This is a genomic window from Bradyrhizobium sp. SZCCHNR1015 (assembly GCF_032489875.1).
Taxonomy (GTDB): Bacteria; Pseudomonadota; Alphaproteobacteria; order Rhizobiales; family Xanthobacteraceae; genus Bradyrhizobium.
The window spans coordinates 1-230,686 of sequence record NZ_JAUEYW010000004.1 but is presented as its reverse complement, the minus strand read 5'-3'; the positions used below and the strand labels follow the sequence as shown (position 1 = coordinate 230,686).

The window sequence follows — 230,686 nt, the reverse complement described above, 5'->3', positions numbered from 1 at the left end:
TCAGATCATCGATTGCGGCCGCTCGCCGGCGGAGGAGATGCTGGAGAAGTTCGACGGCCCGTGGGGCGGCTCGGTCGAGCCGGCCTACGACGAATATGCGTTCTGATCGGAACGGCCGTCCCTGCAGCCGTCGCAGGTTCGCTGCGTCGCCTGTTCCACGTTGAGGCGGTCGGCGGCTCGGGTCCCCTGTTCTCTGTTGCGATTTGTGTCTCAGGTTCGATTCAGCGCCTGGGCACCGCTGCTTTGCCTTCCGCAGCTCCCCCGGTCCGGGCCGTTCATCCGCCATACAGGTTCGTGGCGATCAAATGACTGCCTAAAAACTCGCAAGAAAACTCGAACATTAACAATGGGTCGGATGGTTCAGCGGCGGCGCGTGGGGCGCTTCATCGGGGCATGGCTGAGGGCACTGGCGTGCCTGTTCGTGGCTGCCTGCCTGACGCCGGCTTCAGCCCAGACCTATTCCGATCGCCCCGGCGGCGACTACATGAGCGCGCCGATCGCCTCCGGCGACCCGGCCGATTGCGCGCTGCTGTGCGAGCACGACCGGCGCTGCCGCGCCTGGAGCTTCAGCTATCCGACCGTGATGGAAGCGGGTGCGGTGTGCTGGCTGAAGAACAGCGTGCCGTCGCGGGTGCCGGATAATTGCTGCGTTTCCGGCGTGCGCGGCGCGGGTGTCGTCGAGATCCGCAATGATGCGGTCGAGACGTCGATCGACCGTCCCGGCGGCGACTACCGCAGCTTCGACATCAAGACCACTGATCTGAAGGGCGGCGACAAGGCCGAGAAGGCCGCCGACAAGGGCGACAAGAGCAGCGGCGACAAGGCGGTGGACAAGAAGGAAGAAAAGGCCGCCGACGCCGAGGAGATCTGCAAGGCCGCCTGCACCGGCGACAACAAGTGCCGCGCCTGGACCTTCGCCCGACCAGGCTATGCCGGCAAGGAGGCGCATTGCTTCCTGAAGAAGGAAATCAAGCCGCCGCGGCGCAAGGCGGGCTTCACGTCGGGCGTCGTTCGCTGACCTGGCAAACGTCCGGCCCGCAGATTTTCTGCATCGTCGGGTAACATTGCATCCGTCTCCTGCGTATTGAACGACGGCACCGGACGGCTTTCGCCGCCGGCTGCCTGTCGCAACGCAGAGATCGGGTGTGTCATGACGTTTTCGCGCAGGTTCTTCGTCACCGCAGCAGTCGCTGCCACGTTTGCTTTCGCTGGGCTGAAGGCGGCCTCCGCCATCGAGACCGCCTATTCGGACGCCGCCTTCAAGGCTGCTCAAGCGGCTGGGCAGCCGATCCTGATCGAGATCCATGCCGGATGGTGCCCGACCTGCAAGGCGCAGAAGCCGATCATCGACAAGCTCGCGGCAGAACCCAAATTCAAGGACCTCAAGATTTTCCGCGTCGACTTCGACGACATGAAGCCGGTGGTGAAAGCGTTCGGCGCGCAGATGCAGTCGACCCTGATCACCTTCAAGGGAACCACCGAGACCGGACGTTCGGTCGGCGACACCAAGGAAGCCTCGATCGCGGCGCTGCTCGACAAGAGCCTGTAGCGCATCATGCTCGCGCTGCTGCTGGCCTTCGTGGCCGGCCTGCTCTCGATCCTGTCGCCCTGCGTGCTGCCGCTGGTGCCGATCGTGCTCGGCGCGGCGGCCTCCGCGCATCCGCGCGGTGCGCTGGCGCTCGCGGCCGGCCTCGCGCTGTCCTTCACCGGCATCGGCCTGTTCATCGCCCTCGCGGGCAACTCCATCGGCCTCGACACCGGCGCGTTCCGCCTTGTCGCAGCGATCATCATGCTGGCGATCGGCGTCGTGCTGCTGGTGCCGCCCTGGCAGGCGCAACTCGCCGTCGCCGGCGGCCCGGTGCAGCGCTGGGCCGACCGGCATTCCCAGGGCTTCGCAACGTCGGGCGCCGGCGGCCAGTTCATGATCGGGCTGCTGCTCGGCGCGGTGTGGTCGCCCTGTGTCGGTCCGACCTTGGGCGCGGCGTCGCTGCTGGCCTCGCAGGGACGCGACCTCGTGATGGTGAGCCTGACCATGCTGGCCTTCGGCCTCGGCGCCGGCCTGCCGCTGGTCGTGCTCGGGGTGCTGTCGCGAACGACCATGGTACGCCTGCGCGCGCGGCTGCTGTCGGCCGGCAAGCTCGGCAAGATGCTGATGGGGGCGGCCTTCGTCGTCGTCGCGGTCGCGATCCTCAGCGGCGTCGACAAGCAGCTCGAGGCGTGGCTGGTCGCCGTCTCGCCGGCGTGGCTGACGGAGCTGACGACGTCGATCTAACGTCCGAGCTGCATAGGCGGACCCACAACTCAGTGTCATTCCGGGGCGTGGCTCCGCGCGCCCCGGAATGAGCTGTTGCTATCCGCGTGGATCATTCCTCAGGAGCGATCACCGTGATCTCCGGCCACAGTGCCTTCCAGCGCGCCGCCTTGGCCGTGTAGTTCGTCACCGAGAAATTGGCCGTATAGTTCGGACGCACGATCATCTGGCCGATGTCGTCGAGGCCCTTGGGGGCATAGACCTCGTAGCCGCCAGAAGCCGGTCGGATGCCGACCTGCGTGTTCACGGTGAGGAAGCGATCGATGCCGTCGGTGGACCGTGTCACGGCAGGGTAGGGCCGGCCGTGCTTGGTCGGATACCAGAGATGCACGCGCGCCTGATTGCGGACTTCGACTTTGGCATCGACCCGATCGAGACAGGATGCCATGCGCCGGATCACCGCATCCTCGGCATCCCACGACGTGTCGGGATCGAAGTAGAAGATATCGTAGTCGTTGATGCCGTGATCGACCGGGCGGCCGGTGCGCACGTTCCAGACCGTCTGGGTCAGGCAGCCGGCGACGATCCACGCATCAGGCAGCGTCGTCACGCGCAGCATATCCAGGATCGCCGTGTTGACGGGATTGCGGAGCGCTGACGCGACGAAGTCCTCTTCGGTCATGCCCGTGGATAGCATGCAAATGGCATCCGATCATGCGGACATTGCTGCACCCACCGCACCGGATGCGGGAAAAAGCCGAGCGCTCAACCGCAATCGAACGCGGCGACGGCTTTCCGGGACGCCAGTGCCCGCCACTGCCGCCGCAGCAGCGGCGCGACGTCAGCGGCTCTCGCCTCGGACAGCCGCAGCAGCACGATTGGATATTCGCGGTAGTGATCAGTGAAATAGAACAGCTTCGGCCGGCTTTCCACCAGCATCGCGCGTTCGTCCGGCGGCACGCCCGGAAGGACGAGACTGTCCCCGTCCTCCTTCAGGCGCGCCAGCATCTTGTTGCGCACCTTCAGCGCTGACGTCCCATAGGACGTGCCGTCCTCGACCTCCGGCCATGCCAGCGCGAGCGCCCTGACATCGTCGAAGGTCATCGGCGTTCGTTCAACGCACCGCGGTGAAGAAGCGATCCAGCCGGAAGCCGGACAGCCAGGCCCAGACCGGCTGGTTCTTGTAGCCAAGGTCCCAGGAGCCGACCACGGCATCGGCGCGGCCGACGAGATTGTCGATCGGCAGCAGGCCGACGCCGCCATCGCGCAAGGCCACGCGGCTGTCGGCGGAGTTGTCGCGGTTATCGCCGAGCACGAACAGCTTGCCGGGCGGCACCGTCACCTCCGGCGTGTTGTCGAGACGCCCGTTGTCGCGCATCTTGAAGATCAGGTGCGAGACGCCATTCGGCAGCGTCTCGACGTAGCGATAGGCCGGATCGTTGCGGCCGGTGTCGTCCTCGGCATCGCCGATGCCGTCCGGCTTCAGCGCGGCCGCCTGGCCGTTGATGTAGAGCTGGCCCTGGCGCATCTGGATGCGGTCGCCGGGCAGGCCGACGACGCGCTTGACCCAGGCCTGCGAGGTGTCGCCCGGCCAGCGGAACACGACGACGTCGCCGCGCTTCGGCGTCTCGCCGAACAGGCGGCCGGTCTCGGGCAGCGTGATCTGCATCGGCAGCGACGAGGTGCCGTAGCCATAGGGGAATTTCGACGCCAGCAGGGCGTCGCCGATCATCAGGGTCGGCTCCATCGAGCCCGACGGCACGTAGAACGGCTCGGCGATGGCGCCCTTGGCGACGAACACCACCATGACGACCGCGACGAGCTGCGCGAGCTGGCCGCCCCAGGTGCTTTCCTTGCGGACGCTGCCCGTGCGCGGCGCCTTGGTGCTGGACTTGTCCGTGGACATCTTCTCTAGGCTCATCGGCCCGTGCCTCCGACCGTAATGCGATCCATGCGAAGCGTCGGCTGACCGACGCCGACCGGCACGCCCTGGCCGTTCTTGCCGCAGGTGCCGATGCCAGTATCGAGCGACAGGTCGTTGCCGATCATGCTGATGCGGTTCAAATCCGTCGGGCCGTTGCCGATCAGCATCGCGCCCTTCACCGGCGCGCCGACCTTGCCGTTCTCGATCCTGTAGGCCTCGGTGCACTGAAAGACGTATTTGCCCGAGGTGATGTCGACCTGGCCGCCGCCGAAATTGACGGCATAGATGCCGTTCTTGACGGAGGCGATGATCTCGGCCGGATCGCGCTCGCCGGCCATCATGTAGGTGTTGGTCATGCGCGGCATCGGCACGTGTGCGTAGCCCTGGCGGCGGCCGTTGCCGGTCGGCGCCATGTTCATCAGCCGGGCGTTCTGGCGGTCCTGCATGTAGCCGACCAGGATGCCGTCCTCGATCAGCACGGTGCGGCTGGTCGGCGTGCCCTCGTCGTCGATCGACAGCGAGCCGCGGCGCGAGGCCATGGTGCCGTCATCGACCACGGTGACGCCCTTGGCGGCGACCGGCTTGCCCAGCAGCCCGGCGAAGGCGGAGGTCTTCTTGCGGTTGAAGTCGCCCTCGAGGCCGTGGCCGACCGCCTCGTGCAGCATCACGCCGGGCCAGCCGGCGCCGAGCACGACGTCCATCTCGCCGGCGGGGGCGGGCACGGATTCGAGGTTGACCAGCGCCTCGCGCAGCGCGCCGTCGGCGGCCTCGCGCCACGCCTTGGTCTCGATGAAGCGGGCATAGGCCTCGCGGCCGCCATAGCCCTTGCTGCCGCTCTCCTGGCGGTCACCCTGGCCGGCGACGACGGAAACATTGACGCGCACCAGCGGGCGGATGTCGCGATAGCTCTCGCCGTCGGGACGCAGGATCTCCACGACCTGCCAGGTCGCGCCGAGGCTCACGGTCACCTGGCGCACGCGCGGATCCTTGTCGCGCAAATACGCGTCGATCTCGCCGAGCAGCTTGACCTTGCTTTCGAACCCCGGGGCGTCCAGCGGATTGTCGTCGCCATAGAGCCGGACGTTGGTGTGCGGCGGCGCGCTCGCGAACGTGCCGGAATAGCCGCCGCGCACGGCGCTGACGGCGTCGGCCGCGCGCATCAGGGCCGGCAGCGAGACGTCGGAGGAATGGGCATAGCCGACTGCATCGTCCTTCACCGCGCGCAGGCCAAAACCCTGGCTGGTGTCGTAGGTCGCCTGCTTCAGCCGGCCATTGTCGAAGGTCAGCGCCTCGGTCTGGCTGTATTCGAAGAACAATTCGCCGTCATCGGCGCCGGCCAGGCCACGCCCGACCTCGCTCCGGACCGCATCACGGTCCAGGTTGGCGCGCTCGAGCAGGGAGGTGGTGGGAGCAGTCATGTGTCAATCCGTTGTCGGAGCGTTCATTCCAAGATAGTTGTTTTGACGCCGGGGCGCGAGGGGCTGGATGATTACCGAACTGACATGGTTGAGATCGTTCCCATCACGTCCGCTCACATCGAGAGCTTCCACCGCACGCTCGATTACGTCGCGCGCGAACGGCGCTATCTGTCGTTCGTGCAGGCGCCGCCGCTCGAGTCCACGCGCGCCTTCATTCTGAACAACATCCACGAGGGATATCCGCAATTCGTCGCTCTCTCGGCCGGGGAGGTGGTGGGCTGGTGCGATGTGACGCCCAAATCAGGGCCAATCGATGCCCGGATCGGGGTGCTCGGCATGGGCCTAATGCCGCAGTTCCGGCACCAGGGCCTGGGCCGACGACTGATGGCGGCGGCGCTCGAGGCGGCGCGGGTGGCTGGCTTCTCGCGCGTCGAGCTCACCGTTTACCGCAGCAACACCAACGCCATCAGGCTGTACCAGCAGGCCGGATTCCTGCTCAAGGCGGTGCAGCCGCGGGAGCCCGGCGATGACGGGTTCGACAAGACCCTGCTGGTGATGGCGCTGGCGCTCGACGGGCGACGCTGAGATCGCGTCACACCGTCTCACGGCCCAATCACGGCATCGTGCGAATCCCGTCAATCGCAGCCGACGTCAGGGCAGCTTGTCGAAGCCCTCGGCGAGGCCGTTGAGGCTCAGCGGGAAGCCGATGCCTTCCTCCGGCGTCTCGAAGATGATGAAGGTCGCGGTCTTCGCCGTCTTGAGCTGGCCCAGCAGCTTGTCCTCCAGCACCACCTCGGCGACGCAGCCATTGGGCAGACAGCGCACGAAACCGGCGCGGCCGACGTCCTGGTTGTCGAGCTTCAGGCCGAGGCCGGACGGCAGCAGCACGCCGAGCGGCGCCACCACACGCATCAGCCGGCTCTTCTGGTCGGCGGTCTTCAGCATGATCACGGTGAGGCCGGCATTGGAGCGGTCCTCGGCCACGACGCTCTGGATCAGCGCGCACTGCTCGGCCTGCGCGCCGGGCGGCGTGTCGCAGCGGATCTGCCAGTCGCCATGCACCGAGCGCACCGCGCCCTGCGCCCACGCGGCATGCGGCACGCCGACGACCGTCGCAGCGATCATCGCGACCGCGGTCGCTGCGGCGGAGGTCATCGCGGCAACACGCGTGAGTCGCGCACGCACCGCGCTGAATCGGTACAAACGGCGCGAGTCATTCGCAGCTGGGGTCGACATGTCAGCTGTCCTGTCCGTTGAAACCCTGATCCGGGTCGGTGCCATGACAATTTCCTGTGGGTGATCTGCGCGTCCGACGCCATGATACGGCAATGATGGCGTCTTGAGGACAGCGTCATCGGCGTACGGCACGAAACGATACCCAAAATGGCCGCACCCTGGTGGGCGCTGCCGCTGCGCCTCGCCGAATCAGCCTCGCAAACGGCCGTGTCCCGTTTGCCTACATCGCGCCGCACGCCTGTCAAGCGCCCGTTGCCCGCGAAATCACGGCATGCGGCAATCTCCCGGAAAATACGCTCGTCGCGACGAACAGCGCGGCGCGCGATATCAGGCGCAAGACTGCATTGCGATAGATCAAGAATTATGGTTTGAGAAGAAAGATTTCGTCATTCCAGTGAACTGGCCCAGGTGCTTTTCTATGCATCCGCCCGAAGGCCATTTGTCAGGAGAGCGGATCGAACGGCGCGCCGCTGCGTGAAGCGGGCGGTGCGCCGAGGGGGAAAGTTCTGAAGGGAGCGCGACGGCATGAAGATGTCGAAAGGCCAATTGAGCGCCTTGCTGGGGTTGGCCGTAACGGGCGTGACGCTCGTGTCGGGTGGAGCGGCGTTTGCTGAAACGGGCCAGCCGGCGCCATGGGAAGTCAAGCTGCAGGAGGCCGCGACGCCGGTGATGGAGAACATCACCTGGTTCCACGGCCTGCTGCTGACGATCATCACCATCATCACGCTGTTCGTGCTGGCGCTGCTGATCGCCGTGGTGGTCAAGTTCAACGCGCGCGCCAACCCGGTGCCGTCGCGGACGACCCACAACACGCTGATCGAGGTGGCCTGGACGCTGATCCCGGTGCTGATCCTGGTCATGATCGCGGTGCCGTCGTTCCGGCTGCTGTTCCTCGAGCTGGACGTGCCGAAGGCCGATATGACCATCAAGGCCACCGGCAAGCAGTGGTACTGGAGCTACGCCTATCCCGACAACGGCAAGTTCGAGTTCGACTCGCTGCTGGCGCAGGACAAGCAGCCGCGCCTGCTCGCCGTCGACAACGAGATGGTGGTGCCGGTCAACAAGGTGATTCGCGTCCAGACCACCGGCGCCGACGTGATCCACTCCTGGGCGATCCCGTCGTTCGGCGTCAAGATCGACGCCATTCCAGGCCGCCTCAACGAGACCTGGTTCAAGGCGACCAAGGTCGGCATGTATTACGGCCAGTGCTCCGAGTTGTGCGGCAAGGATCACGCCTACATGCCGATCGCGGTGCGCGTCGTGAGCGATCAGGAATTCACCGCCTGGGTCGAGGACGCCAAGAAGAAGTACGCCAGCGCGCCCACGAGCACCTATGCGTCGGCTGCGGGCGTGTCGCAGTAGCCGAGCGCGGATGAACGCTAAGATTGAGGGCCGCCTTGGCGGTCCACGGGGACACTGAGGATTGGACAATGGCGACGAACGTAGCGACCCATGCAGGCCATGACGATCACGCGCACGACCACCCGACCGGATGGCGGCGCTGGATCTATTCGACCAACCACAAAGACATCGGCACGATGTATCTGATCTTCGCGGTGTGCGCCGGCATCATCGGCCTCGCCATGTCGGTCGCGATCCGCATCGAGCTGATGTATCCGGGCGTGCAGCTCTTCCACGAGAACCACACCTACAACGTGTTCGTGACCTCGCATGGCCTGATCATGATCTTCTTCATGGTCATGCCGGCGATGATCGGCGGTTTCGGCAACTGGATGGTGCCGCTCATGATCGGCGCGCCGGACATGGCGTTCCCGCGCATGAACAACATCTCATTCTGGCTGCTGCCCGCCTCGTTCGCGCTGCTCCTGACTTCGACCTTCGTCGAGGGCGAGCCCGGCGCCAACGGCGTCGGCGCCGGCTGGACGATGTATGTGCCGCTGTCGACCTCGGGCCATCCCGGACCGGCGGTGGATTTCGCGATCCTGTCGCTGCACCTTGCCGGTGCGTCGTCGATCCTCGGCTCGATCAACTTCATCACCACCATCTTCAACATGCGCGCGCCGGGCATGACCCTGCACAAGATGCCGCTGTTCGTGTGGTCGATCCTGGTGACGGTGTTCCTGCTGCTGCTGTCGCTGCCGGTGCTCGCCGGCGCCATCACCATGATGCTGACCGACCGCAATTTCGGCACCACCTTCTTCGATCCGGCCGGTGGCGGTGATCCGGTGCTGTTCCAGCACCTGTTCTGGTTCTTCGGCCATCCGGAAGTGTACATCCTGATCCTGCCCGGCTTCGGCATGATCAGCCAGATCGTGTCGACCTTCTCGCGCAAGCCCGTGTTCGGCTATCTCGGCATGGCCTACGCCATGGTCGCGATCGGCGGCATCGGCTTCGTGGTGTGGGCGCACCACATGTACACGGTCGGCATGTCCTCGGCGACGCAGGCCTATTTCGTCGCCGCCACCATGGTGATCGCGGTGCCCACCGGCGTGAAGATCTTCTCCTGGATCGCCACGATGTGGGGCGGCTCGATCGAGTTCCGCGCGCCGATGCTGTGGGCGGTGGGCTTCATCTTCCTGTTCACGGTCGGTGGCGTCACCGGCGTCGTGCTGGCGAACGCCGGCGTCGACCGCGTGCTGCAGGACACCTATTACGTCGTCGCGCACTTCCACTACGTGCTGTCGCTCGGCGCGGTGTTCGCCATCTTCGCGGGCTGGTACTACTGGTTCCCGAAGATGTTCGGCTACATGTACAACGAGACCATCGCCAAGGCGCACTTCTGGGTGACCTTCATCGGCGTGAACCTCGTGTTCTTCCCGCAGCACTTCCTCGGCCTGTCGGGCATGCCGCGCCGCTACATCGACTATCCCGATGCCTATGCCGGCTGGAACCTGGTCTCGTCGATCGGCTCCTACATCTCGGCCTTCGGTGTCCTGATCTTCATCTATGGGGTGGTCGACGCCTTCATGCGCAAGCAGCAGGCGGCGAACAATCCGTGGGGACCGGGCGCGACGACCTTGGAATGGACCCTGTCCTCGCCGCCGCCGTTCCACCAGTTCGAGGTGCTGCCGAAGGTGCAGTAACCCTGCTCTCGCGATGCGGCGCCGATCCGGCGCCGCATCGATGTCCGCCGGCAGCGCGCTCGACGGCGCGCCGTCGGGATCCTTGAAGCGAGGTGCTGACGCGACATGCGTCGGGGCCGTTTGAATTGAAGTCTGGATTCGTCGTGTCGGTCATTGATCAGAACGCCATTGCCGTCGGCCCGCGGATTTCCGAGGCCGATGTCGGCGATTATCTCGCGCTCCTCAAGCCGCGGGTGATGTCGCTCGTGATCTTCACGGCGCTGATCGGTCTGCTCATCGCTCCGGGCCATTTCCACCCGGTGCTCGCCATCACCTCGCTGCTGTGTATTGCGGTCGGGGCCGGCGCCTCCGGCGCGCTCAACATGGCGCTGGAAGGCGACATCGACTCGCTGATGTCGCGCACCGCCAACCGTCCGATCCCGCGCGGCCGCGTCACCCGCCAGGAAGCGCTGGCCTTCGGCATCACGCTGTCGTTCTTCTCGGTGCTGACGCTCGGCATCCTCGTCAACTGGTTCGCCGGCGCCCTGCTCGCCTTCACCATCTTCTTCTACGTCGTCGTCTACACGCTTTGGCTGAAGCGCTGGACCGCGCAGAACATCGTCATCGGCGGCGCCGCCGGCGCCCTGCCGCCGGTGGTCGCCTGGGTGTCGTCCACCGGATCGATCGCGCCGGAGCCGCTCTGGCTGTTCCTGATCATCTTCTTCTGGACCCCGCCGCATTTCTGGGCGCTGGCGCTGTTCCGCAGCGATGACTACGCCCGCGCCGGCGTGCCGATGCTGCCGGTGGTCGCCGGCCCGGACGCGACCCGGCTGCAGATCCTGCTCTACACCATCGTCCTGGTGGCGATCGCGGCTGCGCCGTGGCCGCTCGGCTATTTCGATGCCGTCTACGGCGTCGTCTCGCTGGCGCTCGGGGCTGGCATGCTGTGGCTCGCGGTCGAGGTGTTCCGCAAGCGCGAGCGCAGCGCCTCGCTGCGCGCCAACCGCAAGCTGTTCGCCTTCTCGATCCTTTATCTGTTCGTGCTGTTCGCGACGCTCGGACTCGAAGCGGTCGCGCGCATGATCGCGCCGCTGATCTGGTAAGGGGCGCGAGACTGGAAAACATGGCGACCACGATGGCGGATCGAAACGAGTCAGAGGGCATCGTCCTCACCGAGGCGCAGCTGCGCAGCCGGCGCCGCCGCTCGATCGCGATCGCGCTCGCGCTCGGCGTGCTGGTGGTGCTGTTCTTCGCGGTGACCATGGTGAAGGGTCCCGCGGTGCTGAATCGGCCGATGTAGAGACGCGATGCAGGACGGGACGAAGCAGACCGCGATGGAGACAACCGACCAGAACGTTCCGGCGACCGCGCCGGCCGCGCCGCGCCGCGGCCTCAGCCGCGATGCGCTGGTCGGCGGCATCTGCGGCGCCGTCGCGGTGCTGATGGTGGGCGCGGCCTATGCCGCCGTGCCGTTCTACAACTGGTTCTGCCGCGCCACCGGCTTCAACGGCACCACGCAGGTGGCGACATCAGCGCCATCCGCGGCGCCGCTGGCGCGCCGGATCTCCGTGCGCTTCGACTCCAATGTCGCCGGCGGTCTGCCCTGGAAGTTCGAGCCGGAGAAGACCGAGATCGATGTCGCGATCGGCGAGGTGGTCACGGTCTACTACAAGGTCACCAACGAGGCGGCGCGCACCACCATGGCGCAGGCGGCCTACAACGTGTCGCCGCTGACATCAGGCGCCTACTTCCAGAAGATCAACTGCTTCTGCTTTACCGAGCAGACCATGGCGCCGGGCGAGACCCGCGAGATGGCGGTGGTGTTCTACGTCGATCCGGCGATAGCAGCCGATCACGAGAACGACAGCTTGAAGACGATCACGCTGTCATACACCTTCTATCCCGTCCGCGACACGCCGAAGCCGGTCGCTGCGGGCGAGCCGGACAAGCCGCGGGGCAGCCTATGACTGTGACTGTGCGGAAATCCGATATCCGGGGACCATCGCTGTTGAACGACACCGTGCCGGCGCAACCGGCATCGATCTGGGGAGAGACTTGCCATGGCTGAGGCGCACGCCAAGCATCACGACTACCATCTCGTCGATCCGAGCCCTTGGCCGTTCGTCGGCTCGGTCTCGGCCTTCATCATGGCGTTCGGCGCGATCGGCTGGATGCACAAGATGTACGGCGCCGCGCCGATCGTGTTCGGCATCGGCACCATCGGCGTGCTCTACACCATGGCGAGCTGGTGGGGCGACGTCATCAAGGAAGCGCAGTACAAGGGCGACCACACCCGCGTGGTGCAGCTGCATCACCGCTACGGCATGATCCTGTTCATCGCCTCCGAGGTGATGTTCTTCGTCGCCTGGTTCTGGGCCTATTTCAATGCCGCGCTGTATCCGAACTACGAGGTGCAGGCGACCCGCGACGCCCTGTTCGGCGGCGTCTGGCCGCCGAAGGGCATCGAGACCTTCGATCCCTGGCATCTGCCGCTGCTCAACACGCTGATCCTGCTGACCTCGGGCACCACGGTGACCTGGGCGCACCACGCGCTGCTCGAGGGCGACCGCAAGGGCCTGAAATACGGCCTGATCCTCACCATCCTCCTGGGTGCGACCTTCACCTGCGTGCAGGCCTACGAGTACAGCCACGCGACGTTCTCGTTCGCCGGCCACGTCTACGGCTCGACCTTCTTCATGGCGACGGGCTTCCACGGCTTCCACGTCCTGGTCGGCACGATCTTCCTGATCGTCTGCCTGGCGCGTGCCTATGCCGGCCACTTCACGCCCAAGCAGCATCTCGGCTTCGAGTTCGCCGCCTGGTACTGGCACTTCGTCGACGTGGTCTGGCTGTTCCTGTTCATCTGCATCTACGTCTGGGGCCACGGCGCCGAGGCGATGGCCCACGGCGCGCACTGAAGCCGGCGCGCACCGGTTCCGTCGAACGTGCTAAGAAGGGGCGGCCGTCGGGCCGCCCTTTCTCGTTTGCGGCGGCGCCCGGCGGTTGATCGAAATGTGATCCGCCGTCGCCGCCTCCGGTTGTATCACCAGGGGGCGCCGCCCGGCCGCCCAGGGGCAAGACACCATGACCACGCATCCGCCCGTCACTTTGGCCCAGACCGTCCTGCGCGGGCTCGCCTGCCGCTGCCCGCGCTGCGGCCAGGGCAAGCTGTTCGACGGCTTCCTCAACCTGCGCAAGCGTTGCGAAGCCTGCGATCTGGACTATGCCTTCATCGACACCGGCGACGGTCCGGCGATCTTCATCATGATGCTCGCCGGCGCCATCGTGGTCGGCGCCGCCCTGATCGTCGAGGTGAAGTATCAGCCGCCGTTCTGGGTCCATGCCGCGCTCTGGGGGCCGCTGATCCTGGTGACGACGCTGCTGCCGCTGCGCGCGATGAAATCGCTGCTGATCGCCCTGCAATTCCACCACAAGGCCGCCCCCGGCCGTTTGGTGGACAAGACGCCGCGATGAGTTGTTGGAAGTCCGCTGAATTGCGCTCCGGTTCCGAAGCGCTACCTGGGGCCTGCTGTGGCGGCCTGTCTCTTGGGACGCGAGCCAAGTCGCTTACCGCGCTTGAATGGGACGAAGGTCGTCGCTGCGACGACGCTGCGCTCCCTCCCCCCTTGTGGGGGAGGGCTGGGGAAGGGGGTAGCCCCAACGGCAGTCTTTGTGGGGCCACCCCCACCCCCGACCCCTCCCCGCAGGGGGGAGGGGAGCGCACCGTCCGTGTCGGGAAAGCAGAGCGCTCCCGTGAGACCGTCAAACCCGCGGCGTTGAAGCAGGCGGGCAGCGATGGAGTCGCCGCATGACCTCCGGCGGCCCCACCACCTCATCCCGCGCCTTCGCCGCCTTCACCTTCGTCATGGTCGCACTGTTCATCGGCCTCGGCGTCTGGCAATTGCAGCGCCGCGCCGAGAAGCATGCGCTGATCGCCGCGTTGACCGATCGCGTCGCTGCCGCACCCGCACCGCTGCCCCCGCCGGGCGACTGGCGCACGCTGACGCCGGAGCGCGACGAGTTCCGCCGCGTCAGCTTCACCGCGACCTATGCAAAGCTGCCGGATGCGATGGTCTACAGCGCCGGCTCGGCCGTGCGCGAGGACGTCTCCGGGCCGGGCACCTGGGCGTTCCTCCCGGCGCGCCTGCCGCCTGGCGAGACCGTCGTGATCGACGCCGGCTTCGTCGCCAACACGATGCAGGAACGCAGCATCCAGGACCGCCAGGTCGGCAAGCTCGTCACCGGCGAGCCCGTGATTCTCACCGGCTATCTGCGCTTCCCCGAGGCCGCCGGCCTGCTCACCGCGGCCGAGAGCCGCGACAAGCGGCTGTGGTTCACGCGCGACCATCGCGCGATGGCCAGGACGCTCGGCTGGGGCGAGGTCGCGCCGTTCTACATCGACCTTGAAACGCCGGTGCCGGACAACGGCATCCCAAAACCCGGTCCGCTGTCGCCGCATCTGCGCGACGAGCACATGCAATACGCGATCACCTGGTTCTCACTCGCCGCGGCGCTGATCGTGGCCTTCGCGGTGTGGGCGAGGGGACGGCGCGCGGCGAACCGATGACCCGTCCCCCGCATGAGCGCAAGCGACATGCGGGACCGGCGCCGCCCCCGCACGTCGCTGCCGCGGCGACGACGCCGGCAAAACGGCGCTTGACTTAGAGCGCGCTCGAACCCGTAGCCTGCCTGGCGTCGTGAATGGAGATAAAGCGCGCATGAAGATCGGCGAGCTGGCCAGGCAGTCGGGGCTGACGCCCCATACGATCCGCTACTACGAGCGGATCGGGCTGCTGCCCAGGGCCGATCGCGATCATGCCCGCCAGCGGGACTACGACGCATCGATCCTGACCTGGATCGAATTCCTCGGCCGCCTCAAGGCCACGGGAATGCCGATCCGGGACATGCTGCGCTACGCCGAGCTGCGCGCGGGCGGCGCTGCCACCGAGCCGGAACGATGCCGGCTGCTGGAGCGTCATCGCGAGGCGGTCCGGGCGCGCGTCGCCAGCCTGCAGGATTGCCTTCTCGTTCTCGACGGCAAGATCGCCGGTTATGCCGGCAGCAGCGAGAGGACGAACGATGATGACGCGATCAACGCCCAGCCAAGCCACGACGACGAGCCCGATGCCGGGCGCCACGCCATCCGGCGCCAACACCGATCAGGATCGGCTGGCGCGCGGCCGGCGCGCGCTCGATAGCATCGACGGCGAGGCCGGCCACAATGTGATCGCGGCGCTCGCCGACATCGCGCCGGACTTCGCCACCTACGTGATCGAGTTTCCGTTCGGCGACATCTATTCACGCCCCGGCCTCGATCTGCGCAGCCGCGAGATCGCGACCATCGCGGCGCTGACCGCGCTCGGCAATGCCAGCCCGCAGCTCAAGGTTCATATCCATGCTGGCCTCAATGTCGGCCTCAGCCGCGACGAGATCACCGAAGTGATCATGCAGATGGCGGTCTATGCCGGCTTCCCCGCCGCGCTCAACGGATTGTTCGCAGCCAAGGCGGTGTTTGCCGAGGCCGACGCGAAGGCCGGTGAGGCCGCCTCGGTTTGATTAGCGGGCTACGCACCGCGCCTCGCCACCGCGATCGTCGCGATTCTGCCCCGAGTCGCCCGACGGGCTATTCGCAACGGCATGAGCTGGCGTCCGATATCAAGAATTCGGCCGCGCCGGAAAACTGATTATGTAAGCATCCTCAACGCGCTGATGAGTTCAGCATCGACCGGCGGCAATTTTTTACTTTCATTTTTTCCGAAATCATGGTTGTCTCTTCCCATTCCGCCTCGCCAGCGAGGGACGTACGCGTCGTCACGGACGTTGAGGTGGGATGCGATGGACGGGTCGGCTGCAACTGACGAGTGCGGCCGGCACGGACGGCGAAGTCGCGTGGTCCTGATACCCCGACGCTGGTATCAAGTTGGCGCTGGTGCCGATGCATCGCGTCGATGACGGTGGCCAAAAAGCCCGGTGCACCGAGGAGAGCGCGTATAAGTCGTAAGCCATCGCGCAGGGAAGGCCGGGTCGCTCTGGCTGAACCTGTGGTTCCTGCCCCGTGCATTCTTGTTCGCACGGGGGCCGCGGGTGCCAGCCGGCATCCGGTCTTCCCTGCGCCCTCCGTTCGAAGGAGGGAGACATTCCGCAAAGCTCGGGCGCCGATCGCGCCGCGAGACCGCTGCTCCGCGCGCCCCGGAATGACGAGGTGGAGAGGTCGTGCCGATATCCCATCGTTCGTTCGCGTGTTCGAAGTGTCCGGCTGAAAGCCGCAAGCACCGCCATCGTCCCCGCGACGGCGGGGATCCAGTACGCCGCAGCGGCGCGGGTGAGCATAGCCGCCGCGGCGTACCGGATCGCCCGGGTGAATCGGGCGATGACGGCGGAGCTGGTAGGATGGAGAGGTGGACCGACCAGGGCTGCCCATCTCGCGCGGGTCACCGTAACGCCGCCGTAACCCGTCCCCATGACGATCCCACCGGCAACAACCGGTTTCGCAGCCCGTCCAAAACCATTATGGTGCCGGACCATGTTGCCGCCGGGCGGTTCCGATTTCGAATTCAATCAACGGGTTATGGCCTGGTGACGCAGGTCAGGAGAGCGGTTTGACGCGCTATGTTTCGACCCGCGGGGAAGCCCCCGCGCTCACTTTCTGCGATGTGATGCTGACCGGGCTCGCCCGTGACGGCGGCCTGTACGTGCCCGAGACCTGGCCGCAGCTGACGCCGGCGACGATCGCGTCGTTCTTCGGCCGGCCCTATTGGGAGGTCGCCGTCGAGGTCATCAAGCCGTTCGTCGCCGGCGAGATTTCCGACGAGGAGCTCGGCCGCATGGCCAACGAGGCCTATGCGACCTTCCGTCACCCCGCCGTGGTGCCGCTCGACCAGACCGCACCGCATCAGTTCGTGCTGGAGCTGTTCCACGGCCCGACCCTGGCGTTCAAGGACGTGGCGATGCAGCTGATCTCGCGGCTGATGGACCATGTGCTCGCCAAGCGCGGCGAGCGCACCACCATCGTCGTGGCGACATCAGGCGATACCGGCGGCGCCGCGGTCGATGCGTTCGCCGGCCGCGACAATGCCGACCTCATCGTGCTGTTTCCGCATGGCCGCATCTCCGAGGTGCAGCGGCGGATGATGACCACGTCGGGCGCGGCGAACGTGCATGCGCTGGCCATCGAAGGTCATTTCGATGACTGCCAGGCGATCGTGAAGGGCCTGTTCAATCATCACGGTTTCCGCGACTCGGTCAGGCTGTCGGGCGTCAACTCGATCAACTGGGCGCGCGTCGTCGCCCAGGTGGTCTACTACTTCACCTCGGCGGTCGCGATCGGCGCGCCCCACCGCGCCGTCGACTTCACCGTGCCCACCGGCAATTTCGGCGACATCTTCGCCGGCTACGTCGCCAAGCGCATGGGCCTGCCGGTGCGGACCTTGCGCGTCGCGACCAACGTCAACGACATCCTCGCCCGGACGCTGGCGACCGGCATCTACGAGGTGCGCGAGGTGCATGCGACGGCCTCGCCCTCGATGGACATCCAGGTGTCGTCGAATTTCGAGCGGCTGCTGTTCGAAGCCGGCGGCCGCGACGCCGGCACCGTGCGGCGGCTGATGGACGGCCTCAAGCAGTCCGGCCGCTTCGTGCTGCCGGATGCGATGCTGGCCGCGATCCGCGCGGATTTCGACGCCGGACGCGCCGACGAGACCGAGACCGCCGCTGCGATCCGCGCCGCCTTCCGCGAGGCCGGCGATCTCGTCGATCCGCACACGGCGGTGGCGCTGGCGGTGGCCGATCGCGACGGAACGGATCTGTCGGTGCCGAACATCGTGCTGTCGACCGCGCATCCCGCCAAATTCCCCGACGCGGTCGAGGCCGCCTGCGGGATGCGGCCGCATCTGCCGGTGTGGCTCGAAGGGCTGATGAGCAGGCGCGAGGACATCAGGATCATGCGGAACGACCAGGCCGAGGTGGAGAAGTTCATCCGCTCGGTCAGCCGGGCCGCCAAGCAGGGAATTGCATGATGGGTGTGGAAGTCACCAAGCTGCCGACGGGGCTGACGGTCGTCACCGACACGATGCCGCATCTGGAGACGGCGGCGCTCGGGGTCTGGGCCGGCGTCGGCGGCCGCGACGAGAAGCCGGATGAGCACGGCATCTCGCATCTGCTCGAGCACATGGCGTTCAAGGGCACGACGACGCGCAGCGCCCGCGAGATCGTCGAGACGGTCGAGGCCGTCGGCGGCGATCTCAATGCCGGCACCTCGACCGAGACCACGGCCTATTACGCCCGTGTGCTGAAGGCCGACGTGCCGATGGCGCTCGATGTGCTCTCCGACATTCTCGCCAATCCGTCGTTCGTGCCGGAGGAGCTGGAGCGCGAGAAGAACGTGATCGTGCAGGAGATCGGCGCGGCACAGGATACGCCTGACGACGTCGTGTTCGAGCATCTCAACGAGCTGTGCTTTCCGGACCAGCCGATGGGCCGCTCGCTGCTCGGCACCGCCAAGACGCTGGAGGCGTTCGATCGCGACAAGCTGCACGGCTATCTGTCGACGCATTACCGCGGCCCCGACATGGTGGTCGCCGCCGCCGGTGCCGTCGACCATCAGCGGGTGGTCGAGGACGTGACGAAGCGTTTCGCCAGCTTCAATGGCGGCGAGGGGCCGAAGCCGTTGCCGGCGGCGTTCGGCAAGGGCGGCTCGCGCGTCGTGCACCGCGATCTCGAGCAGGCGCATCTGACGCTTGCGCTCGAGGGCGTGCCGCAGGCCGATCCGTCGCTGTTCTCGCTGCAGGTGTTCACCAACATCCTCGGCGGCGGCATGTCGTCCCGGCTGTTCCAGGAGGTGCGCGAGAACCGGGGGCTCTGCTACTCCGTCTACACGTTCCACGCGCCCTACAGCGACACGGGGTTCTTCGGCCTCTACACCGGGACCGATCCGGCCGACGCCCCCGAGATGATGGAGGTCGTGGTCGACATCATCGGCAATGCGGTGGAGACCCTGAGCGAGGCCGAGGTCGCCCGCGCCAAGGCGCAGATGAAGGCCGGGCTCTTGATGGCGCTGGAGAGCTGCAGTGCCCGTGCCGAGCAATTGGCGCGGCATATCCTGGCCTATGGCCGGCCGCAGACCTTGCAGGAGATGGTCGCCAAGATCGAGGCGGTCAGCGTCGAGAGCACGCGCGATGCGGCGCGGGCGCTGCTCGCACGCAGCAAGCCGGCGGTGGTCGCGCTCGGCACCGGCAGGGGTCTGGACACGGCGGTCACTTTCGCCGAAGGTCTGACCGGTTCGCGATCGAAGGCCCAACTGCACTGAGCGTGGTTCGGCTCGGTGCGGTCCGCGCGCATTTGAATCTCGCCAGATCTTGGCCTTGGAGATCTCGGCATTGGAGATCTGGGGTGGGTCGGAGCAGGCTTCGACCCGGAAAGAGCAGGGGGAGCATCACAGATGGCCCTGTTTCGCTTGCCATCCAACGGACCGGCTGCGTTGGCTCCGCGCGGCCAGGGCCTGCTGCTGCGTGCGCCGCAGATGGCCGATTACGCGCAATGGGCGCGGCTGCGCGAGATCAGCCGCGACTATCTCACGCCGTGGGAGCCGATCTGGCCGTCCGACGACCTGACGCGCTCCGGCTTCCGCCGCCGGCTGCGCCGCTATGCCGAGGACATCTCGGCCGACCGGTCCTATCCGTTCATCGTCTTCCGCGAGCAGGATGGCGCCATGCTCGGCGGCATCACGCTCGCCAATGTCCGCCGCGGCATCGTTCAGGCCGGCACCATCGGCTACTGGATGGGGCAGCCGTTCGCGCATCATGGCTACATGACGGCGGCGCTGCGGCTGCTGCTGCCGACCCTGTTCGGCGAGCTCAATCTGCACCGGGTCGAGGCGGCCTGCATCCCGACCAATATGCCGTCGATCCGCGTGCTGGAGAAATGCGGCTTCACCCGCGAGGGCCTGGCGCGTCGCTACCTCTGCATCAACGGGGTCTGGCAGGACCATTATCTCTACGGCCTGCTGCACGAGGATTTCCGGGGGTAGCAATCGTGATCGTGATCGCCGCGGGAGAGGCCGATCGGGGCTGGTTCCGGGCTCTGAAATGGGTATAGACGCCTTGGCTGGGCGACCGAGTTGCCGGGGATATCAGACGATGCGAGAGACGAGCGTGATCAGGGCTGGGACGTTGGCAGCCGTGCTGCTGGCCTTGGGAGCCGCGAGCGCGGCGCCGCCGGCCGCCGCCCAATCGCTGACCGACCGCTTCAAGAGCCTGTTCGGCGGCGGCTCGGACGACAAGGGGCAACAGAATCTGCCCGCCAGCGGCGGACCGCCGGTCGATCCGACCGATGGCCTGACCTGTCCGCCGGTCAATATTCGCGCCGGCGCCTCGACCTACGCCGTGGCCGCGCCCGGCAAGCAGGCGGTCGGCAACGACGTCCGGTTCCAGGCGTCGATCACCAAGACCGCGCGTGAATGTAATCTCAACGGGGCCGAGATCACCGCCAAGATCGGCATTCAGGGGCGCATCGTCGCCGGCCCCGCGGGCGCGCCGGCGAGCGTCGACATTCCGATGCGCATTGCCGTGGTCCAGGGCGGCATCGGCGAGAAGGTGATCGCGACCAAGTCGTATCGCACCACGGTGCAGATGACCGAGGACGGCAGCGTGCCGTTCACGATCGTCGCCGAGGACATGGTCTATCCGGTGCCGCCGCCCGGCGCCAATGCCGACAATTACGTCTTCTACATCGGCTTCGACCCGCAGGCCCTGACCCCGGAGCGGCCGCACGGCAAGAAGCGGAGGTGACGATTGCCCTTGCGCGAAGCGGTCGCCGGAGAGTGTGAATAGCAAAAGGCCGGTGCGATGGAATCGCACCTGCCTTTTGAAGATGATGGATGAGATGGGCTGCCGCTCAGTTCAGCTTGCGGCCGACTTCGGCGATGCCCTTGGCGACGAGGTCTTCGCCAAGAGCGCCCTTGACCGACTGCGACAGCACGGTCGCTGCCGCCTGGACGGCGGCCTCCGCCGCAGCGGACCTGACGTCGGCGAGAGCCTGGGCTTCGGCGAGGGCGATCTTGCCCTCGGCGGCCTTGGTGCGACGGGCGACGAAGTCTTCCATCTTGGCCTTGGCCTCCGCCGCGATGCGCTCGGCTTCCGCCTTTGCGCTGGTGACGATCTCCTCGGCCTCACGCTCGGCGCTGGCGCGGCGGGTCTTGTAATCGGCGAGCACCTTGGCCGCCTCTTCCTTGAGCCGCTTGGCCTCCGCGAGCTCGTTCCTGATGCGCTCGGCGCGGTGGTCGAGCGCCGTCAGGACCATGCGGTGGACACCGAGATAGGCGAACAGGCCCATCAGGATCACGAAGGCGATCGCGACCCAGGTTTCCGGATCAGCAAGCAAATGCATCAGGCTGTTCCCTTCAACGATGCATCCACCGCAGCCTCGACCGTCTTGGCTGCGGGGGCCTTGCCGGTGAGCTGCTTCACGATCGCGCTGGCTGCGTCTGCGGCGATGCCGCGGACATTGCTCATTGCGGTCGTGCGCGTGGTGGCGATGGATGCCTCAGCCGCCGCGAGCTTGGCTGCGAGGCTGTCTTCCAGCGCCTTGCGCTCGGCGTCCGAAGAGGCCGCGAGCTTCTCGCGGGTCTCGGCTCCGATCGCCTGGGCACGGGCACGAGCCGTCGCCAGCTCGCTCTCATATGCCTTCATCGCGGCTTCGGATTCATCCTTCAGCCGCTGCGCTTCAGCCAGATCGCCGTCGATTGACTTCTGGCGGGCGTCGATGACGGCCCCGACCTTCGGCAGCGCCACACGCGAGACGATCACGTACAGCGCCACGAAGGCGATCACCAAGGAGACGATCTGGGAGGGAAAGGTTTCCTTCGAGAACGGAGGGAAACCATGCCCGCCATCGGCCTCCGTATGGGCGCTTGCGGTGCCCTTGGCCTCGCCACCCTTGGCCTCGCCATGACTTTCAGCCACGGGCTTCTCCTGTCCGGCTCAGGCCGTCTTAGACGGCGTACAGCAGGAGCAGCGCGATCAGCAGCGAGAAGATGCCGAGCGCTTCGGTCACCGCGAAGCCGAAAATCAGGTTGCCGAACTGGCCCTGGGCGGCCGACGGATTGCGCAGAGCGGCCGACAGGTAGTTGCCGAAGATGATGCCGATGCCGGCACCCGCGCCACCCATGCCGATGCAGGCAATGCCCGCGCCAATGTACTTCGCTGCAACCGGATCCATGAAACGAACTCCTTTGAGGGGTTTGGTAGAGAGGGCCGGATCAGTGGCCCGGATGGATAGCATCGTTGAGATAGATGCAGGTGAGGATCGTGAAGACGTAGGCCTGGAGGAACGCGACCATCAGCTCGAGGCCGGTCAGCGCGACCGTGAGGCCGAGCGGCAACAGCGCGCCGACCTTGCCGACGAAGCCGAGCGCACCGAGCATGGTCACGAAGCTCGCGAACACCTTCAGGGTGACGTGGCCGGCCAGCATGTTGGCGAACAGACGGACGCTGTGCGAGATCGGACGGGAGAAGAAGGAGATGATTTCGATCACGACCACCAGCGGCAGGATCACCGCGGGGATGCCGGAGGGGACGAACAGCTTAAAGAACTTCAGGCCGTTCTTGTAGAAGCCGTAGATGATGACCGTCAGGAACACCAGCAGCGCCAGCGCGAAGGTGACGATGATGTGGCTGGAGACGGTGAAGGTGTAGGGGATGATGCCGACGATGTTCGAGACGAAGATGAACATGAACAGCGAGAACACCAGCGGGAAGAACGTCATGCCGTGCGAGCCGGCGCTGGTTCTGATGGTGTTGGCGACGAATTCGTAGGACAGCTCGACCACCGACTGGAACCGGCCCGGCACGAGCGCGCGCCCTGCGGCCATCATCATGACGGCGATCAGCACGACCGCGAGCAGCATGTACGCGGACGAATTGGTGAAGGCGATCTCCTGATTGCCGATGTGGCCGATCGTGAAGATCTTGTTGAGGTGGAATTGATGGATCGGATCGATCATCCGCGTGGCGTCTCAGTTGTTCACCGGCCACGCCGGCGCTTTGCAATTCACTCGTTGGTCTTCCGCGCGAGGTCTTCCGCGCATGTCTCACTGGCGGGGCCTGTCGGGAGCTATGCCTGCGGATCTCACCACGTTCAACACGCCGGCCGCGAAGCCGAGCAGGAAAAACACGATGAATCCAAAGGGCGATGTCGACAGCAAGCGGTCGAAGCCCCAGCCAAGCACCGCACCGACGAGGACACCGGCGATCAACTCGGAGGACAGTCGCAGGCCACGCGCCATGGCCGAAGCCCGGGCTGCAGTGTCACCGCCGCCGTTTCCAGGTTGATCAGCCCCGATCTTTCGGCCGTCACGAAATTCGGACAACCGTTGGTCGAGACTTCCGAGCCTTGCGGAAAGCGCAACCTCATCGGGCGACTTGTCGCGATCCCCGTGTCCATCGCTCTCGTTCGTGCCATCCGCCATGTGCTTATCCGCCATGTGTGGAGACCCGATCCGTTGCCGCGAGTGTCAGGAAATAGCGCCCCATCGCCCTTTAAAGCCGCGCGGACCATACTGACCGCATCCCCCCAAGTCAAGATTGCGTGTTGAACTGTTAGATGCCTGATTTTGCTCGTCTTCCTGGCTTTTTCGTCAGATCGGTCGCGCGTGTCACCGCGCCGCATCAACAGCGTTCTGTGCAACTGCGATCTTGCCCCTGTCGGGGCCCTCTGATCCGATGTCGCTGAACCCCAACCAGCACGGGAACCCGCATGTCGCGCCAGATCGATTACTATTTCTCGCTGCAGTCGCCATGGGCCTATATCGGCCACCGGCTGTTCCGCGACATCGCCGCGAGCCACGGCGCGACCGTCAACCTCAAGCCGGTCATGCTGGTGGATCTGTTCGCCGAGACCGGCGGGCTTCCGTTGGCCAAGCGCCATCCGGCGCGGCAGCGCTATCGCATCGTCGAGTTGAAGCGGTGGCGCGACAAGCGCGGTCTCGATTTCCACATCCAGCCGCGCAACTGGCCCTTCAACGCCCGGCTCGCCGACGGCGTCGTCATCGCAGCGCAGCAGGCCGGCCTCGATCCGGAGCCCTATCTGCAGCGCGCTTTCCCGGCCATCTGGGAGCAGCAGCTCAATCTTGCGGATGTCGAGGTCATCGCCGGCCTGGCCGATGCAGCCGGACTGCCGGGCCGCGATCTCGTGACGCAGGCGGCGAGGGACGTGGTCGGGGCGGCCTACGAGCAGAACCGGCAGGACGCGATCGCGGCCGACGTATTCGGCTCGCCGGCCTACGTGCTGGACGGCGAGATTTTCTGGGGGCAGGACCGGCTCGAGCTGCTGGCGGACGCGTTGAAATCCGGTCGCTCCGCCTATACGTCCGGCACATAGGTGCAGCCTGTGGCAGCGGATTGCACCTGAGGCAACGTCATGGCCGCGACACAATGTCGGCGTGCATGGCGGCGGTTGCGAATGCGCCTGGGAGAGCCAGCCATGAGTCTCACGAAGCCCTACCGGCCGTCCCTCCTCGCGCTGCTGGCGTTGAGCTGCCTGGGCGGAGAGGCGTTTGCGGTCGAGGACACCGCGCCTGACGGCGACAAGGGACGCTACACGATGTCGACGACGTCGGACGGCGTGATCCGGCTCGATACCAAGACAGGTGCGGTCTCGATGTGCAACAACAGCAATGGATCGGGCTTTGCCTGTTACGCGGTGCCTGATGAGCGCGCCGCGCTGGACGCCGAGATCGGCCGTCTGCAGGCGGAGAATGAAAAGCTCAAGGGCCAGCTCGCGTCGCGCGACCAGAGCATCTCCGGCAAGATCGACGAGCCGCTGCCGAAGGACCAGGCGCTGCCCAAGTCCGATCAATTGAAGAAGGCGGAGCCTCGAGCCGGAGAGTCGAAGTCTGCTGACGGAACGCGAAAGCTCGAGATCCCGCTGCCCAGCGACCAGGACATGGACCGCATGATGGGGTTCCTCGAGCAGGCGTGGCGGCGGCTGCTCGACATGGCGACGCGGGTGCAGAAGGACGTCTCGGGCAGGATCTGAGACCGCTTCGAGGAGGCTGCATCCATGTCGGCACGATCGGCCTCGCGCACGGCACCTTCGGTTGTTGCGATCGATACGGTGGTGACGTCGATTCTGACGGTGCAGACTTCGGGCCGCGGCTTCACCGATCTCACGCGCGAGGTCGAGGCATTCCTGCGTGAAGTCTCCGCCAGGGAAGGCGCGGTGACCCTGTTCGTTCGCCACACCTCGGCGTCGCTGACGATCCAGGAGAATGCCGATCCCACCGTGCTGCACGATCTCACCACGGCGCTGGCGCGGCTGGCGCCGGAGGATGCCGGCTGGGTGCACGACACCGAGGGGCCCGACGACATGCCGGCGCACATCAAGACCATGCTGAGCTCGGTCTCGCTGCAGGTGCCGGTGCAGGACGGCCGCATGATGCTCGGCACCTGGCAGGCGCTCTATCTGATCGAGCATCGCGCGCGTCCGCATCGGCGCGAGCTGGTGTTGCAGTTCATCGGCGCGGCCTGAGGCCATAAAGAGAAAATCCGTGGGTCTGAAATGCGGAACGGCCGCGGAGTGATCCGCGGCCGTTCGCTCGGAGGAGATGCGGGCGGAGGTGCTGCCCGCGTCCTGATCAGTGCTGCTGGATGTCGACGTCCTTGGTCTCCGGCAGGAACAGGAAGCCGACGATCGCCGTGATCACCGCGAAGAAGATCGGGTACCATAGGCCGGCATAGATGTCGCCGGTCGAGGCCACGATCGCGAAGGCGGTTGCCGGCAGCAGGCCGCCGAACCAGCCGTTGCCGATGTGGTAGGGCAGCGACATCGAGGTGTAGCGGATCTTGGTCGGGAACAGCTCGACCAGCATCGCGGCGATCGGGCCGTACACCATGGTGACGAAGATCACCAGGATGAACAGCAGGCCGATGATCGCGGCGACCTGCGGACGGAAGACGTCGAACGGATGCGCCATCTTGACGATGCCGGCGTCACCCGCCTTCGGATAGCCGGCCTGGCCGATCGCGGCCGTCAGCGCCGGGTTGCTGGTCTTCGCATCGGTGTAGGGCACTTCCTTTCCGTTGAAGGTGACCTTCACGCCGGAGCCGGCCGGACCATAAACGGTCGAGTACTTGACCGAGGACTGGGCCAGGAAGGCGCGGGCGGTGTCGCAAGGCGCGGTGAAGACGCGGGTGCCGACCGGGTTGAACAGATCGCCGCAGCCGGCGGGATCTGCCACCACTTCCACCTTCGTCGCCTCGATCGCCTTCTCCAGCGCCGGGTTGGCGTTGGTGGTGATCATCTTGAAGATCGGGAAGAAGGTCAGCGCCGCGATCAGACAGCCGCCCATGATGATCGGCTTGCGGCCGATCTTGTCGGACAGCATGCCGAACACGATGAAGAAGCCGGTGCCGAGCAGCAGCGACCAGGCGATCAGCAGGTTGGCGGTGTAGCCGTCGACCTTCAGGATCGATTGCAGGAAGAACAGCGCGTAGAACTGGCCGGTGTACCAGACCACGCCCTGGCCCATCGTGGCGCCGATCAGCGCCAGCAACACGATCTTGGCGTTGCCCCAGTTCGCGAACGCTTCCGTCAGCGGCGCCTTCGAGCTCTTGCCCTCGTCCTTCATCTTCTGGAACACGGGCGATTCGTTCAGGCGCAGACGGATCCAGACGGAGACGCCAAGCAGCAGCACCGAGACCAGGAACGGAATGCGCCAGCCCCATTTGGCGAAGTCGGCCTCGCCGATGATGGTGCGGGTGAACAGGATGACCAGCAGCGACAGGAACAGGCCCATCGTCGCCGTCGTCTGGATGAAGGAGGTGTAGTAGCCGCGCTTGCCCATCGGGGCGTGCTCGGCGACATAGGTCGCGGCACCGCCATACTCGCCGCCGAGCGCGAGGCCCTGCAGCAGGCGCAGGCCGATCAGGATCACCGGCGCCGCGAAGCCGATGGTCGCGGCGTTCGGCAGCAGGCCGACGATGAAGGTCGACAGGCCCATGATCAGGATCGTGACCAGGAAGGTGTATTTGCGGCCGACGATGTCGCCGATGCGGCCGAACACGATGGCGCCGAACGGACGCACCAGGAAGCCGGCGGCGAAGGCGAGCAGTGCGAAAATGTCGCGGGTGGCCGGCGGATAGTCGCTGAAGAACTGCGCGCCGATGATCGAGGCCAGCGACCCGTAGAGATAGAAGTCGTACCACTCGAAGACGGTGCCGAGAGAGGAGGCCAGAATGACGAAGCGTTCGTCCTTCGTCATGCCTCCAGCTCTCGCTTGTGTGGCTACCATTGTTGACATCGGCATTCGCTCCCCATGATTGTTGTGATGATGGCTTTCGCCTCCGCATGCCGGACTTGGACGGCGCAGGTCGCGGAGACCTTGCTCTTCAGTAACATTGCAGTGAAACCCGCCCCAATACGACTTTCGGCTCTGCCCTCTGCGGCGCGCGGGAAAGATGGGGACATTGCGGCGGATCAAGTTCGCTGAGCGGCCGTCGCGCTATCGATGTTGCGTTGCACAAGGTTCGGATTAACCGCCTTCCCTGCAAGTGGAATTGCACGCTTGCATGCAACCGGTGGCCGGGCGAGTATTTTACGGAAAACCGGGCGCGTGCAGTTGCAGCATGTCGTCGGTCTCGCAAGGTCAAGTCTGGATTCATGGCGGCTGCCAGCACTCATCTCGTCATTGCCGATGATCACCCGTTGTTCCGCAACGCCTTGCGGCAGGCGGTCGCGAGCGTGCTCGCGGAGGCCGTGGTCGACGAGGCCGGCTCGTTCGAGGACCTCACCGCTTTGCTGGAAAAGGATTCCGAGGTCGATCTGGTGCTGCTCGACCTCACCATGCCCGGCATCTCCGGCTTCTCGGGCCTGATCTATCTGCGCGCGCAATATCCGGCGATCCCGGTCGTCATCGTGTCGGCGAGCGACGACGGCGCGACGATCCGCCGCTCGCTCGATTTCGGCGCCTCCGGCTTCATCCCGAAGCGGTTCGGCGTCGACACCTTGCGCGATGCCATCAAGAAGGTGATGGACGGCGAGGTCTGGGTGCCGCCCGACACCGACCTGGCCGCCGGCGCCGATCCTGAAATGACCAGGCTGCGCGACCGCCTGGTCACCTTGACCCCGCAGCAGGTGCGCGTGCTGATGATGCTGTCGCAGGGCCTGCTCAACAAGCAGATCGCCTACGAGCTCGGCGTCTCCGAGGCGACCATCAAGGCGCACGTCTCGGCCATTCTGCAGAAGCTCGGCGTCGAGAGCCGGACCCAGGCGGTGATCGCGGCCGCGAAGATCGCGGGCAGCGCCTGGCGGCAGGATACGCCGACGGGGAAGTGACGGGCTCTGCGTACGCGCTGCGCCAGCCTTGGCGCAGAGCCTCACCGAACCAGCCTGCAACCTCCGCACCGCTGCGCGATGCAGTGCCCTCGCCCCTTGTGGGAGAGGGCAGCGCCGGCCGGTCCGCAGGCTCGGTCGGGTGAGGGGTTCTATCCGCGAGCGCAACCCTTTGAGGCAGACCCCTCACCCGACCGAGGTCGTTGCGCTGTCGTTCATGCCCTCTCCCACAAGGGGCGAGGGCGCAGTCATGACCATCGTGCCCGCAGCGAGATTGATTCGTTTTCTGCTTCTCCATGGGGACGCGGCTCATGGTCGATGTGCAGCTCCGGCTTCGGAGTCGCCTCCTCACAGTGAGGAGCGCCTTCTTCGGCGCGTCTCGAAACACGAGGCCACCAGACACCTTTGATCCATCGCGACACACTTTCGCAGTCTCGCGGCGCCATCAGCGTCCGAGCTTTGAGCTTTACTCGCCCTCCTCAAGAATGAGGGCGCAGGGAAGGCCGGGCGCTGGCCGCGCCCGTGGCCCGCCTGCAGAAAAAAAGCAGGCGGCAGTCACCACAGGTCTGGCCGAACACGCCCGGCCCTCCCTGCGCGATGGTTTTGACGGCTGCTCCGAGCTCTCCCCGGGGACCGGCGTTCTTGCCCCCGTCATCCGCAACATCGTCGTCACGGACTTGGCATCAGCACCGGGATGCCAGGACCACACGGCTTGACCGTGCGCACCGGATCGTTCGTCCGCGAGACCTAAGCCCGCTGCGACCCGACGCGCCCACCGCATCCCGCGCCCCACGTTCGTGACGATCGCGAAGCGCCCCTCATGGCGGGCACGGGATGGCGCGACGTGTATCATGATTTCGGGGAAAAAGAAATAAGATTCGACGGGCTGTGAATTTGTCGATCTGAATCGATAGCTGAACAGGACTGGAGTTCCGAGGACTCTTGGAGCCAGCGAACGCGCGCGGTCCTTGATCGCGCTCAAGCTGCGAGCAGCCGGTGGCTCTGCCGAGACGCGCTGGTGGGTTTGATCCGAGCATTGGCTGACGGCAAACGGCCGTCGCTGGGGACAACGGAGGCAGACGTAGAGGAGGAATAACTGACCGAGGTCCACAGGACTGGGTGCAAAAGGGGACATGAAAATGTCAGCGGGGTTTGAGCTTACGTCACCATTTCGGGTTTGATCGCCAAAAAATTGCAGATTAATGAGTTTGCTCGCGCCGGAAGTATTTGGGCGCGTGCGGAAGAGAGCGGGTCGTTATGCATTCACCAGCCGAGGTGCGCCACGCCAGGGACGCCGTCCATGGGCCTCTCTACCGGCCAGACATAGACGGATTGAGAGCTGTCGCCGTTCTCTCCGTGGTCGCCTTTCACGCCTTCCCTGGCACGCTCCGAAGCGGCTTTGTCGGTGTCGACATCTTCTTCGTGATATCGGGCTTCCTTATCACATCAATTATTCTCGGCGGGCTGGAAAGTGGCACATTCAGCTTTCAGGTCTTCTACGCCCGGCGGATCAAACGGATATTTCCCGCGCTCGCGCTCGTGCTAACCGCATCGTTAGCAGCGGGCGCGCTTCTGCTACTGCCAGACGATTTCCGTCTGCTCGGTAAGCATGTGGCCGCTGGCGCGGGCTTTGTTTCCAACTTTGCTCTGTGGCAGGAAGCCAACTATTTCGACGTCGCGGCAGACACCAAAATCCTTCTGCATCTCTGGTCGCTTGGCATCGAGGAGCAGTTCTATCTCCTGTGGCCGGCGCTGATCTGGATTGCCTGGCGGCTGCGCCTGAACCTGTTCACGGTTTTTGTCGCAATGTTTGCAGCTTCATTTATCTACAACATCAAGGCTACGCCATCGAACCCCGTCGCCGCATTCTATTCTCCGGGAGCCCGCTTCTGGGAGCTTTCAACGGGCAGCATTCTGGCCTATCTGGCATTTTCAACGCCACGGGCGGCGGTCTGGGTCGAAAATGGCCTCGCGACGGTCATAGCGTCCGTTCTCTTCGAGCGCGGGGGCGTGAACGAGAAGAAGATTTATCGCGACTTTGTTTCGGTGGCGGCTATCGCGCTGATTGCTGCGTCCGTCCTCGTGATCACGCGCCGGCAGGAGTTCCCAGGCTGGTGGGCGCTAATGCCGGTCCTCGGAAGTTACCTGGTCATCCTCGCCGGGCCGGGAGCTTGGCTCAACCGGGTGCTCCTCTCAAATCCGGTCATGGTCTGGATCGGTCTGATCAGCTATCCATTGTATCTGTGGCACTGGCCGCTGCTGACTTTTGTGCGCATCCACTATGGAGCCTCGCCGCCCCCGCAAGCCGTCATCACGTTGTTGGTCGGTGCGTCAGTCGGGCTTGCGTGGGGCACCTATCAGTTTCTCGAGAAGCCCATCCGGTCTGGCGAGCTGCGAGTCTGGATGGTGCCAGGGCTAGCAATGGCGATGATCGCCATCGGCGCATTTGGGCTCCTCGATTTCGCGATGCAGGGTTTCCCGGGCCGGATCAACGACGAGGACAAGCGTGAATATGCGGCGTATTTTTATGGCGGGTCGCCGCTGATCCAGGCCGAGGCTCAGGATATCATGCAGAACCGCTGTAACTTTTACGCCTGGGATAGTCCGGTCCCTACGCTCGCGCCAAGAAAGGCCATCGATCCCAGTTGCTATATGCGGCACTCCGACAAGAGTGTGCTCATTATCGGAGATTCCAATGCTGCGGACCTATATTACGGGCTCAATGAAGTTCTTCCGAAAGATGTGTCGGTGTTGCTGATCCACAGTTCGGGCTGCCAAGTCAGTCCAATTATCGAGCACATCATAGAGACTCACCACTGTAACATGGCTAACTACTTTGCGCTGCGTCGGATTGCGATCGATCCGCCCGATGTTCTGTTGCTTTCATCGAACAACTCGTTCGACATCGAGTACATCCGCAAGTTTTCGATGATGGTGAAGGGGTATGGCGTCAAGAAGGTGCTCGTGCTTGGTCAGCGACCGCATTGGAAGCGCTTTCTGCACAAGATCATTCTGGATGAGTATTGGAAGTCGACCCCGCGGTATATACCGGGTCACCTCGATGACGAGTTGATGTCGTTCACCAAAAAGTTTCAATCGCAGCTGAAGCGCGACGAGCCCTTCGACTTCGTGGACGAAATGCAAGCGTTCTGTAGCGCAGAGGGGTGCCTTGCTTTCCTCGGAGATAACCGTCGCGAAGGGCTGATCACGGCTGATACGGTTCACCTCCGCCCATTCGCCTCGGTCTGGTTGGCGCGCCAACAGCTAGCCCCCCTGATTTTGAGGTCTTTGGGTAGTCAGTAAGCTGAGTCGTACACTTTTCCGTTCTGCGTCATCAGTGGCACGCCGTCGGGCGTACCCGGGATAAAGCAGCCGAACTTCACGAGCAGGCCGTTGCCTCCGACAATGGATGGGCCCACCTTGCGATAGCCATCCCTCCTGGGGCAATTACCGATACGTAGCTGTTCGCTCCCGATGACCATAAACAATCGGTTGATGCTCGGCATGTCGCCCGACTCGTCCGCTATCGGCTCTATGCTGGCGCATCCTTGAGAGCTGCAGCCTAGCGTAAACCGCCCTCCGCCTTGCTCCATGCGCCAGACGATATCGAAATGACCGGCGACTTGGATTCCGCCATTGAAGGACGAGCCTGCCGTTGGACCGTCAAACGAAATAGCGATATCCTTGTCGCCAGATCCGTGAAAGACGAGCTTTCCTGAGCCGTCGAAAACTCCGTTGTTGTGTGCGAGCATTTGCGGTGTATTCGGGTTGTTGTCCCTATTGCAGTGCATCTCGATCTGCCCCTGCGGCCCAAATTGATCCGCCCATAGAAACAGCTCACCATTGTCGCCTGCCGTAATGCACGTCGCTGCATGCACCAGCTTTATCGTTCCGTTTCCGTTCGGAGATAGCGCGATCAAATTGCTGCCCAGGGGCTGCCCACTAATGGCAACCGCGTCATCTTTGAAGGTTTGGCCGATGGTCGGCGCGATCGTTACGAGCGATTGGCGGGTGTCGAGGTCCTGCTGGATCAGCTGAACGGCGGTGGCGAGATACTTCACTGGCCTGCTGATGCCGTCGTTGCCATCATCGCCGTCATTATCGACGAGGATCTTCAAACTTCCATTCGGAACTTTGTATCGACCGGGCTTGTGCGTCGAAATCCAACGACCTTTGTAGCTTGTTATTCCGACCGACTGGTTTGGATAAAGCCGTGGGTTGATGTCTTGTGGGAAGTCGATCAAGAGCTTGCCGGCCTCGGACTCTTCGTTGACGAGAACGATATCGCATCCATCTTCGATGCCAGTCGCCGCGGGAAGAGTAATTCGTATGTTTCCTCCGAACGCAATAATGTTCTGGTCGCACGCAAGCGGAAGGGGGCCGCTCCGACCGATAGTCCCTATAGGGCGTGACTGCGCGTCGAGGAGCGTGCCCGTAAGCACAATCAAGACGAAAAGAAATCGCCCCACCAAACCAAATCCAATCGGGAAATTTCAAATCTAGGATCAACTAACTTTCTAGGCTTTGTCTGGTAAGGTTCAACCATGGGCTGTGTCAACTGCCGCGATCTGCGTTTGGGTCGCCGACTTCGCTTCAACTCGGTCAAACCCGCCGTTTTTCGAGCCAGTTCCTCCTCCGGCCCTCTCAAGATCGTAGTCGTCGAGTGGGACCCCCGCTAAAGTACGGAGTGGCCGAACGCTAAAGAAACCGCCCCACAAACCCCAGCGCCGTTTCCGCCACCTCGCGCCAGCCGCTGTCGATTGTCAGCGAGTGGCCGCGTTGCGGGAATTGGGCGAATTCGGTGACGGCGTGCTGGTTGCGCTTCTGCCAATCGTAGGCGGCGCGGGCGACCGAGGGCGGCACGGTGTGGTCGTGCTCGCCGGAGATGATCAGCAGCGGGCCGCGTTCGACGGCCTCGCTGTCGACGTGGGCCTCGGTCCAGGGATTGAGGTTGGCGGCCGCGGCCTGGAAGATCGGTCGGCCCGGGGCAGGCGCCTGGTAGGTTTCGTATAATGCGTCGCTCTCGGCTTCCGGCACGGAGTTCGCAAACGCGTAGCGGAATTGTTCGGGGGTAAGACTGACGTTGCGGTTGGCATTGAGCGGGTTCTGCAGGACCGGCCAGGCGGAGCGCAGCGCCGAGACGGGCAGCGGCAGCACGCCGCGGAATGGCGCCGGATCGATCGCGACCGTCGCCGCCGACAGCCCGCGGCCGGCGAGGATCTGCGCGATCAGGCCGCCGAAGGAATGGCCGAGCACGGCGGGGCGCCGGTCGAGCGCGCCCGCGATCGCGGCGAAGTGCGCCGCCACCTCGCCGATCGTTTCGGGCGCTGCGGCGCCGCCCATCTCCGCCGGCCAGCCGGGCGCCAGCGTGGCGTAGCCTGCCGCGTTGAACAACTCGGCCCAGCGGTCCCACGAGCTGGGCTTCAGCCACAGGCCGTGGATGAAGATGACCGCAGGCTTTTGCGCGGCGTTGGCCGCGCCGATCGCATCATCGAGAGCGTGGGTCGACATGATCGGCGCCTTCTGCTGCGTTGGATCAGTTGCGCGAGGATCAGCGCGACGACGGCGTGGCGGCCGGCTGCCCGTTGAGGAAGGCGTCGATCGCAGCGACCGTCGCGGTGGGCTGCTCTTCCATCAGCCAATGGCCGGAGCCTTCGATGACCTGCTCCTGCACGTTGTTCGCGCCGGCCCGTGCCACCACCGCCATGGTCGGGCCGAAGGACGCCGCGCCGCCGATCGCCAGCACCGGCATCGTCAGCTTGCCATGGGCCGCGAGCCAGGCGCGGTTGTCGATGGCGTCCTGATCGAAGGCGGCGAACTGGCTGAAGCCGGCATGCATCCGCCCGGGGCCGGCATAGAGCTCCGCGTAGTGGACGCGCGCGGCCTCCGGGAAATGCGCAGGGTTGGCGGAGAACTCGTTCCAGAAGCGGTCGAGATAGATGCGCTCGCGGCCCTCGACCAGGCGCTCCATGTCGGGGCCGCCGAAGCGGAAGTGCCACAGCAGCGGGTTCTTGAGGATCTCCTCCCACGGGCCGATGCCCGGCACCGGCGCATCCATCAGCACCAGCTTGGTCACGCGGTCGGAATGCCGCGCTGCCAGCGCATAGGCGACCATGTTGCCGATGTCGTGGGCCACGACCTCGGCGGTGCGCGCGCCCAGCGCGTCCATGACGCCGGTGATGTCCTCGGCCTGGTTGGCCTTCTCGAAACCCTTGTCGGCGCGGGCGGAGAGGCCGAGGCCGCGCAAATCGGGCACGATCACGGTGTGGTTCTCGGCGAGCTTGGCGGCGAGCGGCACCCACATGTCGCCGGTGTCGCCATAGCCGTGCAGCAGCACCACCGCGGGTCCTGTGCCGCCGACGCGGACGTGGAGCGTGGTGCCGTTGGTCGGGATCTCCTGGGTGCGGAAGCTCTTCGGGAACTTGCCGGGCGCCTCGGTCGCGTCGGCGAGGGCGGCGCTGGTCAGCATCGTGAGCGCGCTGGCGGCGAGGGCGGTTCGTTGCAGCAGGCGGGGCAGGGTCATGACGGTCTCCGTAGGTTGCTTCGTGTTGATGCACGCAAAGCTAGACGAACCCCAATCGCGGTATTAGAGGGTAGTGACGCCAAAGATTTTTGATCTGGACGCAAAGATGGTACTGGCCAGCGCGGACCGCGCCCGGGATCTCGAGGTGTTCTGCGCGGTCGCCGACAGCGGCAGCTTCTCGGCCGCGGGCCGGGGCCTCGGGCTGACGCCGTCGGCCGTCAGCCGCACGCTCGACCGCATCGAGGCGCGGCTCGGCGCGCGGCTGCTGCTGCGGTCCACGCGCGTGCTCACGCTGACCGCCGAGGGCCTGGCCTATCTCGCGGCCGCCCGCCGCATTCTCGCCGATCTCGACGAGGCCGAGCAAGCGATCGCGGATCAGGGCGCGCCGCGCGGGCGCATCCGGGTCAGCGCCGCGCTGTCGCACGGCCGCATCTGCATCGTGCCGTTGCTCGGCGAGTTCGTGCGGCGCTATCCGAACATCCTCGTCGACATCAATCTCAGCGACGGCCTCGTCGATGTGGCGGCGGGCCAGGCCGACGTCGCCATTCGCGGCGGTCCGCTGGCCGACAGCGCGCTCACCGCGCGGCGCCTCGGCGACAATGGCCGCACCATCGTCGCCTCGCCGGACTATCTGGCGCGCTGGGGCGTGCCGCAGACTCCGGAAGACCTCACCAACCACAACTGCCTGAACTTCAGCTTCCGCCGCGCCGAGCCGGTGTGGCCGTTCCGTCGCGACGGCGTCAACTATGCGCTGAAGCTGCGCGGCGCCGTCGAAGCCAACAGCGGCGACACGCTCAGCCAGCTCGCGCTCGATGGCGTCGGCATCGCCCGCGTCGGCGATTTCAGCCTCGGCAACGCGATCGCAGAGGGACGGCTGGTGCCGCTGCTCGAGGCGTTCAATCCCGGCGACAGGGAAGTCTTCCACGCCGTGTTCGTCGGCGGTCCCAACATGCCCGCGCGCGTCCGCGTGTTCGTGGACTATCTCGTGGAGCGGATGGGCGCGAGGGGAGAACCTTAGTTCTTGCCTCAAAGGATGTTCTGCGACCCTCGCAAGCGACAGCGGCCGGGGTTTGCGCCCGGCCGCCGCGCCATGTTCGAGGATGCTCCGTCAACAGACGCTGTCAGATGCAGTGCGCGACGGCATGGATCGTCTGGGAGGCTTCCTTACCCGGCCGTCTGCAGGGTGAGCGCGACCTTCGGGAAGTCGATGTCGGTGTGCGCGGCGTTGTTGACGTAGTTCGTCAGCACGTTGATCGCGACGTTCGCGATGATCTCGATCAGCCGGCCATCGTCGAGACCCGCCGCGCGCGCCGTGGCGAGGTCGGCGTCGGCGACCTGTCCCTTGGTGTCGACGACGCGGCGCGCGAGGCGGGCGACGGCTGCGTCGATGGCGTCATCAGCGGTGCCTTCGCGAGCCTTGCGGAGGCCGTCCGGGCTGAGGCCTGCGCCCTTGCCCATCAGCGAATGGGCCGAGAGACAATATTCGCAGCCATTGGCCTGGGCGACCGCGAGCGCGACGATCTCGCGTTGCCTCGCGGTGAGCGCGCCCTTGGCGAGTGCATCGGAGAAGGCGATGTAGCCGTTCAGCGCGGCGCCCGACTGCGCGAGCGTCGAGAACAGGTTCGGCGTCATGCCGATCTTGGCCTTCACGGCGGACAGTGTGGCGACGACGCCGGCATCGGCGCTGACGGTGTCGACGGGAGCAATGCGGGGCATGGGAACATCCTTGGTGTGAGGTGCGGGCTTGCACGCCCCCTCCATGCCGGACTATGTGTGGCTTTAGGTGCCAGAAACATTGCAGATCGTCCCATGGACCCTTTTGCCGCGCTGTTTGCCCATGTCACGCCGCGGGCTCGGACCTTCTTCTCCGGCAACCTTTGCAACACCGTGGAATTCGGACCGGAGGGCCATCTGCACCTGTTCAAGGCCGGCGTGCTGACCCTGACCCAGCCGGGCGCAGACGACTTGAAACTGCACGAGCCGACCCTGATGTTCTTTCCGCGCGGACGGACGCATCGCTTCGTCGTCGATCCCGAGCGTGGTGCGGATCTCGTTTGCGCGACCGTCGAGCTCGGCGGCGCCGAGGGCAATCCGATCGGTGAGGGACTGCCCGAGCTCGTGGTGCTGCCGCTCGCCGGGCATCCGACGCTCACGCCGGTCTGCGACCTGCTGGTCGCCGAGGGGTTTGCCGATGGCGGCGGTCGGCAGGCGGCGCTGGACCGGCTGTTCGACTATCTGCTGATCCTGATCGTCCGCGACGTCGTCGCCAGCGGCGCGGTCGAGAGCGGCGTGCTCGCCGGGCTCGCTGACCCGCGCCTGGCGAAGGCGCTGACCGCGATCCATGACGCGCCGGGCCGGGCGTGGAGCCTCGAGGATCTCGCCGATATCGCCGGCATGTCGCGCACGCGCTTCGCCGATCTGTTCCGGGCGCGCGTCGGCCGAACGCCGATCGACTATCTGACGGCTTGGCGCATGACGCTGGCGCGGCAGCTGCTTGCCAAGGGCAAGTCCGTCAAGAGCGTCGCTTCGCAGGTCGGCTACGACAGCGCCGCGGCGTTCTCGCGTGTGTTCAGCCGGGTGTCGGGGCGCCCACCGCGGGAGGTGCGGTAGCCCGAGCGGCCGTTTCGCCGACCGGCGTTCCTACTCCGCCGCCACCATCTGCTGGATCCGCCACTGTCCCAACAACGCCCGCAGCGACGCCGGCTTCAGCGGCTTGTTGAGCACGGCGACGTTGTCGTCGCGGGCAGCGGCGCGGACGTGGGGGCTGCGGTCGGCGGTGATCAGGATCGCGGGCAGTGCCTCGTTGAAGCGGCGGCGGATGTCGCGGATGGCGGCGATGCCGTTGCCGCGGTCGAGATGGTAGTCGACGAGCAGGCCGGTGACGGCGCCATCGCGCGCCGCGATCGCCTCCATCGCGGACTCCGGATCAGGCACGGCGATCACCTCGGCGTCCCACGCCGTCAGCAGGGTCTTCATGCCGTCGAGGATCGCCGGATCGTTCTCGATGCAGACGATCAGCGCGCCGGCAATCGGCGTCGTCGCCAGCGGCGTCGCGCTGGTGACGGCGGCGGTGTGGTTGATCGCTTTCGCAATCGGCACCGTGACCGAGAACACCGAGCCGCGGCCGGGCCGCGAGTCCAGCGCGATGCCGTGATTGAGCACGCGGGCGATGCGCTCGACGATCGACAGCCCCAGGCCGAGGCCGCGGGCGATCCGCGCGCCCTGCTCGAGACGGTGGAATTCCTTGAAGATCTCGCCGCGCTTGACCGGGGGAATGCCGACGCCGGTGTCGTAGACGCCGATCTGCAGCGACTGGCCGTGGCGGCGGCAGCCGACCAGCACGCGGCCCTTGGGCGTGTACTTGATGGCGTTGGAGATGAAGTTCTGCAGCAGCCGGCGCAGCAGCAGGCGGTCGGACTCGACCGGCAGCGACGACGGCACGAACACCAGCTCCAGACCCTTGGCGCGCGCGGCGGGCGCGAACTCGATCTCCAGCGAGCGCATCAAATCGGCCATCTTGAAGCTCGACACCGAGGGCGTCATCGCGCCGGCATCGAGCCGGGAGATGTCGAGCAGCGCGCCGAGGATCTCCTCGATCGCTTCCAGCGAGTCGTCGATGTTCTCGACCAGGCGCGAATCCTCGCCGGCCGTCTGCCGCTCGACGAGGCTCGTCACATAGAGCCGCGCCGCGTTCAGCGGCTGCAGGATGTCGTGGCTGGCCGCCGCAAGGAAGCGCGTCTTGGAGATGTTGGCGTCCTCGGCGGCGCTCTTGGCCAGCGCCAGCTCCGAGTTCAGCCGCGTCAGCTCCTCGGTGCGGTCGCGGACGCGTTTTTCCAGCGTCGCATTGGCGCGCTCCAGTGCCTCGGCGGCCTCGAACGAGGGCGTGACGTCGGTAAACGTGATGACGAGGCCGCCACCCGGCATGCGGTTGGTGCGGACCTCGATCACCATGTGGCGGTCGGCGAGGCGTTCCAGATAAGGCTCGCCCTCGGTGGTGTAGGCGGCGAGCCGGCGCGCCAGCAGCGCCTCGCCGTCCTCATAGGTGGGCGCGCCGATCGTGCCCATGAATTCGAGGATTTCCTTCAGCGGGCTGCCGATCTGCACCAGATCCGGCGGCAGCCCGAGCAGGTCGACGAACTGGCCGTTGGAGCAGATCAGTTGCAGATCGGCGTCGAACACCGCGATGCCCTGGCGCACATGGTTCAGCGCGGTCTGCAGGATCTCGCGGTTGAAATGCAGCGCGGCATGGGAATCGTCGAGCAGCTTGAGCGCGGCCTTGGCCGACACCGTGCGCTTGCGCAGGAGCAGCGACATCACCAGGCGCGACGACGCGGCGCCGATCGAGGAGGCGATCAGATGCTCGGCATGGCGCAGCAGCTCGAAATCGGCCGGCGCGGCCGGATCGAGCGGCAGGTTGCGCTGGGCGGCGAAGGCCTCGAACGAGGCGCGGGCGCGGTCGGGGCCGAGATATTGGCCGACCGTGCTCTGGATGTCCTGCACCGTGACGGTCGAGCGCCAGCGCCGGAAGCTCGGCGCGCTCGGCGTCAGCTCGGCCGGCACGAAGATGTCGGCCTGCAACAGCTCGATCGACGACGGCTGCCGCGCCAGCGACAGCACGATGTAGGTCAGCAGATTGAGCGACAGGCTCCACAGCACGCCATGCAGCAGCGGCGGCAGGTCGGTGCCGAGCAGCGCCTGCGGCCTGAGCGCCTCGAGCCCGAACGGGCCGTGCTGAAGAAACAGGATGCCCGCGGTCGAGGTGTCGAGGAAGCTCGGGATGAACAGCGTGTAGAGCCAGACGGCGAAGCCGACCAGCATGCCGCCCATCGCGCCGCGCGCGGTCGCGCGCCGCCAGAACAGGCCGCCGAAGAAGCTCGGCGCGAGCTGCGCGATGGCGGCGAACGACAGCAGGCCGATCGCGGCGAGCTGGGTGTTACCGAGCGCGCGATAGTAGAAATAGGCCATCACCATGATGGCGAAGATCGCGATGCGGCGGGTGCCGAGCAGGAAGCCGGCGAAGTCGCGGCCGATCTCGCGCTGCTCCTGCTGGCGCTGCAGCACCAGCGGCACGACGATGTCGTTGCAGACCATGATCGACAGCGCGACGCATTCGACGATCACCATCGCGGTCGCCGCCGACAGGCCGCCGACGAAGACCAGCACCGACAGCCATTGCGAATTGGCCTCGATCGGCAGCGCCAGCACATACATGTCGCTGTCGACGGCGCCGAACGGGAAGGTGATGAGGCCGGCGAGGGCGATCGGGATCACGAACAGATTGATCGCGACGAGATAGAGCGGAAACAGCCAGCGCGCGCGCGACACCTCGGCATCGTCGGCGTTCTCGACCACGCTGACATGGAACTGGCGCGGCAGCAGCATCGCGGCGCAGAACGACAGCAGCGTCATGGTGAGGAAGCTGCCGATGCCCGGCACGTATTCCAGCGCGCGCTCGGCCTCCGGCGATTTCATCGCACGCTCGATCAGCTCGACCGGCGAGAACATAACGAAGGTGACGAAGGCGCCGGCGGCGATGAAGGCGACCAGCTTGATGATCGATTCGGTCGCGACCGCCAGCATCAGGCCGTGCTGGTGCTCGGTGGCGTCGGTCTGGCGGGTGCCGAACAGCACCGCGAAGATCGCCATCGCCAAGGTCACCATCAGCGCCATGTCGCCGACGATCGGGATATGGGCGAAGGCGCGGTCGTCGACCATGATGGTCTCGAGCGACGATGCCACCGCCTTGAGCTGCAGCGCGATGTAGGGCACCGAGCCGATGATCGCGATCAGCGCCACGGTCGCCGCCACCGCCTGGCTCTTGCCGTAGCGGGCGCCGATCAGGTCGGCGACCGAGGTGATGTTCTGCGACTTGGCAAGGCGGATGACTCGGCGCAGCAGCGGCGTGCAGGCGCCGACCATCAGGATCGGCCCGAGATAGATCGCGAGGAAGTCGACGCTGTTGCGCGAGGCGAAGCCGACCGAGCCGAAGAAGGTCCAGGACGTGCAGTAGATGGCGAGCGACAGCGGGTAGATCAGCCCGGCCAGCGGTGACGGCCGCCGTTCACCGGCCCGGTTGCCGCGGCTGGCGACCAGGAACAGGAACCCGATGTAGCCGAACGCGGCCAGGATCACGCCCCAGTCGTGCAGCATGCGTTGACGCCAACTCCTCGATCGATCCCTCTGGACGAGCAGCAAACTTAGCGCTTTGCGGGGGGCGGGGCGATAGGGATGTGGCAGGGGACGCGGGAATGAAGCGGCGTCGTTAAGGACGGCGGCGCGTTGGCTATTGCGGCGCGTCCTGCCCATGAGAGCCGATGTCGTCGCAGCGGGGCCGGTCTGCTCCCCTCCCCCTTGCGGGGAGGGGTTGGGGGTGGGGGTCTCCGGGCGCTTAACTCAGTGGGACGCGCGCGTCGCGCTACTCGAAGGCTACAGTTGTGAGCTCGCGAGCCCAGCTCCTCACCGGCAGCGGGACTCGTGGACCCCCACCCCCGACCCCTCCCCGCAAGGGGGAGGGGAGCGCAGCGGAGTGCTGGGCGGTAGCTTTGCCAGACCAGCGGAAGTGCCGTAGCCCGGATGAGCGCAGCGATATCCGAGGTCTCATGTGCGGTCGAGTTGAACCCGGGTGTCGCTGCGCTCACCCGGGCTACGAACTCACTCCGCCGCCAGCGGCTTCTCGTGCAGCGCCAGGCCCAGGCGTTCCCAGACCTGGAGCAGGGCCTCGGCCAGGCGGTCGATCAGGCCGTCGTCGTGGTAGGGCGAGGGCGTGATGCGCAGGCGCTCGGTGCCCTTGGCGACCGTGGGGTAGTTGATCGGCTGGATGTAGATGCCGTGCTCTTCCAGCAGCAGATCGGAGGCCTGCTTGCACTTCTCGGGATCGCCGACGAACAGCGGCACGATGTGGGTGTCGTTGGTCATCACCGGCAGGCCGGCGGCGTGGAGGACCGCCTTCACCCGCGCGGCGCGGTCCTGGTGGCGTTCACGCTCCCAGCTCGACGATTTCAGGTGCTTGATCGCAGCCGTCGCGGCCGAGCAGATCGGCGGCGGCAGCGCGGTCGTGAAGATGAAGCCCGGCGCGTAGGAGCGCACGGCATCGATGATCTCGCCCTTGGCGGCGATGTAGCCGCCGAGGCAGCCGAACGCCTTGGCCAGCGTGCCTTCGAGGATGTCGATGCGGTGCATGACGCCGTCGCGCTCGGCGATGCCGCCGCCGCGCGGGCCGTACATGCCGACCGCATGCACCTCGTCGACATAGGTCATCGCGTTGTAGCGCTCGGCGAGATCGCAGATCTCAGCCAGCGGTGCGACGTCGCCGTCCATCGAATACAGGCTCTCGCAGGCGATCAGCTTCGGCCGGTTCGGGCCCGCGGCGATCAGCAGCTGCTCGAGATGGGCGAGATCGTTGTGGCGCCAGATCTGGCGCTCGCAGCCGGACTGGCGCACGCCCTCGATCATCGAATTGTGGTTCAGCGCGTCCGACAGGATCAGGCAATCCGGGATCAGCTTGGCGAGCGTGGCGATGCCGGTCTGGTTGGAGACATAGCCTGACGTGAACAGCAGCGCCGCTTCCTTGCCATGGAGGTCGGCGAGCTCGGCTTCCAGCTGCACCAGGGGATGATGAGTTCCGGCGATGTTGCGGGTGCCGCCGGCGCCGGTGCCGACGCGGGTCGCGGTCTCGACCATCGCGCCGACCACCCTGGGGTGCTGGCCCATGCCGAGATAGTCGTTGGAGCACCAGATCACGACATTGCGCGGTCCGCTCGGCGAGTGCCAGGTCGCATGCGGGAACCGGCCGGCGATGCGTTCGAGATCGGCGAAGACACGGTAGCGACGCTCATCATGCAGGCGACCGAGGGCGGCACTGAAGTACTGGCTGTAGTCCATCACGAAACCCGAACTGGCGCGCTGCAGTGCAGCACCTGAAGCGAAAACCTCGCGGCATGCGTGGCGTGAGGTCTTCTTAGAGCGTTTCCAGAGCGGCTGTCGAGCCGGAATCCCACGGCGGGAATTGGGCGATTTGTCCAAGGGGCAGCTGATCCCGGCTGAACGGCGCCAGGATTGCGGCGACGCGGCGACGTTGCGGCCCCGCAGCCTCAGGTGGTGCGATAATGCAGCACGCTGTCGACGTCCTGGCTGGTCAGGCGGCCCTCGACCAGCATGTAGTTGACATGGGCGATCAGCTCGCCGGCGGCGAAGCCCATCTGGTGCGCATCGAGCACGTGCTTGTGGAACACGACCGGCACGAGCTGCGCCGAGGTTTTCGGCTCGTCGCGGCAGGCGTCCGCGATCATCCGGCAGCGCTCCTCATGGTGGTCGGCGAGCTGCTTGATGCGCGTCTTCAGCCCGTAGAACGGCACGCCGTGGCCGGGCAGCACCAGCACGTCATAGGGCAGGGTGGTGGTGAGGCTCGCCAGCGACGCCAGATACTCGCCGAGCGAGTTCTGGTCCGGCTCGACCGCCCAGACGCTGACATTCGGCGAGATCTTGCTCAGCACCTGGTCGGCGGACAGGAACAGCTTGTCGGCGGCGCAATACAGCATGACCTGGTCGAGCGCGTGACCGCCGCCGGTGATGACCTTGAAGCGCCGGCTGCCGATCTGGATCTCGTCGCCATGGGAGATGCGGCGGTAGGAGGCCGGCAGCACCGAGACGCGCTGCAGATATTCCTGGCCGCGGCCGAGCAGCTTGTCGGTCAACGTTTCGTCCATGCCGTGGCGGCGGAAGAACAGCCGCTGCGCATTGCGGCGCTCCTCGGTGCCGCGGTTCTGGTGATAGACCGACTGCAGGTACTCGACCTGCGACATCACCAGCGGGCAGGCGAAGCGCTCGACGATCCAGCCGGCGAGCCCGACATGGTCGGGATGAGAATGCGTCACGATCAGCCGGGTGATCTTCACGTGCTTCAGCGGGCCATCGAGCAGCCGCGTCCAGGCGCCGATCGATTCCTCGTTGCCGAAGCCGGAGTCCACCGCGACCCAGCCATCGCCGTCGGCGAGCAGATAGATGTTCACATGGTTGAGGCGGAACGGCAGCTTCAGGCGCAGCCACAGCACGCCGGGCGCGACCTCGACGACCTGGTCCTCACCGGGATGCTGCTCCCAGGGATAGCGCAGGGCTTCGGCGGAGGAGGGAACGGTGTCTGTCTTGGTCATGCCTCATCGATTAACGGCCGCCGCGGGCGAGCGCCAGCCGAAAAACGCGATGGAAGCGGCATGGCTGGACGGCATTCCGGGACGCGGCAGGCCGGGCCTCATGGTTCGAGACGGCGCTGCGCGCCTCCTCACCATGAGGGTTGAGGGTCGGCGCTTCGATCCCACGCCCGGTTGGCCGCAAAGCGACCTGCGCCTCCTCACCCTGAGGAGCCGGCCGCAGGCCGGCGTCTCGAAGGGCGAGGCCCGATATAGACTACGCCGCCCTGATGTTGGTCAGGAACGCGTCGACCTCCGCGCGCAGCGTCTCCGCCTCGCGGCGCAGCGCCTCCGAGGCGCTGAGCACCTCGTTGGCGGAGGTGCCGGCCTGGGCCGAGGCGCTGGAGACGCCGGTGATGTTGTTGGAGACCTCGGTGGTGCCGGAGGCCGCCTGCTGGATGTTGCGGGCGATCTCGTGCGTCGCGGTGCCCTGCTGCTCCACGGCGGCGGCGATCGCGGTGGTGACGTTGTCGATCTCGGCGATCGTCCCGCCGATGTTGCGGATTGCCGACACGGCCGAGGACGCAACCTGCTGCATGCTCGCGATCTGCGAACGGATCTCGTCGGTGGCCTTGGCGGTCTGGCTCGCCAGGCTCTTCACCTCCTGCGCGACCACCGCGAAGCCGCGGCCGGCCTCGCCGGCGCGCGCCGCCTCGATGGTGGCGTTGAGCGCGAGCAGGTTGGTCTGCGAGGCGATCGCCTGGATCAGGTCGACGACGACGCTGACGCGGCTCGCATTGTCGGCGAGTCCCTGCATCGTCGAGTCGGTGGCGCCGGCTTCCTCGACCGCCTTCTTGGCAATCTGGGCCGAGGTCACGACCTGGCGGCTGATCTCCGCGATCGACGACGACAACTGCTCGGTGCCGGCCGACACGGTCTGGACGTTGACCGAGGTCTCCTCGGCAGCCGCCGCGACCGCATTGACCAGCGAGTTGGACTGGTCGGCGGTCTGCGACATGCTCTGTGCGGTCGCCTGCATGGCCGTGGCGGAGTTCTGCAGCGTGCCGAGGGCGCTGCGCACCGTCGCCTCGAACGTGGCGATCTGGGCCTCCATGCGCGCGGCGCGCTCGGCCTTGGCGGCATTCTCGCGGTCCTGCTCGGCGGCCAGGGTGCGGGCACGGACCATGTTTTCGCGGAACACCTGCAGGGTGTCGACCATCGCGCCGATCTCGTCGCGCTGCTTCGAGGCCGCGATCTCGGTGTCGAGATCGCCGCTCGACAGCGTCTGCATCGCCTGCTGCAGCCGCTTGATGCGGCGCAGGATGTTGCCGCCGACATAGAGCCAGACGAACAGCACCGAGCCGAGCAGCGTGGCTGCGCCGGCGCCGACCATGCCGAGCGTCGCCAGCTCGATGTCGCGGCCCGCCGTGGAGGTGGCACCTTCGGTCGACTTGCGAACGCCTTCGACGAGCTGCTGCACGCTGATGTCGAGGCCGACATTCAGCTTGCGCGTCTCCTCCAGCACGGTCTGGCCGTAGTCGTTGGCGTCGAGCTCCTTCTCGCGGGTCTTGAACACGCGGGTCTTGCCCTCGCCGAGCGCGGCGAGCTTCAGCGCGGCGTCGTGGATCGCCTTGGTGCTGCGGCCGGTCGGCAGCAGTTCGAGATTGGATTTGAGCTGCGCCAGCGCCTCCTTGAACTGCCGCTCGATCGTCTCCAGCGTGTCGCTGTCGTTGGCCGAGAGCGCGGCGGCCATCTGCGCCACCAGCAGGTTGCCGGATGCGATCACGTTGCCGAGCTGCTCGACGAAGCGGGCGGCGGCCGTCGCGTCGTCCGCCGACACCTCGGCCGCGCCGAGCACGGCGTTGAGCTGCGTCTGCGCGTCCAGCATCGGCTCGTTGGCGGCGGCGGTGAAGTCCGCCTGCGCCTTGCGCAGGGCGTCATACTGCTTGTTGTGAAGGGCTGCGACGTCGAGCCGCTCGCGCGCCGCCGACACCAGGCTCTGATTGGCCTCGTTGATGTTCTTGATGGTCTCGGCGAGCGGCGCCACCACGCTTTTCGCGGCGCCGAGCGCGCTGATCTCGCTCAGCCGCTCCTGCGTGGTCTTCTGGATCTCCTGCATCCTCTTCAGGCGATCGTTGAGCGCGTCCTCGCTCTGGGACTGCAGCAGCGCCGGGCCGAGGCTCGCCAAGCTGGAGCTCTGCGCCAGCAGTTGCAGGCTCGAGGTCAGGCGCGGAATGTCGCGGCCCGAGAGCTCGACCATGGCGCCGCCGACGTGGCGCAGCATCAGTCCCGCAGCGACGCTGATCGCGATCGCCATGCCGGCGATCACCGCGAAGGCTGCGAACAGGCTGCCGCGGACGCCCCATTTGGGTCGCAGCGCCCCGAGCATCCTGCTGAAGCTGAACCGAATCGCCATCTCTGGTGTCCCCCAATATGCACTATTTGTAGCTGTTGCTTGCAGGCAGTATCGGGGCCGGCGGTTAACAAATCAGGGAAACTACTCAGGGCGTGCCGAATTTTCGCGGATTTTCGCATTTCACCGCGCGGCATTTAACGGGATGGAAGGGGTTGTTCGGCCGCGCTTTCGATAACCTATGACAGAAAAGGCCGGCATCGCTGCCGGCCTTCCCGTCGTTTGTTGTTATTTGACGCCTGCGGATCAGTAGCGGGCCGCGAGCGGAGCGCCCCAGTTGAAGCGGTAGTTCACGCCAGCCTTGAAGGTGTGGTCGTCGGTGGTGAAGCTGCCGGTCGGGACCAGCGCGGCGGGCGCCGTGAAGGTGGCGCTGCCGAAATTGTAGTACTGATACTCGGCCTTGGCCGACCAGTTGGGCGCGAACATGTATTCGAGGCCGGCGCCGACGGTCCAGCCGTTGCGGTGGTCGCCGCTGGTCGCGAAGCCGACCGGCGTTCCGGCGAACGTCACCTTCTCGTTGTTGTCGGAATAGGCATAGCCGCCCTTCACGTAGAGCAGGCCCGGACCCCAGGTGTAGCCGAAGCGGCCGGTGATCGAGCCGAGGCCGCGCTGGCTGTTAGTGTAGGCGTAGCCGCCCGGGAATGCTGCTCCGACGCTTCCGCTCAGCCAGCTGTACTGGCCTTCCGCGCCGATCACCCAGGTGGGGGCGAACTGCCAGTCGGCACCGACCTGCACGCCGCCCAGGAAGCGGCCGTTGGAGTTGTTGCCGGTGGCGAGGCCGGAGAAATTGTTGTCGCTGGAGAACGCGCCGCCGAGATGGGCGCCGAGATAGAAGCCGGTCCAGTTGTAGATCGGAGCGGCGTAGGCCGGCGGCGCCTTGGTGGCGTAGGGGTAGGTCCGGGCGCCGAGATCGGCGGCGAAAGCGGACTGGGCCGAAGCCAGCGCGGCGACTGCAACGGTTGCGAACAGGATCTTCTTCATGGCGGGTCTCCGATACTCAACTAACAAGGCTCGCGCGTCGCGCGCCGTCGATGGATCGGAGATAGATCGCTTTTGAGTAAAATGCTGTCACTCGCGCAGCACACCGGCTTCCAACCCGACTTTCTCCGGGCAAAGGTTCTGGCGTAGTTAGCAATGCACTAACGAAGGCTGAACCGGGAGTTAACGCCGCGCCTTGCTGTGCCGTCGCGGCACAACCGGTTAAGGCGCGTTAAGGGCTCGATGCAGATCCGCGACTGCGTCGCGCAGCTGCTCGCGATGAACGATGTCGTCCTTGGGCATCGAAGCGATGCCGGCGGCGAGCTCGCGAAGAATCCCGGCGAGCAGTCCAAAGTGCAGATGCATGCGGATCGATTTTCGGACGTCCTCGGGGCCGGGCCGCTCCAGGGTCAATGCCAGGCCGGATGATTCGAGATGGGCTTCGAACCGCGAGGAATGCTCGAACGTGCCGGCATAGAACTTGTCGGGATATTCGAGCGCGATCTCGGCCTTGTCCGGGATGGGTTTCGACATGGTGGCTCCTGCAGCAACGACGCTTGAATGTTCGCAGATCCACCTCCCGCCGCCTTGCGCCAGGTCAGAGTGGGAGGAGCGCCTGCATCCCCGGCCGAACGGGCTGCACCGCATTTCTACGGGGGCGGAAATTTACCTTCCCTGAGAAAAGGTTGTGCACGCTGATCAAATTAACGACTCGATGCCGGTCGTTCCGGACCGACCATCTCCATGCAAGCGAACGGAGAGGGCTCCGGCGGGACGACGGCGGGTGCAGTCCACGCTCCAGCGAAATGTGCCGCCGCCATGAAGATGCGTCTCTCCATTTCCACGTTCATTGCGGCTTTCGGCCTCGTGCTCGCACTAGGCTTCGGTGCGGTCGTGCTGACCAGCGCCTTTGCGCTGCGCGAGCTCAAGGTCGGCGGGCCGCTCTACGACAAGATCAAGCTCGGCAATGATCTGGTGGCCGACATCCTGCCGCCGCCTGAATATGTGCTCGAGGCCTATCTCGAGGCGACCCTCGCACTCCGGACGCCGAAGGATCTCGACACGCATGTCACGAAGCTGGCGCAACTGAAGAAGGACTATGAGGATCGCAAGACGTTCTGGACCGGCTCGGCGCTGCAGCCTGATCTGAAATCGCTGCTGGTCGAACGATCGGACGGCGAGGTCCGGAAATTCTGGCAGGCCCTGGAAGCCGAGTTGATCCCGGCGCTGCGCTCCGGCGACATGGCGAAGGCCGATGCCGCCTATGCCCGGCTGGCCGACGCCTACGCCGCCCACCGCGCGGTGATCGACACGCTGGTCGACAAGGCGAACAAGTTCAATTCGGACATGGAGGCGACGGCGGCGACCCAGGACCGCAGCATCTCCATCATCGTGTGGAGCGTATCAGGCATCGTTCTGGCCCTGGTCGTCGCCGGCATGTCGGGTCTGGTGCTCGGCGTCGTCCGTCCTCTGTCGCGCATGACCGGCCTGATGCGGCGGATCGCCGAGGGCGATCTGTCGGCCGATATCTCCTATTCCGAACGCGGCGACGAGATCGGCGCGATGGCGGGCGCGCTGAGCATCTTCAAGACCAACGCGCTCGAGAACGCGAGCCTGCGCGACAGGCAGGAGCGCGATCGCTCGGCCGCCGAGGAGCACAAGAAGCGTGCCATGCTCGACATGGCCGACGTGATCGAGCGCGAGACCGAGACGTCCGTCGAAGCCGCGGCCGGCGCATCGCGCCAGGTCGAGGCCGTGGCCGCAGGCCTCTCGAAACTGGCCGAGGAGCTGTCGACCGATGCGCAATCGGTGGCCGCCGCCTCGGAGCAGTCGCTCTCCAATGCCCAGACGGTCTCGTCGGCAGCCGAGCAACTGAGCTCGGCGATCCGCGAGATCTCGAGCCAGGTGGCGCGCGCCAGCACGATCACCAAATCGGCGGTGACCGGGCGTGAGAAGGCCAAGAACACGATGCTCTCCTTGTCGACGGCCGTGGACAAGATCGCCGAGGTCTCCAACCTGATCGGCGGCATTGCCGAGCAGACCAACCTCTTGGCGCTCAATGCCACCATCGAGGCCGCGCGCGCCGGCGATGCCGGCCGCGGCTTTGCCGTGGTTGCGGCCGAGGTCAAGTCGCTGTCGGATCAGACCGCCAAATCGACCGAGGAGATCTCGCGCCTGATCGGCGAGGTACAAACCACCACGCAGGCCACCGTCGACGTCGTCGAAGGCATCGGCAGCCAGATTTCCGAGATCGACGAGGTCGCGGCCTCGATCGCTGCGGCGATGGAGGAGCAACACGCGGCGACCCAGGAGATCAGCCGCTCGGTCCAGTCATCGGCCAGCGCGGCGCGCGACGTGTCGTCCAAGATCGGCAATGTCGGCAGGGATGCCGGCATGGTCAACGATCGGGCCGCCGAGGTGCGCAGCGCCATCGGCTCGGTGGCGACGGGCCTGACCTCGCTCCGCGCCACGCTGGTGAAGGCTGTGAGGACCGCGACCGCCGAAGCCGACCGCCGGCAGTCGCCGCGGATGAAGTCGACCCTGCCGATCAAGGTCGTCGACGATCGCAAGGGCGTGGTGAAAGCCGATCTGGTGGATATTTCCGAGGGCGGCGCCTGGTTCCGGTTCGACCCCGAGCCGGGCATCGGCGATCGCGGCGTCATGGAGTTCAGCGGCTTCGATGGCCGCGTGCCCTATCGGGTCCGCGCCCGCGACAAGGACGCGCTGCATGTCGAGTTCGACGCCAGCCAGAACCGCGAGGCGTTCCTGGCCTGGTTCAGGCGGACCTTTGCGCGGCAGGCGGCGTAAACGAAGCGAGGTCGCTGGCCTCCGCTCTCGGTCAGGAGAACGGAGGCATTGCTTCGAACGGGTTTCGTTGCCGCGCTCACGTCATTGACGCGAGACCAGATCGCTGATCCGCACCGGAAACCGCCTGATGCGGATGCCGGTCGCATGCGCCACCGCATTGGCGACTGCGCCGGCCGAGCCGGTGATGCCGATCTCGCCGACGCCCTTGATGCCGAGCGGATTGACGAACGGATCGTGCTCCTCGACCGTGAACGCCTCGATCGCCGGCACGTCGGCGCTCACCGGCACGTGATACTCGCCGAGATTGGCGTTCATGATGCGGCCGGTGCGGCGGTCGGTGACCGCCTCCTCGTGCAGCGCCAGCGAGATGCCCCAGATCATGCCGCCGACGAGCTGGCTCTTCACCAGCTTCGGGTTGATGATCCGCCCTGCCGCGAATGCGCCGACCATGCGAGTCACCCGGACCTGGCCGAGATCGGGATCGACCTTCACCTCCGCGAAGACCGCGCCATGTGAATGCATCGCGTATTGCTCGTTGGCGGCAGGGTCGGGCATGCCGCTGCCGGAGCCCTCGACCTCGTCGAGGCCGGCGCGTGCGAGGATGTCGGCATAGCTCTCGCCGCGGCCCTCGTCGTCGCGCCGGAGCAGCCGGCCGTTGCGCGCGATCACGCCGGCATTGCCGGCGCCGAACAGCGGCGAATGCTGATCGGAGGTCGCGAGCTCCGCGAGCCTGGCGATGACGGCGGCGCCGGCATTGTGGATCGCCGTGCCGACGGTCGCGGTATGTGCCGAGCCGCCGGCGATGCCGGCATCCGGCAGGTCGGAGGTGCCGGCCTTGAACGTCACCTGATCGAGCTCGAGCGCGAGAGAATCCGCCGCGACCTGCGCGAACGCGGTCCAGGCGCCCTGGCCCATGTCGTGCGCGCCGCTCTCGACCACGCCGGTGCCGTCGCGCCGGATCACCGCGCGGGCCTGGGCTGCAAACATCAGCGCATGGAACGTCGCGGTGCCCATGCCCCAGCCGACCAGGAAGCCGTCTCTGTCGCGCATCATCCGCGGCTTCAGCGGCCGATCCCACCAGCCGAACCGCTCCGCGCCTTGCGTGTAGCACTCGCGCAGCGCCTTCGACGAGAACGGCTTGCCGGTGGCCGGCTCGACCTCGGCGTAGTTCTTGACGCGAAATGCCAGCGGATCGAGGCCACAGGCTTCGGCCATCTCGTCGACCGCGCTTTCCAGCGCGATCGATCCCGGCGCGATGCCGGGCGCTCGCACGAACAGCGGCGTGCCGGTGTCCATGCGTACCGCGTCGTAGGTGGTCGCGATCGCCGGCGCGGCGTAGAGCGTGTGCGTCACATGCGCCGCGGCTTCATAGAAGTCCTCGAAGCTCGAGGTTGCGATCCTCGCGTGGTGACGGATCGCCGACAATTGTCCGGTGTTGCTGGCGCCGAGCTGCAGCGTCTGCCGGGTCGGCGAGCGATGGCCGAACGGGCCGTAGAGCTGCTCGCGGCGCGCCACCAGCTTCACCGGCCGGCCGACCATCTTCGCGGCGAGGATGCCGAGCACCTGCGGGCCGGCCATCAGGCCCTTGCCGCCGAAGCCGCCGCCGAGATAGGGGCTGCGGATCAGGATGTTGTCCGGCGCGATGCCGAACAGCTCGGCCAGGCGGCCGCGCATCATCACCAGGCCCTGGGTCGGTGTGTCGATGATGAGCCTGTCGCCCTGCCACTCGGCGACGATCGCGTGCGGCTCCATCGCGTTGTGATAATGCGGCGGAGTCTCGTAGATCGCGGTGATCTGCTTGTCGCTGCCCGCCAGCGCGGCCTCGATATCGCCGTGATGGCTCTCGGCGGGAAACCCCATGCCGACGACAGGCGGCACATAGGCGTCAGCGGCATCGAGACCGATGCGGGCCGGCTCGGCCTCGTAGCGCGGCGACAGCAGCGCGGCGCCCTCGGTCGCGGCTTCCAGGCTTTCGGCAATGACCAGCGCGATCGGCTGGTTGGCGTAGCGCACACGGTCGTTCTGCAGCGCCTCGAAGCGGAATGCGAACGGGTTCGGCTTGCCGTCGGGATCGGCGTGCAGCGGCGGCCGGTTGGCGGAGGTCATCACCTCGACGACGCCGGGATGAGCCTTGGCGGCGTCGACGTCGAGCGTGATGACGCGGCCGCGCGCGATGCTGGAGACGGCGAGCACGGCATAGAGCAGGCCGGGCGGATTGTTGTCGGCGGCATAGCGCGCCGTGCCGGTGACCTTGGCACGGCCATCGACGCGCGACAGCGGCTGGCCGACGTTGGAGCCGTGTCTGACATGGGCGGGATCGCGGGAGGGATTGAGCTCAGGCGTCATGAAGTGCTCCTGGAACGGCGGAGAAGGGAGAGGCCGGCAGCGCCGGCACGCGCGACGGCGTGCCTTGGCTCGCGGCTTGCAGCGCGCGCACGATCAGGCTGCGCGCGAGAGTGATCTTGTGGGCGTTGTCGCCGGATGGCTTTGCATCGCGCAGCGCGATGTCGGCAGCGTGCTGGAATGTATGAGGCGTAGCCGGCTGGCCCGCGAGCAGCGCTTCGGCCTGGTGGGCGCGCCACGGCTTGGCAGCGACGCCGCCGAGCGCCAGACGTGCGTGCTTGATCGCGCCGTTCTCGATCACGAGACCGGCCGCGGCGGAGACCACGGCGAACGCATAGGAATTGCGCTCGCGCACCTTCAGATAGCGCGCGTGCCTCGCGAACGCCCGCGCCGCCGCGGGCAGCCGGACCGCGACGATCATCTCGCCCGGCGCGAGCACGGTCTCGCGCTCCGGCGTGGTGCCGGGGAGCAGATGCAGCGCCTCCAGCGCGACCTCGCGCCGGCCGGAGCCGCCTTCGATCTCGACGATCGCATCGAGCGCGGCGAGCGGCACGCAGAAGTCCGAGGGGTTGGTGGCGATGCAGGCCTCGCTCCAGCCGAGCACGGCGTGCTGATGGGTGTCGCCGCCGCGCGCGTCGCAGCCTTCGCCCGGCGTGCGTTTGTTGCAGGCCGAGGCCGGATCATAGAAATACGCGCAGCGTGTCCGCTGCAGCAGATTGCCGCCGACGGTGGCCGCGTTGCGCAACTGCGCCGAGGCCCCCGACAGCAGCGCTTCGGCGACCGCCGGGAAGTCGCGCGCGAACGCCGCGTCATGCGCGAGGTCCGCATTGCGCACCAGCGCGCCGATCCGGACGTCGCCATTGCCTGACGTCTCGATCCGCGTCAGCTCCTTGATCTGCGAGATGTCGACCAGCCGCGCCGGCCTGATGACATTGCCCTTCATCAGGTCGAGCAGGTTGGTGCCCGAGGCGAGATAGGCGGCGCCGGGCGCGCTGGCCGCTACGATCGCCTCCGCGACCGTCGACGGCTTCACATAGTCGAACCGGTTCATGCCGCGCGCTCCTTGTCCTCGGTGAGCGTCGCCTGGGCGTCGAGCACGGCCTCGACGATGCCGACATAGGCGCTGCAGCGGCACAGATTGCCGCTCATGCCTTCGCGCACGCGCTCCGGATCGCTCCCGGCCTGGCCTTCGTTGATGAGGCCGACCGCGCTCATGATCTGGCCGGGCGTGCAGAAGCCGCATTGCAGGGCGTCGTGGGCGATGAAGGCCTCCTGCACCGGGTGCAGCTGGTCTCCGTTGGCAAGCCCCTCGATGGTGGTGACGGCGGCGCCGTCGAGGCTCAAGGCCAGCGTCAGGCAGGAGTTGATGCGGCGGCCGTCGACGAGGACGGTGCAGGCGCCGCACTGGCCGCGGTCGCAGCCTTTCTTGGTGCCGGTGAGATGGAGGCGCTCGCGCAGCAGGTCGAGCAGGGTGACGCGGGGGTCGTCGAGCGCAAGGGTTCGCGGCTCACCGTTGACGGTGAGTCTGACAGTCCGATTCATGCGTTGTTCCGATCGAAGCGATGGCCTAATCGGATCGCAGCGGGCACCGCCTTACGGGCGGTGGTCCGTCCAGATCCAGCGACCGCGGGACGACGAGCTGAGGAAGGTTGGCTGTCCCGGGTGGCAGGTCTATTTATACGGAGGGTTCCTCCGTTTAGCAAGAGGACATGAACGGTCCGTCATCAAGAGCTGGTGAGATGGAGACGAAACCACAAGAGCGCCATCGCAAGCCGCGCGCCGATGCCCAGCGCAATCGCGAACGGGTGCTGGAGGCGGCCAAGGCGGTGTTCAGCGTCGGCGGCGCCGAGGCGAGCCTGGAGGCGGTGGCGCGCCAGGCCGGCGTCGGCATCGGCACGCTGTATCGTCATTTCCCCACCCGCGAGGATCTGTTCGAGGCGGTGTACCGGCGCGAGGTCGAGCAGCTTGCCGAGCTGGCGGAAGAGCTCAAGACCGAGCCGTCCGCGGTCGAGGCGCTCCGGCGCTGGCTGCGCTCGACGGTGCAGTTCGTCGCCACCAAGAAGGGCATGATGGCGGCGCTCGCGATTGTCATGAACGCGAACTCCGAGCTCGCCGCCTATTCGCACGGCCACCTCACCCGCTCGATCGGCGCGCTGCTGGCGCGTGCCGTCGCGGCCGGCGAGATCCGCAGCGACATCAGCGCCGACGACGTGCTGCGCGCGCTGATCGGCATGTGCTACATGCACGACCAGACCGGCTGGCAGCAGAGCGTGCTGCGGCTGCTGGATGTGTTCGTGGATGGGTTGCGGGTGCAACGTTGATGGCTCGAGGCGCGAATGATGCGAATCGTCGTCATCCTTATCGCCCTCATCGCACTGGTCTGTTCGGGCGAGTGGGTCTATCGCAGCTTCATCCGGCCCATCGATCCAATGCCTCCCGAGATCGTCGCGCTTGCCGACCATTTCGATCGGAATGGCATCCAGGTCTCTCCCTACGCCATCCGGCACGGCTTCAGACATTCAGAGGTCGAGGCCGTCGCCGCCTTCAAGGTTGCGGAGCTTCCGATCCCATTTGTCGTGTTTGTTTGTCCGGACAAGCGATCGGCGGCGGCCCAACTTGATGCCCTTAGACGCGATGGCGAGACGCGTGCCGGACAGAATGGCCGCATGGTGCTGGAACTCGGCCTGTGGGCTGAGGACGCTCAGGATCGCGCCCTGAAAATCATCGAACTATTCAATGCGTTCGACGGCTCGCAGGGGTCCTAACCGATCCAATCAGCCCCTGAGCCATTCCATCAGCGCCTGCGCCGTCTCCTCCGGCTGCTCGGGCTGCGGCAGGTGGCCGCAATTCTCCAGCACCACCAGCCAGCTGCCGTCGATGCCGTCGGCCATCTCCTTCGACAGGCTGTTCGGGATGGTGTTGTCGGTGTCGCCCGTCAGCACCAGGGTCGGGCAGCGGATCGCGGTCAAGGTCGGCCGCGAATCCGGGCGCGACATGATCGCCGTCAGCTGCCGGATGAAACCGATGACGCCGACCTCCTCGGCCATGTCGTGCACGAGCTGGCGCAGCCGCGGATCGTCCTGGCGCGACGGATGGACGAAGCCTGCGAACAGCTCGTCGACCACGCCGTGGTAGTCGCCCTCCTTGGCGCGGGTGATCATGGTGCGGCGGCGGGCACTCGCCTCCGGCGTATCCGGCCGCGCCTGGGTGTTGATCAGCGCCAGCCGACCCACGCGCTCCGGCGCCTGGCGCATGATCTCGAGCGCGATGTAGCCGCCCATCGAATGTCCCGCGAGCGCGAAGCGCGGCGGCGCCTCGGAGAGGATGCGGCGCGCGATCGCGGCCATGCTGTCGTCGCGGACGTGGTTCGCCACCATCACCGGCCCGAGCCGCCACAGCGCCGGGATCACCGGCGCATAGATGCGGGGCGACGAGATCAGGCCAGGCACCAGCACGAGCGGCAGCGCATCAGTCATGGGTCTTCCCCCCGGAAACGGCGTTCACCTGCATGTCCGGGTGTCGTCCGCCCGGCATGCCATTTACGCGCGAGAGGCGGCCGATGTCCAACGATGTGCTGCGGCTCGCGCCCGGCGTCCCAGGGCGACGACCTCGTCCTCAGCCTTGTCCTGGCTCATCCTGCGCCTCTTCGCGACAGTGGATGGCCAGCCGGATGATCGCTGTGATCGGGGCGCACGCGATGCTGCTTGGGCCGCGGCGCCTCTGGCTTTCGTGATTACGGCGTCATTCGCGGCAATCTGGTGGCGTCGTCCGCAATTCGCGCGCGAGGAAGGGGGCTAACTACTTCCGCTCCGGATCATGCCACCATCGCATGCAGCGCGATGATACCTGGATGGATCGTCAATCGTGGCAAACGAGGTCGGGCGTCACGATAATATCACGTAATGGGCGTGGGGCCCGGCGTCGCAAGGCCTGCGACCACAACGATTAGTTCGAGCGGCTGGTAACTTCACGTGGCTGTTGACGCCCGGCGCTCTCGTTCCGTCGCGGCGATGAATTGATAGCACCGGGCTGTCGGCGATGACATCGGAGCGATCGTCGCACCCGGAGGAAACATATCCGCGCGAAGTCTAGCTCTTGCCGGAGCAGCGCGGGCCGACGCTGTTGATGCAACGAGAGACGACTGCTCGCTCGGCAGCAGCGGGGACGCGTCCGGCGACGTCGCTGCCGGATGAAACAGTGGCACTCGCGGCAGCGAGGTCGATGCGAAGCTTAAGGTGCTGTGGCCCAATGCGCGAGCACGAGCCGGCACGGCTGCAGCCGAGCCCGGTGCCTCTTGTCGAAGGATCAGACGAGCAGTGGCTGCGCCGTGGCGGCGAGCTTCTTCAGCAGCGGCAGGAAGCGCTCCTTCATCTCGTCGAAGCCGATGCGATCGACGTGGCCGCCGATGTTGGCGGCGGCGATGATGCCGCCGTCATAGCGGCGGATCGGCACGGAAATCGAGCGGAAACCCTCCTCCGCCTCGCCGTCGACGAGCGAATAGCCGTCGTCCCGAACGGCCGTGACCGACGCGATCAACGCGTCCTTGTCGGTGATCGTCTGCGGCGTCATCTCGGTCAGCGTCATGCGCTCGACGGCCTGGCGCAACTGATCGTCCGGCATCCGGCTCAGCAACACGCGGCCGACCGACGTGCAGAACGCCGGCAGCCGATAGCCGATCTCCAGGCCGGTGGAGAACATGCGCGCCGGCGTCGCGCGCGCGATGAACACGACCTGGTCGCCGTCGAGGACGGCGAGAGAGCAGACCTCGCGGGCCTCGCCGGCCGTGCTGTCCATCAACGGCTGCATCACGCTGTTGACCTGGTTGGAGGCGAGATAGCTGGAGGCCAGCAGCAGCACGCGCGGCGTCAGCGAGAACAGCCGGTCGTCGCCATGGACGAAGCCGGAGGCTTTCAGGGTCAGCAGAATCCGTCGCACCGTGGCGCGGGCGAGGCCGGTGAGTTCCGCCGCCTTGCTCAGCGTCATCGGCCGGCCCTCGCGGCTGAAGGCTTGTATCACCCGCAGGCCGCGATCGAGCGCTTCCACGAACTCGGGACCGTCGCCCCGAGCCTGCTTCTTCTCCTCATCAGTGCGCTTCAGTTTCGGCATCGGCCTGACATGATCCGCTGTTGTTGTTTTCGGCCGCAGTGAAGCTGCAGTCCGTTGGCCCCTCGGCTTCGGTTGTAGCTTTTTCACTTGCGCTTCTCCCCACTTAAAGCGAATCTAATCTGGGCGAACATGTGTTCGTCTAGCGAACATTATTAGATGATCGCGTGACGCTCAACGCCCGACTTGCGACGGAACAGGAGAGACGGCCATCATGATGAGCCAGGAGCAGAACGACCTGATCACGCGCGTCGGACTCGGCGCGCCCGCCGGTAAACTAATGAGGATGTACTGGCAGCCGGCCGCACTGGTCGATGAGCTCGCAGGCGAGCGCCCGGTGCGCGCGGTGAAGCTGCTCGGTCAGGACTTCGTGCTCTTCAAGGATGCGCAAGGCCGCTACGGACTACTTGATCGCGATTGTCCGCATCGCGGCGCAGATCTCGCCTTCGGACGGCTGGAGAACGGCGGCTTGCGTTGCGCCTTCCATGGCTGGCTGTTCGACGCTGACGGCAATTGTCTGGAGACGCCGGCCGAACCGGCCGGCTCGCCGCTGTGCAAGAACGTCAAGCAGCGCGCCTATCCCGTGATCGAGAAGGGAGGCATCCTCTGGGCCTGGCTCGGCGATGGTGCAGCCCCGGCGTTTCCCGATCTCGACTGCTTCACCGCGCCCGACGCCTACACCTTCGCCTTCAAGGGCCTGATCGAGTGCAATTGGCTGCAGGCGCTGGAGGTCGGCATCGACCCCGCGCATGCCTCGTTCCTGCACCGCTTCTTCGAGGACGAGGATACGTCGACCGCCTATGGCAAGCAGTTCCGCGGTGCCTCCGCCGACAGCGAGCTGCCGATGACCAAGGTGCTGCGCGAGTACGATCGTCCGATCATCAATGTCGAGCGTACCGAATACGGCCTGCGCATCATCGCACTGCGTGAGATCGATGCCGAACGCACCCATGTCCGTGTCACCAATCAGCTGTTCCCGCATGCCTTCGTGATTCCGATGAGCACGGAGATGACGATCACGCAGTGGCACGTGCCGGTCGACGACGAGACCTGCTACTGGTACGCGATCTTCACCAGCTATGGCGCGCCGGTGGATCGGGCGAAGATGCGGGGGCAGCGGCTCGAGCTCTATGAGCTGCCGGACTATCGGTCGCGCAAGAACAAGAGCAACGATTACGGCTTCGATCCACGGGAGCAGGCGACCGCGACCTACACCGGCATGGGCAACGACATCAACGTGCACGACCAGTGGGCGGTGGAGTCGATGGGCCGGATCCAGGACCGCACCCGCGAGCATCTGGGCCAATCCGACAAGGCGATCATCCAATATCGTCGGCTGCTGCGCGAGCAGATCGAGAAGGTCGCGAGCGGCGAACCGCCGATGCTGTTCCTCGATGCCGCCGGGGCCCGCAGCGTGCAGGGCCCGGCGACGATGGACGGCATCGGCCCGACCCGCGGCTGGGAGACCTACTGGATGGAAGTCGACGTCCGCCGCCGCCGCAACGCCCCCTGGGCAGCGCCGGTGCCGGCGGATATCGTGCGTCTCGCGCCGCATCTGAGCGCGGCGGAGTGATGGCAGGCGTGAGCGGGCATTTGATTGGGGGCCGTCGCGACGAGCAGCCTTGTCAATTAATCACTCCGTCATGCCCGGGCTCGTCCCGGGCATCCACGCCGTCCTCAGGATGCCGAACGACGTGGATGGCCGGGACAAGCCCGGCCATGACGACGTGGAGACAGACGGGTGCTAAACTCCGATCTCTACATGCGGTGACTTGGCCGCAGGCGAGGAGAGGCCGGGACCGAGCCAGCCGCACCGCCGCGGACTCGATTGCGCAATCAGTCATGCTCATCAGGAGCCATCGTTGAGTTTCGTCGCCAAGCATCAGTTGTGGACCGCCGAGCAGGCCGAGGCCGCAGTGCGCATGCGCCGCCTCGCCGAGGAGCACGGCCTCACCACCATCCGCTTCTCGTTCCCGGACCAGCACGGCATCCTGCGCGGCAAGACGCTTACTGTCGATGCTGCGTTGTCCTCGCTCGAGGACGGCTGCTCGATCACGACGACCCTGCTCGCCAAGGACACCTCGCATCGCACCGTGTTTCCGGTGTTCACCGCCGGCGGTGGCTTCGGCATGGCCGAGATGCAGGGCGGCAGCGATGCACTGATGGTCGCCGATCCCACCACGTTCCGCGTCCTGCCTTGGGCGTCCGGCACCGGCTGGGTGCTCTGTGATCTGTACTTCGCCAACGGTGCGCCGGTCCCGTTCGCCACGCGCAATCTCTACCGGTCGGCATTGGCGACGCTCGAACAGCGTGGCTATCAGTTCATGGCAGGCCTCGAGGTCGAGTGCCACATCTTCAAGGTCGAGGATCCCAGGCTCGCGCCCGGTGATGCCGGCTCGCCCGGTCAGCCCGGCGTGCCGCCGACGGTCAGCCTGCTGACCCAGGGCTATCAATATCTCACCGAGCAGCGCTTCGATCAGATGGAGCCGGCGCTCGAGATCATCAGGGCCAATCTCGTCGCGCTCGGCCTGCCATTGCGCTCGATCGAGCTCGAATATGGCCCGAGCCAGTGCGAATTCGTGCTGCAGCCGGCGCTCGGGCTCGCGCCTGCAGATACGATGGTGCTGTTCCGCAGCGCCGTGAAGCAGATCTGCCAGCGCCACGGCTATCACGCCACCTTCATGTGCCGGCCGCGCATCCCCAACGTGATGTCGTCGGGCTGGCATCTGCACCAGTCGCTGGTGGCGCGCGACGGCGGCAACGCCTTCATGACCGAGGATGCCGAAGGTCTGTCCGCGCTCGGCCGCCACTACATGGCGGGCCTGCTCGCGCATGCGCGCGCCTCGGCGCTGTTTTCGACGCCGACGATCAACGGCTACCGGCGCTACCGCGCCTATTCGCTGGCGCCGGACCGTGCCATCTGGGGCCGCGACAACAGAGGCGTCATGATCCGCGTGCTCGGCGGCCCCGGCGATCGCGCCACGCGCCTGGAGAACCGCATCGGCGAGCCCGCCGCCAATCCCTATCTCTACATGGCGTCGCAGATCGCAGCCGGCCTCGATGGCATCGACCGCAAGCTCGAGCCGGGACCGTCGGCCGATGTGCCCTATGAGACCAAGGCGAGCCTGCTGCCGAAATCGCTGCGCGAGGCCGTCGATGCGCTGAGGGACGACGCGTTCTTCCGCCAGGCGTTCGGTTCGACCTTCGTCGACTACTACACCTTCATCAAGAACGCCGAGCTCGAGCGCTTCCAGGCGGAGGTCTCCGACTGGGAGCAGCGCGAATATTTCGAGATGTTCTGACGGCGATGCACCGCCTCACCGGCTGCGCACCAGCCCGCCGTCGACCTGGTTGTTTTGCCCGGTGACGTAGGCCGCGGCCCCGCGGCGCGGGTATTTCCGTATCCGCCGGATTCGTTCCCGCGCCGCCGCGTCGCATTTTCGTGAGTCCCGTGTCCGTTATTCCGCGCGCAAGCAGGCCTGCGGGAACCCGATCCCATCCAGCGGCATATCGAAGGAGGCGTTGCACAACTCACGCCGGTGCCGGCGCGACCCCGGGCATGTCATGGCGATGGAAGGTGGAGCAAGGAAGCATGTTGGAACACAGGCCGCAGCGCGATCGCGCGATTGTCGACAGCGGCGATGCATCCGATCTGTCGTCTGAGCGCCACGACATCTTCTTCGCGGCCGTCGAGACCACGCGGATGCCGATGATCGTCACCGATCCGCGCCAGCCTGACAATCCGATCCTGTTCGCCAACCGGGCGTTCCTGGAGATGACCGGCTACGCGCTGTCCGAGATCGTCGGAGCCAATTGCCGTTTCCTGCAGGGGCCGGACACCGACCGCGACACCATCGCGGCGATCCGCACCGCGATCGCCAACCGCCAGGACATTGCGGTGGAGATCATCAACTACCGCAAGAACGGTGCGGCGTTCTGGAATGCGCTGTTCGTCAGCCCGGTGTACAACCGCGACGGCGAGCTGGTGTATTATTTCGGCTCGCAGCTCGACGTGTCGCGCCGCCGCGACGCCGAGAGCGCGCTGGTGCAGTCGCAGAAGATGGAGGCGATCGGCCAGCTCACCGGCGGCATCGCGCACGACTTCAACAACATCCTGCAGGTGATCATCGGCTACACCGAGACGCTGCAGGGCGCCGTCAGCGAGCTTGCCCCGCGGCACCGCCGCGCCGTCGAGAACATCCGGGCGGCCGCCAACCGGGCCGCGACCCTCACCCAGCAGCTGCTGTCGTTCGCGCGCAAACAGCGGCTCGACAGCCGGCCGATCAACCTCAACAACATGATAGAGACCATGGTGCAGATGGCGCGCCACACGCTCGGCGACAGCGTGCGCATCGTCGTCAAGGCGCAGCCCGGCCTGTGGAACAGCCGTGTCGACCAGACCCAGGCGGAGGTCGCGCTGCTCAATCTGTTCGTCAACGCGCGCGATGCGATGCCGCACGGCGGCACGTTGACCATCCGCACCGAGAACAAGGAGATCGCGGAGGAGGACATCGTGCAGTTCGGCGTGCCCAAGGGCGGGCGCTATGTCGCGCTGAAAGTGTCCGACGACGGCGTCGGCATTCCGCACCACATTCTCGCGCGGGTCGCCGAGCCGTTCTTCACCACCAAGGAGGAGGGCAAGGGCACCGGGCTCGGCCTCGCCATGGTCTACGGCTTCACCCGCCAGTCCGGCGGCAGCACCTATATCTACAGCGAGGTCGGGCAGGGCACGACTGTGCAGCTGCTGTTTCCGGCGACCGAGCAGGCGATCGCTGCGCCGTCGATCCGGCCGCAGATGGCGATGGACCGCACCGGCAGCGAACGCATCCTTATCGTCGAGGACCGCCATGAGGTCGCCGAGCTGGCGCGCTCGATCCTGGAGGATTTCGGCTATCGTACCGAGGTCGCGGCCAATGCGCATGCCGCGCTCGAGCTGTTGGATTCGGAGGTCCGCTTCGATCTGCTGTTCACCGATCTCGTGATGCCCGGCGGCATGAACGGCACCGTGCTGGCGCGCGAGGCGCGCAAGCGCCAGCCGAAATTGAAGGTGCTGCTGACGACCGGCTATTCCGATGCCGCGGTCGAGCGCGCCGACGCCAACATCGGCGAGTTCGAGATCATCAACAAGCCGTACCGCCGCACCGATCTGGTCCGCCGCGTCAGGCAATTGCTCGACGGCCCGACCGGCGTGACCTGATGCGACGCTTGACCAGGCGACTCCTCGCATCGAAAGTCGGGCTGGAGAGCGGAGATCCAACCATGCGTCACGTCACGGTGCAGACACCGGCCGATGCGCCAGTCCTTCAGCCCCGCGGTGAGCCACGGGAACTGGGCGTGGTCGCAGCCGGTGCCTATGCCAATGGCCGCCGCGTCGCCGACATTCAGATCGAGGACGCCGGCGCCTGGAGCAAGCGGCCCGGCCACGTGGTGTGGATCGGGCTGCACGAGCCCGACGCGGCGCTCCTGCAGCGCGTGGCGGACCAGTTCGGCCTGCACGAGCTCGCGATCGAGGATGCGTCGAAGGCGCATCAGCAGCCCAAGGTCGAGCGCTACGGCGATGCGCTGTTCGTCGTCGCCCGCACCGCGCAGCTCGTCAAGGAGCACATCGTGTTCGGCGAGACCCACATCTTCGTCGGCCCCGGCTTCGTGGTCTCGGTGCGCCACGGCGCCTCGACCTCCTATGGCGCGGTGCGCGAGCGCTGCGAGAGCTGCCCGGGCTCGCTCGCCAAGGGCGAGGACTACATCCTCTATGCGATCCTCGACTTCATCGTCGACAACTACCGGCCGGTGACCGAGAGCATCATGGCGGAGGTCGAGACGCTGGAGGAGGTGGTGCTGCAGCGGCCGCTGGCGCGCCACGAGGTCGACCGGCTGTATCGCCTGCGGCGCGACCTGCTGCGGCTGCGCCGCGCCGTCGGCCCCGTGGTCGACGTCTGCAAGCGGCTCGAGCATGTCGACAACGTCGCGATCGATGCCGAGATGGCGCCGTTGTTTCGCGACGTGCTCGACCACGCCAAGCGCGCCGAGGAGGATGCGGATTCCCTGCGCGAGATCCTCGCCTTCGTGTTCGAGGCCAGCATGATGGCCGGCCAGGCGCAACAGACCGACATCGCGCGGCGGCTGGCCGCCTGGGCAGCCATCCTCGCGGTGCCGACCGCCGTCGCCGGCATCTACGGCATGAACTTCGAGCACATGCCGGAGCTGAAATGGCAATACGGCTACTACGCCGTGCTGGGCTTCATCGCCGCGGTATGCAGCGTGCTGTACTGGCAGTTCCGCCGGCGCGGATGGCTGTGAGGAGACGGCCGCCGGTCTCTCCTCGCGAAGCGGGTTCAGCCACGTGCGCGCGGTACGTAGGCGTTGCTCCAAATCCCCTGCGCCGAAGCCTCCGGGCACGACGCGGCGCGTGTGACATCGAATTGGCGTTGAGGGAGCAACGCGCGTGTCATGGCGCTGCGGTCACGCCGCGGCGGATCGCCCGGGATGTGCGGACCACCACGCGGCGATCGCGTCCGTCAGTTCGTCCCAGATCGCGGTCGGCAGGTCGGGCACGGCGACGCGCACGCTGTAGCGATCCGTGGTGGCGTCGTGAAACCATTCCGTCGCAGCGAAATCGAAGCCGAAGCTGCCGGCGTGGCGGATCGGCAGCCCGGCGCGCCGGAGATCATCACTCATGGCGGTTGCGGCTTGCCGGGCGGTGGCCTCGTCGAGCGGCGCGCGACCGGCGAGCGTGACGTAGAGGCCGTGCGCGAAGTCGAGCTCCGCGGTCAGGCCGCGCAGCGTGGTCGCGAAGTGGCGCCGCGCCCGCCGGCTGTTGCGCAGGATGGCGGCCACGCGTCGCGCGGTCAGCTCGCGATAGGCCGGCAGGCCGACGTAAGGCGGGAAATGCGCCGGCAGCGCCGCGCCGCCGAGCAGCCTGACGGCGTTGCGCGTCTCGTCCGGCAGCGCCCGAAGCACAATGCGGCCCGCGGCGCCGGCCTTGCTCCAATCGGCGAAAGCGACCGAGCCGAGCCGGCCATATTCAGCGCCGAGCGAGTCGAGCTTGGTGTGGCTGCGCACCATCACGACCGGCACGTCCCAGCGCCGCGTCCAGGCCAGCACGCGGCGAATGCGGCCGGAGCCGTTGGCAAAGCAGGTGGTGTCGAAGATCAGGAGATCGATCGCCGGGCGGTCGCAACCCAGCACGGCTTCGAAGCGCGGCGCGGTCGCGCTGGAATCGATCAGCAGCAGCCGCGGCGCGGGCGAGCGCTGCGCCAGCGCGGCGGCCAGGTCGCGGGTCAGCGTCACCGGGCGCAGATGCCGCGCATGCGCCGCGACCAGCTCCTGCGTCTCGCCATAGGAGCCCGGCAGCATCAAGAGGTCCGCCGTGCCGAGAACGGGCCGCGTCGCCAGCAGCAGTGCCGCGATCGCCGCCATGCCGGAGATGGTGTAGATGGTGTCATGGCGGCTCTCGCCCGCCGCGTAGAACGACGGCCCGCGCACGTCGAGATCGGCGCGCTGATAGTCGTAGCTGAAGGCGAACGGGCCGGCGCGATGATCGTCCGCATCCGCCCAGGCCGTCTCTGTCGCGGTCCAGTCGCTGAGCGCGTGCTCGGCCTTCAGCGCGGCCGTGAGCTGAAACTTGCGCCGGATGACCTCCATCACCGAGCGCGGCGCCGGCAGCGCATGCGGTCTCCGCAGGCAGCAATTCAGAAGCTGCAGCTCCTGATGCTTGCGGGCGAGATAGGCTTCGATCGTCTCCATCGGGCTCTTCATGGGTGATGCTGGCGGCCGGGATGCAACGCGTGGGGATCGCGATGGGTCCAACGGAGTGCGGCAACGCGGCGCGGTTTGCTGTAGTCTGGCCGGACAAGGAGGAGACGATGGGCAGGGAACTCGAAGGCAAGGCGGCGGCGGTCACCGGCGCGGCGTCGGGCATCGGCCTGGCCAGCAGCGCGGCGATGCTGGCGGCCGGCGCGCGCGTCGTCATGATCGATCGCGACGCCGCGGCGCTGGCGAAGCTGCGCGAGACCCATGGCGACGCCGTGATCCCCGTGGTGATCGACCTGCTCGATCCCGCTGATTGCGCCACCCTTCTGCCGCGCGTCCTCGATGCGGCCGGACGGCTCGACATCCTCCACGCTAATGCCGGCAGCTATCTCGGCGGCGATCTCGTCGACGCCAGGACCGACGCGATCGACCGCATGCTGAACCTCAACGTGAACGTCGTCATGAAGAATGTGCGCGACGTTCTCCCGCACATGATCGCGCGCGGGTCGGGCGACATCATCGTGACCAGCTCGCTCGCGGCGCATTACCCGACGCCGTGGGAGCCGGTCTATGCGTCGTCGAAATGGGCAATCGACTGCTTCGTGCAGACGGTGCGGCGCCAGGTGTTCAAGCACGGCATCCGCGTCGGCGCGATCTCGCCCGGCCCGGTGGTCACCGCGCTGATCGCCGACTGGCCGGCCGAGAAGCTGAAGGAGGCGCGCGAGTCCGGCAGCCTGCTGGAGCCCTCGGAGGTCGCCGAGGTGATCATGTTCATGCTGACCCGTCCGCGCGGCATGACCATCCGCGACGTCGTGATGCTGCCGACGAATTTCGATCTGTAGGACCGTCCAAAATTTCCCGAGCTGGACTCAGCCCCAAGTCGTCGCCGCGCGTCAGGACATTCTTCGAGCGGGGCGGGATGACCTGTCCGGCGCCCGTGTCTCCGATCAAGGACGCGCGACGTCTCCGTGGAACTACGGGGGTCGAATTAAGCGCAACCTTAATCATACGGAACCTAGCGTGAGCCCGCGCAATCCGGGGGCAATAATGAAGATCGGCCGACTTTTCGCAATTTCCATGCTGTCGGTGACGGCTTTGGCCGTCCTCCCTTCTGCTCAAGTCGTGATCGAGCAGGTCAGGGCTGTCAGCAACAAGGCCGAGGCGATCAAGACGGTCGAGGCGTTCGGCGCCGTGCTGCTCTACGCGCAGGACGTGGTCGGCCATCGCGCCCCCTACATCACGCCCATATTCCAGGATTCGCCCGCGACGCCCGCGCAGCTCGAAGGCGTGCGCAAGATCAGGCAATCGGCCGAGGCATCCTTCGCCAGGGCGCGCGCGCAGCTGGCGAACGTCTCCAACAGCGAGGCGATCACACGCAGCCTGGACCAGGCCTCGTCCAAGCTGAACGAGATCCTCGCCAAGGTGGACCCCACGCTGACCGCGCCGCTGAACGCGCGTGATCCGGCCGTCATCAAGAGCTTTCTCCCCGGGGTCACCCAGGTCGCCCTGGCGATCGAGCCGATCCTGAACCAGCTGCAGAACCGCATCGCCAATGCCGACGCGTCGCTGACGACGCTGCTCGACGTCGCCCGCACCGCGCAGGACCTGCGCGTGACCGCCGGCGGCCGGGCTGCCGCGCTGTCGCCGGCGCTCAGCGCCCGCCGCGCCGTCACTCCGGCCGAGAAGGCGGCGATGGACCGCGCCCAGGGCCGCACCGAGGCCGACCGCGAGCGCCTGGATGCCGGCATCGACCAGCTCGGCAATCCGGAGCGGCTGCTCGCGGCGTTCAAGGAGGCGCGTGACGCCTATTTCGGGCGCGCCGTTCCGATCGTCGACAAGGACATCGCAGCCGGGCTCGGCGATCTCAACTACGCCCTCACCGCCGACAGCCTGGCCGAGGCGGTCGTCCCGGCCGTGCAGAAGTTCTTCGTCGTGCGCGACGCCGCGATCGGCGAGGCCCGCGACCGCGCCGTCGCGGCGCGCGATGCAGCCTATCTGATGCTCGCGCTGGCGACGGCGGTGGTCGCGGCGCTCGCCGGCATTCTCGTGTTCGTCACCCTGCTGCTGCGCCGCCGCGTGATCAACCCGATCGTGACCCTGACCGGCCTGATCGGCGAGATGGCGGCCGGCCATGACGACGTGGCGATCCCGACGATCGATCGCGACGACGAGATCGCCGCGATGACCGGCTCGCTGCAGACCTTCAAGGAAGCGCTGCTGGAGAAAAAGCGCGCGGAGCAGGCGGCCGCGGCCGACGCGCAGGCCAAGATCGAGCGCGGCCAGCGCGTCGAGCGTTTCACCCGCGAGTTCGAGATGGCGATCGGCGAGGTCGTCGGCATCGTGTCGTCAGCGTCGGCCGATCTGGAGCGCTCGGCCTCGTCGTTGACGACGACCGCCGGCCGCTCGCTGGAGCTCGCCACCGTCGTCACCCAGGCGTCCGAGGAGGCCTCGACCAACGTGCATTCGGTCGCCGCGGCCGCCGAGGAGATGAGCTCATCGGTCACCGAGATCAGCCGCCAGGTGCAGGACTCCGCACGCATCGCCAACGAGGCGTTGGCGCAGGCGCGCAAGACCAACGACAACGTCGCCGAGCTCGCCAAGGCCGCCGCGCGGATCGGCGACGTCGTCGAGCTGATCAATGCGATCGCCGGCCAGACCAACCTGCTCGCGCTCAACGCCACCATCGAGGCCGCCCGCGCCGGCGAGGCCGGACGCGGCTTCGCGGTGGTCGCCTCGGAGGTGAAGGCGCTGGCCGAGCAGACCGCCAAGGCCACCGGCGAGATCGGCCAGCAGATCGGCGGCATCCAGGCGGCGACCCAGGAGTCGGTCGGCTCGATCAAGGAGATCGGCGAGACCATCGCCCGGATGTCGGAGATCGCCTCAGCCATCGCCTCGGCTGTCGAGGAGCAGAGCTCGGCGACGCGCGAGATCTCCCGCAACGTCCAGCAGGCGGCGCACGGCACCCAGCAGGTGTCGGCGAACATCGCCAGCGTCCGGCATGGCGCCGACGAGACCGGCTCGGCCTCGTCGCAGGTGCTGTCCGCCGCGAAGTCACTGTCCGGCCAGAGCAGCCGCCTCCGCGACGAGGTCAGCCGCTTCCTGGACTCGGTGCGGGCGGCGTGAGGGTGCATTATGCGTGGCCTCGACGAGGGCCGCGCACCGCCACCCGATCGCAGCTGCTGCAGCCCGCATGAGCGCAAGCGACATGCGGGGCCAGTCTCCTCAGATATCGGTGCCGCTCATCCGGGCTACAGCTACTCAGATCTGCGCTGCTGCCGATGCTCCGCGATCGGACCGATCGCGCCCTTTGTTCTTCTCGGCTGCCCCATTCTCCCGCGAACGGAATCCATAACCCCAGGCGGCGAGACAGGTTCAACTGAATTGGACCCCACGCACGGGACCATGGATCGCCGAAATTAAGGTGTGATCACGCCTGCCTTGTCGTTCAAATCAAGCAGCTTCCTGCTGCTGCGTCTGGGCCTGCTGTGGGGATGTGGGCAACGCGTTTGCGTTGTCAAAGCGAAGCGGCATATCCACAGTCTGGGCCGCCTCGATCACATCCATGCCGGCGCGCCATGCCGCCATGGGAAACTGATTGTTCATCGCCTGGTGCGGGCGGCGATGATTATAAAAGGTCATCCATGAGCCGATGCCGTCTCGCGCTTCGCGCCCGTCAGCATAGGCTTTCAGATGCACTTCCTCATACTTGATCGAGCGCCACAATCGTTCGATGAAGATGTTGTCCATGAAACGGCCGCGTCCGTCGATCGAAATCGCAATGCCTGCAGCCTCCAGCCTGCCGGTGAAGGCTGAGCTGGTGAACTGCGCGCCCTGATCGGTGTTGAAGATCTTAGGCCGGCCGTGCCGCGCCATCGCCTCGTCGGGCGCAGCGATGCAAAAGCCCGTATCCATCGTGTTCGACAAGCGCCACGCCAGCACCGCCCGGGTGGCTCAGTCGATGATCGCCACCAGATACAGGAACCCCTGCGCCATCGGAATGTAGGTGATGTCGGCCGCCCAGACGTGATTGGGCTCGGTGATGCTGACGCCGCGCAGCAGATAGGGATGGATCTTGTGGCCGGAGACGGCCTTGCTGGTGCCGGGGCGCGGGACCAGCGCCAGTACCGTTAACGGACCGCCGGACAATGGTTGAAGTTTCCGATACAGCTGCTCTTTGAGTTTTCCTTCCAACCCTCTCCCTTTGAGGGGTTTCCAAGACATGTCTTGCAAGAAGTGGTCGACGTCGTGCCCTTGCAACCTAGGTTTTTGTAGCAAGTGCCCGCATGGACGGTCCAAGGAATGAAAACAATCGCGACTATTGCGGCGGCGGTGCAGATATTTCTCATCGTTTTTTCCCATTTGAAGCGGTGATGGTCTCGATCGAGCCGATAAGCGAAGGGCTCGACCAGCATTTCGGTCGTCAAAGCGGGCACGACATTGGTAGCTACCAATGCTAACGCTGGAGACTTAAACCGACATCGGGGTCGCACCCCGTTTTCGCATTGGGAGAATCCCCCATGGGCCGCCCAGCTTCGCACGCGTGAACTTGCCGGACGCAGGCGGGCATGGATCAAGGCGCCGGTGCGCCGTAAGGGTCGCCGAGCAGCACGCTGCGGATCGCCACCAGAAGGTCTTCCGTCATCTCCCGCTTGGCGACGTAGCCGTCGGTGCCGGATTCGAAAGCGCGGCGGACGTATTGCGGCGAATCATGCCTGTTCAATCCAGGTAGCGGCAGACGAACAAAGCGCGCGCGAACGTCTCTCACCAGATCCAAACCATTGCTATCGCCAAGGAACAGATCGACGATCCCTAGATCGGGTTTCGTGGCCGCGATGGCCACGAGCGCATCCCGTTGGATGGCCGCCAAGGCGCATACGACAAGATCGGGCTCAGCATTGATCAGCGCGGTCAGCCTGCGCCGCATCAGGGGTGACTGTCCACAATGAGCAGACGCCGCTTGCGCCGTGCCGATCGCGCAGTCCGCTTTAGCACCATGGACCAGACCGCGTGTTCGGCCGTCGCGCTTGCCGGAAAGCGGCTTGGTCGAGAAGTCATCGGCGCCATGGCAGACGTGTATGACACTAACCGCGCACTTGGGCGAACTTTATGACTCAACCCAATCGGGCGATTGTAACCCATTGAGCCGCGCGTTGGGCGAGTTCAGCAGCCGATTCGATCGCCAGCTTATTCTTGATGTGCTCAAGATGGGATTCTACCGTTTTGACGCTGCGGTTCAGTAGACCAGCGATCTGCCGCGTGGTTCGGCCCTGACCAACGAGCCGAAATACCTGCAATTCGCGATCGCTCAGCGTGCGCACCGGCGAGGCGGCCTCGAGCGGTCGCGCGCCGACGCATCGTTCAGCCAGCCGCCGCTGCAGAGCCTCGCTCATGTAGGTCTCGCCTGCAAGCACCCGACGAATGGCAGCGATCACGGTCGATTCGAGCTGTTGTTTGGTGACATAGCCGAGGGCGCCGGCGCAAAGCGCGCGCTCGGCGAACACCTCTTCGTCGTACATCGAAAGCACCAGCGAGCGAACGCCGGGATGACGCGCCTTGATTTCCTTGACGAGGTCTAGGCCGTCCTCGTCGCCGAGAGCAAGGTCTACGATCACCAGATCAGGGCGACTGATCGCGATGGTCTTGAGCGCGGCCACGCGCGTACCGACCGCGCCGTGAACGGCGAGGCCATTTTCCGCCTCGATGAGGGCGATCAACCCGCGGCACAGCACGGGATGATCGTCGACGACAAGCAGCCTCTTCCGCACCGCGTCCGCGGCTTCAGCCAGGCAAGTGGGCATCGCCGATACTTTCCTGCCGTTCGTAATTCGATAACAGCGGAAACGCGCACGCAACCATGACGCCGCGACGGGCCTGCGGCTCCACAGTGAGAGAACCGCCGATCGCCCGCGCGCGGTAGTCCATGGTATAAAGCCCGATGCCGTCATGATCGCGCCATTTTTCGGGAAGCCCGACACCGTTATCCCGGATGCTCAATAGTCCCGAGCCTGCAGTGCACGCCAGACGGATCTCGATTTCGTCGGCTCGGCCGTGGCTGACCGCATTGCGGACGGCTTCTTGGGCGATGCGCACGAGGTGGCTCGTGGTTTCGCGGCCAAGATCGGGACAAGGGTTATCTTCCACAAACGCACAAAAGGCGCCATGAGCGGCGCTGACGTTGCGGGCGAGGCTCTCAAGGGAGCCGACAAGATCCGCGCTATTCAGACCGATCGAGCTGAGCCCACGAGCGAGGTCACGCGCCTCGCCGATGGTCTCGTTCAGCAATCGTACGAGTTCGGCCGCGGCCGCGGCGGGACTCGGTTGGCCACTCGCCGCCAAACTTCGCCACAGCGCCGCAGCTAGCGCCGCTAAGCCGGCGAGCGATTGGCAGAGCCCGTCGTGGAGTTCACGCCCGATGCGCTGCCTCTCGCGAGAGGCAATCGCAAGAACTTCACGTTCAAGAATTTCTTGTTGCCCAATATCGCGAGTTATGGCTTCGATCTGCTCCCGTTGCATCGAAGACCAGCCAGGTTTTCTCGTGACTAAGATACACCCTTAGGATGTATCAGCAGTATGATCGAGTCAACTTCAAAGATCGATTTAAACCGCATAACTTTATGTACATTAGAGCTACGCGCCGCACCGTTGTAATTGTCGATCGGCAGGGCGCCGATGAAGCTCATCGCGTCGACGGAGAGCACTGCGCCGCCATTCGTCGTCTTTCCCGACGCTAGCATGAGCCAGTGGACGCTGAGCCTTGCAGCTTCCATACGCATGAAATGTGGACGTGAGGTGAAGGTCTCACAGGCGTTGAATAGCGGGCGGCGGGTTTATCCTCATTCATGATTGATCGCCTCGGCAACTCTGTTGAGGCAATCTCATGACAGGCAAGATCAAACCAATCTCGATCTGTCTCGCGGGCGCCCGACCGCAAGGTACGACCGCCGTGCTTCCACATCAGTTGCGCGAAGCGAAATGCAACGACAGCGGTCGCCACGCTTCCATTAGACGTCCGTGTAGCAGCCAGTCCCCCGGCTTCCGTCGGGTTTGGTGAAGTGCGTGCGTGCATTCACGACACCGATGTCTCCAAGACCCCTGATCTGGATGTCGGGATTACGGTGACGCTGCTGGACTGCACCAAACAAAGCCCCCTCCGCCGCCTGCATCCCAGCTCTGCTAAAACTGCCCGTCGTGCCACTCTGCCGCACTCATTCCCCTTGTGTCGTCGGGCAAATCACTTGCACATTTCTGGCCGTCCCGTGCTCATCGAAGAGGGGCGTTCGCGAGTCGTCACGAGCGTTGGGTGTGGGATGCGGTGGCCGGGTCGGAGTTGCAGCGCGCATTCGCGAGCGGACGAACAACTCCGATACGGACGGTGAAATCGCGTGGTCCTGGCCTCCCGACGCTGAGGTCAAGCTCGCTGATGTGCGTCGCGCGCATCGCGGGTGATGGGGGCAACAAAGCCCGGTCCCCAGGGAGAGCGCGTATAAGCCGTAAGCCCATTGCGCAGGGAGGGCCGGGTGTGTTCGGCCAGACCTGTGGTACCTGCCGCCTGCATTTTCTTTCGCAGGCGGGCCACGGGCGCGGCCAGCGCCCGGCCTTCCCTGCGCCCTCGATTTCCGGAGAGGGCGGTGCTGCAGCAGAGCTCGGACGCAAATTGCGCCGCGAGGCCGATGACGCGCATCCGCGCGTAGCCTGTGGTCCCGAGGCGTCGCCGAAGATCATGTTGGGGGAATGATGCCCTGGTGCTGCCGGACAGGATTGAACTGTCGACCTCTCCCTTACCAAGGGAGTGCTCTACCACTGAGCTACGGCAGCAAAGGGACTGGCGGGGACCGGCCCGAAGGGCGCGACCGAACGCGGGCGGTTCTTGCCACAAGGTCCCCGCCTGCGCAAGCGCGGCTCGCCCGGTTTTCCGGGAAAGACGTCAGCGTGATGCATGGAAATGGAGCGAAAGACCTCCGAATCGGCGCGAAATCGCCCGCTCGCGGCGGATTCTCGCGGTTGGCCGCTCAAGGTGCCCAACTGGCCGTCGCCGCGGCGGCAACTCCCCATCCGGGCAGGCGACGGCCGGCCGGGCGGAACCTACCGTCTGCGTCGCCAACGCCTCTTGGCTTTCGCATCTGCGGCCCCAATTGTGCCTCTGGTATGGGGTGACCGGGGGGAAGGGATGACGGATAAGACCGGGAAGGCGGCGCCGAAGGGCGCGCGCGAGGAGCGGCTGAAGCAGGCGCTGCGCGAGAACCTGAAGCGCCGCAAGGCACAGAGCCGCGCGCGCAGCCAGCCGGTGACGGCCGAGGAGCGCGGCCTGGACGAGGCCGCTGCCGGCGGTCCGGACGATTCGAAGCGTTGAGCAGATGGCAGGCGGGGTGGGCGTGATGGCAGCGGATGACGGGATGACGGCGGATGCGGCGGCACAACGGGCGGAGCTCGCGAAGACGCTGCCGCGCTTCGACCAGACTTTTCCGGAGCTGACGCCGCCGGAGATCGCGCGTCTGCGCGGCTTCGGCGAGATCCAGACCTATCGTGACGGCGAGCTGCTGTTCGAGACCGGCAAGCCCGGCCCCGGCATGTTCGTGATTCTCAAGGGCCATGTCGCGATCACCCAGCGCGACGGTCTCGGTCACGTCACGCCGGTGATCGACCAGGGGCCAGGGCAGTTTCTGGCCGAGATCGCCCAGCTCTCCGGCCGCGTCGCGCTGGTCGACGGCCATGCCGAGGGCGACGTCGAGGTCATCCTGATTCGTCCCGAACGGCTGCGCGCGCTGTTGATCGCCGAGGCCGAGCTCGGTGAGCGCATCATGCGGGCGCTGATCCTGCGCCGGGTGAATCTCATTCAGGGCGGCGCCGGCGGCCCGGTCATGATCGGCCCGCCGCAATCGGCCGCGATCGCGCGGCTGCAAAGCTTCCTCACCCGCAACGGCTTTCCGCACCATCTGCTCGATCCCGCTGTCGATCACGACGCGGCCGACCTGATCGCGCGCTATTCGCCGACGCCGGCCGAGCTGCCGCTGGTGGTGGTGTCCGACGGCAGCGTGCTGCGCAATCCCAGCGAGACCGAGCTGGCGCGTGCCGTGGGGATGATCGGCGGTCCGCGCGGCGAGAAGGTCTACGACGTCGCGGTCGTCGGCTGCGGGCCGGCGGGCCTGGCCACGGCGGTGTATGGCGCCTCCGAAGGTCTTTCCGTCGCGGTGCTGGATTCGCGTGCGTTCGGCGGCCAGGCCGGCGCCAGCGCGCGCATCGAGAACTACTTCGGCTTCCCGACCGGCATCACCGGCCTCGCGCTGACCGCGCGCGCCTTCAACCAGGCACAGAAGTTCGGCGCCGAGATCATGATCCCGGTGTCGGTCAATGCCCTCGACTGCGAGCGCAAGGCCGGCGCCTTCGTGCTGGCGCTCGAGGGCGGCGACGAGGTGCGGGCGCGCTCGGTCGTGGTCGCGAGCGGCGCGCGCTATCGCCGGCCTGATCTTGCCCGGCTCAAGGAGTTCGAAGGCAGGGGCGTGTGGTACTGGGCCTCGCCGATCGAGGCGCGGCTGTGCGCCGGGCAGGAGGTCGCATTGGTCGGCGGCGGCAATTCCGCGGGGCAGGCCGCGGTGTTTCTGTCGGGTCACGTCAAGAAGGTGCGGATGATCATCCGCGGCGGCGGGCTCGCCGCGTCGATGTCGCGCTATCTCATCGAGCGCATCGAGGCGACGCCGAACATCGAGCTGTTGTTCAACACCGAGGTGGTCGCGCTCGATGGCGGGGCAGACACGGGGCTCGAACGCATCACCTTGAAGAGCCGGCTGTCCGGCGAAGAGACGCCGGCCGACATCAGCAATCTCTTTCTGTTCGTCGGCGCCGATCCCGCCACCGGCTGGCTCGACGGCTGCGGCATCACGCTCGATCGCGCCGGCTTCGTCGTCACCGGCGCGCAGTCGGAGCAGAATGCCGGGCGGATGGTGTCGCCGCTCGAGACCTCGGTGCCCGGGGTCTATGCGGTCGGCGACGTCCGCTCCGGCTCGGTCAAGCGCGTCGGCGGCGCCATCGGCGAGGGCGCCCAGGTCGTCGCCGCGCTGCACGGGTTTCTGGCCGATGCGCTGGTCCCGCCGGTCTGATTCGCGCCGGCAGCCCGCACCGCCGGGGGATGACTTTCCCGACGATGCGACCTGCCGTTGCGAACTCATCAAATCGCCGTAATGTCGGTCCTGTTGCGCCCATCTCACCCAATTTCCCGGCCAGCCAGCAGGACCAGCATGGATCGCATTCGCATCGTCGGCGGCAACCCGCTTCACGGCACCATCCCGATTTCGGGCGCGAAGAATGCCGCCCTGCCGCTGATGATCGCGGGTCTTCTGACGCCGGAGACGCTGATCCTGGACAACGTCCCGCGGCTGGCCGACGTCGCGCAACTGCAGCGCATTCTCGGCAATCACGGCGTGGACATCATGTCGGTCGGCAAGCGTCCCGGCGATGGCCAATACCAGGGTCAGACGCTGCAGATCTCCGCGGCCAACATCATCGACACCACCGCTCCTTACGAGCTGGTGTCGCGGATGCGCGCCAGCTTCTGGGTGATCGCGCCGCTGCTCGCGCGCATGCACGAGGCGCGGGTGTCGTTGCCCGGCGGCTGCGCCATCGGCACGCGGCCGGTCGATCTCCTGATCATGGCGCTGGAGCGGCTCGGGGCCAGCATTGACATCGACGCAGGCTATGTCGTCGCCAAGGCGCCGGGCGGCCTGCGCGGCGGGACGATCGATTTTCCCAAGGTCACCGTCGGCGGCACTCATGTCGCGGTCATGGCGGCCGCGCTCGCCAAGGGCACGACCGTCATCACCAACGCCGCCTGCGAGCCGGAGATCACCGATCTCGCCGAGTGTCTCAACAAGATGGGCGCGCGTATCTCTGGCGCCGGCACGCCCCGCATCGAGATCGAGGGCGTGGCGTCGCTGCATGGCGCGCGCCATACCGTGCTGCCCGACCGCATCGAGGCCGGCACCTATGCGATCGCGACCGCCATGACCGGTGGCGACGTCCGCCTTGCCGGCGCGCGGCCGGAGCTGCTGCAATCGGCGCTCGACGTGCTGACCGAGGCGGGCGCCGAGATCTCGAGCGATGCCGAGGGCATCCGCGTCGTCAGAAACGGCCACGGCATCCGCCCGGTGCAGGTGACGACCGCGCCGTTCCCCGGCTTCCCGACCGACCTGCAGGCCCAGCTGATGGCGCTGATGGTCTGCGCGCAGGGCGCCTCGGCGATCACCGAGACCATCTTCGAGAACCGTTTCATGCACGTGCAGGAACTGGCGCGGTTCGGCGCGCGTATCAGTCTCGATGGCGAGACCGCGCGGATCGAGGGCACCTCGAATCTGCGTGGCGCGCCTGTCATGGCGACCGACCTGCGCGCCTCGGTGTCGCTGGTGATTGCCGGCCTTGCTGCGGAAGGCGAAACCATGATCAATCGCGTCTACCATCTCGATCGCGGCTTCGAGCGGCTGGAGGACAAGCTGAAGGCCTGCGGCGCCACGATCGAGCGCATTCGCGAGTGAGGTTGAAGGGATGATGCCGTGACCGACCGGCTCAAACTGATCGCGCTCGACGCCGACGATCTCGCCGTCATCTCGGCCCATGTGCAGGACGCGCGGGTGCAGGCGGCGGACATCATCTGGCGCCAGGCCGAGAAGCGGCTGGTGATCGGCATGAACCGGCTCGACTGGGATCAGGCGCTGCATGGCGAGAGCGAGCCGCGCCGGCTGCTGGCGGCGCTGCGGTTCGACCGAGTGCTGGCGTGCAAGTCGCGCCGCATCGACCTTGCCGCGCCCGAGGCAGCGCTGGAGCTGATCGGCATCGAATTCCACGCCGGCGCCGAGCCGCCGGCCGGCAGCGCGCTGCTGCTGTTCTCCCACGGCGGCGCATTGCGGCTGGATGTCGAATGCCTGGAATGCGAGCTGACCGATCTCGGCGAGGACGACCTCGGCACCAGCGATATCGATGGCGTCCCGCCGCTGACCGGGTAGGCGCCTGTTCAAAGGGTTGACGGCCCCGCGCTGCCGCGCCATTGAGCAGGGGGTCGGGGCAGCCACCCCTTCGGAAAGTGCCAGAGATGCCCATTCGCCTGTCCCGCGCCAGCACCGATTTCGACGCCCAGTTTCGGCAGTTTCTCGCCGCCAAGCGCGAGACCTCCGCCGACGTCGAAGCCGCCGCCCGCGCCATCGTGGACGACGTCGCCAGGCGCGGCGATGCGGCGCTGCTCGAGGCGACGCGCAAGTTCGACCGGCTCGAGCTGACCGCCGCGTCGCTGCGCGTGACGCCCGCCGAGATCGAGGCCGCGGTGAAGGCCTGCGACGCGGCTACCGTCGACGCGCTGAAATTCGCCCGTGACCGCATCGAGGCCTTTCACCTCAAGCAGCTGCCGGCCGACCAGCGCTTCACCGACGCCGCCGGCGTCGAGCTCGGCTGGCGCTGGAGCGCGATCGAATCCGCCGGTCTCTACGTTCCCGGTGGCACCGCGGCCTATCCGTCCTCGGTGCTGATGAACGCCATTCCCGCCAAGGTCGCCGGCGTCGGGCGCCTCGTGATGGTGGTGCCGGCGCCGGACGGCAAGCTCAATCCGCTGGTGCTGGCGGCCGCCCATCTCGGCGGCGTGTCCGAGATCTACCGCGTCGGCGGCGCCCAGGCGGTGGCCGCGCTGGCGCATGGCACCGCGACGATCGCGCCGGTGGCGAAGATCGTCGGTCCGGGCAATGCCTATGTCGCCGCCGCCAAGCGGCTGGTGTTCGGCAAGGTCGGCATCGACATGATCGCCGGCCCCTCCGAGGTGCTGGTGATCGCCGACGACAGCGGCAATGCCGACTGGATCGCCGCCGACCTGCTCGCGCAGGCCGAGCACGACGCCAGCGCGCAGTCGATCCTGATCACCGACAGCCGCCGCCTGGCGGATGACGTCGCCCGCGCCGTCGAGGGCCAGCTCAAGACGCTTCCTCGCGCGGAGATCGCCGGCGCGTCCTGGGCCGATTTCGGCGCCATCATCGAGGTCGACCATCTCGACCAGGCCGTGCCGCTCGCCGACGCCATCGCTGCCGAGCATCTGGAGATCATGACCGCCGACGCGGACGCGTTCGCCGCGAGGGTTCGCAATGCCGGCGCCATCTTCCTCGGCGCGCACACGCCGGAGGCGATCGGCGACTATGTCGGCGGCTCCAATCACGTGCTGCCCACCGCGCGCTCGGCGCGGTTCTCCTCCGGTCTCGGCGTGCTCGACTTCATGAAGCGCACGTCGCTGTTGAAATGCGGCCCCGAGCAGTTGCGCGCGCTGGGACCAGCGGCGATGACTCTGGGCAAGGCCGAGGGTCTCGACGCCCATTCACGCTCCGTGGGAATACGCCTCAATCTGCCATGACCCAGCACCCGCCAGGCGACGACCGGACCAATCGCATCGTGGCGGTGACGCTCGACGAGGAGTCGATCGGCCGCTCCGGTCCGGACATCGAGCATGAGCGGGCGATCGCGATCTACGACCTCGTCGAGGAGAATTTGTTCGCGCCCGAGGGCGCCGACGGCACCGGCCCCTTCACTTTGCATCTCGGCATCACCGCCAACCGGCTGATGTTCGACATCCGCAGGGAGGACGGCACGCCGGTGGTGACGCACCTGTTGTCGCTGTCGCCGTTCCGGCGGATCGTGAAGGACTACTTCATGATCTGCGACAGCTACTACCAAGCGATCCGCACTGCGACGCCCGACAAGATCGAGGCGATCGACATGGGCCGCCGCGGCATCCATGACGAGGGCTCGCGCACCCTGCAGGAGCGGCTCAAGGGCAAGGTGCGGGTCGACTTCGAGACCTCGCGCCGGCTGTTCACCTTGATCACGGTGCTGCACTGGAAGGGCGAGGGCCAGTGATGCCGCCGGCCGCGACGCGCGCCTCCCAGCTTTCGGCCAAGGGCGCGTAGGCGCATGGCCGAGGGGCCGCCGCGCGCGCGCCAGCCGCAGGCGGTGCTGTTCGCCTGCGGCCAGAACAGCGTGCGCTCGCCGATGGCCGAGAGCCTGCTGCGCCAGATGTTTCCGCAGGCGCTGTACGTCCGCTCCGCCGGCGTCAAGAAGGGCGAGCTCGACCCATTCGCGGTGTCGGTGATGGCCGAGCTCGGCCAGGACATCTCGCAGCACAAGCCCACCACCTTCGAGGAGCTCGAGGACTGGGAGGGCCTGAACTTCGACCTCATCATCACCCTCTCGCCCGAGGCGCATCACAAGGCGCTGGAGCTGACCCGCACCATCGCCGCCGACGTCGAATATTGGCCGACGCCGGACCCGACCGGCGCCGACGGCAATCGCGAGCAGAAGCTTTCAGCCTATCGCGAGGTCTGCGACGGCCTGTTCACGCGGATCCGCAAGCGCTTCGGCAAGCCCGGGCCCGCCGGTCTGTAGGTTTTCGGTTCCCGAGCCGGTGTCATCGAACCGAAATACCAACGTCGTCCCCCGCTCAAATTCGCGCCGTAGAGCAGGCCTGTCGCAGCCTTCGGGTTGTGGAATGACAGCCCTTCCGATAGGTTCCGCGCGCCCGCCCCGCCGCTTCCGAATCCCTCAGCGAAATCAGCATGCTCGGCCGTCCCAAAATCGTTCTTGCATCCGGTTCGCCGCGGCGTCTGGCGCTGCTCAACCAGGCCGGCATCGAGCCCGACGCGCTGCGCCCCGCCGACGTCGACGAGACGCCGAAGCGCGGCGAGCTGCCGCGCGCCTGCGCCAACCGGCTGGCCCGCGCCAAGGCCGATGCGGCGCTGAAATCGGTCCAGCTCGACGACGAGCTGCGCGGCGCGTTCATCATCTCCGCCGATACCGTGGTCGCCGTCGGCCGCCGCATCCTGCCCAAGGCCAACCTGGTCGACGAGGCCTCGCAGTGCCTGCGGCTGCTGTCGGGCCGCAACCATCGCGTCTACACCGCGATCACCCTGGTGACGCCGAAGGAGGCGTTCCGCCAGCGCCTGGTCGAGACCCGCGTCCGCTTCAAGCGGCTCAGCGAGGACGATATCCAGGCCTATATCGGCTCCGGCGAATGGCGGGGGAAGGCCGGCGGCTACGCCGTCCAGGGCATCGCCGGCTCGTTCGTGGTGAAGATGGTCGGCTCCTACACCAATGTCGTCGGCCTGCCGCTCTACGAGACCACGACGCTGCTCGCCGGCGAGGGCTTCCCGATCCGCTTCGGCTGGCTGAACACGGTCGGCGTCTGACGCGAACGAGGGGATGCATCGGTCGCCGCGCGCGCCTAGATAGCGGCCATGCCCGACGAATCGACCAGCCCGAAGACCGCCACCCCGGCCAAGCCCGTCCGCCGCTGCCCGATCTGCAACCGGCCGGCCGCCGAAGGCTCGCGCCCGTTCTGCTCGCCCCGCTGCCGCGACGTCGACCTGCATCGCTGGCTGAGCGGCTCCTATGTCATTCCGGCCACTGAGGGCGACGAGGACGACGTCGAATAGCTCAATATTCTCATGCTGTTGCGGCGGCGGTGCCGGGCGGCATCGGCGCGCACTCCGCGTGGCTGCGCAACCGCAAAAGGAATGTGAAAACTTCGCCTCAGGGCGGTAGACAGCGCCGCCCGCTCTGACTATAACCCGCCGGCTCGCCGGGCTTTTCTGCCCTTCACGAGACCTGCCCAGGTAGCTCAGTTGGTAGAGCATGCGACTGAAAATCGCAGTGTCGGTGGTTCGATTCCGCCCCTGGGCACCATCCCATTTCCGGCCTCGTTCTTTTTCGCCCGCGCTGGTTCGCCGGCCTTCGAAAATCGACATAAAATCAGCCTCTTCGTGATATAGTGACGTTCCAGACGGTTCGCGGCCGTTCGGGGGCATCCGGCGTTTTCGGGTACACTGTGGGTACACTGGAAAGGCCGGGTACACTGGCGTGTCGCCCGATCGTGAGGGGCGTGCCCATGGATGAGCTGAGCGACACGAAGATCCGCAATGCTGCTCCGGCGGAGAAGGAATACGCGCTTGCGGACGGCCAGGGCCTCAGCGTGGTGGTCCGGCCCAATGGAACCAAGCTTTGGCTCTACCGCTACCGCTACGCAGGTAGGCGCAAGAACATGTCGTTTGGGACTTTTCCCGGCGTCGGGCTGAAGGCCGCGCGCGACAAGCGCCACGAAGCCGAAAAGCTGCTTGACCAGGGGCAGGACCCAGTCGCTGTGCGAGAGGCGAGGCGCCGCGAAGACGACAAGCTCAAGCACACCTTTCGGGCGGTCGGCGAGGAATGGGCAACCACAAAGCTAGAGAAAGAGAACAAGGCCAAGGCGACGATCAAGCGCGAGCGATGGAATCTCGATCAGCTCAATCGCGAGATTGGCGAGCGGCCGCTCTGTGAGATTGGCCCGCCCGAGCTGCTGACCGCTTTGCGCCGCGTCGAAGCTCGCGGCCGGTTCTACACCGTCGGGCGCCTACGATCGACGGCGTCGCGGGTATTCCAGTTTGGAGTTGGCGCCGCCTATTGTGACAGCGACCCAACCCGCGACTTGAAACACGCTCTGACCAAGGCACCCAAAGGCAACCCGCGCCCCGCTCTGACCGATCCCGAAGACGTCGGCGATCTGATGCGCCGGATCGAGGTCTATGACGCCAAGAGCGGCGGACTCGTCCGCTACGCGCTCAAGCTGATTGCCTTGACCATGGTGCGCCCTGGCGAGCTGCGGCTGGCCGAGTGGGCAGAGTTCGACGAGAAGAATTGCATCTGGGTGATCCCCGCTGAAAAGATGAAGATGCGCGATGATCACGAAGTGCCGCTGTCCCGCCAGGCACTGGCCATTCTGGCCGAGTTGCGTCCTTTGACCGGCCGTGGGCGTTACTTGTTTTCGCACGACGATGATGTGCCGATGTCTGACAACACGATCAACAAGGCATTGCGGATCATGGGCTACGATACCGGCCCCGGTGGCGACCATTGCGCGCACGGCTTCCGCTCCAGCGCCTCAACCTTGCTCAATGAAGAAGGCGCATTCGACGGCGACGTGGTCGAAGCTCAACTCGCCCACGAAACAGATGAGAAGAAGAGGCGGCGCCGCGACGAGGTGGTGCGGCGCCAGCTTGCAAAGGGCGACAAGAACAAAATCCGCGGGATCTACAACCGGGCAGCCTATTGGAGCGAGCGCGTGCGCTTGATGCAGCATTGGGCTGATCGCCTCGACCACTTGCGCAAGAGAGCTACCCAGCCGCTGCGCAAGTCAGCCTAGATCGTTGCGCGCGATTCAACGCGGGGCAGCGAGGCATGATACTCATCGATGCTGTCGAGATCGATGAGTGTCTTGCCTCCCATCTTGTAGGCCCTGATCTGCTCCCTCGCGATCAGCTCATAGGCTTTTGTCTTGCCAAATTTGCCGTAGCGGCACCCGTCTTTGAAATGGACGAGGCGGCGCTGCCTGATATCATCGTTTTCAATCATGCTCATACAGGTGCTTCGATCGCCCGGCTGGCGGTTGGCTAAGGCGACCCTGCAAGCTCGGTTGCTCTGGACTCGCAGGAGGGGGCCTTCGCTCAAGGCAGTTAGGATGCCGCAGCGTGTCGATGGAAGGGCTCCAGAGCCTCAGTGCGTGTTTCGGATACAGTTTCGTAGAACCGAGTTTCAAGCGGACAGGTCGAAAACGGGCTGACTGCCAGATTGCGACGCGTGTTCACCTGTGCCTAGACGGACCAGCAGTTCGACACCTTTCGGACGGAAGGAAAACGCTTTAAAAAATGTCGCTCTCTCACGATCGGCAATCAACATGATCGAAGCTGCGCCGGGGCAGACGGAGGCCAACCGACCGGTACCTGCCAGCCACCGGAAGCTCTCCTTCTCAATCGGCGCAGACGGGCCGCCCGCTGGTTTGGCGATCCAGGAAGATGCCATCTATCACCCCAAGGATCGTTCCATCCTACTCATCCAGAGCCATGACAGCGTGCAGATATTCACCCCGACCGCCTTGCGAGCGCAGCCCAGTCGTGTCCTGGATCGCCAGAACATGACGGCCCGGGCAACGTTCGGCCGTCCGTGCGGCTGCCTGCATCTCAGTGCTGCTGACCGCCTCTTTGCGCAGAAGCGGCGTCAGGCGACTCTTTCCAGCCCGCGTGCCGCCTGACCGGCGCACACGCAACCTCCGCCTCCCAAACGCAACGAGACGCTCAGAAGAAAGGCGCCCCTATTCCACGCGACGCTCGTCAAACCGTCCCAGCCGAACTCAATGCTATCCTGCTCCGCAACAAGACGCCACGGAATCAGACGCTTTTCCCTTCTTCAGCATCGATCTGTGAATACGGTAGCCTTCGCCGGTGAGGTGCACCAACAATGGGCGCTTCACAAAACTGCATTTTGGTGCGCCTCTTGGGATCGCGGCGATTACTCCCGCCCGGGAAAATCGGGATACGGACAGCCCTTGTCGGAGCAGGTGTAGAGGCGCTCCATCGTGAGCACGGCGCCGCACCGCGGGCAGATCTCTCCGATGGTTTGGCGCCTAGGAGGGATATAGTCATCCGGCTTATCGTCGCTGCCGCTTACCCCCTGCTTACCGAAGCGATTTCTAGAGCACTCAATCGTGCACCAAGGTTGCGATATTTCCAGCGTGGTGAGCGCGCCGGGACTCGAACCCAGGATTCCGCGAGAAAAAATCATGTGCTCAGCTGGATAAAGCATGTCCATGTCGAAACAACCGCGAGTCTGTGCAGATAACAAAAGCTACCTTTACGGTATGATTCGCGGTTTGTCAGTAGTGGTGTTGTGCGCGGGAAAGACGGGGCACCTGGCCGTGTAACGGACTTATGGGGTCGATCGCCGGAGGCACTCGCGTTCTGGCTGCCGCTTTCGCTGCACCGCTATCACTGCCCCAAACGCGGGTGCCTTGTTAACCGGTCTCACGACTGCACTCGGCCCCGGGGCCCACCGCTGACGCGATGGCCGCAATGCTGCCCCTCCTGCGGGTGCGTTCTCTGCCTTCGCTCCGCTGCGATCTCATTGTTCACAACGTGCGAGCTGGCCAGTTATCAGTGAGCAAGGGTCGAACTTGCGCTAGCGGGGACATGATCGAGGGAAACTACGCGCCCTTACACTCAGCGCATCATTTTGCCGGTTAGGGATTGTCTCTGAATTTCTTGGGACGTCACGCAGATCTGGTCCGTCGCGGAGATGCGCTTCGTCGTCGGACCTGAAGCTGGGACAAAGGTCTCCTTTTTCGCCGACGCTGTTGAACAGTTCAGTCTCGTCGATCAGGTGTTCGACCACGATGTGGACGATTCGGCTGGCGGCGATTTATTCTGCAACTGCAGTAAATTGCAGATCTTGGGTGCCTTGTTGACCCGAATCCGCTAGGTGTCGTCAGATGGCTGGGCTCTTTTCCCGGCGCCCTCAGTGATACGCGAGCCGAAATCTTTGCCCTCAGTCCTTCGTATTTCCCGCAGCTCTGTGCAGCGGAAGACGACTGCACCAAAATCCACCACCGCACCAAAGAAGCCGTCTCCACGCAAGAAGATCTTGGGTGCGCCTAAAAAGGCAGCGGCTGCGAGGCTTGCCGTATCCTCCGCATCGCCACTGGGACTTTTGGCACTGCACCTCGTAGAACGGTGGCAAGGGGCTGGTCGAAGCGGCCTCGTATATCTCGCCGAGAACGAGCGCAGAGCCGAGCGGTTAGCGTCCATCATTCTGGTTCTCGAGCCGGCGTGTGATGTGCTCGTTTATCCACGACTGAACACCTTGCCATTCGATCTGCTCGAGCCGTCGCGTGACATCGCCGGCAGACGAAGTTCCGTGTTGAGGCGTCTTGCGCGCGCAAAGAGGCCGATCCTGCTGATCACGACCGTGGAGGCGCTGATGGAGCGCCTTGCGCTGCCGGCGGACTGGTCGGGGATCGGCATGCTGCTGCGGGTCGGCGACGCCTATTCTGAGCGGCAGTTCGAATCGCGCTTTGGTGCGCTCGGATATGACCTGGATGACAGCCCGGACTATCCCGGCGGGGTACTGTTTCACGGAAACACGTTCGAGATCTTTCCTGCCGGCGCGCGCGGCCCGTTCAGGGTCGAGCATTCCGGGGGCAGGATATGGCGGATTGCCGCCTTCAATCCGTTGAATCAGGAGGTGATCTCCGAGCTCAAGCAGCTTCAGATCGATCCGATGTCCGAGCGGCTTGCGTTCAAGGAACGAGCCCGGAACAAAGCCACTCTGTTCGATTACTGCGCGCGAGCCAAGTGGATTGCCGATGCGGAGGTCCCCAAGCACGCGGACACGTGGCTGAGCACGATCGAGGACGCGGCTTCCCGCGCTGAGCGTGATCGTGCGTATGTGAGCCGTCGCGAATGGGACCAAGCGGCGAAGAGGATCGCTCTGCTGTCGACGACAGCGCCATACCGAGCAACGCCGGAGTTCTTCAAGGAAGCCGCGCCCCGAAAGACGCTGCGCGCTTTTGTCGACGAAGCCCAGCGTCGCGACGCGCGTCTCGTGTTTGCTGCTGCGGTCGAGGCGGATCTGCGGCTGATGGCGGCGATGAGCGGGGTCAAAGCCGAATGCGCCGCTGATTGGGCGCAGGCAACCGCCAGGGGCCGGAGAGAAACGGCGTTGCTGGCCGGCTTCGACGCCGGCTTCATCATTCCCGGGCGGAAACCAATTGTCGTCATCACCGCGTCCGATGTTTTCGGCAGCAGGGCGCATCAGCCGCAGCCCACGAATTGGGCCTGGACACCTGGCTTCGAAGCCGTGGACCTGCCCGAGCTTGGATCGGTGGTCGTTCATCTGCAACGTGGACTGGCCCGGCTTGGCGGATTGCGGTCGATGGGCAGTGCCGGAGTCTCTGCTCGTGAGATGGCTCGGCTGGTGTTTGCCGAGAATGATGCCGTTCTGGTGCCTCTTGCGGAGTTGGCCTTGATCTGGCCCTACGCGGCTGAGCTCGGCGACACCTCTCTCGACAAGGCCGATGGCAGCTCATGGCGGCCGCGGCGCGCCGCGGCCGAGACCGAGATCCATGTCGTCGCCAAGGAGGTCGCAAAGCAGATGAACCAGCGCCGGCGGCGGCCGGCGCCGAAGCTCGTGCCGCGGCCGGCCACCTATGAGAAGTTCGCCGCGCGGTTTCCGTATTTCACCACCCCGGATCAGGCCCAGGCCATCCGCGACGTTCTCGATGATCTCGCGTCGGGGCACCCGATGGACCGCATCGTCTGCGGCGATGTCGGCTTCGGCAAGACCGAGGTCGCGTTGCGCGCCGCTGCGGCCGCCGTCCTGGCGGGAAAGCAGGTTGCGATCGTCGTTCCGACCACGGTGTTGGCGCGACAGCATGTAGAGACGTTCCGCAAGCGCTTTGCGACGCTCGGCATCGAGGTCGGAAACCTGTCGCGGATTGCGTCGACGGCCGAGGCGCGCAAGGTGCGCGAAGGATTGAGGAGCGGTGAGCTCAAAGTTGTCGTCGGGACACTGTCGCTGGCTGCCAAGGAGATCAAGTTTGCCGATCTTGGCCTGATCATCATCGACGAAGAGCAGCATTTCGGTGCGGCTGACAAGGCCATGCTGTCCGGTCTCAACAAGAACGGTCATAGGCTCTGGATGAGCGCGACGCCCATCCCACGCACGCTCGCTGCAAGCTTGACCGGCCTGCGGGATCTCAGCGTGATTGCGACGCCCCCGGTTCATCGTGTTCCGGTCGTGACCAAGGTGGCGCCGCTTTCCGACATCGCGATCGCCGCCGCCCTGGTGCGCGAGCAGCGGCGCAATGGCCAGAGTTTCGTGATCTGCCCGAGGATTCGGGATCTGGATCCGATGCTGGCCCGGATCCACGCGCTGGCGCCCGAACTTCGGATCATTGCGATTCACGGCAGGTTGCCTGCAGATGAGATCGACGAAAGGCTGATGAAATTCGTCGAAGGCAATGCGGACGTTCTGCTCGCGACCAACATCGTCGAGAGCGGTCTCGATATCCCGCGGGCCAATACCATCGTCGTATGCTGGCCTGAAAAATTTGGCCTGGCGCAGCTGCATCAGCTCCGCGGTCGGGTGGGGCGGGGCGGCATTCGCGCGTTCGCGCATTTCCTGACGGAGGGCGGTTCCGACCGGTCGGAGAAGCGGCTGTCCGTTCTCGAGGAGCTGAACCGCCCGGGCGCTGGCTTTGCGATCAGCGCGCGTGATCTCGACCTGCGCGGCGGCGGCGACATGCTGTCGGATCGGCAGTCCGGCCACGTGCAGGTCTTCGGCCCGACTCTGTATGGCCATCTGCTGACCCTGGCGCTCGAGGGCGACCGCGAAGGGATGTCCGCTCTTTGGGTTCCGGAGCTGAACCTCCCCATCGCCGAGCTGCTTCCGTCGGATTATGTGCAGTCGGAGGCGCTCAGGCTCGAGATCTACGCGCGCGCCGCGCGGTGCCGGACGGATGACGAGCTCGAAGAACTCGAGGACGAAACGCAACGCCGCTTCGGCACTCTGCCACCGGCGGCCTGCGACTTTTTCGCTGTGGCCAGGCTCAGGGTGAATTGCAGGGAGCGCGGGATCATGCGTCTCGATGTCGGGCCCGAGGCGATTGCGGCCATGCTGCTTCCGGGGCGGATTCGAAAATCGTGCTCACGCCTGCTGCAGCGTGACGGCAATCGGCTTATCTATGCCGAGCGCAGCGGCGAGCCTCCCCTGCGAAGGATCGAACGGTTTCTGGACCTCCTGGACGAATAGCGGATGACACGCGAGTCCAGTTGTGGCGCTACGTGATAGACTGGGCGCCCTGCGGATCCCGAGAAGAAACGTATTTGAGGGGAAAACATGACTGGGTTTTCTGGGGTCTTCTTGCTGAAGGGGGAGGACGCTCTGGTCGCGATGGAACCAGGCCAGTTTGCGACCGAAGACGACTTCCAGCGCTTGCTGGCTCGATTTCCGGAGTTGCTTGTTGGCGATCAGATCGATCCGCAGAGCCCAAGGCGATGGCTCCTCGTAAAGCGCGAGCAGCCGATCTCGACGGGGGAGGCGAGTGCGTCTCTATGGTCGATCGACCACGTGTTTATCGACCAGGATGGCATCCTGACCTTGGTGGAGATTAAGCGGCAGAGCGATAGCCGTCTCCGGCGGGAGTTCATTGGTCAAATGCTGGACTACGCCGCCAACTGTGCGTCTTACTGGTCAGTAGAGGGGCTGCAATCCTCTCTGGACAAAACCTGTCTGGAGCAAGGCCTTACGTCGGAGGCTGCGCTTCGAGAGCTGCTCGGCACCGAGACCAGTATCAACGAATTCTGGGAACGGGTCGGCACAAATCTTCAAGCTGAAAAGATTCGGCTCATTTTCCTCGCTGACGTGATACCCGTCGAATTACGCCGTGTCGTGGAATTCCTCAACAGACAGATGAATCCTGTGGAAGTTCTGGCGGTCGAGCTGCGTCAGTTCGTCAACAAGGATCTAAAGACGATCGTACCAACAATCTACGGTCAGACTCAGGCCATGACCCGAAAACGTCTAGGGGGCGTGACGAGGTGGAATGAACAAAGCCTGTTCGAGAAGTTGTCCCGGACCGTCGGGTCCGATGAGCTGAATGTTGCGAGGGAAGTCTTTGCATGGATGGCCAAGGGAGGAAAACGTCCCCTCGTCTTTGGGACGGGAAAGGAGAATGGCTCGGTCTATCCGGTATTCAAACCAGGCGGGGTGCTGATCAATCCAACATATCTGTCGTCGGACGGAAAGCTATGGCTCCAATTTGGGGCCCTTGAGAACAAGCCGATATTCGGATCGATGGATGCTCGACGCAAGCTGCTGGAGCGGTTCAACGCAATCAAGGGGGCGGACCTTCGCGAAGCTGATCTGTCGAAATACCCGTCAATTTCATTGAGGACGATCGCACAGGACCCTGCGGGCAGAGCCAGCTTGATAGCGGCCTTGAAATGGATGGAGGAACAAATCTACCCATCCAACGAGCTTGCCGAGCTGGGATGACAAGCCTCGCGCTTGGGCGCCGGCAAAGCCGACCTCGTGCTCGAGACGGCATGTCGAGGATGCATTCCGCCAACATGCGGAAGCGGCCTCCGTCGGTCCAGCTTATCATCAACCCAGCGATCCAGGTCTCGGTCTGATTGACCGAGACGAGCGATATCAGGGAGCAACTGCTGAGGAAGGACCGTGCACTCTTCGAGGTCACGGGACATGGCGACAACCGGCGGCCATACCGAGGGGCGCATTCTCACGACGGGCACGCAGACTTGTCAGCGGCCCGGAATTGGCGTCTGCTTGCTTGGACAACCCGTCGGAGGCGTGATCAGTGTCAAACGCACTCGTCGTCCGTGAGACCCATCTCCCCCGATCCCTCGATGGGCGCGCAGCGCAATATGTCCGCATGTCCACGGACTATCAGCGGTACTCAATCCAAAATCAGGCTGCAGCGATCGCGGCTTACGCGCATGCCCATGGACTTGCGATCGTCAAGACCTATGCTGACCATGGTGAGAGCGGTCTCAAGATCAAGAACAGACCGGGACTTGCCAAGCTGATCGAGGATGTCAGCAATGGACGCGCCGAGTTCAACCACATCCTCGTCTACGACATTAGCCGGTGGGGGCGGTTCCAGGACGCCGACGAAGCTGCACACTACGAGTTTATCTGCAAGCAAGCCGGGATCAGTGTCAACTATTGCGCCGAGCAGTTCGACAACGATGGCAGCATGCTCTCTAACATCGTCAAGAACCTCAAAAGGGTCATGGCCGCCGAATACAGCCGTGAACTGTCGGTCAAGGTGCATACGGGTATTTGCCGCTTTGTTCGACTTGGATTCTTGCCCGGCGGGCCCATTGGCTACGGCCTCGAACGCGTTCTGGTCGACGAGCGCCTTCAGCCGAAGAGGATCATGGGAAAGGGAGAACGGAAATATCTTCAGACCGATCATATTCGTCTGCGGCCTGGCGATGCACACGAGGTCGCCATTGTGAGGCGGATCTTCGCTCGCTTCCTTCAGGTGAAGTCCGAGAAGGCCATCGCAAAGGAATTCAATCGCAACCGGGTATGGTGCCGAGGGAAGCCCTGGAGAGCCCCCACGATCAGCCGCATGCTGCGAAACGAAAGTTACGTCGGCAATCTGGTCTATAACCGGCAGTCAAGCAAGCTGGGCGGTGAGCGTATCAACAATCCCCCGAACCTATGGGTCCGTGCTGAACATTGCTTTGAACCTATCGTTTCGAATGACGTCTTTCTTGCTGTTCAGAAAATCATGAAAGGGAGGCGCGTCGACATCAGTGAAGAGGAGATGCTGCTCCGTCTGAAGAAGACATTGAAGAAGGAGGGGCGTCTCACCCCGACGATCATCAACGCAACGGCCGAGCTACCGTCCGCCCGAACCTTTGTTGATCATTTTGGGACTTTGCGAAACGCCTACAGGCTGATTGGATATCAGTCGCAGCGACGCTGTGAGTACATGGACATCCGTCAGGAGTGGGTTGAGCCACTCTCAGCTCTCGCCATACGCATTTGCCAAAGGATGGAAAAAGAAGGATGCGGCGCAAACCTTCACAGCGTGAAAAGCCGTTGGATCAACGTCGGTGTTCCTGAGCAGCATCTGATTGTTGACAAGAAGTGGCAGATCTATTTTCGGGTGGCTTACTGGACGGCTGGAGCGCGGCCGGGATTTTCTCCCTTTTGGACGGTCTCGTGTCGACGTCTACCGGTCGGGTGGATCGTAGCAATCCGGCTAGATGAACATAATAGGGCCATTCTCGACTACGTCCTGATGCCAACGGTTCCAAACGACAGCAACATGATCAGATTCCGTGAACATGGGCGTGCCGATCATGGCATCGCCTACTTCAAGACGGAAAGTGAACTTACCCGGGCGCTGGTCCGCCTGCTTACCAAGGACAGGCGTGTCGTGCGAACAATGCAGCGACAGCGGTCCCGATCAGTGAAAACATCCCGATCCGCCGGAAAGGGCGCTGGCGCACGGCTTCGATAGAGCGCAAGTAGAGATACGCTCCAAGGAACGGTCCGTAGTTGCGTCGGAAATCGCCGTTCATTTTGGAGATTTGAACAAGGTCGGATGCCGGATCTGATTGTTCGGCCATCACTGTCTCCCGAGTTGAGCCAGCACCTTATTAACCACTGATTTGCCCGACGGCGCAAGGCAAAATTCCGTTTAAGCGAAATTTGGTTCGACGGTTACGGCTGCCCAGGTGAGGCGATCTCCTCCGAACCCGCGCGGGCCGCCTCCTCCGGAGCAAAGCGAATGCGGACTGACCGGTAGACGGTTGGTGCGCTCATGGCCTCCTAGAGGAAGAGTGCAGGCCGAGTTGGCCGTGACGGGTTGGAAGCGGCGAGAGAGTTTTGCCGCGCCCGTCGCGGAGATCCGCGATGCAGGAACGGAGAGTTGGAGCGAGTGCCGGTGAGGGCCGGACGAGCCTCTATGAGGAGATTACGAGCAAGATCATCAGCGAGCTGGAGGCGGGCCGCGTGCCTTGGGTCCAGCCATGGGGGACGGAGGCGACGAAGGCTCAGTTGGCGTTGCCCAGGAATGCGAACACGGGGCGGCCGTACTCGGGAATCAACGTGCTGATCCTCTGGGGGGCCGTGATCGAGCGCGGGTTTACCGGCCAGAGCTGGCTGACGTTTCGGCAGGCGCTGTCGGTGGGGGGCCATGTGCGTAAGGGTGAGCGTGGTGTTACGGTCGTCTATGCCGATCGCTTTGTGCCGTCGGATGAGCGGCAGCGTGCCCGCGAGACCGGTGAAGACGTGCAGGCCATTCCGTTTCTGAAGCGGTTTACGGTCTTCAACACCGATCAATGCGATGGTCTACCAGAGGATATCGCGGCAGCGGCGCCGCTTTCACCGCGAGGAACCATCGAGCCTGTGGTCGAGTCCCTCATCACGACCACTGGCGTCGACTTCCGGATCGGGGGTGATCGTGCGTTTTATGCACCTACGGAAGATTTCGTGCAGGTGCCGCCACCGGCTGCGTTCTTCGAACCGATCAACTGGCACCGCACGGCTTTGCATGAGCTCGCCCATGCGAGTGGCCACCCGGCGCGACTGAACCGCGATCTCTCGGGCCGGTTCGGCAGCGGCAAATACGCCTTCGAAGAACTGATCGCGGAAATCGCAGCCGCCTTCAGCTGCGCTGCGCTCGGCATCGTGCCGACCGTGCGGCACGCCGATTATATCGGCGCCTGGCTCGATGTCCTGCGCGAGGACAATCGCGCCATCGTCCGGGCGGCAAGCCAGGCGAGTCGCGTGGCCGACTATCTCCTCGGCTTTGCGCCGGAGGGGGCTGGCCTCGCTCGGCCGGCCGCACCGGATTGCGTCGCAGCTTGAGCGCGATCGCTTGGACGAACGGAAGAGAGGAAGAGGGCGAGAGGTGCTCTGCGACGGGTTGCAGGCCTGAGAGAGAGGCTCCGGGCCGCCCGTCGCGGAGATATAGGAATATGACCAAGGCTGCTCAGAAGATCACGCTGTCGCCCTCTCGGGACATTCCCTTCAACAAGCTCGTGCTCAGCCAATCCAACGTCCGTCGGATCAAGGGCGGCGTGTCGATCGAGCAGCTCGCAGAGAGCATCGCCGAGCGGACGCTGTTGCAGAGCCTGAACGTTCGCGCCGTCCTCGATGAGGAGGGCAAAGAAACGGGCATGTACGAGGTGCCGGCCGGAGGCAGGCGCTTTCGGGCGCTCGAGCTACTGGTGAAGCAGAGGCGGATGGCGAAAACGCAGGCTGTGCCTTGCGTGGTGCGCGATGCCGGCTCGGCGCTAGACGACTCGCTCGCTGAAAATGACCAGCGTGTTGGTCTGCATCCCCTGGATCAGTTCCGCGCGTTCCAGTCCCTGCGCGACAGCGGCCTCGGCGAGGAGGAGATCGCGGCGCGGCATTTCGTGACGGTCGCGGTCGTCAAGCAGCGGCTGCGGCTGGCCGCGGTCTCGCCCACGCTGCTCGACGTGTATGCGGCCGATGGCATGACCCTCGAGCAGTTGATGGCGTTTTCGGTGACGACGGATCATGCGCGCCAGCAGGAGGTCTGGGACAAGGTCAGCCGCTCCGGTGGCGATACGCCCTACCAGATCCGCCGGCAGCTCACCGAACAGACGGTGAGGGCGTTCGACCGCAGGGTTCAATTCATTGGGCTCGATGCTTACCAGGCCGCGGGCGGGGTCGTGCTGCGGGATCTGTTCGAGGCCGACGATGGCGGCTGGCTGCAGGATGTCGCACTGCTCGACCGGCTGGTGGCGGAAAAGCTCAAGACGGAAGCGGAACAGATTGGCGCCGAGGGCTGGAAGTGGATCGAGGCCGCGGTGGACTTTCCGTTCGGCCACACCCACGGCTTGCGCGAGCTCCGCGGAGAGCCGGCAGAGCTCACCGCTGACGAGCAGGCGGCTGTGGAAGCGCTGCAGGCGGAGCAGGCCAGACTGGAGGCCGAACACGGACAAGCTGACGAACTGCCCGAGGACGTCGATCGGCGTCTCGGTGAGATCGAGGCGGCGCTACAGTCCTTCGACGAGCGGCCCATGGTCTTCGACGCGGCTGAGATGGCGCGCGCCGGCGCGTTCGTCAGCATCGACTCCCAGGGCCAGTTGCGCGTCGGCCGCGGCTTCGTCCGTCCAGAGGATGAGGTCCCGGCGACCGGCGAGGGACCGGCCAGCGAAGCCGGTGTCGACGGTGATCATGGCGCGGGCAATCCAGATCTGGAGGCTAAGGCGGCGGCGCCGACAATCGTCGTCGGTCGCGGCGAGCACGAGGGCGCGGACGACGACACTGATGATGTCGAGCGGCCGCTACCCGACCGCCTCGTGGGCGAACTCTCCGCCTATCGCACGCTCGCACTTCGTGAAGCGATCGGCCGAGAACCGTCCATCGCCTTCCAGGCGGTGCTGCACGGCTTCGTGCTCGCGACGTTCTATCCGTTTGGCTCAGCGCTCAACTGCCTGGAGATATCGCTGTGCACCCCGTGCTTCCCAGCGCAGCCGCCGGGCCTGGAGGACAGTGCGCCGGCAAAGGCGATCGCCGCCCGTCACGCGGCGTGGAAGGCGAGACTGCCAAACAGCGACAAGGAACTCTGGGCGGCTCTGACGGCAATGGACGGGACTGCCCAGGCCGAGCTGTTCGCACATTGCGCCGCGCAGGCAGTGAACGCGATTATCGAGCCGGCCAACCGAGTGCATCAAGGCCGCCTGTCAGCCCATGGCGTTCGTGGACGCCTCGATCAGGCCGATCGTCTGTCGCGTGCCGTCGGCCTGGATATGATCCGCGCCGGCTGGAAGCCCTCGGTCGACAACTATCTCGGTCGTGTCACCAAGCACCGCATCCTGCAAGCGGTTCGCGAAGCGAAGGGCGAGGCTTCGGTGCAGCTGATCGAGCATCTCAAGAAGCCGGACATGGCGCGCGAAGCCGAGCGACTGCTCGAGGGCAGCCGTTGGTTGCCGGAGCCATTGCGCGGCTCGGAGGTCGAGATGACGCAGACGGTCGAGGGGGGCGATGCCGATAGCCTCCCCGCCTTCCTCAGCGAAGATGACGAGGCGACAGAAGGCGCTGACGAGGTCGAGGAGATCGTCGCTACTGAATAATCAGCCTTGCCGATACGGCTGAGCGCCAACCTGAAAAAACCCAAAATGAAGCCCGGCCAGATCGGCCGGGCTTTTGCATTGAGGGTGCCGTCTGGTCGACCGGGTCGAGAGGGAGAGAGGCGGAGCAGCGCGGGTGAGGCCGCCGGATCAGAGAGAGCGTTCGGCGGAACTCCTGCGCATTCCGCTCTCCTTGAAGGTTCCTCGACATGATCACCGAGACGAATTGCACTGCGGCGCCCTTTGCGTTGCTTGCGCGCTCAAAGGCCGTCCTTCGTGCAGCCGAGCTGCTGCTGCCAGGACTTGCCCGCGGCGAGCGTATCGATGCGAGATGCCTGCGTCGTGCCATGCAGACTGCGTTCGGCGGCAGCGATGCCGATGGCAGCTGGGATTGGAAGACGGCGTACGAGGCCTGTGAGATCGCCGCGGTCCTATTCTTGACCAAGTACGGTCCGGCGATGATCAAGGCCAGTAGCGGCATGCCCACCGCGATGCTGCCGATGGTCGCAAAGGTCGCGGCTCTTCTGCCGAGCCATACCAGGCGCTCCCTCGAGAGTCAGAGCTTTCAGCAGTTCTCGACACCGCTGCCATTGGCGCTCGCGGCAGTCGCAGCGGCGCAGGTAACAGCGGCCGATCGTGTGCTGGAGCCCTCGGCAGGGACGGGGAGCCTGGCCGTCTTTGCGGAGCTTGCCGGCGGTTCGCTCCTGCTCAATGAGCTCGCCGCAAGCCGCGCCGCTTTGCTCGATCTGGTGTTTACGGGTCTGACCGTGACCCGCTTCGATGCCGCGCAGATCGATGATCATCTCGATGTGGCCATCGTCCCGAGCGTGGTCTTGATGAACCCGCCGTTCTCGGCGACCGCAAACGTGGATCGTCCCCTGGCCGATACGACGTTGCGCCATGTGTCCTCGGCGCTCGCACGGCTTGGAGAGGGTGGGCGACTGGTCGCGATCACCGCTGCCAGCTTTGCGCCGGACAATCCGACCTGGACGGATGCCTTCGTGCATCTGCAGGAGCACGGACGTCTGGTGTTTTCAGCTGCGATCGATGGCGCCGTCTATGCGCGGCAGGGGACGACGACGGCCACACGGATGCTCGTGATCGACAAGCAGCGGGCAACGGACCCTCGGGTGTTTCCGCAGTCGGCCGGAATGGCACCTGACGTCGAGACCTTGCTTGGCTGGATCACGGCGCTCGTGCCGCCGCGACTGCCGATGGCTGCCCAGTTCGTGGCTCAGGCGGGCCAGCAAGCTCGTTCTCGTTCGAGAGAGCGACAGGCTCTGAAGTCGGCGCGACTCTCCGCAACTTTGTCCAAATCGAGCTATATGCCTTTTGGATCGCGCCGCGGTGGTGGTGGAAGGCGCATCCGTCAAAGTCATGTGCGGAGGCTACCACCATGCTTGCCCTTGCTCTCATTGTTGGACTGATCAGCCTTGGCCTGATGTGCCGGGCGCTGTTTGCGCTTGCCGTCCATGCGCTGCCATTCTTCGTCGCCGTCAGCATCGGCATCGCGCTCGTGAATGCCGGAGGCGGCGTCAGCTCGGCATGTCTCGCCGGGCTGATCGCTGGCGTTTTCACCCTGGGCTGCGGCCGAGTTCTGTTCGCCGTATCGAGATCCGTCCTGGTGCGTAGCGCCGTTGCCGCTGCCTTCCTCATTCCTGCTGTGATCGCTGGGCGCCATGCGGCGCTGGGGCTTGCATTGCTCGCCGAGCCGTCGTCGCCCTGGCGCGGCATCATCGGATGGTCAGGAGCGCTCTTGGTCGGTTTGGTCGCGTTGCATGGATTCTACGCCATGAGCTGCCCCGCCCGGCTCGCTCCGAGCGGGATCACGATCGTTTTCTTCGTTCCTTACGGCCTTGAAAATGAGCGGCTCGCCAAGCCGTTCAAAGTGTCGAGTGGAGAAGGCGACGGTGCGGTCGAGATGGAGGATGGATGCGTCCACAGCGGAGGATGCGCAGCGTCGCCTTGCGGCTAAAATGGCCACTGCCGCGATGCCCGACCAAGCTCGGGCCGCCGGCTGAGACGATGCGTCTTCGCGAGCCGAGGACTGAGATCGACAAGCGCTTTTCTAGCCGGCGGCTTCTGATCTTACGCATGGTGTTGCACGCCTCTTGTGCCGCCTCGGTTTGCCATGTCTCTCCTGTGAGCTGATCAGGACAGCGACGCACCTTGCCTCGTGATGGCTTGATCTGACCGAAGGCCGGCTGCGCCTCGATCGCCTGAGCGCAACGCCGCCGGCCAACTTTCTTCCCCTGGGCTGAGGCCCATTCCTCGCGGGACAAGAAAGCCGGCCGGCGCCGTCCTCCGCTGTCGCTTCGGCCCTTGCGGGTGCGCCGTCGCTCGCCATTCGCCCGAGATGCGCTATCGAGGCCGCGGTGGTCGCGGCCCGAGCCAGCCAAGGAGAGACAACATGGCTTCCATCGGTTCCTTCAAGAAGGTCGGCGACGATTTCCAGGGCGAGATCATCACCCTGAGCCTCAAGGCCAAGGGCGTGCGCATCGTCGCCGAAGCCAACCGCTCCAGCGAGAACGCGCCCAGCCACCGCGTCTACGCCGGCCGGGTCGAGATCGGCGCCGCCTGGGCCCGCCGCTCCGAAGAGGGACGCGACTATCTCTCGCTCAAGCTCGACGACCCCTCCTTCAACGCCCCGATCTACGCCAAGCTGTTCGACGACGAAGGCGGCGAGGGCTACACGCTCCTCTGGTCGCGGCCGCGCAAGATTGCGGAGTGAGGAGTGAATCGGCTCCGCCCGGGTCATCCGGGCGGAGCCGAGTGATCTGAGACGCCGACCGGAAAGCCGGTCGAGCCCGCGAAGCGGACTAGTCGCGCGAACCTCAGGTCTGAGTTGGGCCTAAGCCGCGTTGCCCATCCACGGGCACTAACGTCCGGTTGGATCCCGATTGCGGCCGCTTCGGTCGGGGGCGGAAGGTCCGAGATCGGCCAACAAGCGACGTCGCCGTAAGAGTGTTTTCCAGCAGTACAAAGAAGCGCGACAACAGGCGTTCCGCTCTCTAATGCTTTGGGCGGCCAACTTGCTGGCGGAGACTCTTCAGCTGTTCTTCCAACAATGCTTCCGCAACAGCCCGAGCTTTCGGATCATTATCAATTAGGTTGAGATGGAGCTCCGCTCTCTGAGCGACACGTTCCCATACATGGCTCACGCGATCGAAAGGTGGGTCGATCCGTCTCAGCATCATCTCAGATTGGCAATCATCCAGGTCTTGCGACTTGAATTCACCTGAACCGTTCGCCCAAAGGTTCATCGTCAGCACCCAGAAGTTCACCAAATCGGTGTCGGGTAACAGCTGGAACCGTCTTCCTCGAGCAGTATAATTTTGGACCTTTTGGAGGCGCTCATGCTTCAGCAGAGCTTCCAACTCATCCCGCCGGTCAATCACTAAGCATTCCTCAATGCATTAAGTCGGTATCAATATGCCTGATCTGTTAACCAGTTACCGTATCTGCGTCAAAATGTCTACCCAAGATTGCGCCGTTTTGCCGCACTCTTGATATTGACGTGCAAATTACGTCAGGGGGCATGCGGTCGGTCTAGGCGGGCGGACTGTCCGTTGCGGGTCAAGAGACGCCTTAAGCGCGGCCAGCACCTTACGTCCCGTTGCCCCAACAGCAGACGTCCGCGGCGGAGACCGGAAGGTCCCGAGCGCCAGAAGCAGACCTCAGCGATCGATTTGAAGGGTCGTAAAACTCCGCTCTCACTCCGGCAGGCCTGCCAGCCGCAGCCCCTTCTTGAACGTAGCCCGATGCTCAGGCCGCTGGATCGGTATCCAACTCTCCAGATTGGAAATACGAAACGCGGGATGCAGCTTGAGCAAATGAGCGGCTGCATCTTTCGCTTGCGCCATTCGGCCGGCAATCGCGTGCGACGCGATGATAATCAGCACGACGAACCCCGAGCTCGGCAACTGCTGGAACGACCGCTCGGCCCAGGCCAGAGCCTGATCGAACCGCTCCGCGAAAAGATGCGCCATTGCCATGCCGGCCTGCATCCGGAACATCTCCGGATCGAGCGGGCTGAACCGCATCGCGCGTGAGAAGAATTCGATGGCGCTCTCGGGATTGCCGCGTAGGACCCGCAGGAAGCCGCCCAGGAACCAGGCCGCCGCCAGATTGGGGTTGAGCAGCAGAGCCCTGTCGAGCAATGCAACCGCGCCTTCCAGATCGCCGGCGAGATGGGCCAGCGTATGCCCAGCCCGGGTGAGCGCGACGGCATCATCCCTGCCCAATTCGATCGCCAAGCGGGCCAGCCGGATGCCTTCGGCGTATTCCCGGGACTGATCGGTCATCCAGCCGTTGATCTTGCGCAGGCAATAGCACCACGCCGCCATCGCATGCGCCGAGGCAAAGCCGGAATCGAGCGAAAGCGCCTTCTCAAACAGCAACAAGGCCTCGTCGATCGCGTCTCGCGTCCCGCGATGCAGATGCGGCATGGCGCGCAGATAGTGATCATATGCGCTCAGATTGCCGGTCGGCTTTCGCCGGGCGCGTTCGATTTCCGCGCGTTCGAGTTGCGAGGCAATCACCCCGACGATGCTGGTTGCGATCTGGTCCTGAAGCTCGAACAGGTCGTCGATGGTCTCTTCAAATTTGTCCGCCCACACATGAGTGCCGGTCGTCGCATCCACGAGCTGCCCGGTGATGCGCACCCGGTTGGCGGATTGCCGCACGCTGCCTTCGACGACGTAGCGCACGCCGAGCTCACGGCCGACCTGCTGCTCGTTCACGGTGCGGCCCTTGTAGGTGAAGCTCGAATTGCGGGCGATCACGAACAGCCAGCCGATCCGTGACAACGCGGTGATAATGTCTTCGACGACGCCATCCGCAAAATAGTCCTGCCCGGGATCGCCGCTGAGGTTTCGAAACGGCAGCACCGCGACGGAGGGAGCATCCGGGAGTGATAGCGTCGGCAGCTGATCGACCGAAGAATGCGATCGGGCATCTGGGACGGTCGCGGACACCTCGTCCTGCCGGACCCGGCCGATGAAGCGCAGTCCCTTGCGCGAAATCGTCCGGATCAGGCGCTGCTCCTTGCCGCTATCGCCGACCGCCCGGCGCACCGCGTTGACGTGACTCGTCATCGTCGATTCGGAGACGATGCGACCGTCCCAAACGGCGCCCAGCAGATCGTCACGCGTCACGACCTGATCCCGGTTGCGAACCAGGTAGAGCAGAAGGTCGAAAACTTTGGGCCCGACCGCGACGAGCTGCGAGCCCCGCGTCAGCTCGCGCCTCTCCGCATCCAGGCAACAATCTTCGAACAGGAAACGCAAGGCCGCTCCGCTTGGACGACAATCCAACGAGAATTGAAGGCCAATTCAAGCCTTCCGCAAGGCTTTCCTGCCTGCATCCGCCCATCCTCGCTGTCGTAACCAGGTCGTCTCCGGCCGGGAAAGTCGAGGAAAATCAGCATGAAGATCGTTGTCGTCGGGGGAGCCGGCCTGATCGGGATAAAACTGGCGGGCCTGTTGCGTCGCAAGGGTCACGAGGTCGTTTCGGCCTCCCCCCGCACGGGCGTCGACGCCTTCACCGGTGAGGGGCTCGACCTTGCGCTGTCGGGCGCGGACGTCGTCGTCGATGTCGCCAATTCACCGTCGTTCGAGGACAATGCGGTTCTGGAATTCTTCAGGAGGTCGACCCGTAACGTGCTTGCGGCCGAGGCCGCCGCGGGCGTCCAGCACCACGTCGCACTGTCCATCGTCGGAACCGATCGCCTTCCGGATTGCGGCTATTTCCGCGGCAAGCTCGCTCAGGAGCATCTGATCCGCAGCTCAGGTCGTTCCTACAGCATTCTCCGGGCCACCCAGTTTTTCGAGTTTGCCGGCAATATCGTCGCGACTTCCACACATGGGCAAGTCGCCCGGCTGTCGCCGGCGCTTTTTCAACCGGTGGCCGCGGACGATGTCGCTGCCGCACTCGCCGATGTGGCGCCGGCCGCGCCGATCAACTGCATCGTCGAACTGGCTGGCCCGGAGCAGCTCAGCCTCGACGAATTCGGCCGCCGATACCTCGCCGCGATCAATGACCCGCGCAAGGTCGTCGCCGATATCCACGCCCGCTATTTCGGCACGGAGCTGGACGACCGATCGCTCACGCCGGGCGACCATCCGCGGCTCGGCGCCATCCGCTTCGGAGATTGGCTTTCCTTCCTTCGCCAGTAACGCAAGCGCGGCCGGCGGTGCTCTCCGGCAACCGCCACGCCGCTCCTCGTGCGAGATGAACATGACCAAGGCTGTTCCACACGATCTTGAGGGAGAGGAGACGGCGGCCGCGCCCGAACCGCGCGAAGCCATTCGCCCGTCGGCCAATCGCCCTCTCGCGGACGCCGAGATGGCCCGCGTGCTCGGCACCGAGCCATTTCGCATGGCACTGGACGCGACCGGCGGCGGGGTGACGCACTGGAAGCACGACCCGCTCCACGACGTCGTCGAGCCGATGACCCACCACGTCATCATGGCCTACAACGGCGTGGTTCAGCGCATGGAGCGGCGGTCGGGACGTTTCGTCTCGGCAGGCACGTTTCGTCCCGGTGTCGTCATCATCATTCCCGAGGGCGCGAGCTCGCGATGGGACATCCCGAAGCCGGTCGATGTCGTGCAACTCTATCTTCCGCACAGCACGCTGGTGCGCGTGGCCGACGAAGCCGGAACCACGAGGCCGGCCGATCTCCTCGAACGGACCGCGCATCCCGACGCGATCACGTCCCGCCTGCTGCTGAGCGCCGCGGACATCCTGGAAGGCAACGAGGCTCTTGACGCGCTGTTTAGGCAGCAACTCACCGACCTCCTCGCCACGCGTCTGCTGGCCGCGCACGCCGGCGCGCCGACCGCGGTCCAGCCCGTCGTCGGCGGTCTGGCGCCGAGAGTGCTGATGCGCGCCATCGAGCGGCTTCGCTCGGAGAGCGAAGCGGACGTCTCGCTTGCGGCGCTCGCAGCGGACGCCGGCCTGTCGCGCTTCCATTTCTGCCGCGCCTTCAAGGAAAGCACCGGGCTCTCGCCGCATGCCTGGCTCCGCCAGCGCCGGCTCGAGCAGGCGATGCAGATGCTGCGTGACACGGACGTGTCCGTGGTCACGGTCGCGGCAGCGCTCGGCTACGCCTCGCAGACCGCGTTTGCTGCTGCATTCAAGCGGCTGACCGGGGACACCCCTACCGATTGGCGCCGGCGGGCGCGTTAGCAGCAATTGCTCTTTAGTCGCCGCAACCGCGCTGGGGCACCAGCACACAGGGCTCGTTAGATCATCATCGTGTCCATGCCCGCCAACCGGAGATGACCAATGCCCTTGAACAAGCCGCTCAACCGGATTGCGAACACGACGCGCCGGAAGATCCTCGCGACCTCGGTGATGTCCGCCGTCTCGCTCAGCGTCCGCTCCACGACCGCGATCGGCGACGAGTCGAGAAGCCCGGCCATCGCCGCGCAGCCGGCGGATCCAACGGCGTTCGTGACGACCAAAGACTGCGTGAAGATTTTCTACAAGGACTGGGGGCCGAAATCGGGCCAGCCCATCGTCTTCCATCACGGCTGGCCGCTCTCCTCCGACGACTGGGATACGCAGATGCTGCATTTCGTCGGCAAGGGGTTTCGCGTGATCGCCCATGATCGCCGCGGTCACGGCCGCTCTAGCCAGGTCGGCGACGGCCACGACATGGATCACTACGCGGCCGATACTGCCGCGGTGGTCGATCATCTTGACCTGCGGAATGCGATCCATGTCGGACATTCCACCGGCGGCGGCGAAGCCGTCCGCTACGTCGCGCGTCACGGCCGCGGCCGCGTCGCCAAGCTCGTGCTGATCAGCGCCGTGCCGCCGCTGATGGTCAAGACAGAGAACAATCCCGGCGGCTTGCCGGTCACCGTTCTCGACGAGGTGCGCCGGCAACTCGCCGCCGGCCGGGCGCAGTTCTATCTGGAATTCGCGAGCGGTCCGTTCTTTGGCTACAACCGCCCCGGTGCCACGGCGTCGCAGGCGGTGATCTGGAATTGGTGGCGTCAGGCCATGAGCGGCGGCGCCAAGGCGCATCTCGACGGCATCAGGGCTTTCTCCGAAACCGACTTTACCGAAGACCTCAAGGCCATCGCGGTGCCGACCCTCGTCCTGCACGGCAGCGACGATCAGATCGTTCCGGTCGCGGACTCGGCGCCGCTGTCGGCGAAATTGCTGAAGAACAGCTCGCTGAAAATCTACGACGGCCTGCCGCACGGCATCTGTACCACCCATGCAGCGATCGTGAATGCCGATCTGTCGGCCTTCATCGCCGGCTGATCCTCTGCATCGATCCAATCCAATCACAGGAGATACAAATGCGACTGGTCATCATCGGTGCCGGCTTCGCCGGCATGTATGCTGCATTGTCCGCTGCCCGGCTGCGCGACATTCACGGCGTTTCGCCCGAGGCGCTGGAGATCGCGCTGATCGCCCCGGAGCCGACCTTGGTCGTCCGTCCGCGGCTCTACGAACCAAACCCCGAAGCGCTGACGGCGCCGCTGCTGGATGTGCTCAAGGCGATCGACGTGGTCTATGTGCAAGGCACCGCCGAGGCGATCGATGCTGCGGCACGCGAAGCGAGCATAGCGGCACCCGGGGGCAAACGAACGCGGCTCACCTACGATCGCTTGGTCGTGGCCACCGGCAGCCGGCTATTTCGTCCGAGCATTCCCGGCCTTGCCGAGCACGGTTTCAGCGTCGACTCGCTGGACGACGCGGTGGCCCTCGATAGGCACCTGCACGGACTGGCCGGCCGGCCGGCCGGGAATGGCCGCGACACGGTCGTCGTCGCCGGCGGCGGGTTCACGGGTATCGAAGTAGCCACCGAGATACCCGCGCGGCTCCGCGCCATTCTCGGCCCCGATGCGCGGCCGCGCGTCGTCATCGTCGAGCGCAATCCGGTCATCGCTCCCGATATGGCCGAATCCGCGCGTCTCGTCATCGAGGATGCGCTGAAGCGGATCGGCGTGGAAACGCGGCTCGAAGTCGGCGTTGCGTCGCTCGACCAGTTCGGCGTGACCTTGTCGGGCGGCGAGCGCATCGCAGCCGAAACCGTAATCTGGGCCGCCGGCATGCGTGCCGCGCCCCTGACCGAGCAGATTCCTGCCGAGCGCGACAGTTTCGGGCGGCTGCTGGTCGACCGCGACCTGCGCGTGCCGAGCGCGGCGGGCATCTTCGCGACGGGCGACGCTGCGCGCGCCGCCTGTGATGATGACGGCAACTACGCGCTGATGTCGTGCCAGCATGCCACGCGGATGGGCGCTTTCGCCGGCAACAATGCCGCCGCCGAACTGCTCGGCGTTCCGACCACGCCTTATCACCAGGAGGCCTACGTCACCTGCCTCGATCTCGGCGAGGCCGGCGCTCTGTTCACACGCGGCTGGGATCGGACGGTCGAGATGGTCGGCGACCAGGCGAAGAAGACCAAACGGGAGATCAACACCGTCTGGATCTACCCGCCGCTTGCTGAACGTGCCGCTGCACTCGCCTCCGCCGATCCGGAACGCGTCACCAATCTCTGACCGCCTCAACCGAACGAGCCGGACGTCCTCAGGGATGAACCATCCTTCAATGACCTGCAACAGGAGACCAACATGAATCTGCAAAACACCTCTCACCTCGTCACATCGAAGCCGGATGAACTGGTGCCGTCGCGCTACGCCCTGAAAGTCGGCGAGATCGACGTGCTGGTTATCAGCGACGGGGTGCTCCCGCTGCCGACAACGATGCTCGGGCACAACGCCGCGCCGTCGGCGCGAGCCGCCTGGTTCAAGGACATGTTCCTGCCGACCGACGCCTTCGATTGGGCCCTGAATGCCGTCGTCGTCCGCAGCGGCGGCAGGACCATCCTGATCGACGCGGGGCTCGGGTCTGATCCCGACCTGAACCTGCCCCGAGCCGGACAGTTGATCAAACGCCTCGAAGCCGCCGGTATCGATCTCGCGTCCGTCACCGACGTCGTGCTGACCCATATGCACATGGATCACGTCGGCGGCCTGCTCGTCGAGGGCGTGAAGGACCGGTTGCATCCAGACCTGCAAATCCACGTTGCGGCCGCCGAAGTCGAATTCTGGCGCGCGCCGGATTTCTCGCGAACGGCGATGCCGGAAGGCTTCCCGGACGCGCTGCGCGCAGCCGCGAAGCGGTTCGCGAAGGAGTACCATAACCAGATCCGGCAGTTCGATGAGGAGCACGAAGTCGCGCCGGGCGTTGTCGTCCGCCGCACCGGCGGTCACACCCCGGGACACAGCATCGTCCGCCTGACGTCCGGCGGCGAAGCGATGACCTTCGCGGGCGACGCCGTGTTCACGGTCGGCTTCGACCATCCCGACTGGCACAACGGCTTCGAACACGACCCGGACGAGGCTACGCGCGTTCGCGAGGGATTGCTGCGGGACTTGGCGAAGACGGGCGAGTTGCTGGTCGCCACCCATATGCCGTTCCCGTCTATCGGGCGCGTCGGGCGCGAAGGTAACGTGTTTCGGTTCGTGCCGATCTACTGGGACTACTAATCGTTCGCCGGATTGAAGCCGGGCTGCGGTGCAGGACATCACCAGCGAAGTGCGCCTGCGCCGCAGTTTGCTCAGTTATTCGATGACGGCGGTGTCAGATGAATCTACATTGCCCGTAGAGTGAACAAATTAAGAAAGTCGTTTTTGGGCTGGAAGCGGACTTGCCTCTCCGGCGCGCTTGGGATCATTCGGTGGATGGATTCGTGGACGGTTCAAGCGCGACTTACCGCTCAATTGTCATCCAGCGTCCGAGGCTTTTCATTTCCAGCGGTGCCCAGCGCGATTTCGTCTCGCTGGCGCGAGCGATCTCGAACCAGATGCGCGGCGTCTTCCGGGCGACTGGGTCCCTCAATGTCTCAAGGATCGCACTCATTCGGATATTCAAGGCTCAGGTGAATGTGAAGCTTACCGCCGTCCGATCGGGTGATGCCCTTCCGCTGATCTTGCGTGCACTTGCTGCGCGCTGGGGTCGGCCCAAGGGCATCTTCACCTGGGATCGCTTTCAGATCGAGGCTGTCCGTTCGCTTCTCGATCACGCCAGCCCTAACGGCGTTGCCGCGATCCGGCACGCGATATGCGAGGATTTTCGTGCGATGCGCGCCGGATTCCCTGAATATTACCCGGCTCACGGGCATCACAAACGAGATGGTTCGCGATGCTCCGGTTTTCGCATCTATTGCAGACAGATTTCTCGAATTCATGGGTGACGGCGTCTTCGTCGCACACAACGTCAATGTCGACTATCGCTTTATCGCTTACGAGTTCAGCCGTCTCGATCGAAAGTTCCGCTTTCCGAAGCTTTGCACCTGCGCCGGAATGCGACGGCGATATCCCGGCCATAGGTCCTACGGGCTCGGGAATCTGTGCCAGATCCATGACATCGAGCTCGAGCGCCATCATCGCGCACTCTGCGATGCGAAGGCTGCCGGCCAGCTGCTCGATCTGATCAACAGGAAGCGCGAAAGTGAGGGCCCGCTGGCGGAGGAACAGGCCACTTGAAGATGCGATGCTGTCCCCAGGGACGCAATACACGTGCACAGCTCATCATCCCGGCGGACGTCAAACGGCGATGTCCTCCCCGGAAGCTCCCGAGGGAATTCATGAGCCGTCCGCCCTGGATGGGCGTGAAGCTCGTTGAGAGCAAGAGTGCAGGCCGGGTTGGCCGTGACGGGTTGGAAGTGGCGAGAGAGTTCCGCCGCGCCCGTCGCGGAGATCCGCGATGCAGGGACGGAGACTTGGCGCGCGCGCCGGCGAGAGCCGGGCGAGCCTCTATGAGGAGATCACGAGCAAGATCGTCGGTGAGCTGGAGGCTGGCCGGGTGCCCTGGGTCCGGCCATGGGGGGCGCAAGCGGCGAAGGCTCAGCTGGCCTTGCCACGGAATGGGGCTACTGGTCGGCCGTACTCGGGGATCAACGTTCTCATCCTCTGGGGGGCAGTCATCGAGCGCGGGTTGACGGGCCAGAGCTGGCTGACCTTCCGGCAAGCTCTCTCGCTTGGCGGTCACGTCCGCAAGGGCGAGGGCGGCGTCTCTGTCGTCTACGCCGACCGCTTTGTGCCGTCGGATGAGCGGCAACGTGCCCGCGAGGTCGGCGAGGAGGCGCAAGCCATTCCGTTCCTGAAGCGGTTTACTGTATTCAACACCGACCAATGCGATGGTCTGCCAGATGATATCGCAACCGTAGCACCGCTTCCGCCGCCGGGTGTCATGGAGCCTGTGGTCGAGACCCTGATTGTCAACAGCGGCGTCGACTTCCGGATCGGGGGTGATCGTGCGTTCTATGCGCCAGTCGAAGATTTCGTACAGGTGCCACTGCAAGCGGCGTTCTTCGAGCCAATCAACTGGTACCGCACCGCTTTGCATGAGCTCGCCCATGCGAGCGGTCATGCCTCGCGGCTGAATCGGGATCTCTCGGGTCGGTTCGGCAGTCGCAAATACGCCTTCGAGGAGCTGATCGCCGAGATCGCAGCCGCCTTCAGTTGCGCCGCGCTCGGCATCGTGCCGACCGTGCGCCATGCCGACTATCTCGGCTCTTGGCTCGACGTCCTGCGCGAGGATAGTCGCGCCATTGTCCGGGCGGCAAGCCAGGCGAGCCGCGCGGCCGACTATCTCCTCGGCTTTGCACCGAGTGCCGCTGGCCTCGCTCAGCCAAGCGCTCCGGATCGCGTACCCGCGTGAAGCCTGCACGCTGGGGCGAACCAGAGGAGAGGGAGAGGGCGAGAGGTGCTCTGCGACGGGTTGAAGGCCTGAGAGAGGCTCCGGGCCGCCCGTCGTGGAGAACGAGACATGACCAAGGCCGCTCACAAGATCACGCTGTCGCCATCGCGCGACATTCCTTTCAACAAGCTCGTGCTCAGCCAGTCCAACGTGCGCCGGATCAAGGGCGGCGTTTCGATCGAGCAATTGGCCGAGAGCATCGCCGAGCGGACGCTGCTGCAAAGCCTGAATGTTCGGGCTGTCCTCGATGCCGAGGGCAGGGAGACCGGGATGTTCGAGGTGCCCGCGGGCGGCAGGCGCTACCGGGCGCTGGAGCTCCTGGTGAAGCAGAAGCGAATGGCGAAAACGCAAGCCGTGCCTTGCGTGGTGCGCGATTCCGGTTCGGCGCTGGACGACTCGCTCGCCGAGAACGACCAGCGTGTCGGTCTGCATCCGCTGGATCAATTTCAGGCATTCCAGGCCCTGCGTGACGGCGGCATGGGAGAGGAGGAGATCGCGGCGCGGCACTTCGTGACCGTTGCGGTCGTCAAGCAGCGGCTGCGGCTGGCCGCGGTCTCGCCGGCGCTTCTGGACGTGTATGCCGCCGACGGCATGACCCTGGAGCAGCTGATGGCGTTTTCGGTGACGTCGGATCACGCACGCCAACAGGAGGTCTGGGACAAGGTCAGCCGTTCCGGCGGCGATACGCCCTACCAGATCCGGCGGCAGCTCACCGAGCAGACGGTTCGGGCGTTCGATCGCAGGGTCCAGTTCATAGGGCTGACTGCCTATGAGATGACCGGCGGCGCTGTGCTGCGGGATCTGTTCGAGGCCGACGATGGCGGCTGGCTCCACGATGTCGCGCTGTTGGATCGGCTCGTGGCGGAGAAGCTGAAGGCGGAAGCGGAGCGGATAGGCCTTGAGGGCTGGAAGTGGATCGCGGCCGCCGTGGACTTCCCTTTCGGGCATACTCATGGCTTGCGCGAGCTTCACGGGCAGCCGGCAGAGCTCACCGCCGACGAGCGGGCGACCATGGAAGCGCTGCGGACCGAGCAGGCCGGGCTTGAGGCCGAACACGGTCAGGCCGATGAACTGCCTGAGGATATTGATCAGCGTCTCGGTGAGATCGAGGCTGCGCTGCAGTCCTTTGACGAGCGGCCGATGATCTTCGATGCAGCCGAGATGGCACGCGCTGGCGCGTTCGTCAGCATCGACTCGGAAGGCCGACTACGCGTCGCCCGCGGTTTCGTCCGACCCGAGGATGAGGCCGTGGTGCCGGAAGATGAGCCGGAGACCAAAGCTGGTCACGACAGGGACACTGCGACTGCCATTCCGGACATGGAGGGCGGGGTGCCGGCGGCGACAATCGTCATCGGTCACGGCGAGCAGGACGCGCCTGACGACGCGGAGGATGTCGATCGGCCGCTGCCCGACCGGTTGATCAGCGAGCTCTCGGCGTATCGCACGCTCGCCCTTCGTGAGGCACTTGGCCGAGAGCCATCCATCGCCTTCCAGGCGGTGCTGCATACCTTCGTGCTCGCGGCCTTCTATCCCTACGGGTCAGTCCTCAACTGCCTGGAGATCTCGCTGCGCACCCCGAGCTTCCCGGCGCAGCCGCCGGGCCTGCAGGACAGCGCTCCTGCAAAGGCGATCGCCGCGCGTCACGCGGTCTGGAAGGCGAAGCTGCCGGCCAACGACAAGGACCTCTGGGCAGCGTTGACGACGATGGACGGAGCGGCCCAGGCCGAGCTGTTCGCCCATTGCGCCGCGCAAGCGGTGAACGCGATCTTTGAGCCGGCCAGCCGGGTACATCAAGGCCGGCTGTCAGCCCACGGCGTCCGCGGGCGCCTCCAGCAGGCCGACCATCTGTCGCGCGCCGTTGGGCTCGACATGATCAGCGCCGGCTGGAAGCCTACCGTCGACACCTATCTCGCTCGCGTCACCAAGCACCGCATCCTGCAGGCCGTGCGAGAAGCGAAGGGCGAAGCGTCGGCGCAGCTCATCGAGCATCTGAGGAAGCCGGACATGGCGCGTGAAGCCGAGCGGTTGCTTGAAGGCAGTCGCTGGTTACCCGAGCCCCTGCGTGGCGCGGATGCCGAGGTAACGCAGGCGGTCGATGGCGTCGATTCCGCTAGCCTGCCGGCGTTCCTCAGTGAGGATGAGGAGGCGACGGACGGCGCTGACGACGTGGAGGAGATCGTGGCCGCGGAATGATCAGCTTGCCTTAGCGGCCGATCCCAACCTGAAGAAAGCGAAGTGCAAGCCCGGTCAGATCGGCCGGGCTTTTTTCATGGAGGTCCCTGTCGCGTCGAGCAGCTCGAGAGTGAGAGAGGCGGAGCAGCGCGATTGAGTCCGCCGGACCGGAGAGAGCGCTCGGCGGTGCTCTTCCGTGTTCCGCTCTCCTTGAAGGTTCCTCGACATGATCACCGAGACGAGCTCACCTGCGGCGCCCTTCGCGCTGCTTGCGCGCGCCAAGGCCGTCCTTCGTGCGGCCGAGCTGCTGCTGCCAAACCTTACCCGTGGCGAGCGGATCGATGCCAGGTGCCTGCGCCTGGTCATGCAGGCTGCGTTTGGCGCCAGTGACGCCGATGGAAGCTGGGATTGGAAGACGGCCTACGAAGCCTGTGAGATCGCCTCTGTGCTATTCCTCGTCAGGCACGGTCCAGCGATGATCAAGGCCAGCAAAGGCACTCCCCGGGCCATGCTGCCGATGATCGCAAAGGTCGCGGCCCTCCTGCCGAGCCACACCAGGCGCTCGCTCGAGAGCCAGAGTCTTCAGCAGTTCTCGACCCCGCTGCCATTGGCGTTCGCTGCGGCCGCGGCGGCGCAAGTGACCTCGGCCGATCGGGTGCTCGAGCCATCGGCGGGCACAGGAATCATGGCCGTCTTTGCGGGGCTTGCTGGCGGCTCGCTTCTGCTCAATGAGCTCGCTGCAAGTCGCGCAGCCTTGCTCGATCTGGTGTTCGCGGATCTGACCGTGACCCGCTTCGACGCCGCGCAGATCGATGATCATCTCGATGCGGCCTTCGTTCCAAGCGTGGTTCTGATGAATCCCCCGTTCTCCGCGACCGCGAGTGTGGACCGTCCGCTGGCCGATACGGCGTTGCGCCATGTGTCTTCGGCCCTCGCACGGCTTGGAGATGATGGGCGACTGGTCGCAATAACGGCCGCCGGCCTTGCGCCCGACAATCCGGCCTGGACGGATGCCTTCGTGCATCTGCAGGAGCGCGGTCGTCTGGTGTTCTCCGCGGCGATCGATGGCGCAGTCTATGCGCGGCAGGGCACGACGACCGCCACACGGATGCTCGTGATCGACAAGCGCCCAGCGCCGGACGCTCGTGTGTTTCCGCAATCTGCAGGGGTGGCACCTGATGTCAGGACCTTGCTCGGCTGGATCACGGCTCTCGTGCCACCGCGGCCGCTGATGGCCAGCCGGTTTGTCGCTCAGGTGGGGCAGCGTGCGAAAATTCGTTCGAGGCGGGATCTGGATCCCGCATGCTCCTCTCCATTGCCGACGTCCAGTGAGCCTGAGGGCTGCGAGCTTGCCTACGACATCGTGGATGAGGTCTCCGACGAAGGAACTCGCCTGACTGACGCGCTCTATGAGACGTATCAGTTGCAGTCGATCCGGATTCCGGGCGCGCAGCCTCATCCCACGAAACTCGTGCAGTCGGCGGCGATGGCCTCCGTCGCACCGCCAAAGCCGTCCTATCGGCCGCATCTTCCGGCCAGGATCGTCACCGAAGGCGTGCTGTCCGGCGCGCAGCTCGAGAGTCTCATCTTTGCCGGCGAAGCGCATGGTGGACTCCTCGCCGGCTTTTGGACGGTCGACGAGACCTTCGACCAGGTCCGTGCGGCCGGCGAGGACACGGAGACGGCGGTCCGCTTCCGGCGCGGCTGGTTCCTCGGTGATGGCACGGGCGCCGGAAAAGGCCGCCAGGTCGCCGGCATCCTGCTCGACAATTGGCTGAAGGGCCGGCGCCGGGCGGTCTGGATCAGCAGGTCCGACAAGCTGATCGAGGACGCGCAGCGCGACTGGGCAGCGCTCGGTATGGAGCGGCTTCAGGTCACGCCGCTGTCGCGCTTTCGCCAGGGGGCGCCGATCCGGCTCGATGAGGCCATCCTTTTCACGACCTATGCCACGCTGCGGACCGACGAAAAGGCCAAGAAGCTTTCCCGCGTGCGCCAGATCGTCGACTGGGTGGGACGGGATTTCGATGGCGTGATCATCTTCGACGAGAGCCATGCGATGCAGAACGCCGCAGGCCACAAGGGCGATCGGGGCGATCAGGTGGCTTCACAGCAGGGCCGCGCCGGATTGCGGTTGCAGCACGCGCTGCCTAATGCCCGCATCGTCTACGTCTCGGCGACAGGCGCGACCACCGTTCACAATCTGGCCTATGCCCAGAGGCTGGGACTGTGGGGCGGCGCGGATTTCCCGTTTGCGACGCGGGCGGACTTCGTGGCGGCGATCGAGCAGGGCGGTGTCGCGGCCATGGAGGTGATGGCGCGCGATCTCAAGGCCCTCGGGCTTTATGCGGCGCGCTCGCTGTCCTTCGAGGGCGTCGAATACGAGCCGCTCGAGCACCGGCTCACGGACGAGCAGGTCAGGATCTATGACGCCTATGCCGAGGCGTTCGCGGTCATTCACAACAACCTCGAGGCCGCGATGCAGGCGGCCAACATCACCGGCGCAACCGGCACGCTGAACCCCCAGGCCAAATCGGCCGCGCACTCGGCCTTTGAGTCGGCCAAGCAGCGCTTCTTCGGGCACCTCCTGACTTCGATGAAGACGCCGACGCTGATTCAGGCGATCAAGCGCGATCTCGATGCTGGCCACGCCGCGGTCGTCCAGATCGTCTCCACAGGTGAAGCCCTGATGGAGCGCCGGCTGGCCGAGATCCCGACCGCGGAGTGGGGCGACGTCCAGGTCGACATCACGCCGCGCGAATATGTCCTCGATTATCTCGTCCATTCCTTCCCGGTCCAGCTCTACGAGCCGTTCACCGATCGCGAGGGCAATCTGTTGTCGCGTCCGGTCACTCGCGATGGCCGGCCGGTCGAGAGCCGCGAAGCGGTCGCTCGCCGCGATCGGATGATCGAACATCTCGCTTCGCTCGCGCCGGTGCCGGGTGCGCTCGACCAGATCGTTCAGCGCTTCAGCACGGACATGGTCGCTGAGGTCACGGGCAGGTCGAGACGGATCGTCCGCGTCCGCGATCGGATGGTGGTCGAGACGAGGGCGACCTCTGCCAACCTCGCTGAGGCCGCAGCGTTCATGGATGACAGGAAGCGCATCCTGGTGTTCTCGGATGCCGGCGGCACAGGCCGCAGCTACCACGCCGAGCTCTCGGCGACGAACAAGCGGCTGAGGGTGCATTATCTGCTGGAGCCAGGCTGGAAGGCGGATGCCGCGATCCAGGGGCTTGGCCGGACCAATCGTACCAACCAGGCGCAGCCACCGCTCTTTCGCCCTATCGCCACCGACGTGAAAGCCGAGAAGCGCTTCCTGTCGACGATCGCGCGCCGGCTCGACACGTTGGGCGCGATCACCCGTGGCCAGCGCCAGACCGGCGGACAGGGACTGTTCCGGCCGGAGGACAACCTCGAAAGCCCGCACGCCCGCGATGCCCTGCGTCAGTTCTATGGGCTGCTCGCCCGTGGGCAATTGGGGAGCTGCTCGCTGCAGCGGTTCGAGCAGGCCACGGGATTGAAGCTCACGGACGAGAACGGCCTTCGCGACCAGCTGCCGCCGATCACGACGTTCCTGAACCGGCTGCTGGCGCTGACCATCGAGCTGCAGAACATCCTGTTCGCGGTGTTCGAGCAGTTGCTCGCGGCGCGGATCGAGGGCGCGATCGCATCCGGGACTTTCGATGCCGGTCTGGAGACGCTGCGTGCAGAAAGCTTCGTCGTCATGGAGCGGCGCACCATCAACACGCATCCGGCAACAGGTGCCGAGACGCATCTCGTCACCATCGCCCAGCGTGACCGCAACCGGCCGATATCGCTGAACGAGGCCTTGGAGCGGCTGCTGCAACGCCGCGCTGTTCCAGTGATCCACGTCCGCTCGGGCCGAGCGGCGATCCAGGTGCCGGCGCCGAGCTGGTTGCTCGACGATGGCGAGATCGAGCAGCGCGTCCATCTGATCGGACCGATGCGACGCCAGACTCTGCCGCTCGCCAGGCTGGCCGAGCATGATTGGGCCGAGGCAGACCGCGAGCAGTTCAAGGCTGGCTGGAGTGCGGAGCTCGCATCCATTCCGGAGTTCACGACCACCACGATCTACCTCGTCACAGGGCTTCTGCTGCCGATCTGGAAGCGCCTCCCTCAGGAGTCCGCGCGGGTCTACCGGCTCCAGACCGATGCGGGCGAGCGCATCATCGGCCGCAAGGTGCCACTCAGTTGGGTCACCGCAGCGTCGACCGAGCGACCTTCGCTCGCTCCCGATGACGCGTTCACATCCGTGCTGCGTGACGGCTACGTACTCGATCTTCATGAGGGCTTGCAGCTGCGGAGGGTGCGCGTCATGGGCGCCAACCGAATCGAGCTCTTGGGCTTCCCTGCGGGCTTACGGGATTGTCTCAGGGCCTGCGGGCTGTTCAGCGAGATCATCTCGTGGAGGCTGCGGATGTTCGTGCCGACCGATGCAAGCGGCCCGGCGATCCTAGCCAGCGTTCTGGAGCGGTTTCCAATTGCTGAGGTCCGCGGGCGGGAGCTGTCGTGATGTCAGACGACGCGTCTGAACTGGCGCGCCGCCTTGCGCGTGAGGCCGAGGCGGTGTGCCGTCACTATCTGTCCAGCGGCAGACGTCAGGGACGCTACTGGTTGGTCGGTGATGTCAACAACACGCCGGGCCGATCATTGTTCGTGCGATTGCACGCCTCATCGAAGAGGCCGGCCGGCAAATGGACGGATGCTGCGACCGGAGAGCATGGCGATCTGCTCGACGTCATCGGCTCGGTTTGTGGCCTGAGCAGCTTTCATGCGGTTGCCGAGGAGGCGCGCCGTTTTCTGAAGCTGCCGGACTGGGAACGCACGCCTCCAGTCGGTGCTGTGAACGCCGTGCGCCCCCGCGACTCCGCCAGAGCGGCTCGCCGGCTGTTTGCGATGGGGCAGCCGCTGTCTGGAACGCGCGGCGAGGCCTATCTTGCTCATCGCGGTATCGACCCGCGCGCAGGCACTGATGGTCTCCGTTTTCATCCACGCTGCTACTATCGGCCGGACGATGCCACCGATGTTGAGACATGGCCCGCGCTGATTGCCGCTGTGACCGACCTCGATGGGCATATCACCGGGGTTCATCGCACCTGGCTCGATCCCGACGGCTTCGACGATCGCAGGCTTGGCAAGGCGCCAATCGACACGCCGCGGCGGGCGATGGGCGATCTGCTTGGGCATGCCGTGCGCTTCGGGACCGCCAAGGACGTGCTTGCGGCCGGCGAGGGCATCGAGACCATGCTGTCGTTGCGGACGGTGCTGCCGACCTTGCCGGTTGCTGCTGCGCTCTCGGCCAATCATCTGGCGAATCTGCTCTGGCCGGCCACGTTGCGCCGGATCTATGTCGCCGTCGATGCTGATGCTGCTGGTACCGCCGCGGCAGAGACGTTGACGGCACGCGCGCTGGACGCCGGTATCGAGGCGATCGCATTATGCCCTCGCCTGGACGACTTCAACGAAGATCTGCGCGTTTCAGGGACAGCCAAGCTCCTGGACGTCTTGCGTCAACAGCTGCTGCCCGAAGATGCCGAGCGTTTCGTGAGCGCGGCTGCGACCTAAACGTCGGCTCGACGCTGGAGAGTCGTTCGGCGCTCGCCGCGCGTCGTCGGGACAGGGGGATCTCGTCAGGGCGTCGGAGAGCCGCGCCGGGGCCTTCTGAGAGGCGATCGAACGGCAGGCGGTCCGGTCCGGCAATGGCGGTGCGTGGCTATTTTCCGCCGGCCCGCAGGCGGGCCTTTGCATCGCGAGGCAAAATAGCCGCGCACACCGCCATCCTCCGCTGTCGCTCCGGCCCGCTGCTCGAAGGGATCAGCGGGTTCTGGTCCGGTCCTCCCGCCGTCTTGGTGATCGCCATGGAAGGCCGCGATCGACGCGGTCACCGAACATAGACGAGGTCCCCATGTCCGACCAGCAAGACGAGATGCATGAGCCGCACGATACGCACTCGAGCACCGACAACGCCCTGACCGAACTCCAGCTGTACGGCTACCGCCCCTTCGACGATGAGCCTGATCCTCGGCCGCTCCCTGAAGGCAGGGTCATCGCCGGCGCGGTCGCCGATATCTTCGACGCCCTGGTCGCTACGCTCTCGGAGACGCGCCTCGAGCCTGAGCTGAAGGAGCTCTTGTGGTCAACGGTCAACCTGTTCCACCGTGCCACGATGCGCATCGAGCGCGAGCTTGACGACAACGAGCAGGCGCAGCGTTCGAGTCAGCGCGAGCAGAACGGCTCGGAGGTGCGCTCGGTCGAGCTCGAGCGCCTGACGTCGGAAGGACTGTCACTGGTCGAGCGTCGCAACGCCATGGAGCTGTTCCGCGATCTGGCCGCCGAGGCCTTCGAGCTCCATACGCGATCGCCGTGGCGGCCGCGGTCGGGATCGCAGGTCAGCCATCGCACGCTGACGGCGGCCATGATCGACTCCCGCGATTTCCTTGCTGCCAAGCATCGGGCTGAGACGGAGGTCATGCTGCCGCCAGGCCCCAAGATCGCACTGACCGGCGGACCGGACTTCAATGACGTCGTACTCATCTGGGATCGTCTCGACAAGGTCCACGCCAAGCATCCGGACATGGTCCTCCTGCATGGCGGCTCGCCGAAGGGGGCCGAGCTGATCGCCAGCAAATGGGCATCGAACCGCAAGGTGCCGCAGATCGCGTTCAAGCCCGATTGGACAAGACACAATAAGGCCGCCCCCTTCAAGCGCAATGACGCCATGCTGGCGACGCTGCCGATCGGCGCCATGGTCTTCCCGGGCTCCGGGATCCAAGGCAATCTCGCTGACAAGGCTCGCCGCCTCGGCATTCCCGTCTGGACCTTCGGGCAAGGCGGCGCGTGAGCGCCGTCAACCGTGCAGATCCACTGCGTTCGTCCAAGCGGCTGCGGCGACATCCCAAGCGACTCCTGCGCTCGGCGTCGACATGTCTGTCTGCTTGAATGCGTCAGACCTGGTGGCGCAGGGGGGCATGGTGGTCGCTGACCGCCGCGACGATGCCTGCAACGGCAGCGCTACCTCTCGACCGGAATATCCCCGAACAGCTCTCGTGTTTGGCGACGGTCCGCTACCTGCAAATGGATCAGCCTCTCGTCGCTGTGCCGACCTTGATGTGCCTTGCGATTGGCGGCACAATTGCTGGAAGGTCAAGCTGTCGAGTGAATCGAGGTTTGATGGTCGCGTGGACGGCGCGGACGTGTTGGAGCTCGGCGGAGTGCCTCATGCGCCGCTCGGCCACTGAGCATCGGCCTATCGTCGGCGTAGCTCGGACGGGCTATGCCCGAATTTCCGCCGGAACACGGTGCTGAAGTGTGACGAGCTGCTGAATCCCAGCTGGTAGGCGACCTCAGTCACCGACAACACGCGCTGCTCAAGTCGTGTCAGCATATCGTAGGACCGTTGCAGGCGCCGGTCGAGAATCCACTCCGACACCGACATGTCCGTGAGTCGAAAAAGATAGTGCAGGTGTCTGAGCGAGACCCCGTTGTTCCGTGCGATCTTCTCGAGCGAAAGGTCGTGGTCGGTGAGATGCTCCTCGATCCAGGCTTTGACGGAGCGCAGGCGGGCTTTCTGAGCCGTGGCGTCCTCGGAAAATTGGTCCTTGTCGCCCATGTCCAGGGCGAGAGCCAAAACATCCATCAGCTCTTCGCCGAGGCGCGACCTCGCCGCTTCATCGACCGACGATGCTTCCGATGCCAACGTCGAACAGAATTCGGCGGCGATCCGGCCAAGACCGCGTCCGGTCGCAATAGTCATCGCAACCGGAATCCGGTTCTCGGTGAACCGCGACGAAAATTCCTTGCGCGGAATCTCGAGATAGAGGGATCTAACCTTCCCTACGCACTCCAGATCGTAGGCTTCGGCCGCGGAGAAGATTGCACCTACGTGGGGATTCGTATTCAGCGTCTGGCCGGCCTGCAGGACGTTGATCTTGCCCTGTTGAACGAATTCGACGTAGTAGCAATCCTTGTCGAGCCTGGCGATGTGCCGCTCCCGTCGCGATATCCGCTGCTCCGACAGCAATACGTCGGTCATCGTCAGCACGCCAAATCGTGCTTCCCGGATGAAGCCCTGATAGTCGGACCGTTGCTCGGCCTCGACGTCGACATGGACATAGACGTCGCAAATGGCGCCTTGCCAGGCAGCGTAACGCTTGGAAGGCTCGAGGCTTTCCGTTGTGAACACGAGCTCCATCGGTCATCCATCGCGAGCAGCCCAAGCTGCATTTTGCATCGCACAAGGACCGTTCCGCAATTCTAGTTGCCCAGCGGCTCTACGCAAGCCAACTTTGCGCGGCCATGCAAAAGCTTTGCGCTCCGAGGCAAGCGTCACTCGGGGCGGCAAGCTAAGAGAACAAAAACGGGAGGAAGCAGTCGCGGATGCCGATGCGGGCATGCGTGATTTGCCGTGCCAGGGACTGCAGCAATGGGGGGGGGCCTGCCTTCACCGATGACGACGAGGTTCACGCGCCCTGTCGGCTCCATTGCTGACATCGTGGCGCTGGAGCGGCTGCCATATGACGCCCTCGTACCTGCGCGAAATCTGTATCACCTGTTCGAGGCGACCGCCCGATTGCATCCGGACCGGCAGGCACTGACCGTCCTGACACCTCGTGAATCCCGCGAAATCAGCCTCACTCACCGTCAATTGCTTGCCGACATATCCCGCGCGGCGAACTTGTTCAGGGCGTCCGGTATCAGACCGGATGGACCGACCGTTGCATTCCTCTGCCCGAGCCTGCCGCAGGTCTTTCCGGCCTTGCTCGGCGCCCAGGTCGCCGGCGTCGCGAGCTCGATCAACTATCTGCTGAACGAGGACGCGATCGTCGATCTCCTCGAGGCGCAGAATGCAGCGTTGCTTGTGATCCCTTCGGAAGCCGACGATCCGGCGCTCTGGCACAAGGCGAACAAGGTCGCCGCACGGGTCGGATCCTTGCAGAAGATCCTCGTTCTAGGTGAGGGCCGCGGCGCGAACGGCCGAATGGCCGCCTTTGACGAAGCCGCTTCGAGGCACCGAGATGCGCTCGATTTCGAACCGTCAAATGATCGGCGGTCGGTGTGCGCGCTCTTCCATACGGGAGGGACGACCGGACGTCCAAAGCTCGTCCGCCTGACACATGGCAACCAGATCCACGCCGCATGGGGCTTCGCCCAGGTTCACGGGCTCGACGAGTTGGACATCGCGCTGAACGGGTTTCCGCTGTTTCATGTCGGCGGCACCATGACTGCAGGTCTGTCGATTCTCGCCGCTGGCGGCCACGTGATCATTCCGTCACCCTACGGTCTGCGAGTCCCGGAGGTCATCCGCGACTATTGGTACACTGTCGAACGACATCGCGTGACGATCGTGAGCGGCGTGCCGACCTCCATTGCGGCTTTGGCGGAGGTGCCGATCGGGTCCTGCGATATCAGCTCGGTCCGGATGGCGCTGACTGGCGGTGCGGTGCTTCCGAAGGCGGTCGGTAACCGTTTCCAGGCCAGGACGGGAGTGAGGTTATTCGAGACTTACGGGATGACGGAGACCGCGGCGGCGATCGCGTTCAACCCGGGTCGCGGCGAGCCGCTTCAGGGCAGCGTCGGATTCAGGGCGCCGTTCTCGCGAACGAAGATCGTGGCACTGAGCGACCCGGAGCTGAGGAAGGAGTGTCCTCCGCTCACGAGCGGGCTGGTGCTGGCCAAGGGCCCGCAGGTATTCCCCGGATACGTCGATCCCACGCACAATGTTGGCGTCCTGACCGACGATGATTGGATCGTGACCGGCGATATCGGCTACCTCACCGCAGACGAGCGGCTGGTTCTCACAGGTCGGGAGAAGGACCTCATTGTTCGCAGCGGCCACAACATCGATCCCGCCGCCGTCGAAGATGTCGCCAATGCATATCCTGGCGTGCAAATGAGCTCCGCCGTTGGCATGCCGGACGCCTACGCTGGCGAGGTACCGATTCTCTTCGTTGTGCCGTCGCCTCAGCAGACGATCGAGCTCGCGCGGCTCTGCGACTACCTCGAGCAGAATGTCCACGAGCCCCCCGCTCGCCCGAAGCGCGTGGTGGTGCTTGACGCGCTTCCAGTCACCGCCGTGGGCAAGATCTTCAAGCCGACGCTTCGCGATCTCGCTGTTCGGGAGAAGGTCAGGACGGAAGTCGATCGGATATTCGGTCCTGCAACCGCGGCGGACATCCAGGTCAACAAGGACGACAAGCTCAACACGGTCGTCTGCATTGCGGTCGAAACGATCGACGAGGTCGCGCTGGGCCGGCTTGCAGAGAGCCTGTCGGCGTTGCCGCAGACCTATCGCATTGAAGCGACACCGCCACGCGGGCGGGCGTAGTTGGGAATTGGTGAGAGCAAACGATGAAGCACTTTCGGCTTGGTCAACAGGAGATCGTGTTCGCCGTCTTCGCGGCGCTATTCCTGGCCTTCTCGATCTTCCTCAAGGGCTTCCTGACCGCCGACAACATGCTGACCCTGCTGCAGAACGTCGCCGTCCTCGGCATTCTCGGCCTGGCGATGGCCGTTGTCGTCATCGGGCGCGGCATCGATCTGTCGCTGATCGCTGCCCTCGCGGTCCCCGGCGGGCTCGTTCTGCAGATGGTGCAGAACGGTCACTCTTTGCCGGCCTCCTTGCTCGCCGCCGGCCTCCTGGCCGTCGCCATTGGTCTCGTCAATGGCTGGCTGATCGCCTATGCGGAGGTGTCGCCGCTGTTTGCAACGCTCGCGACCGGGCTGTTTGTTGCAGGACTTGGGCAAGCGGCGCTGTTCCAGCTCGACGTCGTCCAATGGAGCGACGGCATGGCGGGATTCGAGCGGCTCGGGCAGGGCAGCATCCTTGGCATTCCGACGTCGATCGTGATGTTTGCGATCGCCGCAATCGCTGTGTTCGTTCTGCTGCGTCAGACCCGTTGGGGGGCCTTTATCTACGCGGTTGGTGACAATCCGTTCGCCGCACGGGTGACCGGCATTCCCTCGCGCCCGATTACCGTGCTGCAATATGTGCTTGCCGCGGTGATCGGCTGCTTTGCCGGTCTCGTGATGGCGGCATCCGTCAACTCGATGCCCACCCGGATCTTCAACTCGACCATGATCTACGACGTGATCCTCGTCGTCGTGCTCGGGGGCATCGGATTGTCCGGCGGCCGCGGCGGCGTCGTGAACGTCATCATCGGCACGCTGCTGATCGGGACCATGCTGAACGGCATGACGATTCTGGATATTCCGTACGCCGGACAGAACCTGATCAAGGGTGTCGTCCTGCTGATCGCGGTGATTACGGATACGATCTTGAATCCGCGAAATGAAGAAACGGCCCAGCAAGGCGACATCTAGCTCAGTACCAAAAATGAAAACATCAAACGGGAGAAAACGACGATGCGCACGCATAGCTTAGCACTTGGAAGTCTGGTGGCGGTGACGCTCGCGGCGGCTGCGGCGCCGGCGCTTGCGCAGCAGGGGCTTGACGAGCCCTTTCAGAAGACCTTTCGCGAGGCGCTTGCGGGCAAGACGGTTGCCTACGTGCCGGTCGCCATGAATTTCGATCTGACGGAGGGCTGGTACGCGGGCCTGAAGAAGGAGCTCGAACCCTACGGCGTCAAGTTTGAGATTCGTGATCCCAACTGGAACACCAACGCGGGGGCGCAGGCCGTCACCTCGCTGATCTCTGAGAAGCCGGCGGTCATGGTGATCCACAATCCCGACGTCCAGACCTATGCCAAGCTGTTGCAGCGCGCCGAAAACGAAGGGATCTACGTCATCCAGATCAACATGGGATCAGCCTATCGCAGCTCCGCGTTCGTCGGCGCGAACTGGATCGAGATCGGCGAACGCCAGACCGAAGGCGTGGTGAAGGCCTGCCAGGGCAAGTCGAACAAGATCGCGATCATTCAGGGGGCGCTGTCTGCGGCCGCCAGTGCCTACACGCTCAAGGGCGTGGAGAACGTTCTCGCCAAGCATCCCGAAATCAAGGTGGTGTCGAGCCAGGCGGCCGATTGGGATGCGGCGAAAGCCAAGGCCATTACGCAGACCGTCCTGAAGCAGAATCCCGACCTGTGCGGCATCGTGGGCTTCTGGGATGGCATGGATATCGGCACTGCCGCTGCGATCAAGGAGGCCGGGCTCACCGGCAAGGTCTTCCTGGCAACATCGGGCGGTGGAGAGCGCAAGGGCGCCTGCGAGCTCGTGAAGAACGGCTCGTTCGATCTGAACATGAGCTACGACGTGCCGACGCAGGCGGCGCAGATGGCCGGAACGATCAAGTGGCTGCTGTCCTCGGGGGTGAAGGCGGGGTCGGTCAAGGGCTTCGAATACAGCACGCTCATTCCGATCACCAAGGAGAACGCTGACTCCCAGACGTCGTGCTGGAACCTCTCCGATCTCAAGAAGTGACGACGCTCCGCGGCGCGCGTTCCGGCTCGGCCGGGACGCGCATCAAGACGATTGCATAGGCAGTACCCATGGAAGGCAGATGCGCGAGACATTGACTCGGCTGCGATATCGCTACTGGCCCGACCATCTCCTCGGCGAGATCTTGTCCAAGAGGTGGACCGAAACCGCCGTTCCTGTGCTTCTGCTCCTGATCGTCGGCTTCGCATTGAGCCGGGTCCTGGAGCACTTTCTGTCCCCCGCGAGTCTCGCCGACACTGCGCGCCAGGCCGGAGAGATCGGTTTCATCGGTCTCGGAATGGGGCTTGTGGTTATCGTCGGCGGCATCGACCTGTCGGTCGGGTCGATGTTTGCCCTGACGGATTTCTGCGCGCTCTATCTCCTGGACGTTCTCAATTGGCCCGTTCCGGCAGTGGTCTTGGCGACCATGGTCGTCGGCGGGCTGCTCGGTGCCGTGAACGGGGTCTTGATCGGATATCTGAGACTTCGCGCCTTCATCGCCACGCTGATCACGCTGATCATCTATCGCTCGGCGTTCGATCTGCTGATTCAACGCTATTCGAATGCCATCGCGTCATCGCTTCCAGATATCCCCTCGTGGGATTTCATTGGCGGCGGGGATGTTCTGGGAATCCCGAGCGTCGCGCTGCTCTATATCATCGTCGCCATCGTCGGCCATGTCTTTCTGACGCGGCTGCGGCCCGGCTGGCACATCACGGCGATCGGCGGATCGCGCCGCTCGGCCTACAATTCTGGCATTCCGGTGCGGCGGACCATCGCGCTCTGCTACGTCGCGAGCGGCGTTCTGACCAGCATCGGTGCGTTGTTCTTTGCCGCCCGCCTCGGGACCGTGGGTGGCGACATCGGCGTCGGCCTCGAGGTGATCGTCCTGACTGCAACCGTCCTCGGCGGGATCACGCTCGGCGGTGGCAAGGGTTCGGTCGTCAAGTCGCTGGTCGGTGTGCTCATCGTCCTCCTGATGACCAACGGCTTGACGGCAATGAACGCGCGTGGCGGCGTCAACCGCATGGCGCTCGCGACGATCCTCCTGGCGGCCGCCATGGTCGATATACGCTGGCAGAAGAACCGCAACCGGATCATCAGCAAGGTCTACGTCGCCCCGACCTATCATGCGCTGCCGCCGCCACCCCCGACCGAGATCGGCGAGGGCGGGCCGTTCGAGCAGAACGACAAGCTTCGCGATGTGTCTCTCATCGGGCTCGGACGGATCGAGGCGCCGGAGGATGTCATTCTCGACCGCAACGACGTGCTCTATGCCGGCTCCCGTCACGGTGACATCATCCGGTTCTTTCCGCCGGACTACGAGCGGATGGAGGTGTTCGCCCATATCGGCGGCCAGCCACTCGGAATGGCGTTCGACCGCCAGGACAATCTGTATGTCTGCATCGGCGGTATGGGTCTCTACCGCATCACGCCCGACGGAACGGTGGAGAAGGCCACCGACGAGACCAACCGCAGCCTGTATTCGGTGAATGACGACAGCCGTCTGCGGCTCGCCGACGATCTCGACATCACCGATGATGGACTGATCTTCTTCTCCGAGGCGACCGTTCGCTACGAGATGGATGAGTGGCCGGTCGACGGGCTGGAGGCCCGCGGCAACGGTCGCATCATCTGCTACGACACGAAGAGTGGAATGACCCACACCGTGCTGCGCGGACTTAAGTTTCCGAACGGCGTCGCTGTTGCCAGCGACGGTCAGTCGATCTTGTTCGCGGAGACCTTCGGCTGCTCGATCAAGCGCTACTGGTTCGCTGGTCCGAAGAAAGGCGCGGTCGAGACCGTCATGGATAACTTGCCGGGCTATCCCGACAACATCAATCTGGCGTCGGATGGCAACTATTGGCTGGCGCTGGTCGGCATGCGCAGCCCTTCGCTCGACTTGGCGTGGCAGATGCCGGGCTTCCGGCGGCGCATGGCCAAGCGGGTGCCGATCGACGAATGGCTATTTCCGAACATCAACACCGGGTGCGTCGTCAAGTTCAACGAGCAGGGCCAGATCCTGGAATCCCTCTGGGACCTCAAGGGCGTCAATCACCCGATGATTACCTCGATGCGGGAACACCGCGGTTATCTCTATCTCGGCGGCATCGCCAACAACAGGATCGGGCGCTTCAAGCTGGAGAACGCCGATCCGGACTTCGTACACTACGATACGCGCTGGAGGAGGCATTCGTGATCGCCGCCATCCGTGAATTCGCAAACCGCTTGCTCGGCCGTGGCGATGCGACCATCACCGTTCCGTCGTTCGACGGGGCGCTGAAGGCCAATCAGGTGCTCGAGGCAGCCGAAACGCTCCTCGAATGTGAAGCACCGGAGGATATTGCGTCCGACGGCCGTTCTCTTCTCATCGCCGACGGCGCGCGACTCCTGCGTTGGACCGGGTCGTCGCCTGCGGAGATCCGCAGGTTTGCGCGGCCGATCTCTGCGTTGGCGATGCTTCCGTCCGGCGGTCTAGCCGTTGCCATTGGCGGCACTGAGGTTCATATCTATGATGCCATCACCGCCAAGACGCCGGTCTCGACATTTACCGGTGAGTTGCGCGCCGTCAACGCGCTTGCGCCTGCAGGCGACGGCGCCCTGATCGCAACCGATGGTTCGTCCTCGTATGAGGTTGGCGATTGGGCGCGCGACCTGATGGAGCTCGGTGATACCGGCCGTGTCTTCAGGCTCGATCCGCGGACGCAGGCGATGCAGCAGCTTGCGGGTGGGCTTCGCTACGCCTTCGGTGCCGTCGCAAACGGCAACGACGTGTTGGTCAGTGAAAGCTGGCGGCACCGTCTGGTCTCGATCGCACCCGGCGGCACGCGCACGGTCGTGCTCGGTCACCTGCCGGTCTATCCCTCCCGGCTTGCACCGGCGCATGGCGGCGGCTTCTGGCTGACGGCGTTTATCGCCCGCACGCAATTGGTCGAGTTCGTGCTGCGCGAACCGGCCTACCGGCGCCGCATGATTGCTGAGATCGAGCCTGACTATTGGGTGGCACCACGGCTCAGGTCCGGCCAGTCCTTCAAGGAACCGCTGCAGGGAGCGCACATCAAGACCATGGGTGTCATGAAGCCGTGGGCTCCCCCACGGTCGTACGGACTCGTCATCCGGCTCGGTGCCGACGGACTGCCGGTTTATTCGCTTCATAGCCGCGCTGATGGCGTCAATCACGGCATCGTCGCTGCCGTCGAATTCGGCGCCGACCTCGTCATGATCGCAAAGGGGCCGGGCAGGGTGCTCAGGCTGCCTCTTGCAACCCTTGGCCGGGAGGTCCTTCCATGAGCGAGGTCATCCTGTCCCTGTCGAAGGCAACCAAGCTGTATGCCGGCGTGCCAGCGATCGAGGGCGTCGATTTCGAGCTGCGGCGGGGCGAGATCCACGCGCTGGTCGGCGAAAACGGCGCAGGCAAGTCGACCTTGACCAAGGTCATGGCCGGCGTCGTGGCCTTGACGTCAGGTGCAATGACGGTCGATGGCGTCGCGGTGTCTCCCAGAACGCCGCTGGAGGCGCGGCATCTTGGCATCGCAATGGTGTTTCAGGAAAACAGTCTGGTGCCGACGATGACCGTCGCGCAAAACCTGTTTCTCGGTCAGGAGAGATTTTATAATCGGCTGCGTGGCATCTACATCGCGGCTCAGCAGTTCCTCCAATCTCTCAATTTTGACGTCGCGCCGACGGCGACCGTCGGCGGCCTGGGCGCGGCCAAGAAGCAGATGGTCGAAATCGCCCGCGCCGTGCTGCACAAGGCGAAAGTCATCATCTTTGACGAACCCACGGCGACGCTTACGCCGGAGGAGAAGAAGTATTTCTTCGATTTGGTGCGGGATTTGAAGAGGCGCGGTGTTTCGATCGTCTTCATCTCGCACGCGCTCGAAGAAGCCTTGCTGCTGGCCGATCGCATTACTGTCCTGCGGGACGGCAAGCACGTCGTCACCGACGACGCCTCGGGATTCGATCGAGCGCGCATCGTTCAGGCCATGGTCGGCCGAAATCTCTCGAATACGCTCTACGGTGTGCGGAAGGACAAAGTGCGCCCGGCCGGCAGGCGCGTGTTGACAATACAGAATCTCAAAATGGCGCCGATGGTCAGGAACAACTCATTGTCGGTGTTCGCGGGCCAGATCACGGGCGTGTTCGGACTGGTCGGCTCGGGCCGAACCGAGACCTTTAAGATCGTCTCGGGTATTCTGAAGCGTGATTTCTTTCACGGTGGAGAAATTCTGCTCAACGACAAGTCGGTGCGATACCGCGTGCCCGCGCCGGCCGTGAAGGCCGGAATCGCCTATGTCACCGAAGACCGCAAGGTGGAGGGCTTTTTCGAGACGGCCTCGATCGCGCGCAACATCTATCTGGGTCTGCTTGCCAAGTTTCCGGAAGGGCGAGCCTGGTTGTCACGTCGTGAAAGACATGAGGCCGGTAAGACCTGGATCGAACGTCTCAAGGTTCGCGCCATCGGCGACGAAGTCAAGGTTGTCGAGCTTTCCGGCGGCAATCAGCAGAAGGTTGTCATCGCGAAATCATTGATTCAGGAACCGGAGCTGATCATCTTTGATGAGCCGACGCGCGGGGTCGACGTCGGGGCCATCGTCGAAATTCACGAGTTGATCAACAGGCTCGCCGATGAAGGCAGAGCCGTGGTCGTGATATCCTCTTATTTGCCGGAGATCATCGCGCTATCCGATCGGATCCTGGTATCAAGGCAAGGCAAGGTCGTCGAAGAATTCTCGGCGATCGAAGCGACCGAAGAGAAGATCATGTATGCAGCCATCCACTGATGTGCGCGGCCTCCAATCGATCAGATCCCTTTTCTCTCGGCTCGGGGATCCAGGGCAACCTCGCCGACAAAGGCGCGCAGGCTTGGCATTCCGGTGTGGACTCCTGGCCAAGGCGGCGCGTGAGCGCGTCAACTCTGAATCTCTTCTTGCTGAAGCGGCCCGCGCCGATATCCCAAGCGATTCTCTGCACTCGTCGTCGAGATGCATGTCTGCTCGAATCGTGTTGCACGTGATGGCGTGGGGGCGCCTTGGTCGTCTGACGCGCTGACTGGGCGACGATCCCTGCAATCCCGCAACAATTGCTTTTCGTCACGGCTTCTTGTCTCGTTCTCGAGCAGCTTAATCGGATCGCTAGCGCTGAACGACGGGGCGTCGAGCTCCATCGGAGAGCTAGTCGCGACCCGGCTTGAAACGGCTGGACCCCCTTTCGGATCTCGACTGTCCCCGACCTTTCGCCGGGCGTGACGGACGTCTGGCAGTCAGGAGCACGCATCAGCACTCGCTTTTCTTCTCCGTGGCTTCTGATCTTACGCCTGATCATCCCGATCTCTTGTGCAGCCTCAATGTACCATGTCTCTCCCGTGAGCTGATCAGACTGCGACGTACCTTGCCTCGTGATGGCTTGATCTGGCCGAAGGCCGGCTGCGCCTCGATCGCCTCAGCGCAACGCCGCCGGCCAACTTTCTTCCCCTGGGCTGAAGCCCATTCCTCGCGGGACAAGAAAGTTGGCCGGCGCCGTCCTCCGCTGCCGCTTCAGCCCTTCGGGTGCGCCGTCGCTCGCCTTTCGTCCGAGATGCGCCATCGAGGCCGCGGTGGTCGCGGCCCGAAACAGCCAAGGAGAGACAAAATGGCTTCCATCGGTTCCTTCAAGAAGGTCGGCGACGATTTCCAGGGAGAGATCATCACCCTGAGCCTCAAGGCCAAGGGCGTGCGCATCGTCCCCGAGGCCAACCGCTCCAGCGAGAATGCGCCCAGCCACCGCGTCTACGCCGGGCGTGTCGAGATCGGCGCCGCCTGGGCACGTCGCTCCGAGGAGGGACGCGACTATCTCTCGCTCAAGCTCGACGACCCCTCCTTCAACGCCCCGATCTACGCCAACCTGTTCGACGACGAGGGCGGCGAGGGTTACACGCTCCTGTGGTCGCGGCCGCGCAAGACCGCCGAGTGAACCGATCGCGCCCCGTCCGGATCTGCTGGGCGGGGCGCATAGCAGTCGGCTGGCCGTTCCGGCTGCGCGGATTGCTCCTCGCTGGTCTGACGTCGGGAAGCAACCGAGACGTTATTGCGCCAACGGGCAGTTGCCGTCGGCCAGAGGGCGAAATGCGCGATCGGCCGGGATCGTGGCAATCACCTTGTAGTAGTCGAACGGCTTTTTCGATTCCTCTGGCTTCTTCACCTCGACCAGATACATGCCGTGAACGACCCGGCCGTCGGCGCGCACGGCGGTCCTGCCAAACAGTGGATCGTCAAAGGTGCCGGCGTCGCGCATCGCCGCAACGACGGCTGCGCCGTCCTTGGAATGGCCGACCGTCTCGACGGCCCGCAGATAGGCCAGCGTGGCCGAATAGGTGCCGGCCTGACTCATCGAGGGCACCTTGCCGTTGTTGCGCTTGGCGAACCGCTCAGCGAAGGTCCGTGTCTTGTCGTTCAGATCCCAGTAATAGGCGGTGGTCAGCATGAGCCCGTTGGCCGCCTTCAGGCCGAGCGCATGGATGTCGTTGATGAAGAGCACCAGGCCGACCAGCTTCTGCCCGCCGGCGACGATGCCGAACTCGCCGGCCGTCTTGATCGCGTTGATCGTATCGGTGCCGCCATTGGCGAGGCCGATGATCTCCGCTTTCGAAGCCTGGGCCTGCATCAGGAAGGACGAGAAATCCATCGCGTCGAGCGGGTGCCGGACGGAGCCAAGAACCGCGCCGCCATTGGCTTTGACGACGTCTCCAGCTTCCTTCTCCATGGTCGTGCCGAAGGTGTAGTCGGCCGTGAGAAAGTACCACCTCTTGCCGCCGTTCCTGACGATGGCCTCGGCCGTGCCGTGGGAATTGGACCATGTATCCCACGTCCAGTGCAGCGTGTTCGGCGTGCAGGATTTTCCGGTCAGCTCGGAGGTGCCCGCCGTGGTTGCGATCAGGACCTTGTTTCTGTCCTTCACGAGGCCCGCAAGCCCGAGGGCGATGCCGGAGGTCGGGATGTCGATGATCATGTCGACGCTTTCGGCATCGATCCAGCGGCGAGCGATCGCGCCGGCGATGTCGGTCTTGTTCTGCGCATCGCCCGAGACGAGCTCGACGGACAGTTTCTTCGAGCCCGCGTTGAAGTCCTCGATCGCCAGCTTGGCTGCCTCCAGAGACCCTGGGCCGCTGAAATCGGAATAGGGCCCCGACATATCGCTGAGCACGCCGATCTTGACCGGTGTCTGGGCGACTGCGCCCGAAGCGCCGAGCACGAGAGCGAGCAGTACGGCACTTGCCTTTAGAACAGTGTTCATAGGTTTCCTCCTGCAATTTGGTTGTTGGTTGATCTGACTGGGGCCAGCGCCTCGGAGGCGTTCAGTTGAATGCAGCGATGCCCGTGATCGCGCGCCCGACGATAAGCGCGTGAATGTCGTGCGTTCCCTCGTAGGTATTGACGACCTCGAGATTGACGAGATGGCGGGCGACACCGAACTCGTCGCTGATGCCGTTGCCCCCCATCATGTCGCGTGCGGTCCTGGCGATCTCGAGCGCCTTGCCGCAGGAATTGCGCTTCATGATCGACGTGATCTCTACGGGGGCGGCCCCCTCGTCCTTGAGACGGCCGAGTCGCAGGCAGCCTTGGAGCCCGATGGTGATCTCCGTCAGCATGTCTGTGAGCTTCTTCTGGACCAGCTGGTTCGCCGCGATCGCGCGGCCGAATTGCTTGCGGTCCATCACATATTGCCGGGCGCGCAGATAGCAGTCCTCGGCAGCGCCGAGCGCTCCCCAGGCGATGCCGTAGCGCGCGCTGTTGAGACAGGTGAACGGTCCCTTGAGACCGCGCACCTCGGGAAAGGCGTTCTCCTCGGGACAGAAGACGTCATCGAGCACGATCTCGCCGGTAATCGAGGTGCGCAGCCCGACCTTGCCGTGAATGGCCGGCGCGCTGAGGCCCTTCCAGCCCTTCTCCAGAACGAAGCCGCGAATGGCGCCGTCATCGTCCTTTGCCCAGACCACGAACACGTCGGCGATCGGACTATTGGTGATCCACATCTTCGCGCCGGACAGGCTGTAGCCACCGGCCACCTTGCGCGCCCGCGTGATCATGCCGCCCGGATCAGAGCCGTGGTTCGGCTCGGTCAGGCCGAAGCAGCCGATCCATTCACCGGACGCGAGGTTGGGAAGATATTTTTGCCGGGTCGCCTCGGTGCCGAACTCGCAGATCGGAACCATGACCAGCGAGGATTGAACGCTCATCATTGACCGATAGCCTGAATCGACCCGCTCGACCTCGCGCGCAATCAGCCCGTAGCAGACGTAGTTCAGGCCCGCGCCGCCATACTGCGATGGGGTCGTCGGTCCGAGCAGCCCGAGCTCGCCCATGCTTCTGAAAAGACGGGGGTCGGTCGTCTCATGGCGGAAGGCGTCCAGCACCCGCGGCAGCAGCTGCTCCTGGCAATAGGCATGCGCGGTGTCGCGGACGGCGCGCTCCTCATCGGTGATCTGCCCGTCGAGGGAAAGAGGATCGTCAAACTGGAAGATCTGGCGGGCCGTCATGGACATCGAGCGCTCCTGTCGAATGGAATGGAAGGGATCACATGGCCCAAAGCTAGCGGTGGACGAAGACGGGCTTGCGCTTGTCCAGGAAGGCCTTCATGCCTTCGCGCGCATCCGCAGTTGCAAAGCGGGCGTGGAGTTCGCGACGTTCGAAGAGCGTCCCTTCGCTCAGCGGCTGCTCGAAGGCGCGGTTCACGCATTCCTTGAGCGCGATCAGCGCTGGCGCGGAGAATGAGGCGATGGTCGACGCGAGCCGCATGGTCTCCTCGCGAAGCCGTTCGTCGTCGACGACGCGGGCGACCAGGCCGTAGCGATCGGCTTCGTCGGCGTCGAGGGGGCGGGCCGACAGGCACATGTCCATGGCCTTCGCCTTGCCGATGGCGCGAGGAAGCCGTTGCGTGCCGCCCGCGCCGGGCAGGAGACCGAGCTTGATCTCCGGCAGCCCGAATTTGGCGCTGCGGCCCGCGACGATGATGTCGCAGGCCAGCGCGAGCTCACATCCGCCGCCGAGCGCCAGCCCGGCGACGGCGGCAATGACGGGCTTGCGCACCCGGCGAATGGTTTCCCAGTTGCGCGTGATGAAGTTGGAATTGTAGACGTCGCTGTAGCCCCAGTCCGCCATTGCTGCGATGTCGGCGCCAGCTGCGAATGCCGTTGCCGACCCCGCGATCACGATGGCGCCTATCGCGTTATCGGCGTCGAGATCCAGCAACGCTGCGCCGAGCCTGTCCATCAGCTCGTCGTTCAGCGCATTCATCACCTTCGGACGGTTGAGCGTGACGAGTCCGACACGTCCGTTGCGTTCGATTAGTATGACTTCGTCTTGCACGCGCGTTCTCCATCGCGCCGCCGGCGCGTTTCGATTGACAGATTCGAGAAGTGCAGCCGGGGCGCGTGAGCGAGCCTAGAGCTCGCCGGCCTTCAGCATGTCGCGCAGCCTGAATTTCTGGATCTTGCCCGACGGCGTCGACGGCATCGCGTCGCGCACGATGAGCTTCTCTGGAATGTACTGGATCGCGAGCTTGTGCGATTTGAGAAATTCGACCATCCCGGGGAACTCGATGGTCTGTCCGGCCTTGGGTACGATGACGGCGCATGCGCGCTCGCCGAGGCGCTCGTCGGGATAGGCTACGATCGCGACCTGTGCGACGGCGGGATGTTTGTAGAGCAGCGCCTCGAGCTCGACGACGGGAATGTTTTCTCCGCCACGAATGATGACGTCCTTCGAGCGTCCGCTGATCCGGATGTAGCCGGCGGGCGTGATGTAGGCCAGGTCTCCGGTATCGAACCAGCCTTCGGCGTCGGTGCCGTTCCACTGCGGCCGCTTGAGGTAGCCGCCGAAGTTCGAGCAGGCGCGCACGAGGAGCTTGCCGGACTGTCGCGGCGGCAGCGGCTTGCCGTCGGCATCCACCACCTTCAGCTCGACGCCGGGGAGAGGGCAGCCATCGGTGGTCGAGGCGAGCTTGTCGTCGTCATCCAGGTTGATCAGCGTGACCGCGCCATTCTCCGTCATGCCCCAGGCCGAGACGATCTTGGCGCCGAGGCCCGCCTGGGCCTGCTCGGCCAGCGGACCTGGGATCGGCGCCCCCGCGCACAGGAAGCTCTTGAGAGAGGGCACCGCCTTGCCGGTCTCGGTCACGGTTCGCGTTAGATCCGTCAGGAACGGCGTGGATGCCATCGTGAAGGTCGCTTTCTCGGCGCGGATCAGGTCCACCGCCCGGTTCGGCTCCCAGACATCCTGCAGGACGGCGCTGGCCTTCAGCATGATCGGCATCATCAGGCCGTACATGAAGCCGGTCTGATGGGCCATCGGGGAGGCCATCAGGACCACGTCGTCGGCGCCGAGCTTCAGGCGCTGGGCATAGGGAATGATGTTGGCCATCAGCGTGTTCGCGCTGTGCATCACGCCTTTCGGCTCGCCCGTCGTTCCCGACGTATAGATGAGCTGCGTGATGTCGTCCGGGCCGGGGCGGGCCGAGCCGAGGATGGCCTTCGCATCCGCCGCCGTCTCCCATTCCGGCACCGTCAGCAGCGCGTCGAAATCGTCGGCACCGCCGCCGCCGATGACGACGAGGCGCGTAAGCGACGGAAGCTCGGGCATGAGGCCCCTCAGCATCGCCTCATGGTCGAAGTTGCGGAACGCCTTAGGGACGATCATCACCTTGGCTTCGCCGTGCCGAAGCATGAAGGAGAGCTCGCGCTCCCGGAAGATCGGCATCAGCGGGTTGATGACGGCGCCGATCCGGCTGCAGGCAAGGTAGAGCAGCGTGAACTGCCACCAGTTGGGAAGCTGCATGGCAACGACGTCGTTGCGGCCGACGCCGAGGCGCGACAACCCGATCGCCATCCGGTCCGCCAGCGCTGCCATCTCGCGATAGGTGAAGCGACGCACGGTGTCGGTGTCGAGGCGGACTGCGGTCAAAGCGATCTTGTCCGGGCACGTCGCCAGACAGGCGTCAAGATCGTCGTTGATGGTTCGGTCGTGCCAGTGGCCATTGGCAATGCTGGCCGCGCGGCGCGGCCTGAGCAAGACGGCGTCGAATTCCATGGCTTCCCCTCCCGTTCGTTCGTTGTTTGATGTCAGGCAGGCACGGCCGAGCGTCCTGCCCGCGCGCGTGCGATGATCGTTTTCATGATCTGCGCGGTGCCGTCGCCGATCTGGAAGCCGAGGACGTCGCGCAGCCGCTGCTCCATCACGCCCCGGTCATAGCCGCCATGGCCGTGCATCAGCAGGCATTGATGGATCACGTCATAGGCGAGCTTCGGCGCCCACCATTTGCACATCGCCGCCTCGGCGCTGTGGGGGAGGCCCTTGTCCTTCAGCCACAAGGCTTGCAGGCACAGCAGTCGTGCGGCCTCGACCTGCGTATCGAAATCCGCCAGCGGGTGCGAGACGCCCTGGAACGCCGACAGGGTCTTGCCGAACGCCTGCCGCTGCGCGACGTACTGCCAGGTTTCGTCGAGCGCCGCGCGGGCCACCGCCAGCACCTGAAGCCCGATCAGCGCCCGCGAGAAGTCGAACCCCTGCATCACCTGCACGAAGCCCTTGTTCTCGTCGCCGAGGCGATGCGAGCCGGGCACACGCACGTTCTCGAAGAACAGCGACCCGCGTCCGATCGCGCGCTGGCCGTGACAGTCGAAGCGCGAGCGCGTGATTCCGGGCAGGTCGAGAGGGATCAGCAACGCGGTGATGCCATGTGCGCCGGCTTCGACCGTTCCGGTCCGTCCGAATACGACGGCCGCATCGGCCTGGTCCGCAGCCGAGATCGAGGTCTTCTCGCCATTGACGATGTAGTCGTCACCATCGCGCTCGATCCGCAGCCGCAGATTGGCCGCGTCGGATCCGCCACGCGGCTCTGTGAGCGCAATCGCGAACAGGGCCTCGCCGGCGACGAGGCGCGCGAGCCAGGGTGTCACGATCTCTGGCTTGCCGTGCTGTGACAGGATCTGTCCGTTCAGCGAGGCCAACAGGTTGATGTAGGACATCGAGAGGTCGGCGCGGGCAATCTCCTCGTGGATGACGCCGGCCGCGATGGTCGCCATGCCGAGGCCGCCATATTGCTCGGGCAGTTCGGGGGCGATGAAACCCATCGCGCCCATCTCCTTCATCAGGCCGCGGTCGAGAACGCGGGTGCGATCGCGCTCCTGGAATCCGGGAGCAAGCCTGTCGGCCGCGAAGCGGCGCGCCTGGTCGCCAAGCGCAACGAGGTCCTCGTCGAGATACGGATTCATCGGCACGTCCTCCCGATCTTTTTGTCGTTCACTTGGCCCGACCCCGGAGAATTCTCCGGGGTGGCAGATGACATGGCATCGCCACCGGCGATGCCGCACATGCCGCTATTTCACGAACTTCCGGAATTCCGGCTTCCGCTTTTCGGTGAGGGCCTTCACGCCTTCGCGGGACTCTTCGGTGTCGTAGTAGAGCTTCAGCGCATACATCCCCATGCCGGCGATGCCGGCCTGGTGGGCGGTGTCCATGTTGAAGGAGCGCTTGGCGATGGCGATAGCGGTCGGGCTGCGTTCACAGAGCTCCTCGCCCCAGGCCTGCACCGTGCGGTCCAGCTCGTCGTGCGGCACGCAGAGGTTTGCGAGGCCCATCGCCTCGGCTTCCTTGCCGGAATAGCGCCGGCACATGTACCAGATCTCTCGCGCCTTCTTCTCGCCGACGACGCGGGCGAGGAAGGCGGTGCCGTAGCCGGGATCGACCGAGCCCATTTTCGGACCGACCTGGCCGAAGACGGCCTTTTCAGAGCAGATGGTCATGTCGCAGATCGTCGCCAGCACGTTGCCGCCACCGATCGCAAAGCCCTGAACGCGGGCGATGACGGGCTTGGGAACGTCACGAATGGCCGTATGCAACTCCTCCATCGGCAGGCCGATGGTGCCGCGTCCATCGTAGTTGCCGTCATGCGCCGATTGGTCTCCGCCGGTGCAGAAGGCACGGTCGCCGGCGCCGGCGAGCACGATACAGCCGACATCCTTGTCGTAGCCCGCCTTGTACAGGGCCTTGATCAGCTCGTCGCAGGTCGTGCCGCGGAAGGCGTTCATCTTGTCGGGCCGGTTGATGATGATCCAGGCGACGCCGTTGCGGACCTCGTAGATCAGATCCTGAAAATGCATGGTGTTCCTCCCGTCTTTTCCTGTTCAACCGTTCATGGTCAGTCCGCCGGACACGCTCAGCACCTGTCCGGTCACGAATGCCGCATCATCGCTGGCGAAGAACAGAATGGCGCCGGGAAGATCATCCGGCTGGCCGATGCGGCCGAGCGGGATCGAGCGCGTGAAGGCCTCGACCAGCTTCTCCGGGTTGCCTGCGCCCTGCTTGTAGTCGGCGAACAGAGCCGTATCCGTCGGTCCCGGACAGACCACGTTCACCGTGATGTTGTGGCGGGAGTGCTCGCGCGCGATCGTCTTGGAAAACGCGACGAGTCCGCCCTTGCACGCGGCATAGACCGCTTCGCCCGACGAGCCGACGCGCGCAGCGTCAGATGCAATGTTCACGATCCGGCCGGACCGGCGGGCCGCCATGCCGGGCAAGACGGCATGGTGCATGTGCAGAGCGCCGGTCAGATTGATCGCGATCAGCCGCTCCCAGTCCTTCGGCTCGGTCTTGGTGAACGGCTTGAAGATATCCCAGCCCGCATTGTTGACGAGGACATCGATCGGGCCGAGCTTTGCCTCGGCGGCAGCGAGCGCGGCATCGACGCTCGCGCGGTCGGTGATGTCACAGCGAAAGGCCTCGGCCGTTTGCCCGGCAGCGCGTATGCCGGCCGCGACCGCTTCGGCAGCTTCCGGGTTGAGATCGAAGACAGCGACCTTCGCACCTTCGGCCGCGAACCGGCGGCATGTCGCGCCCCCGATTCCACCGCCGCCGCCGGTCACGATGACCGTCCTGCCGTTGAAACGTGCCATCCTCACATCCTCCCGTATTGAAATTGCCGGAGTCGCCTTTTTAAGCGATCTTCGCTTGAGCAGCGACTAATTATGCAACATATTGTCGTATCTATCATGCACCTAGGACGGGTGCAAGTGGAGCGTTCATGGAAAATCCCTCAGTATCGACCGAAATCACTCAAGAGACCAAGATCCAGCTGGCTAACCGATTGTTTTTCCGGCTCTATCAATGCGCTAATATGTTGCATAAAACGGGGTCGCGGGCCGTGCAGGAGGAGGGGCTGACGACCCAGCAATGGGCCGTGCTGGGCGCGCTGTCCCGCCCCAAGGCACAGAACGGGATGAGCATCGGCGACCTTGCCGAATACCTCATGGTCAGCCGGCAGAACCTCGCCGGACTTGTCGGCCGCATGGAGCGCGACGGACACGTGACGATTGCTCAGGACGAGCGCGACCGCAGATCACGGCTCGTCATGATGACGGAGACCGGCCGCCACGTCTGGCAGACATTGGCGCTCCCGAAAATCCATACCTATTACGATCACGTGCTGGCGGATTTCTCGGTCAACGACACGGTGCACGCTCTGCATTATCTGCTGAAAATCCTCGAGAACATGAAGAAGCTCGATGAGGGCAACAATCCATCCGAAGACGAATAGACGTGAGCGCGATAAGAATAGAACCGCTTCACCGGAGTTGAATGCAGAGAAAATCGATAGACCTCGCCGTAGGCTCGGAAGCGCTCTGAGCTGAGTCGCTACCAGTCATTCGGCTGGCTCGTTGCCCTCAACAAGCTCATACGCGCTGGCGTCTGGCAAAAGCTGGACGGATCAACTGGGGGAATTGTCTTCCTTGGCAGAGCCGCGTGCGACAATCTGCAGAGCTTGATCGGCCAATGGGCGCTGCAGCGCCTTGGCCTCGTCCCACGGCGCCCGCAACCAGACGTCGCGCTCTTCATCCGTCGTCAGGATCACCGGCATCGCCTTGGGGTGGATCGGAGCCACGACCGCGTTGGGTTCTGTCGTAAGAAAACCGTACACCAGATGAGGGCCGGGGATCGGCTTGGACTTTGTTCCGCGGTCGCCTTTGAACTCGGTCCAGATACCGGCGAAGCTGGTCAAGGGGCGATCATCGGACAGCGCAAACCAGACCACACCCTTCTTCTTCGTCTCGGGGTTCGGCTCAGGCGCATATTCGGCGAAGCTGTTGAAGGGCACCAGGCATCGGTGCTCTGGCTTCAGCCAGCCGCGCCAGTGGGGCGATGAGGTGTTTCGGATGTTGGTCACAGGTGGGCCGCCAGTCCGCGGATGCGGCGGCATCCCCCAGCGCATCATCACCATCTCGCGGTCTTCGCCGTTGCCGCGAAGGACGGGCGCCGGGTAGTCCGGGAACACACTCGGCATTGAGGCAAGATTACCTTCGTAGCGGCGGACGATCCGAAACAGCGCCGCGATTGCGGCTTGGTTCGTCGTGATCGAATAGAGGTTGCACATCAGTTGCGGGCCCAGGGATGACTGCTATTTGCTGCCCGCATATGGCTCTCACGGATATGCGCAACTATCGTCGTTAGGTCGATCATTGCCCCGCAGAAGCAGCGCGAGCGGCCCGATGGGGTCTGCGTCGGCAGGCGGCACCGCGCGTCCCACATTGCATATTTCCAGGCCGTGAAGGCGTGATGCTCGCGCCATTCATCAAAGTCTCGTGGTGACCGGTTGGACAGGAAGACGCGCCATGCAGCCTCGAACGCCTCACGCGCCTCGTCATAGCTCCGAGCGATGCCGACCGTCTGCTCGCCCGGATGGCTGCCCGGATAGAAGCCGCAGAACCATTGCCAAGCGGGCGAGCCGGCGGGACCTTCCGTCCGCTTGGCAATCGTGCCGGCCTGGACATCCCCGAAATAGATGCGCCAGGTCTCATTCGGTGATTGTGGATCGCGGCGGCGGATGAGGGTTGTCATGCTCCAATTGATTCCAGCGCCGCGGCGGAAAGGAAAGCCGCTAAGTTTGGGGCGCAACGGCTCATGTCCCCAAGCGCTTGGCTGAACGGGCCTTTCGGAACTCGGGCAGGACCCCCAGGCGCCTGCCGCGCAAGGCCCGACTGCCAAACTTTGAGCATGCTTTGGCATTACCGGTTCTTGATACGTCGCCCCTTTTTGTTGAGATCCACTGCCGGCGGCGTCGGCTTCAACAGGTCTGCCGGCTCGACGCCGAGGCCAGCCGCGAGGGCGGCGAGCACGTCGATCGAAACGGCATTGCGGCTTCTCTCGACCAAGCTGATATAGGTCCGATCGATGTCAGCGCGGTGGGCGAGCTCCTCCTGCGAAATGCCTTTGGTTCGGCGCAGGCGCTTCAAGTTGGCGGCCAGGACGTCTCGGATGTTCATCTCCAAGACAGCACAGGCTTGTCGAGTATTTCACCACGGAGTATTTTCTACAATTCGGCACCAAGCGATTGATTGCATTGACTAATGGTGCCAAGTCCCCACCGGGTGTAGAGCTGCTCCTTCTGCTGTCGGCCAAGAACAAAAGTTGTGTTTGCCTTTGTAGGTCTCTGACCGATGTCCTTTCCGCCGCTCGATCCCGATGTCGCCGACGTGGCCCCGTCCGATCCCGTCCTGACCCGCTATGACGAGGAGCACCTCGTCACTTATCTCCGCCTTCTCGATGCGGAGAAAGCCGGCGCTGATTGGGAAGAGGTCGCGCAGATTGTGCTGCACATTGATCCGGTCCGCGAACCCGACCGCGCGCGCCGCGCGTTCGACAGTCATCTTGCGCGCGCAAAGTGGCTGTCGGAGGAAGGCTACAAGGGCTTCCTACGTAGTCCCCCAGAGACTTGAAGTTGTGCAACCAGGACGGAACTCGATCGGCTCAAGCAATCGTGTAGTTGGCTACGAGGATAGTCCGCATCCATGTACCTGCACGAGTCGAGAATCTATTCAACAATCTTAAATGGCGCCATCATTGGCCTATTGCGTTGCAGTCCTAACCTGACGAGGACAGCACAATGTCGGAATTCGATTGGCGCGCGCCCAAGGCCTACGCGAACATTCATCGCGCGGACCGCCCAGGCTTTGCTTGGGAGAGTGTTCGCCGATCACCGAACTACTGTGCGCAGTTCTCGGCGATACCTCATCCTGAGCGCAGTGCGCCTGCCGGCTTCCGAAAGCACTGGGGGTTGATATTTCGCAGCTGATCCCGCGCTGTCCTTCGATGCCCAGCCCGTGTTCTGGGCGCCTGAGGAGTTGTCGACCGTTTTGGCGCTTGTCGAAATCGGCAAGCGTATGCCGGTCGTTGCGCCGACCGTAAAGCTGCCGTCGTTCGCGCCGGACCAGCTGCGCCGTGCGAGAGACGGATGGCATGTCGTCGTGCAAATCGGCACGAGCCAACACCGCGTCTGGCTGCGGAGGAAGCCGTTGAGCACGGTGTCCTACGCGGTGCTGCTGCCTTACGATCGCGACTTCAAGATGCGCAACGAGGCTGCCGACCGTCTCTGGCGTGCCCTGCGTGCGCAGCCGCTTGGACCCGCCTCCGACGGCTTGACCGAGCAGCGCCGCACGCGCCTGGTGCTGATCTTGCGCGCGCTCGACGGCTGGCAGCAAGGGACTAATCATCGAACGATTGCAGAAGTGCTGTTCGGCGCAGCACGCATTCCAGCGCGCACTTGGAAAACGAGCGAGGTGCGCAGCCTCACCCGACGTTTGGTTGAGGACGGCCTGTCCTTGATCCGCGGAGGATATCGACAATTCCTGCGGCCGCCGCGCAAGGACGACTAGCTTCCCGCATTCGAAGGGAGGTGGCCGGAAACGGCCTCCTCGATCTTCGGCCTCCCCCTTCGCGGTCCTACGCCTCCATCATGGCCGTCGACACGCAACGTCGCTCGATCGTTGCGCGAGGCTCTCCTGGAGGTGCAAAATGCCCGATCCCACAGCCGGCCTGCCGCCGCGCTTTCTCCGAACGCCCGAAGCTGCGCGCTATCTCGGCCTGTCCGGCCGCACGCTCGAAAAGCACCGGACCTACGGCACCGGTCCGACCTATCGCAAGATCGGCGGTCGCGTCGTCTACGCACTCGAAGACCTCAAGGCTTGGGCCGACCGCGGCACCAAGACGTCGACCGCTGATCCGGGGCAGGGCACCGTGCTGCCCGCTAAGAGGCATTCAGGCCTTGTGCGATACGCCGGCTACGAACCGCCTGCGCAGCGCTCGAGGAGGGCTTAGCAATGCGCGGCAGCTGGCGCGCCGAGCGCGAGCAGCTCGAGCTGTTTCGTGCGCTGCCGGGCGATCTTGCGCCTCGCGACGCGCAGGATCTGATGGCCTATCCGTTCTTCTCGCTTGCCAAGAGCAGGCGCGTCGTCCCGATCGACTTTCGCGCAGGCACGATCACGATCCGCGTCGAGGCGGTCCCGGAGCACGGGATGGCGACGATCTGGGATGCGGACGTCCTGATCTGGGCGGCGTCGCAGATCGTCGAAGCGCGCGACGCGGGTCTGAAGACCTCGCGTCTGATGGCGGCGACGCCGCACGAGATCCTGACCTTCGTCGGACGCGGGACTGGCGCGCGCGATTACGATCGTCTCAAGGCGGGGCTCGACCGCCTTCAGGCGACGACCGTGCTGACGTCGATCCGTCAGCTTGCGGAACGACGGCGGCACCGCTTCTCCTGGATCAACGAATGGCGGGAGACGGCCGATGCCCATGGCAAGCCCTCCGGGCTGCAGCTGATCCTGCCAGACTGGTTCTATTCGGGCGTTCTCGACAACGCGCTGGTGCTCACGATCGACCGCGCATATTTTGATCTGAGGGGTGGACTCGAGCGCTGGCTTTATCGGCTGGTTCGCAAGCATGGCGGGCGCCAACACGGCGGCTGGAGCTTCGACGTCGCACATCTGCACGCCAAGTCGGGCAGCCTGTCACCGCTGAAGCATTTTGCCTACGACCTGCGCGACATCGTCCGCCGTCAGACGCTGCCCGGCTACCGGCTCGCCATCGAGCCCGGATTGCGAGACCGGGAGCGGCTCTCCTTTGCGCCCGTTCCCGAAGACCCCTTCGCCGCGCGTCTGCGCAAGCGCGGCATCGTCACTGCCTCTGGGGAAAGCCTGTGAATCAGCTCGTGCTATCGGGGACCAAAACCCTCGTGCTATCGGGGACCGGATCCTCGTGCTATCGGGGACCGAAATCGGCAAAAACAAAAGTCAGTTCAATTGCTTGGGCGGCCCTTAACTTTACTAACAAGGAATCCTTCGGATTCCTTCTAACGGACAGCGCGTTTTGCACGCCTGGTGATGACCAGGGCGCGCAGCCTTGGCGCGGCATCCTTGAGCTTGATCGGGTTCTGAACCCTGGGCGAGGCTGCGTGGTCTCGCCGGCCGTTCAGGACTGCGCCGATCGGAACATCTGCGCTCGCCGGGGGGCAGCATGAGCGATCTCACACAGGTGAAGTTGCTCTGGCTCGAGAAGCGGATCGAGAACTGGATTCGCTTCGGCCATGCGGTCGAAGAGACCATCATTGACAAGCGCCGGCGCATTCTGTCCTTCGCGCCTGGCAGCATCTTCGCGTTCGTGCGGTGGGCATCCAACGATTTCGGGACGGTTGTCTCGCGCATTGACATTGTCCGGGCCGTCGCGCCGGGGCAGGGATATACGAGCGTTCCGTTTGTGCGCCCGGGCGGCGAGATCCTCCTGCGACTCGCCGGTTGGCCCAGGGTCGAAGCTGTGCTGCAGCGGATCGATCGCATCGAGGCTCTCGGCATCGACCCCGCGGAGGCCGCCCCGGATTATTGGCAGCACGTTCACAACCGCCTGTCCGCTCACGACGTGCCGCGCGACTACACGCGCGGACGGCATCAGGCGTGGCTGCACCGGCGGAGGTTTGCGCGATGACGACAGTCGCTGTGCTTCGTCTTGCGTCAATCGCGGTGGCTGCCATCGCCGTGTCGGCCGTGCCGCAGTCGTTGACCGTCCGCTTGGTCTGGAACCTCTCTGCAAGCGTCCCGACGGGTCTGTATCGTCTGCATCCAAGCGGCGATCGCTCCATCGGCGAACTCGTCGCGGTGCATCCGCCGCAGCCGCTCGCCGATTTCCTGGCGAGCCGAGGCTACCTGCCGCGCGGCGTACCGATGATGAAGCATGTCGCGGCTCTGCCCGGACAGGTCGTCTGCAGGCACGGGCTGGCGATCCTCATCGACGCGGTCGAGGTGGGGCAGGCGCAAGAGCGTGACAGCAGAGGTCGGCCGCTGCCGGTGTGGCAGGGCTGCCGAACGCTCAGGGAAGATGAAACCTTTCTGATGAACACGCGATCGGCCATCTCACTTGATGGGCGATATTTCGGCGTGCTGCCGATGTCCGCCATCGTCGGTCACGCCGAGCCGCTGTTGGTGAGCGGGGAGGAGTGACGATGCACGACGGTCGCCGGCCCTTCGATGCTCGTTCAATCGCTCAGACCTCCGCTGGCTCGCTCGTCGCGGCCACGTCTCGAGTCATCGCTACGCACGTCCGGAGGCACGGGCAGAGCGTTATCATCGCTGCAGTCCTCGCATGGTCGATTGTCGCCGGCGCGACAGCACAGGCCTCCCCGTCGTCCTCCCGTCTGCACGTCGTGAGCACGTCCTCTGTTGAGACATTTGCAGGTTCTGTGAGCGAAGCTGCGCATCGGTTCGATATTCCCGAACACTGGATCTACGCCGTCATGCGCATCGAAAGCGGCGGTGATCGGTGGGCGCGCTCGTCGAAAGGCGCCATCGGCCTGATGCAGATCATGCCGGAGACCTGGCGCGATCTGCGCGCCCGCTACGGCCTTGGGGCCGATCCCTTCGATCCTCACGACAACGTTCTGGCGGGCGCAGCCTATCTTCGCGAGCTGCACGACCGGTATGGATCGCCTGGGTTCCTCGCAGCCTACAATGCGGGTCCAGGGCGGTATGAACGTCATCTGGCAACGGGCCGGCCGCTGCCGGACGAAACCCGAGCTTACGTCGCGAAGCTTTCGTCCGCCGAGGCCGGTGTGCAAGCCCGACGTCCGGTCGATGCCGTCCGAGCGGCAGCTTTCTCGCTTGCGGACTTGTTCGTCCCGCGTGGTTCGCAACGTATGGCTAGCGATCAGAGTGTAACCGGCAAGCGCTCGAACGGATCATTGCGTGTCGCTCGCCGCGGCGATCTTTCGTCTCTCCTGCCGCAGCCGCATTCGTTGTTTGCTCGGCACGCCCGTGGAAATCTCTGGCGATGAGCGAATGCACCCATCTTCGCGGCCTGTCGTAGATCATCGCATGTTGGAGAGGAATCAGGTGAAGCCCGGAAAGCTCGACCACGGATTGCGAGATAAAAGCGCCGACGGCCGTCGGGCGCATGTGGTTGGTTGGATTCGTGTTTCAGACGAGATCCAGATCAGGCCGGCTGGCGGTTCATGGCGAAAGCGTCGGCAAATCAACCAAGCGGGCGCCGTCGGCCAAGTCGGCCTCTCGCCGAGATCGCCATGAGCCGGGACGAGAGCGACTTCCGCGTTCGTCCCGGTCGGATCAGGAACGGTGGCCGTGGCCCGGCCAAGCCGAAGAGTTTTGTCGGCCAAGTCATGCGCGCAGCCCGGAAGGCTGGCCATACCGGCAAGGGCTTTGGCCGGGAGGAACGTAGGGCGGGGGCGCGGTTCGGGCGAGGCCGGTCTGCTGCGCTGGCATTGTCGCTGCGCTCGCCGACGCGCCGGGTTGTGATCAAGGCGCGCGTGGTCCGGCATCGCGGGACAAAGTTCCGGTCGGCGCCGCTAGCCAAACACATCAGCTATCTCAAACGCGACGGCGTCACGCGCGATGGCGCCGATGCCGCGATGTTCGATGCGCGATCGGACCAGGCCGATGAGCGGGCGTTTGCTGCTGGCGTCGAAGGCGACCCGCATTATTTTCGTTTCATTGTCTCGCCGGAGGATGCTGCTGAGATGCAGGATCTGCAGGGCTTCACCCGCGAGCTGCTGCGCGATGCCGAGCGCGATCTCGGGACGCGGCTGGAATGGATCGCGGTCGACCATTGGAACACCGACAATCCGCACGTCCATGTTCTCGTGCGCGGCCGGAGCGATGATGGCCAGGATCTCGTCATCAGCCGCGACTATATCAGCAGGGGCTTTCGCGAGCGGGCAGCGGAGCGCGTTGCGCTTGAGCTCGGCCCGCGCAGCGAGCACGAGATCAAGTCGGCCCTGGAGCGCGAGGTCGATGCAGAGCGCTGGACCGGGCTCGATCGCACGCTTCGCGCTGTGGCCGACGAAGGAGCTGGCGTGGCCGATCTTCGCCCAGCGGCCCGCGGGGAAGATCCAGAGCTGCGAAGGCTGATGGCGGGCAGGGCGGCCCGGCTGGAACGTCTTGGTCTGGCCGAGCAGATCGCGCCGGGGCGTTGGACGCTGAAGCCGGGTCTCGAGGAGACGTTGCGCGATCTTGCGCTCCGCGGCGATATCATCAAAACGATGCATCGGGCCATCGCCGGCTTCGGCCGGGAGCCCGACGTCAAAGGCTTTGCGCTGCATGGTCATCAGCCGGCCGATCCCGTGCTCGGCGGCCTCGTGGCGCGTGGTCTCCACGACGAGCTCAAGGGCTCGGCCTATGCCATCGTCGACGGCGTCGATGGCCGAACCCATCATCTCAGATTCAGCGATCTCGAGCTGACCGGCGATGCTCGGCTGGGCGCAATCGTCGAGGCGCGGGTCTACGACGATGCCCAGGGGCGTAAGCGGCTATCGCTCGCGACACGATCGGATCTCGCCCTCGACGCCCAGGTGAGCGCGGATGGTGCGACATGGCTCGATCGGCAATTGCTGGCGCGCGAGCCTGTTGCTGCTGCCGGCGGCTTCGGAGCCGACGTCCGGGCCGCCATGGAACGCCGGATCGATCATCTGGCCGCTGAGGGGCTCGCTCGCCGGCAAGGGCAGCAGGTCGTGTTCGCGCGCGATCTGCTCACCACCCTGCGACATCGCGAGCTGAATGCGGCCGCGTCCAGGCTTTCGGCCGAGACGGCGCTGGCCTACCGGCCGATCGGCGAAGGCGATTCTATCGCGGGCATCTACCGTCAGCGCGTGACCTTGGCGTCCGGTCGCTTCGCCATGATCGACGACGGGCTCGGCTTTCAGCTCGTGCTTTGGCGTCCAGCACTTGAACAGCAGCTCGGGCGCGAGGTGCGCGGGATCGCCATCAGCGGAGGGGCAGTGAGCTGGAGCTTTGGACGAAAGCTCGGTCTCGGCCTCTGATCGCCCCTGAGATATCGAAATGGCATGGGGCTGACCACCAGGGAGGCTTAGACACCCCGGTTATTCCGCGAAATTCTGCGCAAGACTACGATGAGCATCGTTGAGGCATTGCCTCGCGTGTATCCCGTCGGTTCCTTCGTCCCACGAGCGCGGATATGCAACGGGGGACGATCGCGATGCCGTATGTCGATGCTGGCGGGGTCAAGCTCTATGTCGAGGAAACCGGCCAGGGCCGTCCGATCATCTTCGCTCACGAGTTCGGCTCCGACTTGCGAAGCTGGGATCCGCAGATCCGTCACTTCGCGAAAAGCCACCGCTGCATCGTCTATAACGCAAGGGGCTACCCGCCCAGCGATGTTCCCGAGGATGCCGCGCTGTACGGCTGGGAGCATGCCGTCGGCGATATCGATGCGGTGATGCGCGGACTTGGGCTCGACCGGGCTCATCTGGTCGGGGCCAGCATGGGCGCCTATGCCGCCCTGCAGTTCGGACTACGATACCCAGGACGGGCCAGCGCCATCGTTGCCGCAGCCGCGGGATCCGGCTGTTGTCCGTCGCAGCGCGAGCAATGGCTGAAGCAGACATCGACGCTGGCGCGGTCGTTCATCGATCGCGGCCTGGACGTGACGGCGGACAGGATCGCGCACAGTCCGACGCGCATTCAGCTCAAGCACAAGAATCCGACGGCTTGGCGGGCGTTCGCGGACCGGCTTGGGCGGTTGTCCGTACAGGGACTATCGACGACGATGGTGCGCTATCAGATGTCGCGTCCGTCGCTGTACGACTCCAGGGACAGCTTGGCGACATTGGCGATCCCGGTGTTGCTCGCTGTCGGTGACGAGGACAGGCCCTGTCTCGACACCAACCTGATGCTGAAGGCGGACCTGCCCGACGCCGGCCTTTGGATCTGTCCGAACACGGGCCACACCATCAATCTGGAAGAGCCGGCCGCCTTCAACGCGCAAGTCGAAGGGTTCTTCGATGCCGTCGAGCGCGGCTCCTGGCGTCGTGGCTACTCCCTATCGGTAGAGCGCTCCCGAGGTCCCGACGTCAAGCACGCCGGTCCCTCAGTCCCTGTGGCGCAGCGCCGATAGCGCAGAGCCGTCGATCGGCTCGCGGGCAGCGTGCGGACGTAGCTGCCCATCCTTTGATTTCGTTTAGTTGTGCAGGCGTGACGCTATGAAATCCAGGATCGGCGTTTATCTCTCCCAGGACGTAGCGGCACGCTTGGCAGTCGCTGTCGCGGTTCAGCGCCCGGGCCAGTCGAGGTCCGCGCTCGTGGAAGCCGCTCTTGATCGCTATCTGGGCCCCGACGAAGAAGACGAAGAGTCTGTACGCGATTGTATCGGCCTCATGAACCGGCAGCTGGAGCAGCTGGCGGCTGATGTCAGGCTCGTCAGCGAGGCTGTCGCGCTCCAGGCGCGTTTTCAGTTTGCCATGGCTCCACGCCTGCCGGCTGCTGCCTTGCACGAAGCCTGCCAGCGCGGGGCCGAACGCTTCGACGAGTTCGCGGCGCAGGTCTCCGCCCGCGTTCATCAGGGGCGCTCTTTGGTCCGGGAGACGCTGGACCGGCTTAGCGCGGCGGTCCAGAGCGCGCCGGAAGAGTCTCCCGAGGAGACCGCGCGCTCGCAAACCAGGGCGGGATCGGCTGCCGCTGATCACTATGTCACGCGTTCGGTAGACGATTTGCAGGCTCATGCGATGCCGCGCCAGGCGGGCGCAGGCCAAATGTCCACGTGGCAGCTGACGCTCAGGGTGTTTCTGCCATTCGTGGGTGCCTACTATCTGTCGTTTCTGTTCCGGACCATCAATGCGACGATAGCAGGCTCGCTCGCCGCCGAGTTCGGCCTCGGCGCCGGCAATCTCGGTCTGTTGACGTCGGTCTACTTCCTGACCTTCGCGGCTGCCCAGATCCCGATTGGCATTCTCCTGGATCGACACGGGCCACGGCTCGTTCAGAGTGCGGTGCTGTTGGCCGCGGCCGCTGGCGCGGCGCTGTTTGCGGTCTCGGATCACTTCCTGCTCCTGCTTGCCGGCCGCGCCCTGATCGGCCTCGGCGTTGCTGCCGCGATGACCTCCGGCCTGAAGGCACTGCTGCTCTGGTTTCCGGGCGAGCGGGTGCCATTGCTCAACGGCCTGATGATCATGATGGCGGCCTCGGGAGCCGTCACCGCCACGCTGCCGGCGGACTGGCTGGTCGCCTCGGTCGGCTGGCGCGGATTGTTCAATCTTCTCGCGCTCGGATCGCTTGGCTGCTCGCTGCTGATCTTTCTGATCGTGCCCAAGGTCGTGCCGGCATCGCCATCTGCTTCAGGTGCGGCCAAGATCGGCCTCAAGACTATCTACGCAGATCCGCGCTTCTGGCGATTGGCGCCGCTTTCGGCCACCTGCATAGGGACGGCCTGGTCGCTCCAGGGGCTTTGGGCTGCATCGTGGTTCAACGATGTCGACAGCCTCGGCCGGCCGGCCTTGCTGCAGAACCTCTTGATGATGGCGATTGCCTTGAGCCTTGGCGCGCTCGTGCTTGGCGTCGTCGCCGATCGATTGCGTCGGCGGGGCATCGGGCCTGGTCAGTTGCTGTCGTCCGTTGCGATCCTGTTCATCGCCGCGCAATCGGCGCTGATCGTGCGCCTGCCGCTGCCATCGTGCATCTCCTGGGTGTTCATAGCGTCCGTCGGTGCAGCGACCGTACTAAGCTACGCCGTCTTGGCCGAGTACTTTCCGAAAGAGGTCGCTGGACGGGCGAATGCGGCGCTCAACGTGTTCCACATCGGAGGTGCGTTCGCCTTGCAATGCTTGACAGGACTCGTGGTCCAGCTCTGGCCGGCGGTCGGCGGTCACTATCCAGCAATAGCGTACCAAGCAGCTTTCGGCGTGAACGTCGCTCTCCAGATCGCGGCTGCGATCTGGTTCACGTTTCCGTCCCGGGCAAGCGCTGAGAGCTGGGAGGAGTACCAACAATTCGTTGAGCGGGATCTGCGGCGTGCTTGACAGCGTTGGCATAAGCCTTCTGTATGAGCTGTTGCCAACGGCCGGTCTGCTGCAGTCTTGGCCTGCCGAGCGTCGAGTCATGCGTCGAACGAGGCGGCCGTTCGCCGACCGTTCGGGGCCGCCTTCGCCCGGCGTTCTGGGCGTCTGACCTGCCCTGATGCCTGGCACGAGAATCCTCTGGGGGCAGATCACAGCGGTCGTCGCGATCGTGCTCGTCACGATGTGGGCCGCGACGCAGTGGGCGGCGTGGCGGCTGGGGTATCAACCGCAGCTCGGGCAGCCCTGGTTCCAACTGACGACGGAAATGCCTGTCTACCTCCCGCCCGCATTCTTCTGGTGGTGGTTTGCCTTTGACGCCTATGCGCCGGAGGTGTTCGCCGAGGGAGGACTGATTGCGGCGTTCGGCGGCGTAGCTTCGATCGCGGTTGCGTTCGGCATGTCGGTGTGGCGGGCGCGTGAGCCCGCCGATGTCTTCACTTATGGGTCTGCGCGATGGGCGACGCTGAATGAGATCTCTGCGGCCGGGCTACTGGGGCCGGACGGCGTGGTGTTGGGACGGTACGCGGATCGGTACCTTCGTCATGACGGTCCGGAGCATGTGCTGTGCTTCGCGCCGACCCGCTCGGGCAAGGGCGTTGGCCTGGTGGTGCCGACCCTGCTGACGTGGTCGGGCAGCTGCATCGTGCACGACATCAAGGGCGAGAACTGGCAGCTGACGGCGGGTTTTCGCGCGCGGCATGGCCGGGTGTTGCTGTTCGATCCGACCAATGCGCGATCGGCGGCTTACAATCCGCTGCTCGAGGTCAGGCGAGGGGAGTGGGAGGTCCGCGACGTCCAGAATGTCGCTGACGTCCTGGTCGATCCCGAAGGCTCGCTGGAGCGGCGCAATCATTGGGAGAAGACGAGCCACGCGTTGCTTGTCGGCGCCATCCTCCACGTGCTCTACGCGGAGCCGGACAAAACGCTGGCGGGGGTCGCCAACTTCTTGTCGGATCCCAAGCGGCCGATTGACGTCACCTTGCGCGCGATGATGACGACGGCTCATCTGGGCGACGCCGGGCCGCATCCTGTGATCGCATCCGCCGCCCGCGAGCTCCTGAACAAGAGCGAGAACGAGCGCTCTAGCGTGCTCTCGACCGCGATGTCGTTTCTCGGTTTGTATCGCGATCCTGTCGTAGCGCAGGTGACGCGCCGCTGCGACTGGCGGATCCGTGATCTCGTCGCAGACGAGCTGCCGACCACGCTCTATCTCGTGGTGCCGCCCTCGGACATCAGCAGGACCAAGCCGCTGGTCCGGCTCATTCTGAACCAGATCGGCCGCCGCCTGACCGAGGATCTGCAGGCAGGCGAGCGGCGCTACCGGCTGCTTCTGATGCTCGACGAATTCCCGGCACTCGGGCGGCTCGATTTCTTCGAGTCCGCGCTCGCCTTCATGGCCGGCTACGGTCTGAAGAGTTTTCTGATCGCGCAGTCGCTCAATCAGATCGAGAAGGCCTATGGCGCCAATAACGCCATCCTCGATAACTGTCATGTCCGGGTGTCGTTTGCGACCAATGACGAGCGTACCGCCAAGCGGGTGTCGGACGCGCTGGGCACCGCGACCGAGATGCGGGCGATGAAGAACTATGCTGGCCATCGACTGAGCCCCTGGCTGGGACATCTCATGGTCTCACGCCAGGAGACGGCGCGTCCTTTGCTCACGCCGGGAGAGGTGATGCAGCTGCGGGCTGAAGATGAGCTGGTGCTGGTCTCTGGCGTTCCGCCAATCCGCGGCAAGAAGGCCCGGTATTTCGCAGATCCGCGGCTGGTCGATCGGGTGTTGGCTCCTCCCAATCCGGTTTTGACGGACCAAGACGGCGACGCAGCAGCAGATGATTGGAGCAGGCTGTCGCCGATCGCTCGGACGATCGCAGCAAAGGAGCAGGGGAGGCCGCCTGCGCTGAGTGCGGCCGGTGACGCCGCGAATGCCGGGATCCGGAGGGAGCCCGAGCTGGCGGAGCATGAGGAGATTGTGCCGGAGCCAGCGCGGCCTGCGCAGGAGTTCAACTTTGAAGACCGAGACGTGGATGATGAGACGGTGCGCAACAGCGTGCTCCGTGACCAGCTTCGTGGTTTGCCTCGACAGGCGGCGCTCGACCCGGACGATGGCCTTGGCCTGTAGAGGATGCTCGTGATGCGCACCAAGCACACCTTTCGGCTGCCTCCAGACCTCGCAGGCCAGCTCGCTGATTACGCCAGCCGCAAGCGCGTGCCGCAGGCGCTCGTCGTCGAGACCGCGCTGACGTCCTATCTGTCGCCCGACAATGCCGAGCGGATGGAGGCAGCGCTAGGGCGGCGTCTCGACCGACTGACCCGGCAGGTGGAGCGGCTCGAGCGTCACGTGACGATCGCCAACGAAGCGCTCGCGCTGTTCGTGCGGTTCTGGCTGACCGTGACCCCGCCGCTGCCGGATACGGCTCAAACCGCCGCGCAGGCCAAAGGCCGCGAGCGCTATGAGGGTTTCGTCGAAGCTCTTGGACGGCGGCTGGCCAAAGGGCAGACACTGGCCGCGGAGATCGCTCAGGATGTCGCGGCCAAAGACGCGCAATCAGACGAGTCCAGTCGCTCGTCCTGACCCAATCTCGCCATTCGTTTCTCTTTCTACGCCAGAGCGCGATGCCCGCCATGAGCACATTGCGGAGCCCTGCCGGTTGCCGCTTCTGATCATCGCTGTGAGCGACGCGCGAGGCGCCGTCGCCGATCACGGGGGTGATCATGGCGGTTCATTCATGGCGGACGGAGGCGAGCTCGCGCGGCGCGCGCATGTTGCGCACGGCGCTGGGGCCTGCCATCGCAGGCTGGCTCGATGATCCCGCCGTCGTCGAGGTGATGCTCAACCCGGATGGTCGGCTCTGGGTCGATCGTCTCGCTTCGGGTCTGACTGCAACGGGTGAGAGGCTCTCGCCCGCCGACGGCGAGCGCATCGTGCGTCTGGTCGCGCATCATGTCGGCAGCGAGGTTCATGCCGGTGCGCCGCGTGTCTCGGCCGAGTTGCCGGAGACCGGCGAGCGTTTCGAAGGTCTGCTGCCGCCGGTCGTGATCGCACCGGTGTTTGCCATTCGCAAGCCTGCGGTCGCCGTGTTCACGCTCGCGGATTACGTCGCAGCCGCGATCATTACGGACGAGCAGGCCAACCTGTTGCGAACGGAAGTGGCCGCGCGCAGCAACATCCTGGTCGCAGGGGGCACCTCGACCGGCAAGACCACGCTGACGAATGCGCTGCTGGCGGAAGTTGCAAGAACGGCCGATCGGGTGGTGCTGATCGAGGATACGCGCGAGCTGCAATGCGCAGCGCCCAATCTCGTGTCGCTTCGGACCAAGGACCGTGTTGCCAGCCTGACGGACCTCGTGCGGTCCGCGTTGCGGCTGCGGCCCGATCGCATCCCGATCGGCGAAGTCAGGGGCCCCGAGGCGCTGGATCTCCTCAAGGCCTGGGGCAGCGGTCATCCCGGGGGCATCGGCACCATCCATGCGGGCTCCGCGATCGGCGCGCTCAGGCGCCTGGAGCAACTGATCCAGGAAGCCGTGGTCACGGTACCGCGTGCTCTGATCGCCGAGACCATTCAAGTGATCGCCGTGCTCGCCGGCCGCGGAGCCGACCGGCGCCTGGTCGAGCTCGCCCGCGTCGATGGGCTGAATGCCCGCGGCGACTATCAGCTCACCCAGCTCGCACCCTCGTCAGGAGAACAGCCATGAAGCAGCTCTCTGGTCTTTCGGCTTTTTGGACGGTCGCGTCTTCGGCTGTGACGTTCGCCAGCTTTGCGATCAGCCCGGTCTGGGCCGCGGGCTCCAACATGCCGTGGGAGCAGCCGCTCAATCAGATCCTGCTGTCGGTCCAGGGACCGGTCGCAAAGATTCTGGCGGTGATCATCATCATAAGCACGGGCCTGACGCTCGCCTTCGGCGACACGTCGGGAGGATTCCGCCGGCTGATCCAGATCGTCTTCGGGCTCTCGATCGCCTTTGCGGCATCGAGCTTCTTCCTCGCATTCTTCTCGTTTGGCGGCGGGGCAGTGATCTGATGGAGCCTCCGCTCCATGCCGATCATCCGTTTCCCGGCTTTGCGATTGCCGTGCGCCGCTCGCTGACCGAGCCGATCCTGCTCGGCGGTGCGCCGCGCGCCATCGCTATTCTCAACGGCACGCTCGCTGCGGCGCTTGGCTTGGGGCTGCGGCTCTGGATCGCGGGCCTTCTGCTCTGGGCGATCGGGCATGGCGTTGCGGTTTGGGCCGCCAAACGCGATCCGGATTTCGTCGAGGTCGTGCGCCGGCACCTGCGCATTCCCGGTCATCTCAATGTGTGAGGAGCAAGCCATGATGAACTTGCGCGAATATCGCAACAGCAATGCGCGCCTGTCCGATTTTCTGCCTTGGGCCGCTCTGGTCGATCATGGCATCGTCCTCAACAAGGATGGCTCGCTGCAGCGGAGCGCGCGCTTTCGGGGGCCGGATCTGGACTCGGCGGTGCCGGCCGAGCTCGTGGCTGTGGCCGGTCGGCTCAATAATGCCCTGCGCAGGCTCGGCTCTGGATGGGCCGTCTTCGTCGAGGCGTTCAGGTATCCGTCTCAGCTCTATCCCGTGAGCCAATTCCCTGATCCCGCCTCTGCACTGGTGGAGGTCGAGCGCCGGGCACAGTTCCAGGCGCAGGGCGCACATTTCGAGTCGAACTATTTCCTGACCTTCGTCTATCTGCCGCCGTCCGAAGATGCCTCGCGCGCCGAGCGCTGGCTGTATGAGGGACGCGCGCAAGGTGAGGGCAGTGATGCCCACGAGATCCTGCGTGGTTTTGTCGACCGCACGGATCGCGTCCTGCAGCTGCTCGACGGCTTTATGCCGGAGTGTCGCTGGCTTGATGACGAGGAGACGCTGACCTACCTGCACGCGACCATCTCGACCAGGCTGCAGCGTGTCCGCGTCCCCGAAATCCCGGTTCATCTCGATGCGCTGCTAGCCGATCAACCGCTGACAGGAGGCCTCGAGCCGCGGCTGGGCGACGCACACCTGCGGGTGCTGACGATCGTCGGTTTCCCGACCGCCACGACGCCCGGCATCCTCGATCAGCTCAACGCGCTGGCGTTTCCCTATCGCTGGTCGACCCGGGCCATCATGCTCGACAAGACCGACGCGACCAGGCTGCTGACCAGGATCCGGCGGCAGTGGTTCGCCAAGCGCAAGTCGATTGCCGCGCTCCTCAAGGAAGTCGTGACCAACGAGGCTGCCGCACTGGTCGACAGCGATGCCCACAACAAGGCTCTCGACGCCGATGCAGCGCTGCAGGATCTCGGCTCGGACCTGATCGGGGAGGCCTTGGTCACCGCGACCATCACGGTCTGGGACGAGGATCCGCGCATTGCCGATGAGCGATTGCGGCTCGCCGAGAAGGTGATCCAGGGCCGCGACTTCACCTGCATGGTCGAGACGGTCAATGCGGTCGAGGCTTGGCTCGGGTCGCTGCCTGGCCACGTCTACGCCAATGTGCGGCAGCCGCCGGTCTCGACCCTGAACATTGCCCATATGATCCCGCTGTCGGCGGTCTGGGCGGGCCCGCAGCGCGATCAGCATCTCGGTGCGCCGCCGCTGTTCGTCGCTCGCACCGAGGGCTCGACGCCGTTCAGGTTCTCGCTGCATGTTGGAGACGTGGGGCATACGCTCGTGGTGGGTCCGACCGGGGCGGGTAAATCGGTGCTCCTGGCTTTGATGGCGATGCAGTTCCGCCGCTATCCCGGCTCCCAGGTGTTCAACTTCGATTTCGGCGGCTCGATCCGCGCGGCCGCGCTCGCCATGGGCGGCGACTGGCATGATCTCGGCGGAGTCTTGTCGGACGAGGCATCGGAGACGGTCGCGCTGCAGCCGCTTGGGGCCATCGACGACGTGACAGAGCGCGGTTGGGCGGCCGACTGGATCGGGGCGATGCTCTCGCGCGAGCAGATCAGCATCACCCCTGAGGTGAGAGATCACCTGTGGTCGGCGCTCACCTCGCTGGCCTCGGCGCCGGTGTCTGAGCGGACACTGACGGGACTGTCGATCCTGCTGCAGTCCAATGCGTTGAAGCGGGCGCTACAACCCTTCTGCCTCGGTGGCGGCCCTTACGGCCGGCTGCTCGATGCCGATGCCGAGCGGCTCGGCGAAGCGTCCGTGCAGGCGTTCGAGACCGAAGGTCTGGTCGGTACGGCGGCAGCGCCTGCCGTGCTCGCCTATCTTTTTCACCGCATCGAAGGCCAGCTCGACGGGCGGCCGACGCTTCTGATCGTCGACGAAGGCTGGCTCGCGCTCGACGACGACGGCTTTGCCGGCCAGCTGCGGGAGTGGCTGAAGACGCTGCGCAAGAAGAACGCGTCCGTTGTCTTCGCCACGCAGTCGCTGTCCGACATCGATGGATCGAAGATTGCACCCGCCATCATCGAGAGCTGCCCGACCCGGTTGTTGCTGCCGAATGAGCGCGCGCTCGAGCCGCAGATCACAGCCATCTATCGACAGTTCGGGCTCAACGACCGCCAGATCGAGATCCTCGCCCGTGCCACGCCGAAGCGGGACTATTATTGCCAGTCGCGGCGCGGCAACCGGCTGTTCGAGCTCGGTCTCGGCGAGGTCGCTCTGGCGCTGATCGCGGCGGCCTCCAAGACCGACCAGGCCGACATGACGCGCGTGCTTGCCGAGCATGGACAGGATGGCTTCCTTGCCGGCTGGCTCTCCCATCGCGGCGTCGCCTGGGCGATCGACCTCATCCCCCATCTGAAAAGCCGGGAGGCCCTCGCATGACGGATCCTCGTCGTCTCGCCCGTAGAGCGGCGGCAGCCGTCGCCATCTGGGCGGCGTCGGTTTCCATATCGTCGGCGCAGCTGGTCGTGTTCGACCCAAACAATTACGCCCAGAATGTCCTGACCGCCGCGCGCGAGCTGCAGCAGATCAACAATCAGATCATCTCTCTGCAGAACCAGGCGCAGATGCTGATCAACCAGGCGAAGAACCTTGCGAGTCTCCCGTATTCGTCGCTGGCGCAGCTGCAGCAGTCGATCCAGCGTACTCAGCAGCTGCTCAAGGAGGCCCAGCGCCTCGCCTATGATGTGCAGCAGATCGACAAGGCGTTCGCGACCACCTATGCGCCGGTGACCAGCAGCCAATCGAGTCAGGCGCTGATGAACAATGCGCAGGCGCGCTGGCAGACCTCCGTGGCCGCGCTGCAGGATGCGCTGAAGGTCCAAGCGGGCGTCGTCGGCAATCTCGACACGGTCAAGACCCAGTCGTCAGCGCTGATTGCAGCGAGCCAAGGTGCGAGCGGGGCTCTGCAGGTCACCCAGGCCGGCAACCAGATCCTGGCGCTGCAGGCTCAGCAATTGGCCGATCTCACCGCGAGCGTGGCCGCGCAGGGCCGGGCCGTGATGTTGGACGCCGCGCAGCGCGCCGCGGCCCAGGATCAGGGCCGCGAGCAGCTCAAGCGCTTCCTGACGCCAGGTCAAGGCTACCAGCCCTCCAACATACAGATGTTCCATTGATGCAGAGAAGTCCTGTCAAATGGCCACGGCTTGTCGCCGTGGCAGCTGCCACGCTCGCTGTTCTCTCCGCCTGCACGATCCCGCTGCGCAGTGGGCAGGATGTGGAGACGCGGCAGCCGGCGCCAAAGTCCAATGCGCTCGATGAGACGCTTACGCGCTGCCGCATTGTGCGTCCAGAGCAGGCTGACGCCTTCGCGGGATGCCGTCGTTTGTGGTCGGAAGGCCGCCGCCGCTTCTTCGGCCGTGTCTTGTCGGCCACGCCAAGCAGTGGCTCGCCTTCGCCGGCGCCTGAACCTGTAGAGCGGATGCGATGACCGGGACAGGAATCATCGATCAGTTTCTGGAGACGTTCACCCGCACTATCGACTCCGGCTTCGGTCTCGTCAGCGGCGATGTCGGCACGCTGGCGACGACGCTGGCTGCGATCGATCTCACCCTCGCTGCCTTGTTCTGGGTCTGGGGCCGCGAGGACGATGTCATCGCACGCCTTGTGAAGAAAACCTTGTTCGTCGGAGTCTTCGCCTATCTGATCGGCAACTGGAACAGCCTCGCCCGGATCGTCTTCGAGAGCTTTGCAGGCCTCGGTCTGAAGGCCTCAGGCTCTGCGCTATCGGTCGCCGACTTTCTGCGTCCAGGAAAGATCGCGCAGGTCGGCCTCGATGCCGGACGACCGATGCTGCAGGCCACCGCCAATCTGTTGGGGTATGTCAGCTTCTTCGAGAATTTCGTCCAAATCGCGGTTTTGCTGTTCGCCTGGATCGTGGTGCTGCTCGCCTTCTTCATCCTGGCAATTCAGCTCTTCGTCACCCTGATCGAGTTCAAGCTGACGACGCTTGCAGGATTTGTGCTGATCCCGTTCGGTCTGTTCGGCAAGACGGCCTTTGCCGCAGAGCGCGTGCTCGGCAATGTCATGTCCTCCGGCATCAAAGTCCTGGTGCTCGCCGTGATCGTCGGCATCGGCTCGACCCAGTTCTCGCAGCTGATCTCGGCCGGCAACGGTGATCCGCCGACCATCGAAAGCGCAATGACGCTCGTGCTCGGCGCACTGGCGTTGCTCGGCCTCGGCATTTTCGGTCCTGGCATCGCCAACGGACTCGTCTCCGGCGGACCGCAGCTCGGCGCCGCATCGGCGGCAGGCTCTGGGCTCGCGGCAGGCGGACTCGCTGTTGCCGGCGCGGGGCTCATTGCGGGCGGTGCCGGTCTTGCCAGTGCGGCGGCGACCGGCGCGGGTCGAGGCGCGTCGGCGCTGAGCGGCGGAGTTGTCCGAGCGCTGCGCAGCGGCGGAGAGCAATCTCCGTCGGAGGCGTCCGTAGCCAGTCCATTGCGACAGGCAGCCGCCGCCAACGCAGGCGGCCCTTCGTCTGCGGGCTCGGCGGATGGCGGAGGGTCCCGATCGGGCTCGCCGCGATGGGCCGAACAGCTGAAGGCAGGGCGGACCATCGGTCAGGGCACCTCAGCGGCGACGCAGGCCGTGCGCGGCGCCGGACAAGGCGGGCAGGGCAGCTCCGTCGATCTCTCGGAGGACAAACCATGACGATGTTCAAACGTCCCGCTGTCCATTATGGCCGTACGCCGCAACCGGTCACGCCGTATCAGAAGGCTGCGCAGGTTTGGGACGAGCGCATCGGCTCGGCGCGTGTGCAAGCCAGGAATTGGCGGCTGATTGCGTTCGGGTGCCTGACGCTGGCGAGCGGCCTGGCCGCGGCCCTGGTCTGGCAATCGGCACGGGGCAGTGTGACGCCCTGGGTCGTCGAGGTCGGCCATCTCGGCGACGTCCAGCGGGTGGCTCCTGCAATTGCCGAGTATCAACCGACCGATCCTCAGATCGCCTTTCATCTCGCGCGCTTCATCGAGGACGTGAGAAGCCTCCCCGCCGATCCCATCGTGCTCCGCCAGAGCTGGCTGCGCGCCTATGACTTCACGAGCGATCGCGGGGCAGCAGCGCTCAATGACTACGCCCGGACGAACGATCCGTTTGCGAGGCTCGGCAAAGCCCAGGTCTCGGTGGAGGTCTCCAGCGTCATCCGGGCTTCGCCGGAGAGTTTTCGCGTGGCCTGGACAGAGCGGCACTACGACAACGGCGCGTTGAGTGCGACCGAACGCTGGACCGCCATTCTCACCATCGTGCTCGCGATGCCTGACGATGCCGACCGGCTGCGCAAGAACCCTCTCGGGGTCTATGTCCACGCTATCAACTGGTCGAAGGAGCTGTCGCATTGAACGGCCGCATCCTCACTGTGACGGCGCTTTCGCTCCTGCTGAGCGGCTGCGCCACGTCGAAGCCGCCGGAGATCCGCTATGACGCCGAGGTGCCACCGTTGCCGGCAGCGCCTGTCACGGTTGAAGACAGGCCGCGGGCGCTCCATGTGCCGCCGCCATGGAAGGTGGCCTTCGGTGGCAAGGCTGGCGCGAAGGAGCAGGGCGATCCTGTTGATCGGATCGAGACGGCCAACGCTGCGGCCCGCGTCGAGCCGCGCAAGCAGGGCTACTTCAACGCGGCGCAGATCTATGCCTACAGTCCAGGCGCGATCTATCAGGTCTACGCAGCGCCGGGGCAGATTACCGATATCGCGCTAGAGCCGAGTGAACAGCTCACGGGATCGGGTCCGGTCGCGGCCGGCGACACCGTGCGGTGGGTGGTCGGCGATACCGAGAGTGGCGCGGGCGAGACGCGTCGCGTGCACATTCTGGTCAAGCCGACGCGCGCAGGCATCGAGACCAATCTCGTCGTCAACACCGACCGCCGGACCTATCTGATTGAGCTGCGCGCCCGAGAGAAGCCTTATATGCCGGCCGTGGCCTGGTACTATCCAGAGACGCCTGCTGCGCAGGCGGCGCTCGTGACTCTGAAGCCCGTCCTGCCAGATCCCGCGCAGCGCCGCTTCCGCTATCGCATCGAGGGCGATGATCCGCCCTGGCGGCCGGTGACCGCTTATGACGACGGCCGCAAGGTCTATGTCGAATTCTCTCCCGGCATCGTTCAAGGCGAGATGCCGCCGTTGTTCGTGACCGGCTCCGACGGCAAGCCGGAGATCGTCAACTATCGAGCTTTTGGCAACGTCTTGATCGTGGACCGGTTGTTCGCGGCAGCGGAACTGCGCCTGGGCGGCGACCCGCAGCAGACCGTGCGGATCGTTCGTACCGACGGACAGGTTCGGCCATGAGCGCGGAGGACAAAGGCACGAGCGCACGGCCGAACGATCCGGGGCGGGCTGCCGATTCTGCGGCGCCCTTCCGCCTCGGCGGTGAGCCGCCACGGATCACTCGGTTGTCGCGCAAGATTCTGGCCAGCGGCAGCGCCGTGGCGCTCGCGCTGATCGCAGGCGCAGTTCTGTGGGCGCTGCAAAGCCCTGGCGCGCGCACGCCGGCGGCCCAATCCGAGCTCGCCAGTTCGGGGCATCGCGAGGTCGCGGATGGCGTCTCCAGCCTGCCGCGTGACTACGCGCAGCTTGCCAAAGATGTCCCGGTGCTCGGGCCGCCGTTGCCCGGCGATCTCGGACGGCCAATCCTTGCATCCCAGGGGCAAATGCCTGGTTCAAGTCAAGACCAGGACCAGCAGCGCCGCGAACAGGAGCAGGAGGCCGCGCGTGTCAGCCGGTTGTTTGCGACGACCGCGACGACGGCAACGCAGCCCTCGCCAAATGTGGCTCAGGGCGCCGGGCTTGGACGGATGCCGCCGGCCACGGACGACGCCTTCGCGCAGAACGGCCAAGACCGCAAGCTCGCCTTCGTGAATGGACCGGTGGATCGGCGCACCACGAGCCCTGATCGCATCACGCGGCCGGCGTCACCTTACGTGGTGCAGGCCGGGACCGTCATTCCGGGCGCCCTGATCACGGGAATCCGCTCGGATCTGCCCGGTCAAATCACGGCGCAAGTGACAGAGAATGTGTTCGATACGCCGACAGGGCGGTTGCTGGTCATTCCTCAAGGAGCACGGCTGATCGGAGCGTATGACAGCCAGGTGGCGACCGGCCAGTCGCGGGTGCTTCTGGTCTGGACGCGGCTGATCCTGCCGAATGGCCGCGCGATCGTTCTGGAGCGGCAGCAAGGAGCGGATCCCGGGGGCTATTCGGGTCTCGAGGATGAGGTCGACAATCATTGGAAACAACTGATCGGGTCCGCCCTGCTGTCGACGTTACTCTCCGTTGGCAGCGAGGTGAATGCGGGAGCCAATGGCACTGCCAACAATGCGGCGCTCATTCAGGCGTTACGGCAAGGCTTTGGCAACGCGATGAGCCAGACAGGGCAGCAGCTCGTGCGGCAGCAGATGAATATCCAGCCGACCCTGACCGTCAGACCTGGCTTTCCCGTGCGGGTGATCGTCAATCGCGATCTCGTGCTCGAGCCTTATCGGGGATAATGCGATGGCGGCGAAACTGAAGATATCAGCGGTTCCAGACGACAAGCCTGTCAAGCTGACAGTGGAGCTGCCCGCGAGCGTCCATCGTGACCTGCAGGCCTACGCGGCGATCCTGTCGAAAGGAGCAGATCAACCGGGTCCCGATCTGCCGCGTCTGATCGTGGTGATGGTGAAACAATTCATGGCCTCGGATCGCGTCTTCGCGAAGTCGAAGCGTCAGATTTAGCCTTCCACCCAAAACCGTGTGCGATGGAAGGCGAGCTTCTTCGAACCGAAGCCTTGCATCAGCCGAACAGGTCATCCTCCTGTGCCGACTTCGCGAGCTGTACGACCGCGTCGTAGACTTTCACGTCGCCCTGGTTGGTGACGTAGAGCGCCATGACGTCTTCGTTCAATGTCTTGACCGCAGCGGCGACAGAAAACGGCTTCTGCCCTGGAGTGACATCGATCCAGATGTTGCGCAGCTCGATCTTCGGGAATGCGGCGCGCGTCAGCTCGATTGCGCGCTCGAGTCCTCCGGCCACGTACTCGTAGTCCTCGTAGTCGCGGCTTTTGGGCGTGTCCTTGAGGCGATTGCGACGCTCGTAGAGCGCGCCGTCCTTGTCCGTGAAAGACTTAATCAGGCATCCTGCCGTTGAAGCTTTCGACGAAGGCGTTCTGGATCGGCTTGTCTGGTGCGATGAAGTGCCAGGCGATGCTGTTGTCCTGGCACCAAGCCAGCATCGCATTGCAGGTGAACTCGGTGCCGTTGTCGGACACAATTGATCCCGGCTTGCCGCGCCAGAGACGGCCGCGGACGACGAAGTGGCGTCCGTCCGGAGTCACAGGATACTTCAAGCCGACTTCCGCTGTCGTCCGGACGGCTGCTTCTTCGCCGACGCCTCTTTGCCGGCGGTCTTCTTTCCTGCGATCGGCATCAGCATCTCCTTCTGGCCGGCGGCAGCTTTCTTCGACTTCTTCGCCGGCTTGGCGGCCGCCTCCGTCGGTGGTGCTGTCTGCCCGACCGACCGCCGCAGCGCCGCCCTTGCCGATGATGACTAACTACTGCGTCGCCGCTTCGCGCAGAAATGCCTGGTAGGCGAGCCCGACTCCCACTTCCAGGGAAGTCGTCGCGCGCCAGCCAAGCTCCGTCAGGCGGGAGACGTCGAGAAGCTTGCGTGGTGTGCCATCCGGCCGTGACCGGTCAAAGCTGATGCTGCCCTTGAAGCCTACTACGGCGGCAACCACGCGGGCGAAGTCGGCAATGGTGATATCCTTGCCAGTGCCGATGTTGACCAGCGCGGTGTCGGAATAGGTCTTCATCAGGTGCACGCAGGCATCCGCCATGTCGTCGACATAGAGGAACTCGCGCCGCGGCGTGCCGGTGCCCCAGACCACGACCTCCGGCGCATCCGCGAGCTTGGCCTCATGGAAGCGGCGGATCAGCGCCGCGACGACGTGGCTGTATTCGGGATGATAGTTGTCGCCCGGACCATAGAGATTGGTCGGCATGACGTTGATGAAGTCGGCGCCATATTGGCTGCGATAGGCCTCGACCATCTTGATGCCGGCGATCTTGGCGATCGCATAAGGCTCGTTGGTCGGTTCGAGCGGTCCTGTCAGCATCGCGTCCTCGCGCAGCGGCTGAGGAGCAAGCTTCGGATAGATGCAGGATGAGCCCAGAAACATCAGCTTCTCGGCGCCGTTCACGTGGGCAGCGTGAATGACATTGGTGGCGATGGCGATGTTGTCGTAGATGAACTCCGCGCGCAGCGTATTGTTGGCGACGATGCCGCCGACCTTGGCGGCCGCCAGGACCACGACTTGGGGCTTCGCGCGTGCGAACCATGCGAACACCGCGGCTTGATCGCGCAGATCGAGTTCTTGGTGCGGCACCGTCAGAAGCTCGACGCCCTCTGACGACAAGCGGCGTATCAATGCGCTGCCAGCCATGCCGCGGTGACCTGCGACAAAAACGCGTTTTCCAGAAAGATGAAAGCGGTAGGACACGAGTTACCCTCTGATATGCAGCATCAAAATCGTCTTCGGTCTGATTTTATGGCATAGCAGCACCAGCGATCCAGGTCGATGACGGTGACCGCCCACACATTCCGATTCTGCGGAGCCAGCCTTCGCGTTGCCATGTCTCCAGGCTTGGACGGGGCGTTCTGTTGCATGGGTCCAACAGCATGGCCAGACGCCGGCTGACGATTTCCGCACTCCGGGTTGTGTTCGAATGGTGGTTCGGAACACATGGCGCAACGATGCTACCCGACGAGCCTCGCCGCAGCGTCCGGCGCCCGGCTAACGGAACCGTCAACTACGGAGCGCTGATCTCCGAGGCAGTGATGCGGCACGAGGTCGCGGCACGCATGACGAACTCTGCAAAGCGTCTTTGCCTGCATGATCGTTGCCAAATGGACGAAGTCCAGAAGTATGGCGGTAGCAAGCAGCAATCTGAATTCTCCGCTGCTCTAAATTCTCGGCTCCAACGGGTCGCAACGACGGCGCTGTCGTCACGAACCGCCAGACGCCATTGGCGTTTGGGGGCACGACGACCCTGCGACGCAATCTTCGAGCAGCCGGTGACATTGCGACAATCCGCATCCCACCCTTCTTCTCGCGCGAAGATCGCTTGATGGTCAACGGCTGAATTGGCGTCACGAGATGGTCCGGATCAAGATCGTAGTAGCAGATCTATCGCAAGGCTGCTGGCATCGATGCGCGTGAGGCACTGCTCCAACGCAATCGATATCGGCTCACGGAGCCCTCTCGCTCCGTCTGAGCGGCCGCCTTGTCCTGACATGGGCAGGGCCGTGTAGACGTCAGCAACGTTGCGGTTGGCCAGTTGGCAGTTCTTGCGGGGCCGGGTTCAAGAGCTGACGCTGTCTCCGCCTTCGGCCGGCGGGTTTAGAGCGCGATCGTTGCGGGGTGATACACGTTGATCAAGACCCTTCAGTCCATTCCGACGATCGAGTTCGTCGAGGCGGCGGCTCGAACAGGCGGTGCCGAGAATCCGCCTTAGCGAGGACGAGAAGGCTAGCTACCAGTAGGAGGTCGGATCCCATCTCAGCCCTGAGCGTGTGGAAGCCCAAAACCAGAACAATATCGATCAGGACTCGCCCAAGCTGAGAACCGAAGGGATGATCGGGGCCGCGACTCCAAGCTTGGAGGCTGCATGCACCGAGAAGTTGCAGCGCCCCAATCTGCGTGCCGATCTGGCCTGAGACACGTTAAGTGTCCTGCTGTAATGGATCGGAGGCGCCATTTCCCGGAGGGGATAAATTTGCACCGCTCTCAACGATGCTATAGCCGCACTCACTGAGCCAATCGAGTACCCGGTCGGCCGTATTGTAGTCCCAACCAGGGTACGACCTCGCGATGATGTCTCTCGGAGAAAGTCGGCGGAGGGCCAACGACGGTTTCGCAGAGTTTCCGACCATTACAAACACCATACTTAATTTGTCTCATTGTTACGCAATTCGGCATTTCTTAACTAGTGAAAAAAATCAACAGTTGAGTCGAAACTGGCATCAGCTGAGCGCCGCTCCTTCGAAATGCGTGAGGCGCAAGTCCGAGCGCCGCGCCGCGTTGCGCGCAAAAGTTGTTTGCAGTTTGTGTGCTTCGTTGTTGACCTCACGAGCTTGTTCAAGCGCGTCGACCATGAAGGTGACAAAGTTCGTCCTTCGGGCGCGAGGGGATGCATGGCCTTGCTGCGCAAGCGGATTTGGCCCGGTGCGTGTGTTGATCAGGCTGGAGGCCGCTCATTGGGGGCACTCTGAGCCCAACTGTTCGCTGAATTGCCGAGGCGGCGCAGGGCCAATATCCGCCATGAAACCTTCGAGGTCCGGCGGCCGAAGCACGTACCTGTCGACATCGAGGTGGTCGAATGGATGACTTCCAGTTCTGGAATTGCGTCAGATCGGAGAGTTGTGGCCGCGCAATCACAAGCATCGAAATGCGGCAGGTCGCTGATCGAGCAACGCTGCTGCTTCTAGCGTCAGCGCAAAGGTCAAAGCAATTTCGGGTCGTGCCGCCACCAAAGGATCAACGTTCGGACTCTTCATCCACCTCTGCACGAGGATCACCAACGATTCCAGCAGCGCCTTATAGCACGAGCCGATGTGAGCGACCGAGCCGGCAGATCGATACCCTGCCTTTCGGGATTTCTAGCTGGCCTCCGATCATCAGTCAGGGCGATGGTCAAACGACTGCCCGGGAGCCGGACGCCCCTTGCAAATCCGTTGCGAGACGATCACTGCGATCGGCCTGATCGCGCCAGGAGCCGTTAGCTCCCCTGTCTTCGCCAGATGCACAGCTCATTCCCGCGCGCTCGGCTGGGGGAGGGATCTGCTCTTTCCAGTCATAGAGATCTTTCGAGTCATACAAAGCGTCGCTATCGAGCAGTCGGACGGCGTACAATAGCACCGAAATCCCCACTATCGCCGCCAAAGCAACAAGCGCCCATATCATTCCGGCCCAACCATAAACCGATGAAATATGGTGAAACAATACCCGTTCACGAATGCGAAATCAATCCCAGCGTGAGGATTAACCGCAAGTCTACCAGACCGATTCCGAGGCGAGCGGAAGAAATACAACCATTAGTCAAAGGTGAGCGCGCAATCCTGCGCAGCAGCAGCCCGGCACAAAACGGAGTCCCGATGCCAGGCTCGCCCTTCGCGGGTGGTCAGCGCATCGAACTACTCCAGGTCTGCGTCTCATTGAGTGGTTTCGCTGCCATGGTGAGGCGCCGGGCTGATTAGCCCGCCACACGATGGGATCGCCGCTTAAAGGCGCGATGGCTCCATAGTCATTTAAGGGACGCGCTGGACGGCCACGCGTCGTTCTGCTCGAGCAGGATCTCGCCGACGAGACGAACGATAGCAATTTTGTTCGGGAAGATGCCGACGACCTCGGTGTGCGCTTGATGTCGCCGTTGACCCTCTCGATCGGATTGGGCGAGCGCAGCTTGGCGCGGTGCTGCGCCGGGGCGGCTCATATGGGCGAGCTCCGCCTCATTCATGACGGTTGCCAGCTTGGGCACCTTGGTTGGGATTGAGCTGATCGGCGACCTTGCGCCATTGCGCCCTGGCCATCGGGCCACTATCCGGCCCGATATGATCGGCTGTTGAAAGTCCGAAAGAACGGAAGTTTCAGATGTGACGGGGCGAGCCACATGTTCCGGGGTCAAGACTTTTTATCTGAAAACTACTTGGTGAGCTCAGCAAAGGTGTTGAGGTCGACTTGGTGTGCTCGGGTATCGCGGCCTTGAAGCTCGGCATGGTCGGAAATACCGTAAGTGAAAAAGCTCACCTTTCTAAATCCGATGTGCTCAGCGATAAGTCGGAGCTCTTCCTTTGCATAGAAGTGAATGTGGTCCCAAAACGCATAGGCCTCAAACTCGCCTTCACGAATCCTCGTCTCGGTCGGTGGCGAGTAGTGGCGGTGTAGAACTCCTTCCAGCCCAGGAAAGCTGAAGCGCATCACGCCGCCAGGCTTTAGTGTCCGATAGATCTCAGCTACTACGAAGATCGAGGCGGCTTGGGGGAGGTGTTCAAGCATATCCTCCGAATAGCCGAATCGAACAGTGTTGTCGGCGAACGGGTGTTTGTCCAGCAAGTTGACCTGATAGTAGGCTGGGTGGTCGTGCTCGAACAGGTCGATGTTGATCCAGTCGTCGAGGATAGTGCTGCCGCAACCGTAGTTCACCTTCAGATCGCTTCCCTCGATTATCTTCCGGGGGGCAGCGCGAAATCCCGCCTTGGTCCAGGCTCCGGAGTCCGGCTCATACGTATACTGTTTGTAGGTCCGAATCTTGTCTTCCCAATAAGGAATTTGCGACAGCCGGTCCAGAAGACCCTGTTGCGAAACGATCGCTGGTTCAGCTACCGGCTTGCGGGTCCGTGCTGCAACGTTGACGAGTCTCGGCGCGATGAGGCGCTTCAGGTATCGTGTCGCGCGTCTTAGCATTGGTTCCTCTTGAGTCGCACCGAGACGGATGGACGTAGGAATCGTGATAGCCAAGTAACGAGGAAGGGCGTTTAATCGAATGACATATTTACAACTGCGGCGCAACGATCGGCTTGGTCTGAGCGCCAGGCGATACTCCGGCGCGGGTGGGTACTCCGGCAACCTAGTCTTACGGCGATCCTCGCAGGCGCAAATGGCCCTGGAGGTCAGCCAACAACAGCGGGCCGAGGGCAATCTGTGCATCGAAAAGTCCGCCCATGATCATGTTCAGGAGTTCTGGAGGACTTGCCAGCAGCGTCTCGACGCCTGCCTCGGGCGCGAATCCTGGGATCCGATCGTCTGTCTCAATGAAGAAGGAGTGTACGCGATTGCTGAGACGACCTGCATCGGTTTTGTTCACTCCGAGCAAATGGACGGCCCTGCTCGGAAATCCAGTTTCCTCAAGCAGTTCTCGAACCGCTGAGCTCGCGGCTTGCTCTCCAGGATCGATCAGACCCGCTGGAAGCTCGAGAGTGAAGTCCTCAACCGCCGGTCGGTATTGCCGGACCAGCGGCACCAGACCCTCGGGGGAAATGGCGAGAACGACAACGTAGTCGAACGTTTCGACTGAATGGTACGTTTCGCCCACAGTTCCTGAAGAAAACTCGACTTCGCGGGCGGTCAAAGTCACCCACGGCGAGATCCTGCTCCTGGATGTGTGGGTTATTCTGGGCCATGACTCAGGACGGTTCATTGTCGCTCCTTGCAATGCCGAGGCATCGATGAATCTGGATGCCAAGACGGTCGGGAAAGTCTGGGAGCCTCAAAGTTTGCGAGCCTCGACGGAGGTGTAGCCTTTAGCTGTTGAAGTGACGCGGCATATCGTTAGCTCTCCTGCAATATGCGCGTGGCTGCCGGCACCAGATCACCCAGTCTCTCTCGCCGTGTCGCGCCCCATCACAGTCACCATTCCTACTTCAACATGTCGAGCGACAGTCGAGGCGACGGTCGCGCTCGCCTCCGCGAAAGTCTCGTAACCGTTCAATAATTCAACGATTGCCTGGGCGATCGCATGCGGGGATGGAGTTGCTTCGAGGGCGTTGCATCCCACGTTCCAGTCCGAAAGCGAACTGCCACTCAGGAACACGAAGGGCCTCGAACTCGAAATTGCGTCACAAACGACGCCCGACCCTCGTATCGCATAGACAGCAGGATCATGCAGCAGAAGTGCTGCGTGGGCTTGCTTCCAGCTCAATATGTATTCGTCCGGATCCAGATGGAGTGGCAATGCTTCTATTCGAACCTTACCCGCCCTGCTGCTTGGATGTCCCTGAACGCGCAGGACGACGTCTGGGTCGTGCGCGTTGAGCTTTGCTGCGAGCGCCTGCGCCGTCGCGTTCAATAGTCTAGCTCCCTTGTCCGAGCGAGCGTGACCCGCCATGTAGAGAATGAACCTGCCATTCACCGCGGGAGGTTGCTGGGCCGGCAGGTCAGTGGGGTGAGGGAGCAACTCGACAGACTTGGGCCAGATTTCGCGTATGGCGCGCGCGAAGGCGGGCGTCTCTGCGAGTAGATCCACGTTCTCAACGGCCCCCGGGGACTCCTGGAGGCGCTTTAAGGCTGATCGCCATGTCGGATCGCTTGGATGGCAGCCCACATCATCATACATCAGCCGCACGACAAAACGAGCCTGACCGCGATGCGCCTCAAATTGCTCGGCGGTTGCGATGAGAAGCTCAGCGTCGGCAGACGGCAAGAATACGGCATCTCCGGGCTCGGGCTCAAGGGTTCTGAGAAGTTCGCCGAGTTCGGGGGCAATGATCGAGCGGAGTTTGCTCGCGTCTGCGCCGGCGACCGTTAGAGTAGGTGCGTCAGGAGCATGAGAGCCTCTCCAGCCCCTGATGAAGCGTGCTATAGGCATGATCGCGCCTGCGCCGAGCGAGAACGCGGACGTGATCGTGGGCCCGTAACGGCGAGATCGTGATACGGTATCGCGATTATGTCTGAATACTCGCAAGATATCGCCGCCGCCGAGATGCTGCGATCCGTTCCATCCCTTCCCAGCGGCTATCAGCGGGCGTGTGTCGCCCATAAGGGTTGCAAACCTGGACGTGGCAAATGCGTGGTGACCACGTTCGTCGATCAAGTTTGGTTCGATTATGATGGTCCGTCCCGTCACGGTCCCTAATCTCCCGGCAATATCGAGACCTCATGCTCGAGCGGCGCTACGGCTGCTGTTCCGTTTGCCGCTCCCCTGCGACCAGGGTGTATTCAACGCATTTTTCCAGGAAGCGGGTCATGGAGCGTTCCGCTCTCGTGGCCTCGATCCTGCGACAGATTGCATTAAAGAGGTTCGGATTGAGCGCGATACGCTTAATCGCATCAGACAGCGCAGCAGCGTTGGCGCGCGCCGCGAGGATGCCGTTAACGCCATCTTGTATCTGCTCGGTCAGTCCGCCGACCGGCGTAGCTATGACGGGGACCCCGGCCCCCAAGCTGGTGGCGGCGACTCCGGATTGGCTGGCTTCGATGTGGGAAAGAACAACGGCGTGATAACGCGATAGTATCGCCGCGATTTCCCGCTCTGTAAGCCAGCGATTTATCACTTCAGCGCCGAGCGCAGCGAGGCGCCGTTTGTTTTCACCAAGCGGGCCCTCGCCGAAGACTCCTAGTTCGACCTGAAAGCCTTCTCTGCGTAAGGCCTCGATGGAATCGAGAAGCAGGGTTAGTCCCTTGTAGGGCATGATGCGACCCAGGAAAGCAAGCCTGATCGGTTTGCCTTCGGTGAGGCTGATCGTCCTCTGCTGCGCGCCATAGTCGAGATCTGGATGGAACAGCGTGAACAATTTGTGCTGAGGGACGCGCCGGGCCGTCAGGAGTCTCTTCGTCACTGCGTCGCTCAGAGTGAGGACCGCATCAGCTTGCGCAATCGTCCGATCGAGGAGAGGGTCTATGAGCGCCGACCTGTAATCACCCGGGTGGATTTCCGCATCGTGAATGATTGAAGAATAGAGAACTCCATGCGGTCTCAAAACGGAGAATACGAAGGACGACCAGACGTGCGGCATGAATTCAATCACGGCTTCAATCTTCCGATTGACAATCTCGCGCGTGATGCGGCTCCTCAGCATCGGAATGCGCCAGGCTTGGCCGATAGCGCCAAGATCATTGGAAAAGGTGTCCACGGCGACCAGCCGGTCTTCAAACTCGCGAAAAGCTGCAAAGCTCTCATTTTGGCGAGATACGGATATCGTGGCGTCGATTGAAGGACATGAGGTCGCTACGGTCGCCGCTTCCTGCACGAAGCGGGACAGTCCGCGCCGCCCCCAATAGACCAGCATGATGCGAGCTCTATCAGACCTCTCCAACATGGCTAGCTGTCGCCTTGAGAACGTGACCGAGGCCCACGTGATGTGTGTTGAGCGCCGAGCCCACCAGAACTCGGAGAGCAGCCTGTGGCTTTGACCGGATCCAGCCACGTCATGCGAGAGCACCGCGTGCCCATAGTTCGGCAAGTGTGAGCTTATATTGAAGGTCGATGGGGAAGCTTCGTTCCTCCCGGCGCAAGCGATCACCATCAATGACGCCGTGCGACACGAGCATGCTTTCGTTTCGCCAAAGCGGTCCGTGTCGTTCGATCAGCTTCATCATCCATTGTTGGACTGGAGGTGTGAAGCCCTGCTTGGGTCGCTGGCTGACTTCATCTGGCAGCAGATGACCAAAGGATGACAGCAAAAGCCATTTATGCGGCTTCTCGAAATCCTCGAGGCCGCCATGACGCATAGCGGATACCGCGTTGATGAGGTCGATGTCCAGGAACGGCACGCGCATTTCGATGGAGTGGGCCATGCTCATACGGTCGAGCAGCGTGAGGCAGTTGCAGAGGAGCCAGGTCCTCGAAAGCGCCTCCGTCACGGCTGGACCGCTGGGATATCCTTCAATCGGCCGAGTGCGCGCGAGCCAATGATTTGGTTCGACCGAAGCAGGATCGGCGAGAAGTGAGCGTGATAGCGCGGCTGACCGGCCGATTTCCTTCAATGGAGCCAGAATGGAGGTTTCCCGGGGGGCGCTATGTCCGAACGTTCGGCGTGCCCATTCTTTGATTCCTCCATTGACGCCCTTCTTACGATGCTCCGCAGCTGCATTGCGGACCCACTCGTACCCCCAAAAAAACTCGTCTCCGCCCATGCCCGAAAGCAGAACCGGCACCTTTGCGGCTCGGGCTGCGCGGCAGACCTCGAAGTACCCATATGCTGCTATGTCGGCGATCGGGGTGTCCATCGCTTGCACCAGCTGCGGGAATTGCTCGACCATTTGGTCGACATCAATTTCCACTTCCGTGAATTCGATGCCGAGAGAGCGCGCGAAGCGCTGAGCGATCAGCCGTTCGTCGGTGGGTGGTCGTCCCTTATAGCCGATCGTGAAAGCATGAATCTGGCCGGGATAGTGTCTCGCCGAAATGGCGGCGACCAGGGACGAGTCGATCCCACCCGAAAGTGCAACGCCGACCGGAACATCGGCGCTCCCCATCCGCCGGCATGCCGTATCCAGCAGGTCTCTCACCTGCGCAACCGGATCTGGACAGTGAATAGCCTCGACGTCGAGCATACTCCAATAGGGGCGCGGTTCCGCAGAGAGCTGCTTTGGCGAAAGAGTTATCAGATGACCTGCTGGCAACTGATGAATTCCCTCTATCAGGGAGTTCGGCTCCAAGCAGTACTGAAAGGTCAGAAACTCGTGCAGTGCCACTGGGGAGATGCGCCGTTGCGCTGCTGGCACGAGGCGTAGCAGCGGCTTCAGCTCGCTGCACCACCAGACTCGCTCGGCACCGTCGTCTCGCCGGTCTCGCAACATGTAGAGCGGCTTTTCGCCCAGGCGGTCGCGCCCGAGCACGAGCCGCCCCTTGCGATCATCCCAGATGGCAAAAGCAAACATACCCCGCAAATCTGCGATGCAGTCCTCACCTTTGTCCTCGTAGCCGTGAACAATCGTTTCCACGTCTGAGTGGGTTCTCAGATCGTGGCCGCGAGCCTGAAGCGCGCTGCGTAGCTCGTGGTGATTGTAGATTTCGCCGTTGCAAACCATTGCAACCGACCGGTCCTCGTTATAAAGCGGCTGTCCTCCTCCTGCCAGATCGATAATCGACAGGCGTCGCATGGCCATCGCCACGTGGGTCGATGCGAACAGTCCATCGGAGTCCGGGCCGCGATGATACAGGGCTCCATTGATCTCGCTTAATAGAGCGAGCTCGCTTTGCCGAAGTGGAGCACTGCAGATCACGCCGCTGATGCCGCACATGAGTTTAGTCCCCCATTTCCGCCGTCCGAAGATCGTTCGCTTCAGACGTGGTTGTCTCGCCAGCGCTCCGCGCGGCTAGCAAAAGGTTCACGCAGTGATCGCGGGCTTGCCGCGTGTCACGCCGGCCTTCCCTTCGATCGCAATAGCTCGTTCGACAAGGTCAACGAAGGATCGTGCAGCAGCGAGCCGCTGCCGGAGATTTCGCTCCTGAGCACGTCGTTCCGAAGCAGGATCGGGACCGTCCGGGAGTTCGCGCCAAGCGCTCGAAAGCGTTTCCGCCAGAATTGCGTCGTCGTCAGGTGGAAAGAACCTGACCTGCAGACCCTGCTCGCCTTCGAGCTGCTCACGGTGCACGGGAATATCAGAAGCGATGATTGGTCGTCCCAGCGTCTTTGCATCTTCAACGACGGTACTCCAGCCCTCGAAGAGGGATGGTTGAAGAACCAGCGTGGCGTGGCGGAAGATCTCGATCTGGTCTGCTCGAGGAACCAGTCCCAATCGCAGTATCCTGTCTTGAAGCTCGGATTTGGCGATGAACTCGAGTAATTCAGGCACATATTCCTTGTCGCGATAATCGTCTTCCCGGCCCGTGCAGACGAGTACCAGATCCGGGTGCCTTGCCTTCAAGCGATGCAGCGCCTTGAATGCAACTCGGTGGTTCTTGTGGGCCCAGAATTGATTTGCGATGTAGGCGTAGCGCCGGGGCAGGCCGTATTGCCTGTGTGGATTGCGACCGCCCCGCTCATGATCCGTGATGACAGAGCAGAAGCGCCAGACATGTGGCTCGACCTCAGGATTCGGGCAGAGATTGAGGAAGTCCCTCTTGGCCGTTTCACTGCTCAGGACCAGGACGCCAGGCTCGGAGGCGATCAAAGCGATGCCACGGTCGCGCGCATCGCGCTCATCCTCAGTAAAGAAATGAGGCAGGTGCACATGTTGAAAATCAGGTATCCATCGGATCGCCGGAACGCCCTGCACCTTGCCGCCAATTGTAGGATAGGTGGCATCCAGCTTCTGCCAAGCCGGATCGGGCGGAATGTAGGTTTGCAGAAACTTCCTATGGACACGGCGCCAGAAGTGGGCGATCGCGCCGTGCCTGCGCGGGCGCCGGTCCCGGTCGACGAACGGAAAAGAGCGCAGCTCAACGGCGAGCGGCATTGCGTCGTCCGGTACGCCGAGCAGCCTGACCTCCGGTCTCTCCGCTTCTGGCAGGCTTTCGAGACAGTAGACGAGATTGCGAATATAGATAATGCCGCCCATCCACTTGGGATCGGTGATCACGTCGAGCCCGATCACCCGGGTGGAGGGCTTGCCGCTGCTTTGGCCGATCATTCAATTCCTCGGTACCGTAATGGCAATTACTTTGATCGCCGGGCAACGCGCCACCGTCGTATCCCGCCGAGCCAGCTCCCGCCGGGGGAAGGCGGGGAAACCACCTGGCTTGGCCCAAGAAATTCCGAGTAGACCTTTTCGCGTGTCGCAATCTGTTCCGGCGTCCCTTCATGCTGTCCCTCCGTGCAAGTCGCACACGGCGAAAGCTTGGGACCATAGCGAAGCAGCTCCTTTCGCCATTCCGCCATCGCCTGGCTGGCATAAGCCGCAAAAATCGTTGGAAAATCCGTCAGTTTTCCAATTGCATAGCGTTGGGTATGCTCTGCAAAGTCGACGAACATCTGGCAGCAAGGGAAAAGCGTGCCGTCGTAGGAAACCGTAAAGTCATTGAAGGGACGGGAGCACGGCGCGGACCGGCTGAACGCGCCGGAACTCAGTCCGACGGATTCCGCCCGGTTCGATCCCAGCGTGTAGTAGTTCGTAGCAAAGACATTGATGGGCAACTTTTCGATAGTGACATGACCCTGCATCGTCTCTCCGGGACGGAGGATGTCGACCTTTATGGCCTTCTGCAAACGTCGGGAAAGGTCGTTGAAGCGCGTCGCTGCATAGGCGTCGTCGTACGGCTTGCCGGCCGGGGCATGAATGGAAATGTACAGTTCGGACAGGCCGGCTGAGATCAGTTCGCGAACATAGTCTCGATCCAGATAGTCTCCGTTGCTACTGAAGTATATCCGGGCCGCCGGCAACAGCTCTCGAGCGCGCCTGATGCGATTGAGCAGCAGCGACTTGTCTGAAGTTGGCTCGTTATACAGATTTAAGCACAAGCCCTCGTCATAGGAGATTTCTGCGAGGTCGCGCAGGATAAGTTCATAGGTATCGTGAGGCAGCAGTTTGTTGGTCGAGGCACGATCGACCTTCGACACGGGGCAGTAGGAGCATGCCCGATTGCAATGTGATGAAATTTCGACAACGACGTTGCGTACTGACCTTCGAAACAGCTCTCGCGCCGTTTCAGCGCTCGTCGGTGCGAAAAAGTGGTCCCGCGCAAAATGGTCCAACGCTTCGTTCATGAGCTGACCTGGTCAAGATGAAAATCTGCATCGAAGTGAACGACGGCATTCGGGTCCGAGTAGAGGAACTTGTCGCTCGGATTGAGGACGACGACGTTTCCACACTTGAGCGCGAGAAAGAGATGAAGTCCTGCATGGCGCGTGATCGCGGCGATGTTCAAATCGTAACTTCCCGGCCGCAGATTTTGCGCTGGAACGGAAATCCTCAGACTATAGCGACCTGGCATCACGCGTCCGACCAGAAGACCCTGCTCGTGACTGTCGATAGTGCAGATATTTCTATAATGTGCTGCATCGAGCACGGCGCGGATGACGAGGTCATCGATAGCTGAATGAACCGTCACATCCATGACGATGTCGAACGGCTCCTTGAAGTGCAGCTCCTTCTTGGCTGTATTGCCGTCCTTTGCGACGATCTTGATATTGTCGCAGACAACGTCGCCGGTACCGGAGATCAGCTCGCTCGCGCCATCCGGACCAGGAAGCGCACTCTCCCGCGTACGGGCGGCGTTGCGAGCGTTCTGATCGTCATAGGCGCGGATCACCTTCTCGATTTCGCCGAGGACCTTCACTTCGCCCTTGTCCATGAACAGTCCGCGATCGCAAACCGCCCAGATCGCTCCAATGGAATGCGAAACCAGGACGATCGACGTGCCCTTGCGCTTCAATCCAAAGAGGTAATCATAGCACTTCTTCTGGAAGTTCAAGTCACCCACAGCGAGCACTTCATCGACCAGCAGCACCTCCGGCTCGCTCACGGCAGCCACCGCGAAACCGAGGCGCACCTGCATGCCGCTCGAGTAATGCTTGACGGGCATGTCGATGAATTGTTCGAGCTCAGAGAACGCAACGATCTCATCCATGTGGGAGCGGATCTCCCGGGGAGAGAGTCCGAGGAGTGCGGCGTTGATGTAGATGTTTTCGCGGCCGGTGAGCATCGGTGAGAAGCCAGCGCCGGCCGCGATCAATGCGCCAACACGTCCGCGCAACATGACGCGACCGGCATCCGGCTTGTAGATGCCAGTCAGGATGCGCAGAAGGGTCGTCTTTCCACAGCCGTTGACCCCCATGATGCCAAGGCTCTGGCCGCGTTCGAGCGTGAAGCTGATGTCCTTGACGGCCCAGAACTCCCCGTCACGCAACTGGCTCGAATCGCTGCCGGCGCCAACAAGCCGACCGAGGCCGTCACGAAGGCCGTGTGCCATCGATCGGCGCAGCGACAGGCCGAACTTCTTGGAGACGCTCTCGGCGCGAACTGTCCAGTCCTTATCGCTCACAACTGTCTGCTAACCTTTGGTGGTAAGGATGCGGGTGTACACTGCCGGAGGGAGGCATGAAAGCGAAATGCAAAAAGGGCAACCGGCCGACCGGTCTGCGGAGGCGGCCAGCTCGGCAGCCCCTCACTTGATGTTCGCGCCTTTGTTGCCCGTCCGCCACCATGCGGCATAGGCGGCAAGCCCATCTCTCAAGCTCCAACGATGCTCGAAGCCCAGGCTTCTTGACCGTGTGGCCGAGGCCTGCAGGTGGTTCGGATCACCAACGCGCGAATTTCCATTGAATCGGATCCGACAATCGACTCCCAATGCGCGGGCAAGCTCACTGGCAATGGACTCAACGCTGGATGCGACGCCAGTTCCGCCATTGACGATGAGGCACTGCGACGTTGCGTGCTGGGCCGCGATGAACCCGAGTTCGGCTGCGTCCTCCACGTACAGCATGTCCCTGGTCTCAGCCCCCGTCCCAAAGAGGGTAATTTCGTCGGACGCCTGCGAGAGTTTTCCTGCGACGTCCCATAGCAGCTGCTTCTGCAAGCCGGGACCGTACAGAGAGAAATAGCGGATCACGGCCGTTTTCAAGCCGAATGAGTGTGACGCCGATCGACATAGCAATTCGGCACAGAGTTTGTGTGTGCCATAGGGCGATACAGGAGCCAGCGAAGCGTCTTCGGCGATCGGTCCCGGCGCGGCGCTGCCATACACTGCCGCGCTGGAGGGAAGCACGAACACCGCTTCCGGCGCTGACCTGCGCAACGTATCGAGCAGCAGCGCGGTGCTGTCTACCGAGAGACGGAAGTCTCGGTAAGGGTCCGCAAGCGATGCGCCGATTGCGCCGCTGCCCGCGGCATGGAATACGACGTCGGGGGGGCCGACAAGCTTCAGGAGCTCCTTGATCGCTTCGTTGTCGATGATCTTCTCGATCCAGGCAGCCTTGCCTGAGACTTTGACGAGAGGGAGTGTGGCGATATCGACATCGGCAGCGCCGCCAAGCCCAATGCCAGCAATATCCCAGCCCCCCGCCGCAAAACGCGCGGCCACATGTCGGCCCAGGAAGCCACGGGCGCCGGTTATCCAAACGAGTGCCATACGTCAGAATTGCTCTTAGAGGTTCCGAAAAGGGATCGTCTCTATCGAGTTGATCGCCACGGTTAAGACGAGAGGGCGCGCGCCCCTGGGCGCAGGGTCAGCTCGGACGCTCGTGCGACGGCGAAACCCATGGACGTGGAGGGCATTTTCTACTTTCACGTGTGGATGCGCCAACTTGCAAACATGCCGGTCGTGGAGGTATACACCGTCTGAGGATTGTTTCCAACGATATCCATGCCTTCAGGCCGATTGCGGAGGAGGACAGCTGGTGAGTTCCTTCAAGGTGCCTGTAAGCGGGGTAGTGGAGCGCTTGATCGGATCTGAAGATGCGTGCGTAGGCACTGACAATCCGGTTTCGATCGATCGCGCAACCAAAGGCTGCGTTCACGTCGTTGTTCCCGTCTTTAATCGTTGGCAATTCACGCAGCAGTGCGTCGAAGATCTGCGCCGTCAGACCTATCGACATTTGACGATCAACGTATCGGACGGCGGATCGACCGACGGCACGCGAGACAAGCTCGCTCGACTCTATCCGGATGTGGAGGTGATCCACGATGGGAAGGAGCGTTGGTGGGCCGGCTCTTGTGCGCTGGCCATTGAGCGGATACTGGCCAAAGCTGCGACGGATGACTTCGTTCTTTTGCTGAACAATGACACGAGAGTCCCTGAAAACTACATCGAAACGCTGGTTGCCTGGTCGCGGGCCCATGACGCGGCCGTTGGCGCAAAGGTCGTTGACAGTCGCGATCCGACGAGGGTCCTTGATGCCGGCGAGATGATTGATTGGGAGCGCTACGATTTCCCCATCAAAACAGAGATCGCCTCAGGCGAGCGGCATTGTGAAGACGTCGACACGCTTCCGGGCCGAGGTACCTTGATTCCGATCAAGATGATAAGAGCGGTCGGCAACATCGACGATCGGACCTTTCCACATTATATTTCAGATTACGACTTCTTTTGCCGGATCAAGTCTGCTGGTTTCAAGCTGCTTGTGTGTTACGACACAATGATTCTGGCTCATATCGAGGAGACCGGTATCGTACCGCAAGCCCAGTTGACCTTGCGGCAAGCCTGGCGCGAAATCTTCGACCGTAGGTCGATGACCAATCTCGGCGATCATTGGCGCTTCGTCTCCCGACATGCGCCCGCGCCGCTGCGCCCGCGGTTGCATCGCCTTTTGGTGGCGCAGGCGGCCGTAAAATTGCTGTTGCGCACGGAACTCGGCGTTTTTTTTCTACCGCCGTATAAGGGCGCGCGTCTCGTCAGGAGAGTCATACGAGCCGTTGTACGCTTGATTAACGAGCCGGATGCTGCGCTCGAGTTCGCGCACTGGCCGCATGCGGTGAAGCTCGTTGCGCTGATGACGTTTGCTCCACGTCCCTTCCAAGGCGACGAGGCCGCCGCCAAAGGGTTGGATGTGTCGCGGCTTGTGCGCGATGGCGTATTGGTCCTGCGGTTGCCGCCTGACTGGTATTGCTTCGGCACGCTGCAATGGGCAGGCCGGTCGGATGCTGCGCAACTGAACGATCTGCTGCGCACGTGCCGAGGGCCGAGCCTGTTGCAATATAGGGCCCTTGTTTCCTACAAGAGGGCACGCCAAGCGCATATACGGCTGGGTGATGATAGCGCGGCAGACCCAGGGCAAGCATCATGCAATCATTGAAACAGTACATCAAAGGGCGCCTCAAGGCGCCGCTCGCGGAATCAAATTACAAACGATTTCTTGCGGACGGCAACCCGCCTTGGAAGCCAGGTTACGATACGCATAAGATCAAGTCGGTAACCGCCGCAATCAACGATCCCGCCTACGATCCCTACAAGCTCCCGGACGGTTTTGGTTGGCGCCTCGATGAACGTATCGTCGAGTATCCATGGTTCATGGCACGCCTTCCAGCCGGAAAGGGGCGGTTGCTCGACGCGGGGTCTACCCTCAACCACGCGCATGTGCTCGGTCATCCGAAGCTGCGCGAAAAGACCTGCACCGTTTCGACTTTGGCGCCGGAGCAGTGGTCTGCGTGGCAGTGGGGCGTGTCCTACGTTTATGAAGATCTGCGCGAAAGCTGTTTCCGGGACGCGTATTTCGATTGGATCGCCTGCATCTCGACGATCGAGCACGTTGGCCTGGACAACACGATGCTCTATACGAGCGACGGCACAAAGAACGAGACGGACACCGATGGGTACGTCTCTTGTCTGATGGAATTGCGCCGAATGTTGAAGCCAGGTGGGGTGCTCTTTCTGAGCATGCCATTCGGCCGACGAGCCAACCACGGTTGGTTCCAGATTTTTGACGCCGAAATGGTCGACCGGCTCGTCGAGCGATTCGCGCCGCAATCGTGCATCGAGACCATCTATCGTTACAGGGCGGAAGGGTGGACCGTTGGCGACCGGGAGAGCGCAAAGGACGCAACCTATTTCGACATACATAAGCAAAGCACTTATGATGATGATTACGCGGCGGCCTCCCGGGCTGTCGTGTGTCTTGAGCTGACGAAGTAGCACATTCCGTGACGCGCCGTGTTCGTGCATTTGCCGAAGGACTACTTGCTCGGCTCGTCCGGCCGCGGCATATGCCCTCGGCCGACCGAAGGATTGATCGCGCTCTCGCAGATATCGACCAGACTGCCGTTTTCTATCCGACGGCCAGTCTGCATACGCACGGGCACCCGCCAGAGGCGCTGCGGATCGGCGCTCACACGCACGTCCGTGGCGAGTTGTTGTTGTTCGGACACGGCGGGCGTATTCGCCTTGGCGAGTATTGTTATGTGGGCGAGCAGACCAGAATTTGGTCCGCCAGGGAGATCAGCATCGGCAACCGCGTTCTGATCTCGCATATGTGCACGATCATGGATAATCTGACCCACCCGTTGGATGCGAGCGCGCGACATCAGCAGTTCCGCGATATCATTACCGCTGGTCATCCGCGCAAAATCGACCTGGACGAGCAACCTGTCATCATTGAGGACGATGCGTTGATCAGTTGCCATTGCGTGGTGCTGCGAGGCGTGCGAATCGGCCGGGGCGCCGTCATTGGAGCGGGCAGCGTCGTCACCAAGGACGTTCCTCCGATGGTGATTGCGGCGGGCAATCCGGCCAAGGTCATTCGCGAACTCGATATGGAAGCAGTAAAATGACCGATGGCGCGATGAGCTGGGAGCAGGCGGTCTCCTGGTTGCGCAACCAGCCTGACCAGGCCAGTCTTGTGAAGGCGTGTTTCTTCGATGACCCGCTGTTGGCGGCTGCGCAGCGATTTCACGCCAGCTCCGAGTGGATTGCGACGCGATCATTGCTGACGAGCCCACCAGGGCGCGCCTTGGACGTCGGGGCGGGCAGGGGCATCGCGAGCTACGCGCTCGCGGCTGATGGCTGGCAAGTGACGGCGTTGGAGCCTGACCCGAGCGCGCTGGTGGGGGGCGGAGCGATCCGGGCGCTTGCGGGCGAGAGTGGATTGCCGATCAACGTTGTGCAGGAGTGGGGTGAGACCCTGCCATTCGATAGCAACAGCTTCGATGTCGTACTCTGCCGTCAGGTGCTGCACCATGCGCGTGACCTGGGGCAGCTCTGTGCCGAGATTGGTCGCGTTCTGAAGCCGGGTGGAATTTTACTTGCCACGCGCGAGCATGTCATTTCACGACCCGAAGATTTGCCGGCATTCTTGGCGTCGCATCCGCTTCACAAGCACTATGGTGGCGAGCACGCCTATTTGCTTGCGGACTATCACTCCGCCATCGCCAATGCGGGCCTTGCTCTCGATCTTTCGTTGAACCCGCTTCAGTCCGATATCAATCTGTTTCCAATGACCTTGAGTGACCACCGGAAACTTGTCGCCAAGCGGCTCAGATTGCCATCGGTGCTTGTTCGTCCTTGGCTGATGTCATGGTACGGTAACCAGCTTGACGATCCAGGGCGTCTTTACACATTCAGAGCGCGCAAGCCTGCAAGCTGATGCCAGAGATTGAATTGTGAAGAGATCATTGTCGAACATTTGCAGAAAGCTCTCTTCGCAACAGATACGGGGAGTCGCGGGCGTGGATGATTCAACGAGCCCAATCCGGGTCTGCCCGTCCCGCAGCAGGTCGTGGTGTCGTGATCGCGAGGTGCTCTCGTGACTGACCGCGTGCCGCTTGCCCTTTTCACGTACAACCGCCCGCTGCACACGCGACGGGCGCTCGATGCGCTGCTGCGGAACGCGCGCTTAGAGGACGTCAAGATCATCATCTACTCGGACGCCCCGAAGCGACCCGAGCACGCCGAAGCGGTCGAGGCAACGCGACGGCTAGTTGCAGACTGGGCCGTGGTGAACGGCGCCGAGGTCGTCGTGCGTCCAGAGAATTTTGGTCTTGCTCGCTCGATCGCCGGCTCAGTCGATGAGCTCACGCGCGCTTACGGCCGGGTGATTGTCCTCGAGGACGACCTCGTTGCAGCTCCCGATTTTGTCCGCTTCATGCTCGAAGGGCTGGACCGTTATGCTGATGCCGCCGGTGTTGCGCAGATTTCTGGTTGCCACCTCAAAGGTACGGCCCAAGTAGCCGGAGATGCCTTCTTCATGCCGCTGACGACGACTTGGGGGTGGGCGACATGGGCGCGGGCATGGTCGCTATTTGATTGGCAGACGGACGGTATGCTCGATGAGCTTGCCCACGATGCCGGGTTCCGCAGCCGCTTCAGCCTCAATGGCGCAGCGGATTATGAAGCGATGCTGTCCGATCGCATTGCTGGCAAGAATGACTCTTGGGGCATTCTGTGGTGGTATGCCGTCGCCAAGGCCGGCGCGCAGGTTCTCTACCCGCGTACGAGCCTGATATGGAACGGCGGATTCGATAACTCCGGCGTTCATTGTGCGGGTAACCTCCCCTTCCAGCTCGAGGCTCCAGCTCAATTCAGTCGGACCATCTTGCCGGCGACGCTGCGAATGCCCGATCGGGTTGAGCCGGACATGGCAGCATTCAACGAGGTCTGTCTTTGGCTGCGGGCAGGTGTCTCTCCAGCCGTTGATCGTAGCGGCCTCGCAACACGACTGCGAGGGGCTTTGAAGCGTTGGGCCGGCCGCCGCTGATCAGGAGAAATCTGCGCCTGTGCGGGTCAGAATGACCGAATTGAAGAGCCGGAATCGGACTTCGTAATTCCTGGCGAGAAGATATCTGAGAGCGGGATCCTGGTGCATTTCGGCGAACGGTGTCGACAGCGCTTCGATGATGATCACGGCGGGCGCGTAAACGTCCCAATTGCCCGAACGCAAGACGGCCAGTTCTGCGCCCTCCACATCGACGCTGAGGAGATCGACGTTGATTCCGGGAGGCACGAACTCGTCCATGATACTTGCGAGCGTCTTCGGGCGAAGCTCGATTTCACCAGTCTTGTCCCATCCAGCCGCGACGTAGCTGTCGGCGAGCTCTGCGTTGGTCGTGTTGAGGGCACCCTCGCGAAAGAGGTGCATCCGCACGGGGTCTGTCTGGTCCGACACCGCGAGTTCGAGGTTGACGTCTCGGGGCCGGAGCAGGCCGAACGAGCTCATGCTCCCGGGGGTTGCGTCGACATTGATGCCGCGCCATCCACGGCGGTAGAGCGCAAACGTATTGGAGAACCTGGTGGCGTGATGAGCGCCGACGTCGACATAGAAGCCGGAGCGACGATCACCGAATAGCCGCTTGAGCAGGATATCCTCTCCCTCCTGGCTGTAGTGGTGGCTGCTTCCGCCGAGCGCAGAGAAATGCTCGAGCAGAGCGTCAGGAATGTCGGCAGGGTCCAGGCCCGCACAGGCCCGCGTCAATAATTGCTTCCTCAAATCGAGCGGCAAGTGGTCGGCATCAGCAGCAGAAAAAGCCGCCGAAAGCAGCCGCCCGAGCTGGCTCGCATCCAGCTTCTGTTCGCTGAGCGATTTTTCGAGGATTTGTAAGCTGGAATCGATATCCATATGAGCGCCGATCCTGGCGAGCTGGACCGCCAATCTGGCGCGGTGCTCGGGAGCTATTCGGCGTCCGACGAACTGGATCAGCGATCGCGCCACGCTCGACAATCGAAAGCTAAGCGTGGTCACCAGTTGCTGCCCCTGCATGCTTCAATGCCTCCGACTGGTCGCGGATGATTGAGCCGGCCCCTGAGAATACTATCCGATCGCACCAGAAGCGATGTTGTCCAGCAATAGATGTTGATTGGGCCGAATCCGCTGAAATCCACCTGAAGGAAACCTTCACCACGAAAGAACTCTGCTACGTCGGTGTACCAGTCTGAATTGTCGAGCACGATGCAGCCGCCCGCGCTCAGGTGAGGCAGGGCTGCCCGCGCGCATTGATTGCGCCAGACCCCGTCGATGATGATGACATCAAATTCTCCTCCGATTTCGGATATGGCCCCAGCATATTCCGTGACCTCCTCCCGGAGAATGAGCTTTTCCAGTCGACTTGACCGATGCAGCATCTTCTCAAACCAGGCGGAATCATGCTCGACGGCGGTCACCTTGGCTCCCTTATTCGCCCAAAACAGGGACGAATTGCCGCAACCAAACTCGAAGATTCGCAGTCCTCTGGCGTCGAGCTGCTCGAAGTATTCCAGTGCGGGATATGTGTACCAGGGAACAGGTTTCCCATCCACGGCGACCGGCAGTTTCAGCTCGAGCGTACGTCCGTAGCCGTACTTGTTCACGAGGATGTCGAGAGCAGGCTCGAATGCCTTCGGCTCGGGTTTGGGCGTGGCATGCGCCAATGCGTTCGCGACCGTCCTCTGGACATAGGTGTTGATCCGATCTTTGAGCCATCTCATCTCGAGCATACTCCTGCGCGCTGGCCGGCGTCCGCCAAGCGAGTTGCTCGATGGATGGGCTCACACGTGAATTGGGACTCGGGCCGCAACATTGTCTAACGGGAGGTCTTGTTTCTGTTCAATTTGCTGTCGCTGCCTGTCGTCGGCTCAGCTACAGCCGCTCCGCTACGAGGTCCTCGAGCAGGTAGAAGATCTTCAGCCCAACGACGACCAGAATCATGGTCGCGACGATCACCAGCAAAAACACCGGAATGTCGTTGGCTTGGTCGAGGCAGATCAGCGCACGAGGAACATCGATGAGGTAGGTCAACGGATTGCACTTGATCAGAAACTGTATGGTTGGGCTCTCGATGCTCGAGTGCAGGTATACCGCAGGCGTCAAGTACATCAGCAGAGAGAGCCCTTGCGTGGCGAGCGGCGTAAGGTCGCGCGCAATTGTGCCGAGCACTGCGAGCATCAAGCCAATTGCCGTCCCGAGCAGTACCATGGGCAGAACCAGCAATGGATAGGCGAGTATCCAGAGGCTGGGCCAACGACCCATGATCAAGAAGACCGCCATCATCGTGATCATGCTGATGGCGATGGAATAGAAAACACCTGCCAGCGAGCTCATGGCGAGCGCCAGCTTTGGGATCTTGGTTCGCAGAATGAGATCAGCCTGCGACTGCAGGCCGCTACTGACCGCTCCCATTGCGCCCGGTAGACATGCCCAGATGGTGGTCCCGACGAGGACATAAAGAGGATAGGGGATCTCTCCTTGGCCGGGTTTGAGGACGCCGATGGAATAAAGAAACAGGAAGCTGATGATCCCCAGGATCGGATTGAGAAGAGCCCAGAAATACCCAAGAATCTTCTGTCGGAATTGAGCGATGAAGTCGCGCCAGAAAAGGCGAGTTATCACGTGGCGAGAGTTCGATAGATCGAAGTAGGCTTGGCGCAGGCTTGACGTTAGTCCACCGCTGCGCTGTGTTGCCTCATAAATTGTAATCGTGTCCTGGCGGTCAGACTTGATCATCGCCACCTCGCGGGCTTTTCTCGTGTGGTCAAATTGTGATTCGCTGGCTGCCTCGTCGTCGATTTACGAGAGGCGGAATTCGCTGAGATCCCGCGCTATCGATCGAGGCTTCCTGTGCATGCGGGTGTAAAGCCGGACGTGCCTTCTGAAACGGTGTCCTCCACATCAGTGGATCTTTGAAGGTTTTCCCGACATCGCGACGATTGCTCCATCACCGCGATAGCCAGCCGGCGGCGCTGAGCGCCGCACCTTTGGGTCCGTGTCACACACGGGGACGCTTTGAGCAAGTGGAATTCGCAATCACTCCCTGAGGCACGGCGGGGTCGATGCAGCAGCAGCCCGGTGCGCTATCGGACCCTTTGAGGCGGGCTTCGCGTCTCCAGCCTTATGGAGCGTCGTCGCGCCTGGAGGTACCCCATGGGCCAACGGGCGAGCGGTTTGCGGCGAGATTGGCTGGACGCCGCCGTTGGATACATGAACGACGTCTGGTGCAGCGCAGCCCGAGGGCAAAAGCTTCGGGTCGTACGGTCGACCTTATCGAAATACCGATCAAAACGCTAGGTCGTCCATCCCGCTTTTGCAATTGTAGATTTTGATATCCCGGAGAGTAAGCTCTTGATTGAGGGGCCTGTAGCGGCACCACGAAGCGCTAGTCACGCACACCACCTTAGCGCCGCGCAGAACGCTCCTGCTCTTCCAGTCACCGCTGGCACGGTGATGCTTCCGACTGGTTGCATTGTCGTAAACGTGCCAATTGCTGCGATCTGCCATGGACCTCGGCGCACGGAGCCGGCCGATCCGGGCGGCGTGATGGTGCGACATGGTGAGTTGATCCTTCGCCTGCCGAGTTGGCTCGAGCAGCCAAGAGTCAGCAGACCAGGGGGAAATGCGGCATGGCAGGGGGCGCGGCTTGGTGACATGCCCAGTCCCTGCAGAAATTGATTTCAGCTGGTCGCAGAGCAAGCGGGAGCGTCAAGTGGCCGGCCGCGCTGCGCAGAGGGTGTTCAGACCTTCGTCTCCCGGCAGGCGGCCATTAACCTGCAGGAAACGCTGATGACTGATAGCTAGATTCGCGGTTTCGGGGCTGCTCAAGCTTGGAATCGTGCGCTGGGATTTGAATGGCTGGGAGTTTAGCCAATGGCCGGATCGCCCAATTTGCAAGGCTCCGACGTAATCCAGGCCTCCGGCCCGGCAATCGATCCGCCTCCGTCAAACCCGGTCGAGCTCCCAGATGAGGCGGTGGAAGCTCAGCTCGCGCAAGGCGATTTCGGCGGGGTTGGTGCGGTGACGGCCGTGAGCGCCGGTGGGCTCACCATCAACCTTCTGTTCGATGCGGCCGCAATGGCCGCTCCAGCCAGCTTCCGGGCCGGGATTCAACAGGCCGCCGCGATCCTGACCTCCATGATCTCCGACCGAATCACGGTCAACATCAAGATCGACTACAGCGGAATCGGCGGAGGCGCTGCCGCAGGTCCTGATGGTGGCCAGTGGATGACCTACTCAAGCGTTCGGTCCAACCTCGTTGGGAACGCTAGCCCCGGTGACACCACCTTCAACGCCCTACCCGCTGTATCGAGCATCCAAGGGCAATCCTATGTTGCCGTCTGGAATTCGCAGCTGAAGCTCTGGGGAGGACTTGGCGCCAACGATACCACGACCGACGACGGCAGCGCGACGTTCGCGACCGACATCAATTCAGGCCTGCTCGTCGGGGTGGCCCTTCACGAGCTTACGCACGCATTCGGCCGCGTGCCCTACGGCCCGCAGCCTGACGTGTTCGATCTCTTCCGGTTCTCGAGCCCAGGCGTCCGTCTCATGACGGGAGGCGCGACGGCGTCGACAGCCTACTTCTCAATTGATGGGGGGCAAACGAAGCTTGCCGACTACGGCCAGTCCTCCGATCCGAGCGACTTCCTGAACAGTGGCGTTCAGGGCGCCAACGATCCGTTTAACGAATTCTACACTTTCAACACACTTCAGACGCTGACGTCCGTCGACCTCAAGCAAATGGACGCTCTCGGCTTTCATCTCGTCTCCGCAACGCCTGTAACCATAGAGGCGTTGGGAACGACCAGCCTGGTGCAGCTGGGATCAAGCTATTTCCTCAATCCATTTGGTGGGGGATTTGGCCCCCAACTCAAGCTCAACGGCGCCACGGTTCAGCCTGGGCAAATCGGTGGCTGGACGCCAATCGGTGCAGAAGCCGTTGGCGCGGGTTATGAGCTTGCCTGGAAGTTGGCCGGATCCGACCTTTACGCAGTGTGGACCCTCGACAGCAGCGGAAATTACGCAAGTAGCGCGATCGGAGGTGTCTCTGGACGGTCAGCCTCGTTCGAAACATTCGAGAATGTTTTTCATCAGGATCTCAACGGTGACGGTACGATCGGTATTCCGACCATCGTCATTGAGGGACTGGGATCGACCAGTCTGGTCCAGGTTGGCGATGGATATCTTTTGAATCCGGTCGGTGGCGGCGCGGGCCCGCAAATAAAGCTTGGCGGCGCGAACCTTGTGGCCGGTCAACTCGGCAGCTGGATGCCGATTGCCGCAGAAGCCGTGGGTGGCGGCTATGAGGTTGCCTGGAAGGTGGCTGGAGCCGATCTTTACGCAGTGTGGAATCTCGACAGCAACGGAAACTATACGAGCAGCGCGGTCGGAGGTGTCTCCGGAAGCTCGGTCTCGCTGGAAGCGTTCGAGAGCGTGTTTCACCAGGATCTCAATGGTGACGGCACGATCGGCATTCCGGCTACGGTCATCGAGGCACTGGGATCAACCAGTCTCGTTCAGGCCGGCAACGGATATATCCTGAATCCAGTTGGTGGCGGCACGGGCCCGCAAGTGAAGCTTGGCGGTGCCAACCTCGTGGCCGGCCAACTCGGCAGCTGGATGCCGATTGGCGCAGAAGCCGTGGGTGGTGGCTATGAGATCGCCTGGAAGGTGGCGGGAGCCGATCTTTACGCAGTGTGGAATCTTGACAGCAACGGAAACTACACGAGCAGTGCGATCGGAGGTGTCTCTGGGAGCTCCGCTTCGTTCGAGGCAATCGAGACCATCTTTCACCAAGATCTCAACGGTGATGGTACGATCGGGATTCCCACGATAGTCATCGAGGGGCTTGGATCGACGAGCCTCACCCAGGTCGGCAATGGATATTTTATGAATCCGGTCGGCGGCGGCGCGGGTCCGCAAGTGAAGCTTGGTGGCGCCAATGTTGTGGTCGGACAACTCGGCAGCTGGATGCCAATCGGCGCAGAAGCCGTGGGTAGCGGCTACGAGGTCGCCTGGAAGGTCGCGGGAGCTGATGTTTATGCAGTTTGGAGCCTGGACAGCGGCGGCAACTACACAGGCAGCGCGATTGGAGGTGTGTCGGGAAGCTCGGCCTCATTCGAGGCGTTCGAAACCACTTTCCATCAAGACCTCAACGGAGACGGTACGATCGGTGTAACCGCCCAAGTTTCAGCGGGCTACCCGCAAGGCAATCTCAGCGTCGCAAATGGTGTCCTCTCTTCGGGAAAAACCGCAAATCAAGCAGCGACTTACCCCTCCGACCTGTTCAGCCAGGATGGATTCCATTTCGCTGAAGGCGTCCAAGGTCAGACGATCATCTCCAGTCCCCAGCCATCGCTTGGTGGCCCACAGCAGACGGAATTGTGGGCACCGCATGACGTTTTCGTATTCAACCAAGAGCTTGGGCAGAGTATCGCCGCCAACTTCGCATCGGAGGCAGACATCGTTTGGCTCAGTCACAATCGCGCTGCCACGCAAGCGGCGATCGTCTCGGCGAGTCACGACAATACGCCTGGCAACATTGTTGTTTCTGATTCGGCACAGGACGTGCTTACGACACATCAGTCCATCACGGAGGCAGTTCTGAGCCATCTTGCCGGCTTTCATCTTGTCTAGTTCAATGCCCCGACCGGATTGGCAGAATCTTGGATGCGGGCGGGCTAGCGCATCGCGTCACACTTTCAACGTCACCTCTCTGCACGGTACAGAGATCGACGGAAGGTTGCTGGCGCCGCCAACAATCGTGGAGGCATCGGCGAACTCCGGCATCGAAACCTCCTCGCTCATCCTTGAGCGATGTCGATGCCCTTCGTGGGTGTCGAATGCGACATGCTCCTTCCGCTCGGCCGAAGACTGTATCCGAGTCCACGAGCGTCGCTCGTGGATGACGCTGCGGTTTGCTGGCAGCAGTTGATTTTGCCGCAAGACCGATGATCTACCAGCTGGAAAGCTAGATCGTCGCCTGACCTCCTTTAAAGCCGTGGCCCCAAACTTGCTCCCGTCCAGACCCGGGCATGTAGACAAGCAAGCGCATCAAAGCCTCTGATCCTGCATTCAATCTGGAGGGCAACTGAGCGGTCGACCGTCAAGGCGACCGTGGCATGCAGGGTCCTCCTCGCGCAGTTGTCCTTTCGCCTGAGAAGGGCAGCCGGTGTGAGAGAGCTAAGCGTTATCGGTCGAGCTGCTGCCTGATTTCGTGCGACGATTTTGTCAGGGTTCCGTCCCGAAGCGGCTCGTGCCGGTTCTCTTGCGAATAGACACCTGGCGTCCCCCCTGAGTGTCAGCGGAGTTTGGATCGGTCAGGCTGGCGTCCATAGGGCCGGCCATTAGACTTTAGCGATCGCAAATGGTATCGCGTAGCGCAAGCTGGAATGGCTGCGCACGTGTATGACCAGGACACGAGGACAATTGTCATCCAGGGCGGGGTTTCTGGACTCCCCTTAATCGTTGAAAAATTGCCGAGCGCCCACGGTCGCAGCGGTGTCGAGTGGAGAAGATGGTGGATCAAGATCGTAAACGACGTGTGGCGCTCATTACTGGTGTGACTGGTCAGGACGGTGCCTACCTGGCTGAGTATCTGCTCGGACTCGGCTACACGGTCCATGGAATCAAACGGCGTTCGTCCTCCTTCAACACGGCTCGTGTGGATCATCTCTACCAGGATCCGCACGTCGGAGACGTCCCGTTTCTGATGCACTATGGCGACATGACGGACTCGACCAATCTTATCCGTTTGGTCCAGCAGATCAGGCCCACCGAGATATACAACCTCGCAGCTCAAAGTCATGTCGCCGTGAGCTTTGAGAGCCCGGAATACACCGCCAATGCGGACGCAGTAGGGGTCTTGCGGCTGTTGGAAGCTATTCGCATTCTCGGCTTGGAGAAGGACACGCGATTTTATCAGGCTTCGACCTCGGAGCTGTACGGTTTGGTGCAGGAGGTTCCGCAACGGGAGACCACGCCGTTCTATCCGCGGTCTCCATATGCAGTCGCAAAGCTATATGGCTATTGGATCACGGTAAACTACCGTGAGGCATATGGCATGTTTGCTTCCAATGGCATCTTGTTCAACCATGAAAGCCCCATACGCGGAGAGACTTTCGTAACTCGCAAGATCACGCGGGGAGTTGCAAGAATAGAAGTCGGTCTGGAGGACGCGATCTATCTTGGTAACCTCGAAGCGAAGCGCGATTGGGGGCACGCGCGGGACTACGTCAGGGGAATGCACGCAATCCTGCAGGCGGACAAACCGGATGATTTTGTGCTTGCAACGGGAGAGACGCGCTCTGTGCGCGAATTCGTTGAGCTTGCCTTTGGTGAAGTTGGTCGTCGCGTCGAGTGGCAAGGTGAGGGCGTCGACGAGGTGGGGCGCGATGTGGCTTCGGGGAAGATCGTCGTGCGCATCGACCCGGCCTATTTCCGCCCGACCGAGGTCGATCTCCTGATCGGAGATGCGACAAAGGCGCGGCAGAAGCTCGGTTGGACGGCGCAAACGAGCTTTCGAGATCTGGTGAAGGAGATGGTCGCCAGCGATCTGAATGATGCGCGTCGTGATGTGAGCGGCAGCAAGGGCGCTTAGCGGCTGTAACCTTGAACATCGACCGCGGCAGAATTCACCGAGACTGAGGAGAATGTCATCGAGGCGTGCGGACTCTGAACCCGCCACCGGATCTTGGTAGGCGGGTGAATTTGCTTCCAAGCGTCACCCCTGCCGACGGTTGATGAGGGGGTAATCTCCGGTTGGTGGCGGGAGCTTCCGTGTACGTGTCTGAATCTGGCAGACGAGCAATCGGCCATGACATGGGTTCAGCTCCGCCATCTGGCCAGGCGGCGACCAACCCGACAGCGCCCACTCGTGAGAGGATAGCATCCTGGATGCGTCGCATGGTCAGCTCTTGGCCGAAAACCAGGCGCGATCCCTGGATGGGGACGAGCTTGAGGCCTCAGCCGGATGGGGCCTGGCAATGCTCCACATGAGATCCATTAGGGGGACGGGACTCTCTCATCTGTGAGATCTGAAAGCGCTGTGGCCAGGAGCCACGGGCGTCGGTGCCGTCTGCAAAGCCAATCATTCCAGCGAGACGCTCAATCGTCCATGCTCGACCTTGCGTCGCCGTGCTGCGAGATTGGCAGTTGCAAACCAGGGGTAGGCAAATTGAGCCGCGTGCATTAACAGAACAGCATGACCGTCTGTCCGAGGGCCGAGAGTTGAGTGGTCGCGATATTTCAGCACCCGAGAGCAAGAACATTCCTCACGTCCCTGCGCTCGACGAGCTGCGGGGGATTGCTGCCCTGATGGTGTTGTTCGCGCATCTCACCCATAATTTGACGAGAGGTGTCGACCCGAGCATTGGTGCATGGCTATACCCCTCCAATCCGTTCTTTGCCGTGCTTGCCGAAGGGCATGCGGGCGTATCGCTGTTCCTTGTTCTGAGTGGCTTTCTGTTTTCTTACGGCGCGCATAGCCGCCAAGTTTCGTATCGAGGCTTTATCCGCAATAGAATCCTGCGTATTTTTCCTATGTACGTGCTACTGCTGTTTCTGGAAGCCTATACATATCCAGCTCAGTTCTCATTTAGCGCATTCGCGTCCAGCTTGTTCTTGATGGGGAATACTCCCGCCGGTCTCGCGGGCGGCGCGTTTACAATCCTGTTGTGGACCATATGTGTCGAATTTCAATTCTATCTGCTCTTCCCTTTTCTGAATTCTTTCAAACTGAAATACGGGGTTAAGTACCTGGTTCACCTGCTGGGGCTTGCAATCCTGCTTCGCATTCTTTGTGTCGGTCTGGGTGCCTCTCCTCGCAACCTTTCTTACTTTACAATTGTGGGGCGCATCGATCAGTTTCTCATTGGGATGATTGCTGCTCATCTTTACCGAGAGGGTGTGTTGGCAACCAGGAGATCCGGAGTTCTCCTCGTCGGCGTATCCTGCCTCATTGTGTTGTCGCTCTTTGCGTTCAACAGGTTTGGCGGGTGGGAGCGAGACGCCAACTGGAAGGCTCTGTGGCACACCTATGAAGGCTTCCTGTTCGCTTCTTTGATCGTGATATATGTTCAAGCGCACGGATCGTTTCATGATTACTATACGACCTTGCTCAGGAAAATCGGACTGGTGAGCTATTCACTTTACCTGATCCATATGCCCATCCTTCTCATGTTTCAAAAGCACAACTGGTATTTGACGGTGACCGGAAGCCCGTATGTCAATGCGCTAATATCAGGAGTCTATCTCGTTCCCGTTGCGGTCTTGGTGGCTACAGCCACTTATTGGCTTATTGAGCGGCCATTCATCGATCTCAGGGGGGAGTACCTTAAGCCGGTTTCAGCTCCTGCTCGGTCGGCCAAAGTGGAATAGAGGCATGAAGTGGTTACTGAGAGCGATATTGGCTTCGAGCCTTGTGAGTTTGTGTTCCAATCAAGCAAGCGCATTTGATTGGGATTACAAGGATGCCAGGTTTGACCTGAGCGCCTCGGCGATCTTGGGGGATCGAGCTGCTTTCGAGTCCTGGAGAAACGAGCCCCTCAATTACATCAAGGAGCAATTCGAGGGTGCAGTCAACGTCGCGCCGGAGCTGGTCGGTGTTCATGATCCGGTGAAGAAGGCCGGTTTTGCGATCGAGCAGATCGATCTGCTGTTCCCCCATGTTGCTCAAGACGGAGCTGATCTTCGATATACCGTGGCCGTGGCGCGACCGGACAATCCAAATCCTGATCTGCCGACGATCGTGGCGATCAATGGTCACGGCGAGGTGGGGGGCGAGGGGAGCGGTCAGGCGCCCACAACGCTGTTCGACGATAATGGACATGGCGCGTATCTGGCCAGAGGCGGGTTTACCGTGGTTGCGTTTCCGAACACGATCCATGCGCCATTTGCCGACCTTGCGAGGCGCGTGGACTATTCGATCATCTGGGCGAGGCTTGCGGATCTAGCGCTGACGCGGATAAAGCCTTTGCTGAATTCCAATCCCGACTACATTGGGCTGGGAAACGCGGCTGGCGGACTAACGAGCCTTGTGTTGGCGATCGTTCGGCCGGATATCAAGGCAATGGCTGCGAATGGCGCGTTCTTCTCGCTCGAACATACGCGGCGGGAGTATCGGATCTTCACGCATCCATTCTGCCATGACTTTCGTGCGTTCTTTTCGTATTCCGCTCTCTATGCATTGCTCGCGCCGAAACCGCTACTGATCGAAGAAGGTCGGCGCGATGGTCTTTGGTTGGGTTATGGAGCGTCTCATCCTGAGTCCTGGTTCAGTGGCACGAAACGGGGCGCAATTAGTGATGAGACGATCGGAGCGTATCTCGAGCTGAAACAGATCTGGATGAAGTTTGGCTCGCTTATCGAGCTGGATATCCACGAAAAGGGGCACGAAGATGTGGATACGTCAGCATTCGTTGGTTTTGTGCAGCGGGTTCGTGCGGCTTCGCCTTGAAGACAATCGGACGATCGATGCTTAGAAGTCTGATCTACTATCTCTTCGTAGCCGTTGCGGCTGCAGCTTGCAGCATTGGAGTGCTCTATTCTGTGGGGTGGCGTTCTCGCTCGCAGATCTCGGAGGTGACTGCGAAGGCGCGAGCAGAGAGTCTTGTTCCATACTGCCTGGAGTCCGCCAAGGCCGATCCGTGGCGCTATTACTATCTTGGGAAGATGAAGAGCGCCTCGGTGGAAATGAGGATCCGGGTCGTCAAGGCGGCCGGCTGGGCTACACCTCTCGGGCAGGATCAGCCGAATGGCTGGCTCGCCGAAGCATGTTTGCGCGAGCTTGATGTCAGATAGCACCTCTGCGGCCGCATCAAGGATGCGGTGTCCCAGAGGTGACCGCCGATACGGCCCAAATCGAGTGGATCTATGCAGTCGGTGAGTATCGCAGGTAGGCGGTCCACCAGTAACCAGTAACCAGCATCCGCAGCACGTCTTGGCGGCGCTGGCGTGGTGAGCTGAATGCGGTGGATCTCTGCCTTGTACGCTTCGACAGCTTTCATGAATGCGCGCCAGAGCCAGGCCTGATTCGAAGAATGCAGGCTGGTCGCGTTGTCTGGCGATCGCCGGGAAGCTGACGGTGGGATCATCGCCCGAAGGCGCGGTGGTTTTCAGCGTCATGCGCCGCCCGCGCTTAACCGCCTGCTCGTCGTTCTGCTTGAGCAGGATGACGCCGACCAGGCGGGTGATAGCGTCCGCGTTGGGGAAGATGCCGACCGCTTCAGTTCGTCGCTTGGCTTCGTCGTTGAGGCGTTCGAGCTGATTGGTCGAGTGTAGTGTGGCGCGATGCGCGGCGGAGAATCTCATATTGGCCGGCACGTCGGTCTCGGCCTCCTCGAGGAAGATCGCTAGCGTTGGCAATTGCGGGCGCAGCTGATCGGCGATGCGCCGCCGGTGCGCCCGCGCGGCTTCAGCGTCGTCCTGGGCAAAGGCGGTGGCAATGAAGGCGGAGACGACGCGTCGCCCGCTCTTGCCGGCATGCGCCAGGTGTTGCGCATGAAGTGACGCGGCAGCGCTGCCAGGAGGCGTTGACGACCTTTCCGACCGTCGCCTTGATCCCTCATGCACGTCGGAGACGATGAGCTTGACGCCACGCGGGCCGCGCCGGGCGAGCTTGCGCAGGAACGCCGTCCAGCACGTCTCGGCCTTCGGACGGACCAATGTCCATCCCGAAGACCTTGCGCCGGCCATCGCTGTTGACCTCGACCGCGATGATCACCGCGACCGAGACGATGAGTCCGTTCTGGCGCATCCTCACGTAGGTGGCGTCGATCTACAGATACGGCCAGTCGCCCTCGATCGGCCGCGTAAGGAAGGCCTTCACCTTGTCGTCGATCTCGGCACGCAGCCGCGGCACCTGGCTCTTGGAGATGCCGCCCATCCCCCCCATGGCCTACACCAGGTGGTCGACCGAACGGGTAAAGACGCCCTGGACATGTGTCGACCGCTGAGCTGCTGTCGCATCTATCGAGCTTCCACATCGTTGGACTGTGAAGCTTGTCCAGAAGTTCGTCTCGCTCGACCAAACTTTGAGCTCCGTGACCGCCGCCTCTAAGAAGTCGGCCAATACGCGCATTATGAGGAGAATGGCGACCGGCTCCCGCTGCTCTCGACTCAACGCGCGAATTGCGCGGCCACTGGTCCCGCCGCTCTCAATTGTGATGTTGATTCTCGATAACGGTTGCGTGCCTTAGACCATGCGAGATGTGGAAACGAAGTCACGGGTTGAGCTACCAAGGCACCGGCAGACGAGGGCGGCGGGGCGGATGCCTTCGACCTGCGACGAACGGACCACATCTCGGCCTGCCCAAGGGAGTGAATTCATAGAGAGCGTTTCAGTCTGCTTCACGCCAGCGCTACACATTCGATACAGACGCTCTTACGCACACCGAAGCCCAGCAGATTCGGAGCAATCTTGTGGCTCAGTTCGGAGGTGCCGTTCGGGAAATGCCGCCGGGCCTCTGGAAGGTCATCACGTCCTCTGTTGCCATGGGGCGCGATGCCGGTTGGCAACCCGTCATGATGCTCGCAATGGATCCCCTGCTGCACGGAGGACCACCAGGATCTTTGTCGGCCGCCAATTTGGCCAGCGCGAAGAAGGCCAAGCAAAGAAGAAACAGCCCCAACATTAAAGACAATCGACGTAGAATCGGCACTCCGTTACCCCTCCCGCGTACCATCTGCGATGGCACGGAAGCCGCATTGCAGCCAGTCCTCTGTGGTTAGTCCTGGGAATTTAGCCAATTGGTGTGGCCAGTGTGCCGCAGTCTCGGCGCCAAAAAGTGGCGATGCGCTTTTGCTCTCGTTAAAGTGGTGGCTTGTCCGCCAAGCTAGGAAGTCTGTGTAGAGTGGTGCGTCGGTCTCGGCGGAAGGAATCATATCAGTGTCTTGCACCATCTGGGTGTTGGGGTCGTTCCGGGGGAATGCCGCGGCAATGAGCGCCGAGAATGCGTAGCCGTCCGCTCTTGCCGGCAGGTGCCAGGACATTGCGCATCGAATGGATCCGGCCGCGTTGCAAGATGGCGCTCAGGACCACGGCAACGGAGGCCTTGATGCCTTCATGCGAGTCGGAGATCAGCAGCTTGACCGCCGGCCCGCGCCGCGCGAGCCTGCGCGGGATATCCATGCCAAGAACCTCCCGGCGGCCGTCGCCTTCACTGCAATCGTAACGATAGCCTCCACTGAGGTGAGTTGGGCGTTCTGGCGCACTTTCACGCAACGTATGTTCGCGTAGGTACCGTCGATCCACAGGTAGAGCCCGTCACCCTCGATAGGACGACCGAGGACCGCGCTCACCGTGTCGTCGATCCAGCCGCAGAGCCGGCTCACCCGGCTCCTGGAGATTCTGCCCATGCCATCGCCCCCACGCCAGATCCTCGGCCGAGCGAGTGGGGACGCCCTGCACATAGGCCTTCTGGATCAAGGGAGTTGCGCCTTCTCCGCCATCCGCCGCCGCTTGCGAAAGCCTGGGAAGTAGCTCGCCCTGCGTAGCTTGGAGATACGCAGTTCGACCGCACCGGCTCGCGCCTCCAAGTCCGGTCGCGACAGCCACTCTGATGTGCCAGCCGCAGGGCGCTCTTCTCGCCAAAAATGGCTCTGGTCAGTCCTGCGACCTCCATCAACATCAATGGCGAGTTGGCGACGCCGATCATCTGGGCAAGATGATCGGCGATTACGATCAATTGCATCAATTGCTGCGCGCGCAGCGGCATTCCCATCTTTGACCCTGGGATGAGTGAGGTGACCTCCGCAGAAAACCAAAACCAACGAACGACGGAAAGCAGCCGAAATTCCTCTCCCACCCGAACTAACCGCTCGATGCACGCGACAGGAGAAGTTTGGTGGAATTGCTGAAGCGGGTTGTATTCGTCGTTTGTCATCACCTTATGTTGTGAATAAGTTCCAATGCCCGTTGATCGTCAGACGCGAATGGCATCTGCTATATTTCGAATTGTGAAGATGCTGCGGGGGCAGGGATGTTTGGGAATTCGACTCGGGCCAGTCGAGAAAATGGCGCGCGTGGGTTGGTAGGACGAGCAGCGCGCGTCGGACTGAGCGCCGCTTTTTTTTGTATCTCTTTTACCACTTTAAGTAGTGCTGGAACGATGACGCTCTCCGGCCAGTTTTCTGTTGGCCAGATGGGTGCCGCGACCTATTCGCTTCCGATTGCCATTCCGCCTGGCTCCGCCGGTATGGTGCCGTCGCTGACGCTCGACTACAGCAGCCAGGGGGGCAACGGCGTGCTGGGTGTCGGTTGGTCGTTGGGCGGGCTGCCATCGATCGGCCGATGTCAGCGGACGGTAGCGCAGGACGGTGTGCTCGGTGGTGTCAATTTCGATGGCAATGATCGTTTCTGCCTCGAAGGGCAGCGGTTGATCCTGGTGAGCGGCGCCTATGGTGCCGACGGCGCCGAATATCGCACCGAGATCGATGCCTATTCCAAGATCGTATCGCGCGGCGTAGCCGGTAGCGGCCCGGCTTGGTTCGAGGTGCGCACGAAGGCTGGGCAGATCATGGAGTTCGGTCGAACGGCCGACTCGCAGGTTCTGGCTCAGGGGAAAACCACCGCGCGCGCGTGGGGTGTCAACAAGGTCAGCGACACAAAGGGCAACTATTTCTCGGTCACTTATACGACGGACACGACGACGGGGCAGTCGGTCCCGAGCGGCATCGTCTACACCGGCAATGCGGCGGCGGGAGCCTCGCCTTACAACTCAATCGGATTCGTCTATTCGTCGCGTCCCGACGTCATTCAACATTACCAGGCCGGTTCGTTGGTCCGAACGGCTGTCCGGCTGACCAACATCAGGACGTTCTCGGATGCGGCCTTGGTGTCCGACTATCAGCTTTCCTATCAGCAGAGCCCGACCAGCAATGTGTCGGAAATCGCATCCATCAAGGTCTGTGGCGGATCGGGCGGCTGCCTGCCGCCGACCATGTTCCAATGGGCGAATGGCGGAGGAGCGTCATTCTCCGGAGCCGTGACGACGCTCCCGAATGGCTTGTCATTCACTCCTCCGTCCGGCTCCAGCACGTCTGGCGGCGGATTTCTTTCCAATCTGGGGCCGCTGTTTCTGGGCATGCTGAGCGTGCCGGTTTCGGCTGATTTCAATGGCGACGGGAAGAACGATTTCGTCATGCTGTTGGGATCGAACGTGTACGGATTCCTTGGCAATGGTGACGGCAGCTTCACCAACGTGAATTCGATAGCGCCGAATGGCTGGAACTTCGGTCTGTCCAAGACCTTCATGAACATCAGCGGCGACTTCAACGGCGACGGAAAGACCGACTTTGCGATGCTGGGCGGCGCCAATCTATACGTCTTCCTGAGCAACGGAGACGGGCAGTTCAGCGGCGTGACGTTCCCGTGTCCGAACGGTTGGAATTTCGGCACGGCGCCGGCGGACAACTTCATTCCGATCGGAGGTGACTTCAATTCGGACGGTCGTAGCGATTTCGCGATGATGGCTGGTCAGTACCTCTACATGTTCCTGAGCAACGGAGACGGGACATTCGTGGGGCGCACGGTGCAGACGCCTGGATGGGACTTCGGCGTTCCGTCCTCGGCCGGCTACACGCCAGTCACGGGTGACTTCAACGGCGACGGGAAGACGGACTTGATGGTCCTCGGCGGTCTTGCTGCTGCCGGTCCAGGCGCGGCGACGAGCACGGCCGGGAAGATTGCCTATCTGATGCTCGGCAATGGCGATGGATCTTTCGCATACAGCTCGTGGCAACTGCCGGGCGGGTGGAGTTTCGGAATAACCAGCAGCACGAACTTTACGCCGATCGGGGGCGATTTCAACGGCGATGGCAAGACCGACCTGATCATGCTGCAGGGGCCCTGGCTCTACGAAATGCAGAGCCGTGGAGACGGTACGTTCGACTACAGCTCGATCCATATCTCCAACGGCTGGGATTTCGGCGCTCAACCGAGCGCGAACTTCATGGCGTTCTCGAGCGATTTCAACGCGGACGGGAAGACCGACTTTGCGCTCATCGGCGGCAACAGTCCCTATATCTATCAGTTCATGAGCAATGGTGACGGGACGTTTGGCTATCGTACCCTCGGGATGCCCTACGGCTTCAACTTCGGTGCTCCGCCCGCCAAGAATTACTGGCCCCAACTCGGTGATTTCAACGGCGATGGTCGGCTGGAATTCGCCATGGTTGCCGGCACCAACGTCTATAGCGTCAGGGCCGACGGGGCGGCTGGCGATGTCATCAGCACGATCACAAGCGGTCTCGGAGCGACGGTCAGCATCAGCTATACTCCGCTGACAGACACGACTGTTTACGCCAAGGATACGACCAGCGCCTATCCGGTTCAGGACCTGCAGATCCCATTCTATGTCGTGTCGCGGGTCGACGCATCCAATGGTGTCGGCGGCACATCGAGTTCGACGTATACTTATACAGGCGCCAAGATCGATCTGACCGGGCGCGGGTTGCTCGGGTTCCGTCAGGTGACGGTCAGAGATGCTCAGACCGGAATTGCGGATACGACGACCTATCGGCAGGACTTTCCTTACATCGGCATGGTCGCTTCGGCTGCTCGCACGCTCGGCGCGCAGACCCTGGGCCAATCGACGAACACGTATCGCTTCATCAATGCGAGCGATGGAGCGACGATCTCGCCGTCAAGCGCGCCGTATCGTGTGTTTCTGACGCAGGGCGTGTCGAGCAGCACTGACCTCGATGGATCGGCAGTGCCGACCGTGACGACATCAAATCAGTACGATTCGTTTGGCAATGCCACGCGCGTGACGGTCTCGACGTCCGATGGGTTCAGCAAGACCACGTCCAACATCTACGCCAATGATACGTCCTATTGGTATCTCGGGCGTCTGACGCGCGCGACCGTCACGAGCCAGCGGCCACAATAGCCGGCCGCTGCCTCTCATCAGATCTCACATCTTCTGCTGCTTTGGTTGGTTAAGGAATTGACCATGTTCAATGCCGTGTCTCCGCGCGCCTTGCGCTCCCGTGCACCGCTCCGGCTGTCAGCTGCGGCGCTGGCGTTCTTGATCGGCGCTGGTGCTCCGTCGCTCGCCAGCGCTGCGCAGATCTTCCTCACCAATGGATCGACCTGGACGGTCCCGAGTGACTGGAACAGCTCGAACAACACCATCGAGGTCATCGGAGGGGGCGGCGGCGGCGCCGGCTCGAACTCTTCGACGGAAGGAGCTGGCGGTGGCGGCGGCGGTGGCTATTCGAAGATATCGAACCTCCCGCTTCAGCCAGGCGCGGCGATCACCTACCGCGTTGGCTCCGGCGGCGCGGGAGGCGGCGCGACGGCTGCCGGTGCGAGCGGCGGCGACACCTATTTCAACGGCTCCGGAACGACCTGTCAGGCGCAATCGGTGTGCGCAAAGGGCGGCAATGCCGGTCAGCCCAGCAGTGGATTGAATGCCGCGGCCGGCGGTGCCGGCGGCGCGCTGGCGAACGGCATAGGTGCCGTCAAATATTCCGGCGGAGCGGGCGGCAACTCGGGCGCGAGCAGCAATGGCGGCGGCGGTGGTGGCGGTGCGGCGGGGCCGCTCGGGCATGGTGGCAACGGCGGTTCCAGCGGCCAGAACGGCTCGGGTGCGGGCGGCGGCGGCAATGGCGGCGGCACGAGCGGAATCGGCGCGGGTGTCGGCGGCAACAACAACTCCGGAGGGGGAGGAGGAACGGCTGGCTCCATCGGCATCGCTGGCGGCAATGGCAGCGGCGGCGGTGGCGGTGGCGCGGGCTATTGGAATGCCAGCGCCTGGGTCAACAATGCAGGTGGCAGCGGCAGTACCGGGACGGAATGGGACGCCAACCACGGCTCTGGCGGCGGCGGCGGCAGCGGCGCTGGCGGCGGCGGTGGCGCGGGAGCGGCGAACGGCTCGGCGGGTCTCTATGGTGCGGGTGGCCCCGGCGGCTCCGGCAACAGCACTGCCGGAGCGCCTGGTGCATCGGGCATCATCGTCATCAACTATACGCCGGTGCCGCCGCCGCCTTCATCGGCCACGCGGATCTACTTGACCAGCGGCTCGAGCTGGACGGTCCCGGCGGACTGGAATAGCGGGAACAATACCGTCGAGGTCATCGGCGGCGGCGGCGGCGGTGCTGGTTCGAATGCATCGTCGGAAGGAGCCGGCGGCGGCGGCGGTGGCGGCTACGCCAAGATCTCCAACCTCTCGCTTCAATCCGGATCGAGCGTCAGCTACCGAATCGGCGCAGGTGGCGTTGGTGGCAGTGCCGCCAATGTCGGTGCGAGCGGTGGTGATACCTACTTCAATGGCACCGGGACGGCCTGCTTGTGGCAGTCGGTCTGTGCCAGCGGCGGCGCCGGAGGCGGCGTGAGCAGCGGGCTCAATCCGGCTGGTGGCGGTGCGGGTGGTGCAGCGGGCAACGGCGTCGGTACCGTCAGATACTCAGGTGGCGCTGGCGGAGGAACGGGAGCCAGCAGCAACGGCGGGGGAGGCGGCGGCGGTGCGGCTGGCCCGAACGGCAATGGCGGCAATGGCGGCTCCAGCGGCGCGAACGGCTCGGGCGCCGGCGGCGGCGGCAATGGCGGCGGATCGAGCGGAGCTGGCGCCGGTGCGGGCGGCAACAACTTTGTTGGAACTGGAGGCGGCAGCGCGGGCGCGCTGCGCGTTCCCGGCGGCGTCGGCAGCAATGGCGGCGGCGGCGGTGCAGGCTTTTGGGATGGTGTCATCGCGTTCGTCAACAATGCAGGCGGCAGTGGCAGCAGCGGCTCCGAGTGGGATGCGACGCATGGTTCGGGTGGCGGCGGAGGCAGCGGCGGCGGCGGCGGGGGCGGCCCAGGCGCATCCAACGGCGCCGCGGGTCTCTACGGCGCAGGTGGTCCGGGCGGCTCCGGCGTCAGCACAGCTGGTACGACCGGTGCGCCGGGCATCATCGTCATCACCTACACACCGGCGACGGGCGGAGGAGGATCGACGCCGGTCTCCGATATCTACACCATCACCCGCACATCCTCGTTCGCCTACGACTCCGCCTCGGGTCTCCTGACCCAGGAAGTCGTCGAGCCGGATACGCCGGCGCTGCGGCTGCAGACCGACTATGTCTACAATGCGTTCGGCCAGAAGCAGTCGGTCACCGTCAGCGGCGCCGACATTGTCTCGCGTTCGAGCACGACCAGCTATGACGCGCGCGGGCAGTTCGCGACGTCCAACAGCAACGCGCTGGGGCAGAGCGAGACGCTGCAATATGACGGCCGCTTCGGCCAGCCGGTCAGCCGCACCGGCCCGAACGGCCTGACCACGACGTGGAGCTATGACGAGTTCGGCCGCAAGACGCAGGAGACGCGCTCGGACGGCACGCAGACGCGCTGGGCCTACCAGTTCTGCAGCGGCGTGAACGGCGGCAGCGCGAGCTGTCTGTCGGGCGCGAGCTATCTGGTGCAGGAGACGCCTTACGCCGCCGACGGCGCCACCGTGAACGGCCCCGTCACGACCGTGTTCTTCGACACGCTGGATCGCGAGATCGGCCGCCGCACCCAGGGTTTTGACGGCAGCACGGTGCAGGCGACCAAAAGTTATGACGCGCTCGGGCGCGTCGCGCAGACCAGCCGGCCGTACTTCCTGACCGGCGGCACGCCGCAATACACGACGTTCAGCTATGACGTGCTGGGACGCGTGGTCTCGTCGACCCAGCCGGACGGCAGCGTGGCGCAGACCGCCTATCACGGCCTGACCGTCGTCGAGACCAACGCGCTGAACCAGACGCGCACGGTCACCAAGAACAGCCAGGGCCAGGTGGTCTCGGTCACCGATACGCTCGGCAAGACCATGACCTATGCCTATGATGCGGTCGGCAATCTGGTGCAGACCACGGATGCCCTGGGCAATATTGTCAGCGCGACCTATGATCTCAGGGGCCGCAAGATCGCGAGCAGCGATCCCGATCTCGGCAACTGGACCTACAGCTACAACACGCTGGGGCAGCTGGTCACCCAGACCGACGCCAAGGGCCAGACGGTCAGTCTGAGCTATGACAAGCTTGGCCGCATGGTGCAGCGGGTCGAGCCGGACATGACCTCGGTCTGGGCCTATGACACCGCGGCCAACGGCATCGGCAAGCTGGCCTCGAGCGGTATCACCTCCGGCTCGGGCAACGGCTTTGCCCGCAGCTTCAGCTATGACAGCCTCGGCCGTCCGCAGCAGGTCGCGACCACGATCGATGGCGCCACCTACACGATGGGTGCGACCTATGACGCCAACAGCCGGCTGATCAAGGTCAGCTACCCCTCCGGCTTCACCGCGCGCTACGGCTACAACAGCCTCGGCTTCGCCAACCAGCTGCAGGACGACGCCACCAGCCAGGCCTTCTGGACCGCGAATACGATGGATGCCGACGGGCATCTGACGCAGCAGACGGCTGGCAACGGTCTCGTTACGACGCGCGGCTTCGACCCGCTGACGGGGCGGCTGACCAGCGTCGCCACCGGCACCGGCAGCGCCGTGCAGAACCTGAGCTTCGGCTACGACCGGCTCGGCAATCTGACCTCGCGCAGTGACGCCAACACCAATGTCAGCGAAAGCTTCAGTTACGACGGGCTGAACCGGCTGACGACGTCGACGACCAGCCTCAACCCGACGCCGCTGGTGAAGACCTATTCCTACAGCGCGATCGGCAACATCCTGTCGAAGTCGGATGTCGGCACCTACGTCTATCCGGCGGCCGGAGCGCCGTTGCCGCACGCCGTCATGAGCGTCGCCGGCGGCAGCATCAATGCGACCTTCACCTACGACGCCAACGGCAACCAGACCTCCGGCCTCGGCCGCAGCATCGTCTATACCTCCTACAACAAGCCGGCGAGCATCACGCAAGGCACGCGGACGATCTCCTTCGTCGACGACACCGAGCACCAGCGCTTCAAGCAGGTGACGCCGGAAGGCACGACCCTGTACATCGCCGGATTCGGCGTGATGGCCGAGGTGCAGAACCCCGGCACGACGACGCAGAAATGGACCGACTATCTCTCGGTCGGCAATGCCAAGGTCGGCATGCGCGTCACCCAGACCGCCGCCAGCGGCACCACGCTGACGCTGCGCTACTTCCACACCGACCATCTCGGCTCGATCGTGGCGCTGACCGACGAGAACGGCCTGCTGCAGCAGCGCCTGTCCTATGACGCCTGGGGCAAGCGCCGCAACGTCGACGGCACCGACGACGTCGCCGGCAGCACCACCAGCCAGACCACGCGCGGCTTCACCGGCCAGGAGGAGCTCTCGGTCGCCGGCCTCGTGCACCTGAACGGCCGCGTCTACGATCCCCTGCTGGCGCGCTTCACCAGCGCCGATCCGACGGTGACGGAGCCGCTCAATCCGCAGGGCTGGAACCGCTACTCGTACGTCGGCAACGATCCGCTGACCTTTACGGATCCGAACGGGTTCAACTGGTTCTCGGCCTTCTTCGGCGGCATCTTCAACTGGATTGCCAAGCCGATCCAGCGCCTGTTCCAGCAGGTCCCGATCCTGGCAAGCATCGTGCAGCTGGCAGCAACGATCGGGCTGACGCCGTTCATCGGGCCGTTTGCAGCCGCAGGCGTAGCCGCAGCGTTCGTCACTGGATTGCAGGGCGGCAGTCTCAGTCAGGCGTTGAGAGCGGGTGCCATAGCAGCAGCAACCGCGTTTGCTTTCGCTGTAGTTGGAGGTGCAACAAATGCGGTGGCCGCGGGCAGTATGGACAAGTTCTCAGTCTTGGGCCCGCATATTCAACCTGCGTTTGGAACGCCTGAATACGCCTTCAATGTTGCTGGTCACGCGCTGGTCGGCTGCGGTTCGTCTGTAGCTTCGGGCGGGAGCTGCGGCTCAGGTGCGTTGGCCGCTGCAGTCGGTGCGGCAGCTGCACCTGGCATGGTTGGTATGAGCGGGGCTTCACGCCTTGTCGCCAGTGCAGTGTTGGGTGGGCTTGCGTCAGTTGCGGGCGGAGGTAAGTTTGCAAACGGCGCAATGACAGCCGCGTTTGGATATCTGTTCAATCAAGCGATGAAGCAGGTTACCGCCAGCATAACTACAACAAAATTCGATGAATACCATGTTTCGGGTAGAGATGGCATAGACGTTGAATTCTTGGGCAACGTAAGCGATCGAAGCGGGTATTCGCACTTCAACTGGGTGCAAACGGTCACTACAAATCAGCCGCTCAACGGAAATCCAATGAATGAGCCGTATAGCGATGCGGCTCCCGACAACGCGCCATACTATTATCAAAAATCTACTTACCAACAATACGAAAACTTAGGAGCGGTCGAGGGAGGGGTGGCCATGATGAGAGATTCACCAAACCGGCTTTATACTGGAACGCCAATTTCTTGGCAGGCCGACTTATCTCTCGTCGGTATCAAGGCTGACGGATCCTACGACGTCTTGAAAACCATTTCGTATGGTTTTACTCGTGACGCAACAGGAGTGCATTTGAGGCAGCCGGTGGAAAAATGAGATCTATGGCAACAAGAGTGGTGGTAGCCGTTATTGTCTTCCTTGCGATGGGGAGTAGCTGCTTTTCTCAATCAGTTGAGCGAAGGACATACTCAGTGGTTGCGATTGAATACATCGGAGAGTCCGACAGTCCTGTGAGGTCTGTGCTCATCAGCAATTCTCAACTAGGAGCGGAATGGTATCGCCGAACGATGATAAGGCCGTTCGACGCAGAGCAGGCAGACGCGCATGTAGTCAGTATGTCTCTATTCGCCGATGTCATCGCGCAGATTGATGCATTCCAGAGCGTGCGTCAAACGCAAGTAACGTCCCCCATTGGGGCCACGCTTCAGGTGTCTGTCATTACACCTGAAAGAAACACTCCGTCCTTCTATGGTGTGAATGAGGCGCTGTCTCTGTTGGAGGCCGTGCAGAAGACCTGTCGCAGCGATGAAGCGCTGTCTACAGATATTGCATACTTCCAAAGGCGGATTCTGCAATACCGGAGGCGGTAGCTCGGGATTACGGTGGCAGTTCACGAAATAAGCGGCTAAATAGAGTGGACTGCACCCCTCAAGCGAGACACGATAATTTCAAACTTACGGTGCACTTAATTAGTTGATAGGTGCTCCTGCGGCGTTGTCGACGAGCGGGTGAAGTCTGGGTAAGTTTCTTTTTGAGATTTTGCAACTTTTGATTGTATTTTGCGGCGTTCGACGCAATTCCGTGCATCAAACGATGTGTATGACTCGCTTGCGTGTCCTGCTGGCAATATCTCTCGCCACCGAAACCCTCTAGACTCCGCCTGTTAGTTGTTGAGCAGCGCTAGCTGCTTGGGGTTTGGGGTGAACAGCAGTGCGTGGCGAGGGGTACAGGCGCGGTTGGATGGCGCTTCCGATGGTGCTGGCGCTTTCGGCGTGTCAGACCGTGGAGGAGGGGACGTCGTCGTTCGCCTGGAGCACGGGTGCTGCGGAGGCGGGATCGGCGGCGCAGGCGCAGGCGGCGATGCGGTCTCCCGCGGGGAATGCTCGGGCCGGAAAAATCTCGGGCTCGCCGCTGCTCGATGACAACAAAGGCGGTCCTGCCACCGTGATGGAAGGCACCGGGCGCTTCGTCGGGGAGCCGCCGACCGGGGCCGTGCCGCGCGGGGCGGAGGATGTCGCTGATGGCGTCACCATCAATCTCGCGGGTGTGCCGGTGCCGCAGGCGGCGAAGATGGTGCTCGGGGATATTCTCGGGGTCAAATACACGGTCGATCCGGGGATCGAAGGGCGGGTCACGATCCAGACGCCGCGGCCGGTGGCGCGGGCGGCGGTGATCGATCTGTTCCAGGCGGCGCTGCGGGCCAACAATGCGGCTGTCGTCAATAATCGTGGCATCTATCGCATCGTGGCGGCGGACCAGACGGCGGTGTCGGCGGCGTATCGCACCGACGAGGTGGCCGATGGCGGCGAGATGGTCGGCAACGGGCTGCAGGTGGTGCAACTGAAATATGTCTCGGCCTCCGAGATCCGGCGCGTGGTCGAGCCGATCGCGCCGCGAGGCGGGGTGGTGCGGGTCGATGATGCGCGCAACCTGATTACGCTCTCGGGCAATCGCCAGGAGATCGCGGCGATGATGGAGGCGATCGCGCTGTTCGACGTCGACACCATGAAGGGCATGTCGTTCGCGCTGATACCGGTCAAGACCTCGGCGCCCGACGCGATCGCGACCGAGCTGAAAAGCGTGTTTGCCTCCGACCGCGACGGGCCGATGGCCGGCATGGTGCAGTTCGTGCCCAACAAGCGGCTGCGCTCGATCCTGGTGATCTCGCCGCAGGTTGCGTATCTGCGCCGCGCCGAGACCTGGATCCGCAAGCTCGACGCGCAGGCGCAAGGGTCCGAGAAGCAGCTCTTCACCTATGCGGTGCAGAACCGGCGGGCCCAGGAGCTGGTCGACGTGCTGCAGTCGATGTTCCCGACGGACACGCAGACGGCGACAGCCGGTCGGCGCACCGTGGCGCCGAACTATCAGGAGGCGAGCGTGCAGTCGCAGCCGTCGCCCTCCGGAGGCGGGCTGTCCGGATCGTCGTCGCCGTCCTTCACCGGCGGGCTCGGCGCGTCCGGCGGCGGCTTTGGCGGCATGCGCAATGCGGCGCCGGCGGCTGCTGCGCCGAGCGTCATGCCGGCGGCGGCTCCGGCTGCACCCACCGGCCGCGACGGCGATGCGGATGGGCCGCGGCTGCGGATCGTCGCCGACGAGGCCAAGAACGCGATCCTGATCGAGGCGGCCTCGGCCGACTACAAGCGCGTGCTGCAGGTGATCGAGCGGCTGGACCAGATGCCGAACCAGGTGCTCATCGAGGCGACCATCGCCGAGGTCACCCTGAACGACGAGCTGCGCTTCGGCGTGCAATGGTACATGCAGAAGCACAGCTCGAAATTCACCCTGACGGAGGCGGCCTCCGGCGCCGTCAGCTCGGTGTTTCCTGGCTTCTCCTACGCGCTGACAGCGGCCAACATCGCTGCCACGATCGACACACTGAACCAGATCACCAACGTCAACATCGTGTCCTCGCCGTCGCTGGCGGTCATGGACAACAAGCCGGCGGTGCTGCAGATCGGGGATCAGGTGCCGATCACGACGCAGTCGGCGACCGGCACCCTGACGCCCGGCGCGCCGATCGTCAATACCGTGAGCTACAAGGATACGGGCGTGATACTGTCGATCATCCCGCGCATCAATGAGAGCGGGCGGGTGCTGCTCGACATCGAGCAGGAGGTGTCGAGCGTGGCGCCGACCACGTCATCGAACATCGATTCGCCGACCATCCGGCAGCGCAAGATCAGGACATCGGTGGTCGTCAACGACAACGACGCGCTGGTGCTGGGCGGGCTGATCCAGGAGGGCCGCACCACCGGCCGCAGCCAGCTTCCGATCATTGGCGACATCCCGTTCATCGGCAATTTCGCCGGCAGCCGCGACAACGTGATCGGCAAGACCGAGCTGATCATCCTGATCCGCCCGCATGTGATGCGCAGCCTCGACGAGGCGCGCAGCGTGACCGAGGAGTACCGCCACTTCATGGCGATCGAGGGCCCGCATCGCCGGCAGCCGGCGCGGCGGCGCGTCGAGGACACCGGACGCAGGATTCTTGACTGATGCCGCGCTTCCGCTACCGCGCCTACGGCACCGACGGCTCCTTCGCGGAGGGGACGATCGAGGCTGCGTCCGCGGATGCGGCGAGCGCGACGCTGTGGGCGCAGGGGTTGTCGCCGTTCCAGATGCAGGCCGCCGATAGCGCCGGCACGGCATGGTGGAACCGCGAGATCACGCTCGGCAACGGCGCGGCGCGCGCGGACCTCTTGGCCTTCACGCGCGAGTTCGCCACGCTCTGCGCGGCCGACATTCCAATGGACGACGCCTTGCGCATCGTGCAGACGCAGGCCTCGGCAGCGCGGCTGCGCACCCTGGTCGAGGCGCTGCTCGCCGATGTCCTCAATGGCCGCCCGTTGTCGGAGGCGATGCAGGCGCAGCCGCGCATCTTCCCGGCCGACTATGTCGCTGTCATCAGAGCCGGCGAGAGCGGCGGGCGGCTGGCGCAGGTGCTGACCGAGCTCGCCGAGCTCCTGGAGCGGCGGGCGGAGATCCGTGCGCGCATCCAGTCGGCGCTGATCTATCCCGCGATGCTGATCGTGCTGAGCCTCGCAACGCTCGCGATCATCGTTGGCGGCGTGATTCCGTCGATGGCCCCGATCTTCACCCAGAGCGGCAAGCCGCTGCCATTGACCATCCAGCTGATGCTGGCCTTGAAGGCGCATTGGCTTGGGATCGTGGTCGGCGGCGTTGCCACCATCGTGGCTGGGGGGGTGGTCGTCGCATTCGTGCTGGCCGATCCCGGCCGCCGCCGGCGTCTCGACCGGCTCGCGCTGCGGCTACCGCTGCTCGGCGGCTTCCTTCTGCAGCAGGACACCGCGCGCTTCGCCCGCACGCTCGGTACGATGCTGATGGCCGGCGTGCCATTGATAGCGGCGACGAAATCGGCGAGCGACGTCGTCGACAACCGTCATCTCCGCGCCGGCATGGAACAGGCGATCGAGCGGATCCAGCAGGGCACAGCGCTGCACCGCGCGCTGCGCAACGAGGTCGCCTTGCCGGCCGTGGCGCTGCAGATGATCGCGGTCGGCGAGGAGGCGGGCAAGCTCGACCGCATGCTGTTGCGCGTGGCGCAGATGCTGGAGAAGCAGCTGCAGACCAGCGTCGATCGCTTTATGGCGGCGTTGACGCCGGCGATGACGGTCGGCATCGCATTGATCATCGGCGCGCTGATCATGCCGGTGATGAACGCCGTCCTCAGCATCAATGATCTGGCGGGGCGATGAGCGCGCGGGCGGCAGTGGCACGGGACGAGGCGAGCGCCGGCTTCACGCTGGTCGAGATGCTTGCCGTGCTCGTCATCCTGGCGCTGACGGTATCCGCCGCCGTCCCTTTGCTATCACGCGGCGCCGGCACGGTGAGCCTCGATGCGGCGACAGGCGAGATTGCGTCGGCGCTGCGCGCGACGCGCTCGGCTGCGATCGTGCAGAACCGCGTGATGACCTTGACCATCGACGTCGACCGCCGGACCTTCAGCTCGGACGTCGTCCGGCCGCGTACCTTTGCGCCGGACATCCAGGCGAAGCTGACCTATGCCGCCGCGACGCGCGTGGGCGCCGCCGTGGGCGGCTTCCGGTTCTTTCCGGACGGCTCGTCGACCGGCGGCGATCTGAGCCTGGAGTTGAACGGGCATCATATCAGGCTCTGTGTCGAATGGCTGACAGGGACGGTGCGGACCGCCGCGACGTGTTGAGGGGAGGGGACGATCATGCTGGGATGGATGGAATGTCGTGATGTCGTGAAGCTGCGCGTGGCCGCGTGGCGCGGGCAATCCCGGCTTCGTTTCCGCAGAGGCCGCGATGGCGAGGCCGGCTTCACCTTGGTCGAGATGCTGGTCGTCATCACCATCATCGGCCTGATCATGGGTCTCGTCGGCCCGCGCGTGCTGAGCTATCTCTCCGACTCCAAGCTCAAGACGGCGCGGATCCAGATCCGCAGCCTGTCCTCGGCGCTCGACCTCTATCACCTTGACAACGGCCGCTACCCGACCGCAGCCGAAGGGCTCGGTGCGCTGGTGCAGAAGCCGGCCACCGCGACCACTTGGAACGGACCCTATCTCAGTGGCACCCTGGTCCCGAACGATCCGTGGGGACGGCCCTATGTCTACAAATTCCCGGGGCAGCACGGCACCTACGACATCGTCTCGCTCGGGCCCGAGGGACGCGAGGACGAGACCTCGGCCACGGCCAATGTGACGAGCTGGCAGCCGTGACTCCCGCCGCGGCAGAGATGAAGTACGCGGACGGCGGCGACGCCGGCTTCACGCTGGTGGAGGTCCTCGTCGCACTTGCCATGCTGTCGGTCGGCCTCGCTTTGGTGATGAGCCTGTTCTCGACCGGACTGTCACGAACGGGCATGGCCGAACGCGTGGCTGGTGCCGTTGCGCTGGCGCAGTCGCTCATGGCCCAGGTCGGCAATTCGATTCCGCTGCGCACCGAGACGCGCGATGGCGCCGAGGCGAACGGCTATCGGTGGCGCCTTGCGATGCAGCCCTATCGGCCGGCACCAAACAGCGATGCACGCCCGGTCGAGCTGTATCAGGTCTCGGTCGAGATCGGCTGGCTGGAAGGGCAGGACCCGCGCTCCTATGCGCTCTCGACGCTTCGCCTCGGGCCTAGAGTCTCCACGTCGCAGTGAGCCAGGCCGATGACGTCGCCGAAAGCAAGCGGGATGGATGATCGCGACGCAGGCTTCACCCTGGTCGAGGTTCTCGTTGCGCTGGCGCTGTTCAGCTTGCTCGCCGTTCTGCTGTTCGACAATCTCAAATTCGGCGTGCAGGCCTGGCGCAGCGGCAGCGCCCGCGCGGAGTCGTTCCAGCGCGAGCTCGCGGCGCAGGACGTATTGCGGCGACTGATCGGCAGTCTCTATCCGATGATGCTGGGCGAAGGCGCGGCGCAGCGGCGCATCGATATCGACGGCCAGGCCGAGAGCCTCGAGTTCCTCAGCGACGCGCCGGCCGTGTCCGGTGGGGCCGGCCGCTTCCGCTTCAAGCTGTTCGCCGACCGCAGGCGTGACGGGGTCGATCTCGTTCTGCAGTCCCGACCCGAACTGGCGGTGAAGCAGGACACCGAGCGGACGCTGCTGGTGTCCGACATCGATCGGATCGAGCTCAGTTATGCGGCAAGAGCAACGGGAGACGCCAATGCGGCCTGGAGCACAAGCTGGAAGGATCAGAGCGAGGCTCCCGGCCTGATCCGGCTGCGGGTCCTGATGCGTCCCGACGATGCCCGTCACTGGCCGGAGCTCGTGATCGCGCCGCGGGTGCAGGCCGATGTGGCCTGCGTCTACGACGCGCTCACGATGCGCTGTCGCGGGCGATAGGGGGCCTCATGCCGGTGCTGTCGGTTCTCTGGGGGCTGGCGCTACTGACGGCGATTGCGCTGTCGCTGTCATGGTCGAGCAGCGTGTCCTATGGCCTTGCCCGTAACGGCGTCGATCAGGCCGCTCTCGGTGCGCTCGTCGAGGCCGGCGTGAACGCCGCCATCGACGGTCTGCTCGATGCCCGGGCGGACCACCGCTGGCGCGCCGACGGCCGTCTCTACACGCTCGATTTCAACGGCACGCAGATCGGCATCAGGCTTCAGGACGAGCTCGGACGGGTCGACCTCAACCAGACCGACGAGGCCATGCTGAACAGCCTGCTGCTATCAGCAGGGCTGGACGCGCGGGCCGCCGCTGACCTGACCGACAAGATCGTGGACTGGCGAACCGCAACCTCCCTGAAGCATCTGAACGGCGCCAAGGACCGGGACTATGCGTCGCGTAACGCCGCCTATCATCCCCGCAACGGTCCGTTCCAGAGCGTCGATGAGCTGCTCCTGGTGATGGACATGACTCCGGCGATCTTTGCGCGGATCGCGCCGGCGCTCACGGTGCATTCGGGGCGGCAGTTCGTTGATCCGCAATTGGCGCGGCGCGAGGTGCTGCGCGCGCTGCCAGGCATGACCGCGCAGAGCGCCGAAGCGACGCTGGCCGCGCGCGACGGTGCCAGATCTGGCCTCGCCGAAGGCAACCCGATGACGGTGCTGCGTGGCCGCGCCTTCACGATCCGGACCGAATTTTCCTACGCGTCACGCGAGGTCGAAGGCGAGGTCGCGGTGCGCCTGACGGAGAATCCGCAGCAGCCCTATTGGGTGCTGAGCTGGGGGACGCGATGACCGGACGCCCAGGGCCAGCGATGCAGCAGGCCGCCGCCTTCGCCGCAGACATTGAGGAGCCGCGAGCGCAGCTGCACCGGTCCATGCCCGACATGGACCGGACCGCATTGTTGCAGAGTTTTGGCGACTTCCTGCGCGAGGAAGGCATCGTCGATCGCATGAGCCTCGACCGTGCCGGACGCGCGGCGCAAACCACCGGAGACAGGCTCGACACCGTGCTGACCAAGCTCGGTCTGGTGTCGGAGGCCGGTCTGGTCGCGGCGTTGTCGAAATTCCTGGCACTCGATCTGGTGCGTCCGGATCAGATTCCGATCGACCCTGTGTTGCCCGAACTGGTCGAAGCGGAGTTCGTGCGTCACAATCATGTGCTGCCGCTCGGCTGCAGCGATGGCCGGCTTGCCGTCGGCGTGACCGATCCGTTCAACCACGATCCGATCCGGGCCCTTGCATTCCTCACGGGCCTTTCGGTCGACATGCGGCTGTTCACGGCGGCGGATTTCGACAAGGCCTGCGCGGGGCTCTATCCCGCCATGTCGCGCAGCGACGAGACCCGCGCCACCGGCGGCGCCGAGGCCAACGAAGCCGACGTGCAGCGGCTGCGCGATCTTGCGAGCGAGGCGCCGATCATCCGCCTCGTCAACCAGATCATCACCAGTGCCGTCGAGGCGAGGGCGTCGGACATCCATATCGAGCCCAATGTGGACCAGGTGCTCGTCCGCTATCGCATCGACGGCGCCTTGCGCTCGGTCCAGGTGCTCGCGGCGGACCTGCGTGCCGCGATCACGTCCCGCGTCAAGATCATGTCGAAGCTCGACATTGCGGAGCGGCGCCTGCCGCAGGACGGGCGCATCAAGATCGCGGTCCGTGGCATCGACATCGACTTCCGCGTCTCCACGATCCCCACGGCCTTCGGCGAAAGCGTCGTGCTGCGCGTGCTCGACCGCAATCGCGTCAGCCTCGATTTTGTCGAGCTTGGCTTCTCCGCGGAGCATATCGCGACGCTCCAGGCGCTGCTGCAGCAGCCCAATGGCATCATCCTGGTCACCGGACCGACCGGCAGCGGCAAGACCACGACGCTGTATACGGCGCTGAAGACGCTCAACAGCACCGAGCGCAAGATCTTCTCGGTGGAGGACCCGATCGAATATCAGATGCTGGGGATCAATCAGGTGCAGGTCCAGTCGGAGATCGGGCTGACGTTTCCTCACGCGCTGCGCTCGATGCTCCGGCAGGATCCGGATATCATCATGATCGGTGAAATCCGCGATCTCGAGACGGCGCGCATCGCCATTCAGGCCTCGCTGACCGGTCACCTCGTGCTCTCGACGCTCCACACCAACGATGCGGCGTCTGCGATCACGCGGCTGATCGACATCGGCGTCGAGAACTATCTGCTGGCCTCGACGCTGAAGGGCGTGATTGCGCAGCGTCTGGTACGCAGGCTCTGTTCCCGTTGTTCTCATGGTCATCCGCAGGCGAGCTATTGGGCGGAGAGCTTCGATCGGTCCGTGACCGGACTCCGTGCGTTGGGGCAGCCAGACATTCGCCAGCCGCAAGGCTGCTCCGATTGCGGCAATGCCGGCTTCTCCGGACGTTCGACCATCGCGGAGATGCTGGTCATCGACGAGGCATGTCAGAGTCTGATCCTGGCCAAGGCGTCGGACACTGCGATCGAGCGCGCCGCCCGCGACCAGGGCATGCAGAGCATGTACGAGACCGGAGTCCGGAAGGTCTGGCGGGGCGAGACCACGATCGACGAAGTTCTGCGCGCGACGCGCATGGGATAGGGCGGCGGGACGGGCGATGCATGAGAGCAAGGATAGAGGCGCGTTGCTGGCCACGGTTCGTGCGGCGCGTCCGCGCGACTGGGCGCAATCGGCGGCCGCCTGGTGGTGCAGGGAAGCGGTCGATCTGCTGCCGCGACGGTTTGTGGCCGCGCTGGCGCCGGCCGGCCGGCCGAGACTTCTGGTCGATCGCGACGACACGCGGATCCGGCTTCAGTTGAACGATCCCCGATCAGGAGTGCAGGCTGTCGAAACGACCCATGCAGGTGAGGTGACGGCGGCGATCGCATCCATCCTGCGGCGTCATGGTCTGGATCGGCGCGACGCGGATCTGGGCTTGCGTCTGCCGGAAGAGAGTGTTTTTCGCCGCGAGCTCATGCTTCCACCCGAGGCGAAGGGCGCGATCGATACGATCGTGCCGCAGGACCTGTTGCGCCGGACGCCGTTCAAGGCGGAGGACATCTATTGCGACCACTTGACCGCCACATCGCCTGACGGTCGGATCGCGGTTCGGCAATGGGTCACGCGGCGCCATCACGTGCAGCAGGCCGCAGATCAGCTCGGGCTTGCCGTCGCGCACATCGACTTTGTCGTGTTCGGCGACGATCAAACCTCGCCGTCGATCCGACTGGCGCGTCCTGCGGCTGCCCGCAAGACCTCCACCGTTGCGATCGCAGGGCTCGGCGCGCTCGCCGTGATTCTTGGGTCCAGCATCGCGGTCCTGACCTTCGCCCGGCAACAGGCCACGCTCGATCGGCTCGATGCCGAGATCGTTGTGGCCCGCAAGGGCGCCGAGCGCGTTCGCGTCCTGGTGGATCAATTGCGGGAGAGGCGGACGGCGCTGTCGCGCCTTCGTCTGCAGCGCAGCGAAGTGCCGGGATTGATCGACGTCTGGGATGAAGCCTCGCGCATTCTGCCGAAGCATTCCTGGCTGACCGAATTGCGGCTCGTGGAGGGAGCGAACCCGCGGAGCGCAACGGTCACGATGACCGGATTCTCGGCCGCGGCGCCGAGCCTGATCAACACGCTCGGTGGATCGAGACTGTTCGTGGACGCTGCCCTGACGTCGCCGGTCGCGATGGATCCGATCGAGAACCGGGAACGCTTTTCATTGCAGGCCAGGATTCGTGTGCCCGATGCCATCAAGGAGGTGGCGCCATGAGCGAATGGACGAAGCGCAGGGACGCGCTCGGACGCCGCGGCCTGTTCATCGTCGTCAACCTCGCGCTTCTTGCGCTGTTGTTCTGGGGCTTCGTGGCGCCGATCGCGGCGATGTTCGCCGAGCGGGAGGCGCGGATCCAGCAACAGCAGGCGCTGCTGGCACGGTTGAGCGCGATCGCAGCCCAGGCATCGGCCATCGAGGGCCTTGCCTCCGAAACCGAGTCGCAGCTCCAGAACGGGGAGTTTCTGACGGGTGCGAATGAGAACGTGATCGCCGCCGACCTGCAGACGAAGCTGAAGACGATCATGGGCAATGCCGGCGCCCAGTCCCGCGCGATTCAATCGCTGCCGGGCCGGACCGTCGATCAGATCAAGTACAGCGGCGCGCGCATCGACCTGTCTGGGCCGTTGCCCGCCGTCATGCGCGCGGTCCACGCGGTCGAGAGCGCAAGGCCATATTTGTTCATTGCCAATGCGGTGTTGAAGAGCGCGCCTGCGATGCGCCCGGGAACGGCCGAGGAGCCGGTGCTTCAGGCGCAGCTCGATATCTACGGTGCGGTGCAATGAGGAGCTTTGTGCGATGGCGGGTGAGGCCGCTTGCCGGAGTTCTGGCGCTCCTGGCGGGTCTTGATCTAATGCTCGGCGCCTGGCTCGCGACGTCGGTCGGAGGCGGAGAAGCGCCCGGCGCCCGCCGCGCGGCGTGGGAAGCGCCGGTGCCCCGGACCATGGCGGGCGTGGCTGGACGGCAGCCGCTGCAGACATATGCCGAGATCCTGGCCCATCCGGTGTTCCAGAAGTCGCGCGAGCCGTTCGTTCCGCCCCCACCCGCGCCGCCACCGCCGATGCCGGTGACCGCTCCGCCTCCGGTGGCCACTGACCCGGGCCTCCAGGTCGGCGGCGTCATGATCAACAGCGGCACGAGCAAGGCCTATCTGCTCTCCAAGGTGGGAGGTGGCGCAGGCTCCTGGGTCAACGAGAACGAGACATTTCAGGGCTGGCGGGTGACGTCGATCGACGCGTCAGGTGTTCGGATCGAGCAGGCGGGGCGCGCGATCGAATTGCAGCTCTACCCCAAGAATTGAAGAATACAGGCCGCGCTGCGGCCCCTCGAGCCGGAGTAGAATAGCCTTGTTCGCGCAGACGAAAGATCAAGGGCCAATCCGCAGACATCCGCTCGTAGAGGAGGAGCGCGAATTGTTCGTTCCTGCTTGGCTCGGCTTCTCGGTGGTCTCATATGAGCTAGGTCTCTTACATGTCTTCTCGAAACCGTCGTCCGCCAAGCGATCTTCGGACCATGGCAGTCCCAGAGATCAGAAATGCCAGTCATCGCGGTCCTGTGGATCCTAGGATTATTGACAACGTTGTCACTGTCGCTGCTCTGGGGCAGCGAGGTGTCGTACCGCCTCGCCCGCAACGATTGTGAACTTGCGAATCTGAGTGCGATTGCAGACGGGGCGCTGGACTACGCCGTGTCGGGATTGTTTGATCAAAAATCTGATCGCCTCTTGCGTCCAGGTGTAGGCGAGGTTCACCTGCTCCACTTTGGCGAAGCCGAGATCCGTATCGTGATCCAGGACGAGCTCGGCAAGATCGACATCAACCAGGCCGACCCTGCCTTGCTTGCCAGTTTGCTGCGGTCGGTGGGGCTAAACGCCGATGCGGCAAGTGGGCTTGCAGACAAGATCGTGGACTGGCGAACCGCGAGCGAATTGAAGCATCTTAATGGCGCCAAGGAGTTCGACTATCGCGCGGCGAATAGTCCCCACCGGCCGCGCAACGGTCCGTTTCAGAGCGTCGACGAGCTTCTTCTCGTAATGGACATGACGCCTGCTCTCTTCCAGCGGATCGAACCTGCCGTGACCGTGTATTCCGGAAGCCAGTTCGTTGACCCACGACGTGCCACACCTGAAGCTCTGGCGGCGATGCCCGGGATGATCAGTAAGCAAGGGGTGGCCTCAGATCGCCCGCCTCCATTTCCGATCGGCGCAAACGAAGAGCCAACGTCATCCTTGCGCGGTCGCGCCTTCATGATCTGTATCGAAGTCGCAAAGTCCGGCCAGGTTTCTCGATATCGAGCTGTTATTCGAATGACGGACAATCCGGTACATCCCTATTTCCTTCTCAGCTGGAAGATGACGTAAGCTCGCGACCAGCGCTCTGTCAGAGACGTAGTGTCTGTGGAACACCTTCCTGGCCGCGAGCTTGGCGAGGACGTCGACTATCGACCGGAAGACGCTCGACGCAGCTGTCAACGCCTTGTGCGAAAGCGGGACGCCGCGGCGCCGTACCCCGCGGACCAAATAGGCGTCAAGCGCCAGTCAGTAGGGCCGCAGAGCTACGCTTACGTTGAAGCGACGAAGACGAGGCCCGCAATGTCACGGAAACATGGGGCGGCTCAGTCCGCGCGGTGGCAAGGTGCTACGTATTGCTGCCGCAGAAAATGTTTGATCCGCACCGGCAATCGAGAGATGCGGCTAGCAACCGGGAGGCTAGCTAGTCGCGGTGGCGCAGGCACTTCACTGATAGGCCACGCTTTCTCGTGAGGTGCGCCGCGTCTTGTGGCAGAACGGGGGGCTCGCCGCTATCAACAACAACCGTCGGACGGAGGAGTGTGAGGCTCTCATGGCAGCCGAGCACTTCATCAGGGCCCAGAATCCGGATTATTCGCGGCACTATCGGGGTCTTGACATCGTTGCTGAGATCGAGGCTTACGGCAGCTTCAACGAGATCCAGCGCCGAATGGCCTTTGGTGGTCTCGCCCTTGCCAATAATGACTAACGACTGCGTCGCCGCTTCGCGCAGAATGCCTGATAGGCGAGCCCGACTCCCACTTCCAAGGAAGTCGTCGCGCGCCAGCCAAGCTCCGTCAGGCGGGAGACGTCGAGAAGCTTGCGTGGTGTGCCATCCGGCCGTGACCGGTCAAAGCTGATGCTGCCCTTGAAGCCTACTACGGTGGGTAACCCTCCGCCGAGGGCCGCCTTGGCGATTTGGTGTTTGTGCTGAGAACTGTCCTTATGGACAGAGATAAGGACAGTGCCCCGATCGGGCGGCTTGAAGTGGTCGAGACGGGTCGGCGGCGGCGCTGGTCTGAGGATGAGAAGCTCCGGATCGTGATGGAGAGCCTGCAGGGGAGCCGGCAGGTTTCGGCAACCGCCCGGCGATACGGCATCTCACGTTCGTTGCTTCTCAAGTGGCGGCGGCTGTTCCGCGCGGAACAGAATGAAGCCGGGCCGCGAGTGGACTTCGTTCCGGCGACTGTGATCGCAGATCCGGTAGCGACACCTGATCCGGTCGTGCCTGCCAGCGGCGGCGCGATTGAGATCGAGCTTGTGGCCGGAGCCAGGATGCGGATCACGGGCGTCGTCGATGAGAGGACGCTGAAGGCTGCTATCGCGGCGTTGGCGGGCGGGCGAACGCGATGATCCCAATTCCGCCAGGGGTACGCGTGTGGATCGCGACCGGCCACACCGACATGCGTCGCGGTATGCAAAGCTTGGCGCTTGGAGTCCAGGAGAGCCTGAAGCGCGATCCGCATGCCGGCGATCTCTACATCTTCCGCGGTCGCCGCGGCGATCTGGTCAAGATTCTCTGGCATGATGGGTTGGGCATGTCGCTGTACGCCAAGCGTCTGGACCGTGGCAGGTTCATCTGGCCTTCGGCGTCGGACGGCGCGGTGTCGATCTCGGCGGCGCAGATGGCTTACATGCTCGAGGGCATCGACTGGAGAAATCCCCAGGCAAGCTGGCGACCGCAAAGTGCGGGCTGAGCCAATAAATCCTTCGGCTTGGGGCGTTTAGGGAGTCACAACACCTCCGATCTGTGATTCACTGCGCTGCATGAACGCTGAGCGCGACGCCGTTCCCGATGACATGGCGGCCTTGAAAGAGGCGCTGGCAGCCGAGCGCGCCAGGGGGGTGGAGATTGCTGCGGAGCTGGCCGTCGCCCGCGCGAAAGCCTCGGAAGACAGCGCGCTGATCGCCCAGCAGAAGCTGCAGATTGCCAAGCTGAGACATCAAATCTACGGACAGCGGTCGGAGCGCTCGTCGCGGCTGATCGAGCAATTGGCGCTGACCTTCGAGGAGCTGGAGGCCGACGCCACCGAGGACGAGTTGTCCGCCGAGCAAGCCGCGGCCAGGACCACGACCGTCCGCGGATTTACGCGCAAGCGCGCGGAGCGCCAGACCTTCCCGGAGCATCTGCCGCGTGAGCGGGTGGTGATCAATCCGCCGTCCGCGTGCGAGTGCTGCGGCGGCAATCGCCTGCGCAAGATCGGCGAGGACGTGACGCGGACGCTGGAAGCAGTGCCGCGGCAGTGGAAGGTGGTCGAGACGGTGCGGGAGAAGTTCTCCTGCCGTGACTGCGAGAAGATCAGCCAGGCGCCGGCGCCGTTCCATGCCGTGGCGCGGGGATGGGCCGGTCCGAGCTTGTTGGCCATGATCATGTTCGAGAAGTTCGGCCAGCACCAGCCATTGAACCGCCAGGCCGAACGTTACGCCTTGGAAGGCGTGCCGATCGCACTCTCGACCATGGCGGATGCCGTTGGATCGGTCTGTGCGTCGCTGGAACCACTGCTGCGCCTGGTCGAATCCCATGTCATGGCAGCCGAGCGCCTTCATGCCGATGACACAACCGTGCCGGTGCTGGCCAAGGGCAAGACCGACACGGGGAGATGCTGGATCTACGTTCGGGACGATCGGCCGTTTGGCGGCGCCGACCCGCCGGCAGCGATGTTCTATTACTCCCGCGATCGCAGGGGCGAGCATCCGCAGGCGCATCTGGCAGGCTATGCCGGCATCCTGCAGGCCGGTGCCTATGAGGGATACAACCAGCTCTATCTGGCGGGGCGCCGACCTGGACCGATCCGGGAAGCGGCGTGCTGGGTGCACGCCCGGCGCCCGTTCTTCATCATGGCCGACATCGAGGAGAATGCGCGACGCAAGGCTTCCGGCAAGAAGGACATCCCGCTCTCGCCCATCGCGATCGAGATGGTGCAACGGATCGATGCGTTGTTCGAGATCGAACGCTCCATCAATGGCACTAGCGCCGAGGAGCGCGTTCGGATGCGGCAGGCCCTGAGCCTGCCTCTGGTCGAGGACCTGCAAGTCTACATGCGTGAGCAACTCGCCCGACTGTCCCGTGGCCACGACCTCGCCAAGGCATTCAACTACATCCTCAAGCGCTGGACGAGCTTCACCGCGTTCCTTGATGATGGGCGGATTTGCCTCTCGAACAATGCCGCCGAGCGCGGTCTGAGGGGCATCGCTCTCGGTCGAAAATCCTGGCTGTTCTGCGGCTCCGATCGCGGAGGTCGGCGCGCGGCGGCCATGTACAGCCTGATCGTCACGGCCAAAATGAACGGCATCGATCCGCAGGCCTGGCTCGCCGATGTCCTCGCGCGCATCGCCTCTCATCCGGCTCACCGGCTGGACGAATTACTGCCCTGGAAATGGACACCGGCATCAGCGCTCTCTGCTCGCGCGGCATGACCATGCACGTCAACAAGGTTCATCACGTCACCACCATCACCCAAGTCGCGAAAGACCTCGGGGAAGATGAAGGCTGGCTGACCGACGTGGCCAACGAGATGGACATCGAGGACGGCGTGATCTGGGTCTATGGCGTCGGAGAAGACGGCGTCCCTGCCTTCACTGACCAAGGGGTCGAAGCTCTGATCGAGCTGGTGCGGATGCACAAGGAGAAGCCGGAGCTGCTCTATCGCCAGCGAACCGAGTAATCGACCCAGCCTGCGGCTCACGCCGGATGCTTACTACGGTGGCAACCACGCGGGCGAAGTCGGCAATGGTGATATCCTCGCCAGTGCCGATGCTGACCAGCGCGGTGTCCGAATAGGTCTTCATTAGGTGCACGCAGGCATCCGCCATGTCGTCGGCATAGAGGAACTCGCGCCGCGGCGTGCCGGTGCCCCAGACCACGACCTCCGGCGCATCCGCGAGCTTGGCCTCATGGAAGCGGCGGATCAGCGCCGCGTTTGCGCCGATGGATGGGGTCGGCTAAGTCCCATGATCTGCGATCGCCGTAAATCTCGGCTGGAAGCTCCCGGGCGTTGTCAGTGACATTAGATCGATGGCGCTGCTCGACACGTACGAGGCGAAGCGCCTACGGACGTCGCTCAACACCGACCATCCTTGACGCTCTACGGATTTGCTCGGCCTTTTCGCTGCAATGCTCAAGACCAAAGACGCGTAACGGGGGAGCTGGCGACGAGTCTCGTCGTGTTGCCGACGGCCGTCTCGACCTTTACGCGGGCGTCTAGTTCAACTTTGCCGGTATCTGATAACCCACTGTTGGTTCGCCTTCGCCGGCCATCGTCTCGGATTGCACAACCTTGCCGCCCGATGCTTTGACGGCGTTCGCTCTGCCGCGTACTTTGTGTAAATCTCGAGGTGATCTCACACTGATCCGTCCTGATTAGATCCTGCGGCATTGCCAAAGGTGCTCGGCTCGCTGGACGGCGCGTTGATGGAGGCATTGGACCATGGTCGCGGCTAGCCTCCCACGCATCTTACGTGCGGACCACAAGTTCCACTGACGAACACCTCCTCGATTTCAGGCATCAAGGTAACGGCCTCATCGACGGTCGCTTCGATATCCGCCTCTGTTGGCGCCGAACCCAGCCACCCCCGCGCATCGAACCAGCGCCTGAAGAATGGGCGACGATACACCTGGAAGTATTGTTCGAGATACTGGACCCATACGTCCTCTGCAGGAATGCGCCCTGACGCATGGACAATCCCCTCTCGAGGGACGATGCCAAGGTTGAGGCGAAACGCGGGGCGGCCGCACTTGTCGAGCTGGATTTCGACGATCTGAAATCCTTGAATGCCTTCGCGCCGCAGTCTCCCAAATGGGAATGCGGAACGAATCTCCCGGCTCCGCGCATCGCCGCCCGTAAGCGGGATCGTCCGGAATCCTCGCTGCTCAAGCGCTGGGACGATTCTCAATTGAACGACCCGTCTCAGCGCATGTCTAACCTTTTCCGTCATTAGCCATCGATTCGGTCGCCGACAAATATCAACATCATTGGGATGAGCCGGTCCATCCGTTAACCGCCGTCTCACTGCCATGTAGTGGTGAAGTCATGTTGGTTCTTTGGAGGAATCAGGACCCAGCAATGAGCGCGTCGAGGCAGTCTAACGGCGCCGGTGCTCCCAGGGCGTCAAAGAGCTCTGACGCCGTTGACGACCGGGCCGCTTGACTTACAGCCTGTCCAGGATCCGTCTTGTCAAAGTACTGCTCAATGAGTTCGGGACGTTTTGTTATATAGTCGACGGCGCGCTGCCGCATCTCATTAAAGCGAATTTCAGGCGCCTGGCGCAGAGTTACCGATATCTTCCTGGTCCCACCATTCACAAAGCTGAATATCCTTCGCCAACGGCTTTCACCCCAAAGATGCTCGAAGCGAATCTCATCAATCCGCCAGATTGTCCCGTCACGATCCAAAACAATTACCCCGAGATAGCGCTCAAGGACCCGTTCTCTCGGACCCGTCGAGACTTTGAACGCATCGCTGCTATATGGCAGGATCGCTTCTCTTCTCTCATCAAAGAACAGCAAGGTACGTGGCCCACTATCTGCAGTCACATCCGCCTCCCCGGGGTGAAGTGCCCGCTAAAATTGCGCCGATCGTTAGGCTCTTAGACCATCCGGGGCCAGCCACCCAAGCCAGCTCGGGATACTGCGCGAGCGTCGAATTGAGGGACGCGGAGATGGGATTGGTGTTCCAGGGCTGGTTCTTAATCCAATCCGGTACCATCCGTCCTATGCCTTGGTTCCGCTCCAATAGCCAATGATGTCTCGCCTGCCCTTCCCCGAGAAGCTGAATGCCTTCCCTGTTCATCCACTTGCGTGTCGCGTTCCAAGTATGACTCCCAAAATCCTTAAATCGGAACGCTCCCTTCTCCAAGGCGCCAGCGAGGCCCCCCCCGACGAGGCTGAGTCCAACCTCTCCGAGGTTAATGCACCGCCAGTTTCCGCCGTTCTCGTAGAGCTGAAGTCCCATATCTGCTGCGGCAAAAGCGAGGCCCCACGCGAATTCTCCCGTCGGATCTGTAAAAGAGACAGGATTCCCGCCAGCGTATACGTAGAGGCTCGGCCCTGCGACGAGCCCAAGCGGATCTGCCTGCGTGTATCTCCCAATCGATGCATCGTAATGCCGATGCCAGTTGTAGTGAAGCCCTGACTCGACGAGAAAATACTGACCCGGATATCGCAGATTGTTGCTTGCGGTTCCGGTAATCGAGCGGACCTCACCGTAAGGCCAGTACCATGCGTCCCAAACCACGGTCTGGTTTGCGTCGGTCATCTTGCTCGGGCGATCGAGATGATCAGGATGCACGTACCATTGTTTAGGCGTTGCCGTGTCCAGATCTGCAAAAAGCGCAAGGGGTGTATCATCCAGCCAGACGTATTCCCGCTGCGACGTGCCGTTCGCGCCTGCCTCGGCCAATAGCCGCCCAGAGCTGTCATAGATATAGTGGGTCGTAGTCGATGGCGTCATATTCTGGGTGGTCCGAACGGCCATCCGCTCGAGCCCGTCATAGACGTAGCTCGCGGTCACCGTCGTGCCGATTGTGAGCTGATCGAGCCGATTACGATTATTATAGCGGTAGTTGTAGGTCGTAGTGCCCCTGACATCAGTGACGATATTGCCGGCTCCGTCATTCGTGACGCTCCGCAGCGTATTCGTGCCCTCAGTGGTGCCGACGTAGAGATTGCTGTTGTACGGATAGCCCAAAACTCTTGTCGTGGTGGTTGTGCCATTTGTAAAGACGTCGCCGGTCCGATTGCCGACCGGGTCCTGCCAATAGGTCTGCGTCCCCCAGTCCCCGTAGACATTCTGCAGCCGATGACCCGGAGTGAAGACATAGTTGTCGGTCCGACCGGCGACATTGTTGTCCCAGACATTGGTGATGTCGAAATCATCGTACCAGTAGGTATAGGCGCGGTTGATGACCGAATTCGATCCCTGCTCGACCACGAAGGTGCTCAAATTGTAGTCCTGCGTGAATGTCTTCCACAGGATTAGGTCATTGCCGTACGAGAGCGACTGCAATGGACCGAAGGGTTGGTAAGTCACCCACTTAGCGAGCAGCATTTCGGCAGTTGCGGCGCCCGGCTGCTGCGTCACGGTGTTCACGAGCCCCGTTGCACCGCGGTAATAGTTGACGATCCGGCCGGATGGATAGGTGATGCGGGTCAGATTGCCGTCGAGATCATAGGCATAGCCAACGAGGTAGACGATCCCGGCTGTCTTCTTCTTCTCCTGAATGGCCTGTCCCAGCGAGTTGAAGGTCCACTCGATGCTCCCGGAGGCGTCGTCGATCCGTGTCAGGCGCCCAACGCCCTTGTTTCCGCCAGATGTCCCATCCCAGGAAAATGTGACGTTCTCCCCTGGTGCAGCCGGATATTGCTTGCTCAACAAGCGCCCTGCTGCGTCATAGGTCAGATTGGTAACGACGCCACGCCCGTCAGTCATTTGCGTCGGTCGGCCGGCGGCATCGTAGACATAGGTGGTCGTGCCCGTATCGGGGCTCGTTCGCTGGATTACTTCGCCGAAGCCGTTCCGCACGAAAGTGGTGTTGAGAGAGCGGGGATCGCTATAGCTGGTTACTTCATCTCTGCCATCGAGGGTGACCGTCTCGCTGTTGCCCTCCTCGTCTTTCGAATTGATCAACCTGTTCAGCGAATCGAATGACCAGCCGAAGACATTCGAGCGCGGGTCGGTGATCGAGACGCGATTGTTGGTCTTGTCGTAGCCGTGAACCCAAGTCTGCTTTGAAGCCCCGATGAACTTCAACAGTCGGCCGAGTTCGTCGAATACGGCCGTCTGCGCCAACTGGATGGTTCCGTCAGACCCCTTGATCTGCCGCGCTGTGACGTTGCCCATCGCATCGCGCGTCAGTGAGATGGATGCGCCAGTATTATCCTGGATCTGAACCGCCCGCCGCGCATCATCATAGGTATAAGACAGATAGGCGCCGTTCGCGCGCGTCACTCTGGTGACATCGCCAACTGCATTGTATGTCAGCGACATCGTCGCGGCCAATCCCGACGGGTCGACGGTGACAGTCAGGAGTCGGCCGAGCGCGTCGTAGGTAAGGCTGGTGGTGACGCCGTTGGGATCGGTGACGAGCGTCGGCTGTCCGCGGTAATTGACCGAGTTGATGATCGTGACCTGTCCGATCTCGTTTGTGTAGGAGGCAGGATAGCCGTTGGCATCGTACGAGAAAGAGACCGTATCGCCTGGGCCGGGGAGGGGGCCGTCAACGCTCGACAGCAGCGTCCCGGTATAGTTGAACGTCCAGGTCCGCGTCTGTCCATTGGTCGAATACGGCGCCGTCTGCGACGTCGTGTCGGTCTGGGTCACTTGCGACAGCTGACCGGCCGTGCTCCAGGTGTATGTCGTGGTCAGGCCAGGTTCGACCTGTTGCGCGACCACATTAAAGGTGTTGTCGTACACGAAACCCGTGGTAGTCGCCGCTGCGGTGCCACTTCCGCGTACGATCGAGGTCGGGCGTCCGTAAAAATCCCTCGTATAGGCTGTGACGCGTCCCTCGTCATCGGCGGCCTGACTGACCTGACCAAGCGTATTGTAGCTGACGGATCGGGCCGAAGCGGGGCAATTGGTGGTCGCCTGGCCGGCCACTCCTGCTGACTTCATCGTTCCCTCTCGCTTTGCAAACGAGTAGGTAGCCTGCTTTCCAAGAGCATTGGTGACCGTTCGGGTCACGGCGGCATCGTCATAAACAACCGTGGTCAGGTCTGCGCCACCTGCGTGCGAGCTGGAGATCGGTCGCCCATCCGGATCGTATGCCCAAGTTGCGTAACGTACGCCTCGGGCGTCGGTCATCCCGGTGAGAAGGTCCGGAAAGGTGGTGTTCTCGTAGTGATACGTCGTGATGTCGATCTGCTGCCATACTCCGTCGTTCTTTTCCGACCTCGTGACAGTCGTCAGGTTGCCGTTCGTATATCCGTAGTCGATCTTGAAGTATTCAGTGGGGCCTGTGCTCTGCGAATAGGTGTAAAACGTTGCGGTCGAGACATGGAGAGGGGTTCCCGAGGCGCTCGTCTCGTAGCGAAAATCGATATGCCTCGAATCGGCGAATCCTATGGAGTCGATTCGCGTGGGATGTACGGCTGTGTTGGCGATGATACCCTTGCTGACGCCGTTCCTTTCCGTGATCGATTTGGGCCAATAGGTATTCCCGCTCTGTATGAAAATGACCGTTCGATCATTCTCGTCCTTGAAAGAGAAGAACTTCGTGCCGCCATTGTCAGAGCTCGTCAGCGATACTTTCGATTCGCTATAGACGCTCGCGTAGACCCCCGGCGTCGGCTGGTAGAAATCGTATTCGACGCCGTCTGGCGAGAACACAGCGACGGTGTTGCCAACGAGTATCTCGTACTCGAAGTCGAAGTGCCACCGTGCCGTGCCTAGCCGTTGGCCCGGCGTTCCCCGGCTTCGATAGTGGCGTACAAGCCCGAGCGGCCGCGCTCCCCCCGACATGAAGTCGACGGCATCCTCTGACTTCGAAGATCCCGAGAGTGAGATCGGATTGCCAACGCTCGGATCAGTTGTGCACGGATCGGGGCTGTTCTGCGGCGCGGGTGCGTGGCTGTTCGGGGGGCCGCGGCTCGGATCCTTTGTGCACACCCCTCTCTGCAGCGCGTAGCCGGAGACGCAGTCGGGCGATGTGATGTTGATCTCGTACGCCACTCGGGTGGCGTCGGCAACGTAGCATATAAGGCTGCCGTTCGGGCGAACCTCGACGCCGTTGAATTTCAACGGCAAATGAACGTCATAATCGTAAAAGCCGATGATGATATATTGCGGGTACAAAGCTGCGAGCTGACAAGCCGCAGCTGGCTCGGTGACGTATTGGGTAGTCAGAGGGATATTGTTGACGACGATCGGATATCCCAATTGCGGGTTTGCATCGGCTGCGGTTGCGGCGCACGCGAGAATGAAACAGGCTCGTCCCAGGCAACGAAAATGACGCGCCGCCCCAAGAAGCATCTGGAAAATTGGAGCAAGAACCTTCAAGCTAAAAGTACAGCCAGAATCGGTATTTCTAATCCAAGAGGATACGAAATACTGGATTGTAGAGTGCTCGATCGCTCTTTGTCCCGCCGCTCCGATCGCTGACGACATCCCATGCCCCTCGCCTGCTTCCCCGTAGATTTACGGGGGCATAAGATAGAAGTCGCATTATACCTTCAACGGTCGTGCGGCTTTATCAACAACTTTAGGGTGAGCCGCTAGAATTGGTCTGAATGATTGCAGGAGCTATCGCCGAAAGTTGGTGACGGCGGGAGTCCGAAGGCGGCATCGGAAGGCTGCGGGGCCAAAGGCTTGAGCGGATCATTGAGACCAGGCCGAGGGAAGGTGTGATTTCGCGGGGGGAGTTGGTGGTGCAGCAGGCTGCGGGGGCGCTCGGTTTCTGAGTTCATCGTGCTGGGGTGGCTGACCCTGTCGATACTTTTGGTTGTGCGGCTACAGTTGTTCAAGTCGCGAGTCCTAACCCTTGAGGAGGCGAGGCCCTCGTGATCAAGTCGATCAAAGAGTCGTCGATGGATTAGGAGGACGCAGATCGCTTGGGGGTGCAGGTTCGCAGGGTCAAATCGGTTCACCGCATGGCCCAAGCCGTCGCTGAGGCACGCGGTTGAAAGCAGGCCGGCCTGCGACATACCTCGATCGCCGTGTGAGTGAGGTCCGGCCGACGTTCTGATACGATGCCTGGACGCTCTGTATCAGCTTGGTGCTGTCCACCAGCGACGCAATGAGCTCCCTGGTTAGTTCGCGCAGGCGCGGCAGATCGTTGTCATAGGCGTCGATATCGAATCCGTCAGCCCGGGATTTCCCTGCACTGAGGCGCTCGCTAAACCGGAGACGTGGGCATGTTTCAGTTTCAGGACGAGAACTATCGAGGGTTCTTGACGGTTATCATCATCTCGTACGCCAATGCTTCGCTTGGACGCAAGGCGCGACGGGCCGCGGCGGCGCCGAAACGTTGCAGGACGTCCGAACGAGGAAATGTCTCAATTTCTAGCAGATTGGGCAGCTCGGAAGCCGATGCCGACCGTCTTCAAGCTGCAGTGGGATCGCATTCCAAAAGTCTGCAAGGGCATGGGCGCCGGCGTGGGGGCGTTGAGTTGGGAAGCGGCGGGGGCGATTGCTCATGCAGGTAATCAGAGCTCTTCTCGCCTGGCTATCTGGGGCTAATTCGCGCCTATCGTCGCTTGAGAAGCAGGTTCTCGATTGTGTGCGAGCGCGGCTGGATGATCAAATTCGAGATTTGTGGGATCGTCAGGTTCAGGCTATCAACAAGGTCCAACGGCTGCCAAACGGCGTTGAGGTGGACTTCTACAGGATGTCAAACGGACGACCGAGCTTCGACGGAATTATCGCATTCCCCAACAAGAGAGAGGCGGCTTTTGGCTACGGTGAGCATCGAGATGAACGGCCTGGGGGCGTTGGATGCAACAGTCTGGTCCGTCAATGGGCTCATGTTCTCGATCGAGTATAAGGGAAGCGTTGGTGACTTTGAGGAAGCAGCCGCCGGTATGGACCCCCTGCCTGGGTTCAGGATCAGCTGTGGTTTGACTGCCGATCTGTCAGCTGCCTCAAGAGTGTCAGGCAGGATGTTATCATCGGAGTGCGATTGTTATACGAGCCGTTGAGTAGCCAACAGTGTTGACGAATACGCTGACCGAATGGTCGATGTTGTAACCGAGAACGGCAGCTGCGCATCGGCGCCACTGAGGAGACCAAAGCGCCATGCAGCAAGCACTCCACTGCTCGAGTGGCGGGTGCACGATCGACCTTCAGCTCTATTCCCGAGACTGACGACGTTCTAAGCTTGATGGTTCAAACGCCCAGGGCTGGCAGAATCCCCCCTGCGGGTGCCCAGATGTATACGAATCAAACGAGCCATCGACTTTCCTGCGCAGCAAGGGTGACGAGCAGCCCAAAAGCCAGAAATGGTCCAAACGGGACCGCGCTCCTCCGTGTGACGGAGTAGCCAGCCGCATGTAGGGTGGCGACTACCGCGAGCGCCGATAGTGAGGCGGACAACAACTGGAGAGGGATGCCGACCATACCAACCCAGAAAGTCGACGCAGTCAGTAGCTTCACGTCGCCTAGTCCCAGGCCCTGCTGCCTTCGGATGACGAAATAGAGCCAGCGTAGGAGCCAGACGGCAGCAGCGACGATCATTGCCTGGAGAATTGTTTCGACGAGGGCAGGCAATCCGCCCAGGGCAGCTGCCCGAAACGCCCCAATTAGGGCGATCGTCGCATTCAGCGCGTTGGGTATTGTTCTGCGCTTGAAATCGATCCAAGCCAGCAAAACCAAAAGGCCTGGTAGGAAGATCAGACAAGCCGTAGCTACCCCAAGTCCGGTCATCGCGTACTAATGAGCTGCGCGCGGAGATCGTGCTGGATGCAGTCGAATCAGAATCCGCACAGTTCACATTTGATTGCGAAAATCACCTTCGCGCCCCGCGCGTGAAACAGGCGATTCATATTGCCAACAAAATCTCCGCGTCCGAGTGCTCGATAACCCTGAGTAATCACTCACGCTATCCCCTCATTTCAAGTGTCAATGCGGGAAGTCACGACTTCGCTTCTGCCCGATGTTTTGGTCGTGTTCTGCGTCAAAGTCAGGAGGCAGGCCAGCGGCTTGCCGAACATCGCCCCTAGCTCGGCTCGCGTGATTCGCGGCGAGACCCCGCCTTACTCGCGGCGGTAATCGTCCTCGATACGGATAATGTCGTCCTCGCCGAGATAGGACCCGGTCTGGACCTCGATCAGTTCCAGCAGGATCTTGCCCGGGTTTTCCAGCCGGTGCACCGCGCCCATCGGAATGTAGATCGATTCGTTCTCGTGCACGGTCTGGACCGTCTCGTTCACCGTGACCCGCGCCGCGCCGCGCACCACGATCCAGTGCTCGGAGCGGTGATAGTGCTTCTGCAGCGACAGCCGCTGGCCGGGCTTGACGATGATGCGCTTGACCTGGTGGCGCTTGCCATTGTCGACCGACTGGTAGCTGCCCCAGGGCCGGTGCACCTTGATGTGGGCCTCGGTCACTTCGGGCGCGACGGTCTTGAGCCTAGCGACCAGCCGCTTCAAGCCGTTGGCATCGCGCTGGCGCGACACCAGCACGGCATCCTGCGCCGCCACCACGACGAGATCATCGACGCCCTCGAGCGCGACCAGCGCCTTGTCGGTGACCACATTGCAGTTGCGGGAATCCTCGAACACGGCGGTGCCGCGCGCGGCGTTGCCCTGCCCGTCCTTGTCGGACAGTTCCCAGACGGCATGCCAGGAGCCGACGTCGGACCAGCCGCACGACACCGGGGCCACGGCCGTCCGCTCGGTCTTCTCCATCACGGCATAGTCGATCGAGATCGGCTTGGCCGCGGCGAAGGCTTCGGAGTCGAGGATGATGAAGCTGAGGTCGCGGCCGGCCTTGGCAACGGAGTTGGTGACCGTCTGCACGCTGTCGGCATCGAACTTGCGGTATTCGTCGAGCAGGACCGACGCGCGGAACATGAAGTTGCCGCTGTTCCAGAGATAGCCCTCGCGAATGTAGCGCTCCGCGGTCGGCTGGTCCGGCTTCTCGACGAATTTCGCGACCGCCCGCACCTCCCCGGATACCGGCGCGCCAGGACTGATGTAGCCGTATTCTGTGGCCGCGCGCTCCGGATTGACGCCGAAGGTGACGATGCGGCCGGCCTCGGCGGCAGCGAGCCCCTGGCGGCACGCCGCGAGAAAAGCGGGGGTGTCACGAACGACGTGATCGGCCGCGAGCGCCAGCACGACAGCATCCTGATGGCGCGACTGGGCAAAGGCGGCTCCGGCGGCGATCGCCGGGCCTGAATCGCGTCGCATCGGCTCCAGCAGGACGTCGGCCTCGATGCCGATCTCGGCCAGTTGCTCCAGCACCATGAAGCGATAGGCCAGGTTGGTGATGATGATCGGCCGCTCGAA

The 230,686-nt window shown here is 63.7% G+C and carries 196 protein-coding genes, 2 tRNA genes and 7 pseudogenes (1 of these 205 cut by a window edge); 133 read left to right on the top strand and 72 right to left on the bottom strand.

Annotated elements, in window-relative coordinates:
* The 4 genes from QX128_RS09515 to QX128_RS09500 all read left to right on the top strand — a co-directional run.
* On the top strand, positions 1 to 106 hold the 3' portion of the coding sequence (locus QX128_RS09515) for a glutamate--cysteine ligase (protein ID WP_316181954.1). 1,265 nt of this gene lie to the left of the window's left edge; the window shows 106 of its 1,371 coding nt (coding positions 1,266–1,371); its start codon lies beyond the left edge, outside the window; it ends in the stop codon at positions 104 to 106.
* Between the two features lie 249 nt (positions 107 to 355).
* Positions 356 to 1,018, top strand: coding sequence for a PAN domain-containing protein (locus QX128_RS09510; RefSeq protein ID WP_315801766.1), 663 nt, complete (start codon positions 356 to 358; stop codon positions 1,016 to 1,018).
* 132 nt (positions 1,019 to 1,150) lie between these two features.
* Positions 1,151 to 1,549, top strand: coding sequence for a thioredoxin family protein (locus QX128_RS09505; RefSeq protein WP_315801547.1), 399 nt, complete (start codon positions 1,151 to 1,153; stop codon positions 1,547 to 1,549).
* Between the two features lie 6 nt (positions 1,550 to 1,555).
* Positions 1,556 to 2,272 carry a cytochrome c biogenesis CcdA family protein gene (locus QX128_RS09500; RefSeq protein WP_316237331.1) on the top strand — a complete coding sequence of 239 codons (717 nt, stop codon included), beginning with the start codon at positions 1,556 to 1,558 and terminating at the stop codon, positions 2,270 to 2,272.
* A gap of 91 nt (positions 2,273 to 2,363) precedes the next feature.
* Here the strand turns inward: QX128_RS09500 and QX128_RS09495 are convergent, their stop codons facing one another.
* The 4 genes from QX128_RS09495 to tldD form a co-directional block, all read right to left on the bottom strand.
* Positions 2,364 to 2,933 (bottom strand): nucleotidyltransferase family protein, encoded by a 570-nt coding sequence (locus QX128_RS09495; protein WP_316237378.1) that lies wholly within the window; start codon positions 2,931 to 2,933, stop codon positions 2,364 to 2,366.
* An 83-nt stretch (positions 2,934 to 3,016) separates the two neighbouring features.
* The gene (locus QX128_RS09490; protein ID WP_316237330.1) at positions 3,017 to 3,355 is read right to left on the bottom strand and encodes an MmcQ/YjbR family DNA-binding protein; all 339 of its coding nucleotides are present in this window, start codon (positions 3,353 to 3,355) and stop codon (positions 3,017 to 3,019) included.
* A 10-nt stretch (positions 3,356 to 3,365) separates the two neighbouring features.
* Positions 3,366 to 4,157 carry a signal peptidase I gene (gene lepB, locus QX128_RS09485; protein WP_316237329.1) on the bottom strand — a complete coding sequence of 264 codons (792 nt, stop codon included), beginning with the start codon at positions 4,155 to 4,157 and terminating at the stop codon, positions 3,366 to 3,368.
* 11 nt (positions 4,158 to 4,168) lie between these two features.
* On the bottom strand, positions 4,169 to 5,593 hold the full coding sequence (gene tldD / locus QX128_RS09480) for a metalloprotease TldD (RefSeq protein WP_316237328.1): 1,425 nt from the start codon (positions 5,591 to 5,593) through the stop codon (positions 4,169 to 4,171).
* An 84-nt stretch (positions 5,594 to 5,677) separates the two neighbouring features.
* Between tldD and QX128_RS09475 the strand changes: the two genes are divergently transcribed.
* Entirely contained in the window at positions 5,678 to 6,178 is a 501-nt protein-coding gene (locus QX128_RS09475; protein ID WP_316218186.1) for a GNAT family N-acetyltransferase, read from the top strand.
* A 66-nt stretch (positions 6,179 to 6,244) separates the two neighbouring features.
* On the opposite strand, the gene QX128_RS09470 is transcribed toward QX128_RS09475, so the two are convergent.
* Complete coding sequence (locus QX128_RS09470) at positions 6,245 to 6,874, bottom strand: invasion associated locus B family protein (protein WP_315801543.1); 630 nt, start codon at positions 6,872 to 6,874, stop codon at positions 6,245 to 6,247.
* A 480-nt stretch (positions 6,875 to 7,354) separates the two neighbouring features.
* On the opposite strand from QX128_RS09470, the gene coxB reads away from it, so the two are divergent.
* The 14 genes from coxB (at position 7,355) to QX128_RS09400 (ending at position 20,636) form a co-directional block, all read left to right on the top strand.
* Complete coding sequence (coxB, locus tag QX128_RS09465) at positions 7,355 to 8,191, top strand: cytochrome c oxidase subunit II (RefSeq protein ID WP_315801542.1); 837 nt, start codon at positions 7,355 to 7,357, stop codon at positions 8,189 to 8,191.
* Between the two features lie 68 nt (positions 8,192 to 8,259).
* A complete protein-coding gene (gene ctaD / locus QX128_RS09460; RefSeq protein ID WP_316218188.1) occupies positions 8,260 to 9,873 on the top strand; it encodes a cytochrome c oxidase subunit I in 1,614 nt (537 codons plus the stop codon).
* A 143-nt stretch (positions 9,874 to 10,016) separates the two neighbouring features.
* The gene (locus tag QX128_RS09455) at positions 10,017 to 10,955 is read left to right on the top strand and encodes a heme o synthase (protein WP_316218189.1); all 939 of its coding nucleotides are present in this window, start codon (positions 10,017 to 10,019) and stop codon (positions 10,953 to 10,955) included.
* 20 nt (positions 10,956 to 10,975) lie between these two features.
* Entirely contained in the window at positions 10,976 to 11,152 is a 177-nt protein-coding gene (locus QX128_RS09450) for a CoxF protein (protein WP_315801539.1), read from the top strand.
* Positions 11,153 to 11,186: 34 nt separating this feature from the next.
* Entirely contained in the window at positions 11,187 to 11,819 is a 633-nt protein-coding gene (locus QX128_RS09445; protein WP_315801762.1) for a cytochrome c oxidase assembly protein, read from the top strand.
* 93 nt (positions 11,820 to 11,912) lie between these two features.
* Positions 11,913 to 12,770 carry a cytochrome c oxidase subunit 3 gene (locus QX128_RS09440; RefSeq protein ID WP_315801538.1) on the top strand — a complete coding sequence of 286 codons (858 nt, stop codon included), beginning with the start codon at positions 11,913 to 11,915 and terminating at the stop codon, positions 12,768 to 12,770.
* A gap of 166 nt (positions 12,771 to 12,936) precedes the next feature.
* On the top strand, positions 12,937 to 13,326 hold the full coding sequence (locus QX128_RS09435; protein WP_315717920.1) for a DUF983 domain-containing protein: 390 nt from the start codon (positions 12,937 to 12,939) through the stop codon (positions 13,324 to 13,326).
* 334 nt (positions 13,327 to 13,660) lie between these two features.
* Positions 13,661 to 14,419 carry an SURF1 family protein gene (locus tag QX128_RS09430; protein WP_316237327.1) on the top strand — a complete coding sequence of 253 codons (759 nt, stop codon included), beginning with the start codon at positions 13,661 to 13,663 and terminating at the stop codon, positions 14,417 to 14,419.
* Between the two features lie 151 nt (positions 14,420 to 14,570).
* The gene (locus tag QX128_RS09425) at positions 14,571 to 15,050 is read left to right on the top strand and encodes a MerR family transcriptional regulator (protein WP_316237326.1); all 480 of its coding nucleotides are present in this window, start codon (positions 14,571 to 14,573) and stop codon (positions 15,048 to 15,050) included.
* Positions 14,977 to 15,408: a carboxymuconolactone decarboxylase family protein gene (locus QX128_RS09420; RefSeq protein WP_315801534.1), complete on the top strand. Its 432-nt coding sequence runs from the start codon at positions 14,977 to 14,979 to the stop codon at positions 15,406 to 15,408. The genes QX128_RS09425 and QX128_RS09420 overlap by 74 nt, the downstream gene beginning before the upstream one ends.
* A 1,043-nt stretch (positions 15,409 to 16,451) precedes the next feature.
* The gene (gene thrC / locus QX128_RS09415; RefSeq protein ID WP_315801533.1) at positions 16,452 to 17,867 is read left to right on the top strand and encodes a threonine synthase; all 1,416 of its coding nucleotides are present in this window, start codon (positions 16,452 to 16,454) and stop codon (positions 17,865 to 17,867) included.
* Entirely contained in the window at positions 17,867 to 19,156 is a 1,290-nt protein-coding gene (locus tag QX128_RS09410; protein ID WP_315801761.1) for a pitrilysin family protein, read from the top strand. The genes thrC and QX128_RS09410 overlap by 1 nt, the downstream gene beginning before the upstream one ends.
* 132 nt (positions 19,157 to 19,288) lie before the next feature.
* Entirely contained in the window at positions 19,289 to 19,876 is a 588-nt protein-coding gene (locus tag QX128_RS09405) for a GNAT family protein (protein WP_316181937.1), read from the top strand.
* 142 nt (positions 19,877 to 20,018) lie between these two features.
* Complete coding sequence (locus QX128_RS09400) at positions 20,019 to 20,636, top strand: hypothetical protein (protein WP_315801760.1); 618 nt, start codon at positions 20,019 to 20,021, stop codon at positions 20,634 to 20,636.
* 106 nt (positions 20,637 to 20,742) lie between these two features.
* Here the strand turns inward: QX128_RS09400 and QX128_RS09395 are convergent, their stop codons facing one another.
* The 5 genes from QX128_RS09395 to QX128_RS09375 form a co-directional block, all read right to left on the bottom strand.
* Positions 20,743 to 21,234, bottom strand: a complete 492-nt coding sequence (locus QX128_RS09395; protein WP_315801532.1) for an ATP F0F1 synthase subunit B — start codon at positions 21,232 to 21,234, stop codon at positions 20,743 to 20,745.
* The gene (locus QX128_RS09390) at positions 21,234 to 21,809 is read right to left on the bottom strand and encodes a F0F1 ATP synthase subunit B' (protein WP_315801531.1); all 576 of its coding nucleotides are present in this window, start codon (positions 21,807 to 21,809) and stop codon (positions 21,234 to 21,236) included. The genes QX128_RS09395 and QX128_RS09390 overlap by 1 nt, the downstream gene beginning before the upstream one ends.
* 28 nt (positions 21,810 to 21,837) lie before the next feature.
* Entirely contained in the window at positions 21,838 to 22,065 is a 228-nt protein-coding gene (locus tag QX128_RS09385) for a F0F1 ATP synthase subunit C (protein ID WP_006615622.1), read from the bottom strand.
* A 40-nt stretch (positions 22,066 to 22,105) separates the two neighbouring features.
* Complete coding sequence (locus tag QX128_RS09380) at positions 22,106 to 22,849, bottom strand: F0F1 ATP synthase subunit A (protein ID WP_316181934.1); 744 nt, start codon at positions 22,847 to 22,849, stop codon at positions 22,106 to 22,108.
* An 87-nt stretch (positions 22,850 to 22,936) separates the two neighbouring features.
* Positions 22,937 to 23,314 carry an AtpZ/AtpI family protein gene (locus tag QX128_RS09375; RefSeq protein ID WP_316237325.1) on the bottom strand — a complete coding sequence of 126 codons (378 nt, stop codon included), beginning with the start codon at positions 23,312 to 23,314 and terminating at the stop codon, positions 22,937 to 22,939.
* Positions 23,315 to 23,601: 287 nt separating this feature from the next.
* On the opposite strand from QX128_RS09375, the gene QX128_RS09370 reads away from it, so the two are divergent.
* From QX128_RS09370 to QX128_RS09360, 3 genes are all read left to right on the top strand, one after another.
* On the top strand, positions 23,602 to 24,225 hold the full coding sequence (locus tag QX128_RS09370; protein ID WP_316237324.1) for a 2-hydroxychromene-2-carboxylate isomerase: 624 nt from the start codon (positions 23,602 to 23,604) through the stop codon (positions 24,223 to 24,225).
* Positions 24,226 to 24,327: 102 nt separating this feature from the next.
* Positions 24,328 to 24,882, top strand: a complete 555-nt coding sequence (locus QX128_RS09365) for a hypothetical protein (protein ID WP_316237323.1) — start codon at positions 24,328 to 24,330, stop codon at positions 24,880 to 24,882.
* A gap of 24 nt (positions 24,883 to 24,906) precedes the next feature.
* Positions 24,907 to 25,374 (top strand): secondary thiamine-phosphate synthase enzyme YjbQ, encoded by a 468-nt coding sequence (locus QX128_RS09360; RefSeq protein WP_315801526.1) that lies wholly within the window; start codon positions 24,907 to 24,909, stop codon positions 25,372 to 25,374.
* A gap of 106 nt (positions 25,375 to 25,480) precedes the next feature.
* Here the strand turns inward: QX128_RS09360 and QX128_RS09355 are convergent, their stop codons facing one another.
* Positions 25,481 to 27,151, bottom strand: coding sequence for an MFS transporter (locus QX128_RS09355; RefSeq protein ID WP_316237322.1), 1,671 nt, complete (start codon positions 27,149 to 27,151; stop codon positions 25,481 to 25,483).
* 353 nt (positions 27,152 to 27,504) lie between these two features.
* On the opposite strand from QX128_RS09355, the gene QX128_RS09350 reads away from it, so the two are divergent.
* Together QX128_RS09350 and QX128_RS09345 are read left to right on the top strand one after the other, a co-directional pair.
* A complete protein-coding gene (locus QX128_RS09350) occupies positions 27,505 to 28,179 on the top strand; it encodes a response regulator transcription factor (protein ID WP_316181924.1) in 675 nt (224 codons plus the stop codon).
* Between the two features lie 1,254 nt (positions 28,180 to 29,433).
* Positions 29,434 to 31,479: an acyltransferase family protein gene (locus tag QX128_RS09345; protein ID WP_316237321.1), complete on the top strand. Its 2,046-nt coding sequence runs from the start codon at positions 29,434 to 29,436 to the stop codon at positions 31,477 to 31,479.
* On the opposite strand, the gene QX128_RS09340 is transcribed toward QX128_RS09345, so the two are convergent.
* From QX128_RS09340 to QX128_RS09330, 3 genes are all read right to left on the bottom strand, one after another.
* Entirely contained in the window at positions 31,473 to 32,645 is a 1,173-nt protein-coding gene (locus QX128_RS09340) for a hypothetical protein (RefSeq protein WP_316237320.1), read from the bottom strand. The two genes, QX128_RS09345 and QX128_RS09340, sit on opposite strands and share 7 nt — an antisense overlap.
* Before the next feature lie 229 nt (positions 32,646 to 32,874).
* On the bottom strand, positions 32,875 to 33,687 hold the full coding sequence (locus QX128_RS09335) for an alpha/beta hydrolase (protein WP_316237319.1): 813 nt from the start codon (positions 33,685 to 33,687) through the stop codon (positions 32,875 to 32,877).
* Between the two features lie 40 nt (positions 33,688 to 33,727).
* Positions 33,728 to 34,699 (bottom strand): alpha/beta hydrolase, encoded by a 972-nt coding sequence (locus QX128_RS09330; protein ID WP_316237318.1) that lies wholly within the window; start codon positions 34,697 to 34,699, stop codon positions 33,728 to 33,730.
* A 106-nt stretch (positions 34,700 to 34,805) separates the two neighbouring features.
* Here QX128_RS09330 and QX128_RS09325 point away from each other — a divergent pair, with 106 nt between their 5' ends.
* Positions 34,806 to 35,717: a LysR family transcriptional regulator gene (locus QX128_RS09325; RefSeq protein WP_315801518.1), complete on the top strand. Its 912-nt coding sequence runs from the start codon at positions 34,806 to 34,808 to the stop codon at positions 35,715 to 35,717.
* Between the two features lie 146 nt (positions 35,718 to 35,863).
* On the opposite strand, the gene QX128_RS09320 is transcribed toward QX128_RS09325, so the two are convergent.
* On the bottom strand, positions 35,864 to 36,415 hold the full coding sequence (locus tag QX128_RS09320) for a carboxymuconolactone decarboxylase family protein (protein WP_315801517.1): 552 nt from the start codon (positions 36,413 to 36,415) through the stop codon (positions 35,864 to 35,866).
* A 93-nt stretch (positions 36,416 to 36,508) separates the two neighbouring features.
* Here QX128_RS09320 and QX128_RS09315 point away from each other — a divergent pair, with 93 nt between their 5' ends.
* Positions 36,509 to 37,309 carry an AraC family transcriptional regulator gene (locus QX128_RS09315; protein WP_315801516.1) on the top strand — a complete coding sequence of 267 codons (801 nt, stop codon included), beginning with the start codon at positions 36,509 to 36,511 and terminating at the stop codon, positions 37,307 to 37,309.
* 30 nt (positions 37,310 to 37,339) lie between these two features.
* Here QX128_RS09315 and QX128_RS09310 read toward each other — a convergent pair whose 3' ends face one another.
* From QX128_RS09310 to QX128_RS09285, 6 genes are all read right to left on the bottom strand, one after another.
* Positions 37,340 to 40,849 carry a PAS domain-containing hybrid sensor histidine kinase/response regulator gene (locus QX128_RS09310; protein ID WP_316237317.1) on the bottom strand — a complete coding sequence of 1,170 codons (3,510 nt, stop codon included), beginning with the start codon at positions 40,847 to 40,849 and terminating at the stop codon, positions 37,340 to 37,342.
* Between the two features lie 501 nt (positions 40,850 to 41,350).
* Complete coding sequence (hemA, locus tag QX128_RS09305) at positions 41,351 to 42,580, bottom strand: 5-aminolevulinate synthase (protein ID WP_316218207.1); 1,230 nt, start codon at positions 42,578 to 42,580, stop codon at positions 41,351 to 41,353.
* A 209-nt stretch (positions 42,581 to 42,789) separates the two neighbouring features.
* Positions 42,790 to 43,848, bottom strand: coding sequence for an MBL fold metallo-hydrolase (locus QX128_RS09300; protein WP_316237316.1), 1,059 nt, complete (start codon positions 43,846 to 43,848; stop codon positions 42,790 to 42,792).
* A 253-nt stretch (positions 43,849 to 44,101) separates the two neighbouring features.
* Complete coding sequence (locus QX128_RS09295; protein ID WP_316237315.1) at positions 44,102 to 46,240, bottom strand: HAMP domain-containing methyl-accepting chemotaxis protein; 2,139 nt, start codon at positions 46,238 to 46,240, stop codon at positions 44,102 to 44,104.
* Positions 46,241 to 46,483: 243 nt separating this feature from the next.
* The gene (locus QX128_RS09290; RefSeq protein ID WP_315801511.1) at positions 46,484 to 47,218 is read right to left on the bottom strand and encodes a porin family protein; all 735 of its coding nucleotides are present in this window, start codon (positions 47,216 to 47,218) and stop codon (positions 46,484 to 46,486) included.
* A gap of 219 nt (positions 47,219 to 47,437) precedes the next feature.
* On the bottom strand, positions 47,438 to 47,749 hold the full coding sequence (locus QX128_RS09285) for a hypothetical protein (protein WP_315801510.1): 312 nt from the start codon (positions 47,747 to 47,749) through the stop codon (positions 47,438 to 47,440).
* Positions 47,750 to 48,034: 285 nt separating this feature from the next.
* Between QX128_RS09285 and QX128_RS09280 the strand changes: the two genes are divergently transcribed.
* The gene (locus QX128_RS09280) at positions 48,035 to 50,023 is read left to right on the top strand and encodes a methyl-accepting chemotaxis protein (RefSeq protein WP_316218212.1); all 1,989 of its coding nucleotides are present in this window, start codon (positions 48,035 to 48,037) and stop codon (positions 50,021 to 50,023) included.
* 81 nt (positions 50,024 to 50,104) lie between these two features.
* Here QX128_RS09280 and QX128_RS09275 read toward each other — a convergent pair whose 3' ends face one another.
* The 3 genes from QX128_RS09275 to QX128_RS09265 are packed head-to-tail and all read right to left on the bottom strand — an operon-like array spanning position 50,105 to position 53,908.
* On the bottom strand, positions 50,105 to 52,369 hold the full coding sequence (locus QX128_RS09275; RefSeq protein ID WP_316237314.1) for a xanthine dehydrogenase family protein molybdopterin-binding subunit: 2,265 nt from the start codon (positions 52,367 to 52,369) through the stop codon (positions 50,105 to 50,107).
* Complete coding sequence (locus tag QX128_RS09270; RefSeq protein ID WP_316237313.1) at positions 52,359 to 53,417, bottom strand: xanthine dehydrogenase family protein subunit M; 1,059 nt, start codon at positions 53,415 to 53,417, stop codon at positions 52,359 to 52,361. The genes QX128_RS09275 and QX128_RS09270 overlap by 11 nt, the downstream gene beginning before the upstream one ends.
* Positions 53,414 to 53,908 (bottom strand): (2Fe-2S)-binding protein, encoded by a 495-nt coding sequence (locus tag QX128_RS09265; protein ID WP_316218216.1) that lies wholly within the window; start codon positions 53,906 to 53,908, stop codon positions 53,414 to 53,416. The genes QX128_RS09270 and QX128_RS09265 overlap by 4 nt, the downstream gene beginning before the upstream one ends.
* A gap of 197 nt (positions 53,909 to 54,105) precedes the next feature.
* Between QX128_RS09265 and QX128_RS09260 the strand changes: the two genes are divergently transcribed.
* Together QX128_RS09260 and QX128_RS09255 are read left to right on the top strand one after the other, a co-directional pair.
* Positions 54,106 to 54,687, top strand: coding sequence for a TetR/AcrR family transcriptional regulator (locus QX128_RS09260; RefSeq protein WP_316237312.1), 582 nt, complete (start codon positions 54,106 to 54,108; stop codon positions 54,685 to 54,687).
* Positions 54,688 to 54,702: 15 nt separating this feature from the next.
* Entirely contained in the window at positions 54,703 to 55,131 is a 429-nt protein-coding gene (locus tag QX128_RS09255) for a hypothetical protein (RefSeq protein WP_316237311.1), read from the top strand.
* Between the two features lie 9 nt (positions 55,132 to 55,140).
* Here QX128_RS09255 and QX128_RS09250 read toward each other — a convergent pair whose 3' ends face one another.
* Together QX128_RS09250 and QX128_RS09245 are read right to left on the bottom strand one after the other, a co-directional pair.
* Positions 55,141 to 55,842: an alpha/beta fold hydrolase gene (locus QX128_RS09250; protein WP_316237310.1), complete on the bottom strand. Its 702-nt coding sequence runs from the start codon at positions 55,840 to 55,842 to the stop codon at positions 55,141 to 55,143.
* 829 nt (positions 55,843 to 56,671) lie between these two features.
* Positions 56,672 to 57,472, bottom strand: coding sequence for an IclR family transcriptional regulator C-terminal domain-containing protein (locus QX128_RS09245; RefSeq protein ID WP_316237309.1), 801 nt, complete (start codon positions 57,470 to 57,472; stop codon positions 56,672 to 56,674).
* Positions 57,473 to 57,683: 211 nt separating this feature from the next.
* Here QX128_RS09245 and QX128_RS09240 point away from each other — a divergent pair, with 211 nt between their 5' ends.
* The 4 genes from QX128_RS09240 to QX128_RS09225 all read left to right on the top strand — a co-directional run bounded on the left by QX128_RS09240 (position 57,684) and on the right by QX128_RS09225 (position 63,766).
* Positions 57,684 to 59,042 (top strand): aromatic ring-hydroxylating dioxygenase subunit alpha, encoded by a 1,359-nt coding sequence (locus tag QX128_RS09240; protein WP_316237308.1) that lies wholly within the window; start codon positions 57,684 to 57,686, stop codon positions 59,040 to 59,042.
* 289 nt (positions 59,043 to 59,331) lie between these two features.
* Positions 59,332 to 60,771: a glutamine synthetase family protein gene (locus QX128_RS09235; protein WP_316237307.1), complete on the top strand. Its 1,440-nt coding sequence runs from the start codon at positions 59,332 to 59,334 to the stop codon at positions 60,769 to 60,771.
* Between the two features lie 290 nt (positions 60,772 to 61,061).
* Positions 61,062 to 62,666, top strand: a complete 1,605-nt coding sequence (locus QX128_RS09230) for a hybrid sensor histidine kinase/response regulator (RefSeq protein WP_316237306.1) — start codon at positions 61,062 to 61,064, stop codon at positions 62,664 to 62,666.
* A 62-nt stretch (positions 62,667 to 62,728) separates the two neighbouring features.
* Positions 62,729 to 63,766, top strand: a complete 1,038-nt coding sequence (locus QX128_RS09225) for a magnesium and cobalt transport protein CorA (RefSeq protein WP_316237305.1) — start codon at positions 62,729 to 62,731, stop codon at positions 63,764 to 63,766.
* Between the two features lie 162 nt (positions 63,767 to 63,928).
* On the opposite strand, the gene QX128_RS09220 is transcribed toward QX128_RS09225, so the two are convergent.
* The gene (locus QX128_RS09220; RefSeq protein WP_316237304.1) at positions 63,929 to 65,212 is read right to left on the bottom strand and encodes a hypothetical protein; all 1,284 of its coding nucleotides are present in this window, start codon (positions 65,210 to 65,212) and stop codon (positions 63,929 to 63,931) included.
* Between the two features lie 119 nt (positions 65,213 to 65,331).
* On the opposite strand from QX128_RS09220, the gene QX128_RS09215 reads away from it, so the two are divergent.
* Positions 65,332 to 66,060: an SDR family oxidoreductase gene (locus QX128_RS09215; protein WP_316237303.1), complete on the top strand. Its 729-nt coding sequence runs from the start codon at positions 65,332 to 65,334 to the stop codon at positions 66,058 to 66,060.
* Between the two features lie 205 nt (positions 66,061 to 66,265).
* On the top strand, positions 66,266 to 68,341 hold the full coding sequence (locus tag QX128_RS09210) for a HAMP domain-containing methyl-accepting chemotaxis protein (protein WP_316237302.1): 2,076 nt from the start codon (positions 66,266 to 66,268) through the stop codon (positions 68,339 to 68,341).
* A 450-nt stretch (positions 68,342 to 68,791) separates the two neighbouring features.
* Here QX128_RS09210 and QX128_RS09205 read toward each other — a convergent pair.
* From QX128_RS09205 to QX128_RS09190, 4 genes and pseudogenes are all read right to left on the bottom strand, one after another.
* Positions 68,792 to 69,337 (bottom strand): annotated as a pseudogene (locus QX128_RS09205) (IS3 family transposase); the annotation flags it as partial.
* Positions 69,338 to 69,788: 451 nt separating this feature from the next.
* Complete coding sequence (locus QX128_RS09200; protein ID WP_315801494.1) at positions 69,789 to 70,142, bottom strand: response regulator transcription factor; 354 nt, start codon at positions 70,140 to 70,142, stop codon at positions 69,789 to 69,791.
* 187 nt (positions 70,143 to 70,329) lie between these two features.
* Positions 70,330 to 71,016: a response regulator transcription factor gene (locus QX128_RS09195; protein WP_315801493.1), complete on the bottom strand. Its 687-nt coding sequence runs from the start codon at positions 71,014 to 71,016 to the stop codon at positions 70,330 to 70,332.
* A complete protein-coding gene (locus QX128_RS09190) occupies positions 70,997 to 71,731 on the bottom strand; it encodes a sensor histidine kinase (RefSeq protein WP_315801492.1) in 735 nt (244 codons plus the stop codon). The genes QX128_RS09195 and QX128_RS09190 overlap by 20 nt, the downstream gene beginning before the upstream one ends.
* A 1,006-nt stretch (positions 71,732 to 72,737) precedes the next feature.
* Here QX128_RS09190 and QX128_RS09185 point away from each other — a divergent pair.
* On the top strand, positions 72,738 to 72,953 hold the full coding sequence (locus tag QX128_RS09185) for a hypothetical protein (RefSeq protein ID WP_315801491.1): 216 nt from the start codon (positions 72,738 to 72,740) through the stop codon (positions 72,951 to 72,953).
* A gap of 5 nt (positions 72,954 to 72,958) precedes the next feature.
* Here the strand turns inward: QX128_RS09185 and QX128_RS09180 are convergent.
* A tRNA-Thr gene (locus tag QX128_RS09180) sits at positions 72,959 to 73,033 on the bottom strand.
* A 352-nt stretch (positions 73,034 to 73,385) separates the two neighbouring features.
* On the opposite strand from QX128_RS09180, the gene QX128_RS09175 reads away from it, so the two are divergent.
* From QX128_RS09175 to QX128_RS09125, 11 genes are all read left to right on the top strand, one after another.
* Entirely contained in the window at positions 73,386 to 73,568 is a 183-nt protein-coding gene (locus tag QX128_RS09175; protein WP_316218918.1) for a hypothetical protein, read from the top strand.
* A 25-nt stretch (positions 73,569 to 73,593) separates the two neighbouring features.
* Positions 73,594 to 75,312 (top strand): FAD-dependent oxidoreductase, encoded by a 1,719-nt coding sequence (locus QX128_RS09170; RefSeq protein WP_316237301.1) that lies wholly within the window; start codon positions 73,594 to 73,596, stop codon positions 75,310 to 75,312.
* 138 nt (positions 75,313 to 75,450) lie between these two features.
* Positions 75,451 to 76,740: a UDP-N-acetylglucosamine 1-carboxyvinyltransferase gene (murA, locus tag QX128_RS09165; protein ID WP_316182250.1), complete on the top strand. Its 1,290-nt coding sequence runs from the start codon at positions 75,451 to 75,453 to the stop codon at positions 76,738 to 76,740.
* An 18-nt stretch (positions 76,741 to 76,758) separates the two neighbouring features.
* Positions 76,759 to 77,208, top strand: a complete 450-nt coding sequence (locus QX128_RS09160; RefSeq protein WP_316182252.1) for a DUF2948 family protein — start codon at positions 76,759 to 76,761, stop codon at positions 77,206 to 77,208.
* An 86-nt stretch (positions 77,209 to 77,294) separates the two neighbouring features.
* Positions 77,295 to 78,590 carry a histidinol dehydrogenase gene (hisD, locus tag QX128_RS09155; RefSeq protein ID WP_316218921.1) on the top strand — a complete coding sequence of 432 codons (1,296 nt, stop codon included), beginning with the start codon at positions 77,295 to 77,297 and terminating at the stop codon, positions 78,588 to 78,590.
* A complete protein-coding gene (locus tag QX128_RS09150) occupies positions 78,587 to 79,093 on the top strand; it encodes a UPF0262 family protein (protein WP_006613054.1) in 507 nt (168 codons plus the stop codon). Before hisD ends, QX128_RS09150 begins: the two co-directional genes overlap by 4 nt.
* A gap of 54 nt (positions 79,094 to 79,147) precedes the next feature.
* Complete coding sequence (locus QX128_RS09145; RefSeq protein ID WP_316182256.1) at positions 79,148 to 79,618, top strand: arsenate reductase ArsC; 471 nt, start codon at positions 79,148 to 79,150, stop codon at positions 79,616 to 79,618.
* A gap of 170 nt (positions 79,619 to 79,788) precedes the next feature.
* Positions 79,789 to 80,418, top strand: a complete 630-nt coding sequence (locus QX128_RS09140; RefSeq protein ID WP_006613056.1) for a Maf-like protein — start codon at positions 79,789 to 79,791, stop codon at positions 80,416 to 80,418.
* A gap of 48 nt (positions 80,419 to 80,466) precedes the next feature.
* Complete coding sequence (gene yacG, locus QX128_RS09135; protein ID WP_315801484.1) at positions 80,467 to 80,664, top strand: DNA gyrase inhibitor YacG; 198 nt, start codon at positions 80,467 to 80,469, stop codon at positions 80,662 to 80,664.
* 174 nt (positions 80,665 to 80,838) lie between these two features.
* Positions 80,839 to 80,914 (top strand) — tRNA-Phe (locus QX128_RS09130).
* Between the two features lie 202 nt (positions 80,915 to 81,116).
* A complete protein-coding gene (locus QX128_RS09125; protein WP_315801483.1) occupies positions 81,117 to 82,406 on the top strand; it encodes a tyrosine-type recombinase/integrase in 1,290 nt (429 codons plus the stop codon).
* Here QX128_RS09125 and QX128_RS09120 read toward each other — a convergent pair.
* Positions 82,403 to 82,621 carry a hypothetical protein gene (locus QX128_RS09120; protein ID WP_315783199.1) on the bottom strand — a complete coding sequence of 73 codons (219 nt, stop codon included), beginning with the start codon at positions 82,619 to 82,621 and terminating at the stop codon, positions 82,403 to 82,405. The two genes, QX128_RS09125 and QX128_RS09120, sit on opposite strands and share 4 nt — an antisense overlap.
* A 316-nt stretch (positions 82,622 to 82,937) precedes the next feature.
* On the opposite strand from QX128_RS09120, the gene QX128_RS09115 reads away from it, so the two are divergent.
* From QX128_RS09115 to QX128_RS09070, 10 genes and pseudogenes are all read left to right on the top strand, one after another.
* Positions 82,938 to 83,291 carry a hypothetical protein gene (locus tag QX128_RS09115; RefSeq protein ID WP_316237300.1) on the top strand — a complete coding sequence of 118 codons (354 nt, stop codon included), beginning with the start codon at positions 82,938 to 82,940 and terminating at the stop codon, positions 83,289 to 83,291.
* Between the two features lie 1,040 nt (positions 83,292 to 84,331).
* Complete coding sequence (locus QX128_RS09110; protein WP_316182262.1) at positions 84,332 to 84,514, top strand: hypothetical protein; 183 nt, start codon at positions 84,332 to 84,334, stop codon at positions 84,512 to 84,514.
* 498 nt (positions 84,515 to 85,012) lie between these two features.
* Entirely contained in the window at positions 85,013 to 87,844 is a 2,832-nt protein-coding gene (locus QX128_RS09105; RefSeq protein ID WP_316237377.1) for a DEAD/DEAH box helicase, read from the top strand.
* Between the two features lie 87 nt (positions 87,845 to 87,931).
* The gene (locus tag QX128_RS09100) at positions 87,932 to 89,089 is read left to right on the top strand and encodes a hypothetical protein (protein ID WP_316237299.1); all 1,158 of its coding nucleotides are present in this window, start codon (positions 87,932 to 87,934) and stop codon (positions 89,087 to 89,089) included.
* 322 nt (positions 89,090 to 89,411) lie between these two features.
* Positions 89,412 to 91,091 carry a recombinase family protein gene (locus QX128_RS09095; RefSeq protein WP_316237298.1) on the top strand — a complete coding sequence of 560 codons (1,680 nt, stop codon included), beginning with the start codon at positions 89,412 to 89,414 and terminating at the stop codon, positions 91,089 to 91,091.
* Positions 91,092 to 91,486: 395 nt separating this feature from the next.
* The gene (locus QX128_RS09090; RefSeq protein WP_315783207.1) at positions 91,487 to 92,443 is read left to right on the top strand and encodes an ArdC family protein; all 957 of its coding nucleotides are present in this window, start codon (positions 91,487 to 91,489) and stop codon (positions 92,441 to 92,443) included.
* Positions 92,444 to 92,553: 110 nt separating this feature from the next.
* Positions 92,554 to 94,680, top strand: a complete 2,127-nt coding sequence (locus tag QX128_RS09085) for a ParB/RepB/Spo0J family partition protein (protein ID WP_316237297.1) — start codon at positions 92,554 to 92,556, stop codon at positions 94,678 to 94,680.
* A 206-nt stretch (positions 94,681 to 94,886) separates the two neighbouring features.
* Positions 94,887 to 95,969 (top strand): annotated as a pseudogene (locus tag QX128_RS09080) (methylase); the annotation flags it as partial.
* Positions 95,970 to 96,073: 104 nt separating this feature from the next.
* Positions 96,074 to 96,652: a hypothetical protein gene (locus tag QX128_RS09075; protein ID WP_316237296.1), complete on the top strand. Its 579-nt coding sequence runs from the start codon at positions 96,074 to 96,076 to the stop codon at positions 96,650 to 96,652.
* 435 nt (positions 96,653 to 97,087) lie between these two features.
* The gene (locus QX128_RS09070; RefSeq protein WP_316237295.1) at positions 97,088 to 97,408 is read left to right on the top strand and encodes a DUF736 domain-containing protein; all 321 of its coding nucleotides are present in this window, start codon (positions 97,088 to 97,090) and stop codon (positions 97,406 to 97,408) included.
* 280 nt (positions 97,409 to 97,688) lie between these two features.
* Here the strand turns inward: QX128_RS09070 and QX128_RS09065 are convergent, their stop codons facing one another.
* Both QX128_RS09065 and QX128_RS09060 read right to left on the bottom strand, forming a co-directional pair.
* Positions 97,689 to 98,054 (bottom strand): hypothetical protein, encoded by a 366-nt coding sequence (locus QX128_RS09065; RefSeq protein ID WP_316237294.1) that lies wholly within the window; start codon positions 98,052 to 98,054, stop codon positions 97,689 to 97,691.
* A gap of 336 nt (positions 98,055 to 98,390) precedes the next feature.
* Positions 98,391 to 99,965 carry a winged helix-turn-helix domain-containing tetratricopeptide repeat protein gene (locus QX128_RS09060; protein WP_316237293.1) on the bottom strand — a complete coding sequence of 525 codons (1,575 nt, stop codon included), beginning with the start codon at positions 99,963 to 99,965 and terminating at the stop codon, positions 98,391 to 98,393.
* A gap of 138 nt (positions 99,966 to 100,103) precedes the next feature.
* Between QX128_RS09060 and QX128_RS09055 the strand changes: the two genes are divergently transcribed.
* The 12 genes from QX128_RS09055 (at position 100,104) to QX128_RS09000 (ending at position 116,440) form a co-directional block, all read left to right on the top strand.
* Positions 100,104 to 100,853 carry an SDR family oxidoreductase gene (locus tag QX128_RS09055; protein ID WP_316237292.1) on the top strand — a complete coding sequence of 250 codons (750 nt, stop codon included), beginning with the start codon at positions 100,104 to 100,106 and terminating at the stop codon, positions 100,851 to 100,853.
* A gap of 61 nt (positions 100,854 to 100,914) precedes the next feature.
* Positions 100,915 to 101,868 (top strand): AraC family transcriptional regulator, encoded by a 954-nt coding sequence (locus QX128_RS09050; RefSeq protein ID WP_316237291.1) that lies wholly within the window; start codon positions 100,915 to 100,917, stop codon positions 101,866 to 101,868.
* 99 nt (positions 101,869 to 101,967) lie between these two features.
* Positions 101,968 to 102,957, top strand: a complete 990-nt coding sequence (locus QX128_RS09045; protein ID WP_316237290.1) for an alpha/beta hydrolase — start codon at positions 101,968 to 101,970, stop codon at positions 102,955 to 102,957.
* A 38-nt stretch (positions 102,958 to 102,995) separates the two neighbouring features.
* Positions 102,996 to 104,201 carry an NAD(P)/FAD-dependent oxidoreductase gene (locus QX128_RS09040; RefSeq protein ID WP_316237289.1) on the top strand — a complete coding sequence of 402 codons (1,206 nt, stop codon included), beginning with the start codon at positions 102,996 to 102,998 and terminating at the stop codon, positions 104,199 to 104,201.
* Positions 104,202 to 104,273: 72 nt separating this feature from the next.
* Positions 104,274 to 105,191, top strand: a complete 918-nt coding sequence (locus QX128_RS09035) for an MBL fold metallo-hydrolase (protein WP_316237288.1) — start codon at positions 104,274 to 104,276, stop codon at positions 105,189 to 105,191.
* Positions 105,192 to 105,382: 191 nt separating this feature from the next.
* On the top strand, positions 105,383 to 105,898 hold the full coding sequence (locus tag QX128_RS09030; RefSeq protein WP_316237287.1) for a hypothetical protein: 516 nt from the start codon (positions 105,383 to 105,385) through the stop codon (positions 105,896 to 105,898).
* Positions 105,837 to 106,190, top strand: a complete 354-nt coding sequence (locus QX128_RS09025) for a 3'-5' exonuclease (RefSeq protein ID WP_316237286.1) — start codon at positions 105,837 to 105,839, stop codon at positions 106,188 to 106,190. Before QX128_RS09030 ends, QX128_RS09025 begins: the two co-directional genes overlap by 62 nt.
* A 220-nt stretch (positions 106,191 to 106,410) precedes the next feature.
* Positions 106,411 to 107,367 carry an ArdC family protein gene (locus QX128_RS09020; RefSeq protein ID WP_316237285.1) on the top strand — a complete coding sequence of 319 codons (957 nt, stop codon included), beginning with the start codon at positions 106,411 to 106,413 and terminating at the stop codon, positions 107,365 to 107,367.
* 108 nt (positions 107,368 to 107,475) lie between these two features.
* Positions 107,476 to 109,599: a ParB/RepB/Spo0J family partition protein gene (locus tag QX128_RS09015; RefSeq protein WP_316237284.1), complete on the top strand. Its 2,124-nt coding sequence runs from the start codon at positions 107,476 to 107,478 to the stop codon at positions 109,597 to 109,599.
* 205 nt (positions 109,600 to 109,804) lie between these two features.
* Positions 109,805 to 114,112 (top strand): strawberry notch-like NTP hydrolase domain-containing protein, encoded by a 4,308-nt coding sequence (locus QX128_RS09010; protein ID WP_316237283.1) that lies wholly within the window; start codon positions 109,805 to 109,807, stop codon positions 114,110 to 114,112.
* Positions 114,112 to 115,164, top strand: a complete 1,053-nt coding sequence (locus QX128_RS09005; RefSeq protein ID WP_316237282.1) for a toprim domain-containing protein — start codon at positions 114,112 to 114,114, stop codon at positions 115,162 to 115,164. The genes QX128_RS09010 and QX128_RS09005 overlap by 1 nt, the downstream gene beginning before the upstream one ends.
* Positions 115,165 to 115,504: 340 nt before the next feature.
* A complete protein-coding gene (locus QX128_RS09000; RefSeq protein WP_316237281.1) occupies positions 115,505 to 116,440 on the top strand; it encodes a DUF2493 domain-containing protein in 936 nt (311 codons plus the stop codon).
* Positions 116,441 to 116,845: 405 nt separating this feature from the next.
* Here QX128_RS09000 and QX128_RS08995 read toward each other — a convergent pair whose 3' ends face one another.
* Positions 116,846 to 117,790 carry an AraC family transcriptional regulator gene (locus QX128_RS08995; protein WP_316237280.1) on the bottom strand — a complete coding sequence of 315 codons (945 nt, stop codon included), beginning with the start codon at positions 117,788 to 117,790 and terminating at the stop codon, positions 116,846 to 116,848.
* 255 nt (positions 117,791 to 118,045) lie between these two features.
* Here QX128_RS08995 and QX128_RS08990 point away from each other — a divergent pair, with 255 nt between their 5' ends.
* From QX128_RS08990 to QX128_RS08960, 7 genes are all read left to right on the top strand, one after another.
* Positions 118,046 to 119,923: an AMP-binding protein gene (locus QX128_RS08990; protein ID WP_316237279.1), complete on the top strand. Its 1,878-nt coding sequence runs from the start codon at positions 118,046 to 118,048 to the stop codon at positions 119,921 to 119,923.
* A 23-nt stretch (positions 119,924 to 119,946) separates the two neighbouring features.
* Complete coding sequence (locus tag QX128_RS08985) at positions 119,947 to 120,918, top strand: ABC transporter permease (RefSeq protein WP_316237278.1); 972 nt, start codon at positions 119,947 to 119,949, stop codon at positions 120,916 to 120,918.
* Positions 120,919 to 120,960: 42 nt separating this feature from the next.
* Complete coding sequence (locus QX128_RS08980; RefSeq protein WP_015663990.1) at positions 120,961 to 121,974, top strand: sugar ABC transporter substrate-binding protein; 1,014 nt, start codon at positions 120,961 to 120,963, stop codon at positions 121,972 to 121,974.
* A 79-nt stretch (positions 121,975 to 122,053) separates the two neighbouring features.
* Complete coding sequence (locus QX128_RS08975; protein ID WP_315801471.1) at positions 122,054 to 124,171, top strand: ABC transporter permease; 2,118 nt, start codon at positions 122,054 to 122,056, stop codon at positions 124,169 to 124,171.
* On the top strand, positions 124,168 to 125,262 hold the full coding sequence (locus QX128_RS08970) for a hypothetical protein (protein WP_315801470.1): 1,095 nt from the start codon (positions 124,168 to 124,170) through the stop codon (positions 125,260 to 125,262). Before QX128_RS08975 ends, QX128_RS08970 begins: the two co-directional genes overlap by 4 nt.
* On the top strand, positions 125,259 to 126,755 hold the full coding sequence (locus QX128_RS08965; RefSeq protein WP_316237277.1) for a sugar ABC transporter ATP-binding protein: 1,497 nt from the start codon (positions 125,259 to 125,261) through the stop codon (positions 126,753 to 126,755). Before QX128_RS08970 ends, QX128_RS08965 begins: the two co-directional genes overlap by 4 nt.
* An 847-nt stretch (positions 126,756 to 127,602) precedes the next feature.
* Positions 127,603 to 127,923: a DUF736 domain-containing protein gene (locus QX128_RS08960; protein ID WP_006611602.1), complete on the top strand. Its 321-nt coding sequence runs from the start codon at positions 127,603 to 127,605 to the stop codon at positions 127,921 to 127,923.
* Between the two features lie 111 nt (positions 127,924 to 128,034).
* On the opposite strand, the gene QX128_RS08955 is transcribed toward QX128_RS08960, so the two are convergent.
* The 7 genes from QX128_RS08955 to badH all read right to left on the bottom strand — a co-directional run bounded on the left by QX128_RS08955 (position 128,035) and on the right by badH (position 135,898).
* Positions 128,035 to 129,243 (bottom strand): ABC transporter substrate-binding protein, encoded by a 1,209-nt coding sequence (locus QX128_RS08955; protein ID WP_316237276.1) that lies wholly within the window; start codon positions 129,241 to 129,243, stop codon positions 128,035 to 128,037.
* A 61-nt stretch (positions 129,244 to 129,304) separates the two neighbouring features.
* Positions 129,305 to 130,486 (bottom strand): acyl-CoA dehydrogenase, encoded by a 1,182-nt coding sequence (locus QX128_RS08950; RefSeq protein ID WP_410053142.1) that lies wholly within the window; start codon positions 130,484 to 130,486, stop codon positions 129,305 to 129,307.
* Positions 130,487 to 130,538: 52 nt separating this feature from the next.
* Complete coding sequence (locus QX128_RS08945) at positions 130,539 to 131,315, bottom strand: enoyl-CoA hydratase (protein ID WP_316237274.1); 777 nt, start codon at positions 131,313 to 131,315, stop codon at positions 130,539 to 130,541.
* Between the two features lie 75 nt (positions 131,316 to 131,390).
* Positions 131,391 to 133,034: a cyclohexanecarboxylate-CoA ligase gene (gene aliA, locus QX128_RS08940; RefSeq protein ID WP_316237273.1), complete on the bottom strand. Its 1,644-nt coding sequence runs from the start codon at positions 133,032 to 133,034 to the stop codon at positions 131,391 to 131,393.
* 32 nt (positions 133,035 to 133,066) lie between these two features.
* Positions 133,067 to 134,218, bottom strand: a complete 1,152-nt coding sequence (gene aliB, locus QX128_RS08935) for a cyclohexanecarboxyl-CoA dehydrogenase (RefSeq protein ID WP_316237272.1) — start codon at positions 134,216 to 134,218, stop codon at positions 133,067 to 133,069.
* Positions 134,219 to 134,323: 105 nt separating this feature from the next.
* Positions 134,324 to 135,106, bottom strand: coding sequence for a 2-ketocyclohexanecarboxyl-CoA hydrolase (gene badI / locus QX128_RS08930; protein ID WP_316237271.1), 783 nt, complete (start codon positions 135,104 to 135,106; stop codon positions 134,324 to 134,326).
* Positions 135,107 to 135,130: 24 nt separating this feature from the next.
* Entirely contained in the window at positions 135,131 to 135,898 is a 768-nt protein-coding gene (gene badH, locus QX128_RS08925; protein ID WP_315783243.1) for a 2-hydroxycyclohexanecarboxyl-CoA dehydrogenase, read from the bottom strand.
* A gap of 128 nt (positions 135,899 to 136,026) precedes the next feature.
* On the opposite strand from badH, the gene QX128_RS08920 reads away from it, so the two are divergent.
* A complete protein-coding gene (locus QX128_RS08920) occupies positions 136,027 to 136,539 on the top strand; it encodes a MarR family transcriptional regulator (protein WP_316237270.1) in 513 nt (170 codons plus the stop codon).
* 171 nt (positions 136,540 to 136,710) lie between these two features.
* On the opposite strand, the gene QX128_RS08915 is transcribed toward QX128_RS08920, so the two are convergent.
* From QX128_RS08915 to QX128_RS08905, 3 genes are all read right to left on the bottom strand, one after another.
* Entirely contained in the window at positions 136,711 to 137,373 is a 663-nt protein-coding gene (locus tag QX128_RS08915; protein WP_316237269.1) for an SOS response-associated peptidase, read from the bottom strand.
* A complete protein-coding gene (locus QX128_RS08910; protein ID WP_316237268.1) occupies positions 137,373 to 137,837 on the bottom strand; it encodes a hypothetical protein in 465 nt (154 codons plus the stop codon). The genes QX128_RS08915 and QX128_RS08910 overlap by 1 nt, the downstream gene beginning before the upstream one ends.
* 167 nt (positions 137,838 to 138,004) lie before the next feature.
* Complete coding sequence (locus tag QX128_RS08905; RefSeq protein ID WP_315783251.1) at positions 138,005 to 138,262, bottom strand: helix-turn-helix transcriptional regulator; 258 nt, start codon at positions 138,260 to 138,262, stop codon at positions 138,005 to 138,007.
* A 174-nt stretch (positions 138,263 to 138,436) separates the two neighbouring features.
* Here QX128_RS08905 and QX128_RS08900 point away from each other — a divergent pair, with 174 nt between their 5' ends.
* The 24 genes from QX128_RS08900 to QX128_RS08795 all read left to right on the top strand — a co-directional run bounded on the left by QX128_RS08900 (position 138,437) and on the right by QX128_RS08795 (position 160,206).
* Positions 138,437 to 138,715: a DNA -binding domain-containing protein gene (locus QX128_RS08900; RefSeq protein ID WP_316237267.1), complete on the top strand. Its 279-nt coding sequence runs from the start codon at positions 138,437 to 138,439 to the stop codon at positions 138,713 to 138,715.
* A gap of 167 nt (positions 138,716 to 138,882) precedes the next feature.
* Complete coding sequence (locus QX128_RS33230; protein ID WP_410053140.1) at positions 138,883 to 139,071, top strand: transcriptional regulator domain-containing protein; 189 nt, start codon at positions 138,883 to 138,885, stop codon at positions 139,069 to 139,071.
* Between the two features lie 49 nt (positions 139,072 to 139,120).
* Positions 139,121 to 139,651: a DUF2285 domain-containing protein gene (locus QX128_RS08895; RefSeq protein ID WP_316237266.1), complete on the top strand. Its 531-nt coding sequence runs from the start codon at positions 139,121 to 139,123 to the stop codon at positions 139,649 to 139,651.
* Positions 139,652 to 139,790: 139 nt separating this feature from the next.
* Entirely contained in the window at positions 139,791 to 140,093 is a 303-nt protein-coding gene (locus QX128_RS08890) for a helix-turn-helix domain-containing protein (protein WP_316237265.1), read from the top strand.
* Positions 140,094 to 140,095: 2 nt separating this feature from the next.
* Positions 140,096 to 140,977: a replication initiator protein A gene (locus QX128_RS08885; protein ID WP_316237264.1), complete on the top strand. Its 882-nt coding sequence runs from the start codon at positions 140,096 to 140,098 to the stop codon at positions 140,975 to 140,977.
* Between the two features lie 313 nt (positions 140,978 to 141,290).
* Positions 141,291 to 141,755 (top strand): DUF2840 domain-containing protein, encoded by a 465-nt coding sequence (locus QX128_RS08880; RefSeq protein WP_316237263.1) that lies wholly within the window; start codon positions 141,291 to 141,293, stop codon positions 141,753 to 141,755.
* Positions 141,752 to 142,267: a S26 family signal peptidase gene (locus QX128_RS08875; RefSeq protein ID WP_316237262.1), complete on the top strand. Its 516-nt coding sequence runs from the start codon at positions 141,752 to 141,754 to the stop codon at positions 142,265 to 142,267. Before QX128_RS08880 ends, QX128_RS08875 begins: the two co-directional genes overlap by 4 nt.
* A gap of 239 nt (positions 142,268 to 142,506) precedes the next feature.
* Positions 142,507 to 143,097, top strand: coding sequence for a lytic transglycosylase domain-containing protein (locus tag QX128_RS33225; RefSeq protein WP_410053139.1), 591 nt, complete (start codon positions 142,507 to 142,509; stop codon positions 143,095 to 143,097).
* 246 nt (positions 143,098 to 143,343) lie between these two features.
* Positions 143,344 to 145,095 carry a relaxase/mobilization nuclease domain-containing protein gene (locus tag QX128_RS08865; RefSeq protein ID WP_316237261.1) on the top strand — a complete coding sequence of 584 codons (1,752 nt, stop codon included), beginning with the start codon at positions 143,344 to 143,346 and terminating at the stop codon, positions 145,093 to 145,095.
* A 176-nt stretch (positions 145,096 to 145,271) separates the two neighbouring features.
* The gene (locus QX128_RS08860; RefSeq protein ID WP_316237260.1) at positions 145,272 to 146,189 is read left to right on the top strand and encodes an alpha/beta hydrolase; all 918 of its coding nucleotides are present in this window, start codon (positions 145,272 to 145,274) and stop codon (positions 146,187 to 146,189) included.
* 85 nt (positions 146,190 to 146,274) lie between these two features.
* Complete coding sequence (locus tag QX128_RS08855; protein ID WP_316237259.1) at positions 146,275 to 148,086, top strand: MFS transporter; 1,812 nt, start codon at positions 146,275 to 146,277, stop codon at positions 148,084 to 148,086.
* A 157-nt stretch (positions 148,087 to 148,243) separates the two neighbouring features.
* On the top strand, positions 148,244 to 150,247 hold the full coding sequence (locus QX128_RS08850) for a conjugal transfer protein TraG (RefSeq protein WP_316237258.1): 2,004 nt from the start codon (positions 148,244 to 148,246) through the stop codon (positions 150,245 to 150,247).
* A gap of 12 nt (positions 150,248 to 150,259) precedes the next feature.
* The gene (locus tag QX128_RS08845; protein WP_316237376.1) at positions 150,260 to 150,700 is read left to right on the top strand and encodes a CopG family transcriptional regulator; all 441 of its coding nucleotides are present in this window, start codon (positions 150,260 to 150,262) and stop codon (positions 150,698 to 150,700) included.
* A 140-nt stretch (positions 150,701 to 150,840) separates the two neighbouring features.
* A complete protein-coding gene (trbB, locus tag QX128_RS08840) occupies positions 150,841 to 151,821 on the top strand; it encodes a P-type conjugative transfer ATPase TrbB (protein ID WP_316237257.1) in 981 nt (326 codons plus the stop codon).
* Positions 151,818 to 152,147, top strand: a complete 330-nt coding sequence (locus tag QX128_RS08835; RefSeq protein WP_316237256.1) for a TrbC/VirB2 family protein — start codon at positions 151,818 to 151,820, stop codon at positions 152,145 to 152,147. Before trbB ends, QX128_RS08835 begins: the two co-directional genes overlap by 4 nt.
* Complete coding sequence (locus QX128_RS08830) at positions 152,147 to 152,428, top strand: VirB3 family type IV secretion system protein (protein ID WP_316237255.1); 282 nt, start codon at positions 152,147 to 152,149, stop codon at positions 152,426 to 152,428. Before QX128_RS08835 ends, QX128_RS08830 begins: the two co-directional genes overlap by 1 nt.
* A gap of 10 nt (positions 152,429 to 152,438) precedes the next feature.
* The gene (gene trbE / locus QX128_RS08825; RefSeq protein ID WP_316237254.1) at positions 152,439 to 154,883 is read left to right on the top strand and encodes a conjugal transfer protein TrbE; all 2,445 of its coding nucleotides are present in this window, start codon (positions 152,439 to 152,441) and stop codon (positions 154,881 to 154,883) included.
* A complete protein-coding gene (gene trbJ, locus QX128_RS08820; RefSeq protein WP_316237253.1) occupies positions 154,880 to 155,617 on the top strand; it encodes a P-type conjugative transfer protein TrbJ in 738 nt (245 codons plus the stop codon). Before trbE ends, trbJ begins: the two co-directional genes overlap by 4 nt.
* Entirely contained in the window at positions 155,617 to 155,931 is a 315-nt protein-coding gene (trbK-alt, locus tag QX128_RS33220) for a putative entry exclusion protein TrbK-alt (RefSeq protein WP_410053138.1), read from the top strand. The genes trbJ and trbK-alt overlap by 1 nt, the downstream gene beginning before the upstream one ends.
* Positions 155,928 to 157,151 (top strand): P-type conjugative transfer protein TrbL, encoded by a 1,224-nt coding sequence (gene trbL / locus QX128_RS08815; RefSeq protein WP_316237252.1) that lies wholly within the window; start codon positions 155,928 to 155,930, stop codon positions 157,149 to 157,151. Before trbK-alt ends, trbL begins: the two co-directional genes overlap by 4 nt.
* A gap of 2 nt (positions 157,152 to 157,153) precedes the next feature.
* On the top strand, positions 157,154 to 157,837 hold the full coding sequence (gene trbF, locus QX128_RS08810; RefSeq protein WP_316237375.1) for a conjugal transfer protein TrbF: 684 nt from the start codon (positions 157,154 to 157,156) through the stop codon (positions 157,835 to 157,837).
* Positions 157,834 to 158,781 carry a P-type conjugative transfer protein TrbG gene (gene trbG / locus QX128_RS08805; protein WP_316237251.1) on the top strand — a complete coding sequence of 316 codons (948 nt, stop codon included), beginning with the start codon at positions 157,834 to 157,836 and terminating at the stop codon, positions 158,779 to 158,781. Before trbF ends, trbG begins: the two co-directional genes overlap by 4 nt.
* Positions 158,778 to 159,980: a TrbI/VirB10 family protein gene (locus QX128_RS08800; RefSeq protein WP_316237250.1), complete on the top strand. Its 1,203-nt coding sequence runs from the start codon at positions 158,778 to 158,780 to the stop codon at positions 159,978 to 159,980. Before trbG ends, QX128_RS08800 begins: the two co-directional genes overlap by 4 nt.
* Before the next feature lie 4 nt (positions 159,981 to 159,984).
* Positions 159,985 to 160,206: a DUF2274 domain-containing protein gene (locus QX128_RS08795; RefSeq protein ID WP_316237249.1), complete on the top strand. Its 222-nt coding sequence runs from the start codon at positions 159,985 to 159,987 to the stop codon at positions 160,204 to 160,206.
* Between the two features lie 58 nt (positions 160,207 to 160,264).
* Here the strand turns inward: QX128_RS08795 and QX128_RS08790 are convergent, their stop codons facing one another.
* The 8 genes and pseudogenes from QX128_RS08790 to QX128_RS08755 all read right to left on the bottom strand — a co-directional run bounded on the left by QX128_RS08790 (position 160,265) and on the right by QX128_RS08755 (position 167,313).
* The gene (locus QX128_RS08790) at positions 160,265 to 160,504 is read right to left on the bottom strand and encodes a hypothetical protein (RefSeq protein ID WP_316237248.1); all 240 of its coding nucleotides are present in this window, start codon (positions 160,502 to 160,504) and stop codon (positions 160,265 to 160,267) included.
* A gap of 94 nt (positions 160,505 to 160,598) precedes the next feature.
* Positions 160,599 to 160,760 (bottom strand): annotated as a pseudogene (locus QX128_RS08785) (integrase core domain-containing protein); the annotation flags it as partial.
* Positions 160,761 to 161,021: 261 nt separating this feature from the next.
* Entirely contained in the window at positions 161,022 to 161,969 is a 948-nt protein-coding gene (locus QX128_RS08780) for a GDP-L-fucose synthase (protein WP_316237247.1), read from the bottom strand.
* 1,523 nt (positions 161,970 to 163,492) lie between these two features.
* Positions 163,493 to 163,624, bottom strand: a complete 132-nt coding sequence (locus tag QX128_RS08775; RefSeq protein WP_316237246.1) for a hypothetical protein — start codon at positions 163,622 to 163,624, stop codon at positions 163,493 to 163,495.
* A gap of 1,172 nt (positions 163,625 to 164,796) precedes the next feature.
* A pseudogene (locus tag QX128_RS08770) lies at positions 164,797 to 165,055 on the bottom strand (transposase); the annotation flags it as partial.
* 115 nt (positions 165,056 to 165,170) lie between these two features.
* Positions 165,171 to 165,932 carry a class I SAM-dependent methyltransferase gene (locus tag QX128_RS08765; protein WP_315801411.1) on the bottom strand — a complete coding sequence of 254 codons (762 nt, stop codon included), beginning with the start codon at positions 165,930 to 165,932 and terminating at the stop codon, positions 165,171 to 165,173.
* Positions 165,933 to 166,101: 169 nt separating this feature from the next.
* The gene (locus QX128_RS08760) at positions 166,102 to 166,602 is read right to left on the bottom strand and encodes an NUDIX hydrolase (RefSeq protein ID WP_316237245.1); all 501 of its coding nucleotides are present in this window, start codon (positions 166,600 to 166,602) and stop codon (positions 166,102 to 166,104) included.
* Between the two features lie 234 nt (positions 166,603 to 166,836).
* The gene (locus QX128_RS08755) at positions 166,837 to 167,313 is read right to left on the bottom strand and encodes a hypothetical protein (protein WP_316237244.1); all 477 of its coding nucleotides are present in this window, start codon (positions 167,311 to 167,313) and stop codon (positions 166,837 to 166,839) included.
* A 243-nt stretch (positions 167,314 to 167,556) separates the two neighbouring features.
* On the opposite strand from QX128_RS08755, the gene QX128_RS08750 reads away from it, so the two are divergent.
* Positions 167,557 to 167,772, top strand: a complete 216-nt coding sequence (locus tag QX128_RS08750) for a hypothetical protein (protein WP_316237243.1) — start codon at positions 167,557 to 167,559, stop codon at positions 167,770 to 167,772.
* 364 nt (positions 167,773 to 168,136) lie between these two features.
* Here the strand turns inward: QX128_RS08750 and QX128_RS08745 are convergent, their stop codons facing one another.
* The 6 genes from QX128_RS08745 to QX128_RS08720 form a co-directional block, all read right to left on the bottom strand.
* Positions 168,137 to 169,252, bottom strand: coding sequence for a glycosyltransferase family 4 protein (locus QX128_RS08745; RefSeq protein ID WP_316237242.1), 1,116 nt, complete (start codon positions 169,250 to 169,252; stop codon positions 168,137 to 168,139).
* Positions 169,253 to 169,391: 139 nt separating this feature from the next.
* Complete coding sequence (gene asnB, locus QX128_RS08740; RefSeq protein WP_315801407.1) at positions 169,392 to 171,209, bottom strand: asparagine synthase (glutamine-hydrolyzing); 1,818 nt, start codon at positions 171,207 to 171,209, stop codon at positions 169,392 to 169,394.
* An 87-nt stretch (positions 171,210 to 171,296) separates the two neighbouring features.
* Positions 171,297 to 172,541, bottom strand: a complete 1,245-nt coding sequence (locus tag QX128_RS08735; RefSeq protein WP_315801406.1) for a glycosyltransferase family 1 protein — start codon at positions 172,539 to 172,541, stop codon at positions 171,297 to 171,299.
* A 26-nt stretch (positions 172,542 to 172,567) separates the two neighbouring features.
* Positions 172,568 to 173,614 (bottom strand): radical SAM protein, encoded by a 1,047-nt coding sequence (locus QX128_RS08730; RefSeq protein WP_316237241.1) that lies wholly within the window; start codon positions 173,612 to 173,614, stop codon positions 172,568 to 172,570.
* Positions 173,611 to 174,891 carry an ABC transporter ATP-binding protein gene (locus QX128_RS08725; RefSeq protein ID WP_315801404.1) on the bottom strand — a complete coding sequence of 427 codons (1,281 nt, stop codon included), beginning with the start codon at positions 174,889 to 174,891 and terminating at the stop codon, positions 173,611 to 173,613. Before QX128_RS08725 ends, QX128_RS08730 begins: the two co-directional genes overlap by 4 nt.
* Before the next feature lie 123 nt (positions 174,892 to 175,014).
* On the bottom strand, positions 175,015 to 175,977 hold the full coding sequence (locus tag QX128_RS08720; RefSeq protein ID WP_316237240.1) for an NAD(P)-dependent oxidoreductase: 963 nt from the start codon (positions 175,975 to 175,977) through the stop codon (positions 175,015 to 175,017).
* A gap of 268 nt (positions 175,978 to 176,245) precedes the next feature.
* On the opposite strand from QX128_RS08720, the gene QX128_RS08715 reads away from it, so the two are divergent.
* The 5 genes from QX128_RS08715 to QX128_RS08695 all read left to right on the top strand — a co-directional run bounded on the left by QX128_RS08715 (position 176,246) and on the right by QX128_RS08695 (position 181,033).
* A complete protein-coding gene (locus QX128_RS08715) occupies positions 176,246 to 177,640 on the top strand; it encodes a glycosyltransferase family 2 protein (protein ID WP_316237239.1) in 1,395 nt (464 codons plus the stop codon).
* Positions 177,628 to 178,476 (top strand): DUF268 domain-containing protein, encoded by an 849-nt coding sequence (locus tag QX128_RS08710; protein WP_315716383.1) that lies wholly within the window; start codon positions 177,628 to 177,630, stop codon positions 178,474 to 178,476. The genes QX128_RS08715 and QX128_RS08710 overlap by 13 nt, the downstream gene beginning before the upstream one ends.
* An 8-nt stretch (positions 178,477 to 178,484) precedes the next feature.
* Positions 178,485 to 179,111: an acyltransferase gene (locus tag QX128_RS08705; RefSeq protein ID WP_410053137.1), complete on the top strand. Its 627-nt coding sequence runs from the start codon at positions 178,485 to 178,487 to the stop codon at positions 179,109 to 179,111.
* A complete protein-coding gene (locus tag QX128_RS08700; protein WP_316237237.1) occupies positions 179,108 to 179,923 on the top strand; it encodes a class I SAM-dependent methyltransferase in 816 nt (271 codons plus the stop codon). Before QX128_RS08705 ends, QX128_RS08700 begins: the two co-directional genes overlap by 4 nt.
* A gap of 159 nt (positions 179,924 to 180,082) precedes the next feature.
* Entirely contained in the window at positions 180,083 to 181,033 is a 951-nt protein-coding gene (locus QX128_RS08695; RefSeq protein ID WP_316237236.1) for a glycosyltransferase, read from the top strand.
* Here the strand turns inward: QX128_RS08695 and QX128_RS08690 are convergent, their stop codons facing one another.
* The 3 genes from QX128_RS08690 to QX128_RS08680 all read right to left on the bottom strand — a co-directional run bounded on the left by QX128_RS08690 (position 181,034) and on the right by QX128_RS08680 (position 183,751).
* Entirely contained in the window at positions 181,034 to 182,032 is a 999-nt protein-coding gene (locus QX128_RS08690) for an FkbM family methyltransferase (protein WP_316237235.1), read from the bottom strand. It lies immediately after the preceding gene.
* Complete coding sequence (locus QX128_RS08685) at positions 182,011 to 182,736, bottom strand: hypothetical protein (protein WP_315801397.1); 726 nt, start codon at positions 182,734 to 182,736, stop codon at positions 182,011 to 182,013. Before QX128_RS08685 ends, QX128_RS08690 begins: the two co-directional genes overlap by 22 nt.
* Positions 182,737 to 182,887: 151 nt before the next feature.
* Complete coding sequence (locus QX128_RS08680; RefSeq protein WP_316237234.1) at positions 182,888 to 183,751, bottom strand: ABC transporter permease; 864 nt, start codon at positions 183,749 to 183,751, stop codon at positions 182,888 to 182,890.
* Positions 183,752 to 184,888: 1,137 nt separating this feature from the next.
* Between QX128_RS08680 and QX128_RS08675 the strand changes: the two genes are divergently transcribed.
* From QX128_RS08675 to QX128_RS33215, 5 genes are all read left to right on the top strand, one after another.
* Positions 184,889 to 187,654 carry an NF038122 family metalloprotease gene (locus QX128_RS08675; RefSeq protein WP_316237233.1) on the top strand — a complete coding sequence of 922 codons (2,766 nt, stop codon included), beginning with the start codon at positions 184,889 to 184,891 and terminating at the stop codon, positions 187,652 to 187,654.
* An 880-nt stretch (positions 187,655 to 188,534) separates the two neighbouring features.
* Entirely contained in the window at positions 188,535 to 189,617 is a 1,083-nt protein-coding gene (gmd, locus tag QX128_RS08670) for a GDP-mannose 4,6-dehydratase (protein WP_316237232.1), read from the top strand.
* Positions 189,618 to 190,246: 629 nt separating this feature from the next.
* On the top strand, positions 190,247 to 191,395 hold the full coding sequence (locus tag QX128_RS08665; RefSeq protein ID WP_316237231.1) for an acyltransferase: 1,149 nt from the start codon (positions 190,247 to 190,249) through the stop codon (positions 191,393 to 191,395).
* Between the two features lie 4 nt (positions 191,396 to 191,399).
* On the top strand, positions 191,400 to 192,473 hold the full coding sequence (locus tag QX128_RS08660; protein WP_316237230.1) for a hypothetical protein: 1,074 nt from the start codon (positions 191,400 to 191,402) through the stop codon (positions 192,471 to 192,473).
* A gap of 599 nt (positions 192,474 to 193,072) precedes the next feature.
* A complete protein-coding gene (locus tag QX128_RS33215; RefSeq protein WP_410053144.1) occupies positions 193,073 to 193,297 on the top strand; it encodes a hypothetical protein in 225 nt (74 codons plus the stop codon).
* Here the strand turns inward: QX128_RS33215 and QX128_RS33210 are convergent.
* The 3 genes and pseudogenes from QX128_RS33210 to QX128_RS33200 form a co-directional block, all read right to left on the bottom strand.
* Positions 193,226 to 193,642, bottom strand: a pseudogene (locus QX128_RS33210) (transposase); the annotation flags it as partial. The gene QX128_RS33215 and the pseudogene QX128_RS33210 overlap by 72 nt on opposite strands.
* The gene (locus tag QX128_RS33205) at positions 193,581 to 193,772 is read right to left on the bottom strand and encodes a transposase (protein ID WP_410053136.1); all 192 of its coding nucleotides are present in this window, start codon (positions 193,770 to 193,772) and stop codon (positions 193,581 to 193,583) included. The gene QX128_RS33205 and the pseudogene QX128_RS33210, both read right to left, overlap by 62 nt.
* A gap of 1,128 nt (positions 193,773 to 194,900) precedes the next feature.
* Positions 194,901 to 195,146, bottom strand: a complete 246-nt coding sequence (locus QX128_RS33200) for a transposase (protein ID WP_410053135.1) — start codon at positions 195,144 to 195,146, stop codon at positions 194,901 to 194,903.
* A gap of 430 nt (positions 195,147 to 195,576) precedes the next feature.
* On the opposite strand from QX128_RS33200, the gene QX128_RS33195 reads away from it, so the two are divergent.
* The 16 genes from QX128_RS33195 (at position 195,577) to QX128_RS08575 (ending at position 217,453) form a co-directional block, all read left to right on the top strand.
* Positions 195,577 to 195,744: a hypothetical protein gene (locus QX128_RS33195; protein WP_410053134.1), complete on the top strand. Its 168-nt coding sequence runs from the start codon at positions 195,577 to 195,579 to the stop codon at positions 195,742 to 195,744.
* Positions 195,745 to 196,125: 381 nt separating this feature from the next.
* Positions 196,126 to 198,906 carry an FG-GAP-like repeat-containing protein gene (locus tag QX128_RS08645; protein ID WP_316237229.1) on the top strand — a complete coding sequence of 927 codons (2,781 nt, stop codon included), beginning with the start codon at positions 196,126 to 196,128 and terminating at the stop codon, positions 198,904 to 198,906.
* Between the two features lie 63 nt (positions 198,907 to 198,969).
* Complete coding sequence (locus QX128_RS08640) at positions 198,970 to 204,459, top strand: RHS repeat-associated core domain-containing protein (RefSeq protein WP_316237228.1); 5,490 nt, start codon at positions 198,970 to 198,972, stop codon at positions 204,457 to 204,459.
* Positions 204,460 to 205,323: 864 nt separating this feature from the next.
* Positions 205,324 to 207,579 (top strand): type II secretion system secretin GspD, encoded by a 2,256-nt coding sequence (gene gspD, locus QX128_RS08635; protein WP_316237227.1) that lies wholly within the window; start codon positions 205,324 to 205,326, stop codon positions 207,577 to 207,579.
* The gene (locus QX128_RS08630) at positions 207,579 to 208,799 is read left to right on the top strand and encodes a type II secretion system F family protein (RefSeq protein WP_316237226.1); all 1,221 of its coding nucleotides are present in this window, start codon (positions 207,579 to 207,581) and stop codon (positions 208,797 to 208,799) included. The genes gspD and QX128_RS08630 overlap by 1 nt, the downstream gene beginning before the upstream one ends.
* Positions 208,796 to 209,266 (top strand): GspH/FimT family pseudopilin, encoded by a 471-nt coding sequence (locus tag QX128_RS08625; RefSeq protein ID WP_316237225.1) that lies wholly within the window; start codon positions 208,796 to 208,798, stop codon positions 209,264 to 209,266. Before QX128_RS08630 ends, QX128_RS08625 begins: the two co-directional genes overlap by 4 nt.
* A 15-nt stretch (positions 209,267 to 209,281) precedes the next feature.
* Entirely contained in the window at positions 209,282 to 209,785 is a 504-nt protein-coding gene (gene gspG / locus QX128_RS08620; protein WP_316237224.1) for a type II secretion system major pseudopilin GspG, read from the top strand.
* Between the two features lie 17 nt (positions 209,786 to 209,802).
* A complete protein-coding gene (locus QX128_RS08615; RefSeq protein WP_316237223.1) occupies positions 209,803 to 210,210 on the top strand; it encodes a type II secretion system protein in 408 nt (135 codons plus the stop codon).
* A gap of 9 nt (positions 210,211 to 210,219) precedes the next feature.
* Positions 210,220 to 210,894, top strand: a complete 675-nt coding sequence (locus QX128_RS08610) for a prepilin-type N-terminal cleavage/methylation domain-containing protein (RefSeq protein ID WP_316237222.1) — start codon at positions 210,220 to 210,222, stop codon at positions 210,892 to 210,894.
* A gap of 8 nt (positions 210,895 to 210,902) precedes the next feature.
* On the top strand, positions 210,903 to 211,730 hold the full coding sequence (locus QX128_RS08605) for a type II secretion system protein GspK (protein WP_316237221.1): 828 nt from the start codon (positions 210,903 to 210,905) through the stop codon (positions 211,728 to 211,730).
* A 20-nt stretch (positions 211,731 to 211,750) separates the two neighbouring features.
* On the top strand, positions 211,751 to 213,517 hold the full coding sequence (locus QX128_RS08600; protein WP_316237374.1) for a GspE/PulE family protein: 1,767 nt from the start codon (positions 211,751 to 211,753) through the stop codon (positions 213,515 to 213,517).
* A gap of 142 nt (positions 213,518 to 213,659) precedes the next feature.
* Positions 213,660 to 214,676, top strand: coding sequence for a PilN domain-containing protein (locus QX128_RS08595; protein WP_316237220.1), 1,017 nt, complete (start codon positions 213,660 to 213,662; stop codon positions 214,674 to 214,676).
* A complete protein-coding gene (gene gspM, locus QX128_RS08590) occupies positions 214,673 to 215,242 on the top strand; it encodes a type II secretion system protein GspM (RefSeq protein WP_315759577.1) in 570 nt (189 codons plus the stop codon). The genes QX128_RS08595 and gspM overlap by 4 nt, the downstream gene beginning before the upstream one ends.
* A 146-nt stretch (positions 215,243 to 215,388) precedes the next feature.
* Positions 215,389 to 215,757: a hypothetical protein gene (locus QX128_RS08585; RefSeq protein ID WP_316237219.1), complete on the top strand. Its 369-nt coding sequence runs from the start codon at positions 215,389 to 215,391 to the stop codon at positions 215,755 to 215,757.
* Positions 215,758 to 215,991: 234 nt separating this feature from the next.
* Complete coding sequence (locus tag QX128_RS08580) at positions 215,992 to 216,816, top strand: type II secretion system protein GspK (RefSeq protein ID WP_316237218.1); 825 nt, start codon at positions 215,992 to 215,994, stop codon at positions 216,814 to 216,816.
* A 481-nt stretch (positions 216,817 to 217,297) separates the two neighbouring features.
* Entirely contained in the window at positions 217,298 to 217,453 is a 156-nt protein-coding gene (locus QX128_RS08575) for a hypothetical protein (RefSeq protein WP_315783586.1), read from the top strand.
* Here QX128_RS08575 and QX128_RS08570 read toward each other — a convergent pair.
* A pseudogene (locus tag QX128_RS08570) lies at positions 217,450 to 217,626 on the bottom strand (GDP-fucose synthetase); the annotation flags it as partial. The gene QX128_RS08575 and the pseudogene QX128_RS08570 sit on opposite strands and share 4 nt — an antisense overlap.
* Positions 217,627 to 217,689: 63 nt before the next feature.
* Here QX128_RS08570 and tnpA point away from each other — a divergent pair.
* The 4 genes from tnpA (at position 217,690) to QX128_RS08550 (ending at position 220,409) form a co-directional block, all read left to right on the top strand.
* Positions 217,690 to 218,097 carry an IS66-like element accessory protein TnpA gene (gene tnpA, locus QX128_RS08565; protein ID WP_316237217.1) on the top strand — a complete coding sequence of 136 codons (408 nt, stop codon included), beginning with the start codon at positions 217,690 to 217,692 and terminating at the stop codon, positions 218,095 to 218,097.
* The gene (tnpB, locus tag QX128_RS08560) at positions 218,094 to 218,441 is read left to right on the top strand and encodes an IS66 family insertion sequence element accessory protein TnpB (RefSeq protein WP_315783346.1); all 348 of its coding nucleotides are present in this window, start codon (positions 218,094 to 218,096) and stop codon (positions 218,439 to 218,441) included. Before tnpA ends, tnpB begins: the two co-directional genes overlap by 4 nt.
* Positions 218,442 to 218,511: 70 nt before the next feature.
* A complete protein-coding gene (tnpC, locus tag QX128_RS08555; protein ID WP_316237216.1) occupies positions 218,512 to 220,161 on the top strand; it encodes an IS66 family transposase in 1,650 nt (549 codons plus the stop codon).
* Positions 220,122 to 220,409, top strand: coding sequence for a hypothetical protein (locus QX128_RS08550; RefSeq protein ID WP_316237215.1), 288 nt, complete (start codon positions 220,122 to 220,124; stop codon positions 220,407 to 220,409). The genes tnpC and QX128_RS08550 overlap by 40 nt, the downstream gene beginning before the upstream one ends.
* Positions 220,410 to 220,440: 31 nt before the next feature.
* Here the strand turns inward: QX128_RS08550 and QX128_RS08545 are convergent.
* Positions 220,441 to 220,662 (bottom strand): annotated as a pseudogene (locus tag QX128_RS08545) (NAD-dependent epimerase/dehydratase family protein); the annotation flags it as partial.
* Positions 220,663 to 221,418: 756 nt separating this feature from the next.
* On the opposite strand from QX128_RS08545, the gene QX128_RS08540 reads away from it, so the two are divergent.
* Positions 221,419 to 221,682 carry a hypothetical protein gene (locus QX128_RS08540; protein ID WP_315804663.1) on the top strand — a complete coding sequence of 88 codons (264 nt, stop codon included), beginning with the start codon at positions 221,419 to 221,421 and terminating at the stop codon, positions 221,680 to 221,682.
* Between the two features lie 112 nt (positions 221,683 to 221,794).
* Here the strand turns inward: QX128_RS08540 and QX128_RS08535 are convergent, their stop codons facing one another.
* The 4 genes from QX128_RS08535 to QX128_RS08520 all read right to left on the bottom strand — a co-directional run.
* The gene (locus QX128_RS08535) at positions 221,795 to 222,277 is read right to left on the bottom strand and encodes a hypothetical protein (RefSeq protein WP_316237214.1); all 483 of its coding nucleotides are present in this window, start codon (positions 222,275 to 222,277) and stop codon (positions 221,795 to 221,797) included.
* Positions 222,264 to 226,739, bottom strand: a complete 4,476-nt coding sequence (locus QX128_RS08530; RefSeq protein WP_316237213.1) for an RHS repeat-associated core domain-containing protein — start codon at positions 226,737 to 226,739, stop codon at positions 222,264 to 222,266. The genes QX128_RS08535 and QX128_RS08530 overlap by 14 nt, the downstream gene beginning before the upstream one ends.
* A 1,878-nt stretch (positions 226,740 to 228,617) precedes the next feature.
* Positions 228,618 to 229,100 (bottom strand): A24 family peptidase, encoded by a 483-nt coding sequence (locus tag QX128_RS08525; RefSeq protein WP_315783596.1) that lies wholly within the window; start codon positions 229,098 to 229,100, stop codon positions 228,618 to 228,620.
* 329 nt (positions 229,101 to 229,429) lie between these two features.
* The coding region (locus QX128_RS08520; protein ID WP_316237212.1) for a mannose-1-phosphate guanylyltransferase/mannose-6-phosphate isomerase at positions 229,430 to 230,686 on the bottom strand (1,257 nt) is incomplete at its 5' end.

Bases quoted from the DNA above. Each gene is read 5' to 3' on its own strand.
- QX128_RS08900 (WP_316237267.1), top strand. From the start codon at position 138,437: ATGTCCTTTCCGCCGCTCGATCCCGATGTCGCCGACGTGGCCCCGTCC.
- QX128_RS09195 (WP_315801493.1), bottom strand. From the start codon at position 71,016: ATGCCCACTTGCCTGGCTGAAGCCGCGGACGCGGTGCGGAAGAGGCTG.
- QX128_RS09255 (WP_316237311.1), top strand. From the start codon at position 54,703: ATGATGCGAATCGTCGTCATCCTTATCGCCCTCATCGCACTGGTCTGT.
- QX128_RS09450 (WP_315801539.1), top strand. From the start codon at position 10,976: ATGGCGACCACGATGGCGGATCGAAACGAGTCAGAGGGCATCGTCCTC.
- QX128_RS09075 (WP_316237296.1), top strand. From the start codon at position 96,074: ATGCTTGCCCTTGCTCTCATTGTTGGACTGATCAGCCTTGGCCTGATG.
- hisD (WP_316218921.1), top strand. From the start codon at position 77,295: ATGCCCATTCGCCTGTCCCGCGCCAGCACCGATTTCGACGCCCAGTTT.
- QX128_RS09350 (WP_316181924.1), top strand. From the start codon at position 27,505: ATGGCGGCTGCCAGCACTCATCTCGTCATTGCCGATGATCACCCGTTG.
- QX128_RS09360 (WP_315801526.1), top strand. From the start codon at position 24,907: ATGTCGGCACGATCGGCCTCGCGCACGGCACCTTCGGTTGTTGCGATC.
- QX128_RS08855 (WP_316237259.1), top strand. From the start codon at position 146,275: ATGAAATCCAGGATCGGCGTTTATCTCTCCCAGGACGTAGCGGCACGC.
- QX128_RS08975 (WP_315801471.1), top strand. From the start codon at position 122,054: ATGCGCGAGACATTGACTCGGCTGCGATATCGCTACTGGCCCGACCAT.
- QX128_RS33200 (WP_410053135.1), bottom strand. From the start codon at position 195,146: ATGGATATCCCGCGCAGGCTCGCGCGGCGCGGGCCGGCGGTCAAGCTG.
- QX128_RS09050 (WP_316237291.1), top strand. From the start codon at position 100,915: ATGACCAAGGCTGTTCCACACGATCTTGAGGGAGAGGAGACGGCGGCC.
- tldD (WP_316237328.1), bottom strand. From the start codon at position 5,593: ATGACTGCTCCCACCACCTCCCTGCTCGAGCGCGCCAACCTGGACCGT.
- QX128_RS08830 (WP_316237255.1), top strand. From the start codon at position 152,147: ATGGAGCCTCCGCTCCATGCCGATCATCCGTTTCCCGGCTTTGCGATT.
- QX128_RS09000 (WP_316237281.1), top strand. From the start codon at position 115,505: ATGTCCGACCAGCAAGACGAGATGCATGAGCCGCACGATACGCACTCG.
- lepB (WP_316237329.1), bottom strand. From the start codon at position 4,157: ATGTCCACGGACAAGTCCAGCACCAAGGCGCCGCGCACGGGCAGCGTC.
- QX128_RS09490 (WP_316237330.1), bottom strand. From the start codon at position 3,355: ATGACCTTCGACGATGTCAGGGCGCTCGCGCTGGCATGGCCGGAGGTC.
- QX128_RS08540 (WP_315804663.1), top strand. From the start codon at position 221,419: ATGGACAATCCCCTCTCGAGGGACGATGCCAAGGTTGAGGCGAAACGC.
- QX128_RS09330 (WP_316237318.1), bottom strand. From the start codon at position 34,699: ATGACCCTGCCCCGCCTGCTGCAACGAACCGCCCTCGCCGCCAGCGCG.
- gspM (WP_315759577.1), top strand. From the start codon at position 214,673: ATGAGCGAATGGACGAAGCGCAGGGACGCGCTCGGACGCCGCGGCCTG.
- QX128_RS08905 (WP_315783251.1), bottom strand. From the start codon at position 138,262: ATGAACATCCGAGACGTCCTGGCCGCCAACTTGAAGCGCCTGCGCCGA.
- QX128_RS08955 (WP_316237276.1), bottom strand. From the start codon at position 129,243: ATGAACACTGTTCTAAAGGCAAGTGCCGTACTGCTCGCTCTCGTGCTC.
- QX128_RS08865 (WP_316237261.1), top strand. From the start codon at position 143,344: ATGAGCCGGGACGAGAGCGACTTCCGCGTTCGTCCCGGTCGGATCAGG.
- trbB (WP_316237257.1), top strand. From the start codon at position 150,841: ATGGCGGTTCATTCATGGCGGACGGAGGCGAGCTCGCGCGGCGCGCGC.
- trbF (WP_316237375.1), top strand. From the start codon at position 157,154: ATGTTCAAACGTCCCGCTGTCCATTATGGCCGTACGCCGCAACCGGTC.
- QX128_RS09345 (WP_316237321.1), top strand. From the start codon at position 29,434: ATGCATTCACCAGCCGAGGTGCGCCACGCCAGGGACGCCGTCCATGGG.
- badI (WP_316237271.1), bottom strand. From the start codon at position 135,106: ATGCATTTTCAGGATCTGATCTACGAGGTCCGCAACGGCGTCGCCTGG.
- QX128_RS08965 (WP_316237277.1), top strand. From the start codon at position 125,259: ATGAGCGAGGTCATCCTGTCCCTGTCGAAGGCAACCAAGCTGTATGCC.
- QX128_RS09510 (WP_315801766.1), top strand. From the start codon at position 356: ATGGTTCAGCGGCGGCGCGTGGGGCGCTTCATCGGGGCATGGCTGAGG.
- tnpA (WP_316237217.1), top strand. From the start codon at position 217,690: ATGGACAGAGATAAGGACAGTGCCCCGATCGGGCGGCTTGAAGTGGTC.
- QX128_RS09240 (WP_316237308.1), top strand. From the start codon at position 57,684: ATGATGAGCCAGGAGCAGAACGACCTGATCACGCGCGTCGGACTCGGC.
- gmd (WP_316237232.1), top strand. From the start codon at position 188,535: ATGGTGGATCAAGATCGTAAACGACGTGTGGCGCTCATTACTGGTGTG.
- QX128_RS08660 (WP_316237230.1), top strand. From the start codon at position 191,400: ATGAAGTGGTTACTGAGAGCGATATTGGCTTCGAGCCTTGTGAGTTTG.
- QX128_RS09370 (WP_316237324.1), top strand. From the start codon at position 23,602: ATGTCGCGCCAGATCGATTACTATTTCTCGCTGCAGTCGCCATGGGCC.
- QX128_RS09290 (WP_315801511.1), bottom strand. From the start codon at position 47,218: ATGAAGAAGATCCTGTTCGCAACCGTTGCAGTCGCCGCGCTGGCTTCG.
- QX128_RS08735 (WP_315801406.1), bottom strand. From the start codon at position 172,541: ATGATCGGCCAAAGCAGCGGCAAGCCCTCCACCCGGGTGATCGGGCTC.
- QX128_RS09015 (WP_316237284.1), top strand. From the start codon at position 107,476: ATGACCAAGGCCGCTCACAAGATCACGCTGTCGCCATCGCGCGACATT.
- gspG (WP_316237224.1), top strand. From the start codon at position 209,282: ATGCTGGGATGGATGGAATGTCGTGATGTCGTGAAGCTGCGCGTGGCC.
- ctaD (WP_316218188.1), top strand. From the start codon at position 8,260: ATGGCGACGAACGTAGCGACCCATGCAGGCCATGACGATCACGCGCAC.
- QX128_RS09445 (WP_315801762.1), top strand. From the start codon at position 11,187: ATGGAGACAACCGACCAGAACGTTCCGGCGACCGCGCCGGCCGCGCCG.
- QX128_RS08625 (WP_316237225.1), top strand. From the start codon at position 208,796: ATGAGCGCGCGGGCGGCAGTGGCACGGGACGAGGCGAGCGCCGGCTTC.
- QX128_RS08600 (WP_316237374.1), top strand. From the start codon at position 211,751: ATGCAGCAGGCCGCCGCCTTCGCCGCAGACATTGAGGAGCCGCGAGCG.
- QX128_RS08875 (WP_316237262.1), top strand. From the start codon at position 141,752: ATGACGACAGTCGCTGTGCTTCGTCTTGCGTCAATCGCGGTGGCTGCC.
- tnpC (WP_316237216.1), top strand. From the start codon at position 218,512: ATGAACGCTGAGCGCGACGCCGTTCCCGATGACATGGCGGCCTTGAAA.
- QX128_RS08615 (WP_316237223.1), top strand. From the start codon at position 209,803: ATGAAGTACGCGGACGGCGGCGACGCCGGCTTCACGCTGGTGGAGGTC.
- QX128_RS09435 (WP_315717920.1), top strand. From the start codon at position 12,937: ATGACCACGCATCCGCCCGTCACTTTGGCCCAGACCGTCCTGCGCGGG.
- QX128_RS08800 (WP_316237250.1), top strand. From the start codon at position 158,778: ATGAGCGCGGAGGACAAAGGCACGAGCGCACGGCCGAACGATCCGGGG.
- QX128_RS09280 (WP_316218212.1), top strand. From the start codon at position 48,035: ATGAAGATGCGTCTCTCCATTTCCACGTTCATTGCGGCTTTCGGCCTC.
- QX128_RS33230 (WP_410053140.1), top strand. From the start codon at position 138,883: ATGTCGGAATTCGATTGGCGCGCGCCCAAGGCCTACGCGAACATTCAT.
- trbJ (WP_316237253.1), top strand. From the start codon at position 154,880: ATGACGGATCCTCGTCGTCTCGCCCGTAGAGCGGCGGCAGCCGTCGCC.
- QX128_RS08990 (WP_316237279.1), top strand. From the start codon at position 118,046: ATGACGACGAGGTTCACGCGCCCTGTCGGCTCCATTGCTGACATCGTG.
- QX128_RS09365 (WP_316237323.1), top strand. From the start codon at position 24,328: ATGAGTCTCACGAAGCCCTACCGGCCGTCCCTCCTCGCGCTGCTGGCG.
- QX128_RS09495 (WP_316237378.1), bottom strand. From the start codon at position 2,933: ATGACCGAAGAGGACTTCGTCGCGTCAGCGCTCCGCAATCCCGTCAAC.
- QX128_RS09055 (WP_316237292.1), top strand. From the start codon at position 100,104: ATGAAGATCGTTGTCGTCGGGGGAGCCGGCCTGATCGGGATAAAACTG.
- QX128_RS09225 (WP_316237305.1), top strand. From the start codon at position 62,729: ATGCGTCACGTCACGGTGCAGACACCGGCCGATGCGCCAGTCCTTCAG.
- murA (WP_316182250.1), top strand. From the start codon at position 75,451: ATGGATCGCATTCGCATCGTCGGCGGCAACCCGCTTCACGGCACCATC.
- QX128_RS08885 (WP_316237264.1), top strand. From the start codon at position 140,096: ATGCGCGGCAGCTGGCGCGCCGAGCGCGAGCAGCTCGAGCTGTTTCGT.
- QX128_RS09430 (WP_316237327.1), top strand. From the start codon at position 13,661: ATGACCTCCGGCGGCCCCACCACCTCATCCCGCGCCTTCGCCGCCTTC.
- QX128_RS09260 (WP_316237312.1), top strand. From the start codon at position 54,106: ATGGAGACGAAACCACAAGAGCGCCATCGCAAGCCGCGCGCCGATGCC.
- QX128_RS08985 (WP_316237278.1), top strand. From the start codon at position 119,947: ATGAAGCACTTTCGGCTTGGTCAACAGGAGATCGTGTTCGCCGTCTTC.
- QX128_RS09005 (WP_316237282.1), top strand. From the start codon at position 114,112: ATGTCAGACGACGCGTCTGAACTGGCGCGCCGCCTTGCGCGTGAGGCC.
- QX128_RS09355 (WP_316237322.1), bottom strand. From the start codon at position 27,151: ATGCCGATGTCAACAATGGTAGCCACACAAGCGAGAGCTGGAGGCATG.
- QX128_RS08550 (WP_316237215.1), top strand. From the start codon at position 220,122: ATGGACACCGGCATCAGCGCTCTCTGCTCGCGCGGCATGACCATGCAC.
- QX128_RS09175 (WP_316218918.1), top strand. From the start codon at position 73,386: ATGACGGATAAGACCGGGAAGGCGGCGCCGAAGGGCGCGCGCGAGGAG.
- QX128_RS09405 (WP_316181937.1), top strand. From the start codon at position 19,289: ATGGCCCTGTTTCGCTTGCCATCCAACGGACCGGCTGCGTTGGCTCCG.
- QX128_RS09410 (WP_315801761.1), top strand. From the start codon at position 17,867: ATGGGTGTGGAAGTCACCAAGCTGCCGACGGGGCTGACGGTCGTCACC.
- QX128_RS08995 (WP_316237280.1), bottom strand. From the start codon at position 117,790: ATGGAGCTCGTGTTCACAACGGAAAGCCTCGAGCCTTCCAAGCGTTAC.
- asnB (WP_315801407.1), bottom strand. From the start codon at position 171,209: ATGTGCGGCATCAGCGGCGTGATCTGCAGTGCTCCACTTCGGCAAAGC.
- QX128_RS09090 (WP_315783207.1), top strand. From the start codon at position 91,487: ATGCAGGAACGGAGAGTTGGAGCGAGTGCCGGTGAGGGCCGGACGAGC.
- QX128_RS09025 (WP_316237286.1), top strand. From the start codon at position 105,837: ATGGTTCGCGATGCTCCGGTTTTCGCATCTATTGCAGACAGATTTCTC.
- QX128_RS09375 (WP_316237325.1), bottom strand. From the start codon at position 23,314: ATGGCGGATGGCACGAACGAGAGCGATGGACACGGGGATCGCGACAAG.
- QX128_RS09040 (WP_316237289.1), top strand. From the start codon at position 102,996: ATGCGACTGGTCATCATCGGTGCCGGCTTCGCCGGCATGTATGCTGCA.
- QX128_RS08720 (WP_316237240.1), bottom strand. From the start codon at position 175,977: ATGGCACTCGTTTGGATAACCGGCGCCCGTGGCTTCCTGGGCCGACAT.
- QX128_RS09210 (WP_316237302.1), top strand. From the start codon at position 66,266: ATGAAGATCGGCCGACTTTTCGCAATTTCCATGCTGTCGGTGACGGCT.
- QX128_RS09325 (WP_315801518.1), top strand. From the start codon at position 34,806: ATGGTACTGGCCAGCGCGGACCGCGCCCGGGATCTCGAGGTGTTCTGC.
- trbL (WP_316237252.1), top strand. From the start codon at position 155,928: ATGACCGGGACAGGAATCATCGATCAGTTTCTGGAGACGTTCACCCGC.
- trbE (WP_316237254.1), top strand. From the start codon at position 152,439: ATGATGAACTTGCGCGAATATCGCAACAGCAATGCGCGCCTGTCCGAT.
- QX128_RS09115 (WP_316237300.1), top strand. From the start codon at position 82,938: ATGATCGAAGCTGCGCCGGGGCAGACGGAGGCCAACCGACCGGTACCT.
- QX128_RS08880 (WP_316237263.1), top strand. From the start codon at position 141,291: ATGAGCGATCTCACACAGGTGAAGTTGCTCTGGCTCGAGAAGCGGATC.
- QX128_RS09220 (WP_316237304.1), bottom strand. From the start codon at position 65,212: ATGGAGACGATCGAAGCCTATCTCGCCCGCAAGCATCAGGAGCTGCAG.
- QX128_RS08685 (WP_315801397.1), bottom strand. From the start codon at position 182,736: ATGAGATGGCTCAAAGATCGGATCAACACCTATGTCCAGAGGACGGTC.
- QX128_RS09440 (WP_315801538.1), top strand. From the start codon at position 11,913: ATGGCTGAGGCGCACGCCAAGCATCACGACTACCATCTCGTCGATCCG.
- QX128_RS09110 (WP_316182262.1), top strand. From the start codon at position 84,332: ATGCGCTTCGTCGTCGGACCTGAAGCTGGGACAAAGGTCTCCTTTTTC.
- QX128_RS09470 (WP_315801543.1), bottom strand. From the start codon at position 6,874: ATGGCACCGACCCGGATCAGGGTTTCAACGGACAGGACAGCTGACATG.
- QX128_RS09285 (WP_315801510.1), bottom strand. From the start codon at position 47,749: ATGTCGAAACCCATCCCGGACAAGGCCGAGATCGCGCTCGAATATCCC.
- QX128_RS09230 (WP_316237306.1), top strand. From the start codon at position 61,062: ATGTTGGAACACAGGCCGCAGCGCGATCGCGCGATTGTCGACAGCGGC.
- QX128_RS08835 (WP_316237256.1), top strand. From the start codon at position 151,818: ATGAAGCAGCTCTCTGGTCTTTCGGCTTTTTGGACGGTCGCGTCTTCG.
- aliA (WP_316237273.1), bottom strand. From the start codon at position 133,034: ATGGAATTCGACGCCGTCTTGCTCAGGCCGCGCCGCGCGGCCAGCATT.
- QX128_RS09010 (WP_316237283.1), top strand. From the start codon at position 109,805: ATGATCACCGAGACGAGCTCACCTGCGGCGCCCTTCGCGCTGCTTGCG.
- QX128_RS08795 (WP_316237249.1), top strand. From the start codon at position 159,985: ATGGCGGCGAAACTGAAGATATCAGCGGTTCCAGACGACAAGCCTGTC.
- QX128_RS09395 (WP_315801532.1), bottom strand. From the start codon at position 21,234: ATGCATTTGCTTGCTGATCCGGAAACCTGGGTCGCGATCGCCTTCGTG.
- QX128_RS09500 (WP_316237331.1), top strand. From the start codon at position 1,556: ATGCTCGCGCTGCTGCTGGCCTTCGTGGCCGGCCTGCTCTCGATCCTG.
- QX128_RS09245 (WP_316237309.1), bottom strand. From the start codon at position 57,472: ATGCCGAAACTGAAGCGCACTGATGAGGAGAAGAAGCAGGCTCGGGGC.
- QX128_RS09505 (WP_315801547.1), top strand. From the start codon at position 1,151: ATGACGTTTTCGCGCAGGTTCTTCGTCACCGCAGCAGTCGCTGCCACG.
- QX128_RS09315 (WP_315801516.1), top strand. From the start codon at position 36,509: ATGGACCCTTTTGCCGCGCTGTTTGCCCATGTCACGCCGCGGGCTCGG.
- QX128_RS09145 (WP_316182256.1), top strand. From the start codon at position 79,148: ATGGCCGAGGGGCCGCCGCGCGCGCGCCAGCCGCAGGCGGTGCTGTTC.
- QX128_RS08980 (WP_015663990.1), top strand. From the start codon at position 120,961: ATGCGCACGCATAGCTTAGCACTTGGAAGTCTGGTGGCGGTGACGCTC.
- QX128_RS08580 (WP_316237218.1), top strand. From the start codon at position 215,992: ATGCCAGTCATCGCGGTCCTGTGGATCCTAGGATTATTGACAACGTTG.
- QX128_RS08960 (WP_006611602.1), top strand. From the start codon at position 127,603: ATGGCTTCCATCGGTTCCTTCAAGAAGGTCGGCGACGATTTCCAGGGA.
- yacG (WP_315801484.1), top strand. From the start codon at position 80,467: ATGCCCGACGAATCGACCAGCCCGAAGACCGCCACCCCGGCCAAGCCC.
- QX128_RS09320 (WP_315801517.1), bottom strand. From the start codon at position 36,415: ATGCCCCGCATTGCTCCCGTCGACACCGTCAGCGCCGATGCCGGCGTC.
- QX128_RS09300 (WP_316237316.1), bottom strand. From the start codon at position 43,848: ATGACCAAGACAGACACCGTTCCCTCCTCCGCCGAAGCCCTGCGCTAT.
- QX128_RS09150 (WP_006613054.1), top strand. From the start codon at position 78,587: ATGACCCAGCACCCGCCAGGCGACGACCGGACCAATCGCATCGTGGCG.
- QX128_RS08750 (WP_316237243.1), top strand. From the start codon at position 167,557: ATGGCAGCCCACATCATCATACATCAGCCGCACGACAAAACGAGCCTG.
- QX128_RS09265 (WP_316218216.1), bottom strand. From the start codon at position 53,908: ATGAATCGGACTGTCAGACTCACCGTCAACGGTGAGCCGCGAACCCTT.
- QX128_RS08640 (WP_316237228.1), top strand. From the start codon at position 198,970: ATGTTCAATGCCGTGTCTCCGCGCGCCTTGCGCTCCCGTGCACCGCTC.
- QX128_RS08765 (WP_315801411.1), bottom strand. From the start codon at position 165,932: ATGCTAAGACGCGCGACACGATACCTGAAGCGCCTCATCGCGCCGAGA.
- QX128_RS08775 (WP_316237246.1), bottom strand. From the start codon at position 163,624: ATGGTCGACGCGCTTGAACAAGCTCGTGAGGTCAACAACGAAGCACAC.
- QX128_RS09275 (WP_316237314.1), bottom strand. From the start codon at position 52,369: ATGACGCCTGAGCTCAATCCCTCCCGCGATCCCGCCCATGTCAGACAC.
- QX128_RS09250 (WP_316237310.1), bottom strand. From the start codon at position 55,842: ATGACTGATGCGCTGCCGCTCGTGCTGGTGCCTGGCCTGATCTCGTCG.
- QX128_RS08745 (WP_316237242.1), bottom strand. From the start codon at position 169,252: ATGCTGGTCTATTGGGGGCGGCGCGGACTGTCCCGCTTCGTGCAGGAA.
- QX128_RS08680 (WP_316237234.1), bottom strand. From the start codon at position 183,751: ATGATCAAGTCTGACCGCCAGGACACGATTACAATTTATGAGGCAACA.
- QX128_RS08910 (WP_316237268.1), bottom strand. From the start codon at position 137,837: ATGACAACCCTCATCCGCCGCCGCGATCCACAATCACCGAATGAGACC.
- QX128_RS09140 (WP_006613056.1), top strand. From the start codon at position 79,789: ATGCTCGGCCGTCCCAAAATCGTTCTTGCATCCGGTTCGCCGCGGCGT.
- QX128_RS09385 (WP_006615622.1), bottom strand. From the start codon at position 22,065: ATGGATCCGGTTGCAGCGAAGTACATTGGCGCGGGCATTGCCTGCATC.
- QX128_RS08915 (WP_316237269.1), bottom strand. From the start codon at position 137,373: ATGTGCAACCTCTATTCGATCACGACGAACCAAGCCGCAATCGCGGCG.
- QX128_RS33195 (WP_410053134.1), top strand. From the start codon at position 195,577: ATGTGCCAGCCGCAGGGCGCTCTTCTCGCCAAAAATGGCTCTGGTCAG.
- QX128_RS08525 (WP_315783596.1), bottom strand. From the start codon at position 229,100: ATGACCGGACTTGGGGTAGCTACGGCTTGTCTGATCTTCCTACCAGGC.
- QX128_RS08890 (WP_316237265.1), top strand. From the start codon at position 139,791: ATGCCCGATCCCACAGCCGGCCTGCCGCCGCGCTTTCTCCGAACGCCC.
- QX128_RS08610 (WP_316237222.1), top strand. From the start codon at position 210,220: ATGACGTCGCCGAAAGCAAGCGGGATGGATGATCGCGACGCAGGCTTC.
- QX128_RS09215 (WP_316237303.1), top strand. From the start codon at position 65,332: ATGGGCAGGGAACTCGAAGGCAAGGCGGCGGCGGTCACCGGCGCGGCG.
- QX128_RS09190 (WP_315801492.1), bottom strand. From the start codon at position 71,731: ATGCAACGGGAGCAGATCGAAGCCATAACTCGCGATATTGGGCAACAA.
- QX128_RS08700 (WP_316237237.1), top strand. From the start codon at position 179,108: ATGACCGATGGCGCGATGAGCTGGGAGCAGGCGGTCTCCTGGTTGCGC.
- gspD (WP_316237227.1), top strand. From the start codon at position 205,324: ATGGCGCTTCCGATGGTGCTGGCGCTTTCGGCGTGTCAGACCGTGGAG.
- QX128_RS09200 (WP_315801494.1), bottom strand. From the start codon at position 70,142: ATGCGGCGCAGGCTGACCGCGCTGATCAATGCTGAGCCCGATCTTGTC.
- QX128_RS08860 (WP_316237260.1), top strand. From the start codon at position 145,272: ATGCCGTATGTCGATGCTGGCGGGGTCAAGCTCTATGTCGAGGAAACC.
- QX128_RS09270 (WP_316237313.1), bottom strand. From the start codon at position 53,417: ATGAACCGGTTCGACTATGTGAAGCCGTCGACGGTCGCGGAGGCGATC.
- QX128_RS08575 (WP_315783586.1), top strand. From the start codon at position 217,298: ATGGCAGCCGAGCACTTCATCAGGGCCCAGAATCCGGATTATTCGCGG.
- aliB (WP_316237272.1), bottom strand. From the start codon at position 134,218: ATGAATCCGTATCTCGACGAGGACCTCGTTGCGCTTGGCGACCAGGCG.
- QX128_RS08675 (WP_316237233.1), top strand. From the start codon at position 184,889: ATGGCCGGATCGCCCAATTTGCAAGGCTCCGACGTAATCCAGGCCTCC.
- badH (WP_315783243.1), bottom strand. From the start codon at position 135,898: ATGGCACGTTTCAACGGCAGGACGGTCATCGTGACCGGCGGCGGCGGT.
- QX128_RS09335 (WP_316237319.1), bottom strand. From the start codon at position 33,687: ATGTCGACCCACGCTCTCGATGATGCGATCGGCGCGGCCAACGCCGCG.
- QX128_RS09420 (WP_315801534.1), top strand. From the start codon at position 14,977: ATGCCGGGCGCCACGCCATCCGGCGCCAACACCGATCAGGATCGGCTG.
- QX128_RS08950 (WP_410053142.1), bottom strand. From the start codon at position 130,486: ATGACGGCCCGCCAGATCTTCCAGTTTGACGATCCTCTTTCCCTCGAC.
- QX128_RS08645 (WP_316237229.1), top strand. From the start codon at position 196,126: ATGACGCTCTCCGGCCAGTTTTCTGTTGGCCAGATGGGTGCCGCGACC.
- QX128_RS08690 (WP_316237235.1), bottom strand. From the start codon at position 182,032: ATGCAGGGGCAGCAACTGGTGACCACGCTTAGCTTTCGATTGTCGAGC.
- QX128_RS08605 (WP_316237221.1), top strand. From the start codon at position 210,903: ATGCCGGTGCTGTCGGTTCTCTGGGGGCTGGCGCTACTGACGGCGATT.
- QX128_RS08630 (WP_316237226.1), top strand. From the start codon at position 207,579: ATGCCGCGCTTCCGCTACCGCGCCTACGGCACCGACGGCTCCTTCGCG.
- QX128_RS09475 (WP_316218186.1), top strand. From the start codon at position 5,678: ATGGTTGAGATCGTTCCCATCACGTCCGCTCACATCGAGAGCTTCCAC.
- QX128_RS08850 (WP_316237258.1), top strand. From the start codon at position 148,244: ATGCCTGGCACGAGAATCCTCTGGGGGCAGATCACAGCGGTCGTCGCG.
- coxB (WP_315801542.1), top strand. From the start codon at position 7,355: ATGAAGATGTCGAAAGGCCAATTGAGCGCCTTGCTGGGGTTGGCCGTA.
- QX128_RS09310 (WP_316237317.1), bottom strand. From the start codon at position 40,849: ATGCTGCACGACTGGGGCGTGATCCTGGCCGCGTTCGGCTACATCGGG.
- QX128_RS08710 (WP_315716383.1), top strand. From the start codon at position 177,628: ATGCAATCATTGAAACAGTACATCAAAGGGCGCCTCAAGGCGCCGCTC.
- hemA (WP_316218207.1), bottom strand. From the start codon at position 42,580: ATGGACTACAGCCAGTACTTCAGTGCCGCCCTCGGTCGCCTGCATGAT.
- QX128_RS09100 (WP_316237299.1), top strand. From the start codon at position 87,932: ATGACTGGGTTTTCTGGGGTCTTCTTGCTGAAGGGGGAGGACGCTCTG.
- QX128_RS09125 (WP_315801483.1), top strand. From the start codon at position 81,117: ATGGATGAGCTGAGCGACACGAAGATCCGCAATGCTGCTCCGGCGGAG.
- tnpB (WP_315783346.1), top strand. From the start codon at position 218,094: ATGATCCCAATTCCGCCAGGGGTACGCGTGTGGATCGCGACCGGCCAC.
- QX128_RS09070 (WP_316237295.1), top strand. From the start codon at position 97,088: ATGGCTTCCATCGGTTCCTTCAAGAAGGTCGGCGACGATTTCCAGGGC.
- QX128_RS09380 (WP_316181934.1), bottom strand. From the start codon at position 22,849: ATGATCGATCCGATCCATCAATTCCACCTCAACAAGATCTTCACGATC.
- QX128_RS09020 (WP_316237285.1), top strand. From the start codon at position 106,411: ATGCAGGGACGGAGACTTGGCGCGCGCGCCGGCGAGAGCCGGGCGAGC.
- QX128_RS09085 (WP_316237297.1), top strand. From the start codon at position 92,554: ATGACCAAGGCTGCTCAGAAGATCACGCTGTCGCCCTCTCGGGACATT.
- QX128_RS08845 (WP_316237376.1), top strand. From the start codon at position 150,260: ATGCGCACCAAGCACACCTTTCGGCTGCCTCCAGACCTCGCAGGCCAG.
- QX128_RS09035 (WP_316237288.1), top strand. From the start codon at position 104,274: ATGAATCTGCAAAACACCTCTCACCTCGTCACATCGAAGCCGGATGAA.
- QX128_RS09295 (WP_316237315.1), bottom strand. From the start codon at position 46,240: ATGGCGATTCGGTTCAGCTTCAGCAGGATGCTCGGGGCGCTGCGACCC.
- QX128_RS09045 (WP_316237290.1), top strand. From the start codon at position 101,968: ATGCCCTTGAACAAGCCGCTCAACCGGATTGCGAACACGACGCGCCGG.
- QX128_RS08730 (WP_316237241.1), bottom strand. From the start codon at position 173,614: ATGAACGAAGCGTTGGACCATTTTGCGCGGGACCACTTTTTCGCACCG.
- QX128_RS33205 (WP_410053136.1), bottom strand. From the start codon at position 193,772: ATGCGCCAGAACGGACTCATCGTCTCGGTCGCGGTGATCATCGCGGTC.
- QX128_RS09170 (WP_316237301.1), top strand. From the start codon at position 73,594: ATGGCAGCGGATGACGGGATGACGGCGGATGCGGCGGCACAACGGGCG.
- QX128_RS09105 (WP_316237377.1), top strand. From the start codon at position 85,013: ATGGAGCGCCTTGCGCTGCCGGCGGACTGGTCGGGGATCGGCATGCTG.
- QX128_RS09425 (WP_316237326.1), top strand. From the start codon at position 14,571: ATGAAGATCGGCGAGCTGGCCAGGCAGTCGGGGCTGACGCCCCATACG.
- QX128_RS09120 (WP_315783199.1), bottom strand. From the start codon at position 82,621: ATGAGCATGATTGAAAACGATGATATCAGGCAGCGCCGCCTCGTCCAT.
- trbK-alt (WP_410053138.1), top strand. From the start codon at position 155,617: ATGCAGAGAAGTCCTGTCAAATGGCCACGGCTTGTCGCCGTGGCAGCT.
- QX128_RS08920 (WP_316237270.1), top strand. From the start codon at position 136,027: ATGGAAAATCCCTCAGTATCGACCGAAATCACTCAAGAGACCAAGATC.